This window comes from Jatrophihabitans sp., assembly GCF_036000465.1.
Lineage (GTDB): Bacteria > Actinomycetota > Actinomycetes > Mycobacteriales > Jatrophihabitantaceae > Jatrophihabitans.
In genome coordinates this window covers 1-230,686 of the sequence record NZ_DASYFV010000016.1, presented here as the reverse complement: position 1 = coordinate 230,686, position 230,686 = coordinate 1, and the positions used below count along the sequence as shown (strand labels likewise).

The 230,686-nt window shown below is 72.1% G+C and carries 196 protein-coding genes, 1 tRNA gene, 4 pseudogenes and 1 riboswitch (1 of these 202 cut by a window edge); of the genes and pseudogenes, 115 read left to right on the top strand and 86 right to left on the bottom strand.

The features are described from left to right. The 3 genes in view from VGN18_RS06900 to asnB are tightly spaced (at most 25 nt apart) and all read left to right on the top strand, a layout consistent with a single transcriptional unit that may run on beyond the window. Positions 1-237, top strand: the final stretch of a protein-coding gene (locus VGN18_RS06900; RefSeq protein WP_327538922.1) for a cysteine desulfurase family protein. 891 nt of this gene lie to the left of the window's left edge; 237 of the gene's 1,128 nt are visible here — the last part of the coding sequence; the start codon falls outside the window, past its left edge; its stop codon occupies positions 235-237. Then, a complete protein-coding gene (locus tag VGN18_RS06895; RefSeq protein WP_327538921.1) occupies positions 234-455 on the top strand; it encodes a sulfurtransferase TusA family protein in 222 nt (73 codons plus the stop codon). Before VGN18_RS06900 ends, VGN18_RS06895 begins: the two co-directional genes overlap by 4 nt. A gap of 25 nt (positions 456-480) precedes the next feature. Then, on the top strand, positions 481-2,382 hold the full coding sequence (asnB, locus tag VGN18_RS06890) for an asparagine synthase (glutamine-hydrolyzing) (protein WP_327538920.1): 1,902 nt from the start codon (positions 481-483) through the stop codon (positions 2,380-2,382). A 190-nt stretch (positions 2,383-2,572) separates the two neighbouring features. On the opposite strand, the gene VGN18_RS06885 is transcribed toward asnB, so the two are convergent. Together VGN18_RS06885 and erpA are read right to left on the bottom strand one after the other, a co-directional pair. Continuing rightward, complete coding sequence (locus VGN18_RS06885; protein WP_327538919.1) at positions 2,573-3,547, bottom strand: carbohydrate kinase family protein; 975 nt, start codon at positions 3,545-3,547, stop codon at positions 2,573-2,575. Between the two features lie 110 nt (positions 3,548-3,657). Next, positions 3,658-4,041, bottom strand: coding sequence for an iron-sulfur cluster insertion protein ErpA (erpA, locus tag VGN18_RS06880; RefSeq protein ID WP_349259846.1), 384 nt, complete (start codon positions 4,039-4,041; stop codon positions 3,658-3,660). 155 nt (positions 4,042-4,196) lie between these two features. Between erpA and nadA the strand changes: the two genes are divergently transcribed. The 4 genes from nadA (at position 4,197) to VGN18_RS06860 (ending at position 9,315) form a co-directional block, all read left to right on the top strand. Further along, positions 4,197-5,381 (top strand): quinolinate synthase NadA, encoded by a 1,185-nt coding sequence (gene nadA / locus VGN18_RS06875; protein WP_327538918.1) that lies wholly within the window; start codon positions 4,197-4,199, stop codon positions 5,379-5,381. 24 nt (positions 5,382-5,405) lie between these two features. Continuing rightward, positions 5,406-6,011, top strand: coding sequence for a DUF3043 domain-containing protein (locus VGN18_RS06870; protein WP_327538917.1), 606 nt, complete (start codon positions 5,406-5,408; stop codon positions 6,009-6,011). A 70-nt stretch (positions 6,012-6,081) separates the two neighbouring features. Further along, positions 6,082-7,716: a long-chain fatty acid--CoA ligase gene (locus VGN18_RS06865; RefSeq protein ID WP_349259848.1), complete on the top strand. Its 1,635-nt coding sequence runs from the start codon at positions 6,082-6,084 to the stop codon at positions 7,714-7,716. Between the two features lie 201 nt (positions 7,717-7,917). After that, positions 7,918-9,315, top strand: coding sequence for a class I SAM-dependent methyltransferase (locus VGN18_RS06860; protein ID WP_327538915.1), 1,398 nt, complete (start codon positions 7,918-7,920; stop codon positions 9,313-9,315). 120 nt (positions 9,316-9,435) lie between these two features. Here VGN18_RS06860 and VGN18_RS06855 read toward each other — a convergent pair whose 3' ends face one another. After that, complete coding sequence (locus VGN18_RS06855) at positions 9,436-9,648, bottom strand: hypothetical protein (RefSeq protein ID WP_327538914.1); 213 nt, start codon at positions 9,646-9,648, stop codon at positions 9,436-9,438. A gap of 209 nt (positions 9,649-9,857) precedes the next feature. On the opposite strand from VGN18_RS06855, the gene VGN18_RS06850 reads away from it, so the two are divergent. The 3 genes from VGN18_RS06850 (at position 9,858) to VGN18_RS06840 (ending at position 14,091) form a co-directional block, all read left to right on the top strand. Next, positions 9,858-12,101 carry a virginiamycin B lyase family protein gene (locus tag VGN18_RS06850; RefSeq protein ID WP_327538913.1) on the top strand — a complete coding sequence of 748 codons (2,244 nt, stop codon included), beginning with the start codon at positions 9,858-9,860 and terminating at the stop codon, positions 12,099-12,101. A gap of 331 nt (positions 12,102-12,432) precedes the next feature. After that, positions 12,433-12,966 carry a hypothetical protein gene (locus tag VGN18_RS06845; protein WP_327538912.1) on the top strand — a complete coding sequence of 178 codons (534 nt, stop codon included), beginning with the start codon at positions 12,433-12,435 and terminating at the stop codon, positions 12,964-12,966. A gap of 96 nt (positions 12,967-13,062) precedes the next feature. Beyond that, on the top strand, positions 13,063-14,091 hold the full coding sequence (locus VGN18_RS06840; protein WP_327538911.1) for an alcohol dehydrogenase catalytic domain-containing protein: 1,029 nt from the start codon (positions 13,063-13,065) through the stop codon (positions 14,089-14,091). Between the two features lie 14 nt (positions 14,092-14,105). Here VGN18_RS06840 and VGN18_RS06835 read toward each other — a convergent pair whose 3' ends face one another. The 7 genes from VGN18_RS06835 to VGN18_RS06805 form a co-directional block, all read right to left on the bottom strand. Continuing rightward, positions 14,106-14,306, bottom strand: a complete 201-nt coding sequence (locus tag VGN18_RS06835) for a hypothetical protein (protein WP_327538910.1) — start codon at positions 14,304-14,306, stop codon at positions 14,106-14,108. Between the two features lie 135 nt (positions 14,307-14,441). Next, entirely contained in the window at positions 14,442-15,323 is an 882-nt protein-coding gene (locus VGN18_RS06830; protein WP_327538909.1) for an ABC transporter substrate-binding protein, read from the bottom strand. A 3-nt stretch (positions 15,324-15,326) separates the two neighbouring features. Next, positions 15,327-16,118 (bottom strand): ECF transporter S component, encoded by a 792-nt coding sequence (locus VGN18_RS06825; RefSeq protein ID WP_327538908.1) that lies wholly within the window; start codon positions 16,116-16,118, stop codon positions 15,327-15,329. Next, positions 16,115-17,737: an ABC transporter ATP-binding protein gene (locus VGN18_RS06820; protein ID WP_327538907.1), complete on the bottom strand. Its 1,623-nt coding sequence runs from the start codon at positions 17,735-17,737 to the stop codon at positions 16,115-16,117. Before VGN18_RS06820 ends, VGN18_RS06825 begins: the two co-directional genes overlap by 4 nt. Then, entirely contained in the window at positions 17,734-18,909 is a 1,176-nt protein-coding gene (locus VGN18_RS06815) for a CbiQ family ECF transporter T component (protein WP_327538906.1), read from the bottom strand. Before VGN18_RS06815 ends, VGN18_RS06820 begins: the two co-directional genes overlap by 4 nt. Next, positions 18,909-19,688, bottom strand: a complete 780-nt coding sequence (locus VGN18_RS06810) for a hypothetical protein (protein ID WP_327538905.1) — start codon at positions 19,686-19,688, stop codon at positions 18,909-18,911. The genes VGN18_RS06815 and VGN18_RS06810 overlap by 1 nt, the downstream gene beginning before the upstream one ends. After that, the gene (locus VGN18_RS06805) at positions 19,688-21,226 is read right to left on the bottom strand and encodes a hypothetical protein (RefSeq protein ID WP_327538904.1); all 1,539 of its coding nucleotides are present in this window, start codon (positions 21,224-21,226) and stop codon (positions 19,688-19,690) included. The genes VGN18_RS06810 and VGN18_RS06805 overlap by 1 nt, the downstream gene beginning before the upstream one ends. 139 nt (positions 21,227-21,365) lie before the next feature. Then, positions 21,366-21,445, bottom strand: a riboswitch (cobalamin riboswitch). 167 nt (positions 21,446-21,612) lie between these two features. On the opposite strand from VGN18_RS06805, the gene VGN18_RS06800 reads away from it, so the two are divergent. Further along, positions 21,613-22,503, top strand: coding sequence for a nicotinate-nucleotide--dimethylbenzimidazole phosphoribosyltransferase (locus VGN18_RS06800; RefSeq protein ID WP_327538903.1), 891 nt, complete (start codon positions 21,613-21,615; stop codon positions 22,501-22,503). Then, positions 22,500-23,660, top strand: a complete 1,161-nt coding sequence (locus VGN18_RS06795; RefSeq protein ID WP_327538902.1) for an AI-2E family transporter — start codon at positions 22,500-22,502, stop codon at positions 23,658-23,660. The genes VGN18_RS06800 and VGN18_RS06795 overlap by 4 nt, the downstream gene beginning before the upstream one ends. Here the strand turns inward: VGN18_RS06795 and gcvT are convergent. Continuing rightward, positions 23,657-24,769, bottom strand: a complete 1,113-nt coding sequence (gene gcvT, locus VGN18_RS06790; protein WP_327538901.1) for a glycine cleavage system aminomethyltransferase GcvT — start codon at positions 24,767-24,769, stop codon at positions 23,657-23,659. The two genes, VGN18_RS06795 and gcvT, sit on opposite strands and share 4 nt — an antisense overlap. Positions 24,770-24,829: 60 nt before the next feature. On the opposite strand from gcvT, the gene VGN18_RS06785 reads away from it, so the two are divergent. Next, complete coding sequence (locus VGN18_RS06785) at positions 24,830-26,296, top strand: leucyl aminopeptidase (RefSeq protein ID WP_327538900.1); 1,467 nt, start codon at positions 24,830-24,832, stop codon at positions 26,294-26,296. Positions 26,297-26,397: 101 nt separating this feature from the next. On the opposite strand, the gene VGN18_RS06780 is transcribed toward VGN18_RS06785, so the two are convergent. Further along, positions 26,398-26,715 (bottom strand): hypothetical protein, encoded by a 318-nt coding sequence (locus tag VGN18_RS06780; protein WP_327538899.1) that lies wholly within the window; start codon positions 26,713-26,715, stop codon positions 26,398-26,400. Between the two features lie 89 nt (positions 26,716-26,804). On the opposite strand from VGN18_RS06780, the gene lpdA reads away from it, so the two are divergent. The 3 genes from lpdA to VGN18_RS06765 are packed head-to-tail and all read left to right on the top strand — an operon-like array spanning position 26,805 to position 30,623. Then, complete coding sequence (lpdA, locus tag VGN18_RS06775) at positions 26,805-28,241, top strand: dihydrolipoyl dehydrogenase (protein WP_414655019.1); 1,437 nt, start codon at positions 26,805-26,807, stop codon at positions 28,239-28,241. Positions 28,242-28,293: 52 nt separating this feature from the next. Then, a complete protein-coding gene (gene sucB / locus VGN18_RS06770) occupies positions 28,294-29,736 on the top strand; it encodes a 2-oxoglutarate dehydrogenase, E2 component, dihydrolipoamide succinyltransferase (protein ID WP_327538897.1) in 1,443 nt (480 codons plus the stop codon). Next, positions 29,736-30,623, top strand: coding sequence for a TIGR01777 family oxidoreductase (locus tag VGN18_RS06765; RefSeq protein ID WP_327538896.1), 888 nt, complete (start codon positions 29,736-29,738; stop codon positions 30,621-30,623). The genes sucB and VGN18_RS06765 overlap by 1 nt, the downstream gene beginning before the upstream one ends. Positions 30,624-30,628: 5 nt before the next feature. Here the strand turns inward: VGN18_RS06765 and VGN18_RS06760 are convergent, their stop codons facing one another. After that, the gene (locus VGN18_RS06760; protein WP_327538895.1) at positions 30,629-32,329 is read right to left on the bottom strand and encodes a serine/threonine-protein kinase; all 1,701 of its coding nucleotides are present in this window, start codon (positions 32,327-32,329) and stop codon (positions 30,629-30,631) included. 119 nt (positions 32,330-32,448) lie between these two features. On the opposite strand from VGN18_RS06760, the gene VGN18_RS06755 reads away from it, so the two are divergent. Next, a complete protein-coding gene (locus VGN18_RS06755; protein WP_327538894.1) occupies positions 32,449-33,177 on the top strand; it encodes a peptidase E in 729 nt (242 codons plus the stop codon). Positions 33,178-33,183: 6 nt separating this feature from the next. Here VGN18_RS06755 and VGN18_RS06750 read toward each other — a convergent pair whose 3' ends face one another. Then, complete coding sequence (locus VGN18_RS06750) at positions 33,184-35,415, bottom strand: MMPL family transporter (protein WP_327538893.1); 2,232 nt, start codon at positions 35,413-35,415, stop codon at positions 33,184-33,186. A 126-nt stretch (positions 35,416-35,541) separates the two neighbouring features. On the opposite strand from VGN18_RS06750, the gene lipB reads away from it, so the two are divergent. From lipB to lipA, 3 genes are read left to right on the top strand one after another with little or no spacing between them, the layout of a single operon-like run. Then, positions 35,542-36,186 (top strand): lipoyl(octanoyl) transferase LipB, encoded by a 645-nt coding sequence (gene lipB, locus VGN18_RS06745; protein ID WP_327538892.1) that lies wholly within the window; start codon positions 35,542-35,544, stop codon positions 36,184-36,186. 5 nt (positions 36,187-36,191) lie between these two features. Further along, positions 36,192-36,530 carry a hypothetical protein gene (locus VGN18_RS06740; RefSeq protein WP_327538891.1) on the top strand — a complete coding sequence of 113 codons (339 nt, stop codon included), beginning with the start codon at positions 36,192-36,194 and terminating at the stop codon, positions 36,528-36,530. Between the two features lie 30 nt (positions 36,531-36,560). Then, a complete protein-coding gene (gene lipA / locus VGN18_RS06735) occupies positions 36,561-37,496 on the top strand; it encodes a lipoyl synthase (RefSeq protein ID WP_327538890.1) in 936 nt (311 codons plus the stop codon). Positions 37,497-37,733: 237 nt separating this feature from the next. Here lipA and VGN18_RS06730 read toward each other — a convergent pair whose 3' ends face one another. Next, the gene (locus VGN18_RS06730; RefSeq protein WP_327538889.1) at positions 37,734-38,501 is read right to left on the bottom strand and encodes a C40 family peptidase; all 768 of its coding nucleotides are present in this window, start codon (positions 38,499-38,501) and stop codon (positions 37,734-37,736) included. Positions 38,502-38,656: 155 nt separating this feature from the next. Here VGN18_RS06730 and VGN18_RS06725 point away from each other — a divergent pair, with 155 nt between their 5' ends. From VGN18_RS06725 to VGN18_RS06700, 6 genes are all read left to right on the top strand, one after another. Beyond that, on the top strand, positions 38,657-39,418 hold the full coding sequence (locus VGN18_RS06725) for a DUF4191 domain-containing protein (protein WP_327538888.1): 762 nt from the start codon (positions 38,657-38,659) through the stop codon (positions 39,416-39,418). A gap of 8 nt (positions 39,419-39,426) precedes the next feature. Then, complete coding sequence (locus VGN18_RS06720) at positions 39,427-39,849, top strand: RDD family protein (protein ID WP_327538887.1); 423 nt, start codon at positions 39,427-39,429, stop codon at positions 39,847-39,849. A gap of 109 nt (positions 39,850-39,958) precedes the next feature. After that, positions 39,959-41,383 (top strand): type I glutamate--ammonia ligase, encoded by a 1,425-nt coding sequence (gene glnA, locus VGN18_RS06715; RefSeq protein WP_327538886.1) that lies wholly within the window; start codon positions 39,959-39,961, stop codon positions 41,381-41,383. A 221-nt stretch (positions 41,384-41,604) separates the two neighbouring features. After that, positions 41,605-41,850, top strand: a complete 246-nt coding sequence (locus VGN18_RS06710; RefSeq protein WP_327538885.1) for a hypothetical protein — start codon at positions 41,605-41,607, stop codon at positions 41,848-41,850. Between the two features lie 78 nt (positions 41,851-41,928). Further along, positions 41,929-43,248, top strand: coding sequence for an alpha-amylase family glycosyl hydrolase (locus VGN18_RS06705; RefSeq protein ID WP_327538884.1), 1,320 nt, complete (start codon positions 41,929-41,931; stop codon positions 43,246-43,248). 450 nt (positions 43,249-43,698) lie between these two features. After that, positions 43,699-44,850 (top strand): glycosyltransferase 87 family protein, encoded by a 1,152-nt coding sequence (locus VGN18_RS06700; RefSeq protein ID WP_327538883.1) that lies wholly within the window; start codon positions 43,699-43,701, stop codon positions 44,848-44,850. A gap of 32 nt (positions 44,851-44,882) precedes the next feature. On the opposite strand, the gene VGN18_RS06695 is transcribed toward VGN18_RS06700, so the two are convergent. Then, positions 44,883-45,068, bottom strand: coding sequence for a hypothetical protein (locus VGN18_RS06695; RefSeq protein ID WP_327538882.1), 186 nt, complete (start codon positions 45,066-45,068; stop codon positions 44,883-44,885). Between the two features lie 252 nt (positions 45,069-45,320). On the opposite strand from VGN18_RS06695, the gene VGN18_RS06690 reads away from it, so the two are divergent. The 3 genes from VGN18_RS06690 to VGN18_RS06680 all read left to right on the top strand — a co-directional run bounded on the left by VGN18_RS06690 (position 45,321) and on the right by VGN18_RS06680 (position 49,886). Then, positions 45,321-46,514: a permease gene (locus tag VGN18_RS06690; RefSeq protein ID WP_327538881.1), complete on the top strand. Its 1,194-nt coding sequence runs from the start codon at positions 45,321-45,323 to the stop codon at positions 46,512-46,514. Between the two features lie 385 nt (positions 46,515-46,899). Beyond that, entirely contained in the window at positions 46,900-49,356 is a 2,457-nt protein-coding gene (gene pepN, locus VGN18_RS06685) for an aminopeptidase N (protein ID WP_327538880.1), read from the top strand. Positions 49,357-49,463: 107 nt separating this feature from the next. Beyond that, positions 49,464-49,886 (top strand): hypothetical protein, encoded by a 423-nt coding sequence (locus VGN18_RS06680; RefSeq protein ID WP_327538879.1) that lies wholly within the window; start codon positions 49,464-49,466, stop codon positions 49,884-49,886. Between the two features lie 8 nt (positions 49,887-49,894). Here the strand turns inward: VGN18_RS06680 and VGN18_RS06675 are convergent, their stop codons facing one another. The 3 genes from VGN18_RS06675 to VGN18_RS06665 are packed head-to-tail and all read right to left on the bottom strand — an operon-like array spanning position 49,895 to position 53,386. Next, entirely contained in the window at positions 49,895-51,769 is a 1,875-nt protein-coding gene (locus tag VGN18_RS06675) for a glycosyl hydrolase family 28-related protein (RefSeq protein WP_327538878.1), read from the bottom strand. Between the two features lie 52 nt (positions 51,770-51,821). After that, positions 51,822-52,940, bottom strand: coding sequence for an FAD-dependent oxidoreductase (locus tag VGN18_RS06670; protein ID WP_327538877.1), 1,119 nt, complete (start codon positions 52,938-52,940; stop codon positions 51,822-51,824). After that, on the bottom strand, positions 52,937-53,386 hold the full coding sequence (locus VGN18_RS06665; protein WP_327538876.1) for a DUF309 domain-containing protein: 450 nt from the start codon (positions 53,384-53,386) through the stop codon (positions 52,937-52,939). The genes VGN18_RS06670 and VGN18_RS06665 overlap by 4 nt, the downstream gene beginning before the upstream one ends. An 84-nt stretch (positions 53,387-53,470) precedes the next feature. Here VGN18_RS06665 and VGN18_RS06660 point away from each other — a divergent pair, with 84 nt between their 5' ends. The 5 genes from VGN18_RS06660 (at position 53,471) to VGN18_RS06640 (ending at position 57,988) form a co-directional block, all read left to right on the top strand. After that, positions 53,471-53,890, top strand: coding sequence for a hypothetical protein (locus VGN18_RS06660; protein ID WP_327538875.1), 420 nt, complete (start codon positions 53,471-53,473; stop codon positions 53,888-53,890). Between the two features lie 4 nt (positions 53,891-53,894). Then, entirely contained in the window at positions 53,895-55,799 is a 1,905-nt protein-coding gene (locus VGN18_RS06655; protein ID WP_327538874.1) for a kelch repeat-containing protein, read from the top strand. 78 nt (positions 55,800-55,877) lie between these two features. Next, positions 55,878-56,210, top strand: a complete 333-nt coding sequence (locus tag VGN18_RS06650; protein WP_327538873.1) for a TfoX/Sxy family protein — start codon at positions 55,878-55,880, stop codon at positions 56,208-56,210. An 87-nt stretch (positions 56,211-56,297) separates the two neighbouring features. Further along, positions 56,298-56,603 (top strand): 2TM domain-containing protein, encoded by a 306-nt coding sequence (locus VGN18_RS06645; protein WP_327538872.1) that lies wholly within the window; start codon positions 56,298-56,300, stop codon positions 56,601-56,603. Between the two features lie 233 nt (positions 56,604-56,836). Next, on the top strand, positions 56,837-57,988 hold the full coding sequence (locus VGN18_RS06640) for a GAF domain-containing sensor histidine kinase (protein WP_327538871.1): 1,152 nt from the start codon (positions 56,837-56,839) through the stop codon (positions 57,986-57,988). Here VGN18_RS06640 and VGN18_RS06635 read toward each other — a convergent pair. Next, complete coding sequence (locus VGN18_RS06635) at positions 57,969-58,226, bottom strand: hypothetical protein (protein WP_327538870.1); 258 nt, start codon at positions 58,224-58,226, stop codon at positions 57,969-57,971. The two genes, VGN18_RS06640 and VGN18_RS06635, sit on opposite strands and share 20 nt — an antisense overlap. Before the next feature lie 70 nt (positions 58,227-58,296). After that, positions 58,297-60,909, bottom strand: a complete 2,613-nt coding sequence (locus tag VGN18_RS06630; RefSeq protein ID WP_327538869.1) for a hypothetical protein — start codon at positions 60,907-60,909, stop codon at positions 58,297-58,299. A 185-nt stretch (positions 60,910-61,094) separates the two neighbouring features. Here VGN18_RS06630 and VGN18_RS06625 point away from each other — a divergent pair, with 185 nt between their 5' ends. Further along, positions 61,095-61,610, top strand: coding sequence for a hypothetical protein (locus VGN18_RS06625; RefSeq protein WP_327538868.1), 516 nt, complete (start codon positions 61,095-61,097; stop codon positions 61,608-61,610). Between the two features lie 75 nt (positions 61,611-61,685). On the opposite strand, the gene VGN18_RS06620 is transcribed toward VGN18_RS06625, so the two are convergent. Continuing rightward, positions 61,686-61,913, bottom strand: a complete 228-nt coding sequence (locus VGN18_RS06620) for a DUF5652 family protein (RefSeq protein ID WP_327538867.1) — start codon at positions 61,911-61,913, stop codon at positions 61,686-61,688. Between the two features lie 38 nt (positions 61,914-61,951). After that, positions 61,952-62,344 (bottom strand): GNAT family N-acetyltransferase, encoded by a 393-nt coding sequence (locus VGN18_RS06615; protein WP_327538866.1) that lies wholly within the window; start codon positions 62,342-62,344, stop codon positions 61,952-61,954. 70 nt (positions 62,345-62,414) lie between these two features. On the opposite strand from VGN18_RS06615, the gene VGN18_RS06610 reads away from it, so the two are divergent. The 5 genes from VGN18_RS06610 to VGN18_RS06590 all read left to right on the top strand — a co-directional run bounded on the left by VGN18_RS06610 (position 62,415) and on the right by VGN18_RS06590 (position 68,903). Continuing rightward, positions 62,415-64,091, top strand: a complete 1,677-nt coding sequence (locus VGN18_RS06610) for an FAD-dependent oxidoreductase (RefSeq protein ID WP_327538865.1) — start codon at positions 62,415-62,417, stop codon at positions 64,089-64,091. After that, positions 64,091-65,569, top strand: coding sequence for an ATP-binding protein (locus VGN18_RS06605; protein WP_327538864.1), 1,479 nt, complete (start codon positions 64,091-64,093; stop codon positions 65,567-65,569). Before VGN18_RS06610 ends, VGN18_RS06605 begins: the two co-directional genes overlap by 1 nt. A gap of 73 nt (positions 65,570-65,642) precedes the next feature. After that, positions 65,643-65,987 carry a UBP-type zinc finger domain-containing protein gene (locus VGN18_RS06600; RefSeq protein ID WP_327538863.1) on the top strand — a complete coding sequence of 115 codons (345 nt, stop codon included), beginning with the start codon at positions 65,643-65,645 and terminating at the stop codon, positions 65,985-65,987. Positions 65,988-65,990: 3 nt separating this feature from the next. After that, on the top strand, positions 65,991-68,255 hold the full coding sequence (locus VGN18_RS06595) for an FUSC family protein (RefSeq protein WP_327538862.1): 2,265 nt from the start codon (positions 65,991-65,993) through the stop codon (positions 68,253-68,255). Between the two features lie 27 nt (positions 68,256-68,282). Next, a complete protein-coding gene (locus VGN18_RS06590) occupies positions 68,283-68,903 on the top strand; it encodes an L-threonylcarbamoyladenylate synthase (protein WP_327538861.1) in 621 nt (206 codons plus the stop codon). Between the two features lies 1 nt (position 68,904). Here the strand turns inward: VGN18_RS06590 and VGN18_RS06585 are convergent, their stop codons facing one another. Beyond that, on the bottom strand, positions 68,905-69,762 hold the full coding sequence (locus tag VGN18_RS06585) for a class I SAM-dependent methyltransferase (protein ID WP_327538860.1): 858 nt from the start codon (positions 69,760-69,762) through the stop codon (positions 68,905-68,907). Positions 69,763-69,810: 48 nt separating this feature from the next. Between VGN18_RS06585 and VGN18_RS06580 the strand changes: the two genes are divergently transcribed. After that, positions 69,811-70,401: a helix-turn-helix transcriptional regulator gene (locus VGN18_RS06580; RefSeq protein ID WP_327538859.1), complete on the top strand. Its 591-nt coding sequence runs from the start codon at positions 69,811-69,813 to the stop codon at positions 70,399-70,401. On the opposite strand, the gene VGN18_RS06575 is transcribed toward VGN18_RS06580, so the two are convergent. Beyond that, positions 70,379-72,757, bottom strand: a complete 2,379-nt coding sequence (locus VGN18_RS06575; protein WP_327538858.1) for a putative bifunctional diguanylate cyclase/phosphodiesterase — start codon at positions 72,755-72,757, stop codon at positions 70,379-70,381. The genes VGN18_RS06580 and VGN18_RS06575 overlap by 23 nt on opposite strands. 222 nt (positions 72,758-72,979) lie before the next feature. On the opposite strand from VGN18_RS06575, the gene VGN18_RS06570 reads away from it, so the two are divergent. From VGN18_RS06570 to VGN18_RS06555, 4 genes are all read left to right on the top strand, one after another. Then, positions 72,980-75,694 carry a LuxR C-terminal-related transcriptional regulator gene (locus VGN18_RS06570; RefSeq protein ID WP_327538857.1) on the top strand — a complete coding sequence of 905 codons (2,715 nt, stop codon included), beginning with the start codon at positions 72,980-72,982 and terminating at the stop codon, positions 75,692-75,694. Between the two features lie 59 nt (positions 75,695-75,753). After that, positions 75,754-76,011: a hypothetical protein gene (locus VGN18_RS06565; RefSeq protein WP_327538856.1), complete on the top strand. Its 258-nt coding sequence runs from the start codon at positions 75,754-75,756 to the stop codon at positions 76,009-76,011. After that, positions 76,008-76,769 (top strand): DUF4386 domain-containing protein, encoded by a 762-nt coding sequence (locus VGN18_RS06560; protein WP_327538855.1) that lies wholly within the window; start codon positions 76,008-76,010, stop codon positions 76,767-76,769. The genes VGN18_RS06565 and VGN18_RS06560 overlap by 4 nt, the downstream gene beginning before the upstream one ends. 114 nt (positions 76,770-76,883) lie before the next feature. Then, complete coding sequence (locus VGN18_RS06555; protein WP_327538854.1) at positions 76,884-77,735, top strand: helix-turn-helix transcriptional regulator; 852 nt, start codon at positions 76,884-76,886, stop codon at positions 77,733-77,735. Here VGN18_RS06555 and VGN18_RS06550 read toward each other — a convergent pair. After that, complete coding sequence (locus VGN18_RS06550; RefSeq protein WP_327538853.1) at positions 77,695-78,177, bottom strand: hypothetical protein; 483 nt, start codon at positions 78,175-78,177, stop codon at positions 77,695-77,697. The genes VGN18_RS06555 and VGN18_RS06550 overlap by 41 nt on opposite strands. A gap of 120 nt (positions 78,178-78,297) precedes the next feature. Here VGN18_RS06550 and VGN18_RS06545 point away from each other — a divergent pair, with 120 nt between their 5' ends. Beyond that, complete coding sequence (locus VGN18_RS06545; protein ID WP_327538852.1) at positions 78,298-78,900, top strand: hypothetical protein; 603 nt, start codon at positions 78,298-78,300, stop codon at positions 78,898-78,900. Here the strand turns inward: VGN18_RS06545 and VGN18_RS06540 are convergent. Continuing rightward, complete coding sequence (locus VGN18_RS06540) at positions 78,897-80,231, bottom strand: aspartate aminotransferase family protein (protein ID WP_327538851.1); 1,335 nt, start codon at positions 80,229-80,231, stop codon at positions 78,897-78,899. The genes VGN18_RS06545 and VGN18_RS06540 overlap by 4 nt on opposite strands. An 84-nt stretch (positions 80,232-80,315) precedes the next feature. Here VGN18_RS06540 and VGN18_RS06535 point away from each other — a divergent pair, with 84 nt between their 5' ends. The 5 genes from VGN18_RS06535 to VGN18_RS06515 all read left to right on the top strand — a co-directional run bounded on the left by VGN18_RS06535 (position 80,316) and on the right by VGN18_RS06515 (position 83,944). After that, a complete protein-coding gene (locus VGN18_RS06535; protein WP_327538850.1) occupies positions 80,316-81,206 on the top strand; it encodes a LysR family transcriptional regulator in 891 nt (296 codons plus the stop codon). After that, the gene (locus VGN18_RS06530; RefSeq protein ID WP_327538849.1) at positions 81,203-81,958 is read left to right on the top strand and encodes a GNAT family N-acetyltransferase; all 756 of its coding nucleotides are present in this window, start codon (positions 81,203-81,205) and stop codon (positions 81,956-81,958) included. The genes VGN18_RS06535 and VGN18_RS06530 overlap by 4 nt, the downstream gene beginning before the upstream one ends. Before the next feature lie 62 nt (positions 81,959-82,020). After that, positions 82,021-82,863: an MBL fold metallo-hydrolase gene (locus tag VGN18_RS06525; protein ID WP_327538848.1), complete on the top strand. Its 843-nt coding sequence runs from the start codon at positions 82,021-82,023 to the stop codon at positions 82,861-82,863. A gap of 80 nt (positions 82,864-82,943) precedes the next feature. Beyond that, positions 82,944-83,360 carry an HIT family protein gene (locus tag VGN18_RS06520; RefSeq protein WP_327538847.1) on the top strand — a complete coding sequence of 139 codons (417 nt, stop codon included), beginning with the start codon at positions 82,944-82,946 and terminating at the stop codon, positions 83,358-83,360. A gap of 68 nt (positions 83,361-83,428) precedes the next feature. Next, positions 83,429-83,944 (top strand): DUF3592 domain-containing protein, encoded by a 516-nt coding sequence (locus VGN18_RS06515; protein WP_327538846.1) that lies wholly within the window; start codon positions 83,429-83,431, stop codon positions 83,942-83,944. A 111-nt stretch (positions 83,945-84,055) separates the two neighbouring features. Here the strand turns inward: VGN18_RS06515 and VGN18_RS06510 are convergent, their stop codons facing one another. Genes VGN18_RS06510 through VGN18_RS06500 form a run of 3 tightly spaced genes read right to left on the bottom strand, consistent with a single transcriptional unit; the run spans position 84,056 to position 87,128 of the window. Beyond that, the gene (locus VGN18_RS06510) at positions 84,056-85,216 is read right to left on the bottom strand and encodes an FAD-binding oxidoreductase (protein ID WP_327538845.1); all 1,161 of its coding nucleotides are present in this window, start codon (positions 85,214-85,216) and stop codon (positions 84,056-84,058) included. Further along, the gene (locus VGN18_RS06505; RefSeq protein WP_327538844.1) at positions 85,213-86,499 is read right to left on the bottom strand and encodes a VOC family protein; all 1,287 of its coding nucleotides are present in this window, start codon (positions 86,497-86,499) and stop codon (positions 85,213-85,215) included. The genes VGN18_RS06510 and VGN18_RS06505 overlap by 4 nt, the downstream gene beginning before the upstream one ends. Before the next feature lie 29 nt (positions 86,500-86,528). Continuing rightward, complete coding sequence (locus VGN18_RS06500) at positions 86,529-87,128, bottom strand: short chain dehydrogenase (RefSeq protein ID WP_327538843.1); 600 nt, start codon at positions 87,126-87,128, stop codon at positions 86,529-86,531. Positions 87,129-87,226: 98 nt separating this feature from the next. Between VGN18_RS06500 and VGN18_RS06495 the strand changes: the two genes are divergently transcribed. Both VGN18_RS06495 and VGN18_RS06490 read left to right on the top strand, forming a co-directional pair. Continuing rightward, the gene (locus VGN18_RS06495; protein ID WP_327538842.1) at positions 87,227-88,132 is read left to right on the top strand and encodes a LysR family transcriptional regulator; all 906 of its coding nucleotides are present in this window, start codon (positions 87,227-87,229) and stop codon (positions 88,130-88,132) included. Between the two features lie 184 nt (positions 88,133-88,316). Further along, positions 88,317-89,201 carry an SGNH/GDSL hydrolase family protein gene (locus VGN18_RS06490; protein WP_327538841.1) on the top strand — a complete coding sequence of 295 codons (885 nt, stop codon included), beginning with the start codon at positions 88,317-88,319 and terminating at the stop codon, positions 89,199-89,201. Positions 89,202-89,212: 11 nt separating this feature from the next. Here VGN18_RS06490 and VGN18_RS06485 read toward each other — a convergent pair whose 3' ends face one another. The 6 genes from VGN18_RS06485 to kaiC form a co-directional block, all read right to left on the bottom strand. Then, on the bottom strand, positions 89,213-90,415 hold the full coding sequence (locus tag VGN18_RS06485) for an ABC transporter permease (RefSeq protein ID WP_327538840.1): 1,203 nt from the start codon (positions 90,413-90,415) through the stop codon (positions 89,213-89,215). Beyond that, positions 90,412-91,299, bottom strand: coding sequence for an ATP-binding cassette domain-containing protein (locus VGN18_RS06480; protein ID WP_327538839.1), 888 nt, complete (start codon positions 91,297-91,299; stop codon positions 90,412-90,414). The genes VGN18_RS06485 and VGN18_RS06480 overlap by 4 nt, the downstream gene beginning before the upstream one ends. A 65-nt stretch (positions 91,300-91,364) precedes the next feature. After that, entirely contained in the window at positions 91,365-92,516 is a 1,152-nt protein-coding gene (locus tag VGN18_RS06475; protein ID WP_327538838.1) for a sensor histidine kinase, read from the bottom strand. Continuing rightward, positions 92,509-92,847 carry a circadian clock KaiB family protein gene (locus VGN18_RS06470; RefSeq protein ID WP_327538837.1) on the bottom strand — a complete coding sequence of 113 codons (339 nt, stop codon included), beginning with the start codon at positions 92,845-92,847 and terminating at the stop codon, positions 92,509-92,511. The genes VGN18_RS06475 and VGN18_RS06470 overlap by 8 nt, the downstream gene beginning before the upstream one ends. Further along, positions 92,844-93,152 carry a circadian clock KaiB family protein gene (locus VGN18_RS06465; protein ID WP_327538836.1) on the bottom strand — a complete coding sequence of 103 codons (309 nt, stop codon included), beginning with the start codon at positions 93,150-93,152 and terminating at the stop codon, positions 92,844-92,846. Before VGN18_RS06465 ends, VGN18_RS06470 begins: the two co-directional genes overlap by 4 nt. After that, on the bottom strand, positions 93,149-94,834 hold the full coding sequence (gene kaiC, locus VGN18_RS06460) for a circadian clock protein KaiC (protein ID WP_327538835.1): 1,686 nt from the start codon (positions 94,832-94,834) through the stop codon (positions 93,149-93,151). The genes VGN18_RS06465 and kaiC overlap by 4 nt, the downstream gene beginning before the upstream one ends. Before the next feature lie 216 nt (positions 94,835-95,050). On the opposite strand from kaiC, the gene VGN18_RS06455 reads away from it, so the two are divergent. Then, complete coding sequence (locus VGN18_RS06455) at positions 95,051-97,168, top strand: hypothetical protein (protein WP_327538834.1); 2,118 nt, start codon at positions 95,051-95,053, stop codon at positions 97,166-97,168. A 427-nt stretch (positions 97,169-97,595) separates the two neighbouring features. On the opposite strand, the pseudogene VGN18_RS21080 reads toward VGN18_RS06455, so the two are convergent. Together VGN18_RS21080 and VGN18_RS06445 are read right to left on the bottom strand one after the other, a co-directional pair. Then, positions 97,596-98,033, bottom strand: a pseudogene (locus VGN18_RS21080) (SRPBCC family protein); the annotation flags it as partial. Further along, the gene (locus VGN18_RS06445; protein WP_327538832.1) at positions 98,030-98,344 is read right to left on the bottom strand and encodes a metalloregulator ArsR/SmtB family transcription factor; all 315 of its coding nucleotides are present in this window, start codon (positions 98,342-98,344) and stop codon (positions 98,030-98,032) included. The gene VGN18_RS06445 and the pseudogene VGN18_RS21080, both read right to left, overlap by 4 nt. 151 nt (positions 98,345-98,495) lie before the next feature. Between VGN18_RS06445 and VGN18_RS06440 the strand changes: the two genes are divergently transcribed. Together VGN18_RS06440 and VGN18_RS06435 are read left to right on the top strand one after the other, a co-directional pair. Then, positions 98,496-99,452 carry a hypothetical protein gene (locus tag VGN18_RS06440; RefSeq protein ID WP_327538831.1) on the top strand — a complete coding sequence of 319 codons (957 nt, stop codon included), beginning with the start codon at positions 98,496-98,498 and terminating at the stop codon, positions 99,450-99,452. Further along, complete coding sequence (locus VGN18_RS06435; protein WP_327538830.1) at positions 99,449-101,089, top strand: glycoside hydrolase family 13 protein; 1,641 nt, start codon at positions 99,449-99,451, stop codon at positions 101,087-101,089. The genes VGN18_RS06440 and VGN18_RS06435 overlap by 4 nt, the downstream gene beginning before the upstream one ends. Here VGN18_RS06435 and VGN18_RS06430 read toward each other — a convergent pair. Next, the gene (locus tag VGN18_RS06430; protein WP_327538829.1) at positions 101,081-102,091 is read right to left on the bottom strand and encodes a LacI family DNA-binding transcriptional regulator; all 1,011 of its coding nucleotides are present in this window, start codon (positions 102,089-102,091) and stop codon (positions 101,081-101,083) included. The two genes, VGN18_RS06435 and VGN18_RS06430, sit on opposite strands and share 9 nt — an antisense overlap. A 135-nt stretch (positions 102,092-102,226) precedes the next feature. Between VGN18_RS06430 and VGN18_RS06425 the strand changes: the two genes are divergently transcribed. Continuing rightward, on the top strand, positions 102,227-102,526 hold the full coding sequence (locus VGN18_RS06425; RefSeq protein ID WP_327538828.1) for a putative quinol monooxygenase: 300 nt from the start codon (positions 102,227-102,229) through the stop codon (positions 102,524-102,526). A gap of 10 nt (positions 102,527-102,536) precedes the next feature. Here VGN18_RS06425 and VGN18_RS06420 read toward each other — a convergent pair whose 3' ends face one another. From VGN18_RS06420 to VGN18_RS06405, 4 genes are read right to left on the bottom strand one after another with little or no spacing between them, the layout of a single operon-like run. Further along, on the bottom strand, positions 102,537-103,616 hold the full coding sequence (locus tag VGN18_RS06420) for a nitrilase-related carbon-nitrogen hydrolase (RefSeq protein WP_327538827.1): 1,080 nt from the start codon (positions 103,614-103,616) through the stop codon (positions 102,537-102,539). Next, complete coding sequence (locus VGN18_RS06415; protein ID WP_327538826.1) at positions 103,613-104,440, bottom strand: xanthine dehydrogenase family protein subunit M; 828 nt, start codon at positions 104,438-104,440, stop codon at positions 103,613-103,615. Before VGN18_RS06415 ends, VGN18_RS06420 begins: the two co-directional genes overlap by 4 nt. Continuing rightward, the gene (locus tag VGN18_RS06410; protein ID WP_327538825.1) at positions 104,437-104,901 is read right to left on the bottom strand and encodes a (2Fe-2S)-binding protein; all 465 of its coding nucleotides are present in this window, start codon (positions 104,899-104,901) and stop codon (positions 104,437-104,439) included. Before VGN18_RS06410 ends, VGN18_RS06415 begins: the two co-directional genes overlap by 4 nt. Beyond that, the gene (locus tag VGN18_RS06405; RefSeq protein ID WP_327538824.1) at positions 104,898-107,204 is read right to left on the bottom strand and encodes a xanthine dehydrogenase family protein molybdopterin-binding subunit; all 2,307 of its coding nucleotides are present in this window, start codon (positions 107,202-107,204) and stop codon (positions 104,898-104,900) included. Before VGN18_RS06405 ends, VGN18_RS06410 begins: the two co-directional genes overlap by 4 nt. 177 nt (positions 107,205-107,381) lie before the next feature. Between VGN18_RS06405 and VGN18_RS06400 the strand changes: the two genes are divergently transcribed. After that, positions 107,382-108,887 carry a hypothetical protein gene (locus VGN18_RS06400; RefSeq protein WP_327538823.1) on the top strand — a complete coding sequence of 502 codons (1,506 nt, stop codon included), beginning with the start codon at positions 107,382-107,384 and terminating at the stop codon, positions 108,885-108,887. 43 nt (positions 108,888-108,930) lie between these two features. Continuing rightward, complete coding sequence (locus VGN18_RS06395; RefSeq protein ID WP_327538822.1) at positions 108,931-109,482, top strand: hypothetical protein; 552 nt, start codon at positions 108,931-108,933, stop codon at positions 109,480-109,482. 15 nt (positions 109,483-109,497) lie between these two features. On the opposite strand, the gene VGN18_RS06390 is transcribed toward VGN18_RS06395, so the two are convergent. Both VGN18_RS06390 and VGN18_RS06385 read right to left on the bottom strand, forming a co-directional pair. Next, entirely contained in the window at positions 109,498-110,286 is a 789-nt protein-coding gene (locus tag VGN18_RS06390) for an LLM class flavin-dependent oxidoreductase (protein WP_327538821.1), read from the bottom strand. A 70-nt stretch (positions 110,287-110,356) separates the two neighbouring features. Then, positions 110,357-110,872 (bottom strand): hypothetical protein, encoded by a 516-nt coding sequence (locus tag VGN18_RS06385; RefSeq protein WP_327538820.1) that lies wholly within the window; start codon positions 110,870-110,872, stop codon positions 110,357-110,359. A gap of 481 nt (positions 110,873-111,353) precedes the next feature. On the opposite strand from VGN18_RS06385, the gene VGN18_RS06380 reads away from it, so the two are divergent. The 6 genes from VGN18_RS06380 to VGN18_RS06355 all read left to right on the top strand — a co-directional run bounded on the left by VGN18_RS06380 (position 111,354) and on the right by VGN18_RS06355 (position 125,042). Further along, complete coding sequence (locus tag VGN18_RS06380) at positions 111,354-116,729, top strand: IPT/TIG domain-containing protein (protein ID WP_327538819.1); 5,376 nt, start codon at positions 111,354-111,356, stop codon at positions 116,727-116,729. Between the two features lie 93 nt (positions 116,730-116,822). Beyond that, positions 116,823-118,166: a multicopper oxidase domain-containing protein gene (locus tag VGN18_RS06375; RefSeq protein ID WP_327538818.1), complete on the top strand. Its 1,344-nt coding sequence runs from the start codon at positions 116,823-116,825 to the stop codon at positions 118,164-118,166. Between the two features lie 16 nt (positions 118,167-118,182). Next, complete coding sequence (locus tag VGN18_RS06370; protein ID WP_327538817.1) at positions 118,183-119,496, top strand: multicopper oxidase domain-containing protein; 1,314 nt, start codon at positions 118,183-118,185, stop codon at positions 119,494-119,496. 8 nt (positions 119,497-119,504) lie between these two features. Then, positions 119,505-122,681, top strand: a complete 3,177-nt coding sequence (locus tag VGN18_RS06365) for a multicopper oxidase family protein (protein WP_327538816.1) — start codon at positions 119,505-119,507, stop codon at positions 122,679-122,681. Between the two features lie 73 nt (positions 122,682-122,754). Then, positions 122,755-123,225 carry a hypothetical protein gene (locus VGN18_RS06360; RefSeq protein WP_327538815.1) on the top strand — a complete coding sequence of 157 codons (471 nt, stop codon included), beginning with the start codon at positions 122,755-122,757 and terminating at the stop codon, positions 123,223-123,225. Next, positions 123,225-125,042 (top strand): copper resistance protein CopC, encoded by a 1,818-nt coding sequence (locus tag VGN18_RS06355; RefSeq protein ID WP_327538814.1) that lies wholly within the window; start codon positions 123,225-123,227, stop codon positions 125,040-125,042. Before VGN18_RS06360 ends, VGN18_RS06355 begins: the two co-directional genes overlap by 1 nt. A 28-nt stretch (positions 125,043-125,070) precedes the next feature. Here the strand turns inward: VGN18_RS06355 and VGN18_RS06350 are convergent, their stop codons facing one another. Together VGN18_RS06350 and VGN18_RS06345 are read right to left on the bottom strand one after the other, a co-directional pair. After that, the gene (locus VGN18_RS06350; RefSeq protein ID WP_327538813.1) at positions 125,071-126,180 is read right to left on the bottom strand and encodes a HAMP domain-containing sensor histidine kinase; all 1,110 of its coding nucleotides are present in this window, start codon (positions 126,178-126,180) and stop codon (positions 125,071-125,073) included. Further along, positions 126,152-126,811, bottom strand: coding sequence for a response regulator transcription factor (locus VGN18_RS06345; protein WP_327538812.1), 660 nt, complete (start codon positions 126,809-126,811; stop codon positions 126,152-126,154). The genes VGN18_RS06350 and VGN18_RS06345 overlap by 29 nt, the downstream gene beginning before the upstream one ends. Positions 126,812-127,277: 466 nt before the next feature. Here VGN18_RS06345 and VGN18_RS06340 point away from each other — a divergent pair, with 466 nt between their 5' ends. After that, positions 127,278-128,132 carry a phosphatase PAP2 family protein gene (locus VGN18_RS06340; RefSeq protein ID WP_327538811.1) on the top strand — a complete coding sequence of 285 codons (855 nt, stop codon included), beginning with the start codon at positions 127,278-127,280 and terminating at the stop codon, positions 128,130-128,132. 6 nt (positions 128,133-128,138) lie between these two features. On the opposite strand, the gene VGN18_RS06335 is transcribed toward VGN18_RS06340, so the two are convergent. Further along, on the bottom strand, positions 128,139-131,174 hold the full coding sequence (locus VGN18_RS06335) for a bifunctional [glutamine synthetase] adenylyltransferase/[glutamine synthetase]-adenylyl-L-tyrosine phosphorylase (protein ID WP_327538810.1): 3,036 nt from the start codon (positions 131,172-131,174) through the stop codon (positions 128,139-128,141). Then, on the bottom strand, positions 131,167-132,009 hold the full coding sequence (locus VGN18_RS06330) for a type 1 glutamine amidotransferase (RefSeq protein WP_327538809.1): 843 nt from the start codon (positions 132,007-132,009) through the stop codon (positions 131,167-131,169). Before VGN18_RS06330 ends, VGN18_RS06335 begins: the two co-directional genes overlap by 8 nt. 156 nt (positions 132,010-132,165) lie before the next feature. On the opposite strand from VGN18_RS06330, the gene VGN18_RS06325 reads away from it, so the two are divergent. Next, the gene (locus tag VGN18_RS06325; protein ID WP_327538808.1) at positions 132,166-133,875 is read left to right on the top strand and encodes an alkaline phosphatase family protein; all 1,710 of its coding nucleotides are present in this window, start codon (positions 132,166-132,168) and stop codon (positions 133,873-133,875) included. A 76-nt stretch (positions 133,876-133,951) separates the two neighbouring features. On the opposite strand, the gene glnA (VGN18_RS06320) is transcribed toward VGN18_RS06325, so the two are convergent. The 3 genes from glnA (VGN18_RS06320) to VGN18_RS06310 all read right to left on the bottom strand — a co-directional run bounded on the left by glnA (VGN18_RS06320) (position 133,952) and on the right by VGN18_RS06310 (position 138,781). After that, a complete protein-coding gene (gene glnA / locus VGN18_RS06320; protein WP_327538807.1) occupies positions 133,952-135,310 on the bottom strand; it encodes a type I glutamate--ammonia ligase in 1,359 nt (452 codons plus the stop codon). 62 nt (positions 135,311-135,372) lie between these two features. After that, positions 135,373-136,698, bottom strand: a complete 1,326-nt coding sequence (locus tag VGN18_RS06315; protein ID WP_327538806.1) for a L,D-transpeptidase — start codon at positions 136,696-136,698, stop codon at positions 135,373-135,375. A 280-nt stretch (positions 136,699-136,978) separates the two neighbouring features. Then, positions 136,979-138,781 carry a CocE/NonD family hydrolase gene (locus VGN18_RS06310; RefSeq protein ID WP_327538805.1) on the bottom strand — a complete coding sequence of 601 codons (1,803 nt, stop codon included), beginning with the start codon at positions 138,779-138,781 and terminating at the stop codon, positions 136,979-136,981. A gap of 98 nt (positions 138,782-138,879) precedes the next feature. Between VGN18_RS06310 and VGN18_RS06305 the strand changes: the two genes are divergently transcribed. Beyond that, complete coding sequence (locus tag VGN18_RS06305; protein WP_349259845.1) at positions 138,880-140,598, top strand: NAD+ synthase; 1,719 nt, start codon at positions 138,880-138,882, stop codon at positions 140,596-140,598. 147 nt (positions 140,599-140,745) lie between these two features. After that, positions 140,746-141,585 carry a 3-methyl-2-oxobutanoate hydroxymethyltransferase gene (gene panB, locus VGN18_RS06300; RefSeq protein WP_327538804.1) on the top strand — a complete coding sequence of 280 codons (840 nt, stop codon included), beginning with the start codon at positions 140,746-140,748 and terminating at the stop codon, positions 141,583-141,585. Here the strand turns inward: panB and VGN18_RS06295 are convergent. After that, the gene (locus VGN18_RS06295; protein WP_327538803.1) at positions 141,555-143,057 is read right to left on the bottom strand and encodes an RNB domain-containing ribonuclease; all 1,503 of its coding nucleotides are present in this window, start codon (positions 143,055-143,057) and stop codon (positions 141,555-141,557) included. The genes panB and VGN18_RS06295 overlap by 31 nt on opposite strands. A 33-nt stretch (positions 143,058-143,090) precedes the next feature. Beyond that, positions 143,091-143,576, bottom strand: a complete 486-nt coding sequence (locus VGN18_RS06290; RefSeq protein ID WP_327538802.1) for a histone H1-like repetitive region-containing protein — start codon at positions 143,574-143,576, stop codon at positions 143,091-143,093. Between the two features lie 372 nt (positions 143,577-143,948). Here VGN18_RS06290 and VGN18_RS06285 point away from each other — a divergent pair, with 372 nt between their 5' ends. Beyond that, the gene (locus tag VGN18_RS06285; protein WP_327538801.1) at positions 143,949-144,824 is read left to right on the top strand and encodes an alpha/beta hydrolase; all 876 of its coding nucleotides are present in this window, start codon (positions 143,949-143,951) and stop codon (positions 144,822-144,824) included. Here VGN18_RS06285 and VGN18_RS06280 read toward each other — a convergent pair. After that, positions 144,821-145,819 carry a glycerate kinase gene (locus VGN18_RS06280; RefSeq protein ID WP_327538800.1) on the bottom strand — a complete coding sequence of 333 codons (999 nt, stop codon included), beginning with the start codon at positions 145,817-145,819 and terminating at the stop codon, positions 144,821-144,823. The two genes, VGN18_RS06285 and VGN18_RS06280, sit on opposite strands and share 4 nt — an antisense overlap. Positions 145,820-146,105: 286 nt before the next feature. On the opposite strand from VGN18_RS06280, the gene VGN18_RS06275 reads away from it, so the two are divergent. Both VGN18_RS06275 and VGN18_RS06270 read left to right on the top strand, forming a co-directional pair. Next, a complete protein-coding gene (locus VGN18_RS06275) occupies positions 146,106-147,626 on the top strand; it encodes a hybrid sensor histidine kinase/response regulator (protein WP_327538799.1) in 1,521 nt (506 codons plus the stop codon). After that, a complete protein-coding gene (locus tag VGN18_RS06270; protein WP_327538798.1) occupies positions 147,619-148,290 on the top strand; it encodes a response regulator transcription factor in 672 nt (223 codons plus the stop codon). Before VGN18_RS06275 ends, VGN18_RS06270 begins: the two co-directional genes overlap by 8 nt. A gap of 23 nt (positions 148,291-148,313) precedes the next feature. Here VGN18_RS06270 and VGN18_RS06265 read toward each other — a convergent pair whose 3' ends face one another. Then, on the bottom strand, positions 148,314-148,715 hold the full coding sequence (locus VGN18_RS06265) for a hypothetical protein (protein WP_327538797.1): 402 nt from the start codon (positions 148,713-148,715) through the stop codon (positions 148,314-148,316). Between the two features lie 226 nt (positions 148,716-148,941). On the opposite strand from VGN18_RS06265, the gene VGN18_RS06260 reads away from it, so the two are divergent. From VGN18_RS06260 to VGN18_RS06250, 3 genes are all read left to right on the top strand, one after another. Then, positions 148,942-149,145, top strand: a complete 204-nt coding sequence (locus VGN18_RS06260; RefSeq protein ID WP_327538796.1) for a hypothetical protein — start codon at positions 148,942-148,944, stop codon at positions 149,143-149,145. A gap of 111 nt (positions 149,146-149,256) precedes the next feature. Then, on the top strand, positions 149,257-151,623 hold the full coding sequence (locus VGN18_RS06255; protein ID WP_327538795.1) for a cation-transporting P-type ATPase: 2,367 nt from the start codon (positions 149,257-149,259) through the stop codon (positions 151,621-151,623). Next, positions 151,620-152,021 (top strand): hypothetical protein, encoded by a 402-nt coding sequence (locus tag VGN18_RS06250; protein ID WP_327538794.1) that lies wholly within the window; start codon positions 151,620-151,622, stop codon positions 152,019-152,021. Before VGN18_RS06255 ends, VGN18_RS06250 begins: the two co-directional genes overlap by 4 nt. Before the next feature lie 9 nt (positions 152,022-152,030). On the opposite strand, the gene VGN18_RS06245 is transcribed toward VGN18_RS06250, so the two are convergent. From VGN18_RS06245 to VGN18_RS06220, 6 genes are all read right to left on the bottom strand, one after another. Further along, the gene (locus VGN18_RS06245) at positions 152,031-152,867 is read right to left on the bottom strand and encodes a universal stress protein (RefSeq protein ID WP_327538793.1); all 837 of its coding nucleotides are present in this window, start codon (positions 152,865-152,867) and stop codon (positions 152,031-152,033) included. 73 nt (positions 152,868-152,940) lie between these two features. Next, positions 152,941-153,600, bottom strand: coding sequence for a response regulator transcription factor (locus VGN18_RS06240; protein ID WP_327538792.1), 660 nt, complete (start codon positions 153,598-153,600; stop codon positions 152,941-152,943). Then, complete coding sequence (locus VGN18_RS06235; protein WP_327538791.1) at positions 153,593-155,311, bottom strand: GAF domain-containing sensor histidine kinase; 1,719 nt, start codon at positions 155,309-155,311, stop codon at positions 153,593-153,595. The genes VGN18_RS06240 and VGN18_RS06235 overlap by 8 nt, the downstream gene beginning before the upstream one ends. A gap of 34 nt (positions 155,312-155,345) precedes the next feature. Continuing rightward, the gene (locus tag VGN18_RS06230; protein ID WP_327538790.1) at positions 155,346-156,335 is read right to left on the bottom strand and encodes an Acg family FMN-binding oxidoreductase; all 990 of its coding nucleotides are present in this window, start codon (positions 156,333-156,335) and stop codon (positions 155,346-155,348) included. 107 nt (positions 156,336-156,442) lie between these two features. Beyond that, a complete protein-coding gene (locus tag VGN18_RS06225) occupies positions 156,443-158,038 on the bottom strand; it encodes an ABC transporter permease subunit (protein WP_327538789.1) in 1,596 nt (531 codons plus the stop codon). Next, positions 158,028-158,966, bottom strand: coding sequence for an ABC transporter ATP-binding protein (locus tag VGN18_RS06220; protein WP_327538788.1), 939 nt, complete (start codon positions 158,964-158,966; stop codon positions 158,028-158,030). Before VGN18_RS06220 ends, VGN18_RS06225 begins: the two co-directional genes overlap by 11 nt. A gap of 233 nt (positions 158,967-159,199) precedes the next feature. Here VGN18_RS06220 and VGN18_RS06215 point away from each other — a divergent pair, with 233 nt between their 5' ends. Further along, complete coding sequence (locus VGN18_RS06215; RefSeq protein WP_327538787.1) at positions 159,200-159,556, top strand: hypothetical protein; 357 nt, start codon at positions 159,200-159,202, stop codon at positions 159,554-159,556. On the opposite strand, the gene cydD is transcribed toward VGN18_RS06215, so the two are convergent. The 4 genes from cydD to VGN18_RS06195 form a co-directional block, all read right to left on the bottom strand. Beyond that, the gene (gene cydD, locus VGN18_RS06210) at positions 159,523-163,008 is read right to left on the bottom strand and encodes a thiol reductant ABC exporter subunit CydD (protein ID WP_327538786.1); all 3,486 of its coding nucleotides are present in this window, start codon (positions 163,006-163,008) and stop codon (positions 159,523-159,525) included. The genes VGN18_RS06215 and cydD overlap by 34 nt on opposite strands. Continuing rightward, on the bottom strand, positions 163,001-164,131 hold the full coding sequence (gene cydB, locus VGN18_RS06205; protein ID WP_327538785.1) for a cytochrome d ubiquinol oxidase subunit II: 1,131 nt from the start codon (positions 164,129-164,131) through the stop codon (positions 163,001-163,003). The genes cydD and cydB overlap by 8 nt, the downstream gene beginning before the upstream one ends. A gap of 11 nt (positions 164,132-164,142) precedes the next feature. Then, positions 164,143-165,552 (bottom strand): cytochrome ubiquinol oxidase subunit I, encoded by a 1,410-nt coding sequence (locus VGN18_RS06200; protein WP_327538784.1) that lies wholly within the window; start codon positions 165,550-165,552, stop codon positions 164,143-164,145. A 114-nt stretch (positions 165,553-165,666) separates the two neighbouring features. Further along, entirely contained in the window at positions 165,667-166,560 is an 894-nt protein-coding gene (locus VGN18_RS06195; RefSeq protein ID WP_327538783.1) for a hypothetical protein, read from the bottom strand. Positions 166,561-166,775: 215 nt separating this feature from the next. On the opposite strand from VGN18_RS06195, the gene VGN18_RS06190 reads away from it, so the two are divergent. Next, entirely contained in the window at positions 166,776-167,651 is an 876-nt protein-coding gene (locus tag VGN18_RS06190) for a universal stress protein (protein ID WP_327538782.1), read from the top strand. A gap of 14 nt (positions 167,652-167,665) precedes the next feature. Here VGN18_RS06190 and VGN18_RS06185 read toward each other — a convergent pair whose 3' ends face one another. Beyond that, complete coding sequence (locus tag VGN18_RS06185; RefSeq protein WP_327538781.1) at positions 167,666-168,208, bottom strand: flavodoxin family protein; 543 nt, start codon at positions 168,206-168,208, stop codon at positions 167,666-167,668. Between the two features lie 166 nt (positions 168,209-168,374). On the opposite strand from VGN18_RS06185, the gene VGN18_RS06180 reads away from it, so the two are divergent. Continuing rightward, positions 168,375-169,091: a DUF4389 domain-containing protein gene (locus VGN18_RS06180; protein WP_327539062.1), complete on the top strand. Its 717-nt coding sequence runs from the start codon at positions 168,375-168,377 to the stop codon at positions 169,089-169,091. Here the strand turns inward: VGN18_RS06180 and VGN18_RS06175 are convergent. From VGN18_RS06175 to VGN18_RS06165, 3 genes are all read right to left on the bottom strand, one after another. Continuing rightward, complete coding sequence (locus VGN18_RS06175; protein ID WP_327538780.1) at positions 169,045-170,412, bottom strand: wax ester/triacylglycerol synthase family O-acyltransferase; 1,368 nt, start codon at positions 170,410-170,412, stop codon at positions 169,045-169,047. The two genes, VGN18_RS06180 and VGN18_RS06175, sit on opposite strands and share 47 nt — an antisense overlap. After that, positions 170,409-171,812, bottom strand: a complete 1,404-nt coding sequence (locus tag VGN18_RS06170) for a wax ester/triacylglycerol synthase family O-acyltransferase (RefSeq protein ID WP_327538779.1) — start codon at positions 171,810-171,812, stop codon at positions 170,409-170,411. Before VGN18_RS06170 ends, VGN18_RS06175 begins: the two co-directional genes overlap by 4 nt. A 142-nt stretch (positions 171,813-171,954) precedes the next feature. Further along, entirely contained in the window at positions 171,955-173,430 is a 1,476-nt protein-coding gene (locus VGN18_RS06165) for a GAF domain-containing protein (RefSeq protein ID WP_327538778.1), read from the bottom strand. 223 nt (positions 173,431-173,653) lie between these two features. Between VGN18_RS06165 and VGN18_RS06160 the strand changes: the two genes are divergently transcribed. The 9 genes from VGN18_RS06160 to VGN18_RS06120 all read left to right on the top strand — a co-directional run bounded on the left by VGN18_RS06160 (position 173,654) and on the right by VGN18_RS06120 (position 183,508). After that, a complete protein-coding gene (locus VGN18_RS06160) occupies positions 173,654-173,968 on the top strand; it encodes a hypothetical protein (protein ID WP_327538777.1) in 315 nt (104 codons plus the stop codon). Positions 173,969-173,978: 10 nt separating this feature from the next. Further along, a complete protein-coding gene (locus VGN18_RS06155; protein ID WP_327538776.1) occupies positions 173,979-174,977 on the top strand; it encodes a zinc-dependent alcohol dehydrogenase family protein in 999 nt (332 codons plus the stop codon). Between the two features lie 12 nt (positions 174,978-174,989). Then, positions 174,990-177,650, top strand: coding sequence for a cation-transporting P-type ATPase (locus VGN18_RS06150; RefSeq protein WP_327538775.1), 2,661 nt, complete (start codon positions 174,990-174,992; stop codon positions 177,648-177,650). Beyond that, positions 177,647-178,033, top strand: coding sequence for a DUF1801 domain-containing protein (locus tag VGN18_RS06145; protein ID WP_327538774.1), 387 nt, complete (start codon positions 177,647-177,649; stop codon positions 178,031-178,033). Before VGN18_RS06150 ends, VGN18_RS06145 begins: the two co-directional genes overlap by 4 nt. A 74-nt stretch (positions 178,034-178,107) precedes the next feature. Beyond that, on the top strand, positions 178,108-179,283 hold the full coding sequence (locus VGN18_RS06140) for an HNH endonuclease signature motif containing protein (protein ID WP_327538773.1): 1,176 nt from the start codon (positions 178,108-178,110) through the stop codon (positions 179,281-179,283). Between the two features lie 520 nt (positions 179,284-179,803). After that, positions 179,804-180,970 (top strand): IS110 family transposase, encoded by a 1,167-nt coding sequence (locus tag VGN18_RS06135; protein ID WP_327538772.1) that lies wholly within the window; start codon positions 179,804-179,806, stop codon positions 180,968-180,970. 88 nt (positions 180,971-181,058) lie between these two features. Next, complete coding sequence (locus tag VGN18_RS06130; RefSeq protein ID WP_327538771.1) at positions 181,059-182,096, top strand: IS110 family transposase; 1,038 nt, start codon at positions 181,059-181,061, stop codon at positions 182,094-182,096. Positions 182,097-182,676: 580 nt separating this feature from the next. Beyond that, positions 182,677-183,018 (top strand): hypothetical protein, encoded by a 342-nt coding sequence (locus VGN18_RS06125; protein WP_327538770.1) that lies wholly within the window; start codon positions 182,677-182,679, stop codon positions 183,016-183,018. Between the two features lie 4 nt (positions 183,019-183,022). Next, positions 183,023-183,508 (top strand): NUDIX domain-containing protein, encoded by a 486-nt coding sequence (locus tag VGN18_RS06120; protein ID WP_327538769.1) that lies wholly within the window; start codon positions 183,023-183,025, stop codon positions 183,506-183,508. A 77-nt stretch (positions 183,509-183,585) separates the two neighbouring features. Here the strand turns inward: VGN18_RS06120 and ppsA are convergent, their stop codons facing one another. Beyond that, complete coding sequence (gene ppsA, locus VGN18_RS06115; RefSeq protein WP_327538768.1) at positions 183,586-185,889, bottom strand: phosphoenolpyruvate synthase; 2,304 nt, start codon at positions 185,887-185,889, stop codon at positions 183,586-183,588. Positions 185,890-186,060: 171 nt separating this feature from the next. Here ppsA and VGN18_RS06110 point away from each other — a divergent pair, with 171 nt between their 5' ends. From VGN18_RS06110 to mgtA, 7 genes are read left to right on the top strand one after another with little or no spacing between them, the layout of a single operon-like run. Next, the gene (locus VGN18_RS06110) at positions 186,061-186,549 is read left to right on the top strand and encodes a universal stress protein (RefSeq protein WP_327538767.1); all 489 of its coding nucleotides are present in this window, start codon (positions 186,061-186,063) and stop codon (positions 186,547-186,549) included. Beyond that, entirely contained in the window at positions 186,546-187,565 is a 1,020-nt protein-coding gene (gap, locus tag VGN18_RS06105; protein WP_327538766.1) for a type I glyceraldehyde-3-phosphate dehydrogenase, read from the top strand. Before VGN18_RS06110 ends, gap begins: the two co-directional genes overlap by 4 nt. Continuing rightward, a complete protein-coding gene (locus tag VGN18_RS06100) occupies positions 187,562-188,146 on the top strand; it encodes a 2-oxoacid:acceptor oxidoreductase family protein (protein WP_327538765.1) in 585 nt (194 codons plus the stop codon). The genes gap and VGN18_RS06100 overlap by 4 nt, the downstream gene beginning before the upstream one ends. Next, positions 188,139-189,371, top strand: a complete 1,233-nt coding sequence (porA, locus tag VGN18_RS06095) for a hypothetical protein (RefSeq protein ID WP_327538764.1) — start codon at positions 188,139-188,141, stop codon at positions 189,369-189,371. The genes VGN18_RS06100 and porA overlap by 8 nt, the downstream gene beginning before the upstream one ends. A gap of 5 nt (positions 189,372-189,376) precedes the next feature. Continuing rightward, positions 189,377-190,378, top strand: coding sequence for a thiamine pyrophosphate-dependent enzyme (locus VGN18_RS06090; RefSeq protein ID WP_327538763.1), 1,002 nt, complete (start codon positions 189,377-189,379; stop codon positions 190,376-190,378). Next, the gene (locus VGN18_RS06085; protein WP_327538762.1) at positions 190,378-192,030 is read left to right on the top strand and encodes an NAD(P)-binding protein; all 1,653 of its coding nucleotides are present in this window, start codon (positions 190,378-190,380) and stop codon (positions 192,028-192,030) included. Before VGN18_RS06090 ends, VGN18_RS06085 begins: the two co-directional genes overlap by 1 nt. A gap of 5 nt (positions 192,031-192,035) precedes the next feature. Further along, positions 192,036-194,684, top strand: a complete 2,649-nt coding sequence (mgtA, locus tag VGN18_RS06080) for a magnesium-translocating P-type ATPase (protein ID WP_327538761.1) — start codon at positions 192,036-192,038, stop codon at positions 194,682-194,684. Here mgtA and VGN18_RS06075 read toward each other — a convergent pair. From VGN18_RS06075 to VGN18_RS06060, 4 genes are read right to left on the bottom strand one after another with little or no spacing between them, the layout of a single operon-like run. Then, positions 194,641-195,702 (bottom strand): hypothetical protein, encoded by a 1,062-nt coding sequence (locus VGN18_RS06075; RefSeq protein ID WP_327538760.1) that lies wholly within the window; start codon positions 195,700-195,702, stop codon positions 194,641-194,643. The genes mgtA and VGN18_RS06075 overlap by 44 nt on opposite strands. Positions 195,703-195,732: 30 nt before the next feature. Continuing rightward, a complete protein-coding gene (locus tag VGN18_RS06070; RefSeq protein ID WP_327538759.1) occupies positions 195,733-196,794 on the bottom strand; it encodes a zinc-dependent alcohol dehydrogenase family protein in 1,062 nt (353 codons plus the stop codon). 5 nt (positions 196,795-196,799) lie between these two features. Then, positions 196,800-197,072 (bottom strand): DUF1918 domain-containing protein, encoded by a 273-nt coding sequence (locus tag VGN18_RS06065; RefSeq protein ID WP_327538758.1) that lies wholly within the window; start codon positions 197,070-197,072, stop codon positions 196,800-196,802. Between the two features lie 42 nt (positions 197,073-197,114). Continuing rightward, positions 197,115-197,954, bottom strand: a complete 840-nt coding sequence (locus VGN18_RS06060; RefSeq protein ID WP_327538757.1) for a CBS domain-containing protein — start codon at positions 197,952-197,954, stop codon at positions 197,115-197,117. A 215-nt stretch (positions 197,955-198,169) separates the two neighbouring features. Here VGN18_RS06060 and VGN18_RS06055 point away from each other — a divergent pair, with 215 nt between their 5' ends. The 5 genes from VGN18_RS06055 to VGN18_RS06035 all read left to right on the top strand — a co-directional run bounded on the left by VGN18_RS06055 (position 198,170) and on the right by VGN18_RS06035 (position 204,459). Continuing rightward, a complete protein-coding gene (locus VGN18_RS06055) occupies positions 198,170-198,598 on the top strand; it encodes a hypothetical protein (RefSeq protein WP_327538756.1) in 429 nt (142 codons plus the stop codon). After that, the gene (locus tag VGN18_RS06050) at positions 198,595-200,040 is read left to right on the top strand and encodes an AAA family ATPase (RefSeq protein ID WP_327538755.1); all 1,446 of its coding nucleotides are present in this window, start codon (positions 198,595-198,597) and stop codon (positions 200,038-200,040) included. The genes VGN18_RS06055 and VGN18_RS06050 overlap by 4 nt, the downstream gene beginning before the upstream one ends. Positions 200,041-200,182: 142 nt before the next feature. Further along, positions 200,183-201,175 (top strand): Acg family FMN-binding oxidoreductase, encoded by a 993-nt coding sequence (locus VGN18_RS06045; protein WP_327538754.1) that lies wholly within the window; start codon positions 200,183-200,185, stop codon positions 201,173-201,175. Between the two features lie 106 nt (positions 201,176-201,281). Then, complete coding sequence (locus VGN18_RS06040; RefSeq protein WP_327538753.1) at positions 201,282-203,972, top strand: GNAT family N-acetyltransferase; 2,691 nt, start codon at positions 201,282-201,284, stop codon at positions 203,970-203,972. Positions 203,973-204,081: 109 nt separating this feature from the next. Next, positions 204,082-204,459, top strand: a complete 378-nt coding sequence (locus VGN18_RS06035) for a hypothetical protein (protein ID WP_327538752.1) — start codon at positions 204,082-204,084, stop codon at positions 204,457-204,459. Between the two features lie 100 nt (positions 204,460-204,559). Here VGN18_RS06035 and VGN18_RS06030 read toward each other — a convergent pair whose 3' ends face one another. Then, positions 204,560-205,606 (bottom strand): potassium channel family protein, encoded by a 1,047-nt coding sequence (locus VGN18_RS06030; RefSeq protein ID WP_327538751.1) that lies wholly within the window; start codon positions 205,604-205,606, stop codon positions 204,560-204,562. A gap of 191 nt (positions 205,607-205,797) precedes the next feature. On the opposite strand from VGN18_RS06030, the gene VGN18_RS06025 reads away from it, so the two are divergent. Continuing rightward, positions 205,798-206,466, top strand: a complete 669-nt coding sequence (locus VGN18_RS06025; RefSeq protein WP_327538750.1) for a phosphoribosyltransferase — start codon at positions 205,798-205,800, stop codon at positions 206,464-206,466. A 1-nt stretch (position 206,467) separates the two neighbouring features. On the opposite strand, the gene VGN18_RS06020 is transcribed toward VGN18_RS06025, so the two are convergent. From VGN18_RS06020 to VGN18_RS06010, 5 genes and pseudogenes are all read right to left on the bottom strand, one after another. Then, complete coding sequence (locus tag VGN18_RS06020) at positions 206,468-206,782, bottom strand: STAS domain-containing protein (protein ID WP_327538749.1); 315 nt, start codon at positions 206,780-206,782, stop codon at positions 206,468-206,470. 48 nt (positions 206,783-206,830) lie between these two features. After that, a pseudogene (locus VGN18_RS21185) lies at positions 206,831-207,382 on the bottom strand (PP2C family protein-serine/threonine phosphatase); the annotation flags it as partial. Between the two features lie 183 nt (positions 207,383-207,565). Then, positions 207,566-208,093 (bottom strand): annotated as a pseudogene (locus tag VGN18_RS21180) (GAF domain-containing protein); the annotation flags it as partial. Positions 208,094-208,111: 18 nt separating this feature from the next. Continuing rightward, positions 208,112-208,540, bottom strand: a pseudogene (locus VGN18_RS21175) (GAF domain-containing protein); the annotation flags it as partial. 147 nt (positions 208,541-208,687) lie between these two features. Beyond that, positions 208,688-209,575 (bottom strand): Rieske 2Fe-2S domain-containing protein, encoded by an 888-nt coding sequence (locus VGN18_RS06010; protein ID WP_327538747.1) that lies wholly within the window; start codon positions 209,573-209,575, stop codon positions 208,688-208,690. Positions 209,576-209,702: 127 nt separating this feature from the next. On the opposite strand from VGN18_RS06010, the gene fdh reads away from it, so the two are divergent. From fdh to nrfD, 3 genes are all read left to right on the top strand, one after another. After that, a complete protein-coding gene (gene fdh / locus VGN18_RS06005) occupies positions 209,703-213,008 on the top strand; it encodes a formate dehydrogenase (protein WP_414655018.1) in 3,306 nt (1,101 codons plus the stop codon). 73 nt (positions 213,009-213,081) lie between these two features. Next, positions 213,082-214,086, top strand: coding sequence for a 4Fe-4S dicluster domain-containing protein (locus tag VGN18_RS06000; protein ID WP_327538746.1), 1,005 nt, complete (start codon positions 213,082-213,084; stop codon positions 214,084-214,086). Then, positions 214,083-215,072, top strand: a complete 990-nt coding sequence (gene nrfD, locus VGN18_RS05995; protein ID WP_327538745.1) for an NrfD/PsrC family molybdoenzyme membrane anchor subunit — start codon at positions 214,083-214,085, stop codon at positions 215,070-215,072. The genes VGN18_RS06000 and nrfD overlap by 4 nt, the downstream gene beginning before the upstream one ends. Positions 215,073-215,078: 6 nt before the next feature. Here nrfD and VGN18_RS05990 read toward each other — a convergent pair whose 3' ends face one another. Both VGN18_RS05990 and selD read right to left on the bottom strand, forming a co-directional pair. After that, positions 215,079-217,361, bottom strand: coding sequence for a choice-of-anchor G family protein (locus VGN18_RS05990; protein ID WP_327538744.1), 2,283 nt, complete (start codon positions 217,359-217,361; stop codon positions 215,079-215,081). A 213-nt stretch (positions 217,362-217,574) separates the two neighbouring features. Then, positions 217,575-218,555, bottom strand: a complete 981-nt coding sequence (gene selD / locus VGN18_RS05985; protein WP_327538743.1) for a selenide, water dikinase SelD — start codon at positions 218,553-218,555, stop codon at positions 217,575-217,577. Between the two features lie 38 nt (positions 218,556-218,593). On the opposite strand from selD, the gene VGN18_RS05980 reads away from it, so the two are divergent. The 3 genes from VGN18_RS05980 (at position 218,594) to selB (ending at position 221,764) form a co-directional block, all read left to right on the top strand. Then, a tRNA-Sec gene (locus VGN18_RS05980) sits at positions 218,594-218,689 on the top strand. A gap of 24 nt (positions 218,690-218,713) precedes the next feature. Further along, positions 218,714-220,012, top strand: a complete 1,299-nt coding sequence (selA, locus tag VGN18_RS05975; RefSeq protein WP_327538742.1) for an L-seryl-tRNA(Sec) selenium transferase — start codon at positions 218,714-218,716, stop codon at positions 220,010-220,012. 3 nt (positions 220,013-220,015) lie between these two features. Then, the gene (gene selB / locus VGN18_RS05970) at positions 220,016-221,764 is read left to right on the top strand and encodes a selenocysteine-specific translation elongation factor (protein ID WP_327538741.1); all 1,749 of its coding nucleotides are present in this window, start codon (positions 220,016-220,018) and stop codon (positions 221,762-221,764) included. A gap of 4 nt (positions 221,765-221,768) precedes the next feature. Here selB and VGN18_RS05965 read toward each other — a convergent pair whose 3' ends face one another. Further along, positions 221,769-222,155 (bottom strand): ATP-binding protein, encoded by a 387-nt coding sequence (locus tag VGN18_RS05965; protein WP_327538740.1) that lies wholly within the window; start codon positions 222,153-222,155, stop codon positions 221,769-221,771. A gap of 212 nt (positions 222,156-222,367) precedes the next feature. Here VGN18_RS05965 and VGN18_RS05960 point away from each other — a divergent pair, with 212 nt between their 5' ends. The 7 genes from VGN18_RS05960 (at position 222,368) to VGN18_RS05930 (ending at position 227,979) form a co-directional block, all read left to right on the top strand. Then, positions 222,368-222,688 carry an STAS domain-containing protein gene (locus VGN18_RS05960; RefSeq protein WP_327538739.1) on the top strand — a complete coding sequence of 107 codons (321 nt, stop codon included), beginning with the start codon at positions 222,368-222,370 and terminating at the stop codon, positions 222,686-222,688. A gap of 18 nt (positions 222,689-222,706) precedes the next feature. Then, entirely contained in the window at positions 222,707-223,552 is an 846-nt protein-coding gene (locus tag VGN18_RS05955) for an STAS domain-containing protein (protein WP_327538738.1), read from the top strand. Further along, positions 223,552-223,962, top strand: a complete 411-nt coding sequence (locus VGN18_RS05950) for an STAS domain-containing protein (protein ID WP_327538737.1) — start codon at positions 223,552-223,554, stop codon at positions 223,960-223,962. The genes VGN18_RS05955 and VGN18_RS05950 overlap by 1 nt, the downstream gene beginning before the upstream one ends. Then, positions 223,959-224,381 carry an anti-sigma regulatory factor gene (locus VGN18_RS05945; RefSeq protein WP_327538736.1) on the top strand — a complete coding sequence of 141 codons (423 nt, stop codon included), beginning with the start codon at positions 223,959-223,961 and terminating at the stop codon, positions 224,379-224,381. The genes VGN18_RS05950 and VGN18_RS05945 overlap by 4 nt, the downstream gene beginning before the upstream one ends. Position 224,382: 1 nt before the next feature. After that, a complete protein-coding gene (locus VGN18_RS05940; protein WP_327538735.1) occupies positions 224,383-225,390 on the top strand; it encodes a SpoIIE family protein phosphatase in 1,008 nt (335 codons plus the stop codon). After that, positions 225,387-226,940, top strand: a complete 1,554-nt coding sequence (locus tag VGN18_RS05935) for a SpoIIE family protein phosphatase (RefSeq protein WP_327538734.1) — start codon at positions 225,387-225,389, stop codon at positions 226,938-226,940. Before VGN18_RS05940 ends, VGN18_RS05935 begins: the two co-directional genes overlap by 4 nt. A gap of 139 nt (positions 226,941-227,079) precedes the next feature. After that, positions 227,080-227,979 carry a hypothetical protein gene (locus VGN18_RS05930; protein WP_327538733.1) on the top strand — a complete coding sequence of 300 codons (900 nt, stop codon included), beginning with the start codon at positions 227,080-227,082 and terminating at the stop codon, positions 227,977-227,979. Between the two features lie 50 nt (positions 227,980-228,029). Here VGN18_RS05930 and mgrA read toward each other — a convergent pair whose 3' ends face one another. Further along, complete coding sequence (gene mgrA, locus VGN18_RS05925) at positions 228,030-229,070, bottom strand: L-glyceraldehyde 3-phosphate reductase (RefSeq protein ID WP_327538732.1); 1,041 nt, start codon at positions 229,068-229,070, stop codon at positions 228,030-228,032. 30 nt (positions 229,071-229,100) lie between these two features. After that, entirely contained in the window at positions 229,101-229,772 is a 672-nt protein-coding gene (locus VGN18_RS05920) for a Type 1 glutamine amidotransferase-like domain-containing protein (protein ID WP_327538731.1), read from the bottom strand. Positions 229,773-229,819: 47 nt separating this feature from the next. On the opposite strand from VGN18_RS05920, the gene VGN18_RS05915 reads away from it, so the two are divergent. Beyond that, positions 229,820-230,224 (top strand): hypothetical protein, encoded by a 405-nt coding sequence (locus VGN18_RS05915; protein ID WP_327538730.1) that lies wholly within the window; start codon positions 229,820-229,822, stop codon positions 230,222-230,224. Between the two features lie 10 nt (positions 230,225-230,234). Then, positions 230,235-230,686 (top strand): DUF222 domain-containing protein (locus VGN18_RS05910; protein ID WP_327538729.1); only part of this gene is annotated, 452 nt, incomplete at its 3' end.

Here is a 230,686-nt window from a genome sequence, read left to right as displayed (position 1 = left end):
GAGTCGCTGCTCGGCGCGCTCGACCGGCGCGGCTTCGCCGTGTCGTCCGGGTCGTCGTGCACCTCGTCGACCCTCGAGCCGTCGCACGTGCTCGTCGCGATGGGGGCGCTGACGTCGGGCAACCTCCGCGTCTCGCTGCACCACGCCACCGCCGACGCCGACGTGGACGGCTTCCTCGCCGTCCTGCCCGGCGCCGTCGCCGAGATCCGAGCCGCGCTCGGGGCGGCCGGACTGTGATCCTCGACGCCCGCGGTCGGCGCTGCCCGCTGCCGGTCCTCGACCTCGCCCGGCACATCTATGACATCGAGATCGGCGCGACGATCACCGTCGAGGCCGACGATCCGGCGGCCCGGCCGGACATCGCAGCCTGGTGCCGCCTGCGCCGACACGACTTCGTCGGCGAGATCACGGCCGCCGACGGCACGCCCGGCTTCGTGGTGCGGCGCAGCCACTGAACCACGACCCGGGATACTGGGCAGCGTGTGTGGACTGATCGGATTCCTGTCAGCGACCGGTGACGCGGCCTCGGTCGCCGCCGCGGTCGACGGTGCCCTGCCCGACATGCGGCACCGCGGGCCGGACGAGAGCGGGGTCTGGCACGACGACGACGTCGCCATCGGCTTCCGCCGGCTCTCGATCATCGACGTCGAGCACTCGCACCAGCCGCTGCCGTGGCGCAACGGCCGCTACGAGCTCATCTTCAACGGCGAGATCTACAACTACCTCGAGCTGCGCGAGCGGCTGGCCCGCGAGTTCGGTGCCACCTTCGAGACCGACGGCGACGGCGAGGCCATCGTCGCGGGCTACCACTACCTCGGCCCGAAGGTCGTACGCGAGCTGCGCGGCATGTTCGCGTTCCTGATCTGGGACTCCCAGGAACGGGTGATGTTCGGCGCCCGGGACTGGTTCGGCATCAAGCCGCTCTACACCTACAGCGACGAGCGCGGCACGTTCTTCGCCAGCGAGAAGAAGTCGCTGCTCGACGTCGCCACGCCCGAGGTGAACCGGGAGGTGGATGCCACGTCGCTGCAGCACTACCTGACGCTGCAGTACGTGCCGGAGCCGGCGTCGATGCACACGGCGATCCGCCGCATCGAGTCCGGCACCCACTTCACACTGCGCCCCGGCGAGCAGCTGCGCCCGCGGCGCTGGTTCCACCCCGACTTCGCGATCAAGCCCGTCCCCGACGCCGAGAAGCTCTACCAGCAGATCGCCGAGGCGCTCGAGGACTCGGTCGAGAAGCACATGCGGGCCGACGTGACGGTCGGATCCTTCCTGTCCGGAGGCATCGACTCGACGGCCGTGGCCGCGCTCGCCCGCCGGCACAACCCCAAGCTGCTCACCTTCACGACCGGCTTCGAGCGCGAGGGCTTCAGCGAGATCGACGTCGCCGCCGAGTCGGCCGCGGCGATCGGGGTCGAGCACATCACCAAGGTCGTGACGCCTGAGGAGATGATGGAGTCGCTGCCGCTGATCGTCTGGTACCTCGACGATCCGGTGGCCGACCCGGCGCTCGTGCCGCTCTACTTCATCGCCCGCGAGGCCCGCAAGCACGTCAAGGTGGTGCTCTCGGGCGAGGGGGCCGACGAGCTGTTCGGCGGCTACACGATCTACAAGGAACCGATCTCGCTCAGGGCGTTCGACTACCTGCCCAAGTCGGCCCGGCGCGGCCTCGGCAAGCTGTCGACCCGCATCCCCGAGGGCAAGCGGGGCAAGGACCTGCTGCGCCGGGGCGCGATCGGCATCGAGGAGCGCTACTACGGCAACGCGCGCATCTTCCGTCCGGAGGAGATGCAGGGGCTGTACAAGAAGTTCGACCCGGCCGTCTCCTACATGGACGTCACCCGCAAGCTCTACGAGCAGACGACGCACCTCGACGACTCGACCCGGATGCAGTACGTCGACCTGTTCACCTGGCTGCGCGGCGACATCCTGGTCAAGGCCGACAAGATGACGATGGCCAACTCGCTGGAACTGCGCGTCCCGTTCCTCGACACCGAGGTGTTCGCGATCGGCTCGTCGGTGCCGACGGACCTGAAGCTGACGAAGGAGACGACGAAGTACGCGCTGCGTCAGGCGCTGACCCGCATCGTCCCCGAGCACGTGCTGAACCGGCCGAAGCTCGGTTTCCCGGTGCCGATCCGGCACTGGCTCAAGGACGTCATGTACGAGTGGGCCCGCGCCATCATCACCGAGTCGCAGGCCGACGAGCTGATCGACAAGTCCGAGGCGCTGCGCCTGCTCGACGCGCACCGCGACGGCCCGCACGACTACTCGCGCAAGATCTGGACGCTGCTGGTGTTCCTCATCTGGCACGGCATCTTCGTCGAGCAGCGCATCCACCCCGAGATCCCGGAGCCGGTCTACCCCGTGCGCCTCTGACGGCGGGGTTGCCCCAGGTCACGGCGGCCAGGGTGACGGCACCACCCACCGACCCGAACGGCCCGACCGGGTTGTCACCGAGCAGGAACAGCATCCCGGCCGGGACGAGTTGCGGCGCGGTCCGCAGGCAGCAGTTCCCGGGCGCTGCGGCTGTCACCGCGGTACGTAGCGGGACTGACGCCCTACCGGTTCAGGACAGGTGCGGCAGAACCTCGGCGGCGCAGTCGTCGCCGTAGGACTCGGCCAGCCGGTTGCTGAACTCGTCCTTCGCCACGACGTACTCCTGCGTGCCGACGGTCTCGAGCACCATCGTGGCGAGCAGGCTGCCGACCTCGGCCGCGCGCTCCCAGGAGAGCTGCCAGTCCTCGCGCGCGGTCAGGAACCCGGCGCGGAAGGCGTCACCCACGCCGGTCGGGTCGTGCCGGTTGCGCTCCTTGGCGACCGGCACGTGCACCCGCTCGAGGTCGCGTCCGACGATCTCGACGCCCTTCGACCCCAGCGTGGTGACCCGGACGCCGACGCGGGCCATGACCTCGTCCTCAGACAGCCCGGTCTTCGACTCGAGCAGGCTCTTCTCGTAGTCGTTGGTGAACAGCAGCTCGGCGCCCTCGATCAGGCCGCGCAGGGCGTCGCCGTCCATGCGGGTGATCTGCTGCGACGGGTCGGCAACGAAGCGCAGCCCCTTCTCGCGGCACTCGGCGCTGTGCTTGACCATCGCCGCCGGGTCGTAGGCGCTGATGACGGCGAGATCGGCGCCGGTCGCGTCCCAGATCGGCGCGATCTCGATGTCGTAGGCCTCGCCCATCGCCCCGGCGTAGAACGAGCCGATCTGGCACATGTCCAGGTCGGTCGTGCACACGAAGCGGGCGGTGTGCTGGGTCTTCGACACGTGCACGTGCTTGCAGTCGACGCCGGCGGCTTCGAGGAAGCCGCGGTACTCGTCGAAGTCCTGGCCGACGGCCCCGATCAGCACCGGCGCACCGCCCAGCTGGGCCATGCCGTAACAGATGTTGGGGGCGACGCCACCCCGACGCACGACCAGCTCGTCGACGAGGAACGAGAGCGACACCTTGTGCAACTGGTCGGCCAGCAGCTGGTCGGAGAACTTCCCCGGGAAGTGCATGAGGTGGTCGGTCGCGATGGAACCGGCAACGAGAACGGGCATGGCGCGGACGCTACCTAACGACGAAGTGGCTGGCACGTTCAGGCAGCAGCGCTACCGCAGGGCGACGCTGGACCGCGACGACAACAGAAAGTCGCCGAGAGGCGGGCGGGTCAGCCGCAGAACGAATTCCCACAAGCGCAACCGCCACCCGCGTTCGGGTTGTCGATGGTGAAGCCCTGCTGCTCGATCGTGTCGGTGAAGTCGACGGTGGCGCCACCGAGGTAGGGCGCGCTCATGCGATCGACGACGACCGGGACGCCGTGCGGGGCCAGCTCGGAGTCACCGTCGAGCACGCGCTCGTCGAAGAAGAGCTGGTACTGCAGTCCCGAGCAACCGCCCGGCTGCACGGCGATGCGCAGGCGCAGGTCGTCGCGGCCCTCCTGCTCGAGCAGGGCGCGGACCTTCGTTGCGGCGGCCTCGGTGAGCTGGACCTCCTGAGCCGGCGCCTCGGCCGGGGCGGTGGTCAGCTCGACGGAAGTTTCCGTGGTGGTCATGTCGCTCCCTGGATCAGTTCGGTGGCGAGCGCCGCTCTTCGGCGCCGGCAGCCGGTGTCGTTCGCCCCAACCGGGAGTTCCCGGCGAGGTATTCCCATGGTAACCGTCGGCACGCAGGAACGCGGTCGGGCGGCGCATCGGATTACCCTCACGGCGTGACCTTCACCGAACCGGTCTCCACCCCCCTCGCCCTGCTCCTGCTGGGCCGGGGTACCGATCCCGACTCCGAGCGCGGCGTGGACTGCCCGGGCGAGTTGCCGCCGTCGTCCGACCCGGATCTCGTGGCCCGGGCCGAGGCGGCCCGCGCGGCCCTCGGCGACCGCGCCTTCGTGCTCGGCCACCACTACCAGCGCGACGAGGTCATCCGCTTCGCCGACGTCACCGGGGACTCGTTCACACTCGCCCGCGACGCGGCGGCCCGCCCCGACGCCGAGTACATCGTGTTCTGCGGCGTCCACTTCATGGCGGAATCGGCGGACATCCTGACCGGGCCCGAGCAGCAGGTGATCCTGCCCGACCTCGCCGCCGGCTGCTCGATGGCCGACATGGCCGCCTACCAGCAGGTCGTCGAGGCGTGGGACGTGCTGGCCGACGCCGGTGTCGCCGATGTCACCGTGCCGGTCACCTACATGAACTCCTCGGCTGCCATCAAGGCGTTCACCGGCGAGCACGGCGGCACCGTCTGCACGTCGTCCAACGCCGAACGGGCACTGCGCTGGGCCTTCGACCCGGTCGCCCGCGGCGGGGCCGGCGGCGAGAAGGTGCTGTTCATGCCCGATCAGCACCTCGGTCGCAATACCGCGGTGCGGCAACTGGGGCTCCGCCTCGAGGACTGCGTCGTGTTCGACCCGCACAAGCGCAACGGCGGCCTGACCGTCGAGCAGCTGCGCGACGCGAAGATGATCCTGTGGCGCGGGCACTGCTCGGTGCACGGCCGGTTCACCGCCGACAACGTGGCCGAGGTGCGGCGCCGCATCCCCGACGTCAACGTCCTGGTGCACCCGGAGTGCCGCCACGACGTCGTGCTCGCCGCCGATCACGTGGGCTCGACCGAACACATCATCAAGACGCTGGACGCGGCCGAGGCCGGCACCAGCTGGGCCGTCGGCACCGAGCTCAACCTCGTGCGCCGCCTCGCCGATCGGCATCCCGACAAGAACGTCGTCTTTCTCGAGAAGACGGTCTGCTACTGCTCGACGATGAACCGCATCGACCTGCCGCACCTCGTGCACTCGCTCGAGTCGCTGGTGCGCGGGGAGGTCGTCAATCGGATCACGGTCGAGGCGCGGATGGCCGCGAACGCCCGGCTGGCCCTCGACCGGATGCTGGCATTGCCGTAACGGCGTCCCGGTTACCCTGGGCGGGTGAAGTTATCCCGCCGTGGCGCGTCCGACGAACCCGAGACCGAGGTCGTCGAGCCGACCGAGTCGTCCGTCAACCTGGGGAAGGGACGCCCGACCCCCAAGCGCCGTGACGCCGAGGGCCGCCGCGGTCCGGTGACCGCACCGAAGACCCGCAAGGAGGCCTACGCGCGGCAGAAGCAGCTCGGCCGCGAGCAGAAGGCCACCCGCGTCGCCGCGAAGCCGCAGTCGGCCGCCGAGCAGCGGGCCGCGCTCAAGCGGGGCGACCCGTCGGCGCTGCCGCGCCGCGACCAGGGCCCGACCCGCAAGCTGGCCCGCGACTACGTCGATTCGAAGCGGATGTTCAGCAACTACCTACTGTGGCTGTTCCCGCTGTTCATCGCCAGCTACGCGGTCCCGATCCTCTCGCCGGTGACGATCCTGCTGTTCCTCGGCTTCGTCGTCGAGTGGTTCCTCGTCGGCCGGCGCATCCGGGCAATGGCGGTCGAGCGCTTCGGCAAGGCCGAGGGCAGCCCCCTGGGCATCGGCTTCTACGCCGGCAGCCGGGCCTACCTGCCGCGCCGCTGGCGCCTCCCCGGGCCGCAGGTCGAGCGCGGCGAGGACTTCTGAGGCGCAGCTCACCACGGTCGGGTAGAAAGGGCGGCTGACCCCCTCGATCGAACGATGTGGAGCAGCCGTGATCACCAGCACGATGCAGGACGACTTCCAGCTGACCGTCACCGCGATCCTGCAGCACGGCTCCCACATCTACCCCGACAGCGAGTGCGTCACGTGGACCGGCAACGGCGCCCGACGCGCCACCTACGCCGAGATCGCCCACAACGCCGAACGGCTGGCGGCGGCGCTGACCGGCCTCGGCGTCGAGACCGGTGACCGCATCGGCACGTTCTGCTGGAACAACCAGGAGCACCTCGAGGCGTACTACGCGGTGCCGTGCATGGGCGCGGTGCTGCACACGCTGAACATCCGGTTGCCCGCCGCGCAGCTCGTTCAGATCGTCGAGCACGCCGAGGACCGCATCGTCATCGTCGATTCCACGCTCATCCCGGCGATCGCCCCGGTGGCCGATCAGCTGAAGACGGTCGAGACCTACATAGTCGTCGGTGAGGGCGATGCCTCCGCGTTGGCCGCCACGGCCCAGGTGCTGCGCTACGACGAACTGCTGGCCGCGCACGAGCCGGGCTTCGACTGGCCCGAGATCGACGAGCGGGCGCCCGCGTCGATGTGTTACACGAGCGGCACCACGGGCGACCCGAAGGGTGTCGTCTACTCACACCGCTCGACCTACCTGCACGCGCTCGCCACGCTGAGCGCGTCGGTCACCGGCTTCACCGAGCGCGACAAGATCCTGACCTTCGTGCCGATGTTCCACGTCAACGCGTGGGGCATCCCGTTCGGTGCGTTCCTGTCCGGCGCGACGCTGCACCTGCCCGGCCCGCACATGACGCCCGAGCCGATCTGCACGTTCATCGCCACCGAGCGCTCGACCGCCGCCTCGGCCGTCCCGACCATCTGGGGCGGCATCCTGCAGTACGGCAACGAGCACGACATCGACCTGTCGTCGCTGCGCATCGGGACGTCGGGTGGCGCGGCCATCCCCCGCTCGCTGATGGAGGCGTTCGAGACGAAATACGGCGTGCGCATCATCCAGGGTTGGGGCATGACCGAGACCTCGCCCGTCGGCGGCATGGCGCACCCGCCGGCCGACGTCGAGGTGGGCTCGCCCGACGAGCTGGGGTGGCGGCTCAAGACCGGCCGGGTCGTGGCCGGGGTGCAGATGCGCATCACGTCCGACGAGGGCGACGAGTTGCCCTGGGACGGCGAGACCGTGGGCGAGATGGAGGTCCGCGGCCCGTGGATCACCGGCTCGTACTACCGCGCCGACGTCCCGGAGAAGTTCCATGACGGCTGGCTGCGCACCGGCGACATCGGCAGCATCGACCGCCGCGGCTTCTTCCAGATCACCGACCGCAGCAAGGACGTCATCAAGTCCGGCGGCGAGTGGATCTCCTCGGTCGAGCTCGAGAACCTGCTGGCCGGTTCCCCCGACGTCGTCGAGGCCGCGGTAATCGGCATCCCGGACGACCGCTGGACCGAGCGTCCGCTCGCCTGCGTGGTGCGCCGCGCCGGCAGCGACGTCGGCCCCGAGACGCTCGCGCAGTTCCTCGACGGCAAGGTCGCGGCGTGGCAGGTGCCGGAGAACTGGACCTTCATCGACGAGGTGCCGAAGACGACCGTCGGCAAGTTCGACAAGAAGGTCCTGCGGGCGAACTTCGCCGACGGCGATCTGAAGGTGGAGCGCACCAAGCCGTAGGCGTCAGGCCGGTGCCACGCGCGCTGTCGCCGCCGATCGCGTCCTCGGTGCGTTCGCGTCCGCTACCAGCGCGCCACCGGGAACCCACGAGTTGCTGTCGAGTCGGGTCCGGGCCGAGAAGATCGGCCGGGAGTTGACGCGGGTTCGGTATCACTTAACATCATCTCCGGGTTCGGGTTGGGCCCGCTACCTGGAGGTGTCGTGACGGCCAGCAGCAAGGAGCCCGGCGGCCCCGTGCTCGATGATTCGCCGTGGCAGCTCCTCCGTTGCCCCGTCACCGGGCGCCGGATGACGTTCCAGCGGGCCGCGGACCAACCTCTGCCCGGTGACGGCTTCGGCGTGTTGCGCGGCGGGGCAAGCCCGTACCCGGTGGTCGACGGTGTTCCCATCCTGCTGCGCGGCCGCGTCACGGTGCGAAACCACGTCACCGGCGACGAGGAAGCCGGCGGCCCCGACACCGCCGCCCTGGTCGCGCTCATCGAGACAGGGCACAGCCTCGACGCGCTGCTCGCCCTGCTCACGGTCACGCCGTCCCCGCAGTGGCGTGGCAGTCACATTCCCGGGTCGGGTCGCCTCCTCAGCCAGCCCCGCATCGGCGCCCTCGCTCGCTGGATTCGCCGACAGCGATTGCGGGCCCACCTGGGCCACGGGCGGCGCGCGGGGACCCTGGCCTGGTGGTCGGAGCTGTTCCACACCCGCAGCCAGGGCATCGACGGCGAACTCGTCCACTACTTCCGCCACCGCACGACGCAACCGCGTTACCTCGCCGCCCACGCCGCTGCCCGCCCGGTGCTGGCCAGCACCGGGGTCGTCCTCGACCTCGCCTGCGGCTACGGGCACCTCAGCCGCGACATCGCCGCAGGCCCCCCCACCGCCGTCGTCGGCGTGGACCGCACCTTCTTCCAACTGTGGCTGGCCACCCACTTCGTGGCCCCCGGCGCCCGGTTCGTCTGCGCCGACGCCTCTACCGCCCTCCCGCTGGCCGACGGCTCCATCGCCGCGGTGATCTGCTCCGACGCCTTCCACCTGCTGCCCAACGCCGAGACCATCCTGAGCGAGCTGCTCCGGGTGTGCCCGGACGGGCCCGTCGTCCTGACCCGGGTCGGCAACCTCGACCACGAGCCCCACGAAGGGCTCGAACGCAGCGCCGGCGGCTGGGCCGCCCTCATCAGCGACCACCACCACCTGATCACCGACGAGGACCGCCTCGTCCGCCACTACCTCGATCGCACCACCGTGACCGCCTCCACGGCGCAGGAGTGCGCCGAGGCCAAGTGGCTGACCCTGCTGCTCAGCGGCAACCCCGACACCGACCTCGCGCCCGAGGCCCCCGACGGCTGGCCCCACGACCAGGGGCACCTCCACATCAACCCCCTGTACACCCAACACCCCCGGGCAGACGGCGGCCTCGACCTCGAGCTGACCATGCCCTCGTCCTGGTACGAGTTCGAGAACAACGCCCTGCGCGGCTACCACCCCGCTGCCGCGACCGTCAGCGCCGCTGCGGTCCGAGCCCTGAGCAGCGGCACACGGACACCCGAGATCGACCGACTGATCACCGACTTCGTCGTGATCGGTCGCGCACCCATCCCGTCCTGACGTCGCCGCTGCCCACCGGCAGTGGTGGTTCCGGCTCGATCGAAGACCGTAGGGCTACGGAGCGAGCTCAGGTGTGCGCGCGGAGCCGCGGCGGGACTGCTCGCCGACCACCGATGTCGCTCAACCGCGACGCGCGATCACGTAAACCGGCCCGAAGATCACGAACAGGAGCAGACAGGCCACGGCCCAGGCCTCGGGAGTTGCGATCGTGATGGAGCCGAGGCGGACGACGACGGGAGTGCCTCGTCGTGCCCACCGCCGCGCGTCGGCGAGGACCCAAAGGGCGAAGCACACGACTACGCCCACGACGACCAGTGGCGCGAGTACGGGCACGTCGAACAGGCTAGGTGACGCCCATCGGCGACGGTCACATTCGCGCACAGAGCCGGCCTGCGCTCAGCCACGGCGATCGATGGATCTTGCTGGGCCACCTGGACGGACGACGTTGGGCCCCCTCTCCGGGAGGCTTCGGACTCGGGCTTCTCGCTCGTTGTCGGGAGCACGCTAGCGGTGTGCGTCGGGTACGAGCCCGGGAGGTCATCATGCGAACCCGTGATTTCCGGCAGACCGGCATCAGGCCGTCGGCGGTCCTGGCGGCGGTAGCCGCCCTGATGGTCGGGTTGGCCCTCCCGGTGGCCGCTGCCCCGCCGCCGGCCGCGGGCGGGACCACTGCCTACTTCAACATCGGCGGGCCGGGCGGGATCGTCACCGGGCCGGACGGGAACCTCTGGTTCACGAACGGGAGCAACGACACCATCGGCAAGATCACGCCCGCCGGCGTGGTGAGCCTGTACAGCAGCCCGGGAAACATCAGGCAGCCGAGCGCGATCATCGCCGGGCCGGACGGGAACCTCTGGTTCACCAACAACGGCTGGGGCGGCGGGAACATGATCGGGCGGATCACGCCGAGCGGCGCGATCAACTCGTACAGCAGCGCCGGGATCCGGGCGCTGCGGGACATCACTGTCGGGCCGGACGGCGCGATGTGGTTCACGAGTCACGGCGCTCCTGCAATCGGCCGGATCACGACCGACGGCACCATCACCTACTACACGAATCCGGGTATGCAGGGGCCCGAAGGGATCACCGCCGGCTCGGACGGGGGCCTGTGGTTCACCGACGACAGCGGCAACATCGGTCGGATCGATCCCACCACCCACGAGATCACCTTCCGTTACCTCGCGGGCTCCGGGATCGTCCGGCCGAGCAGCATCGTGAGTGGGCCGGACGGACAGCTCTGGTTCACCGACCAGGGCACCCAGGACAGTTCGGGGAACCAGATCGACGGCTCCATCGGGTACATGTCCACGACGTCGGGCACGTACGGGTACTACACCGACCCGAGCCTGTTCAACCCGGTGGGGATCACCGTGGGCCCGGACGGAAGGCTCTGGTTCACCAACCAGAGCACGTCCACCGATTGCCCACCGTGCGGCACCACCCCGACGATCGGGCAGATCACCACCGCCGGCGTGATCTCGCACTTCACCGACCCCGACAAGCTGGACCAGCCGTACGGAATCACCACCGGTCCGGACGGTGCGCTGTGGTTCACCAACTCCGGAGGCGGCGGTCTCGGCGATTCGATCGGCCGGATCACCACCGGGGGTGCGGTCTCGGTGTACAAGGGCAACGGCATGTACGCACCGCAGGGGATCGTCAGCGGACCGGATGGTGCGCTCTGGTTCGCCAACAGCGGGGGCGGGACGGGCATCCCGAGCTTCAGCTCCATCGGCCGGATCGCGACCAACGGCGCCGTCACCTACTTCAGCGACCCCGCGAACATCGCACAGGCGAACATCGCGCAGCCGTTCGCCATCGTCGCCGGACCGGACGGGAACCTCTGGTTCACCAACAACGGCTGGGGCGGCGGCGACATGATCGGGCGCATCACCCCGAGCGGCGAGATCACCTCGTACCGCACCTCCGGGAACGCCGCCCTGGGCATCACGAACGGTCCGGACGGAGCCATCTGGTTCACCAGCCCCGGCGGCCGCGCGGGGGGCCCGGCCGTCGGCCGGATCACGACCGGCGGGACGATCACCAGCTTCGGCGACGCCCGACTGACCGAGCCGAACGGGATCACGGCCGGGCCGGACCGAGCTCTCTGGTTCGTCGACGGCAACCGGATCGGCCGGGTCACCACCGCCGGTGCGTTCTCCTTCTACTCCGACCCTCGGATCCAGAATCCCCATGGCATTGTGACCGGCCCTGACGGAGCCCTCTGGTTCACCAATGTCGGTTCCTACGACGACCTGGGCAACCCGATCGGAAGCTCGATCGGCCGCATCACCACGAACGGCAAAGTGAAGTTCTACTCCGACCCCTCGGTCGTCTCGCCCTACGGGATCACCGCCGGACCGGACGGCGCGCTCTGGTTCACCAACAACGCAACCGACAACATCGGCCGGATCACCACGGCCGGCAAGGTGAGCAGCTATGCGGCGGTCAACCCGACGCCGCAGTCGGAGATCACGACGGGCCCCGACGGCGCATTGTGGTTCACCGAGATGAACAACGTGATCGGCCGGATGGACACGGCGGTCACACCTGAGGTCACCGGCTTCACACCCGTGACGGGAGCCGTCGGCACCAAGGTGACGATCACCGGCGTCAACCTCGGCCACGCGAGCCGGGTGGCCTTCCGCGGCACGACCGCCGCCATAGTCTCCAACACCTCGACCAAGATCGTGGTCCGGGTCCCCGTCGGAGCCGGCACGGGTCCGATCACCGTCACGACCTCGATCGGGACGGCGACCAGCCCAGCAACCTTCGTCGTAACCTGACCCCGTCATTCGGCCGGCCGAGCCAGATCCTTGGCTCGCCGCCGGTCGCCTCATCAGGCTGACGGCCTTGCGCGTCAGCGCCTGTGTCTCATTCGCGTCACGCCTGCAACTTCGCAGCGTGGTTCCGGCGTCTCACAGGTGTGATGACCCTGAACGCATCCGGGCGCCGAGGGCGATGCCGCGGTCGGCATCCACCTCCGAGAGGGACCGGTGACGGCTCCCGCGACGATGCTGTTGCGGCGGCGAGTCGGTGATGGCCACGTCGTCGGCTTTCACGTCCGCGTCCCACGGCGCCGGCATGGCGCGAGCCCTCCGATCCCGAATCGGGGCGATGCCAGAATTGGCTGCACCGGTCGACGAGGGGCACACCTCCTACGACGAGCGCGGATGGCTGACCGTTCCGCCGAGCCGGGCGCGGCGGGCCGTCCTGGCTGCCGCCATGACGGCGTGGCTGACCTACTGCGCCGTCCTGGTGCGTACCGGCTCACCGGAGACGATCGCGTTCGCCGTGCTGGCCGCCGGTGCCCTGCTCGCAGCCTGCGCAACCGCGACCCGGCGCTCGCTCGCCGGCCGAGCGGGGGTGCACGTCGATCGCGACGGGATATCGTGCGGCCGGCAACGGATCAGGTGGTGCGACGTCGGCGCCGTGACCACTCGCTCGCGCGCTCGCATCCAGGTCGTGTACGTCGGTCGCACGGCTGAGGCGGAACGCGCCTACCTCGCCCGGCTCAGCCCGCTCCGCCGTGTCATCGAACCCGCCGACCGTCAGGTCTTCCAGGCAATGACGATCTACGTGCCGCCCCGCGCGAGGCTCGACGCCGAGACCTTTGCGCAGTGGCTCACGCGGTTGCGTGACCAGCGCTGACCAACGGCTCGCGTCCGGGCCGACTGCGCGGCCATCGGCAAGCGCGTCATGGCCAGGGGATCGTGGCCCGGGGCATCGGTGTCCTAGGCTCCGTCGGTGCGAGCGGTGCGGTACGACCAGTTCGGGGCGACGCCGACAGTCGTCGACATCGAGGATCCGGTGTGCCCGCCCGACGGTGTCGTGATCCGGGTCGAGGCGACAGGTCTGTGCCGCAGCGATTGGCACGGATGGATGGGTCACGACCCGGACGTCGTCGTACCGAATGTCCCTGGCCACGAGTTCGCCGGCGTCATCGCCGAGGTCGGACGCGACGTCTCGACGTGGCAGGTCTCGGACCGGGTCACCTCGCCTTTCGTCTGCGCGTGCGGCAGGTGTCCCACCTGCCTTCGGGGTGACCTTCAGGTGTGCGAGCGCCAGCAGCAGCCCGGCTTCACCTACTGGGGCTCGTTCGCCGAGTTCGTCGCTGTGCCGGTGGCGGACCTGAACCTGGTGGCGCTGCCCGAGGCGATCGGATCGGCGTCGGCCGCTGCTCTCGGGTGCCGATTCGCGACGGCCTACCGGGCGGTCACGGCACATGCGCGGCCGGCACCGGGCGACTGGGTGGCGATCCACGGGTGCGGCGGGGTGGGGTTGGCGGCGGTCATGATCGCGGTGGCCGAGGGTGCCCGGGTGATCGCGGTGGACCCCGTGCCCGAGGCACGGGACCGTGCCCTGCGTCTCGGCGCGGAGCACGCGACCGCGGATCCGAGGGAGATCATCGGGTTGACCGGCGGCGGCGCTCGCATCTCGATCGATGCCATCGGCGGAGCCTCTTCGCTGCTCGCGTCGGTGGAATGCCTGCGACGCCGGGGGCGGCACGTCCAGGTCGGGCTCCTCGGCGGTGACACCGTCGTTGCCGCGCAGGTCGTGACCCTCGCCGTGGCGCGCGAACTGGAGATCCTGGGCAGCCACGGCATGTCGGCCCGGGACTACCCGGCGATGCTCGCCCGGATAGTCAGCGGCGAGTTGGATCCGGGTCGGCTGGTGACCCGCCGCATCGGTCTGCGCCAGGGCGCGGTGGCGTTGAGCGCGTTGGGGGAAGCCACCGTCGACGGGGTGACGGTGATCGAACCGGGCCGGGCCTGAACCGGTTCGTGGGCTCAGCCCTCGGCGAGCGACATGGGGCCGTACACCTTGCGCTCGTCCTCGTAGAGGGTCGCCTGGGCCACACCGGCCTCGGAGAGCTCGTGCCAGACCTCGCCCAGCCAACTCTCGGCGTCGGACTGGTTGGGGTGCGTCGGAGACGGCGGGTCGGGCAACTGGCTACCGTCGGCCTCTTCCAACCGCCACATCCAGCTCATGTACGACTCCACTCGTCCTTCGTGTCGATCCGAGGCCGACTCCCGGTCCCGCAGTGTCAATCGACAGTAGCGGCCGGGGCGTTACGTTCGTGATGGGTGGGATGCGCGCCCTGTCCACCGGTCTGTGACAGGCAGTCACCGGACCCGCCGGACAGCGTTCGGCGCCGGCTCGACGAGATCCGGATGAAGCACCGCCGCGAGCGCTTCGACACCCCCGACGACGCGCGGTCCGGGGCGCACGATCAGCCCGTCGCCGTCGATGGCCCAGACCGGCACGTCCGGAAGGTGCCGGGTCACGACCTCGGCCTGTTCGGCCGCGCCGTCGAGGTGGTAGCCGCACGGCGACACGACGACGACGTCGGGCCGGGCCGAAGCGAGGGCCTCCCAGGTCGTCGGTACCGAGCGCTCCCCCGGGGTCGCCGCGACCGGCTCGCCGCCGGCCGCCCGGACGAGATCGGGGATCCAGTGCCCGGCGGTGAACGGCGGGTCGACCCACTCGACGACGGCCGCCCGCGGGCGGGGTCGACCCGCGACCCGGCGGGCAACGATGTCCAGGCGGGCGCGCAGGCCGGCAACCACGGCGGCACCACGATCCGGCACCCCGGCGGCGGTGGCCACGGTCGCGATCGTGGCGAGCACGTCGTCGAGGGAGTACGGATCCAGGGCGACGACCTCGGCCCGGCAGCCGAGGAAATCGAGCGCCTCGGTCACGGTGGCCGAGGGCAGCGCGCAGACCCAGCACAGATCCTGGGTGAGGACGAGATCGGGGTCGAGACCGGCCAGCGCGTCGCGGTGCAGGTGGTAGAGGTCGGCGCCGGCCGCGGCCTGCGCGCGCACGTAGGCGTCGATCATCCCCGGCGTCATGTCGCTGGTGTCGCGACCGCCGACCACGACCCGGTTGTCGGTGCGGGCCCGGGCCGGCTCGTCGCACTCGAAGGTGACGCCGACGAGGTCGTCGCCGAGGCCGAGGGCGTAGACGATCTCGGTGGCCGAGGGCAGCAGCGAGACGATGCGCATCGGTCAGGCCGCCGGCCGGAACGCGACCGGCGCCTCGAACGACGCGCGCCGCGCCGCCCGGCGGAACGTCATGAGAACGGCCGGGCCGACGAGCAGGATCAGGACGAAGTTGGTGACGGCCCGTCCGGTGTCCCAGCCGAGCGAGGTGGCGACGTCGAAGAGCAGGTAGCGGTGCCACTGCTCCGCGAACGGCGCCCCGGGCAGGTAACCGATCGAGCTGCCCGGGTCGGCGAAGAACGGCCAGAACGACAGGTTGAGCAGGAACCCGAACACGTAGCCCGCGGCCGCGCCGTACACCGCGAGCAGCAGCACCTCGGCCCGCCCCGTCGCCCGCGGCAGCAGCCCGGCGCCGAGTCCGACCGCGGCACACCCGAACATCTGGTACGGCGTCGAGGGCCCCATCGCCCCGGTGATCACCGACGATGCGAACAGCGATGTGCAGCCGAGGGTGAAGCCGAAGCCCGGGCCGAACACCCGACCGGCCAGGACGAGCACGAAGAACACGGTCTCGATGCCGGCCGTGCCGGCGCCGAGCGGGCGCAGGGCCGCGTTGACCGCGGACAGCACCCCGAGCATCGCGACCGCCTTCGAGTCGATCCCGCCGTCGGCGATCTCGGCGAACACGACGGCGAGCACGAGCAGGAGCAGGACGCCGAAGAGCACGGGTGGTGCGAAGGTGCTGCCGAGCCGGCCCGGCACGACGACGAACGGCCACAGGAACGCGACCAGCCCGACGATGCCGGCCAGCGAGATGGCCAGGCCCGTGCGCGGCCGCACCCGGATGGCGACGCTCATCGGGCCTCCCCCAGCGCGGCGGCCACCTGGGCGACGGTCAGGTAGGGCAACGGCGCGAGGATCTTCGCCACCTGCGGGGCGAAGGCGGGGGACGCGACGATGACATCGGCGGTCGGACCGTCGGCGACGACCTCGCCCTCGGCCAGCACGATCACGCGGTCGGCCGCGGCGGCGACGAACTCGACATCATGGGTCGAGACGACCACCGAGCGACCCTCGGCGACCAGCCCGTCGACGATGCGGCGCAGCGCCTCCTTGGCCGGGTAGTCGAGGCCGCGGGTGGGCTCGTCGAGCAGCACGACACCGGGCGCCGCCCGCAGCTGGACGGCCAGCACGAGCGCCAGTCGCTGGCCCTCGGAGAGATCCCGCGGGTGCAGGTCGTCGGGGATGCCGGGCACGAGCCGGTCGAGCAGGTCGCGGGCCGAGCGCGGGCCCGGCCCGGACTCGGCGTCGGCCTGGGCCAGCTCGGCCGCGACGCTCGGCAGGTACAGCAGGTCGGCCGGGGTCTGCGGCACCAGCCCGACCAGCCGGCGTCCCTCGGCCCGGCCCTCGTCGCGCGGGTCGGCGCGATCGGGCCCGACGGCCACCGTGCCGCCGGCGCGCGGCCCGGAACCCTGGAGCGCCCACAGCAGCGACGACTTGCCCGACCCGTTGCGTCCCATCAGGGCGACGACCTCGCAGGCGTGCAGATCGAGCGAGACCTCCCGGACGGCGACGACCGGACCGTAGGCGACCGAGATGCCCTTGGCCCGGAGCAGCGGCGCCGCGGCCCCGGGACCGGACGGTCGCAGGGTCGGCACGGCCCGGGCCGAGATGACCTCGCGCAGCCGGCCGGCGCGGCGGCGGGCGTCGCGCACCGACAGCGGCAGCGGCGCCCAGCCGGCGAGGCGGCCGAGCTCGACGACGGGCGGGGCGACGGAGCTGGTCGCGAACATCGTGTCGGGCGGCCCGTCGGTCACCGTCCCGTCGCCGGGCAGGTGCACGACCCGGTCGGCGTACTGGACGACGCGCTCGAGGCGGTGCTCGGCCAGCACGACGGTGACGCCGAGGTCGTGGACGAGCCGGGTGATCGCGGCCAGCACCTCCTCGGCGGCGGTGGGATCGAGGGCCGAGGTCGGTTCGTCCAGGACCAGGACCCGCGGGTGCGCGGTGAGCACGGCGCCGATGGCCACCCGCTGCTGCTGCCCGCCGGACAGCTCGTGCAGCGCCTTGTGCCGCAGCTCGGCCAGGCCGAGCAGGTCGAGCGTCTCCTCGACGCGCTTGCGCATCACGGTGGGCGGCACGGCGAGCTGCTCCATGCCGTAGGCGAGCTCCTCCTCGACCGTGTCGGTGACGAAGCCGGCGAGCGGATCCTGCCCGACCACCCCGACCAGGTCGGCCAGCTCGCGCGGCGGGTGGGCGGCGGTCGAGCGGCCGTCGATGCGGACAGCGCCGACGAGCGTGCCGCCGGTGAAGTGCGGCACCAGCCCGTTGATCGCGCCGAGCAGGGTCGACTTGCCCGTTCCGGTGCGGCCGACGACGAGGCAGAGCTCGCCCTCGTCGACGCGCAGGTTCACGTCGCGCAGCACGGGGCCGGTGGCGTCGGGGTAGGTGATCGTGACCCGGTCGAACTCGATCACGCCGGCACCTGCTCGCGGACGGGCGCGCGGGCGGGCGTGACTCGCGATGCGGCGGGCGCGACCGGGGGCGGCGCCACCACGCCGGCCAGCGCGGCCAGCAGGATCGCGACGACCGGGACGAGCGGGAGCGTCGGCCAGGCGAGAGGCTGGAAGGTGGGGCTGAGCCCCGGGTCGGACGACGCGAACAGCAGGGCCGCGCCGAGCACGCCGCCACCGGCGACGACCCACTCCGGGGCGCGCCACGGATCGGGCCGGTAGGTGGTGCGGGTGATGCGGCGCCCGCCGAGCGCCAGGCCGGCGGTGCTGAGCAGGCCGCCGACGAGGACGGCGGGCAGGCCGAGGTAGTGCGGGGTGGTCGGGTCGAGCAGGCCGTAGACGCCGGCGCACAGCCCGAGCAGGCCGGTGATCAGCAGCGCGCCGGTGACCCGCCGGCTCGTGCGGGTGGCGGTACCGGTGCGGCCGTAGCCGCGACTGTCCATCGCCGCGGCCAGGCGCAGCGAGCGTTCGAGGGCGTCCTCGAGCACCGGGATCGCGATGCCCCGCAGCGCGCGTAAGCCCTTGCCCTGACCGGCGCGCAGGCGCCGGGCGCGACGCACCCGCTGCACGCTCTCGATCAGCTGCGGCGCGACGGTGACCGCGACGACGACGGCCACGCCGAGCTCGTAGAGCGCGCCCGGCAGCACCCGCAGCGCCCGCTTGGGGTTGGCGAGCGCGTTGGCCGCGCCGATGCAGCACAGCATCGTGCCCAGCCGCAGCCCGTCGGTGGCCGAGGCGAGGAGCGCCTCCAGCGACACCGGCCCGCCGAGGTGCACGCCGGCGTACCAGTGCGGCGTCGGAACGGTGGGCAGCGTGAACAGCACGTGATCGGTGGGGGCCGCGCCACTGGCGAAGACGGTGCGGAAGACGACCCGGATCGCGATCACGATCACCGCCATCCAGAGGTAGTACTTGAACGCGCGGGCCCAGGGTGCCTCGGTGCGCCGGCTGGCGATGACGAAGCCGAGCACCGCCAGCACGAGGACGAGCAACAGCGGGTTGGTGGTGCGGCTGACCGCCGTCGCCAGACCGATCGCCCAGACCCACCAGGCGACCGGGTGCAGCGCACGGGGTAGCCGGCTCGGACCGCGCGGCATCACCCGCCGCCCGACCGGTGCCGCTGCCGCTGTGCGCATCACCCTCGCCGTCGTCTCCAGGCCGCCCATCCTCCGCCTGCGGCGATGATCCCGACGAGCCCGGCCCCGGCGAGGGCCGGGGCGGCCGATCCGCTGGCGTTCGCAGCGACGGCCCGCGTCGAGGTCGACGCCGGTGCCGGGGTCGTCGACCTCGACGCGACCGGCGTCGTGGTGGCGGGCGTCGTGGTGGCCGGTACCGGTGGGCTCGATCGGCGCACCGTCGAACTCGACGGGCGGCCGCTGCTGCGACGGGCCACGGTAGAGGGCGACGACGGGGCGACCAGCCGTGGTGCCGTCGTCCGGACCACAGAAGGGGTCGTGGTCCGTCGCACGGGCGGCGGCGACTGGGGGTCGAGGTGGCCGCAGAGCGCGGCGTAGAGCCCGGCCGGGTTGCGCGGCGGCGGCGCCGAGCCGTTGCCGAACACCCAGCCCTCGACGGATCCGGCGGGTGGGGTCCAGGCGTTCGCCCCGTCGGCCGAGTACGACCAGCGGCCCGAGGTGTCGTGCCAGTAGGACCAGTAGTGCCGCGAGTCGGTGAAGGGCGGGCTCGGGTAGTTGTCGATCTGCCAGATGATGTGGTCCGACGGCCGGTAGCCGACCTCGACCACGGCGTTGAGCACGGAGTCACCCGAGCCGCCCGCGCGCACGCAGTAGGTGCCGTGGCCGGCGATGACGAGCGCGACGTAGTGCGGGGTCGCCGCGAGCGCCGGCGCGCCGGGGAGGAGCGTCGCCGCTCCCACCCCGAACGCGACCGACAGCGTCGCCGCGAGGCGCCGCATCAGTGGCTGCGCCGCCGTCCGAGCACGAGCAGGCCGGCACCGAGCGCGACGGCCAGCGCGCCGAGGACGCCGAGTTCGACGGTCGTGCGGCCGTCGCGGCCCGAGTTGGCCAGGACGCCGGTGCTCGACGTCGTCGTGCCGGCCGGGGTCGACGACGGTGCGACGGGCGAGCCCGTGGCGACCGCGGCAACGACGGTCAGGGGCCGCGAGACCGAGAGCCCGGACGTGAGACCCGTCAGCGTGAGGGTGTGCGCGCCCGCCGGGATCGTGGCCGGCACCGTCCAGGCGATGGTGGCGACGCCGAGGGCGTTGGCCTTGGCTGTGCCGACGGTGACCGGCGTCGAGTGGATGACGGCGCGCACCGCCTCACCGGCGAGGAAGCCGGCCGCGGTCGCGGTCTGCCGCTGGCCCGCCTCGACGGTGCCGGCCGACAGCCGCGCGGTCGGGGCGAACACGGCCACGCCGTCGCCGGCCCCGGTGGCCGTCACGGTGGCGAGGCCGCCGTTGTCGACGAGCCCGGTCACCGCCTGCGCGGTGGCCAGCACCGACGGTGAGGCACCCTTGGCCGCGGTCGTCGCGGTGACCGTGCCGTTGTACTTGATCGCGCCCGCGCCGGCCGACCCGGCGCGAACCTGCTGCGACCGCAGCCAGGCCCGCTCGGTGCTCACGTCGGCGTGGCCGCCCTGCAGGGCGGCAGTGGCGAGGCCGGTCGAGTTGGCGTTGGCGATGCCCTGCGATTCCCAGTAGCCGCCGGCCTTGCGCTGCGCCTGCAGCCACGCGACGGCCTTCTGCACCTCGGTGGTGTGCCCGCCGAGAGCGGTCAGGGCCATCAGCCCGTACGACGTCGAGTCGAGGTCGGCCGCGCCGGAGCCGCAGGCGCTCGCCCCGCCGCTGAAGCCACCGTTCGCGCACTGCAGCGACAGGAAGTACGAGGTGGCGGCGGCCGAGGGGGTGTACGCGCCGCCGGCCCGGGCCTCGGCGAGGATCACGAACGACTCGTTGATGCTGGTGTCGAACAGGTTGGCGCCCTGGCCCGCGACGACGCCGGTGCCGCACGAACTCACGCACTCGTCCGACCTGAGCTTCGCCAGCAGGTTCCGGCCGCCGAACGACGTCGGGTTCGCGCCGGCGACCCTGGCGGCGAGCGCCATCTTGCCGATCGACCCGTCGGCCGGCCCGAACTGCTGGGCGCCGGTGATGTCGGCGTAATCGTTCGCGTGCGCGGCGAGGTAGGAGACCGCCGTGGCGATCCTGGTGCGGCCGGTCTTCGCGGCGGCGAGGGCGAACACGACGTCGGCGTTCTCGCCGTAGTTGGCGTAGTAGCTGCTGCCGTAGGGAGCGAAGTCGAAGTGGTTGCCGTCCGGGGCGGGCAGGTGCGAGCCGTTCACGAACTGGGTGGTGAGCCAGCCCGCGGCGGCCTGGGCCGGGCTCGAGGTGACGGTGTAGGTCGGCGTCGCCGCGATGGCGGCCGGGGCGGTGGCGAGCAGGGTGACGGCGGCGATACCCGCGCCGGCCGTGATGATGCGGTGCGTCTGCATAATGTCCTCGGTGTCGGGCGATCTCGAACCGAGGTGTCACGATGGCCGCGGCCGCACCGGCGATCCCGGCCCGTTCGCAACCGTCGGAACTCCGGAGCCGTAGACCACGACGGCGAATGGTGGAGCCGGTTCCAGGCCAGGTGTTCCGACTCGTCGGCCACCGCGATGTGGTGGACGACCTACGGCTGCGGGTCAGCGCCGGACTTGGACCGGCTTCCCCTGGGGCTGGATCAGGTGCGGGGCAATGTGACCACAGCGCGTGCGGGCCGGTCAACGCAAGGCGGCCCGGCGAGCGGCAGGTCACGTCGCCCGACGACCGGTGCTGGGACACCCGGCGCGCGCCGCGGCGCCGGGTTACGACGGGGCCCGGCGGGCATACTGGCGCGGTGACGGACCTGGCGAGCGAGCAGCCCGGCGACGCGGTCGGGACGACCGGCGTCCTCGGCCTCGGCGCCGACATCGACTGGCCCGACGCCGGAGCCGCCGAGCGGGCCCGGGGCGCCCGTCCCGGCCCGGCCGGCCGTCTGCCCGACCTCGTCGAGTGGCTCGCCACGACCCAGGGACGCTTCCCCCCGACGGCGCCGCACCGCCCGCGACTCGTCGCGTTCGGCCGGCTTCCCGCGGCCGCGGCGGCCCTGGCCCAGGCATCGGGCGTGGGCGTGCGCGAGATCCGCCTCGACTCCGGCACGACGGTGGCCCGGGCCCTCTCGCTCGGGGCCGCGGCCGCCGACGCCGAGGTCGACGCCGGCGCCGATCTGGCCGTCGTCTCGGCCGCCGGCGACACCCGGGCCGCGGCCGTCCTCGTCGGCCTGCTCACCGGGGCCGAGCCGGTCGCCCTGCTCCCCCGCGGCCCGGCCGCCGCCGACACGGCGGCGTGGATCCGCGCGGCCAGCGCCCTGCGCGACCGCCGGCGCGAGGTGGTCTCCCTGCGCTCGCAGCCCGATCAACTGCTGGACGCGCTGGCCGATCCGGAGCTCGGCGCGGTCGTCGGCTTCGTGCTGCGGGCCACGGCGCGCCGCACGCCGCTGATCCTCGACGGTCCGATCGCACTCGCCGCCGCGGTGCTCGCCCACGACGTCCAGTCCCGCGCCACCCGCTGGTGGCGGGTCGCCGACTCCTCGCCGGACCCGGTGCAGTCGCGCGCCGTCCGCGAGCTGCACCACGAGCCGCTGCTCGGGCTCGACACGGCCCCGGGCGACGGCGTCGCCGGCGTCCTGGCCGTGGCCGTCCTGAACGCGGCGGTACGAGTGGCCGAGCAGTGGGGGGACGAAGCATGAGCGAGGCACCGCCGAAGCGCGACGCGGTCGAGGCGGTCACCTGGCCGGTCCGGGTGGCCGCGGCCTGGACGTGGCGCCTGCTGATCATCGGCGTCGGGCTCTACTACCTGGCCCAGGCGTTCCTCACCATCGAGCTCGTCGCGTTCTCCTTCGTCCTCGCCCTGTTCTTCACCGCCGTGCTGCACCCGCTCGAGCGGCGGCTGCGCCGGATCCTGCCCGGGCCGCCGTCGATCCCGGCCGCGCTTGCCCTGCTGATCGGGCTGGCCGTGCTCGCCGGCATCGGCTGGTTCGTCTCGTGGCAGATCACGCAGCACTCGACCCAGCTCGGCGACCAGGTCACCGCCTTCGTCGACAAGGTCAAGGACTGGCTGCAGACGGGGCCGCTGCACCTGAAGTCGGCCGACCTCGACAAGCTCAGCCAGCAGATCACCGACGCCGTCAAGAACAACAAGGGCACTCTGATCAGCGGGGCGATCACGACCATCCGCACGGTGGCCGAGTTCCTCGGGGCGCTGCTGCTGATCCTGCTCTCGACCTTCTTCCTGCTGCGTGACGGTGAGGCGATCTGGCAGTGGACGCTGCGCCTGTTCCCGCGCACCGCCCACGCTCGCATGGACGTCGCCGGCCGGGTCGGGTGGCGCACCCTCGGCGGCTACATGCGCGGCCAGGTGCTGATCGCGCTGTTCCATGGCATCTCGGTGATGATCGTGCTGTTCGTGCTGCGCGTGCCGCTCGCGGCCGCCCTGGGCGTGCTGATCTTCCTGGGCTCGTTCATCCCGCTGATCGGTCTCACCGTCACCGGCTCGCTGAGCGTCGCCGTGGCCCTGCTCGAGCACGGCCTCACCGCCGCGCTCGTCGTGGCCATCGCGATCGTCGTCCTCATCCAGCTCGAGGCGCACCTGCTGCAGCCGTTCATCATGAGCCGCAGCGTCGCGGTGCACCCGCTGGCCATCGCGCTCGCGGTCATCACCGGCACCACCCTCGCGGGCATCGTCGGGGCGCTGCTGGCCGTGCCGCTCGTCGCATTCCTGAACTCGACGGTCCACGCCCTGCGCGAGACCCCGCCGGAACCGGTCGGCGACGCGGACTTCCCGGTCAAGGAGTCGCCGCCACCGGCGGAGCAGCGGGTCGAGGTCGAGGGGTCGGCGGCCGACTAACGCACGTGCGAGTCGACGAACGGCGGCCGCACGACCTTCACCGCACTGCGCCGGCCCCGCACGTCGAGGGCCACCTCGTCGCCGTCCTCGACCCCGGCGTCGGCCGAGATCAGCGCCAGCCCGATGCCGACCCGGCGGGTCGGCGAGAACGTCCCGCTGGTGACCTCGCCGATCACGTCGCCCGCCGCCGACAGCACCGGCATGTGCGCGCGCGGGATGCCGCGGTCGAGGGCCTCGATGCCGCGCAGCACGCGGGCCGGGCCGGACTCCTTCTCGGCGGTCAGGGCGGCGCGGCCCCAGAACGCGTCCTTCTTCCAGCCGACGGCCCAGCCCGAACGGGCCTGCAGAGGCGAGATGTCGAGCGAGAGGTCCTGTCCGTGCAGCGGGTAACCCATCTCGGTGCGCAGCGTGTCGCGCGCCCCGAGACCGGCCGGCATACCGCCGGACGCGCGGACGACCTCGACGAGCGCGTCCCACAGCACCGTGACGTCGCCCCAGGCCGGGATGAGCTCGTAGCCGTGCTCGCCGGTGTACCCCGTGCGGCAGATGCGCACGTCGCGGCCGTCCCACGTCGCGTCGACGTAGGACATGTAGTCGAGCCCGGCCGGCAGGCCGATGCGCTCGAGCACCTCGGCCGAGCGCGGCCCCTGCACGGCGAGCACGCCGAAGTCCTGGTGCTGGCCGACGACCTCGATGCCCTCGGGCGCGGCCGCGGCCAGGCGCCGCACGACCTCGGACGTGTTGGCCGCGTTCGGCACGAGGAACACGTCGTCGTCGGCGACCAGGTAGGCGATGAGGTCGTCGACCACGCCGCCGGACTCGTCGCAGCACAGCGTGTACTGGGCCTGCCCCGGCGCGATCCGGGCGAGGTCGTTGGACAGGCACGCGTTGACGAAGTCACGCGCGCCCGGGCCGCGGACCGTCGCCTTGCCGAGGTGCGACACGTCGAAGATGCCGACGCTCTCGCGCACGGCGGCGTGTTCCTTCAGCACCCCGCCGCCGCTCGCGGTGTACTCGATCGGCATCTCCCAGCCGCCGAAGTCGGCGAGCTTGGCACCGAGGTCGACGTGCCGGTCGTGGAGGGGCGAGTGCAGCAGGGCGTCGGTCATACCGGTGAACCTACCGACGCGCTCCCGCGCCCGCCCGGGTCGGAGCCCTAGGATCGCCGGATGCCCTCAGTGTCGATCATCGCCCCGACCACCGCCCTGCGCGCCGACGCTGTCGTGGTCGGGCTGCGAACCACCAAGAACGGTCCGAAGCTGGTCGACGGGGCGGCCTCGATCGACGCCGCGCTCGGTGGGCGCCTGCACGACGCGCTGCGCGCCCTGGGCGCTTCCGGGCGGCCCGACGAGGTACTGAAAGTGCCGACCCTCGGGCTGGCCGACTTCCCGCTCGTCGTCAGCACCGGCCTCGGTGACGACCCGACCTCCCCCGAGGCGGCCCGGCGCGCAGCCGGGGCGGCGCTGCGGACGCTGTCCGGTCACCGGCGCGTGCACCTCGCGATCGACGCTGACCACGGCGCGCTGGCCGAGGGCGCGCTGCTGGGCGCGTACACGTTCACCGCCTACAAGTCGTCGCCGGCCAAGCCCGCGCTGCGCACGATCAGCATCGCCGGTCCGACCTCGGCCCGGGCCGCGGTTCGCCGGGCCGCCGTGGTCGCCGAGGCGGTCTGCCGGGTGCGCGACCTCGTGAACACGCCACCGAACGACCTCTACCCCGAGACGTTCGCCGCCCGGGCTGCCGAGCTGGCGAAGGAGGCCGGGCTGACCGTCGAGGTGCTCGACGAGAAGGCGTTGAAGAAGGGGAAGTACGGGGGCATCCTCGGCGTCGGCGCGGGCAGCGTGCGCGGCCCGCGGCTGGTGCGCATCACCTACCGTCCGGCCAGGGCGAAGGCGCACCTCGCCCTCGTCGGAAAGGGCATCACGTTCGACTCCGGCGGCCTCAACCTCAAGACGGCCAACCTGCTCTGGATGAAGTCCGACATGGGCGGCGCCGCCGCGGTGATCGCGAGCATCCTGGCGATCGCCGCGCTCAAGCTGCCGGTGTCGGTGACGGCCACGGCGCCCATGGCCGAGAACATGCCCTCGGGTACGTCCTACCGCCCGTCCGACGTGCTGCGCATGTACGACGGCAGCACCGTCGAGGTCGGCGACACCGACGCCGAGGGCCGGCTCGTGCTCGCCGACGCGATCACCCGCGCGCTGGAGGACGAACCCGACCACCTCATCGAGATCTCCACGCTGACCGGCGCCCAGCTGGTGGCGCTCGGCCCGCGGATGATGGGGGCCATGGGTGCGCCCGAGTGGCGCGACACGGTCGTCGCCGCCGCGGGCACGGCCGGCGAGGGCATCTGGCCCATGCCGCTGCCCGACGAGCTGCGGGCCGGGCTCGACTCCCCCGTCGCCGACCTGCAGAACGTGCCGACCGAACGGTGGGGCGGCATGCTCGTCGCCGGTCGCTTCCTCGGCGAGTTCGTGCCCGCGGGCCTGCCCTGGGTACACCTGGACATCGCCGGCCCCGCCTTCAACAACGGGGGCCCGCGCGACTACACGCCCAAGGGCGGCACCGGCGCCGGCGTGCGCACGCTCATTGCCGCCGCCGAGCACCTCGCCGGCCGCGCCGCCCCCAGCCGTTGAGTGGCGAGTTGTGCGTTCAGTGGCGCGTCCTTAGTCGCCATTGAACGCGGAAGTCGCCACTCAACCTGATCGGGGCGGGACGGGACGGACGGGCGGAGACGTCAGTCGCCCGCGGCCTTCTTGCGGGCGTTCCAGTCGCGCATGCGCTGCGGGTAGCCGACCTGCTCGATGGCGTAGATCGGGATCTTGTTCTTCTTCGCGAAGTCGGCCGCGCCGTCGGGGCCGTCGACCCGGCGTCGGGTCCACTCCCCGGTCGACGCGACGAGCAGGATCGTGGTGTCGGTGACGGTGGTGCGGGGCTCGACGAACGCCTCGACCCCGCTGCGGGTGTGCAGGAACTCGTCCAGGTGCGCGAGGTCGCCCCGGGAGGCGGTGCGCAGCGTGCCGGGCTTGTCCTTGCGTCGTCGCAGCAGACCCATCGCGGCATCATCGCACCGCCGGCCCGGAAACGGCCGAAGCACCGGCTGGGCAAAGGCCGTGTACCCACCCGTCGGCGGGCAGTGCCAAGATGGATCTGCGATCCAACGAAGGAGCATCAGTGGCAGAGAAGCAGTCCGACCTCGTCATCCTCGGCGGAGGCAGCGGCGGCTACGCAGCGGCGCTGCGGGCGGCCGAGCTCGGCAAGTCCGTCGTCCTCATCGAGAAGGACAAGGTCGGCGGCACCTGCCTGCACCGCGGCTGCATCCCCACGAAGGCCCTGCTGCACGCCGGTGAGGTGGCCGATTCGGCCCGCGAGAGCGCGCAGTTCGGCGTGAACGCCACGCTCGAGGGCATCGACATGGGCGGCGTCAACAAGTACAAGGACGGCGTCATCACCAAGAACTGGAAGGGTCTCACCGGGCTGATCAAGGCCCGCGGGATCGAGATCGTCGAGGGTGAGGGCAAGCTCGTCGGCCCCAAGACGGTCCAGGTCGGCGACGACACCTTCACCGGCACCAACGTCGTGCTCGCCACCGGTTCGTACTCGCGCACGCTGCCCGGCCTCGAGCTCGACGGCACCCGCGTCATCGCCAGCGAGCAGGCCCTCCAACTGGACCACGTCCCCGAGTCGGCCGTCGTCCTCGGCGGCGGCGTCATCGGCTGCGAGTTCGCGTCGGCGTGGACGTCGTTCGGCACCAAGGTCACCATCGTCGAAGCGCTGCCCCACCTCGTCCCCCTCGAGGACGAGGCGAACTCCAAGCTGCTCGAGCGGGCCTTCCGCCGCCGCAAGATCGACTTCAAGCTCGGGACGAAGTTCGCCAGCGTCGAGGACACCGATCACGGCGTGAAGGTCCACCTCGAGGGCGGCGACACGATCGAGGCCGAGCTGCTGCTCGTCGCCGTCGGTCGCGGCCCGGTGTCGCAGGGCCTCGGTTACGAGGAGCAGGGCGTCACCATCGAGCGCGGCTTCGTCGTCACCGACGAGTACCTGCGTACCTCGGTCGACGGCGTCTACGCCGTGGGCGACCTGATCTCGATCAACGGCGACCCGCACCTGCAGCTCGCCCACGTCGGCTTCGCCGAGGGCATCCAGGTGGCCGAGCACATCGCCGGTCTGCCGGTCGTGCCGATCGACTACGCCGGCGTTCCGCGCATCACCTACTGCCAGCCCGAGGTCGCGTCGGTCGGCCTGTCCGAGGCCGACGCCGCCGAGCGCTTCGGCGCCGACAACATCAAGACCGTCACCTACGACCTGTCCGGCAACGGCAAGTCGGCCATCCTGAACACCAAGGGTGCCGTGAAGCTCGTCGCCATGCAGAAGGATGGTGTTGTGGGAACGGTCGTGGGCGTGCACATCGTCGGCGACCGCGTCGGCGAGCTCATCGCCGAGGCCCAGCTGATCTACAACTGGGAGGCGCTGCCCAGCGAGGTCGCGCAGCTCATCCACCCGCACCCGACGCAGTCCGAGGCGATCGGTGAGGCGCACCTGCTCCTGGCGGGTAAGCCCCTGCACGTGCACGACTGACCCGCTCCCACCCACCCTGCCGTTCGTATTCTCCTGAAGGAGTCCCTGGACCATGCCGACGTCCGTGACCATGCCGCGCCTGGGTGAGAGTGTCACCGAGGGCACCGTGACCCGCTGGCTGAAGAGCGAGGGCGATCACGTCGACGCCGACGAGCCGCTGCTCGAGGTCTCGACCGACAAGGTCGACACCGAGGTGCCCTCCCCCGCCTCCGGCACCGTGCTGTCCATCAAGGTCCAGGAGGACGAGACCGTCGAGATCGGCGTCGAGCTGGCCGTGATCGGCGACGCCGGTGACGACGCCGGCTCGTCGGACGACTCCGGCTCGTCCGTGGCCGAGCCCGAGCCGGAACCCGAGCCGGAGCCGGAGCCAGAGCCGGAACCGGAGCCGGAGCCGGAGCCGGAGCCCGAGCCCGCCGCGCAGTCCGAGGCGGAGCCGGAGCCCGAGCCGGCCGAGAAGCCCAAGCCGCGGCCCGCCCCGGCGGCGGCGGTCGCCCCGGCCCCGGCCGAGACGCCGAAGGCGGCGAGCGAGCCCGGCGACGACTCCGACGACGACGTCGCCGGCACGTACGTCACCCCGCTCGTGCGCAAGCTGGCGAGCGAGCACGGTGTCGACCTCTCGACGATCACCGGCACCGGTGTGGGCGGTCGCATCCGCAAGTCCGACGTCATCGCCGCCGCAGAGAAGGCCGCCGAGCCCGAGCCCGAGCCGGCCGCCCCGAGCGCGCCCGCAGCGTCGAAGCCGGCGGCGCCCGCCGCCGCAGCAGCGTCGCAGCGCGGCAAGGTCGAGCCGATGTCGCGCATGCGCCAGGTGATCGCCACCCGCATGGTCGAGTCGCTGCAGACCTCGGCCCAGCTCACCACGGTCGTCGAGGTCGACGTGACCCGCATCGCCCGGCTGCGTGACCGCGCCAAGAAGGACTTCGAGGCCCGCGAGGGCGTGAAGCTGTCGTTCCTGCCGTTCTTCGCGGTCGCGGCGATCGAGGCCCTCAAGTCGAACCCGAAGGTCAACGCGTCGGTTGACATGGACGCCAGGACGGTCACCTTCCACGACGCCGAGCACCTGGGCATCGCGGTCGACACCGATCGCGGCCTGCTGGTACCGGTCATCCACGACGCCGGTGACCTCAACCTGGCCGGCATCGCCCGCAAGATCGCCGATCTCGCCGAGCGCACCCGCGCGAACAAGGTGAGCCCGGACGAGCTCGGCGGCGGCACGTTCACGCTGACCAACACCGGCAGCCGCGGGGCGCTGTTCGACACCCCGATCATCAATCAGCCGCAGGTCGGCATCCTCGGCACCGGCGCGGTCGTGAAGCGCCCGGTGGTCATCAACACCGAGGACGTCGGCGAGACGATCGCGGTGCGCTCGATGGTTTACCTCGCGCTGTCCTACGACCACCGCATCGTCGACGGCGCCGACGCCGCCCGGTTCCTGGTCACGATGAAGGAGCGGCTCGAGGCGGGCGCCTTCGAGCGGGCCCTCGGCCTCGGCTGATGCAGATCGTCCTCACCGGTGCGTCCGGGCTGATCGGCACCGCGCTCAAGCAGTCGCTGCGGGGGGACGGGCATCACGTCAAGACGCTCGTCCGCCACGACACCTCCGAGCCGGACGAGGACAGCTGGGACCCCGCGCACGATCGGCTCGACCCGGACTTCGTCGCGGGGTCCGACGCCGTCGTCTGCCTGTCCGGCGTCGGCGTCGGCGATCACCGCTGGACCGACGACTACAAGCGCCAGATCGTGCAGAGCCGGGTTGACAGCGTCGGCACCATGGCGCGCTCGCTGGCCGAGTACGGCGGTGCGCCGGTGCTGATCTGTGCCTCGGCCGTCGGCTACTACGGCGACACCGGCGACGCGCTGGTCGACGAGCAGACGCCGGCCGGTTCGTCGTTCCTCGCCGACGTCTGCGTTCAGTGGGAAGCCGCGGCGGAGCCGGCCAACGCCGCGGGGGTGCGCGTGACCCACCTGCGCACCGGCCTGGTGCTGGCCAAGCACGGCGGCCTGCTCAAGCGGCTGACCCCGTTGGTGAGGGCCGGCATCGCCGGCAAGCTCGGCAGCGGGAAGCAGTACATGCCCTGGATCTCGCTCACCGACGAGATCGCGGCGATCCGCTTCCTGATCGAGCACGATGTCGCCGGCCCGGTGAACCTGACCGGCCCGGCCCCGGTGCGCAACGCCGACTTCACCAAGACCCTCGGCCACGTGCTGCGCCGGCCGACCGTGCTGCCGGTGCCGGGCTTCGCCGCCAAGATCGCGCTGGGCGAGTTCGCCGACGACGTGCTGACCGGCCAGAACGCCGTGCCCAAGCGGCTGCACGAGGCCGGCTTCACCTTCGCGCACAACAACCTCGAGTCCGCGCTGCGGGCCGAGCTGGGCGTCTGACCGACTCACTGCCGTCGCAGTTCCACGATGCGCGGGCCGGTCGCCGTACGCCGCAGGACGACCAGCAGGGTGGCCGGCCCGACCCCAGGTGCGCTCCGGGCCGGGCGGCCACGGCAGGTGAGCGTCGAGGGCCGGAGCCGGGCGCTGACGACCAGTTCGGTGCCGTCGGGTCGGGTTCGGCTGCGCCCGCCCGTGTACTCGGTGCGGACGCCGAGCAGGCGGCAGCCGGCCGGCACCAGGCGCACCAGCAGCGCGGTGTCGGCGGCCAGCAGCGCGCCCGGCGCGTAGACCGAACCCAGCAGCCGCGGGTCCCGCTCGGCGAACGCGCGGGCCCGGACGGCGTCGAGGGCGGCCAGGGCCGCGAGCCCGGGGGGCGACGCAACGGGCGTAGGGCTGCGGCGGGCCGGTTGCGTCCGCGCGACAGCGAACGACCGCCCCGCGGACGTGCCCGACCCGGCCGAGGGCGAGCGCGCCGACTGCCCCCACACCGGCCAGGCCACCACTACCGCGACGGCCGCCGCCACGACGAGGGCACCCAGCCCGGCAACGGCCCGCCGATCGATCCGGCGTTGCCGGGGCCGCGGGATCACCGGGCGCGGCCGGGGCCCGACCGCGCGGGTCGGCGGGGGCGCCCCCGGCGCACGGAAACCCGGCCCGGCCGCGCCCGGACCCGCCGGCGCGACGAGCTCGGAGATCGACGCACTCGTGCGCAATCCCCCGCCGTCGCGACGCCAGGACAGCACGGGCTGCGAGGTGCCGCTCATCGTCTGCGCGGCATGCCGGCCACCGACCCGACGCGAGCCGCCCGGCGGAGCACCCGCCAGCACATCGTTCGCCACCCCCGTCGGCACCACCGTCGGCGCGGCAAGGCTCCCCCGGGACCGGCCGGCCGCGAGCTCGACGGCGACCGGACGATCGCTGTGGCGCAGGTCGAGGGCGAAGTCGGCGGCCGTGCCGCGCAGATGCCCCTCGGGCGACAGGCCGCGCAGCACCACGCGAGCCATCTCCGCCGGCACGCCGGCCGCGGCGAGCCGGTCGGAGACATCGAGCGGCGCGCCCGCGCGTGCGGCGGCCAGGGCCTCGTCGGCAGAATTCCCGGGCCAGGTCGGGGCCCCGGTGAGCGCGTGCAGAGTGACCCCGGCCAGCATGAAGACGTCGCTCTGGGTGCCCGGCATACAGCCGACCGCCACGGACGGATCGACGTAGCACGGCGTGCTCTCGGCGTCGGCGTCGTCGCCGGTCAGGCGGGCCACCCCGAGATCGGCCAGCAGCGAGACCCCGCCGGCGGTGAACAGCACGTTGGCGGCGCTCACGTCGCCGTGGACGACCCCCTGGGTGTGGGCGTAGGAAAGGGCCGCCGCGACGGGCGCGACGGCGGTGATGACCTCACCCGGGGTGAGCCGGCCCCGTACCGCGAGCAGGTCGGCGAGCGATCCACCGTCGGCGAGATCGAGCACGAGCACGGCGACCCCGTGGTCGGGCACCAGCGCGTGCAGCCGGACCAGATGCGGGTGGTCGAGCACACTGAGCAGCGCCGCCTCGGCGTGCGCGCGCCGCAGCTGCGCCGGGTCACGCACGGGGAGCCGTTTCAGCGCGACCGCCTCACCCGTCGCCGCCACCCGCCCCTGCCAGACGTCACCCGAGCCGCCGCGACCGAGCAGCCGCTCGACGGCGTACCCCCGCAGCTTCCACGTCGTGCTGGTCATGATCGCAACCGTAGGGCCGGATCGGGGCCGACCCCGGGTTGTCCACAGGGCGGATCCGACCGATCCGGCCACCGGCCCCCACCGGCAAATCGGCACGGAGGCGGCCATAGGGTCGTCGGATGACCGCCGACGCGCCGACCATCCTCGCCACCTCCGGGGGCGCCGTCCCCGCCGATCGCGTGCCGTGGCACCTCGGCCCCCTGACCGAGTACGCGATCGAACTCGCCGGGGTCACCGGCCGCGCGCCGCGGGTCTGCTTCCTGGCCACCGCACTCGGCGACAACCCGGGCATCGTCCTGAACTTCTACAACGCCGCCGCCCACCACCGGCTGTCGGCCTCGCACCTGGCCGTGTTCCCGATGCCCAACGTCGAGGACGTCACCGAGCACCTCCTGGCCCAGGACGTCGTCTGGGTGTGGGGCGGCAGCGTCGCCGGCCTGCTCGCGATGTGGCGCCTGCACGGCGTGGACGAGGCCATGCGGACGGCGTGGCAGGCCGGCGTCGTGCTGACCGGCGTCTCGGCCGGATCGATCTGCTGGCACGTGGGCGGCACCACCGACTCCTTCGGCCCCGACCTGCGCCCCATCACGAACGGTCTCGGCCTGGTGCCGTACTCGAACGGGGTGCACTACGACAACGAGGAGCAGCGGCGCCCGCTGTTCCAGTCACTGATCGCCGACGGCACGCTGCCCGCCGGCTACGCCACCGACGACGGCGTCGGCGTCCTCTATCGCGGCACCGAGTTCGTCGAGGCCGTCACCGAGCTGGACGACGCCGCGGCGTACTGGGTCGAGCGCGACGCCGATGGCGGCGCGGTCGAGACCAGGCTCGACACGCGCCGCCTCTGACCTGCGTCAGTCGCGCGCTCCGGCGCCGGCCAGCTTGGACGGCCACCAGATCTTCTTCCCGATGTCGTGGCTGAGCGCCGGCACCAGGATCGAGCGCACCACGATCGTGTCGAGCAGGACGCCGAAGGCCACGGTGAAGCCCAGCTCGGCCAGGAACACGATCGGCAGCACCCCGAGCACCACGAACGTCGCGGCCAGCACGAGCCCGGCCGAGGTGATGACGCCACCGGTGACGGCGAGGCCGCGGACGATGCCCTCCTTCGTGCCGTGCTCCACCGTCTCCTCCCGGACCCGGGTCATCAGGAAGATGTTGTAGTCGATGCCCAGCGCCACGAGGAACACGAACGCGAACAGCGGGAACGCCGGGTCGGCGTTCTTGAAGTGGAACACGTGGTTGAAGAACAGCGCGCTGACACCGAGCGCGGCGGTGAACGAGAGCACCACCGTGCCGATCAGGATGATCGGCGCGATGAGCGCCCGCAGCACGACCCCGAGCACCAACAGGATGACGAGCAGCACCAGCGGGATGATCACGTTGCGGTCGTGCCGGGAGGCGTCCTGGACGTCGAGGTTCACCGCCGACTGGCCACCGACGAGCGCATCGGCCCCGGACACGTCGTGCAGAGCAACCCGCAACCGACGCACGGTGTCGTAGGCCGCCGACGAGTCGTAGCTCGAGGTCAGCGTGGCGTTGACGATGGTCTTGCCGCCCTGCGGGGTCACCTGCAACGCCGGCGCCGCGCACCCGTTCGCGTCGAACGAGCCGGCCGGAATGGTGCCCCCGCCCGCCTTCGCCGCCGCGGCGAGCTTGCCGAAGTCGGTGGCGACGCAGACCTGCTGGTCGTCAATCCCCTTGACCTTCATGGCCGCGGCCCTGACGTCGTCGACCTTCGCGACGTTGGCCAGGATCTCCGCGGGAGCACCGGCTCCCTTGTTGAAGTTGGCGTCGTAGATGCCCTGGCCCACGATCGCGTCGGGCTTGGTCGTGAACCCGTCGACCGTCGACAGACCCTGGGTCTTGAGGCCGACGATCGCCGCCACGCACGCCAGGAGCAGGACGCCGGACACCGCCCAGTTGCGCCGGCTGTGCGCGGTGAGCCCGCGGGAGAACCGGCCCCACACGCCGTGCGTGGTCATGATGTCGGTCTGGTGGTCGAGGCGCGGGCGCTTGGGCCAGAAGATCCAGCGCCCCGAGATCACGAGCAGGGCCGGCAGCACCGTGAGCATGACGACGACGGTGCAGGCGATACCGATCGCGCACACCGGGCCGAGACCGGCGGTGGAGTTCAGGTCGGCGATGGTCAGGCAGATCAGGCCGAGGATCACGGTCGTCGCCGAGGCCAGGATCGGCGGGGCCGCTCCCTTCATCGCCGCGATCATCGCCGCGACGCGGCTCTGGTACTCGTGCAACTCCTCGCGGTACCGGCTGATCAGCAACAACGCGTAGTCGGTGCCCGCGCCGATCACGAGCACCGAGAGGATGCCCTGGCTCTGCCCGTTCAGCGTGATGACGCCGTGCTTGGCCAGCGGGTAGATGACGAGCGCCGCCGCGCCGAGGGCGAGCCCGGCGCTGAACAGCGGGAAGAACCACAACACCGGGCTGCGGTAGACGAACAGCAGGATGATGATGACGACCAGTCCGGCCGAGATGAGCAACGAGCCGTCGAGACCGCTGAAGGCGTCGATGAACGCGACGAGCACGCCACCGGCACCCGCGCTGTGGATCACGAGGCCGCCGGGGGCGCCGTCCCGGGCAGCCTTCAACACCGCCTTCTCGGCGTCGACGAGCGCCGGACCGTTCACCGGCTTGCCGTTGTCGCGGCCGATCAGGGGTACCCCGACGGTGGCCACCGCGTTGCTCTTCGTCGAGTACTGCGGGCGGCCGATCTCGTCCGCCGCCACGCCCTTGATCTGGCGGAACTTGGCGATGTCGGCCGCGATCTTCTGCTTGTCGGACGCGGTGAGACCGCCGTCGCGCTGGTAGACGACGAAGCCGGGGATCGAGACGATCGAGTTGAACTTCTCGGACTCGTTCGCGACCTTCGTCGAGTCGGCCGAACCGGGCAGGAAGGACGAATTGTCGTTCTTCTGCACGTCCGCCAACTTGCCCTGGTACGAGCCCCCGGCGAGGCCGATCAGGAAGATCACGATGGCCAGCGCGCCGAAGGCGTAGACGACTCGGGGCCGGCGAGGTTTGGGTGATGACTGCCGCTGCGACGACAGATCCGTCATCGTCATGATGGTGCCTCCTCAGGTTCTGCAAGACCGTATCGAGGAGCACCGACAGGTTTCGATGGGGATTCTCCCCCAATGACCCCTGACATTCGTCACCGGCGATCCGCGAAGGCTCGGTAGTTTGGACGCGTGAGCGAACTTCAGGTGAACCGGGCCGGTCTCGTCCCCTACGAGGAGGCCTGGGCCCGCCAGCGCGAGATCCACGCCGCGGTCGTCGACGGCACGAACCCGGGCACCGTTCTGCTCCTCGAGCACCCGCCGGTCTACACCGCGGGCCGGCGCACCGAGGTCTGGGAGCGACCGAGCGACGGCACCCCGGTCATCGACGTCGACCGGGGCGGGAAGATCACGTGGCACGGGCCCGGTCAGCTCGTCGGCTACCCGATCCTGCGCCTGGCCGACCCCATCGACGTCGTGGCCTACGTCCGGCGCATGGAGCACATGCTGATCGAGGTCTGCGCCGAGATCGGCGTGACCGCCGGCCAGGTCGAGGGCCGCAGCGGCGTGTGGCTACCGGCCGACGGCACCGGTCCCGAGCGCAAGATCGCGGCCATCGGCATCCGGGTCGCCCAGGGTGTCGCGCTGCACGGCTTCGCGATCAACTGCGACCCCGACCTCACCTGGTTCGACCGCATCGTGCCGTGCGGCATCGCCGACGCCGGTGTCACCTCGCTGAGCCGTGAGCTCGGCCGCGACGTGCCGGTCGACGAGGTGCTCCCGGTCGTGGAGCGTCACCTGGACGCGCTGCTCGTCGGCGCTCACGTCACCGCCTGACCGAGATGGCCCGGCACTCGCGCGGGGTCGACGGACGGTCGCGGGCGGCGCGGCGCATCGTGCTCACCGTCGTCTGGCTCGGCGGTCTCGCCGCCGGTCTGGTCGCGCTGCTGGCGGCGTCGGCGAAGTACGGGTGCATGCCGGGCAGTTCCGGGCTGGGCTGCCGTACGAGTGGCTCCATGCTCGGATTCGCCCTCGTGCCCGTCGTGATCCTGATCGTCACCGCGGTCACCGTGCTCACCGACCGTGGCGAACCGCGACACGTGATCGTCGTCGGCGGGGTCGGGATCGTCGCCCTGCTGGCCTGCTTCCTGGTGGCGGAGGGCATTCTCGGGACGGCCTGATCGCCCCGGGCGCGGCGTACTGTGGACCGGGTGACTGCAGTGCGCCCCACGCCCCCCGAAGGCCGCCGGCTCCTGCGTATCGAGGAGCGGAACACCCGGACGCCGATCGAGCGCAAGCCCGAGTGGATCAAGACCCGAGCCAGGATGGGTCCGGAGTACACCGAGCTCCAGGCGCTCGTGAAGCGCGAGGGCCTGCACACGGTCTGCCAGGAGGCCGGCTGCCCCAACATCTACGAGTGCTGGGAGGACCGTGAGGCGACGTTCCTCATCGGTGGCGACCAGTGCACCCGTCGCTGCGACTTCTGCCAGATCGACACCGGCCGGCCGCAACCGCTCGACCGTGACGAGCCGCGCCGCGTGGCCGAGAGCGTCCAGGCGATGGGGCTGCGCTACGCGACGATCACCGGCGTCGCCCGCGACGACCTCGACGACGGCGGCGCGTGGCTCTACGCCGAGACCGTGCGCCAGATCCACGAGGTCAATCCCGGGACGGGCGTGGAGCTGCTGGCCCCCGACTTCAACGCCGTGCCCGAACTGCTGGCCGAGGTCTTCTCCTCGCGGCCCGAGGTGTTCGCGCACAACATCGAGACGGTGCCGAGGATCTTCAAGCGCATCCGTCCCGGCTTCCGCTACGAACGCTCCCTCGACGTCATCCGCGCCGCCCGCGCCGACGGTCTCGTCACCAAGTCGAACCTCATCCTCGGCATGGGCGAGGACCGCGCCGAGATCAGCCAGGCCCTGCAGGACCTCCACGACGCCGGCTGCGAGCTCATCACCATCACCCAGTACCTGCGTCCCTCGCCCAAGCACCACCCGGTCGAGCGCTGGGTCAAGCCCGACGAGTTCGTCGAGCTCCGCGAGGAGGCCGAGGACATCGGCTTCGCCGGCGTCATGAGCGGGCCCCTGGTGCGCTCGTCGTACCGCGCGGGCCGTCTTTACCAGCAGGCCATCGAAGCCAGGGCTTGATCCGCCGGGCGGTTTCGCGAGGCCCGTCGCCCGCCCCTCAACGTTGAGTGGCGAGTCCATCTCTGAATGGCGAATAGATACTCGCCACTCAACCCCTCGACTCGCCACTCAACCTTCGGGGGCGACGCCACGCGCGAACGACGTGAGCTTGCGGTCCCAGCGAGGCTGCGAATCGGACCTCAGGACGGCCCCGAGCGGAGCGAGCGGGTCGGACCGGGTCCGACCCGGCGGGTGAGTTCAGTGCCAGTCGGTTCGGTACTGCACAGCGCTGGACCAGACAGCCTGGTAGCGAATGCCGTCCCTCGCGGTGGCGGCGGCGTACTGCATGTGGTGACCGGCGTAGATCGCGACGTGGTAGGCGGTACCGCCGCTGAGGTAGAAGACGAGATCCCCGGGGCGCGCGGCGGCGGCGGAGATCAGGCGCATGCCGCGGCGCTGGGCCTCGGCGTTGTGCGGCAGGGTCTTCACCAGCGCGTGCGAGTAGACCCAGGCGGTGTACCCCGAGCAGTCGAAGCCGGTGCTCGGGGTCGAGCCGCCGTCGACGTAACGCGTGGTGCCGACATAGCGCTTGGCGACGGTGACGATCCGATCGCCCGGCGAGGGCCAGTAGTGGCTGACCGGCTTCGTGGCGAGGGTGGTGCGGGCGCCGTTGGTTACACCGCCCGAGCGGGCCACGATCGTGGGGACGGTTCCACGGCTGACCGCGAACGAGAACGCGTGCCGGCCGGGGATGCGGTACTTGCTGACCAGTACGGGGCTGTCGTGGTCGGCGGTGGTGCGGCCGATGAAGACGCCGTTCGCGTAGAACTCGACGACGATCGAGGTCGCCGGCCGGGCCGGGTCGTAGGCCCAGCCGCGCACCACGAGCGCGTGCGTGAAGGTGTTCTGGACGGCCGAGCTGATGCCGCCCTTGGGCGGCGCGGTCGCCGCCCCGGCCGCGGGTGCCGTCAGCAGGGCGGCGGTGAGCGCGCCCAGCACGAGAGCCGGCAATGTGCGTCGGAACAACGTCTTCTCCCCAGGTCGGGCCCACGCCAAGATCAACGGCGGGACCTAGCGAGTATGCATAACGAAACGGTGACAGCGCAAACGTAGCTTTCACGCAAACCGGGACGAAGAGACTCGGTGCGTCCCCATTCGGGCCCGCCACTATCCTGGGCGGTATGGCCAAATCCGCGGGGTCGCAGAAGCCGGCGAAACCGAATCGCGCCGAGAAGAAGGTGCTGCGCTCGGCGAAGCGCGCCCAACGACGCGAATCGTTCAGCAATGTGCGTCAGGCGTTCACCCTCACGCGGCAGAACGACCCGAAGTTCCTGCCCTACCTGCTGCTGTTCGGCCTGCTGACGGTCGCGATCGTCTACCTGCTGGCGTTCTGGGTCTCCGGTTCCGTCTGGGTGCCGATCCCGCTGGCCCTCATCGCCGGTGCCTTCGTCGCCATGCTGGTGTTCTCGCGCCGCGCGCAGAGTTCGATGTTCGCCCAGGCCGAGGGCCAGGCGGGTGCGGCGGGCTGGATGCTCCAGCAGCAGCTGCGCGGCGACTGGCGGCTCACCCAGGCCGTCGCCGGAACCACGCAGCTCGACGCCGTCCACCGCCTGGTCGGTCGCCCGGGGGTCGTGCTCGTCGGCGAGGGGGCGCCGCACCGCGTCCGCGGCCTGCTGGCCCAGGAGAAGAAGCGCACGGCTCGCGTCGTCGGCGACACCCCGATCTACGACATCACGATCGGCACCGGCGAGAGCGACGTCCGTCTGTCGAAGCTCAACAAGTACCTGCTCAAGCTGCCGGCCAACCTCTCCAAGGAGCAGGTCGGCACGCTCGAGAAGCGGCTCTCGGCCCTCGGTGGCGCGCGCGCCCCGCTCCCCCAGGGCCCGATGCCGCAGGGTGCCAAGATGCGCAACGTGCAGCGCACCGTGCGGCGGCGGTCCTGACCGACCAGATGAGCGCCCCGCAGACGTTCCGCGGCGAGCAACTCGGCCTCCCGCAGACGGGCCGGGGCTCGCTGGCGCCTACCGGCCCGCGTCTGGCCGCCTTCCTCGTCGACGCGCTGGCCTCGACGCTCGTGGCGGCGTTGTTCGTCCGCTCCGGCGGTGGCACCTTCGCCGACAAGCTCCCCGGTTCGTGGAGTCTCATCCCGCTGGCCGTCGACTACCTGGTCGGCACGCTCGTCGCCGGCCGCACGGTCGGGATGTACCTGTTCGGGCTCCGTCTCGTCCGCGTCGACCGCACAGCCGCGGTCGACCCGGTGCGGGCGGTCGTCCGGACCGTTCTGCTGTTCCTCCTCGTGCCCGCCGTGGTCTTCGACCGCGACGGCCGCGGGATGCACGACCGCCTGACCGACACCGCCGTCGTGAAGGCGTAGGGCGACATGACCGCCCGACCCCGCGAAACATCCAGGAAACAATCGGGATACCCCGCGGCAACCGCGGCTCAATACGGTCGCGACACCAACACTGTTCAACGGAGGACGGATGTTCACTAGTCCCGACGAGGTCTTGCGTTTCGTCAAGAACGAGGGTGTCGAGTTCATCGACGTCCGCTTCACAGACCTCCCTGGTCAGCAGCAGCACTTCAACGTGCCGGCCGCGACGCTGCCCGAGGATTTCTTCACCGAGGGCGCCATGTTCGACGGCTCGTCGATCCGCGGGTTCGCCGCGATCCACAAGTCGGACATGAAGCTGATCCCGGATCCCGCGACGGCCTTCGTCGACCCGTTCCGCGCCGCCAAGACGCTGAACCTGAACTTCTCCATCGTCGAGCCGCGAACCGGTGAGCCCTACGAGCGCGACCCGCGCCAGGTCGCCGCGAAGGCCGAGGAGTACCTGCGCTCGACCGGCATCGCCGACACCGCCTACTTCGGCCCCGAGGCCGAGTTCTACGTCTTCGACGACGTCCGCTTCCAGACGAAGCAGAACGAGGGCTACTACCACATCGACTCCATCGAGGGCGCCTGGAACACCGGTCGCGTCGAGGAGGGCGGCAACCGCGGCTACAAGACGCGCTACAAGGGCGGCTACTTCCCGCTGCCCCCGGTCGATCACTTCGCCGACCTGCGCGACCAGATGAGCCTCGCGCTCATCAACGCGGGTCTCGAGCTCGAGCGGGCGCACCACGAGGTCGGCACCGCCGGCCAGGCCGAGATCAACTACAAGTTCAACACGCTGCAGGCCGCGGCCGACGACGTCCAGAAGTTCAAGTACATCATCAAGAACGTCGCCTGGGCCGCCGGCAAGACCGCCACCTTCATGCCGAAGCCGCTCTTCGGGGACAACGGCTCGGGCATGCACTGCCACCAGTCGCTGTGGAAGGACGGCTCGCCGCTGTTCTACGACGAGCTCGGCTACGCCGGTCTCTCCGACATGGCGCGCTACTACATCGGCGGCCTGCTGCACCACGCGCCGTCGCTGCTGGCGTTCACCAACCCGACGGTGAACTCATACCACCGCCTGGTGCCGGGCTACGAGGCGCCGGTCAACCTGGTCTACAGCGCGGGCAACCGCTCGGCCTGCATCCGGGTGCCCATCACCGGCACCTCGCCGAAGGCCAAGCGCATCGAGTTCCGCGTCCCGGACCCGTCGTGCAACCCCTATCTCGCCTTCTCGGCGATGCTGATGGCCGGTCTCGACGGCATCAAGAACAAGATCGAGCCGGCCGCGCCGGTCGACAAGGACCTCTACGAGCTGCCGCCGGACGAGGCCGCCGCGATCCCGCAGGTTCCGGGCTCGCTGCCGGCCGTCCTCGACCGCCTCGAGACCGATCACGAGTACCTCACCGAGGGCGGCGTGTTCACCGAGGACATGATCGAGGCCTGGATCAGCTACAAGCGCGCCAACGAGATCGACCCGATCCGCCTGCGCCCGCACCCGCACGAGTTCGAGCTCTACTACGACTGCTGAGTCGTGACCGCACTGGAGGCCCCGGATTCCGGGGCCTCCAGTCGTTTAATTCGTCGATGATCCTGGTTCAGTCCGCAAATAGTCCGCAAGAATCTCCGGACGTGCCGCGATCGCGGCCGCTAGGGCGGCCCCATGACGCCACCCCGGAGTTACCGATCCGCGTTCAGCGGGAATGCCGTGATCGAACGCGCGGGACCCGCGCACCAACGAAAGGGCGTCTCATGCGCATCGGCGCAGCACTCACCCTCATCGCCATCGGCGCGATCCTGAAGTTCGCCATCACGGTGCACAGCACGCACGGATTCAACGTGAACACCGCCGGCGTCATCCTCATGGTCGTGGGCATCATCGGCTTGCTGGCCGAGGTGGTGTTCATGAGCATGCGGCGACGTACGGACGTCGTGCACGAGACCCCCGCCGGCGCCACCCGAACCACCTACACCGAGCCGCCCGTTGAGCGGTACTGACCTGACCCGAGCCGCCCCTGCTCCGAGTTCACCGACTCGGTGCAGGGGCGGTCATCCGTGCGGGGCGGTCGGTGCGTGATGGACTCGTCCGCGCCTGAGGCGACACCCGGTCCGCGGGCTGCACCCGGCTGGGTCGAGCACGTCATCTGGTGGCACGTCTATCCGTTGGGCTTCGTCGGAGCGGACACGAGTGGCGAGGATCGAACGCCGGGCGGGGGGTTCGATCACCTTTCCGGCTGGCTCGATCACGCCGTCGAACTCGGTGTCAACGGACTCGCGCTGGGGCCGATCTTCCAGTCGGGCAGCCACGGTTACGACACCCTCGATCATTTCGCGGTCGATCCGCGGCTCGGCGATGCCGACGGGTTTCGCCGCCTCGTCGACGCCGCGCATCGGAACGGAGTGCGAATCCTGCTCGACGGGGTGTTCAACCACGTCGGACGCGGGTTCCCAGGGGTCCGGGAGGCTGAGCTGGAACAGGGCGGGAGTCGCGACGGATGGTTCCGGCGGGACCGCGACGGCCGCCTGGCCACGTTCGAGGGACACGCCAAGCTGGTCGCCCTCGACCACGGCGATCCCGCCGTCGCAGATCACGTCCGCTGCGTGATGCGGCACTGGTTGGATCTCGGCGTCGACGGGTGGCGCCTGGACGCCGCCTACGCGGTACCGCCGTCGTTCTGGCACGCGGTGCTGCCGCCGGTGCGGGAGAGCCATCCCGATGCCTACTTCGTAGGCGAGGTCCTGCACGGCGACTACGCCGACTACGTACGGCGCTCCGGCATCGACTCGGTCACCCAGTACGAGCTGTGGAAAGCGATCTGGAGCGCCCTGGACTCCCGCAATTTCTTCGAGCTCGACTGGACGTTGCGTCGGCACAACGACCTGCTCGACACCTTCGTCCCGTACACGTTCGTCGGGAATCACGACGTCACGCGGCTGGCCAGCCAGATTTCGGACCCCCGACACCACCCCCACGCGCTCGCCCTGCTGATGGTGCTGGGCGGAACACCGTCGATCTATTACGGCGACGAGCAGGGGCTGCGCGCGGTCAAGGAGGACCGGATCGGCGGCGACGACGCCGTTCGACCGGCGTTCCCGGCAACACCTCTGCCGCTGGAGAATGCGGCCGCCGAGGTGTTCCGACTGCATCAGCAGCTGATCGGCCTGCGGCGCCGTCACCCGTGGCTTCACCAGGCCCGCAGTGAAACGCTCCTGCTCCGCAACGAGGCCCTCGTCCTCCGCGTCCACGCGGCCGATGACCTGATCCTCGCGCTCAACCTCGACGAGACGGCTCTCCGCGTCGAGGGCACCTCGGCCGGTGAACTGCTGGCCGGCACCGCCCACCGCAGCAATGGCGGCTGGACCGTTCCCGCACACGGATGGGCCGTTCTGGGCTGACCACGGGCCACAGCCGTCGCCGACCGGTCTCACCGCAGCGCACATTCTGTGCGCCGATACGATCGTTGATCGAGCGGGATAACCGAGCACACAGATAGGGCACATTCCAGACATGGGCGCCAGGTCTGAACCGGAATCGGGTGGACTCCACCGAGGGCTGTTCGCCGGCGACCGAGTTGCGGTGGTTCGTGGTCTCGGCATGTGGTCCCGTCGGGTTCGGGCCGGCGAGGTCGGGGTGGTCGTCGCGGTCAACGACCTCGGCGAGGCCGAGGTTCATTTCGGTGACCGGGTCGAACTGGTGGATCCGGCCTGTGTTCGGCTGACATGGCGCAGCGGAGACCTCCGATCGGCATGACCGGAGGGAACAGCTCCCGAGTCGACAACCGGCCCGCCGTCCACTCGACGCGCGTCGGATGGGCCTTGGCGGCCGTGTCGTGCATCGGGTGGCTCGTGGTTCAGTTCGCGTTCCATCCGCATCTGCTCGACCTGGCCGTGTACCGGGCCGAAGGCTTTGCCGTGGTGCACCACATCGGTCTGTACGGCCCGATCGGGGCGCCGTACGACCTCCGCGCCACCTACCCGCCGTTCGCCGCGTTGATGTTCGTTCCGCTGACGCTCTTGCCGCTCGGGCTGTGCCAGGTCCTCGTCTCCACGCTCAACCTCGGCCTCATCGCGGTCGCCGCCCGTCTGACCGCAACGATGCTGACCCGGGACGGACTCAGGGTGCCGCCGCCGATCGTCCCGGTGGTGGTCGCGGCCGGGATCTGGCTCGAGCCGGTGTCGACCTCGCTGCACTACGGCCAGATCAACCTGCTCATCCTTGTCCTCGTTCTCGGCGATTTCGCCCGCGCTGACGGTGCGCGCGGGCGAGGAGTGGCGCTCGGCCTGGCCACTGCGCTCAAGGTCACGCCGGCGTTCTTCGTCGTGTACCTCGTGCTGACCCGGCGATTCCGCTTCGCCACGACGGCCGTCGCGACCTTCGCGCTGAGTGTCGTCGGCTCGGCTGTCCTCCTACCTGGGACGACGCTGCGCTTCTGGACGAGCACGTTGTTCGAGACCAGCCGGGTCGGGGACGCGATGAGTTCGCAGAACCAGTCCCTGCACGGGTTCCTGACGCGCTTGGTCGATCGCCCGGATGTCGGCACCCTCGGGCTCGTCGTGACCGTGGCCGCAACCGTGTTCGGCCTGGCCTGCAGCGTCGTGGGATTCCGACGTCGCGGAGAGATCTGGGGGGTGTGTGCGGCGGCCGTGACGGCGCTGCTCATCAGCCCGATCTCCTGGTCACATCACTGGGTCTGGTGTGTCCCCGTCGCGGTCCTGTTCGCCACGGTCGCCCACGAGGTCGACATGCCCCAACGGGTCTGGCTCGCGCTGCCGTTCGCGGCGTTCTACGCCTACGGCGACGTGTCGTCCCCCCTCAAGCACAGCCAGGACCCCGACCTGACGGCACGACATCAGCTCGCCGCCGGGCTGTACCCGCTCGCGGGCGTCGCGTTCCTGATTCTGGTGGTGAGCCGGTGGAACCGACGCCCCGAGGCCGACGCCACTGCTGGGGGCGACTCGATGTCTGAGGAGTTGCCCCGATCAGGGCGAACGCCCTGAGCGCTCGGCACGCAACGGCAGGCTGCGAACGCTCAGCGCGCGAAGGCCGAGATGACGAAGACGATCGCCGGCAACGTGAAGCACAGCACCACCAGCCAGCGGGCGATCTCGCGACGTCGACCGGTGAGTCGGGTCAGCCGGTCGGCGAGCGCCGCGGTCTGCTCGATCTGCCCGATCGGACTGTTGGGGTTGTGGACCGAGCGGTCATCAGTGGGCATGTCGATCATCCCTTCGCCTGTTCGCAGTGGGGCCGGCCGACGGAGGCGTCGGGAGTGCCGTCTCTGCGGGAAAGGAGCCCAGGCCGGACGTCGTGATACGAGGTTTCGCTCGAGCCGTGCCCGGTGCCGCTCGGCCGGCGTCGCCACCCATCGAACCGGATACCCCCTAGGGGTACTTGCCCCATCTCATCGAGCGGAGTACACAGATACCCCTAAGGGGTATTGGTTCGGTCGATCGAGGAGGCGCACGCCATGAGCACGGTCTGGAACGGCATCGTCCACGCCCTCGGCATCGCGTTCTCGATGACCTGGCAGGTCACGTGGTCGCTGATCCTCGGCTTCACCCTGTCAGCGGTGGTCGAGGCGCTGGTCAGGAAGTCGACGATCGCGGCGCTGCTGCCCGATGACCGGCCGCGCAGCCTGGCGACGGCCACCGGCCTCGGAGCGGCCTCGTCGTCGTGCTCGTACGCGGCGGTCGCGCTGGCCCGCTCGCTGTTCCGCAAGGGCGCCGACCTCACCGCGGCGATGACCTTCCAGTTCGCCTCGACCAATCTCGTCATCGAGCTCGGGCTCGTCCTCGGCCTGCTCCTGGGGTGGCAGTTCACGCTGGCCGAGTTCGTCGGCGGACCCTTCATGATCGTCCTCCTCGCGCTGATCTTCCGGCGGTTCCTGACCCGCCGGCTGCGCGAGGAAGCACGCGAGCAAGCCGACAAGGGGCTGGCCGGGTCGATGGAGGGGCACGCCGCGATGGACATGTCCGTCACCGGCACCGGCTCGTTCTGGCGACGCCTCACCTCCCCCGACGGTCTCACCTCGGTGTCGCACAACTTCGTCATGGAATGGGCCGCGGTGCTGCGCGACATCGTCATCGGCCTGCTCGTCGCAGGAGCCGCCGCCGCCTGGATCCCCGACTCCTTCTGGCAGTCGCTGTTCTTCACCGACCACCCGATCGCAGCCGAGCTCTGGGGCCCGATCATCGGGCCGGTCGTGGCGGTGGCCGCCTTCGTATGCTCCATCGGCAACGTCCCGCTCGCCGCGGTGCTGTGGAACGGCGGCATCAGCTTCGGCGGCGTCGTGTCGTTCATCTTCGCCGACCTGATCATCGTCCCGATCATCGTCATCTACGCGAAGTACTACGGCCGTCGCGTCGCGGCGTTCCTCACCGCGACCTTCTACCTGACCATGGTGGCCGCCGGCTACGCCGTCGAGCTCGTCTTCGGCCCCCTGCACCTCATCCCGCAGGGAGCGCGGAACGCCTCGGTCGGCGACGACGGGATCAGCTGGAACTACACGACCTGGCTCAACGTCACGTTCCTGTTGCTGGCGGCGGCCCTGGTGCTGCGGTTCCTGCGCACCGGCGGCCGCGCGATGCTGTCGATGATGGGGGGCGGACCCGACGACATGGAACACCACGGCGAAGCGCGCACCGGAACTCAGGGAACCTAGCGTCGGCTCGGTCCCGGAGGTCACGTGGATCCGGCGACGAGTGGCCGCTCCGCCGTACGCACGCGGACCGGGAAGTCGACCTTCGTTATTCGCGCAACGACCCTTCGCTGCGTGGCCTTGCCGCCCGGGCCGAGTCGGAGTTTCGTAGAGGTCGAGCCGCCTGGTTCCCCCGGTCCGCTCGGAGCGCCCGCCGTCCTCGACCCCGAGGAAGGTGCGTCCGGCCGATGCACCCCCCGCTCGGCCGGCCACACCCCGGCGACGACGGCGGGTGCTCTGAGCAGTGGTCGCGCGACGACCGGCGCTCGCCCGCACCCGGACGATGGCGCCGCGCCGGCGAGTTCTGTGCCGGTTCTCCCCGGGTTCGTGATCGCCGTAAGTTGGACGGGTGCCAGCACTCACCCGCAAGGAAGCCGAGCAGCGCGCGAGCGAGGTCGAGGTCGACCGCTACGCCGTCGATCTTGACCTCACCGATCCCGGGGAGCGGTTCGTCTCGACGACGACGATCACCTTCACCGCGCACGCGCCGAGCACCTTCGTCGAGCTGATCTGCGACGAGCTCGTCGAGGCGACCCTCGACGGCACACCACTGCCCCCGTCGGTCCACACCGGCGAGCGGCTCGAACTCACCGATCTCGGCGGACGCCACGAACTGGTCGTCCGCGCCCGCATGCACTACTCGCACGACGGTGAGGGGCTGCACAAGTTCGTCGACCCGGCCGACGACGCCACCTACCTGTGCGCGACGTCGTCGGTCGACAACGCCAAGCGCTGGTTCGCCTGCTTCGACCAGCCCGACCTGAAGGCACACTTCGCGTTCACCGTGGCCTGCCCGGCCGAGTGGACGGTGTTCGGCAACGGGCCGGCGGAGGCCACCGGAACGGGCGGCTGGAGCCTGGTCGCCCCGCAGCCGATCTCGACCTACCTGGTCACCCTCGTGGCCGGGCCGTGGCACTCGGTGCGCGGCGAGCACGACGGCATCCCTCTCGGCCTGCACGCACGCGCCGCGCTCGGGGCTCAGCTCGATCGCGACGCCCCGGCGCTGCTGCAGCTGACCGCCGACTCACTCGACGCGTTCCACGAACTGTTCGGTGTGCGCTACCCGTTCGGCGAGTACCACCAGGCGTTCGTCCCGGAGTTCAACTGGGGCGCGATGGAGAACGCCGGCTGCGTCACCTTCCGCGACCAGATGATCTTCCGCTCCAAGCCCACCGAGGCCGAGGTGCTGGGCCGGACGAACACGATCGTGCACGAGATGGCCCACATGTGGTTCGGCGACCTCGTCACCATGCGGTGGTGGGACGACCTGTGGCTCAACGAGTCCTTCGCCGAGTACCTCGCCCACCGCGTGACCGCCCAGATCACCGACATGCCCGCCTGGGAGGACTTCAGCGCCGCCCGCAAGGCGTGGGGGTACGCGGCCGATCGCCGGGCGACGACGCACCCCGTCGCCGGCAACGGCGCCGAGGACGCGCAGGCGGCGCTCGACGACTTCGACGGCATCTCCTACGCCAAGGGCGCCAGCGTGCTGCGCCAGCTCGCGGCGTACCTCGGCGACGAGATGTTCCTCGACGGCCTGCGGCACCACATCACGTCCAACGCCTACGGCAACGCGACATTCGCCGACCTCGTCGCGTCCTGGGCCGCCCACGCCCGGCCGGGCACGCCCACCGGAGACGACCTCGCCCGCTGGGCACACGAGTGGCTGCGCACGGCCGGCGTCGACATCATCACCGTCGACGGCGACACCCTGCGTCGCGAGGCGCCCCTCTACGGCCCGCCCGCGCACCGGCCGCACTCGATGAGCGTGGCGGTGCTGCCGTACGGCGCGCGTCACGACATCGTTCTGGACGCCGACGAGGCTCCGCTCGGCATCGGTCGGGTCGGCGCCGACGAGATCGTGCTGCCCAACGCCGGGGACGAGTCGTGGGCGACGATCCGCCTGGCCGACGACCAGTGGTCCCGGGTGCCCGCCGTGCTGGCAACGACCCGTGACAGCCAGGCCCGTCCGGTGGTCTGGAACGCGTTGCGCACCGCCGTCGACGACGGCATCGTCGCCCCGTCCCTCGCGGTCGAGGCGGTGGTGGCCGGGCTGGCCGACGAGCTGGACGTCGTGGCCGCCCGAGTGCTGCGCTGGATCATCACCGCCGTGCCGCGCTACCTGGCGCCGGGACCGGCACGGGACGACGCGACGACCACGCTCGGCGCGGCCGTGCGGTCCCTGCTGGACTCCGCGCCGCCGGGCAGCAGCGCCCAGCTGACCGCGGCCCGGGGCTGGGTCGCGCTCACCACCGACATCGCGGCAATGCGGGGTTGGAGCACGGGCGACAGCGACGTCGCCGGGCTCGACATCGACGACGAGCTGCGCTGGGCCGTGCTTGAGCGCCGCGCCGAACTGGGCGACCTCACGCCCGACCAGATCGAGACCGCCTATGCCGGCGACCGCTCGGCCTCGGGCCTCGTGCACGCCACCCGGTGCCGCGCCCTGCGCCCGGACGCGGCCGCCAAGGCCGACGCGTGGGCGGCGCTGATCGATCCGGCCGGCCAGCTGTCGCAGTACCAGCTCAACGCGCTGGCCGGGGGCATCTGGGTGCCGGGCCAGGAGGAGCTCGCCGCGCCCTACGCGGCGCGGTGGTTCACCGACATCCCGGCGACGGCGCGGTTCCGCACGGGCTGGTCGCTCACCGGGATCGCCGAGCTGTGCTTCCCGGCGCTGTCGGTCGACGCCGCCACGCTCGCCGCGGCCGAGGCGCTGGCCGCCCGCGGCGACGTGCCCTCCGGGTTGCGGCGGACCGCCTCCGACGGTGCCGACGACCTGCGCCGGGCGCTCGCCGTCCGCGGGTAACCGGCACCGAGGGCCTCCGTGACGACGTCGGCGGATGTCGGCCCATGCCGCCCGCTCGACGATTCCACTATCCTCACGGCAACCGGTGTTGGGGGACGCGCATGTGCATGACGGTCCACCGCGCGTTCGACGCGGGCACCGACACCCCGGCAGCCGCCCGGCGATTCGGCTGCGCGGCGGTGATCGCGGCGCTCCGACCGTCGGGGTGGGACGTCGCCGACGACGCCGAGATCGTGATCAGCGAACTCGTCACCGACGCCGTGCGGGCCGGGGCCCACCACGTCGAGCTCCTCGTCGATCTGCACCACAGCCGGCTCGAGATCTCGGTGACCGACGACCGCGCGCCGGACACCTCGCCCGGCCCGCTCGAGACGAGCACGCCGAGCTCGCAGATCATGGCCGCGCTCACCACCCACCGTGGCGCGCGCACCGGCGACGACGGACGCACCATCAGCTGGGCCGAACTCGAGTGCGACCCGCTCGCCACGACCCTCGTCGACTGCACCGAGACGGCCGGCTCCCGCCGCTGATCCGCGATTTAGGGGTAGTCGACCACGGTCACCGGCGTGTCCGGGTTGGCGATGGTCGACGAGCCGCCGGTGTCGTTGACGACGTGGTTGATGCCGCCCTTCCCGTGCGAGGCGTCGAGGAAGATCGTCAGCAGGTCATGCAGGTGCACGCCTCGTGTCGTCGTAGGCACCTCGAAGGCGTGGTCGGCGAAGATGTCGACGCCCTGGTTGAAGAAGCTGTACGACCCCATGCCGGAACCGCTGAACTGCTTCACCCGCGTCGACACGACCAGCGCGGCGTAGCCCTTCGTCGTCGGTGTCGACATCCAGGCGGCCTGGCTCGGCACGTCGTAGGGCAGCTCGTTCTGGAAGAAGATCACCGAGCCGCGTTCGCCGTTCCAGACGACCTCGGACTTCTGGTAGTGCTCGACGAACAGGCCGGTCGCCGAAACGTCGTCGCCGTTCACGATCAGGCCGGTGCCGGCGGTGTTCTGCGTCCAGCCGACGCCGGTGCCGTGGTCGGCCCGCCAGGCCCAGATGTCGTCGAGCACGACGTGATCGCTGTTGACCTCCAGGCTGGTGGTCGCGCGACCGGCGTGGGGCCCGCCGATGCGGAAGAACACGTCCTGGATCCCGGTGGGATCCGCGGCGCTGCTCGAGCCGTTGCGCGTGTCGGAGGTGTCGTCGCCGTGCCGCCGGCCGATCTGCAGCAGCACGGGTGAGTTCACCGGTCCGGCGTCGATGGTGAGCCCGGCGATGTCGACGCCCGGCACGTCGGCGACGGTCATCGGCACGGCTCCGTCCTGCGCCGTGAGCGTTGCCAGACCGAGGCCGAGCACGACCGTGCCGGCCCGCTTCACCTTGATCGTCCGGCCGACGTCGTAGACGCCGGGTGTCACGAGCAGGTTGCGACCACGGGCGAGCTGGTTGTTGATCGTCGAGACGCTGTCGGACGGGTGCGCGATGTAGAAGTCCGAGAGCGGTATGGAGCGGCCCGACGTCGCGCCGGGGGCCCACGACTCCCCCACCGACCTGGTCGCCGGCGACGGGACGAACACCCGGTAGGCCCCGGCGCCGTCGACGTAGAGGTAAGGCTTCTCGCGGCTCGCCGGCGTCGCGGCGACGGTCGTGTACGGACCACCGCAGGTCCCGGCCGGGAAGCACTCGGCCGGAGCGTTGACCGTGCCGGAGAAGACCTGGTTCCACACTCCGTTCGACCACGTGCCGAGCGTCGAGTTGCGAACGAAGAACTGCTGCTGGGAGCCGTTGACGACCGTGCCGTCGAACCGGGAGTCGGCGATGAACCCGCCGCTGGCGAACGACGGACCGGTGCAGTAGTCCATCAGCGTCGTCAGGCCGTTGACGTGCACCCGACGCATCGGAGCGGCCTGCGACACGGCCCAGAACTCGCCGGCGTAGCAGCCGGCGCCGGGATTGGTGACGTTGATCGTCAGGTTCGACAGCGAGCGCCAGAAGTTGTTCAGCGCGACGCAACCACCCGAGTCGCACTGGTTGCGCACGTAGACCGAGCCGTTGATGACGACGTCTCCCGGGTTGCGGCCGAGCCCGGCGACCTCGGTGTAGTAACCGACCTGGAAGTTGAGCGGAGTCGCCGCCGAGCCGTAGACGCCCGGCTTGAACAGCAGGGCGTAACGCTCGGTGCCGAACTGGTTGGGCACCTGCTGGGCCGCGATCGCGTCGACCGTCGTCTGGATCTGCGATGTCGGCATCGACGGGTCGAAGACGTAGACGTTCGGGCCGAGGTCGGGCTGGCCGGCGGTCACGGCCGGGGTGGGCAGCGACGCGGCCGAGGCCGCGCTGGCGACGGGGACGAACGCGCACAGGGCGGCGATGAGGGTGAGCACGAGCGGTCCGGCACCGCGTCGGCTGCGAAGAGAGAACATGCTCCGAACCTGCACGTTCCGCCGCCGTTGCACAAGACCCGGAGGTCGAACCTCAGCGCAACCCGGGCCGGCCGGGCGCGAGGTCGGCGGCGGCAAGACCGCGCCGAGCGACGTCATCGGGGACCGGTTCGCCCCGCAACAGCGACGCGGCGGTGCGGGCCAGGGCGGGCGCGGTCTGGATGCCGTAACCGCCCTGTGCCGCGCACCAGAAGAAGCCGTCGACGGTGTCGGGGCCGACGACCGGGGTGCGGTCGGCGACGAAGCTGCGCAGCCCGGCCCAGGCCGAGCGGACGTGCCGCACGTCGAGGGTGGTCGCCTCGGCGATCGCGTCGAGGGCCCGGGCGATCTCGAGCTCGTCCGGCCGCGCGTCGGACGGCGGCTGCGGGGTCTCGTCCGACGGCGAACAGAGGTACTGGTGCCCCTCGGGCTTGATGTAGAACGTGTCGTCGATGTCGGCGATCATCGGCCCGTCGTCGCCGCCCGCCACCCCGTCGATCATGAACGCGGTCCGCCGAAGCGGCCGCAACCCGACGGGGCGCGCCCCGAACAGCATCGCGACCTCGTCGGCCCAGGCCCCGGCGGCGTCGACGACGACCGGCGCCTGCCACGTGCCGCCGGCGCGGTCGGTCACGGTCCACACGCCGGCGGTGCGCTGCGCCGAAACCATCCCCGCCGACGCCGCGATCTCGCCGCCGCGCCGGCGCAGCCCGCGGACGTAACCCTGGTGCAGGGCGTGCACGTCGACCTCCATGGCGCCGGGTTCGAGCAGCCCGACCTCGACGTGCCCGGGGCGCAGCAGCGGCTGCAGCGCGCGCACGTCGTCGCCCTCGAACAGCCGGACGTCGGGGACGAGCGGCAGCACGTCGCGGTGCAGTTGACGCAGCTGCTCGCCGCGTCCGGCAGCGGCGATGTGCAGCATGGCCCGCGGCGTCAGCAACGCCGACTCGACGTCGTCGGGCGGGTTCTCGAGGAACGCGCGGCTGGCCGTGGTGAGGGCGCGGATCGGCGCGCCGCCGTAGCTCTCCAGGAACATCGCGGCCGAACGTCCGGTGGTGTGGAACGCGAGCGTCGCCTCCATCTCGAGCAGCCCCACCCGTCGGTCGGCGGCGAGCTCGTAGCCGATCGACACCCCGGCCATGCCGCCGCCGATGACGAGCACGTCGTAGCTCATGCCGGCACCAGTCGAGGCGGCTCGAGCGCCACCGGCACGCCCCGACCGATCACGTCGACCGCAGTGGCGCACCAGGCCAGCAGGTCGTCGACCGGCAGGTCGCGCGGCGCCACCGCCCGGTGGGCCGCCACGTTCGCGGCCCCGCGCCCGATCAGCCGCGCGGCCCCCGCGGCGTTGCCGCGCGCCGCGTGCGTGATGCCGACCGCGAGCTGGGCCAGCCCGCGCCACAGCTCGCGTTCGGCGGCCGGCCCGGACTTCCACGCGTCCTCCAGCACCTCGTGCGCGTGGAAGGGCCGGCCGGCGTCGAGGAGCCGCTGCGCCTCGGCCAGCGACTCGGCGCCCGACCGCACGACCCCCTCGGGCGGGCCCGTCACCCCGGCGCTGCCGTAGGGCAACGGGCGGCCCAGCGCGTCGCGCGGGCGCGTGTTGCGTCGGGGCCGGGTCATCCCCCATCTGTATCACCCCGCGCGCCGACGCTCTCCTCCACGGCACGACGACCGTTCAGGTCATTCGGATTCAGGGGGAACACCATGACCACCACCATGACGCCGGTGCCGGCCGCGTCCGGGGCGAAGATCCTCAGACTGCGCACCACCGACGACCTCGTCGCCGCGCGCGATCGCCACGTCGGCCTGCGCCACCGGCAGGTCGTGCTCGACCTGCCCGGCCTGGCCGCCGACGAGCGCACCGGCACTGCCGAGAAACTCACCGAACTGCTCGACGAGTGCGGCTGCGACACCGGCGCCCGCGCGATGGTCGCCGGTGCCGTGCTCGTGCTCGGCGGCCTCGTCCTCGCCACCGGCGGCCGGGTGCTGCCGACGCTGGCGCTGAGCCCGCTCGCCGTCCTCGGCGCGGTCGTCGGCGCCGGCTCGGGCAAGGCCTACGGGCTCGCCCGCTCGCGGCGGCAGTTCCGCCGCGAGATCGATGCGCTGCTCGCGAAGGGGGTGTGACGCCATGCCCGGAACGTGGTCGTCGATCGCCTCCATCTGCTCGTCCAAGCGCACCGTCGCCTACGCCGTATGCATCAGCTGGGCCGACCGCGGCATGGCCGTCTGCGCGTCGTGGGCCGACCGCGGCTCGAACCAGTGCTCGTCCTGGGCCGACCAGGGCTCCAACCAGTGCTCGTCCTGGGCCGACCAGGGCTCGAACCAGTGCTCGTCCTGGGCTGACCAGGGGCACAACGAGTGCTGCGACTGGTGGCCCTGCTCGTGGGCCTGCGACGCGTTCTACTGGGTCGCGAACTGGGTCTGCCAGGGCTGGTACTGGGTGGCGAACTGGGTGTGCCAGGCCTGGTACTGGGTGGCCAAGTGGGTCTGCCTCGCCTGGTACTGGGTGGCGAAGTGGGTCTGCGTGGCGTCCTACTGGATCGCCAAGTGGGTCTGCCTCGCCTGGCAGTGGATCACGCACATCATCTGCTCGGGCAATGCCGGCCCGGTCTTCCTGATGACCGACGGATCGATCCTGCTCAACGAGAACTCCGGCGGCTACGGCACGCACAACTGGTGGAAGCTCGCGCCCGACGCGAACGGCAACTACACCGGTGCCTGGACGCAGGTGGCGAGCGGCAACGTCGCCCGCAAGTACTACGCGTCGGCGGTGCTGGCCGACGGTCGGCTGTTCGTGTGCGGCGGCGAGTACAGCGACAGCAGCGGCAGCCAGAGCCAGGACGAGGCGGTCTCGGCCGAGATCTACGACCCGGTCGCCGACACCTGGACCGTGCTGCCTTCGCCCCCCGGCGCCACGCAGATCGGTGACGCGCCGCTCGCAGTGCTGCCCGACGGACGCGTGTTGCTCGGCGAGATCGACAACACGACCGTCTTCGTGTTCACGCCCGGGCCCGACACCTGGACGACCGCGGCGAACAAGGGCACCGCACCGTCGGAGGAGTCGTGGGTGCTCATGCCCGACTCGACGGTCGTCACCGTGCGCACCGACGGCTCGGGCCAGGCCGAGAAGTACGACATCGCCACCGACACCTGGGTGTCGGCCGGGACGTTGCCGTCGAACATCGTCGAGAACGCGTCGGCCGAGATCGGTCCCGGCATCCTGCTGCCCGACGGGCGGGCCTTCTACGTCGGCACCAACGCCAACCTGACCGCGCTCTACACACCGGGCGCGACCTCGAAGGCGGCCGGCAGCTGGTCGGCGGGCCCGACCATCCCGACGCAGAATGGCGACCCGCTGCCTTACGGCAGCAAGGACGGCCCGGGCGCGCTGCTGCCCGGCGGCAAGATCCTCTTCCCGGTCGCGCCGGTGGACGGGTCGCGCAACAACTACCTGTCCGGCATGCGGTTCTTCGAGACCGACGGCACGGCGATCACGCGGGTGACCGACCCGCCGAACCCCGACGGAGAGACGTACAAGGGCCGGTTGCTGCCGCTGCCGAACGGCGACGCTCTGTGGGCCCGCGAGGACCGCGACGAGATCTACGCCTACACCAACCCGGAGGCCCCGCAGGACGCGTGGCGGCCGATCATCGACAAGTGCCCGCGCGCGATCGTGCCGGGCAGCACCTTCACGCTGACCGGTCGGCAGCTCAACGGACTCTCGCAGGCACAGGGCTACGGCGATGACTACGCGGCCTCGACGAACTACCCGCTGGTGCGGATCCGCAACGCGGCCAGCGGCGTCGTGGAGTACTGCCGCACCTCGGACCACACCTCGATGGGCGTGGCCACCGGTTCGACCGCCGTGAGCACGACGGTGCACGTGCCGGCGGGTCTCACCCTCGGACGCGCAGTGCTCGAGGTCGTCGCGAACGGCATCGTGTCCGAGCCCAGACGGGTCAATGTGGTCGACCGGGATCACCCCGACGACCAGGCGCGGCAGGGTCTCGAAGAGGCGCAGTCGCGCGGCTGAGCGCCCAGGCGACGGACGGCCCCGCCCCTCACCGGGGCGGGGCCGTGCGTTGTCGGTGGTCCGGACCACACTCGCCGCATGGCCTACGACCGGGAACTTGCGAACCGCCTGCGCGAAGTGCTGGCCGCCGAGCCGGACCTGACGGAGAAGGCGATGTTCGGCGGCCTCGCCTTCCTGATCAACGGCAACATGGCGGTCAGCGCCAGCGGCCGCGGGGGCCTGCTGCTGCGGGTCGACCCGGCCGACACCGAGGCCCTGGGCGCCGATCCGCACGCCGCTCCCTTCGTCATGCGGGGCCGGGCGATGGACGGCTGGCTCAGGATCGACGTCGCCGGCATCGACGCCGACGCCGACCTGCAGCGCTGGGCCGCCGTGGGTGTCACCTACGCCCGATCGCTGCCCCCGAAGTGACCGGCCCGGCTGCGTCCAACGACTCTGGCGGGGCTCGTCGTCGGGCGGGACGGTGGGGTGAGGGACGACCGAAGGGGTGAGACGGTGATGACGGACATCGACCTGACGAAACCCGAGCCCGCGAGACCCGAATCCGATCTGCGCGAACGCGCGGTGAAGCGGCTCAAGAAGCGGCGCGACTTCGGTCAGCACCTGCTGGTCTTCGTCCTGGTGAACACGTTCCTCGTGGTCATCTGGGCGGTCACGTCCGGCGGTGGGTTCTTCTGGCCGGTCTTCCCGATGGCCGGCTGGGGCATCGGGGTGGTGCTCAACGCCTGGGACGTCTGGCGCCCCGAGGACTTCGACGAGGACGCGATCGCGCACGAGATGCAGCGATTGCAGCGCGACCGGTAGCCGCGACCACCCGGCGTCACCGTCTTCACCGCCGCCGACGACGGGCGGATCGCCTCCCTCGTCGGGTTCTGGCCCGAACCGTACGACCCGCGGGCCGACCGAAGCCACCTGCTCGAGCGGTACTGCTCTGCCGCCGGCCTCCGCCCTGTCCGCACACCGTCGCGGTCGCTACCGTGGTGCTGGTCCGATTGGTCGGACTCTTCCCCGCCACCTCCCGCCGCCTTGGAGTGCAGGTGTCAGACGGCAAGCAGGCGCCCTCCGATCGGGTCGTCGCGCATGCCGCCGCGCTGGACCCTGCCGCCTCGACCCGGCACAGCCTGGACGTCATCATGCGGGCCGCGGTGCGCGGCGTGCGCGGCGACTTCGCGCTGGTCGCGATCCGCACCGACGAGGACCGCATCCTGATCCAGGCGGCCCTCGGCCCCGTGGCCGAGGACATGGTCGGCAACCTGATGCTCATCGACGCGAGCGTCGCCGCGCCGGTGTTCCGAAGGGGCGCTCCGCTGCTCGTGCCCGACTACCCGGACCGCGGCGGAGCCGCGCCCGAGGTGCGGGTCCGGATCGGCTCGGTCATCGTCGTGCCGCTCGAGGCCGACGGCTACGTCGAGGCCGCCCTGGCCGTGGGCCGGTTGAGCGGGCAGCCGACGTTCACGAGGGCGGCGCTCGACGAGCTGGACGCGTTCGTACGCCGCGCCGGCACCGCTCGCGAGGTCGAGCACGCCCGCGACGAGCGGCAGCTGGCCCGCCTCGTCGAGGACCGCGCCCGCATCAGCGCCGACCTGCACGACCACGTCATCCAGGAGCTGTTCGCCGCCGCGATGACCCTGCACGGGCTCGCCGGCGCCCTCGCGGACCCCGAGCACGCCCGGATCGTCAGCGCCCAGGTCGATGCGCTCGACGCGACGAGCAACCGCATCCGGTCGTTGATCAGCGAGATCCCCCGCAGCCTGCGCTCCGTCCGGCGCACGTCGCTGCCGAAGCGGCTGATCGCCATCGTCGACAGCATCACCCCGGCCCTGGACTGCCTGCCGACGGTGAGCTTCGTCGGCCCGGTCGATTCCTCGGTCGACGACGTGCTGGGCGAGGACCTCGAAGCGGTGCTGCGCGAGGCGCTGACCAACGTCGCCCGCCACGCCGGGGCCTCGACCGTCAAGGTCCGCGTCGCCTTCATCGACTCGACACTCACCCTCGACGTGATCGACGACGGTCGGGGGCTCGGTGACTCCGAGCGGCGCAGCGGGTTGCGCAACATGTCGGTCCGGGCCGAGCGCCACAACGGGGCGCTGGCCTATTCCGAACCGGACGGCGGCGGGACGCGGCTCACCTGGCACGCGCCGATCGGCACCGGGGTGGCCGATCCTCGCGTCAGCGGGTCACGTGGATGATCGTGACCGCGGCGACGTAGAGCGCGGCCAGTGCGCCGATGCCGGCGACCGGGCCGGTGCGCGACGGGCTCGGCCCCACCGCCGGGCGGGTCCGGCGCGCGCGGAGCACGACGCCGGTCACGGCCGCGACCACGAGCGCGACGATCACCACATAGGCGCCGACCAGGCTCGTCCGGGCGATCGACGCGGGGACGACGAGGGCCAGCACGGCCGACACCACGATCATCAGGCAACCCATGGGCCCGATTCTGGTCGGCCGCGGCCCGACCCACCTCCTCGGGCGACGGGTCGAGCCGATCGAGCGGAGGTCAGGCCGTGATGCGCAGCGTGTGCGTGCCCGATGTCGTCGACAGCGTCACCTCGTTGCCGCGGTTCGTCTGCCGCACGATGTAGTCCCTCACCGCGTGGCCGTCCAGCACGACCGACGCCGGCATCGTGCCGCGGGGCAGGGTGTGCCCGATCGTCACCCGCTTCGCGCCGACCCCGGCGGTCACCGTGATCGTCGTGCGGTACACCGAGCCGCGGTGCGTGGCCCGCACATCGGCCGTGCCGGAACCGAGCCGGATGTCGGTCGCGGCCACCGTCGTCTGGCCCTGCGGCACCTGCGGCACGAACGCGATCGCGCCGCGGCCGAGGTCGGGCTGCACGCCGAGCCACTGGTGCACCACCGGCCACGCCGTCCCGTAGTTGCCCCACGCCTGCATGAACATCGAGCGGCAGGTCCAGCAGCGGTCGATGTTGGCGCCCTGGTCGGGCGAGGGGAAGATCTCCGGCATAGCGCCGGGCTGCTCGTCGGGCGTGCCGCCGGTGGCCGGCTCGGCGAACATCGGGTCGGCCAGCGCGTGGATGTAGCGCTGCTGCTGGCCGGCACCGAGGCGTCCGTAGTTGCCCTCGCCGACCGACTGGATCGACGTCGTCAGGCCGTAGATGACCTTCTCGCCCTGACCGCTCGGCGGACCGCTGCAACCGGTGTGGAACAGGCCGGTGCTGAACGGTGCCGTGCCGCTGAAGCAGGAGTTCTCGCGTCCGGCCAGGGCGGCGACGCCGTGGTCGTAGGACGCGACGCCGGGCACGGTGCTCCCGCCGACGTGCAGCTCGGCCTCCATCGGCGTCTGCCCGATCCAGTACTGCTGGAACGACTGGACGTTGCCCGGGTCGATGAGCGAGTCGGCGTACTGCGAGGCGCTCGGGTACCACCAGGCCTTCTCGAACTTCGCCCGCAGCTTGTTGGCCTGCGACATCGTCCAGGCCACGGTCGGGCCGTCGTGCTTGGCCCGCGCCATGTCGGCCAGGTCGTACAGGCCGCGCATCAGGTACACCGCGTTGTCGACCTTCTCCTGACCCATGCCGGTGCGCTCGACGTTGCCCGAGCCCTCGGGCCAGCCGTCCCGGTCGACGTCGAGCTTGTTCACGACGTACTTCAGGTTGCGGATGCTGAAGTCGTAGAGCGAGTCGCGGAAGGCGTTGTCACCCGTCCAGCGCCAGATGAGGTCGACGGTGCTGGGGAACTTCACCGTCTCGTCGGTGTTGAAGTCGTTGGTCTTGGTGCCGTCGGCGTTGGTCGTCTGCGAGTCGTGCCCGTACCAGGTCGAGCCGTCGGCCACCGTCTCGTGCGAGACGACGCCCGAGCGGTGGTTCAGCAGGTCGGAGACCGTGGCCAGCGTCTGCATGTGACTCTTGATCGCTTCGAACTGGCCGACCGAAACCGCGGCGAACGCGGAGTACTCGGCGTCGGTCGCGAAGATCCACGGGTAGTCGGGGTAGCCGGCACCGATCCAGGTGGCCTCGGGGATCGTGCCCAGCGGCGCCGGGAACTGCTTGCCCTGGTTCGTCCAGCGGATCTGCAGGTTCTGCGCCGAGAGCGTCAGGTCGGCCAGGTTCTGCTTGCCCCAGTTGACCGCGTCGGCGGTCAGCGGGTCACCCGGCAGCGAGAGCGTGGTGTGCTTCGCAAGGGCGGCCCGGGTCGCGACCTTGTGGGCGAGCTGCGCGGTCGGGTCGTGCAGGGCCGAGGCGAGCTGTCGGCGGGCGGACGCGAGGCCGGCGTCGGAACCGGCTGCGGCCAACCAGATCGTGCGCGACCGATGGGCCGGCAGGTCGACCGAGTAGGTCAGCTCGCCGCCGGTGCCGTTGCCGAACGGACCGTCGTCACACGCGGACGGCTTCGGGTCGGCGGGCGCGCCCGGCTCGGTGCCGGTGCAGCGGTGGCCGGGCTGCGGTCCGTAGTACTGGTGGCCGATCGCGCCGGTGTCGGGCTTGAGCGACGTGCCGACCACGGCGGCGTAGTGATGCTCCGCGCCGCCGGGAATCGTCCCGTCATCGGTGAAGGTGAGGTCCCGGCCGTCGTAGGTGCCGGTGTCGGGCAGGTTGTCCTTCGCGTTGGGCGTGGTGCTGAAGCCCCACGGGTACTGCCCCATCAGCTCGGAGTGCGCGTCGACGCTGAGCTTCGCGGTGCGGGCGCCGCCGGGGTTGGTGATGGTCAGGCCGAACAGCGCGGCCCGGGTGCCGTCGGGCGCGAAGTCGGTGCGCTGCACCTGCAGGCCGGCCGTCCCGGGCAGGTCGAAGCGGGTGTAGCCCTGGCCGCTGGAGAACTTCGTGGCCGGGCCGATCCACTGGTTGTCCAGGCCGAACCAGACGCCGTCGAGCATCTTCATCGGTGGGGTCCAGATGCCGCCCATTTCGCCGGTGATGTGCCAGCCGTTGGCGTAGAAGCGGCCGTCCTCGAAGCCGATGGAGTAGGCCCGGGTGCCGGCCGCGACCTCGCGCCGGTCGGCCAGTCGCGTGGACACCGAGACCTCCGGCCCCGAGGCGAGACCCGGCGTGACCGCGGCTCGCGGCAGCGAGGCCTGGGCGGCGGTGGCGAGCACGGTCGTCCCGACGAGAGCGACGAATCCGGACAGCACGGCGAGTGTGCGACGAGGCATGAGGCGGACCTTTCCGACGTTAGGTGGTCGCGGTGCCGGGCGAGCGTCGGAACAAATCTCGCTGACCCGTATGAATCGGACTATTCGCTGTTGTTCGGTTGCGTGTCAACCGCTCGCCGGACGTTCAAGATCGAGTGCTGGGCGCGTCTCCGCTGTGGTGTACTGCCGCTGTGAACGGTCGACCGATGTCGCTGCTCTTGCTCGCAGGCGTGCTCACCGCGTGCTCGAGCAGCACCACGACCGGGCAGGCGGTGCTGACCCGGACGGCGACGGTGCACGCGACCGTCACGGCCACGGCGGTTCGCACGGTCACCGTGACCGCCCCGGCGCCGAAGCCGGCATCCAGCGCGTCAGCCCCCGACTTCAGCGCCTTCCTCGGACCCTGGTCGGGTCATACCCGCCAACTGGCAGTGAGCCCGGCCGGGGTCGTCACCGAGGCCGTGAGCGACGGCTGCTGCTCGTTCCAGTACGACCTCGTGCTGCAGCTGAGCAACCCGAGCGGCCCGAAGGCCGACGCCCGCGCCGACGCCGTCGTCCTGTCGGTCAACGTCTTCCCGGACTATCCGAAGTCCGCGCCCAAGCCGCCGAACCTCGGCGACAAGGGCAGCGTCTCGGTGAAGAACGGGGTCTTCACCGACTCGTTCTTCAACACCACGTTCTGCGACGATCACCAGTCGTCGATCGGGACGTGCGGAGCCTGAGGGTCCGGCTGCCCCGAGGTCGCGAGACCGTGGAGAGTCGGCCGCTCTGTCGGTGCCGGTCGCTCCGGAATCTGGTCAGCGACGCCGACCGCGCACGAAGTAGACGACGGGCACCACGCCGACCGAGTTGATGACCGTGATCGCCGTGGCCCAGGCGACCTTGGAACCGCGGATCTCGCTCGCCGGCCGACGGGCGAGATCGACCAGAGCGGCGACCTTCAACGTCCCGTCCACGGCACCGCCGACCAGGATCAGCCGCTTGACGCCGGGGCTGAGGTCGCTCCACTTCTTCTTCTTGGGCACGCACTCAGCCTGCCCCGGCTGATCACCGGCGACCAGGGTCACACGTCCCACTCCATACGCGTGAGGCCGTCCCGTTCCTCCCACGACGCGGACCGCCGGAAGCCGAGTCGCTCGTACAGCGCGATGGCGTCGGCCCTCCACTGCCAGACCGTCAGGTGCACGGTGGCGACACCGGCCGCAGCCGCACGCCGGCGGGCCACCTCGATCAGGCGCGATGCGACACCCCGGCCTCGGAACCGCGGATCGGTCCACAACCGCTTGATCTCGCAGCTGCCGTCCTTCGGCCCGGTCACCACCACGCACCCCGCGACCGGCACGCCCTTCTCGGCCTCGGTCTGCCGGTGATATGCGAGCAGCAGGCGCGCGAGTTCGCGATCGTCACCGCTCGACACGGTGATCGTGCCAGGTCGTCCACGGGCGCAGAGTCTCATGGTTCGGAATCCGGTGAATCCGCCCCCACGGTCCGCAGCCGGACCGTAGGCTGGAACGCGTGACTTCGGCATGACCGCGGCACCGACCGCCGCCCGCACGTCCATCATGACCATCGACGACGACCCCGGGGTCTCGCGCGCCGTCGCGCGCGACCTGCGCCGCCGCTACGGCGACCGGCATCGCATCGTGCGGGCCGAGTCGGGCCCGCAGGCCCTCGAGGCGCTGCGCGAGATGAAACTGCGCGGCGACGCCGTCGCGGTGCTGCTCGCCGACTACCGCATGCCCGGCATGAGCGGTCTCGAGTTCCTCGAGGCCGCCATGGACATCTACCCCGGCGCCCGGCGCATCCTGCTCACGGCCTACGCCGACACCTCGGCCGCGATCGACGCGATCAACGTCGTCGACCTCGACTACTACCTGCTCAAGCCGTGGGACCCACCCGAGGAGAAGCTCTACCCCGTCATCGACGCCCAACTCGAGGCGTGGGCCGCGAGCGACTACCGGCCGGTGCCCGAGACCAAGGTCGTCGGGCACCGTTGGTCGGCCCGCTCGTCGGAGGTGCGCGAGTTCCTCGCCCGCAACCAGGTGCCCTACCGCTGGTACCTCGTCGACTCCCCCGAGGGGCGCCGGCTGATCGACCCCGCCGGCGCCGACGGCCAGACGCTGCCGCTCGTCGTCTCCCCCGACGGCGCCGCCCTGGTCGCACCGACCGACGGCGAGCTCGCCGAGCACGTCGGGCTGAGCACGACGCCGGAGAAGGACTTCTACGACATCGTCGTCATCGGCGGTGGGCCGGCCGGTCTCGGCGCGGCCGTGTACGGCGCGTCCGAGGGGCTCCGCACCGTCCTGATCGAACGCACCGCGACGGGCGGGCAGGCCGGGCAGAGCTCGCGCATCGAGAACTACCTCGGCTTCCCCGACGGCGTCTCCGGCGCGCAGCTGACCGACCGGGCTCGACGGCAGGCGGTGAAGTTCGGCGCCGAACTCATCACGACCCGCGACGTCGTCGGGCTCGAGGTCAACGGCCCGGGCCGCACCGTCCGCTTCGCCGACGGCGGCTCGATCGACGCGCACACCGTCATCCTCGCGACGGGTGTCTCCTACCGTCAGCTCGCCGCCCCGGGCTGCGCCGAACTCACCGGACGCGGCGTCTTCTACGGCTCGGCCCTCACCGAGGCGGCCAACTGCAAGGACAACGACGTCTACATCGTCGGGGGCGCCAACTCCGCCGGCCAGGCCGCGATCCACCTCGCCCGCGGCGCCCGCTCGGTCACCCTGCTCGTGCGCGGCACGTCGCTCGAGGCGTCGATGTCGTACTACCTCATCCAGCAGATCGAGGCGGTCGAGAACATCCACGTGCGCACCTGCACCGAGGTGGTCGAGACGCACGGTGACGGCCATCTGGAGCAGCTCACCCTGCGCGACAACGCGGCCGGGACGCAGGAGACGGTCGACGCGAGCTGGTTGTTCGTGTTCATCGGCGCCGCCCCGCGCACCGACTGGCTCGACGGCATCGTCGTCCGCGACGACCGGGGATTCGTCGTCGCCGGCCCCGACCTCGGCGGACCGGAGACGCTGCCGCCGGGATGGATTCTCGACCGCGCGCCGTTCCACCTCGAGACGAGCGTGCCCGGGGTCTTCGCCGCGGGCGACGTGCGCGCGGAGTCCGCGAAGCGCGTCGCCTCCGCCGTCGGCGAGGGCGCCATGGCCGTGATGCTCGTCCACCGCTATATCGAGGGGTTGTGATGGTGCAGACGAAGCCGTGCGACGCCGCCGAGCTGCGCACGCTGTTCCTGTTCGAGAAGCTCACCGACGCGCAGCTGGGCTGGCTCTGCGAGCGCGGCCGCATCGAGATGTACGAGACGGGCCAGCTGATCGCCGAGGGCGATCCGGCTACCTGCTTCTTCGTGCTCATCGACGGCTCGCTGTCCATGACGCGACGTGTCGGCAACGAGGACGTCGAGATCAACCGCACCGACCAGCGCGGCGTGTACGTCGGCGCGTGGGCGTCCTACCTCGGCGAGCGCTCGTCGCAGCGCTACAACGCCACCGTGCTCGTGCACCGCCCCTCACGCTTCTTCGTACTGTCGGCCGACGACTTCGCCGCCGCCGTCCGCGACTGGTTCCCGATGGCCGTCCACCTGCTCGAGGGGCTCTTCCTCGGCGCCCAGCAGCGCGAGAGCACCGTCGGCCAGCGCGAGCGACTGCTCGCCCTCGGCTCGCTGTCGGCCGGCCTGACGCACGAGCTGAACAACCCAGCCGCGGCGGCGGTGCGCGCCACGTCGTCGCTGCGTGATCGCGTCATGCACATGCGGAACAAGCTCGCGACCATCGCCGGCGGCGCGTGGGACCGGCACCAGCTCGAGACCCTGATCCAGCTCCAGCAGCGCGCGGCCGAGCAGGTGGCCAAGGCCCCCGACCTCTCGCCGCTCGAGGCGTCCGACCGCGAGGACGCGCTGTCCGCCTGGTTCGACGACCGCGGCATCCGCGACGGCTTTCAGCTCGCCCCCACCTTCGTGCAGTCCGGCATCGACGTCGGCTGGCTCGAACAGGTCGCCGCCACTGTCGACGAGGCGATGCTCGAGGGCGCGGTGCGGTGGCTGAACTACACGCTCGAGACCGAGCTCCTGATGAACGAGATCGAGGACTCGACGACCCGCATCTCGACGCTCGTCGCCGCGGCCAAGCAGTACTCGCAGATGGACCGCGCGCCCTACCAGGTGCTCGACGTGCACGAGCTGCTCGACAGCACGCTCGTGATGCTCAGCCGCAAGATCACGCCCGACGTGCAGGTGGTCAAGGACTACGACCGATCGCTGCCGCAGATCCCCGTCTACGGCGCCGAGCTCAACCAGGTCTGGACGAACCTGATCGACAACGCGCTGCAGGCGATGGACGGCGCGGGCACGCTCACCGTGCGCACCACGCGGGTGCCCGACCAGCCGATGATCGATGTCGAGATCGGCGACACCGGCCCGGGCATCCCGGCCGAGATCGTGACTCGCATCTACGAGCCGTTCTTCACGACGAAACCGGTCGGCGAGGGCACCGGCCTCGGCCTCGACATCTCGTGGCGCATCGTCGTGAAGAAGCACCACGGCGACCTGTCGGTGCAGTCTCGGCCGGGCGAGACGACATTCCGGGTACGGCTGCCGATCGAGGGACCGGCCACCGTCACCGCGCTGGTCACGCCGGGCGACGCCATCGGAGGGGATGCAGCATGAGTGACGCGTGCGGAGCGGGTCGTGAGCACAGACGGCCTTCGGTGGTCGGAGCGAGCGTAGCGAGGGTCGGTCGATGAGTGAGGACCCGATCAACCTGGCCGCGGTGCCGAGCGGCGCGGGCTGCGTCGAGTGCGACGCCGCGAGCGGCTGGTGGGTGCACCTGCGCCGCTGCGCGCAGTGCGGACACATCGGCTGCTGCGACTCCTCCCCCTCGCAGCATGCGAGCGCGCACGCGGCGAGTGCCGGGCACCCGATCGTCACCAGCTTCGAGCCGGGCGAGACCTGGTTCTGGGATTACGAGAGCAGCGACTACTACGACGGCCCGGCGCTGCCCGACCCGCAGCACCACCCGGTCGACCAGCCGGTGCCGGGCCCGGCCGGGCGCGTCCCGGCCGACTGGCGCGCGCAGATCCACTGAGCCGTGCCTGCGGCTCCGACCGGCGGTCGCGGGGCGGCGCTGCGCGCGCGGTTCGCGCAACCGGCGGCGATCCACGCCGCGGTGCGGGCCGCCGTCGTCGTCCCGATCAACTTCGCCGTCGGCTCGCAGCTGATCGGCAATGCGCAGGTGGCGACCTTCGCCGCTTTCGGCTCGTTCGCGCTGCTGCTGTTCGCGAACTTCCCCGGCGATCGCGCCGGCCGCCTCGGCGCCTACGTCGTGCTCGCCGTCGCCGGTGCCGGGCTCATCTCGCTGGGCACGCTGCTCGCCTCCCCCGACTGGCTCGCCGTGCTCGCCATGGCCGTGATCGCGTTCGCGGTGCTGTTCGCCGGGGTGGTGAGCTCGGTGGTCAACGGGGGGACGTCGGCCGCGCTGCTGGCGTTCATCCTCGCCGTGCTGCTGCCCAGCCTGCGGGCCGACCTGCCCGCGCGCCTCGCCGGGTGGGGCATCGCCTGCGCGGTCGCGATCCCGGTCGCGCTGTTCGTCTGGCCACCGCAGGACCAGAACATCCTGCGGGCCCGCACCGCGGCGCTGTGCCGGGCCCTGGCCACGATGCTGCGCCTCGACCCGCCGGCCCCGGGCGAGCCGGATCGCCTCGTCGCGATGCGGCGCGCCGCCCGCGACCTGCGCGGCGCCTTCCGCACCTCGACGGCGCGCACCACCGCCCTCAGCACCGGCGCCCGCCTGCTCGTCCGCCTCGTCGACGAGGTGGAGTGGCTCGCCACCGCGGTCACCAATGCCTGCGCCGATGCGCCGGACGGCTGGCCCGACCCGGGCCGGCGGCTGCGCACCCTCTCGGCCCAGGTGCTCGCCGCCTGCGGCGACGCGGTGGACCACGAGGGCGCCGGGCCGGGGATGCCGGTCTGCACCGACCTCGACGCCGGCCTGGCCGCGCTGGCCGCGGCTCGCACCGACGTCGCACGCTCCACCCTCGACTCCCTGCGCGCCCGTTCCCTGGAGGTCGGCGACCCCTCCGCCGCCGGCGAGTTCGAGCGGCCGCTCTACGCCGCCCACGAGCTCGGCTACGCGGTCGATCTGGTCGGCCGGACGGTCGCGACGATGGGGCGGGCCGACTCCCGCTCGTGGTGGGCCCGCCTGCTCGGACGCGGTGTCGACCTCGACCGCTTCGGCGTCGCCGGCGCCGCGCAACGAGCCGCCGCCCGCCACCTCGACCGGCACTCGGTGTGGCTGCAGAACAGCGTCCGCGGTGCGATCGGCCTGGCCGTCGCCGTGCTGCTCGCCCGCGTCGTCGGCAGCCAGAACGCGTTCTGGATCGGGCTCGGCGCGCTGTCGGTGCTGCGCTCGAACGCGCTGGCCACCGGCGCCACCGTGCTCCGGGCGATCGCCGGCACGCTCGTCGGATTCGTGATCGGCGGCGTCGCCATCGCGCTGATCGGCACCGACCCCGCCGTGCTGTGGCCGCTGCTGCCGGTGGTCGTCTTCATCGCCGCGTTCGCCCCGGCGGTGATCTCGTTCGTGGCCGGCCAGGCCGCCTTCACGGTCTTCTCGATCATCCTGTTCAACATCATCGCGCCGATCGGGTGGCGGGTCGGCGTGCTGCGGGTCGAGGACGTCGCGCTCGGCTGCGCCGCCGGGCTCGTCGCCGGCGTGCTGCTCTGGCCGCGCGGTGCGGCCGCCGCGCTCGGGGTCGCCTACGCCGAGGCCTACCGGTCGGCCGCCCGCTACCTGCAGGACTCCGTCGACAGTCTCACCGGCCACGCCGCCGAGCCGGGGATCAGCGGTCCCGAGGCCACCGCCGCCGGGGTGCGACTCGACGACGCGCTGCGCCAGTACCTCGCCGAGCAGGGCGGCAAGAGCGTGCCGCTCGAGAGTGTGGCCGCCCTCGCCAACGGGGCGGCGCGGCTGCGCCTGGCCGGGGTGGCGATCGCCGACCTGCGAGCCGGCGCCCCCGAGGGCACGGTCGCCCAGGACGGCCTGGCCGGACCGGCCGGAGTGCTCGACCGCCGGGCTGCCCACGTCACCGGTTGGTACGGCGAACTGGCCGACGCCTTCACCGTCGGCCGCGGCGCCGCGCCCCCGCCCGTCCCCGACGGCAGCGACGACGCGTCGTTCCTCGAAGTCGTGCTCCCCGCCGTCGAGCGGTGCGGCGACGAGTCGCGCGCCGAGCGGGCCGAGCGGCTGCTGTGGTCGGGCCAGTACCTCGGCGACGTCGACCGCCTCCGCCTCGATCTGACCGGACCGGCCGCCGAGGTCGTGGCCGCCCAGGCCCGCCCGCTCTGGCGGCGCTGAGCCGGCGTCACCGCCTACTGTGGCGGCATGGCGCGGTATCTCGATGTGCACCCGGTGGATCCGCAGCCACGGGTCATCGCCCAGGCCGTCGCGATGCTGCACGACGACGCGTTGATCGCCTACCCCACCGACTCCTGCTACGCGCTCGGCTTCGAGCTCGACAGCCGCACCGGGGCCGACCGCATCCGTCGTCTGCGGAACCTCGACGAGCGGCACCACTTCACCCTCGTGTGCTCGGACTTCGCGCAGCTCGGCGAGTTCGTGGTGCTCAACAACGCGGCCTTCCGCAGCATCAAGGCGGTGACCCCGGGGCCGTACACGTTCATCCTGGCGGCCACGCGCGAGGTGCCCAAACGTCTCGCGCACGCGCGCAAGCGCACCGTCGGCGTGCGCATCCCCGACCACCCGGTCGTGAAGGCGCTGCTGCGCGAGCTGGGCAAGCCGCTCGTGTCGAGCACGCTGCTCGTGCCCGGCGAGGACGAGCCGATGACCAACGGGTGGGAGATCAAGGACCGTTTCGACCACGAGCTCGACGCCGTGATCGACTCGGGCGAGTGCGGCACCGAGCCCACCACGGTGGTCGACTTCTCGGCCGGCTATCCCGAGGTCGTCCGCGTCGGCGCGGGCGACCCGTCCATGTTCGAGTAGGTCAGGCCGGTCGCCGGGCCAGCGTGACGGTGCGCAGGCCGCGAACGTGGATGTCGTCGCGACGTCCGATCGACGCCGGGCCGTCCCCGACGAGCGCCGCCAGGGTCGCCCGGTCGCCCTCGTCGAGGGCCTCCCCCACCCCCACCGCCAGCCGCTGCATCCAGCGCAGCGCATAACGGTTGGTCACCGCGTCCGACGGCGGGGTCAGCTCGATCGCGAACGGGCGCGCCTCGATCGCCTCGAACCCGGCCCGGGCCAGGCGGGCCGGCCAGTCGGCGCCGAGCTCGGGGACGTCGCGGGCGTGCACCTCGGCCATCACGTCGAGGCAGCGCCGCTCGAGGCCCGGCTCGCCCAGACCGAGGTCGTCGGGCAGGAAGCGCAACGGCTCGTCGAACTCCGCGACGGCGACGAGCCCGCCGGGACGCAGTGAAGCGCGGACGTCGCCGAGCACGCGTTCGGGGTCGGCGAGGTGGTGCAGCGACATCGAGGCCCAGACGAGATCGAGCGGGCCGGCCTCCGGCCACGCGCCGTCGAGGTCGGCCTGCTCGACCCGGACCCGGGTCAGCCCGTGCGCCGTCGCCTTGCCCCTGATGTGCTCGACCATCTCGTCCGACACGTCGATCGCGAGGACGTCGGCGTCGGGGAACCGCTCGGCCAGCAAGACCGTCGCGAGGCCCGAGCCGGCGCCGAGATCGACGATGCGCCGCGGCGTGACTCCGGCGTCGCGCACGGCCCGCTCGACCCAGCCGAGCGCCGCGGTCCAGTACTCGTGCAGGGCCTGCCCGTCGAGGTCGAGGAGCGCGGTCAGGCCGGTGCCGGTCGCGGCGTGGTCGTGGGGGTGGGAAGGGGGATGCGGCATGCCCACCACCGTAGGTCGCGGCTGCTGTATGGGCATAGCATCTTGCCAATGACGCAAGACCTCGCCATCGACAATGTCATCCGCTCCCGCATCCGCGGCCTCCGGCAGGCCCGGGGCTGGTCATTGGATGTGCTCGCCGCTCGCTGTCATGTGAGCGCGTCGACGTTGAGCCGCATCGAGACCGGACACCGTCGCATCACGATCGACCAGCTGGTGCCGATCGCCCGGGCGCTGGACACCACCATCGACCAGCTGGTGGAGTCGCGCGACGACGAGGACGTGCTCATCCGCCCACGCCGCGACCGGGCGCACGGCGCCCTCACCTGGGTGCTGTCGAGCGGGTCGGGGCCGGCCGGGCTGACCGTCGCGAAACAGCGCATCACCCGGCGCCGGCCGCCGGCCGAGCTGGGCGTGCATCCCGGCCACGACTGGTTCACCGTGCTCTCCGGCACGGCCCGGCTGCACCTGGGGCAGCGCGTCATACTGGTCGGCACCGGGCAGGCCGCCCAGTTCTCGACCATGGAGCCGCACGCCATCACCGCGCACGACGGGCCGGTGGAGATCCTGATCATCCTCGATCGCTTCGGACACCGGGCTCACCTCGAGGCGGTCGACCTCACGCCGGCGCGGACCGGCTGACCGCCGGCGTCGGCCGCTCGGTGGGGTGCGCTGTCACCGGCGAGCGGGGGCCGCGGCGGGACCGGCCCTCCCGCTCGACCGCCCGTTCGGCGAACGCGAGCGCGGCCTCGGCACCCAGCGGCCGCGACAGCAGGAAACCCTGCGCGCTGTCGCAGCCGAGGTCGATGAGCGCCTGGTGCTGCGCCGCGTTCTCGATGCCCTCGGCCACCGTGGTCAGCGCGAGGTCGTGCGCGAGCCGGATGATGCTGGCGACGAAGGCCGCACCCTCGTTGGACGGGTCCGACAGCGGGCTCACGAAGGAGCGGTCGATCTTGAGCAGGTCGATCGGGAACTCGCGCAGGTGGCTGAGCGACGAGTAGCCCGTACCGAAGTCGTCTATCGCGACCCGCACGCCGAGGGCACGCAGTTCGGAGAGCACCGCCGCGGCCTGCGCCGGATTCTGCATGAGCATGGTCTCGGTGACCTCGACCACGAGCTGGTCGGCGGCGAAGCCGGTCGCGGCGAGGGCGTCCCTCACATCCTCGACGAGTTGCGCGTCGCGCAGCTGCCGGGTCGACACGTTCACCGACACCGAGAGGCGCCGCCCGACGGTGCGGGTCCAGGTCGCCGCCGCCGCGCACGCGGTGGCGAGCACCCAGCGTCCGAGCGGGACGATGAAGCCGGTCTCCTCGGCGAGCGGGATGAAGTCGGCCGGCGAGATCAGCCCGAGGCTCGGGTGCTGCCAACGCACGAGCGCCTCGAAACCCTCGATGTGCCCGTCGGCCAGCCCGAGGTGCGGCTGGTACTCGACGTAGAACTCGCCGGCGTCGAGCCCGCGGGTGAACGAGTTCCGCAGCTCCATCTGGTGCAGGACGCGGGTGCGCATCTCCTGCTCGAAGCAGGCGACCTGGTCCTTGCCCGCCGCCTTCGAGGCGTACATGGCAGCGTCGGCCTCACTGAAGATCGCCTCGGCGTCCTGACCCGAGTCGGCGAAGGCGACCCCGACACTGACCGACACGACGATCGGGCGACCGTCCAGGTCGATCGGGCGCCGCAGCACCTCGACCACCCGCTCGGCCACCGCCATCGTCACGTCCGGATCGTCGACCGATTCCATCAGGATGGCGAACTCGTCACCGCCGAGTCGCGCGACGGTGTCGCCTTCCCGCACGACGGAACACAGCCGCTTGCCGACGGCGACGAGCAGATCGTCGCCGGCCTGGTGCCCGAGGCTGTCGTTGATCGTCTTGAACCCGTCGAGGTCGCAGAACAGCAGGGCCATCGTGCCGCTCGACCGCCGCGCCATCTGCAGCCCGTGCTCGACCCGCTCCTGCAGCAGCGCCCGGTTGGCCAGCCCGGTCAGCGCATCGTGGAAGGCCGCATACCGCAGGTCCTGCTGCAGCGACTGCTGCGCGGCCAGCGCCGCGCTCAGCTCGACCGTCTGGTCGTTGAGCCGGTTGAGCACCCAGACGACGCGAAGGATCACGAGCCCGAACAGCACCGCCGAGCAGGCGGCGAGCGCGACGAGGTCGATCTGCGAGCGGGTGACCCCGCTGACGAGCAGGATGGCCGGGATGACGAAGCCGGCGATCGCGACCCGCGGCAGACGCCGTCGGGTCGAGGGGCGGACGGGATCGGCGTCGAGGGCGGTCGCCATGGACGGGTGCAGCGCGGCGGCGCCGAGCAGCGTGTAGCTGAGCAGCCAGCCGGAGTCGATGATGTTGCCCGACTCGTACAGGCCGTGCAGCGTCAACAGGTCGTAGGCAATATCGGCGAACATCATCGACCCGATGGCCGCGACCACCAACGTGTCGACCGGGCGCCGGGCCCCGGCGAAGAGCACCCGGCTGAGGACGATGAACAGCACGCCCAGATCGAGGATCGGGTACGACATCGTCACCAATCGGCCGAAGGCCGACATGGACGAGTCGTGGGCGTAGGACGACATGAGCAGGTGCCAGCACAGCGCCGTGGCCGCAACCGCGACGATCGCCGCGTCGGCCCGGTCCTCGCGGGCACCCGAACGTCCGGGGCGCCGGGTCAGCCGGCTCACGGCGAAGAAGAGGAACGGGTATCCCGGCAGGTACAGCGCATCGGCGAGGGACGGAAAGGGGGCGCTGTGATGCCGGACTACGTCGTAGTAGGAGAGCACGGCGTCGCCGAGCACGAAGCAGAGGTTCGAACCGGCCATCGCCCACCAGGCGGCGACGTTCGACGGCCGGTGCAGGCGGATGCCGGCGACCATGCAACCGACCGAAGCCAGGCCGAAGAAGCTGTAGAGACCGTCCTGAGCGACCCCGGCCGGGCAGGCGAAGTAGACGACCATGAGGGCGGTTCCGCCCGCTATGACGTACCGCCACGCCGCCATTCGCAGCATATGCCCTCCTTGTTAGCCCCTGCTCCTATCGGCAGACGGGGTTGCAACGTGAGCCACCGGGCAGGCCGGCGGGTGCGACGGCGGCGATCACGCTGTCGTCGTTCGGCTGCGACGGTGACGGCCTCGAACCCGGTGACGTCGACGTTCGACGCGATCGAGGCGAAGAAACCGGCACGGCCGGCGCCCCCACCGCGACGTCTCGGCTGGTGTACTGGGCCCGCGATGGTCGCGATTCTGCTCGAGAGCAAGTACCGCGCGCCCGCTCGACGGGGCGACGCGGTGGCCCGGCCGCGGCTCTACGAGCGGCTCGGCCACGCTGCGGCCCCGCTCACGGTCGTCTCCGCGCCCGCCGGCTTCGGCAAGACGACGCTTGTCGCCGAGTGGCTGGCGCGCGGATCGTCACCACTGGCCTGGGTCTCGCTCGACGAGCGGGACAACGACCCGGCTCTGTTCTGGACGTACCTCACGGCGGCGATCCAGAGCGCTGCGAACGGCGTAGGTGCCACCGCTCGCCAGCTGCTGTCCTCCGACGCGCCCGTTGACGTCGCGCTGCCCGCGCTGCTCAACGACCTGACCGAACTGCCGGCCGGGATCACCCTCGTGCTGGACGACTACCACCTCATCGAATCGTCCGACATCCATGAGGCCATGGCGTTCCTGCTCGAGCACCTGCCGCCGAACCTGCACGTCGTGCTGGCCACCCGGGCCGACCCGCCCTTGCCACTGGCCCGGATGCGCGCTCAGGGCCGACTGGCCGAGGTGCGCGCGGCCGACCTGCGATTCACCGCTGCGGAGACCGCGACCTATCTCAACGAACCGATGGCCCTGGGGCTGGACGAAGCGCAGCTCACGACCCTGACCGGCCGTACCGAGGGCTGGATCGCCGCACTACAGCTGGCGGCCCTGTCGCTTCGCGGTCTCGACGACGCCGACACCTTCATCGCGGAATTCGCCGGCGACGACCGCTATGTCTTCGACTATCTGGCCGAGGAGGTGCTGACCCGCCAACCGGCCGCGGTGCGTGACTTCCTGCTCCGGACGTCCGTGCTGGAGCGCCTGACCGGACCGCTGTGCGACGCCGTCACCGGGCGAGCGGACGGCCGGGCGACACTCGTCGAGCTCGAGCGGGCGAACCTGTTCCTCGTCCCGCTCGACGCCCGGCGGGAGTGGTACCGCTACCACCACCTCTTCGCCGACGTGCTGCGCGCGCACCTGCGCGAGGACCGGCCGGCCGAGCTGACCGGGCTGCATACCCGCGCGAGTGCCTGGTTCGAGGCCGCCGGTGATCCCGCGGAGGCCGCGAGACACGCGCTCGCGGCCGGTGACCTCGACCGGACCGCCGAGCTGGTCGAGCTGATGATGCCCATGCTGCAACGCGAGCGCCGTGAGACCGAGCTGCACCGTTGGCTGCGCGCGCTGCCCGACGACGTGGTGCAAGCGCGACCGGTGCTGGGTGTCGCGTTCGTCGGCGCGCTCGCGCAGGTGTCGGATTTCGAGACGGTCGAGGCCCGTCTCGGCCGGATCGAGTCGATGCTGCGTTCGGCCGACGGCACGTGGTGCGTCCAACCGCCGGCGGGCGTCGTCGTCGCCGACGCGAACGCGTACCGATCGGTGCCGGCCGCGGTCGAGCTCTACCGGGCCGCACTCGCCTTGACGCAGGGCGACCCGGAAGGCACCGTGGCGCACGCCCGCGCCTCGACGGCCCTCGCCCCCGCCGACGACGATCTCGTCCGCAGCGCGGCCGGTGCGCTCGCCGGCCTCGCTCTGTGGGCGGGGGGCGACCTCAGCGGCGCGCACGCCGCGTACAGCGCGACCGTGGCCGGGCTGACCCGGGTCGGCTGGCTCGCCGACGCGATCGGTTGCCGAATCACGCTCGGCGATCTGTGCCGCACGCAGGGCCGGCTCGGCGACGCCCTGCGAACCTACGAAGCAGGCCTCGCCGTGAACGCCACCACGACGGCCGCGGAGCCGTTGCGCGGGACGGCCGACATGCACGTGGCCGCCGCCGAGGTGCTCATCGACCGCGACGACCTCGTGGCCGCGGCCGGGCAGCTCGCCGCCGCCGACCGTCTGGGCGCTCACAACGGGTTGCCGCAGAACCCGTACCGCCGGCGGGTCGCGGCCGCGCGGATGCAGCTGATCGAGGGTGACCTCGACGCCGCGCTGACGCTGCTCGACGAGGCGGTCCACGTCTACGCCGGTGACTACGCCCCCGACGTGCGCCCCGTCCCGGCCCTGCGGGCCCGGCTCCGAATTCGCCGGGGCGAACTGTCCGAAGCTGCTTCGTGGGCCGCCGGGCGCGGGCTGTCCCCCGGCGACGACCTGTCCTACCTGCGCGAGTACGAGCACGTCACCCTCGCCCGGCTGCTGCTGGCCCGGCACCAGGCCGAGCCGGAAGGAACCGCACTGGAGGACGCCGTCGCCCTGCTCGAGCGCCTGCTCGATGCGGCCGACGCCGGTGGGCGGCACGGGACGGTCACCGAGATCCTGGTGCTGCTCGCCCTGGCGCACCAGGCGCGCGCCGAGCTACCGGAAGCCCTCGACCGGCTGGAGCGTGCCGTCGTGCTCGCGCAGTCCGAGGGCAACGTGCGGGTCTTCGCCGACGAGGGTCAGCCGATGGCGACGCTGCTGCGGACCCTCGCCCGGCGGACGGTTGCCCCCGCCTTCGTCCGCCGTCTGCTGCACGCGACCACCTCGGCCCCGACACCGACAGACCAGGCGCTGATCGAACCGTTGAGCAACCGCGAGCTCGAGGTGCTGCGAATGCTCGCCACCGACCTGGACGGACCGGACATCGCCCGCCGGTTGTCCGTCTCGCTCAACACCATGCGCACGCACACGACGCACATCTACACGAAGCTCGGCGTGACCAACCGGCGCGCGGCCGTGCGCCGGGCCGAGGAGATCGAGCTGCTGCCTCAGCGGCACATCGGCTGACACGAAATCACCACATGTGGTGACGACGGGTCACCATGTCCGGCGGCATCGTCTCGCCCATGCCACCCGATGACCGCAACTGCGAGATCCGAGTCGAAGGGCACCTCGCGCCCCGTTGGGCCGCCTCCTTCGACGGCATGACGCTCACCCATTGCGACGACGGCACCACCGTCATCGCCGGCACCGTCGCCGACCAGTCGGCCGTGGACGGCCTGCTCCGCACCTCGAGCGGCCTCGGCCTGGTGCTCGTCTCCGTCGTGCTCACCGGTACGACGACACATCCCACCACTGCACCGATCCGAAGGAGCACGCCATGATCTCCACCCGGCCCACCACCCGTCCGCGGATGGACCCGACGCGCAGGATCTCCCTGACCGCCGGTCTGCTGTACCTGCTCACCTTCGCCGCGTCGATCCCGCAACTCGCGCTGTTCTCCGACGCCATCGACCACCGCGACTTCATCCGCACCGCCGGCGGCAACGGCGCACTGCAGCTGGGCTCATTGCTGGAGATCGTCACGGCCTTCGCCGGCGTCGGCACCGCTCTCGCGCTCTACCCGGTCACGCGACGGGTCAGCCGGACGGCCGCGCTCGGCTTCGTCACGTCGCGGGTCATCGAAGGCACGATGATCATGGTCGGGGTCATGAGCATGCTGGCCCTGGCCACGCTGCGGGTCGACTACGCGGGCGCCACCGGTGCGCAGGGGGACGCCGTCGGTGTCGTCGGGCATGCACTGGTGACCCTGCGGCAGTGGACCTTCCTGCTCGGCCCCGGGATCATGCCCGGCGTCAACGCGCTGTTCCTCGGCACGATCCTCTACCGCTCGCGGCTCGTGCCGCGCCTCATCCCGGCGGTCGGCCTGATCGGGGCCCCCCTGATCCTGATGTCGGCCTCGGCGACGATCTTCGGGGGCTGGGGCCAGGTCTCCACCACCGGTGCCCTGTGCGCCCTGCCGATCGCGACGTGGGAGTTCGCCCTCGGCGTGTGGTTGACGGTGAAGGGCTTCCGTCCGGGCCCGCTCGCGGCCCTGCCTGCCGTCAGCACCGTCACCCGCGAACCGGTGCCGGTCGGCTGACCCGGACGCGACGAACGCCCTCCTCGACCCGAGGGGGGCGTTCGGCCGTCCGGGGCCGGACCCGGGGAGCGCGGATCCCTGGCTAATCGCGGCGCGGCGCGGCACCGTGGAGACATGGACCGCTCCGCTCTCGCCGACCTGTTGCGCCGCCGACGCGAGCGGCTCGACCCCGCGGATGTCGGGCTGCCACCCGGTCGCCGGCGGCGCACCCCGGGGTTGCGGCGCGACGAGGTCGCCGCACTCGCGGCCATCTCGACCGACTACTACACGCGGCTCGAGCAGCAGCGCGGGCCGCACCCGTCAGCAGCGGTGCTGGGCGCCCTGGCCCGGGCGCTGCGCCTCACCGAGGACGAGCGCGATCACCTCTTCCACCTGGCCGGCCAGCCGGCGCCGGCCCGGCACAGCACCGGCGACCACGTGAGTCCGGGCGTGCTGTACCTGCTCGACCGCCTCGTCGACACCCCGGCGTTCGTCATCGACGACCTGGGTTACACCCTCGTCCAGAACCGGATGTCCAAGCTGGTCTCGGGCGATCAGACCGGGCACACCGGCCGCGCCCGCAACCACAACTGGCGCTGGTTCACCGACCCCGGCAGCCGGGACCGGTTCCCGGAGGAGGACTGGGCGACGCACTCGCGCACCCACGTCGCCGACCTCCGCGCGACCTACGGCCGCCGCGCCGGTGACGCCGATGTCGAATCGCTCGTGCGCGACCTGACCGACGCGAGCCCCGAGTTCGCCCGGCTCTGGGCCGAGCACGAGGTCGCCGTGCGCCGGGCCGACGCGAAGCGCATCGTGCACCCCGAGGTCGGACTGCTCGACCTGCTCTGCGAGCACCTCACCAGCGATGTCGACGGCGCCACCCTGGTCGTGCTGCACCCGCGTCCCGGCACGGACTGCCGCGAGAAGCTCGACCTGATCGCGGTCATCGGCACCCAGGACCTGCACCCGGTCGAGCGCGACTGACCGCCCGCGTCACCAGTTCGGCCACCCGGTTCGCCGCGGCCGGGCTCCAGTTCAGCAGCGCGAACGAGGCCGGCCACATGTCGCCGTCGTCGAGATTCGCAGCGTCCTGGAAGCCGAGCGTGGAGTAGCGGTACTTGAACTTGCCCGAGTCCTGGAAGAAGACGACGACCTTGCCGTCGTCGTTCGCGTACGCGGGCATGCCGTACCAGGTCTTCGGAGTCAGGCCGGGGGCCGCGGCCGTGATCGTCACGTGCACCCGCTCGGCCAGCGCGCGGTCGTCGGGATCCATCTGCGCGACGCGGTCGAGCAGGTCCTGCAGGCCGTCGGCCTTCCTCGCGCCCTTCTTGCCCTCGGCGCGCAACTCCTCGGCGCGCTGCTTCATCGCGGCCCGCTCCTCGGCGGTGAATCCCTCGGTCCGGCTCGTTGCGGTCTTCGTCGGCATCGCTGTCTCCCGGGTGCGGGATCGGCCTCGGTCGGCCGATCGTCTGCGCGCAACGCTAGGTCGGGACCCACCGGCGCGGCTTCTCGATTCCTGACCGGTATGCGCCGTTAGGGTTCGACCATGGTCATGAATCCCCGCGAGTTCTACGAGCACGCCCTCTCCGTCACCGACGACGAGCAGCGCCTGCCGCTCTCGCGGATGACCGAGTGGGACATCAGCCCGTTCGAGCAGGAGGGGTTGCGCGTCTCGCGGCTGCGCCCGCCGGTGCTGCCCGAGCCGCACCGCCAGGGCGAGGATCCGTCCGAATGCCACTCCTGCGCGCACCGCGACGACGGCATCTGGCTCGACGACCACTGGCGACTCACCCGCATCGGTAGCGTCGGGGTGCCGCTCGTGCTCATGCTGCACCCGCGCGAGCACCACGGCCTGGCCGACCTGCCGGACGAGCGGGCCGCTGAGCTCGGCGTGCTGACCGCGCACCTGGGCCGGCACATCGAGGCCCTGCCGCACATCGCGCGAGCGCACGTGTACCGCATCGGCGACGGCGGCGCCCACCTGCACGTGTGGTTCTTCGCCCGGCCCGAAGGGCAGTCCCAGATGCTCGGGTCCTGGCTCGTCGTCTGGGACGACCTGCTGCCCGAGTACCCCGCCGACGTCGCCGACGCCGATGCCGCGACGGTGGCGGCCGCGCTGGTCGGGTCCTACGGAGGTCGGGCCGGCTAACGCGCCGTCACGTCGCCGATCGCCTCGTCCAGGATCGACAGGCCGAGCGCGATCTCGTCCTCGCTCGCCGTCAACGCCGGCGCCATGCGGAAGACGCCGCCCATGCCGGGTAGCTGGACGATGTTCATGTGCAGCCCGAGCTCGAGGCAGCGCGCGGTGACCGCGGCGCCGAGCGCATCCGAACTCTGCTTGGTCTCGCGGTCGACGACGAGTTCGAGGCCGACGAGCAGGCCCCGGCCCCGGACGTCGCCGATCACCTCGTGCCGCGTCGCGAGCTCGCGCAGGCCGTCGGTGAGCCGCTTCCCGAGCTGCTGAGCGCGTCGGTCGAGGCCGTCGCGCTGCAGCACGTCGAGCACGGTGTTGCCCACCGAGGCGACGAGGGGGTCGGACACGTGCGTGGTGAAGAACAGGAAACCGCGGTCGTGCGCCTCCTGCTCGATGGCGCTCGACGTGACGACGGCGGCGAGAGGCAGCCCGGCGCCGAGGGTCTTGGAGAGCGTCAGGATGTCGGGCACGACGCCGTCGCGCTCGAAGGCGTACCACGTGCCGGTGCGGCACAGCCCGGTCTGGGCCTCGTCCAGGATCAGCAGCATGCCGCGCTCGCGGCACTTGCGCTGCAGGGCGACGAGGTAGCCCGGCGGCGGTTCGAGCACACCGCCCGAGCTCAGGATCGGCTCGACGATGCAGGCGGCCAGGCTGCCGACGGACTGCGCGTCGATGAGGTCGAAGCCGAAGTCGAGCTGACGCTGCCAGTCGAGTTCGCCGTCGGCGGTGACGAAGTCCGGGCGGTACGGGTTCGGCGTGGGGATCGCGAGGTTGCCCGGCGCCGCCGGCCCGTAGCCCTTGCGACCGGAGCTGTACGTGGCGCTCGCCGCCGCTTGCGTCATGCCGTGCCACGAGCGGGCGAACGAGACGATCTCGTGCTTGCCCGTGACCAGCTTGGCCATCCGGATCGCCGCCTCGTTCGACTCCGCGCCCGTCGTCAGCAGCAGCACCTTCTCGAGCGGGTCGGGCAGCGAATCGGCGAGCCGCTCGGCCAGTTCGACGACCGGGCGGCTGAGCATGCCGCTGAACAGGTGGTCGAGGGTGCCGATCCGCTCGCGCACCGTGGCGACGATCTCGGGGTGGGAGTGGCCGAGGATCGCGCTCATCTGACCCGAGGTGAAGTCGAGGATGCGACGCCCGTCGGCGGTGGTGAGGAAGCTCCCGGCCGCGGACTCGATGATCTCGTGCGTGAAGCCGCCCGCGCCGGAGTAGCGGACGAGGTGGCGGTCGGCGCTGCGCCAGAAGGCGTCCGACACAGCGGGACCGAGGGGCGCGGCGATCGTCATGGCCCCACGCTAGGACCGCGCGAAGCATCACGTCCATCGTGCATTTCTTGACGTCCTGTACGGCTCTGCCGTACAGCTGGTGCGGTGACGCTCAATCCCTGGCGGCTCCGCCTGCTCTGCCAGCTCGAGGCGCTCGGCACCGTGCGCGCCGTCGCGGCGGCGGCCCACCAGAGCGCGTCGAGCGTGTCGCAGCAGCTCGCCGTGCTCGAGAGCGAGACCGGGGCCCGCCTGCTGGAGCGCACCGGCCGCCGGGTGCAGCTGACGTCGACCGGGCACCTGCTCGCGAGCCGCGCCCGCGACATCCTCGACCGGATGGCCGACGCCGAGGCCGAGCTGCGGGCGCTCGGCCAGGACCCGTCCGGGGTGGTGCGGGTCGCGGCGTTCCAGAGCGCGATCCACTCGCTGGTCGTCCCGGCCACGGTCGCGCTGCGGCTCGCCCATCCCGGCGTCGAGGTGCACATCGACGAGCTCGAGCCGCACGAGAGCACGTCGGCCCTGCTGCGCGGCGACGTCGACATCGCCGTCACCACGACCGACTTCCTCGACGCGCCGCGGCACCCCGACGTGCACCTCGTGCCGCTGCGAACCGACGCGATCGTTGTCGTCGTGCCCCCCGGCCACCGCGTCGCCCGGCAGGAGCGGGTCGACCTGGCCGCGCTGGCCGACGAGGACTGGGCCTTCGATCTGCCGGGCACCTACATGGACGACCTGGCCACACGGCTGTGCCGGCAGGCCGGCTTCGAGCCGCGCGTCGTCGGCCGCTTCAACAACTACCTGATCGCGCTGCAGCACGTGGAATCGGCCGGCTCGGTGACCCTGCTGCCCGAGCTCGCGGTGGACCCTCGGTACGCCGTCGTGGCCCGTGACCTCGTCCCGCCGACGTACCGGCGCATCACCGCGGCGATCCGGTCGAGCTCGGCCGCGCGGGCATCGGTGACCGTCGTGCTCGATGCCCTGTCCGGGGCCCCCGCATGACGGCGTCCGCGACCGAGGTCTACCTCGCCGCCATGGTGGCCCGCTGTGACCGGATGCAGCAGGCGGACAGCCGCCGGGTGGACGAGCCCGGACTGCACGGCCTGCTCTCCGCGACGGGGCCGCTCACCCGGCTCCTCGTGACCGACGACCGCGCCCTCGCCCCGCTCGTCGAACTCCTCCCGCACGTGCCGGCGGGTTCGATCAACGTGCTTGCCACCGCACCGCGGTGCACCGGACTGCTCGGCACGACGTCCGGCTGGCGGCCGAACCCGACCACCGCGATGGTCCGGCGTGATCTCGACACCGTGCCCGCCCTCGGGCTCCCGAGCGAGTTGACGCTGCGGCGGGTACGGCGCACCGCGGACGACCCGGTCGACGGCGTACCTCTCGCCGATGCCGTCGCGGTCGCGGCGCGCGCGGATTCCTCGATCCCCGATCCGGGCGAGCTCGCCACCTACCTGTCCTCGCTGCCGGCGATCGGTCTCTTCGCGGCGGTCGACGGGGCGGGCACCGCCCGCGCGACCTCGGGGTACGGAGTGTTCGGCACCTACGCGAGCGTCATCTTCGTCGACACCGACCCGGGCTGGCAGCGGCGCGGCATCGGCTCGGCGATGACGGCGGCTGCCCTGCGCGCGGCCGCGGGCGCCGGGGCGTGTCGGGCCAGCCTGGACGCCAGCGACGTCGCGCTCCCGATCTATCGACGGCTCGGCTTCGAGGAGGTCGGCCCGCTGACCCAGTTCGTGCGGGCTTGACCTGAAGCGCGGTTGAACTGTTCGACTGGAGCAGTTACCCGATCGTCGACGAAGCGAGAGTCATGCCTGCGTGGATCTGCCAGACCTGTGCCGTGCAACAGCCCGACACCGAGGCGCCTCCCGAGCACTGCCCGATCTGCGAGGACGAGCGACAGTACGTCGGCTGGGACGGTCAGCAGTGGACGACCCGGGCCGAGCTCGCCAGAACCCACGAGACCGAACTGCGCGAGGAGGAGCCCGACCTCATCGGCATCGGCATGACGCCGGGGTTCGGCATCGGACAGCGCGCGCTGCTCGTGCGGACCGAGCACGGCAATGTGCTGTGGGACAGCACGGCGCTCGTCGACGACGCCGCGAAGGAGCGCATCCGCGAGCTCGGCGGCCTCGCCGCGATCGCGATGTCGCACCCGCATTTCTACGGCGCGCACGTCGACATCGCCGACGACTTCGATGCCCGGGTGCTCATCCCCCGCGCCGACGAGCAGTGGATCCAGCGCCCGTCCCCGCGGATCGAGTTCTTCGACGACGACGTCGAACCGGTGCCCGGCCTCACCGTCGCCCGCATCGGCGGCCACTTCGACGGCGCCGCCGTGCTGCACTGGCCGGCCGGCTCGGACGGCCGCGGCGTGCTGCTCACCGGCGACACCATCACCGTCGTCCAGGACCGGTCGTGGGTCAGTTTCATGTGGAGCTACCCCAACCTCATCCCGCTCGACGAGAAGACGGTGCTCGACATCGCCGGCCGGGTCGAGCGCTTCCGCTTCGACCGCGTCTACGGGGGCTGGTGGGGCCGCATCGTCGTCGCCGACGGCGGCGGCGCGGTCCGCCGCTCGGCCGACCGCTACGTGGCCCGGATGCGGGGCGAACGCAGCTCCGGAGCGCCGGACAAGACACCAATCCGTTGATCCAAGCCGGACTCCAGGTCGCGGTCCGGGCGGCTCGGCGGCGCGGGCGGGCCATCATGGTCGTCTGGCACGCTCGAGGCATGACAGGACGAGACCTCGAATGCGTCTTCTGCGAGGTTGTCGCCGGCACGCGGCCCAGCCGGGTGGTGTTTCAGGACGACGACACGGTCGCGTTCCTCGACCTCGCCCCGGCGAATCCCGGGCACACACTCGTGGTTCCGCGTGAGCATGCAACCGATCTGCTCGATGCCTCGCCGGAGCAGGCGACCGCCGTGGCCCGTACGGCTCAACTCGTCGCTCGACTTCAGCGAGACCGTCTCGGGGCAGACGGCGTGACGCTCTTCCAGGCGAACCGGGCCGCGGGCTGGCAGGACGTCTTCCATCTGCACGTCCATGTCGTGCCTCGCTACGACGGGGACAGCCTGCGGCTGCCCTGGCGGGCCGACCCGGCGGACGTCGCAGACCTGGATGCTGCCCTCTCGGAGCTCACGCGCTGAGTGATCCGGACGTCCCGGCCGATGCGCCCCGCGGCGGGACGGTCGGGTCGCGTCAGTACCGTCGACCCGTGAGCCAGACCACCGGACGGGAACGCGCAGCCACGCCGGCGAACCGCCAACTACGCCGGTTCGCGGCGTTCACTCTGATACCGCTGTTCTCGACCCTCGCCGCCCTCGCGATCTACGGCTTCATCGCCTCCGCGCTCACCACGCGCACCCTCAGCCAACCCGTCCCGAACGGCATCACCACCACCGGCACCATCGTCGACTACCGCACCTCCACGGGCCCCAAGTCCGGCACCAAGTACCACCCGGAGGACACGTTCCACGCCGCGAACGGACGCACCTACACGATCTTCGGACCCTGGGGCGGCCATCGGCCCGTCATCGGCGCGACCGTCACCATCTCCTACAACCCCCGCAACCCCGCCCAAGCCCACGACCTCACCAACGACAACGAATGGGCCGCAAACCTCGTCAGCTTCGGAACAGTGGCGTTCCTTGTCGCAGCAGCCATCGCCGTCGGAACCCGAATAGGCCGCCGCCGCCGGAAAAGACTCCAGGAATCACACCGTCAGCCGTGAGTCAGCGACGTGACCCAAGCATCCTGGCGCGCGACCGGTCATCAACAGTGGCCGATCCAGCAACCACATACAGTTCATGATCAACTGCGGTCAGGAGTCTCGTCGTCGAACTCAGACGATGTTGAGCTCGGGGCGGTGGACGGCGCCGCGGAAGCGGTCGGCGTCGAGCGCGCCGATGTCGATGAACGGGGTCCGGTCGAGGTAGAGATCGCGCACGATCTCCCCGACGGCGGGGCCCATCAGGAAACCGTGGCCGGAGAAACCGGTCGCGTAGATGAAGTCGGAGACGGTCGAGGCGCGGCCGAGCAGCGCGTTGTTGTCCGGCGTCGTCTCGTAGAGACCGGCCCAACCGCTCCGGATGCCGACGTCGGCCAACGCCGGCGTGCGGTGCTCCATCACCTCGCCGATGCGTGGCAGCCAGTCGTCGGACCGGTTGAGCTTGAAGCCGGGGGTCTCCTCGGGGTCGGACATGCCGAGCAGCAGCCCCTGACCCTCGCGGTGGAAGTAGTAGGTCGTGGCGAAGTCGATGGTGAACGGTGTGTCCGGGTCGAGGCCGGTCACCGGTTCGGTGATGAGGATCTGACGCCGCAGCGGGGTGACCGGGAGGTCGACCCCCACCCACGAGCCGACCTCCGCCGACCAGGCTCCCGCGGCGCAGATCACGGCCGAGGTGGCGATCGTGCCGCCGTTGGTCTGCACGGCGCGGATCCGGCCGTCCCGGACGTCGACGCCGGTGACGGCACAGTGCGGCACGAGCGTGGCGCCGGCGCGGCGGGCGGCGGTCGCGTACCCGAGCACGACCGACTCCGGCGTGCAGTGGCCGTCGGTCGGGCTGTACGCCGCGGCGAGCAGGCCGTCGGTCGAGATGAGTGGGGAGAGCCGCTTGGCCTCGGCCACGTCGATCATGCGGGTCGGCACGCCGAGCTCGTTCTGCAGCGCGACGTTGTGCTCGAAGGTGGCGACGTCGTCCCGGTCGGAGAGCAGGAAGAGGTAGCCGACGCGGTGGAAGTCGATCTCCTGATCGAACCGGTCGGCGAAGGTCGCGAACGTGTCGAGGCTGCGGCGGCCCAGGGTGATGTTGAGCGGGTCGGAGAACTGCGCGCGCACGCCGCCGGCCGCCTTGCACGTCGACCCGGAGCCGAGCGAGCCCTTGTCGAGCAGCACGACGTCGCGCACGCCCGCGGCGGCCAGGTGATAAGCGATGCTGACGCCCATGATCCCGCCGCCGACGATCACGACCGGCGCGCGGTCCGGAAGGGTGCGACCGGTCATGGGGCCACAGCCTGCTTGGCGTACAGCTCGTGGGGATCGTGGACGCGGCGCCCGATCGCCTCGCTGAGCCAGTCGGCGTCGCGCGGGGCCTGGCCCTGGGCGGCGGCCAGTTCGGTCTCGCCGCTCAGGTTCGACGCGAAGATGCCGGCGGCCGAGCGGGGCAGGAAGTCCTCGTAGACGATCGGTCGGCGCGCGCCGGTCGGTGTGGTCGTGAAGTAGCCGAGGCCCTGCTCGTCGAGGTCGGCCTCGGTGTTCGGGAAGCCGGCCGCCCAGATGTCGGCCGCGATCCCGGGTCGCTCGCGCGGGTCCGTCCCGGCCGCCGCGCGGTCGACCTCGGCCTGGAGCTCGTCGTAGCGGCGGCGACCGTCCGGCGTCAGCGCGATGCCGCGCTGCTCGACCTCGCCGAAGCGGACGCGCAGCTCGCCCGGCGTCACCGTGCCGTCCGCCTCGCGGAAGAGCCGCGGCTCGGCCAGCGCCCGGAACGACGTCTGCCGCAGAAGAACATCCGGACCGGCCCAGCGCGGCGGCCCCTGGATCCGGTCGATCATCTCGATGCCGCGCGCCTGCATGGTGCGGTAGAGGTCGTCGATGTCGAGCACCCGCGGCGTGAGGTGGTTGATGTGCACGGTGGCGACGCCACCGATGTCGGCGGCGACGCTCGAGATGCGTTCGAGCTCGGCGTACCAGGCGCGGTCGACCGGCTCGGTCGACAGCGCGAAGCTCGCCGCGGCGAGCTCGAGGAACCGATCGGCCCGGTCTTCGGACAGGCCGTTCTCGGCCTCGGCCCGCGCCGCGAGCTCGAGCAGCTCGTCGGGGAAGAGCTGCCGGGCGGCGAGGAAACCCTCGAGGCGCTGCTCGAGGTCGGCGGTGAAGAAGCGCCGGTCGGCGGTCACGAGCATCGAGGTGAACACGCGGAACGGGTTGCGGGCCAGCTCCCCCGCATCGACCGGACGGAAGGCCGTCGAGACGACCGGAACGGGTTGCGGCTGCGCGTCCCGCAGGTCGTAGAACCCCACCGGGTGCATGCCGAGGGCGGCGAAGATCTGCCCGACCTGGGCGAGCTCGCGCGCGGTGCCGACCCGGATCGCGCCGTGCCTCTCCTCGGTGACCCGGCCGATCGACCCGAGCCGCTGGGCGTCCGCGACGTCGTGGGCGAGCACCTGCTCGTTGACCTCGCGGGACACCTCGACCAACGTGTTGTACGCCGGCACCTCGGCGCCGTAGAGGACGGACAGGCGGTGCGCGAAGCGCGCGCGCAGCTCCGTGGTGTCGACGAAACCCATCTGCTTGCTCCTGTCAGGCGTCGGCCACGTCAGTAGCCGGCGCGATAGATCTGGCCGGTCTGCCGGCCCCGGACCGATTTCACGAAGGCGCGGGCGGCCTCGGCGGCGTCGACCGGCTTGTGACCCGGGAAGTACTCGCCGTAGGCATCCCAGGCCTGTTCGAAGACGGTCGCGCTGACCGCATTGATCCGCTGTCCGCGGGGCAACTCGATCGCCGCCGCGCGGACGAAGGAGTCGAGCCCGCCGTTCACCGTAGCCGCCACCGCGCCGGTCACGATCGGGTCGTAGGCCAGCACGCCGCTCACGAGGGTGAAGCTGCCTCCGTCGCTGACGTGAGCGATGCCCTGCCGGACGAGTTCGATCTGACCGAGGAGCTTGTCGGTCAGCCCGGCCAGGTAGTCGGCGCGGGTCAACTCCTCGAGCGGCTTGAACGGGGTGACTCCGGCCGTGCACACGACGGCATCCACCGGGCCGACCGATTCGTACAGGGCGGCGATCGACGCCGGGTCGGTCAGGTCGACCGGGTGCTCCGCGCTGCGGGAGGCGATGACGAGTTCGGCGTCCCGGCCCAGGGCCACCGCGACCGCGCGGCCCAGGACTCCCGACGCGCCGATCTGCAGGATCTTCATGCTTCTCCGATCGTGTCGTTCGGGCCCGTCCACTATCGCCGCCGGGCACCGGCCACGTCCAGCAAACGTATCTGGATGAAACCGTCTATGTTTCGTTGATGGACACGCAGCGGCTGGTCGCCTTCGTCGAGACGGCGCGGCACGGCTCCATGCGCGTGGCCGCCGAGCTGCTCGGCTTCAGCACAGCCGCGGTGTCGGCGCAGGTCGCCACCCTCGAGCGCGAGCTCGGCGGCGTCGACCTGTTCGACCGGGTCGGCCGCGGCCTGCAACTGACCGATGCGGGGGCGCGCTACGTCGAGTACGCCACCCGGATGCTCGCCCTCGAACACGAGGCCCGGCAGGCGGTCGAACGGGACTGGCAGGTCGGCGATCCGACGATCACGGTGCGGCTCGGCCTGTTCGGATCGCTCGCCACCGCGCTGATGCCGGCGATGACCGCATCCCTGGCCCGCAGCGCGCCGGGGGTCGCGCTGAGCGCGGTAGAGGTCGACCCCGACGGCGCCGCCGGCGCGGTGCGGCGCGGGAGCGTCGACCTCGCGTGCGGTGTGGAGTACCCCGACCTGCCCTCGCCGGCCACCGAGGGGATCCGGCGCCGGACCCTGATCACCGAGCGCTTCGGCGTGGCGGTGGGCATCGACCTGAAATTGCCCCGGCGCCGCCTGCAGATCGCCGACCTCGCCGACCGTGCCTGGATCATGCCCTCGCCGCTGAACAACTTCGGCCGCACCGCCGTGACCATGTGCCGCCGCGCCGGCGTGCAGCCCCGGGTCGAGCACGAGGTCACCGACACCGGCGCCTGCCTCGCCCTCGCCGCCGCCGGCCTCGGGGTCACCCCGGCGACCCCGATGATGATGTCTCTCCGCCCCGCGGGAGTGCAGTTCTGGCCGCTCGCCGACGGCGCCGTGCGCGAGGTCGTGCTCTTCACCCGGGCCACCGCGCCGGGCGCCTCGCACCGCGCGATCGTCGACGCGCTCGACGCCGCGGTTGCGCGGTTACCGGGCTGACCGCACGTGTCGTCGGCGAGATCCTGCGCCGGGCCGGCCCCGCGTTCCGGACGCCCACCGCCGGAGGGTGCACGCTGCGCGGCCGGTGAGCTTCCCGGAGCCGGACGTTGACCTACGCCCGCAACTGGCGCATGTTGGCCAATGGTCGGCATCGAGGCCGGCCCGCGTACGACAGGGGAACACGATGACTTTGGCTCACACGACCCGGCGACGGGTGGGGACCTGCGCGGCGCTCGTCGTCGCTGCCTGCGGCGTGCTGGTGGCCGCACTGCCGGCCGATGCCTCCAGCCGCTACCACCGCCCGGTCACGGCCGGCTCGCACTACCTCGCCCTCGGCGACTCGGTGACGTTCGGCTACCGCGAACCGGCGAACCTGCCCACCCCCAACTACCCGGATCCGACGAGCTTCGTCGGCTACCCCGAGAACATCGGTGCCGAGCTCGCGGTGAAGGTGGTCAACCCGTCGTGCCCGGGTGAGACGTCGGGCAGCCTGATCGACACCGCGCAGCCGAGCTACGCCTGCGAGACCCCGACCGGGTACCGCACCAACTTCCCGTTGCACGTCCGCTACTCGGGCTCGCAGCTGGACTTCGCCGTCCGGTTCCTGCGGGAGAACAAGGACACCCGGCTGGTGTCGCTCATGATCGGCGCCAACGACGGGTTCCTCTGCCAGGCCACGACCGCCGATCACTGCGCGAGCGAGCTGCCCGCCGTGCTCGCGAAGGTGAGCGCGAACGTCACCACCATCCTCCACCGCATCCGGGACGACGCCCGCTACCACGACCAGATCGTCATCCTGAACTACTACTCGACCAACTACACCGACCCGCTCCAGAACGCGCAGAGCCAGGCCCTGAACAACGCGATGGACTCGGCGGCCGCGCCGTTCCACGTCACGATCGCCGACGGCTTCAGCACGTTCCAGAAGGCAGCGGTCCAGGCCGGCGGTGACACGTGCGCGGCCGGGCTGCTCACGAAGCTGACCACCGGCGGCTGCGGCGTGCACCCGAGCATCGCCGGGCAGGAACTGCTGGCCGGCGCGATCGAGCGGGTGATCAACCAGCGCTGACCCCACTGGTCTCAGGACCTCGCCTGATCGAGCCCGACGGGGGAGCCGCGCCACGCCGCGCGCAGCTTCACCGTCGGGCCGGCGTGCAGTACCGCGCCGCTGTAGACGCGCCCGCCGAGACGGACGAGAGCGGCGATGCTCGCCAGCGTCAGGGCCACGGCCAGCAGCGGCTCCCACCAGGCGGGCGCGCTCATCGCGATGCGGTTCGGCATGGTCAGCGGTGCGGTGGCCGGGAAGTAGGAGAACAGCCGCGCCCACCAGCTCGTGGGGCTGCCGATGGACGCGAACGAGGCGAAGTAGCTCGCCATCAGGACGATCGTCACCGGCCCGGCGACGCTCTGGGCGTCCTCCGTCCGCGACGCGAGGGAGCCGATCGCGCCGAACACCGTGGCGTACAGCGAATAGCCGAGAACGAACCACACGACCGCCCAGGCGAGGACGGCACCGCGAGCCGCCGGCAGATCGACCGAGTTCACCGTGGCGGTCGCGACCAGCGCGAGCAACGCGGTGAGGGCCAGCTGGGCGAAGCCGAGCAGCCCGATGCCGAGGATCTTCCCGGCAAGCAGCGTGCGGGCCGGTATGCGGGCCAGCAGCACCTCGACGACCCGGGTGGCCTTCTCCTCGACGACGCCGGTCAGCACCAGGCCGCCGTAGGTGGAGATGGCCATCAACAGCACGATGGTCATGACCAGGGCGACCGTCTGGTCGTCGCGGCTGCGGCCGAGCACCTGCCCCAGCTGGACGTTCGCGACCGGAACCGGCGCGAGGATCGCGGCGAGCGTGCCGGCGCCGACCCCCGCCGCGGCGGCCCGTTCGCGCACGGCGACGAGTTGGACGGCGCCGGTGATCACCGCCCGCAACTGCTCGTCGGGTTCACCCCGCCATTCGAGCCGCCGCGCATCGACGATCACGACGTCGACGTCACCGGAGCGCACGGCCCGCTCGGCCGCGGACCGGCTGTCGTAACGGTGGATGCGCGGGTTGATCCCGACCACCTCACCCTGGGCCCGCACGGCGGCGGGCAGGGCCGCCGGGGTCGCGCCGGTGATGCCGACGTCGCGGGTCTTGCTGCCGCCGGCGATCAGCGCGGGCACGATGATCACCGCGAGCACGACCACGATCATGACGATCACCGAGATGCGGAAGGCGCGCGACCGGCTGCGCTCGCGCATCTCGCGCCGGGCGACCAGCCCCACCAGGCGCGGCCCGGTCATGACGCCACGGCCCGGCGGAACAGCTCCGACAGGGTGGGCGGCTGGTAGGTGAACGACGTCAGCTCCGCGCTGCCCTGGGCGAGCGCGACGACCTGGGCGACGTCGCCGGTCGGCTCCACCTGCAACCGCGCGAAGCCGTCGTCGACCGCGACGAGCTGCACCCCCGGCAGATCCGACCAGGCCGGCGCCCGGCCCCGGAAGCGGATCTCGGCGAAGCGCTGCGGCAGGGCCGCCCGCAGTCGGGCCAGCTCGCCGGCCAGCACGACCCGGCCGTGGTCGATGATGACGACGTCCTCGCACAGGTGCTCGACCAGATCGAGCTGGTGGCTGGAGAACAGCACCGTCGCACCACCCGCCGCCATCTCGGCCAGCAGGTCGGCCATCGCGGCGAGGGCGATCGGGTCGAGCCCCGAGAACGGCTCGTCGAGGACGAGGAGCGACGGCTCGTTCACCACCGCGGCCACCAGTTGCACCCGTTGCTGGTTGCCGTGCGACAGCGTGTCGACCCGGTCCTCGGCCCGGTCGGCCAGGCCGAGGCGCTCCAGCCACCGGTCGACCGCGCCGCCGACCTCGGTCGCCGACCGTCCGCAGAGCCGGCCGAAGTAGACGAGCTGGTCGCGCACCCGCATCCGCGGGTACAGCCCGCGCTCCTCGGGCATGTAGCCGAAGGCCGCCCGGTCGCCCGGCGAGATGGGCTGCCCGCACCAGCGCGTCGTCCCCGCGTCGAGGTGCACGAGCCCGAACACGGCGCGCATCGCCGTCGTCTTGCCCGCACCGTTGGCGCCGAGGAAGCCGGTCAGGCGACCCGGCCGAGCCGTGAAGGAGCAGCCGTCGAGAGCCGTGAGCGGGCCGAAGCGCTTGACCGCCCCGTCGAACTCGAGCATGTCGACACCCCCGAGCCGAGGTTCACCCGTCCCCCTGACGACAGGTAGGGCACAAGGGCCCCGGGCTAACCGGGTAGCCCGTGCCTCGCGCCCCCCGCCGCCCGCGCGTCGGCGAGCGGGAAGCGCCACACGAGGCAGGTGCCGCGCCCCTCCGCGTTCGTCTCGGCCGACGACGTGCCGCCGAGATCCTCGGCCCGCGCCCGCAGGTTCGCGAGGCCGCTCTCGAGTCGCTGCGGGGGCAGTCCCCTGCCGTTGTCGATCACGCGCAGCACGAACTCGGCCGGGGTGACCCTGACCTCGATGGTCAGCCGCGTGGCGTTGGCGTGGCGGGCGGCGTTCGCGAGCGACTCGCGCACGGTCGCGATGATGTCGTGATGCGCCGTGACCGGCACGAGCGTGTCGACGGCGCCGTCGATCTTGAGGTCGGCCGCGAAGCCGAGGAGCACCGGGGCCTCCTCCACCAGCCGCATGATCGCAGCGCGCAGGCTGATCTGGGGCGACGGGCTGCGGAGGCCGAAGATCGTCGTCCGGATCGCCGTCACCGTTTCGTCGACATCGTCGGCGATCAGCTGGAGCCGCGCCGCCTGCTCCGGGCCGAGCTCGGTGCCCAGGCTGTGCAGGTGCAGCCCGACGGCGAACAGGCTCTGGATGACGACATCGTGCAGGTCGCGGGCGACGCGTTCCCGCTCGGACGCGATCTGGGCCCGCCGCTCGGCGGCCTCGGCCTGCCGGTGCCGGGTGCGGTCGCTGATGATCAGGCACCGGGTGTGGGTGCCGTCGGCGATCGCGATCTCGCGGGCCGAGAGCGTCACGTCGACCGCGGTGCTGCCGCGCCGGCCGAGGCGCAACTCGACGGCGGCGACCTGATCGCTCGACCGCAGGATGGCGGCGAGCGTCTTGCGCTCGGCCCGGGGCACCTGCTCGAGGATGTTCGAGCCGATCACCTGGTGCAGGGGCTGCGCGAGCAGGCCGGCCAGCGCCTTGTTCGCGTACAGCACGGTGCCGTCGTGCTGGACCGCCGCGGCGCCCTCCCCCATCTGCTCGACGAGCGCGCGGTAGAACTCGTCGGCTCCTTGCAGTGTGTACACCTTCGGGCCGTCGGGCGTCGTCACGACGAGCGCATCGACCGCGCCCTCCTGAATGGCGCGCAGCGTCTGCTCGGCGACGGCGAGCCGCCCGGCGAGCTCGTCGTAGGTCGGCACCGGCCCGTCAGTCATCGGGCGCTCGCAGATCGAGTCCGGCGAGCACCCGACGCTCGTCGGACAGGTCGCCGACGATGCGCACGACCGGCTCCGGACGGATCCGGATCAGGGTGGGCACGCCGAGGATGTCCTCCTCGGCCGCCAGCTCGGGCCGCTGGTAGATGTCGATGACCTCGAGGGTGTGCCGCCCGGCGAGGTACTTGGTGCAGATGGCGGTGATGTTCGCGATCGCCCGCCGTGACGCCGGCGTCGCGCCCACCACGAACAGGCGGAGCTCGAAGGTCTCGTCGACGCTCCGGCGCAGCGCTTCCTCGAAGCGCGCGGTCGCCGAAACGTCGTCGGTCATCGCGGCACGAGCTGCAGGCCGATGAGCACCTTCTCGGTGTCGGACAGATCACCGATGATCTTCGTGATCGGCTCCGGCAGCCGCCGCACCAGCGTCGGGATGGCCAGGATGTCGTCGCTGCGCGCCCGCTCGGGATGCTCGCGCAGGTCGACGACCTCGATCTCGTAGCGGCTCGCCAGGTGCTTCTCGCAGATCGACTTGAGGTTGGCGAACGCCGCGAGCGACTTCGGGGTCTGCCCGGCGACGTAGAGCCGCAGCAGCCACCGGTCGTCCACCCCGGGGGCATCGGGCTGATCGGCGGTCATGGGGCACCCGTTCCGTCGGCGTGCCGGGCCTGCCGCAGCCGGCCGGCGTCCGACGCGCGCTGCGCGGCGGATCGGGCATCGGCCCCGAGCTCCCGCTCGAGGGCGGCGACCTCGGCGGCGAGGTCGGCCTGCAGCGCCGCCACTTCGGCCTCCACCCTCCGACGGCGCCGCTCGATGTCACGGCGGCGCATCTCGGTCCGCTCCCTCCGGTCGGTCACCTCCGCCGCATCGGCCGCCTCGCGGATCTGACGGGCCGTGCCCATCACGACCGCTCCGCTGCCGGTGTAGACGTCGACCAGTTCGAGGCCCGCGTCGGTGATCAGCAGCTCCCGGACCTGGTTCGAGTGCCCCGTCCCGCGGGCCTTCACCACCCGCAGGCTGCGGTTGCGCTCCCCGTTGCTCTCGACCGTCTCCAGGCTCAGCCAGGCGTCGATCACGCTGGACACGCCCAGGTGCGCGTCGTCGTCCTCGCTCGAGCTCAGGCTCGTGAAGACCGCTGTCACCGTCCGCTGCTTGAGCCAGTCGATGAGCCGGATCAGCATCGCCGTCCGGCCCTCGTGCGCGGCGTCGAAGGCCGAGACCGGGTCGACGACCACGAGCTGCGGAACGTGCTCCTCGGCGGCGTGCATCAACGTCGCGAGGTGCGCCTCGAGCCCGTGGGCGGTGGGCCGGGTCGCGACGACGCGCAGTAGACCGGCCCGAAGGTGCGGCTCGAGCTCGATCGAGACGGAGCCCAGATTGCGGATCAGCTGCTGCGGCGACTCCTCGAAGGAGAACAGGATCGCCCGCTCCCCCCGCTCGCAACCGGCCGCCAGGAACGCCGCGGCCAGCGTGGTCTTCCCGGTGCCCGGCGTCCCCGTGATGAGGACGCTGCCGCCGCGGAAGTACCCCGCACCGCCCAGCATCGTGTCCAGGCGCGGCACGCCGCTCGACACCCGCTCCTTGGGCGCATCGTGTTCCAGGCGCATCGAACCGGCCGGCAGGACGCGGAAGCCGTTCGTGTCGATCATGAACGGCGTCTCGTCCGTGTCGTGGCTGGAGCCGCGGTACTTCACGACGCGCAGCCGGCGCGTCGACACCTGGCTCGTGACCCGGTGGTCGAGGAAGATCACGCAGTCCGACACGTACTCCTCGAGACCGTGCCGCGTCAGCGTCCCGTCACCGCTCTCGGCCGTGACGACCGCCGTCAGGCCGCGATCCTTGAGCCAGCGGAAAAGCCGGCGCAGCTCGGAGCGCAACGTGGCCTGGTCGGTCAGCGCGGCGAAGAGCACCTCCAGCGTGTCGATGACGACGCGCTGCGCACCGATCGCGTCGACGGCGGCGCCCAGGCGCAGGAACAGGCCCTCGAGGTCGTACTCGCCGGCCTCCTGGATGCGGGCCGGCTCGACCCGCACGTACTCGACGACGAGCTGACCGCGCTGCTGCATGTCGACGAGGTCCCACCCGACGCTCGCGACATTGGCCGCCAGGTCGGCGGGCGACTCCTCGAAGGACACGAAGACCCCGGGCTCGTCGTGATCGAGTGCGCCGCGGACCAGGAACTGCAGGCCGAGCATCGTCTTGCCGCAGCCGGCCGTGCCGCAGACCAGGGTGGGACGCCCGCCCGGCAGGCCGCCCCCGGTCATCTCGTCCAGACCGGTGATCCCACTCGGGATCTTCTTCAGAACCGCGTCGACGAGCACGGGCATCCCCTGTTCTGCGGCGCCCGGAACGATTCCGACGGGTGCCGGTCGAGGCGAAGTATGCCCGAGATGTATGAGCGCGGATAGGAGCAAGCGACCTGGTGCACGGCTCGGAATGAGGACCGGGAACGCGCAGCGACGTATCACGCCGCCGCCGTACGGCTCTGCTCCGTAGCCGGCCCTTCCGGTGGGCCGGCCGCGAAGGTGGAGGCTCTCATGCCCGACGCAGAGGAAGCTGCCCGGCGCCGCATCGGCACGACCGTGACGCTGGTGCTCACGCTCCTGTTCGCCGTCCCGGTGGCCGCGCACGCGAGCGGAACCGTCTACACGTGGGTCGGCAACACGCAGACCGCGGGCGCCGACAACCATTCCTGGACCGACGCGCGCAACTGGAACCCGTCCGGCGTGCCCGGGACCGGTGACTCGGTGACCATCGAGCAGCCGTCGAACACCGACTGCTTCGCGCACGTCGACGCCGTGCCGACCGTCACGCTCGCCAGGTTCACGCTCGTGCAGAACCCGGCGCTGTGCACCACGAGCGTCTCCGGCGGGGCGATCTCGGTCAGCGGCACGTTCACCTGGAACGGTGGCGCGCTCGACACCCCGACGGTGCTCGGGGCGAGCTCCACCGCGACGATCGCCGGCTCGAACCAACGGCTCGACGCGCTGACCCAGAACCTGGAGGTCGACGGGCAGCTCACCCTGCTCGGGGACGTCGGCTCCGGCGCCCTGCAGATCCTGCACGGCCGGTCACTGCACGTCGCCCACGGCGCGACGCTCGTGTCGAACGGCAGCAACGAGATCGACGGCAGCGCCTGCTGCACCAGCCCGGCCAAGGTCGTCAACGACGGGACGTTGTTGCCGGCCGGCGGCACCCTGACCATCTCCGATGCAGAGCTCGATCAGCGGGCCACGGTCGCCAGCTCGGCCGGCGGCACCCTGGTGACCTCCGGAGCGCCGATCACCACCGGCGCGACCGGGAGCTACACCGGAGCCGGCCGCTGGACGATCGAGGACCGCGCGGCCGCGGTCCTCAGCGGCACCCAGACCCTCGGCGCCGGTTTCCACCTCGAGTTCGGCGGGCTGGCGTCGGTCTTCACCTCCTTCCTCGGCGGCACCGTGACCCTGGCCGGCACCGGCACCTTCGACTGGACCGGCGGCGTCCTGCAGGCCGGGATGACGATCGCTCACGGCGTCGCGGTGCACGTGGCCGGAGTCCACACCGGCGGCGCGGCCCGCGTGCTGCGCGGGCGCGACTACTCGCTCGGCGGCGCGGGGGTCCCGGTCACGCAGACCAATCACGGCACCATCACCGTCACCGCCGGAGCGACGATCAGCACCTCGGCCCAGACCCGGCTCGTCAACGCGGTTGACGGAGTGCTCGCCCTCGCACCCGGCACCTCGATCGGCGGTCAGTCGTGCTGCGCCTCCCCCGACCGCATCGTGAACGCCGGAACGGTGCTGGTGCCGGCGGCGCCCGGGACGGCCGCGGTACCGCTGACGTTCCTCTCCTACCAGTCCAGCGGGACGACGTCGATCGCCGCCGGCCACGCGCTGCTGCTGTCCGGCGGGGCGACCGGCACGCTCGCCGGCGGGACGATCACCGGCGGCGGCCAGTTGACCGTCGCCACGCCCGTCTCGCTCTCCGGCACGGTGAACGTCGCCGCGCACACCGCGCTGCGGCTCGACCCCCACGGCACGATCCAGGGCACGGCCACGCTCGGTGGCGCCGGGGCGATGCGCTGGACGGGCGGCAACCTCGTCGGCAACCTCACGCTCGGCCCGGTCGGCGGCATCGCCGTGGTCGGCGCCGCGGCGAAGGCGGTCGCGAACTCGAACAGCGGCGCGGCGAGCGTGGTCCGGTTCGCCGCCGTCACCACGATCGGTTCCGGCACCGCGGCGGCCCACGACGCGATCGGTATCGGCTCGGCGTCCGCCCTCGTCCTGCAGGGCACGACCTACGCCGGGAACTTCGTCGACTTCGCCGGCGGACATCTCGTCAACAAAGGCCGCTTCTCGATCGGCGCCGGGCGGGTGTCGGCCTCGGCCTACCAGCAGGTCGCTCTCGGCCTGCTGGCCGTCACCCTGGGGTCGACCCAGAAGGGACTGCTGCAGGTCGCCGGCCCGGCGACGCTGGCCGGGACCCTCGCGCTGCGCAACACCTACCAGCCGGTCGTCGGCGCGGCGGTGTACGTCGTGAAGGCGGTCACCCTGATCGACGCGCTGACCTGCCGCAGCACGAGCGGCACCGGCGCGACCGCCGGTCACTGGGCCGACACCCACACGACCACCCTGCTGAGGCTGTCCTGGCGACGGGGTCGCACCCTCTGTTGAGCGGATGATGTCAAGCGGCTTGACCGCTTTCGAAGGTCTGACGCTACGACAGGACGGAGCCGGGGAAGCCGCGGACCGGGTGCAGGTCGTAAGTGAAGATGCCGGCCCGGACACCGGGATCGTCGTCCATGATCGTGCGGGTCTCGTCCGGTGTGGCCGCGAAGATGCCGATGCCGGCGATGTCGGTGTCGTCGTCGACCGGCAGCACGATCGGGAGCAGGCCGACCTCGAGCAGCTGCATGTTGCGCCGGCCGTGCTCCCAGACGGTGGCGTCGACCGCGGGACGTGTGTACGCCGGCGTGACCCGGAGGATCGCCGCGGTGTAGCTGCGCGCGCCGGACAGCCGGCTGCGCATGACCTCGTCGGTGATCAGCGGCAGGACCCGACCGAGCACGCTCGGCAGCCCCGCCGTGGCGGCGAAGGCGGTGAGATCCCATCCCGACGCCACGGCGTCGCGCATCGCCTGCCAGCCCTCACCGTGCCGGTCGAGGTGGCGGTGCGTCAGCCTGACGTGGGTCCGGCCAGGAGACAGCTCGGTGAAGACGATCTCGACCTCGCTCGCACGGGCCGGGTCGGTCTCGAGCTGCCACTGCAGGTTGATGTCCCAGCTGAAGCACACCCGGGTCGGCGGCTCGTAGGCCAGCACCCGGGCCCAGCGGCACTCGCTGCCGTCGACCCCGCGGTCGACGACGTTGCCGCCGACGTAGGGCTCGAAGACCATCTCGGCCAGCGGGGCTTCGAGGATGTGGTGGTTCGTGTCCCACCACGACCCGATCCCGGTGGTGAACACGTCGAAGGCGTGCGCGACAGGTGCCTCGACGACGGCGTCGGTGGTGACCTCGGTCTTCTCGGTCTGGGTGGTCATGTGTCCTCCGGGTGCTGCTCGGCCGCGGCGCGGAACGAGGCGAGGGATCGGGTCCAGAACGCGTCGAAGTACGACCGGATGACGGCCAGCGCGTCCGGGTCGACGGCGTACACCCGGCGGGTGCCGACCGCGCGGTCCGTGACCAGGCCGACGGACTTGAGCACCTGCAGGTGCTGCGAGACCGCCGACCGGCTGATCGGCATGTCACTGGCCAGCTCGGTCACCGCGGCCGGGCCGTCGACGAGGCGTTCCACGATCGCGCGCCGGGTGGGCTCGGCGATCGCGTCGATCAAGGCTGATGCGTTAGTCATGACTAACGCAAGCTACGACTAACGCTTGCCGGTGTCAACCCCCCGGCAGCGCGCTGGTGCCGTTGCCCGAAAACGTTCTCGGTCCCATGGTGCAACGCCCGCATCTTCGTTACGTTGAACCCGCCGTCGACCCCCGATGATGGAGCTCCCCGTGTTGCGTCTGGACGATGAGTGGATCTGGGACAGCTGGATCGCCGACGACGGCGAGCTGTACCACCTGTACTTCCTCCAGGCGCCGCGCGCGCTGGAGGATCCCGACAAGCGCCATGCCGCGGCCCGCATCGGGCACGCCACCTCCACCGATCTGGTCGATTGGCACTACCGGGGCGAGACCCTGGGTCCGGACCCGGACGGCTGGGACGACCTCGCCCTGTGGACCGGGTCGGTCGTCCGCGGCGACGACGGCCCGTGGCGCATGTTCTACACCGCGATCAACACCCACCACGGCCACGTGCTGAAGGACCAGCGGATCGGCATGGTGGAGTCCGAGGACCTGCACACCTGGCGCCGGGTGACGAGGCGGCCGGTCGTCGAGGTCGACACCCGCTGGTACAAGGCGCTGGCCGAGGACCCGACCGCCAGCGAGACCTGGCGCGACCCTTTCGTCTTCGCCGACCCCGACGGCGACGGCTGGCGGATGCTCATCACCGCCCGGGCGAAGGACGCCGCGCCCAACGACGACGGCGTGCTGGCCGAGGCCCGCAGCGCCGACCTGCTGAAGTGGGAGGTCGGCCCGCCGGTGTGCGAACCGGGCCACGGCTTCGGCCAGCTCGAGGTGGCCCAGGTGCGGGTCGTCGACGGCACTCCGACACTCGTGTTCACCTGCCACCCGCAGGAGCAGACCATCGGGCGCATCGAACGCTCGGGCCGCTTCTGCACCTGGTCGGTCACCTCGGACTCGGTCACGGGCCCGTGGCCGATCGAGCGGGCCCAACCCTTCGTCGCCGAGCCGGCCCTGTTCGCCGCGCCGCTCGTCCAGGCGCGTGACGGCAGCTGGCAGCTCATCGGCTTCCGCAACCTCGAGCCGGAGGGCGTGTTCGCCTTCGACATCATCGACCCGGTTCCGGTCGAGCGGCACGACGGTGCGCTGCGGCGGGTCGCGCGATGACCGGCGCCGCCGCACCGTCCGAGCGCCCGTGGTGGCGCGATGCGGTGATGTACCAGGTCTACCTGCGCAGTTTCGCCGACGGCAACGGCGACGGCGTCGGCGACCTGCCCGGCCTGCGCGCGCGCCTGCCCTACCTGCGCGACCTCGGCGTGGACGGAATCTGGATCACGCCCTGGTACCCGTCGCCGATGAAGGACGGCGGCTACGACGTGGCCGACTACTGCGACATCGCGCCGCTGTTCGGCACGCTGGCCGATGCGAAGGCCGTGCTCGGCGAGGCCCGCGAGCTCGGGTTGCGGGTGATCGTCGACTTCGTCGCCAACCACACGTCCGACGAGCATCCGTGGTTCCGGGCGGCGCTGGCGGCCGCGCCCGGGTCGCCCGAGCGCGACCGGTACCACTTCCGCGACGGCACCGGCCCGGACGGCAGCGAGCCGCCGAACGACTGGATCAGCGCCTTCGGCGGGCGGGCGTGGAGCCGCATCACCGAGCCCGGCGGCGAGCCGGGCCAGTGGTACCTGCACCTGTTCGCCCCGGCGCAGCCCGACCTCAACTGGGACAGCGCCGCGGTCCGGGCGGACTTCGCGACGATCCTGCGGTTCTGGTTCGACCTCGGCCTGGACGGGCTGCGGCTCGACGCCGCGTCGGGCCTGGCCAAGGAGGGCGGCCTGCCCGATCACGGCTTCCTCGCCGAGGACCTGTTCCAGCCGGTGAACTGGGTCGGCAGCCCGTTGTGGGACGTCGAGGGCGTGCACGACATCCTGCGGGAGTGGCGCGCCATCGCCGACGGGTACCCCGGCGACCGCATGTTCGTCGGGGAGGTCGTCGTCAACGGGCCGGAGCGGCTGGCCCGCTACATGAGACCGGACGAGCTGCACACGACGTTCAACCTCGACTTCCTCAAGAGCCCCCTGGACGCGGACGACCTGCGGCGCACGATCAGCGCGACCCTCAGCGCGTTCGACCAGGTCGGCGCCCCGGCCACCTGGACGCTATCGAACCACGACGAGACGCGGCACGTCACGCGCTACGGCCGGGAGTACACCGGCGTGCCGCTGCCCCCGCCGTGGCCGTCCCCGCCGTCCGACCGCGAGCTCGGTGCCCGGCGGGCCCGCGCGATGCTGCTGGTGATGCTGGCGCTGCCCGGCTCGGTCTATCTCTACCAGGGCGAGGAGCTCGGCCTGTGGGAGGTCGAGGACCTGCCCGACAGCGTCATCCAGGACCCCGTGTGGGAGAGCTCGGGGCACACCATCCGCGGCCGCGACGGCTGCCGGGTGCCACTGCCCTGGGCCGCGACCGGACCCTCGTTGGGGTTCAGCCCCGGCGCGGTCGAGCCGTGGTTGCCGCAGCCGGCCGAATGGTCCGCGCACAGCGTGGAGTCCGAGGACGCCCGCCCCGGGTCGATGCTCGAGTTCTACCGCTCGGCGCTGCGCGTGCGGCGCGCGAGTCTCGCGCCGGGCGACCCGCTCGACTGGGTGGACCTCGGCGGCGGTGTGCTCGCGTTCGACCGGGGGCCGGTGCGGTGCGTGTTCAACCGCTCGACCGATGTGGTGCAAGCGGACGGGACGGTCCTGCTGGCCAGCGACGCGTCGGAGGAGCTGCTGGCGCCGGACACCGCGGCCTGGCTCCTACGCTGACGGAGCCGAGACCGAGGCGCCGATCCGGACCGGCATCGGGAGCTGCTCCTGCGTCGCGGCCAGCTCGCGGTCGAGCAGCAGCTCGGCGCCGCGCGCGCCGAGCTGCAGGTGCGGGATGGCGACGCTCGCCAGTTCCGGGCGGAGCCAGCCGGCCAGGTCGGAGCCGTCGAACGACACGACCGAGATGTCGTGCGGCACCGCGAGACCCGCGTCGGCGACGGCCTGATAGGCGCCCAGCGCGATGCGGTCGTTCAGGCAGATCAGCGCGCTCGGCCGCGCGCGCCGGCGCAGCAACCGACGCACGGTCACGTAGCCGCTGTCCGGCCACAAGAGCGCGTCGACCTGCTCGGCGAGCCGCGCGCCGGCCGCGTCGAGCGCCGCGGTGACCCCGGCCAGCCGCTGGCGCCCGGCGATCACGTCGGGCGGTGTCTCACCGACCAGCACGATGCGGTCGCGGTGCCCGGCGTCGAGGAGCAGCTGCGCGGCCGAGCGTCCGCCACCGATCTCGTCCGGGACCACCGAGCTCGGTCCCCGCCGGCGGCCGACGCAGTTGACGAGCACGACCCGGTGGCCGCGCAGGACGGCCGGCAGCTGCACCTGCTTGGTGTACATCGAGGCGTAGAGGAAGCCGTCGACGCCGCGGTCGAGCATGGACTGCACCAGCCGGCGTTCGACCTCCGGGTCACCGCCGCTCTCCCCCACCAGCATGAGGGTCTGCCCTTCCAGGGCGGCCGCGGTCGCGCCGCGGACGAGCGCGCCCGCATAGGGCTCGGTGGCGATCACGTCCGAGACAAACCCGATGGTGTGGGTCAGCTGCGTGCGCAGGCCGCGCGCGAGCAGGCTGGGCCGGTACCCGAGCTCGCGCGCCGCCGAGTGCACGCGCTGCGCCGCTTCGGCCGAGATCCGCATGTCGGTGCGCCCGGTCGTCACGTAGGACGCGGTCGTCCGGGACACCCCGGCACGATCCGCGACGTCGGCCAGGCGGACGCGGTCAGCGCACACCCGAACCCCCTCCCCGGAAACCGTTGACAACGGAGCCAGCGTAGCCGCATTCTCATTGCTGACTCGATTCAGCACTTCGATTATCGCGGAGGTCGCCGTGACATCGGTCCGACATTCAAGCACCGTGCGGTCGTCATGACTGCCGTCACCACGGTCACCATCATCACGGCGAAGCTCGGGCTCGGCCGCGAGGTCGAGCGGCAGCTGGCTGCCCTCGCCTCCCGCACCGACGGCGCCACCGGGCGCACGCGGTACCGCTCGGAGCGGGCACTGGAGAACCCCGACGTCTTCGTCCTCACCGAGCACTGGGACTCCACCGAGAGCGTCGACTCCCACGTCTCGGACCCCGAGCTCGGGTGGCTGCTGCAGACCGAACACCTGCACGCCGCACCCCCGCAGGTGCTCTACCTCGAGTCGCTGCCCCAGCACGCCTGACCGGGAGGCGTCACCCGTCCGCGCGGTCGGGTCCGACCCAGACCCCGCGACGCTGGAGGAGCTCGACCTGCTTGCGGGTCACCCGCTCCCGGTACTCGGCGTGCCCGTACGGCGCGCGGTCCAGGTAGAGGTTCTTCGGGTAGACGGGCTGCTCGTAGATGAGCTGGTACTGCTCGGTGGTCAGGTCCTTCATCCAGTTGTCCCACTGGGCGGTCGCGCGGAAATGCCGCAGACCCTCGACGTCGATCACGCCGGCGATCCAGGTCGAGGCGCCGCCGTGGGGCACCTCGGTCACCACCTGGCCGCGGTAGTCGACGATCTGCGACTGGCCGGAGAAGGTGTCGATGGGCACGGTCTCGTCGGCATCGAGGTAGTACGTGCCGAGATTCATGCCGATGACGTACATGTTGTTGGCCAGGGCGCGCGCCCGGTTCTGGACCGAGAACATGCCGCTCATGACCCCCGGGGCCGGGTACGGGCCGCGGTAGGCGATCTCGCACCCGTTCATCGCCAGCCCGCGTGCGTTCTCGGGGTAGGACGCCTCGTTCGCCATCATGATGCCGAGCCGCCCGATCGCGGTGTCGGCGACCGGGTAGAACGCGTCGAGTTCGCGGCCGTACAGCTCGATCCACCGGTCCCACACGTTGTGCGGGGTGACGGAGTGCTCGACCGGCAGCAGGGGCACCACCTTGTGGTGCTTGAGGATGACGGTGCCGTCCTCGGGTTCGATGACGAAACCGACGTTGAAGAAGCGGCCGGGGAACTCCGGATGGCGGGCCTTGGCCTGGGCGATGACGAACGCGTCGTACTCGCGCGCGAGCCGGCCGAGCTGGTCCGTCTCCGGCCCCGGGATGTCGATGGCGCACTCGCGCGCGTACTCCTCGTGATCTGCGTCCATGACCTCGTCGGTGAAGCCCTGCAGGCCGCCTTCGGGAACGCAGATCAACCGCACCGGCAGGTCCATGCCCGACAACCAGGATGCCGCCCGCATCAGATGGGTGATGTGGTCGAGGTTCCACTGGATGTCGGCGCGGCGACGTATGCCGCGCATCGTCTGGATGAGGCCGACGGCTTGATACGGCTCGATCATCGAGCCTGGATCTCGCGCAGGGCCCGGCGCACGAGCACACTGGCGAGGTGCCGGCGGTAGGCCGCTGACGCGTTGCGGTCGGCGGGCGGTTCGAGACCGATCGAGGCCGAAGCCGCCGCGTCGTCGACCGAGGCGCCGGCGGCCACGGCCTGCTCGGCCGCCACGGCCCGGACCGGGGTGGCGGCCATGTTGACGAGAGCGATGCCGCCGCCGGCCTGCGGACCGACCGCGGCCACCCCGACGATCGCCCAGTCCTGGGCGCGCAGGTTGAACTTCTGGAACGACCAGCCCGCGCCTTCCATCTTGGGCACCCGGATCTCGGTGAGCATCTCGTCGGGCTCGACCGCCGTCTCCAGGAAGCCGCGGAAGAAGTCGGCAGCGGCCACCTCGCGCGGGCCCGCCGGGCCGGTGACGACCAGGGTCGCGCCGAGGGCCAGGACGGCGGCGGGGAGGTCGGAGGCCGGGTCGCCGTGCACGAGGGAGCCGCCGATGGTTCCGCGATGGCGCACCTGCGGGTCCCCGACGGCGCCGGCCACGTGCGCGAGCAGCGGGACCTCGGCCCGGAGGAGGGCGGAGCGCTGCAGGTCGCAGTGCCGGGTCAGCGCGCCGACGGCGACCTGGTCACCCGCGTCCCGGATGTAGGACAGCTCCTCGATCCGGGCGACGTCGACGAGGACCGACGGCGAGGCGAGGCGCAGCTTCATGAGGGGCAGCAACGAGTGGCCACCGGCGATGATCTTCGCGTCCGGGCCGTGCTCGGCGAGCAGGGCGAGCGCTTCGGCGGTCGACGCCGCCCGCAGGTAGTCGAACGAGGCGGGGATCATCGCGCCACCGATGCCGCGGCCAGGACGGCCTGGACGATGTTGTGGTACCCGGTGCAGCGGCACAGATTGCCCTCGAGCCCCAGGCGCACACCGGCCTCGTCGAGTTCGGGGTTCTCGGCGATCAGCGAGACGGCAGCCATGACCATTCCCGGGGTGCAGAAGCCGCACTGCAGGCCGTGGTGCTCGCGGAACGCCTGCTGCACCGGGTGCAACGATCCGTCGCGGCCGGCGAGGCCTTCGATCGTCGTGATCGCGGCACCGTCGGCCTGGGCGGCGAGGATCGTGCAGGACTTCACGCTCTCGCCGTCCAGCAGCACGGTGCACGCGCCGCACGACGACGTGTCGCAGCCGACGTTGGTTCCGGTCAGACCCACGGTCTCGCGCAGGAAGTGGACGAGGAGCTGACGGGCCTCGACGTCGTGCTCCTCGACCCGGTCGTTCACGGTGATGCGGACTCTCATGCCGTGGCTCCCTCGATAGCGCTCCATACACGCTCGGGCGTGCACGGCATGTCGACATGGGTGACGCCGAGGTGGGAGAGCGCGTCGATCACGGCGTTCTGGATCGCCGGAGTGGACCCGATCGTGCCCGACTCGCCGATGCCCTTCGCCCCGAGCGGGTTGAGCGGGCTGTCGGTCTCGGTGTTCGACGCCTCGAAGCTCGGCAGCTCGCTCGCGGCCGGGACCGGGTAGTCGAGCAGCGTGGTGGTGAGCGGGTTGCCGTCGTCGTCGTACTGGACCCACTCGAACAGGGCCTGCGCCGCGCCCTGCGCGATCCCGCCGTGCTGCTGACCCCGGACGAGCAACGGGCTCAGGATCCGCCCGCAGTCGTCGACCGCGATGTGCCGTCGCATCGTCACCTTGCCGGTCTCGGTGTCGACCTCTACCACCGAGACGTGCGCGCCGAAGGGGAAGGTCGAGCCCGTCCCGTCGAAGTCGCCCTCGTGGCGCAGCGGTTCGGGTTCCAGGCCTTCGGGCAGCAGGCTGGCGTCGCGGGAGGCCACCGCGAGCTCCTGCCACGACACCGACTGCCCGGGCACCCCGGCGACGTGCAGGCCGCCCGCTCCGGTGACGATGTCCTGCGGGCTGGCCTCGAACTGGTGGGCGGCGATGCTGCGGGCTCGCTCGAGGACCACGGTCGACGCGGCGAAGACGGCGTTGCCGGCCGTCTGCAACGACCGGGAACCCATGGTTCCCGTACCCCGGGGTACGGCGGCGGTGTCGGAGTTGATCAGCCGGATGCGTTCCATCGGGATGCCGAGGACATCGCTGGCCACCATGGCGAACGCGGTGTGGTGACCCTGGCCGTGGGAGCTCGTGCCGACGGCCATCGACGCCGAGCCGTCGTCGTGGATCTCGACCGCGCCGTACTCGGTGTGCAGGCCGAGCGGGGCGGTGACCTCGACGTAGGTGGACACCCCGATGCCCAAGGCCACGGGTTCGCCGGCGGCCCGGCGGCGGGCCTGCTCGGCCCGGAGCTCCTCGTAGCCGGCGGCGGCCAGCGCGGCGTCGAGCGCCTTGGCGTAGTCGCCGGAGTCGTAGGCGCCGCCCGTCACCGTGGTCATCGGGAACGCGGCGGGATCGATGAAGTTCCGGCGCCGGATCTCGGCCGGGTCGAGGCCGAGCTGATCCGCGGCCACGTCCAGAACCCGCTCGATCAGTTGGGTGGCCTCGGGGCGGCCCGCGCCCCGGTACGCGCCGACGGGGGTCGTGTTGGTCACCACCGTCGTTCCCGAGAAGCGCACCTTCGCGATGTCGTAGACGCCGACCACCATCATCTGCGTGAGCATCGGCAGCACCGCGCCGAGCAGGGGGTACGCCCCGCACGACGCGACGACGGAGGCATCGAGGCCGACGATGCGGCCGTCGCGGGTCAGGCCCAGCTTGGCGGTCATCGTGTAGTCGCGGCCCTGCACGAGCGCGACCATGTCCTCCGAGCGGGTCGAGGCCCAGCGGACCGACCGGTCCAACTGCCGGGCCGCCGCCGCCGCGATCAGGTACTCGACGTACATGGCGGCCTTCGGGCCGAAGCCGCCGCCCACCCACGGGCAGACGACGCGGACGGCCGCGGGCTCGAGTCCCAGGACGGCGGCCAGGGCCGGCTGCACCGAGTGGGGCGCCTGGTGCGAGATCCAGCAGGTGATGCCGCCCGACGGCTCGCCCGGCACCATGAGGCAGCCGTTCGTCTCCATCGGCACGCCGGCGAGGCGCTGGCTCACCATGTCCACCTCGGCGACCACCTCGGCACCCTCGAGCGGATCCTCCTCGCTCCCGAAGGACGTCGCGAAGCAGACGTTGCTGCCGTTCTCGGGGAAGAGCAGCGGTGCCGCGGGATCCAACGCGGCCGCCTGCGTGACGACCGCCGGAAGCGGCTCGATGTCGACCACGACCGTCTCCGCGGCATCGACCGCCTGGGCACCGCTCTCGGCGACCACGGCCGCCACGATGTCGCCGACGAAGCGGACCCGGTCGCGCGCGAACACGGGCCGGTTCACCGCTTCCGAGAGCATCGGGAACGACTGGAACGGGGCCAGCCCCAGGTCGTCGCCGCCGGCGCAGTAGACCGCGACCACGCCGGGCATCGATCGCGCCGCTTCGACATCGACCGAGCGCAGCTCACCGTGCGCCACCGACGAGCGGACGAAGACGATCCGGGTGGCGCCGGGACAGTCGAGGTCGTCGACGTACTTCCCGCTGCCCGTGAGCAACGTCGGGTCCTCGAGGCGGAAGACCGAATTCCCCAGGATCGAACCGCTATCGCCCATGATGCCCTCCGAAGATGCGCCAACCCAGGGTGTGGCCCGTGGTGGGACGAAGCCAGAGACGAAGGACCTTGCGATGCCGCGCGGGGCGGAGCGAGCCGTGCTCCCGGCCGGTCTCACGCGGCTGTTCCCTTACTCCTCAACCAGGGTGGACGATCGCCCGGGACGGTGGGGGTGTCGATGGGGCACATTTGGGTCGCGGTCGTGGTCGCGGCCGGCACGGCGTTCGGCGCCGCCGCGTGCTCGCACTCGGCCAGCCGGACGGCGCCGTTGCCGGCGCCGACGGTGCGGGTCAGCGGCTCCCGCGTGTTGACCGGTGCCGAGCTCGCCTACGGGGCCGGTGTCGGGCCGATCCCCGGCGCGGTGTTCCGGCCCGGCGTGGTGGTCATCGGCGGTGGCGCGAACTCGGTGCGCGGCGCCGACAGCAGCGGCCTGGTGTGGACGATCGCCGGCAGCGCCCCCGGCGCGTCCCGGCTCGCGGTCGGCTCGATCATGGCGGCGACGTCGTTCGCCACCGGCCGGGTCGTCGCGCTGACGCGTGTCGGCGGTGACGACCGTGTCGTGCTGGCACCGGTCGCGCTGACCGACGTCTTCTCCGAACTCGACCTCGGCTCCGGCGCGCCGATCGCGTTGGACCACCCGCTCGCGTACGCCTACGCCGGTGCCCCGGCCGTGTCGGCGGCCCGGACGGATGACACCCGCGCCGGGCCGCCGCCCACCGCGGCCGGCGTCGCACCCACCGCGCCGCCGCTGCCCCGATTCGTCGATCTGCCGACACCGACCGGCCTCCCGCCGAGCGGCGCCGCGTCCGTCCCGCTCGCCGCCCCTACGCTCACGCCGACCCCGATCAAGGAGGGCGACTTCACCCTCACGCCCTACTGCTGCTCGCCGTCGGCCGGCGTGCGGATCGCCTACAGCAGCGCGGCCGGCCGCATGGTCGGCACGCTGGGCCTGTCGCTGTCGCGGCCGACGGTGGAGTTCCACCTCGCGATCCACGCGGGCGCGCTGGTCGATGCGACGTTCAAGCTGCACGGCGCCGGCGCGGTCTCGTTCTCCTTCGATGCCGCGACCACCGACGTCAGCGGCAACTTCAAGAGCCCCGTGCTGCGCGTGCCGGTGGCGCTGACCATCCCGCTCGCGGGCGTGCCGTTCACCGTCAAGCTCGAGCAGTCGCTCTACGCGAGCGTGCAGCTGGCCGGGCAGGCCGCGTTCTCCGCGTCCGGCAGCTACGGCATCACCGGCGACCTCGGCTTCGGGTTGCGCGGGGGCTCGTTCGGCGCCGACACCCCGACGTTCAGAACCACGACGAGCGCACTCAAGGACGCCCGCTCGCTGGCGGTCGGCATCAACGCGGCGACCCTCGGCTACGGGGCGCGACTCTCCGCGGGCATCGGCGTCCTCGGCTTCACCGGTGGGCCGTACGTCGACCTCGGTGCCTCGCTGGCGATCGCCAAGGACGGCAGCCCCACACCGACCTCGCTGACCGCGGGCTGCGTCACCGCCGCGGTCTACGTGCAGGGCAGCTACGGCGTCGGCTACACCGTCCCCGAGGTCGTCGCGTCGCTGGTCAACGCCTTCCTGAGCCTGTTCAACGCGCGGCCGATCGCGGCCAGCGGCGGGAAGAACTGGGGCCCGTACACGCTGTGGAACCCGCCGCGGGCGCAACTGTGCCTGCAGCGCAAGTGAGGACCGAGGCCCATGAGGAGCAGACGCCCATGAGGAGCAACGAATGACCCGAGTCCTGAGCGCCGTCATCGCCGCCGCCCTGCTGCTGCCCGCGTGCTCGTCGAGCCCGCCGTCGAGTCCGCGCACCGTCACCGTCACGGCGACGCAGACGGTGACGGTCGCCCCCTCGAGTGCGCCCGATTCGGCCTCCTCGTCGGCACCCGCGTCGGCCACGCCCGACGCGTGTTCCCTGCTGACGCGGACCGAGGCGGAGAAGCTGGCCGGTACCCGGCTGGACGCGCCCGTCGGGGCCGGCCCCCACGGCACGCAGACACTGTGCCAGTTCACCGGACCGACGACGGGGCCGACCGCGCAGGTCGAGGTGCTCGTCGGCGACGGGGTGCAGTCGGCCCTGGCCATCGACAAGGACAACCTCAAGCACCGTTTCGTCACCGTGGCCGGCATCGGTGACCAGTGCCTGGCGGAGGACGACAACATCTTCTTCGAGAAGGGCGGGGTCTGGGTCCAGATCAATCTCGTGCTGCTCAACGACCCGGCGCAGAACACGCAGCCGCTGCGCACGGCCGCGCGCGCGATCGTCGCCCGCCTGCCCTGAGGCGCCGGCGGCGGCTCACCCCAACCTCGGGCGGACCTCGCGGCCGACGAAGTCGGCGAACTCGGCGAGCGGCGGGGCGTCGTCGCCGACGGAGAGCAGGGCGACGGTCGTCGCACCGGCGGCGACGTACCCGTCGAGCCGGGCGACGACCTCGACGGCCGAGGGACGGCCGGCGACCGGGACGAAGACGACGACCTCGCGGGCGGCTCCGGCCGCGCCCCGATGGACGTGTCCGAGAGCATCGCGCACCTCCTCGACGGTGGTGTCGCCGGTGAGGATCACGCCGTCGCCATGGGCGCCGGCGAGGGTGAGGGTCTTGGGCCGGACGCCGCCGACGAGCAGCGGCGGGACGACCGAGGGCGGCCAGGCGAGCGCGACGTCGTCGAGGTGCACGTAGCGGCCGGCGGTCGTCACGGTCTCGCCGCGCAGGAGCGCCCGCAGGGCGATCGTGTACTCCTCGAGCAGCGTCATCGGCGACTCGGCCCGCGCGCCGACCTGGGCCATCCAGTCGAGCACGCCGTGGCCGACGCCCGGCACGAGGCGGCCCGGGAACAGCCGGGCGATCGTGGCCAGCTCCATGGCGGTGAGCGCGACGTTGCGCAGCGGTACCGGCAGCAGGCCGACACCGACGCGGAGCCGCGTCGTCCAGGCGAGGACGACGGAGGCCGGCGCCAGGCCGCTCTCGGCGAAGCAGTCCTCCCACAGCCACAACTCGTCGACCCCGGAGGCGTCGGCGGCCAGCGCGACGTGACGCAACTCCTCGGGTGCGCGGTCGGGCGGAAAGATCAGTCCGAGAGTCGTCATGCGCGCAGTATTGCGCGCGGTCCGGACAGGGGCCCAGGCGTGCCGGGCCCCTGTCCGTCGGTCCGGGGTCCTACTTGCCCATGCCGCTCTCGACGGCGGTCTGCTTGAGGTTCGCGTCGAACTTGACGGTCACGTCGGTGCCGTCGGACCGGGTCATGTGCACCTCGTACTTGGCGTCGCCCGAGTCGGTCTCGACGCGGTAGACGGTGCCGCCGGGGACGGCCTTGAGCGCCGCGGCCCTCAGGGTGGCCGCCGTGGTGCCGCTGACCTCCTTCTCGTCGCTGCGCACCGGCGCCGCGCCGTGGGCGTCGCCCGGGCGGCCACCCTGCGGTGCACCGGCCGGACCGCCCCTGGGGGCACCGGCCGGCGCGCCGGAGGGTGCGCCGGGCGCCGCGGTGCCGGTCGAACTCGTGGCGGCCGGGCCCGCGGTGCTGCCGCTGCCGGCCGTCGTGGCGCCGGCACCGATCGCCGTGGCGCCGATGGCGCCGGCGGCGATGCCCGCACCCACGAGGGCGATCTTGAGGCCGGTCCGCGTACGCCGCGGCCGCGTCGGCGTGGACTGGTCCGTTTCGGTGATGTCGTTCATCGTCGGTGTGCTCCTCTGTTCGTCCCGCACTGGTCGGGAGGCGAGTTCGCACCGCTGCTCTGCGGTACCCGGCCACCATGCGTTTCGCGGATTCATCGCGGCGTCATCGCTCGGTCAAGAAAGCGCTAACGTCGTCCAGGAGCCCGCCCGGCAGAACGTATGAGAGCGGGGACGGCTCCCCCACGCCCGGCATCACCAGGCCGACTCGACGGTCGTCGTGCGCGATTCGCTGCCGGGTGCCTCGCGCACAGTCTTCCGCTCGCCGTGTTCCCTCGCCGCAGTGGATCGACCCGCACGACCTGGTCGTCGCGGCGTCGGACGGGCAGCGGGCTCGCGGTCTCCTGCAGATGAACGACCTCTCATGACGGCCGCATGACAAGGCCGTCATAAACGTTACGAGCGCCTCCGGCCTGGTTCACGATTCCCGCCAGCCCGCCCTCGGCGGGCTCGCGTGTTGGCGTTGGAACTAGGGGGAACCGCCATGCGTCTTGCTCTGGCGTGCCGTAACCGCACCGTCCGCTCACTGGTCGTCGCTGCTCTCGTCGCAGCCACCGTGAGCGCGGTCGTCGTCGATCCCGCGCCCTCGGGCGCCGATACCGCCGGCTCGGGCAGCATCACGCTCGACGTGCGGAGCGCGCGCTCGGTGAATCCCGCGAGCGGGTACGTCCACAAGGGCGACATCGTGAACGCCGACGCCGCGGCCGGGTCGAAGTACAAGTGGATGATCAACGTCGACGACACCGGAAACCCCGGTACCGCCGCGAGTCCGGGTACCGACACCTGCCTACCGGGCGGGGCGAACTACGACCCGACCGCGTGCCAGTGGCCGTCGACCCGGGTGACCTCGGGCTACGCGCCGATCATCGCGCAGGGCGACGACACCGACCTCAACCCGAGCAAGGCACTGGGCAACCTGCCCTCGGGCAAGTACCTGATCAGCGTCACCGCCGCCGGCTTCAAGATCGACGGCGCGCACTTCACCGTCACGAACGGCTCGAACCAGATGGTCAGCGTCGCCATGCAGCCGCTGCCGCTGCCGCTCACGACGCTGCGGATCGAGGTGTTCAACGACAACCTGCCGGTCGACGCGACCTGGGAGATGGACGCCGAGCAGGGACTGCGGAACTTCAGCGCGACGATCACCGACGTCTTCGGTCTGGTGAGCACGGACTACTACGGCAACGCGCTCTGCACGCGGTACCTGCGGGTGACGCCACGGCGCGGCGGTGGCACGGCCAACCTGCCGGCCCCCGTCGACAGCCCGCTGGCGATCGCCTTCGACGCGAACAACCGACCTCTCGTCGACAAGGCCAACTCCGTCGGGAAGTGCCTCAGCGACACGAGCGGCCAGATCATCATCCCCAACCTCGGACCCGACCGGTACGCCGCCACGGTGGCCCCGCCGGCGCCGGTCGCGGGCCAGACCTATCGGTGGGTGCAGACCACCACGCTCGAGGGCGGTCACGACCACGACATCTGGCCCCAGGAGGGCGAGACCGGTTACGACACCGAGCAGACCAAGGGCGCCGAACTCGTGCCGCCGGTGCAGTTCGGCTTCGTGCGGACGATGCCGATCAGGATTCCGACCCGCGGCCCGGTCCCGACCGGAGAGGTCAAGGGTGTCGTCGTCGCCGGCCTGCCCTACATCGGTGGCCAGAACGGCCAGGTCGTGCCCGAGACCGGTCTCGCCGGCGCGAAGTTCGGCGGCCCGATCGCGAACCCGTGGGTGGCGCTGTCCGACCTCGGGGCGGGTGACCAGGAGATCTACGCCGGTCGCGGCGGAGCCGACGGCAGCTTCGACATCAAGAACGTGCCGGACGGCACCTACCAGCTCTCCGTCTGGGACGACGACCAGGACTACATCCTGTGGAGCTTCAACGTCGAGGTCGACAACGGCGGCCTGACCGACGTCGGCAACGAGATGATCGTCGGCTGGTTCACCCACGTCTACGGCCACGTGTTCGTCGACAGCAACGGCAACGGCAAGCAGGACCCGGGTGAGCGCGGCGTCCCGCAGTTCGCCCTGACCGTCCGCGAGCGCGACAACACGACGATGGACCAGGCCACGAACACGGTCAGCACCGATACCACCGGGGCGTACAACGTCCGCGAGACGTACCCGCTGGGCAAGTTCCTCGTCCTCGAGGGCTTCAACACCCGCTACCGGACCACCGGCATCACGTACAAGGGCGAGAACGAGACCAAGCCGACCACCCAGCTCGGCAGCCTGGTCGACATCAACTTCCTGCCGATCATCGGTCTGGGCGGCGAGATCGACTGGGGCGTGCAGCCCTACAACGCCGGCACCAACGGCGGCATCGTCGGCACGGTCAGCTACGACACCACCCGCAACGAGCTCGACCCGGCCGACGCGGTGTCCGAGACCTACCAGCCCGGCATCCCGGACGTGAAGGTGCACCTCAACCTGCCGGTCGCCTGCAGCGAGACCGACCCGGCAGTGATCAGGACACGGTGCCGGCAGGGCTACGAGCTCGACCCGGCCACCGGCGCGATGCTGAAGGGTCCCGAGGTGCAGGACGCCTACACCTCCGAGAAATGGGACCCCCCGCGTGGCTGCCGCGCGCTGCAGTACGACGGCACGCCCGTCGCGGCGGCGACCACCGCGCTGCCGCCGGCCGGCGACAAGAACTACCCCTGCGTCGAGGCGCCGATGGACGGCGTCGCGATCGGGGCGAGCGACAGTGCCGGCGGATCGCAGACGGTCAACGGCAACTACGGCTTCGCCACCTCGAAGATCAACCTCTACGCGCCGGGCGATCCGAAGAACCCGGCTCCGAATCACGACCTGGCCCTCTACGCGAACCTCGGCGACAACGGTTACCCGGAGCAGGACCTGCCGGCCGAGGACTACCTCGTGTCGGTCGACATCCCGAACAACCCGGTCGGCGGCAAACCGATGTACAAGGTGACCAGCGAGGAGGACGTCAACATCTTCGACGGCGACAGCTACCTGCCGCAGGAGAACTTCCCGCCGACGACGACGGCCGCCGCGAACGACCCGGCCGGCCCGGGCGGTCCGGACGCGCCGTCCCCGACCCCGCCGTCGCAGCCCCCGTCGCAGCAGGCAGGCATCATCTCGCCCTGCGCCGGCGCGCTGCACACCGTGAAGGTCACCGACCAGGCGTTCCTCGACGGCGGCGGCAGCCCGTTCGAGGGCATGCCCCGTCCGTCCTGCCAGGACAAGCTGGTGACGGTGCGGGCCGGGCAGGCGACCGCGCCGAACTTCAACCTGTTCACCGACGTGCCGCTCCCCTCGCACTTCTGGGGTCTCACGCTGAACGACCTGGGCCTGACCCTCGACCCGCGGTCGGTCAACTTCGGCGAGGCGCTCGGCATCCCGAACGTCCCGGTCGGCCTGTACGACTACTCCGGCCGGCTGGTCGACACGACGCACACCGACTTCAACGGCCTGTACGAGGCGCTGGAGCCGTCGACCGACACCTACAACTGCCCGGTGCCGGCGGGACCGTGCCCGAACATGTACCACTTCGTCGGCAACGACCCCGGCCAACCCGGGGCGCTCAACGCCGACTACAACCCGCGGTACCGGACGATTGCGACGAACTTCCAGGGCTGGCCCGGCCAGTACACGGTGACGGACGAGGCGCCCACCCAGGTCGCCGCGACCGCACTCGCCCCGGACTCGACCGTCGCGAACACGGCGGTCTGCGATCTCGGCCCGAAGGCGCCGCAGCTGCTCGCCGTCGACAAGCCCTACGTCTACAACAGCGCGGGCAGCACCGTGACGATCACCGGGTTCGGCTTCGGGGCGACGCAGGGCACGGGGACGGTCAAGGTCAACGGCGCGTCGCTCGGCACGGCGGTGCAGAGCTGGTCCGACACCAAGATCGTCGTCTCCCTCCCGAGCGGCACGCCGGCCGGCCCGAGGACGATGTCGATCACCGCCGACAACGGGCTCACGAGCTACAACGGGCTGACCTTCCAGGTGTTCTCCACGACCGGCACCCGCGGCGCCAGTGCGGCCAACCCGCTGCTCTACGAGGTCGGACCCGGCAAGGCCTACACGACGGTGCAGGCCGCGATCGAGGCCGCGACGCCGACGAGCGCGCTGAGGTACCGCATGGTCGTCGTCTGGCCGAACGCGCAGACGCAGTCCGACCCGCGCGGTGAGTACACGGAGAACGTGATCCTGCACCACCAGATCAAGATCCAGGGCGTGGGCCCTGGTGGCTTCCAGCCCGACGGCACGTTCGTGCCCGGCTCGATCCTCGACGGGAGCGGGTTCAACCCCGACACCGCCGCCGGCACCGCCTGGGTCAACCTGCTCGGACGCCTGCGCTACAGCGGCGACCCGGCCGTTCCGGATGCGGCGGTCATCACCGTGCTCGACGACCCGGGCGCGCCCACCGTGCCCGCCGCGTGGCCGACGTCCATCGACGGTCTGCAGGTCACCGGCGGGTCGCAGTCGGACTTCGTGGGCAACGTCAACGAGATCAGCGGCGTGAACACGACGGCCTACGGCGCCTCGGGTGCGCTCATCACGCAGGGCGGCGGCATCTACGTGCACAACAACGTCCGCAACCTGCAGGTCACCGACAACGTCATCCAGGGCAACAGCGGTTCCTACGGCGGCGCGGTCCGCGTCGGCACGCCGTACGACACGCCGAACGGAGGCGACGACCGCAACTACGGCCTGTACCTGGCCAACAACCAGATCCGTGACAACGGCGGCACCAACCTCGCCGGCGGCATCGGGCTGTTCAGCGGCAGCGACGGTTACCGGGTCACCAACAACGCGATCTGCGGCAACTTCTCCGCCGAGTACGGCGGCGGCGTGTCGGCCTTCGGCTACAACGCCAACGTCGCGGCCGGCAGCACCAACTCGATCGACCACAACCGGATCTGGTTCAACCAGTCCTACGACGAGGGTGGCGGCGTGTTCGTCGCCGGCGAGCTCCCGGCCGACCCGAACGGGCTGTCCGAGGGTTCGGGCCCGGTGACGATCGACGCCAACGTCATCCAGACCAACCTGGCCAACGACGACGGCGGTGGGATCCGGCTGCTGCAGACGAGCGGTTCACACGTCACCGCGACGCGGCCCGAGACGATCGCGATCACCAACAACACTGTCGCGAACAACGTCTCGGCGCACGAGGGAGGCGGCATAGCCCTCGACGACGCGGCCTTCGTCAACATCGTCAACGACACGGTGACGCGCAACCTCACCACCGCCACCGCGGTGACGAGCGACGGCACCCCGGCCCCGGCCGGCCTGTCGACCGCAGCCAACAGCGACCCGCTGCAGGCCCGGTTGTGCAGCAACTCGCGAGTGAGGAACGCCGACGCGCGGACCGTGGCGGCGTGTACCGCGCCGTTCAGCAACCCGACGCTCACCTACGACGTGTTCTGGGAGAACCGGGCCGGCACGTTCGACGGCGGCACGGTCAGCGGCATCACCGCGGGCGACGCCAACTTCTGGGACATGGGCGTGGCCGACACACCGGGCGCGGTCCTGGCCCCGACCAACAGCCTGCTGCAGACACCGACGTCGCAGCCGGCCCCGGGCGGGAGCGGCAACACGACCGACCTGGCTCCGCGGTTCGTCGACTCCTACGACGTGACCGTGAACATCCTCGCCTCGCGCTCGTACCCGGCGTTCCGCCAGTCGGCCATCGTCGCGCAGATCCTGCCGCCGTCGCTGATGGGCAACTACCACCTCGGCACCGGATCCCCGGCCCGCGGTACCCCGTCGGCCACGCGCCTCGCGAACATCCCGGCGGCCGACATCGACGGCAACCCGCGGCCGAGCGTCACCGGGACGACCCGGAACCCGCTGTACCGCTACGACGCGGGCTCCGACCAGATGACCCCCTAGACCGGCCGGTTCTGCCGGTGGTTCCCCCCACCGCCGGCAGAACCCGCCCCACCGCGCACTCATCAGCCGATCCACTCTCATTCGGAGCATCCAGTGACTGAACACGTTCCGACGTCGGGCCCGTCCCGACGCCAGATCCTCGCCGGTGGCGCCGGCATCCTCGGGGGCGCCCTGCTCGGCAGCCGCCTGCTCACCGGCTCGGCGGCCCACGCCGCGCCGGGACAGGCGACGATCGTCCGGCCCAAGAAGCAGCTGCACCTCGCCGGCACGGACGGGTGGGTGTCGATGCCGAGCAGCGCCCCGGCCGACCCGCCGTTCTTCCCCGACTCCCTCGCGCCGAGCGGCTTCAACACCTACGCCTTCGGCTTCCGCGACGTCACCGGGATGAGCAGCGCGGGCATCGCGGCCCAGCGCGGCAAGGCGCAGATCAGCGCGCCGGTCCTCGTCTTCGACGAGGAGGACGACGTCTACATCACGCTGACGAACCTCGGTCTGATGCAGCGCCCCGACCTCTACGACGGACACACCCTGCACTGGCACGGCTTCGTGAACGCGATCCCGCTGTTCGACGGCGTTCCCGAGCTCTCGCTCGCCGTGCCGATCGGGCGCGACTTCACCTACTTCTACCGCCCGCACGACGCCGGCACGTACATGTACCACTGCCACTTCGAGGACGTCGAGCACGTGCAGATGGGCATGACCGGCAGCGTGTTCATCCGGCCGCGGCAGAACAAGGGCTACCCGGCGGGCACGCCCATCCCGTGGGGCAACAACCTCACGACCTCGGCCGCGATCGCGCCCGGCAAGTACGCCTACAACGACTACGACGGCTCGACCCGCTACGACCGCGAGTTCGCGTTCATGGTCACCGAGCTGTGGTCGGCCGCCCACTACCGCGACGCGCACATCCAGGTGAACGACTGGACCGACTACGACCCGAGCTTCTGGTTGCTCAACGGTCGCGCCTACCCCGACACCGTGAAGCCGAACGGCGCCCCCAACGCCAAGGTCGCGAGCCTCGGCTACACCGACCCGAGCTACGGACCGAGCACGGCCCTCGGCGGCCTGCAGTACCAGCCCAACTCGTCGCTCGTCACCTGCAACCCCGGCGACAAGGTGCTGCTGCGACTGGCGAACCTCGGCTACCAGAACCACGCATTCACCGTCGACAACATCGACCTGACCGTCGTCGCCAAGGACGCGAGCCTGCTCGTGGGCCGGGACGGGACGAAGAACTACATCACCACCAATACCGTCGACGTCGGGCCCGGCGAGAGCCGCGACGTGATGTTCACGGCGCCGAGCCGGACCGGGACCTACCTGCTGTACGACCGCAAGTACTCCTACCTCAACAACGGCGGCGGCACCGGCTACGGCGGCATGATGACCGAGATCCGCGTCGGCAGCTTCGCGGCCCAGACCATGGTCAACGGCTGAGGACGAGGAGATCATCATGCGCTACCCCAGAACCCTCCGCAGCCGCGTCGTCGCGGCGGTCGGAGTCATGGCCGCCGCCTCCGGCGCGGCCGCCGCGATCGCCGTTCCCTCGGCCTCGGCGAGCACACCGACCGACGGCATCGTCTGCACGACCGACAGCCACAACCACTTCTCGCTGACCGCCGAGGACGGCTACATCTCCACGCCGGACAGCAACTCGATCTACATGTGGAGCTACGGCGACAGCTCGAACGGCTTCCAGCTCCCCGGCCCGACGCTCTGCGTCACGTCGGGCGAGCCGGTCACCGTCATCCTGCACAACACGCTGCCCGAGGCCACGTCCATCGTCTTCCCCGGCCAGTCCGGCGTGAAGGCGAACGGCAACCCGGCTCAGCCGCAGTTCGACTCCGGGAACTCGCTGACCTCGATGGTGCAGCCGGCCGCGGCGCGGAACGGCTCGGTGACCTACACCTTCACCGCCGGCTCGCCCGGCAGCTACCTGTACGAGAGCGGCACCGACGTCGACAAGCAGGTGCAGATGGGCCTGTTCGGCTCGCTCGTCGTGCGCCCGGCCGGCCACCCGGACCAGGTGAACAACCGCACCGACTCCGCCTTCGGCTCGGCCGACGGGCTGCCACCGGAGTTCCTGTTCCTGCTGTCCGAGGTCGACCCCGACGTCCACCTCTCGGTGGAGCGCGGCCAGCCGGTCGACTGGAAGTCCTACACGCCGCGGTACTTCATGATCAACGGCCGCAGCATGCCCGACACGATCGCGCCCAACCACGCGTCGTGGCTGCCGAACCAGCCCTACGGCGCGATGGTGCACATCAAGCCCTACGACGCCGCGACGAACCCGCACCCGGTCGTGATCCGCTACCTCAACGCCGGCACGGTCAACTACCCGTTCCACCCGCACGGCAGCGACGAGCGGGTCATCAACCGCGACGGCCACGCGCTGGAGAGCTCGGGCGGCAAGGACCTGTCCTACAACAAGTTCGACATCGACGTGGGTCCGGGCCAGACCGTCGACGTGCTGATGGACTGGCGCGACGTCGAGCACTGGAACGCGCAGGGCAACCCGATCCCGACGCAGCTCCCGAACATCACCGACCAGTTGCTCGTCGGCACGGACACCTGGTTCAGCGAGAGCGGCTACCTCGGCACGCTCAACGCGCTGCCGACCATGATCACGTCCAACAACCAGTGCGGCGAGTACTACCACATCGCGCACAGCCACGCCCTGGAACAAGCCACCAACTACGGCGCGACCTTCGGAGGGATGATGACGCTCTTCCGCATCGACCCTCCGACCGGTTGCACGGTCAAGTGAGGCCCGCGATGACCAACACCGACTCCAGCCGCGCCCGCCGGCGCTCCCGCACGATCACCGGCGCCGGCCTGACCGCGACCGCTCTGGTCGCCGCTCTCACGGTTGCCGGTCCGGCATCGGCGCGGGTGGGGGCCCGCGCCGTGCCGGCGGCCCGCCCCGCTCCGGCCGCCGCCGCCCCGCGGACGGCGACGACGCTCGCCACACCCGCGGGCAAGCTGACGACCCGCAACTGCGTCGAGGGCACCGGCACCGCCGCGTGCGACCTCTACGCGATGACCGGCACGACGACGCTCGGCCTGCTCACCACCGCGCTGCCGATCTGGGGCTTCTCGACGACCGGCGCGGCCGGCTCGGCGACGGCCCCCGGTCCGCAGCTCGTGGTGCAGCAGGGCGACACCGTCTCGATCACGCTGCACAACCAGCTGGCCGAGAACGTCTCCCTCGCGCTGCCCGGGCAGGGCGCGGTCTCGGGCGGCTCCAGTGGCAGTGGTGACGACACCGCCGGGGTCGCCACCGGCGGCACGCGCACCTACACGTTCACCGCGTCGCGCGCCGGCACGTTCGTCTACGAGGCCGGCCACACCGCTGACGGCAACCGCCAGGTGGCGATGGGTCTCGCCGGCGCATTGATCGTGCTGCCGACCAGCGGCACGGCCAACGGCCAGAGCTACGACGACGAGGGCGTCCTCGTGCTGAGCGAGGTCGACCCCGCGCTCAACGCCGATCCCGCCCACTTCGACCTGCGCTCGTTCCACCCGGCCTACCGGCTGATCAACGGCAAGCCCTTCCCGGCGAGCGACCCGATCAGCACCGACCAGGGGCACAAGGTGCTGCTGCGCTACGTCAACGTCGGGTCGCAGACCCACGCGATGGGGTTGCTCGGCGGCAGCCAGCTCGAGGTGGCGCAGGACGGGCACGACAGCCAGTACCCGACGACGGTGACGGCCGAGAGCATCGAGCCCGGCGCCACCCTGGACACGCTGGTCACCATGCCGACCGGGCCCGAGTCGAAGCTGACGGTCTACGAGGTCGCCCAGCACCTCGACAACAACGACCAGACCACCGGCGACCCGAACCAACTCGCCTTCGGCGGCATGATGACCTTCCTCGACACCAACGCTCCCGCGCCGTCGAGCGACAGCGTCGGCCCGGTGTCGACGCACCTGCACGTCTCGCCCAACCCGTCCGACGCGAAGAGCGACGTCACCGTCACCGCTGATGTCAGTGACGCGACGACCGGCGGCGCGCGGGTGACCCAGGCCGAGTTCGTCGTGGACGACGCGGTGACCACCGCGGCGGGCTACGGGACGTCGATGACCGGCGACTTCACCGCCGGCCCGGGCGCCTCGGTGGCCGTCGCCGGCACGATCCCGGCCGTGCCGGCGACCGGTCAGAGCTGCACCGACACCCCGGTGCCCGTGGCCCTCGCCTGCCTCGACGCCGGCAAGCACCGGATCTACGTCCGAGGTCTGGACAGCAACGGCAACTGGGGCGTGGTCGGGTCGGTGATCCTCAACCTGCCGAAGACCGGTCCGCAGACCACCAACGGCTCGGCCGACAGCCCGACCGACGGTGCGAGCGACGTCGCCATCTCGACGACGGGTGACGACACCGCGGCCGGTGGCGCCATCACCGCGGCCGAGTACTTCATCGACAACCCGCCGGCCGACGACACGGTCCGCGGCGAGCCGTTGCAGATCAACCAGTCGAGCGCGGTCGTGTCCGAGGACGCCACCATCCCGGCCGCCACGGTCCACGCGCTCGGCGAGGGTGCTCACCACGTCTTCGTGCGCAGCAAGGACTCGCTCGGCCTGTGGGGTCCGACGCTCGACGTGCCGCTGAACGTCGACCTCACCGGACCGACGGTGGACGCCCTGAGCATCGGGCCGAACCCGTCCAACGGCGCCGTCTCCGACGCCACGCACCCCGGGTACGTCTACATCTCCGGGGAGGTGCAGGACCTGGACGCGAGCAAGGGTGCGCAGAACCTGGTGACGAACGCCGAGGCCTGGTTCGACACCGCACCGGGGAGCAAGACGCCCGGCTCGGGCCTGCAGCTCATCGCCGTCGACGGCAGGATGGATTCGCAACTCGAACAGGTCTACGGCCTGATGACGCTCGCGCAGGTCAAGGGCCTCAGCGACGGTCAGCACACCCTGTACCTGCGGGGCCGGGACAACGCCGGCAACTGGGGCACGGCCTTCCCGACGTTCTTCAAGGTGGACAAGACGGCACCGGTGAGCAGCGGGGTCGTGGTCAGCCCGAACCCGACGAACGGGGCGGCGACGGTCTCGGCCACGGTTACCCTGACCGGTACCCAGACGACCGCGATCACCGCGGCCGAGTACTTCATCGGCACCACCGATCCGGGCACCGGAAAGGCCACCGGAACGGTGGTCAGCACACCGAACGACAACACCGTCGTCCTCGCGTCCATCCCCGTGTCGTCGACGCCCGGCACCTACACCCTGAACGTCCGGGTGCGGGACCTGGCCGGCAACTGGAGCAAGGCCACGAGCACGACGTTCCAGGTCACCCGGCCGAATCGGATCTTCGCCACCAACTTCGAGCCGGGCGACCCCGCCTTCAGCTCGACGACGGGCACCACCGACGGAGTCACCGACACGGCGGCGGCGGCGCTCTCGACGGCGTGGGAGGCGGCGTCGACGCGGGGCATGCAGGTGGTCCTGCCGACCGGCACCAGCAACGCCGGCAAGGCCGAATACCGCACGGACACCACGCCGGCGGCGGAGGCGACCTACCACACGCGATTCGTGTTCCGGCCGAACACGCTGGTCAGTGGCGGCACCTCGACGCTGACCGTGTTCCAGGGTCTGACCGGCAGCGGTGGACAGGCGTTCGCGCTGCAGTACACGCGAGCAGCCGGATCGCCTACGGCGACGCTGAGCGGTGTGCTCAACCTGAACACCGCGACGCGCTCGACCGCCGGGATCAGCATTCCGGTCGGCTCGCCCACCCAGATCACCATCGACTGGACGAGCGGTACGACCGGATCGCTGACGGTGACCGCCGGCTCCACCTCGCAGTCGGCCACCGGCACGCGGAACAACAGCAACCTGCGGATCGAGACCGCTCGCCTCGGCGCGATCCTCGGGTTCGGCAACGCCTCGACCGGCACGGCGTACTTCGACAGCTTCTCGTCGGGTCGTTCGTCGGCGGCGTAACTGAACTGCTTCCCGGGTCGCTGTCTGGCCGGACAGCGACCCGGGAAGCGCCTGTCACTCGGGGGGAAACGCAATGAACTCAGCCAAGCGGATGCTGCAGGCCCGTCCGGTCCTCGTCATCCTCATCGGGACGGCCGTGCTGCTGGCCGGCATCAGCACGGCGGCGTACGCGCTCATCCGACCGACGCCGGCGGTCGACACGCACGTGCCCCAGAGTGCCGCGCTGGAGAGCAAGCTCGGGGTGCGGTTCTCCCGCATCGCCGTGGTCGGGGACGGCGGCCTGGTGCAGCTCAACTTCGTCGTGCTCGACCCCGACAAGGCGACGGCCTTCGAGGCCTCGCTCGCCCGGCCGCCACAGATCCTCAGCGAGAGCCGCCCGGGCGGAACTCACCGGGTGTCGGTGATGAAGCAGGGCCACAACCTGCTCGCGGGCCAGACCTACTACCTCGTGTACGAGAACACCAAGGGCGCCATCGTGCCCGGGGGTCACGCGACGATCCTCGAGAACGGCATCAGCCTCGAGCACGTCCCGGTGCTGGGCTGATGTCCCGCTCGCTCGGACGCCGGCTCGCCGGCGCAGCACTTCTGGCCGGGCTGGCCGTGCTCCTGTCGCCCGCGTCCCCGGCGAGCGCGCACGCCTACCTGGTCAGCAGCAGCCCGGCGGACGGCTCGACCGTCACCACGCCGCCGCGCACGCTGACGTTGCACTTCAGCGAGTCGGTCGAGCTCGCGGCGACCCGGATCGAGCTCGCGGACAGCGCCGGCCGTCACGTGGGGCTGGGCGCGCTGCGCATCTCCAAGGGAGAGTCGACCGAGGATCCGTCCGCGGTGGTGGCCGAGCTGCCCGCCCTCGCGCGGGGCGCCTACCGGGTCAGCTGGGCCACGCTGTCCAGCGACGACCTGCACCAGACGCGCGGCGTGTTCCTGTTCGGCGTCAATCACGCCGTCCACGCCACGCCGTTCAACGAGCCGGTGCCGCGGCCGGAGGAGGCCGCCCTGCGGTGGGCGCTGTTCCTCGCGTCGGCCGGCGCGCTCGGCGGCCTCGTGGCCGCCGCGATCCGGCGACGCCGCGGATCCGCCGGGTGGCGGCGCCCACTGGTGCCGGCCGCCGCCGCGGCCGGCGCCGGCCTGCTCGTCGCGGCCGGGCTGCTGCTCGACCAGGCCGGCTCCGGCGGGGAATCGCTGGGCCGGCTGGTGTCGAGCGGCTACGGCGCGCGCTGGGCGCTGCGCGAGCTGGGACTGGCGCTGATCGCCCTGGCGGCGCTGGTCGCCCGTCGGGAGGCCCGCGCCCGGATCGCCGCGATGCTCGGCATCGTCGGGGCGGGCGCGACGGGCGTCGGGGCTGCGCTGCTCGGCCACGCCGACGCCGCGGGCACCTTCTCCCCCACCCGCGTCGCCGCCGACGCCGCGCACCTCCTGGCCGCCGCCGCCTGGTGCGGAATGCTGCTGTTCGCCGTGGCCGGTGTGCTGGCCGCGCGGCGCCGGCCCGGCGGCGAGCGCGTGGCCCGCAACGCGCTGCTCGGCTACGCCGGGCCGGCCGCGGCGTGCGTGAGCGTGATGCTCGCGACCGGCATCTACCTCGCCTCGGGGGTCGTCGGCTCGGTCGACGCCGCCGTCCTGACCCTGTACGGACGGGCCCTGCTGCTCAAGATCCTGATCTTCGCCGCGGCGGCCGTGGCCGGCCTGGTCAACCACCGGCGCCTCCGCCGCGCCGGTGCCGCGCTCCCGGTGCGCACCCTCGTCGCCGAAGCGGTGCTGCTCACGCTCGCCCTCGCCGCCGCCGCCGTGCTCACCAGCGGCCAACCGGCCCGCGAACCCGAGTTCGTCGCCGCGCCTCGCCTCGCGATCCCCTCCTTCGTCGACGGCCGGGCCGGCGACCTGCAGGAGACGCTGCGCCTCGGCCCGAACCGGGTCGGCCCCAACGTCGCCGCCGTGGACATCTACGACACGCGCCGGCCCGCGCCCGCGCCGATCCACTCGGTGTCGGTGCGGGTCACCGGCGTCGACCAGGCACCGGGCCCGGCCCTGACCGCCACCAACATCGCCGGCACCCGCACGTGGACCGCCACCGTTCCGGTCGTCGCGGCCGGGCGCTCGGTTGTCGAGATCGCGGTGACCCGGGCCGGGCTGCCCGCCGTGACGACGCGGTTCGCCTGGACCGTCGCCGCCGCGATGCCCCGGGTGCGCCCGGCCACGGTGTCGACGACACCGATCGCCGGCTCGCTCCGCACGCTGGCGGCCGCCGTCGCGGTCGTGCTCGCGATCGGCTGGGGCGCCTTCGGCCGGCGCCGCCGCCGCGCCCCGGGGCACCCCGAGGTGGAGTCACCCGAGAGGGCGCGAGAGCCGGCCGGGATCTCCTGACCCGTCCACCTCCGAGCGAGCGCCCGGATCAGGGCGAGTAGGTCGACTCGCGCAGCGGCAGGTTGTCATCGGTGACCACCGGGTCGACCGGGCTGCGCCGCGCCGGCGTCGACAGGCCGATCGCCACCGTCGCCCGCGTTCCCACGCCGAGCCGGCTGACGACCGTCAGCGAGCCGCCGTGCGACTCGGCGATGGTGCGGACGATGGCGAGGCCGAGCCCGCTGCCGGCCCGTTCGCCCGCGGTGCCCGAGGTCTCGAACGGCTGCACGATGCGGTGCACGTCGTCGGCCGGGATGCCGGCGCCGGAGTCCTCGACGGTGAACAGGACCTGGTCCCCGACCCGGTCGGTCGCGGCGGTGACCACGATCGAGTCGCCCGCGTCGGTGAACTTGACCGCGTTCTCGATGAGGCAGTCGAGCGCGGCCTCGAGCCGCTCCTGGTCCCCGATGACCGTCACCGTGTCGGAGGCGAAGCGCCACTCCCGATCGGCGCGCAGCGACCACCGGCGGTCGAGCTCACCGACGAGCTCGTCCACCTGGATGGTCTTGATGTCGGCCGGCCCGTCGATGCGCACCAGCGTCAGCAGGTTGGTCGAGGTCGTCAGCGCCTTGTCGATCTCCGACATCGCGAGCCCGGCATCGCGCCGCGTCGAATCGCTGTCGGCCGACATGCCGATCAGCTCGGTGATGCCCCGCGCGATGGTCAGGCGGGTACGCAACTCGTGCGAGCCGAAACGGGTGGCGAGCTCGCGGCCGTGGGCGCGGATGCGCTCGGACTCGCGGAGGTCGGCGAGCCGCCCCTGCGCGATCCGGCCGCGCCGCACGTGCCACATCAGCAGCGCCGCGATGACCCCCATGAGCACGATCTCGGAACACTCGTCGACGTCGATGTAGCCGGCCTGCGCGTGCAGGATCATCGGCACGCCGGTTGCGGCCGTGATGATCGCGAAGACGACGGCGGCCACCGCGTCGGACCAGACGGTCAGCCCGTACACCAGGGCGAAGCTGGCCCAGATCAGGTGGTAGGGGATCGTCTCGTGCCCGGGGAGCAGGAACATGAGGGCGAGATTGACCAGGGCGAAGGCGAGCCAGATGGCTCCGACCCGCCCTCTAGCTGGCGACGAGTCGATATCCGACATTGCGTACCGTCTCGATGGCGTCGGTCATGAACTTGGCGCGGAGGCGGCGCACGCACACGTCGACGACGTTGGTGCCCGGATCGAACTCCATCCCCCAGACGTCGGCCAGCAACTCCTGCCGGCTGCACGTGTTCCCCCGCCGCTCGATCAGGTGGGTGAGCAACGTGAACTCACGCTGGGACAGCGACACCCGGCTCGTGCCGACGACGAGTTCGCGGCGGTGGGTGTCGAGCACGACGTTCTCGACCACCGGCAACCGGTCGGCAGCGGCACCCGACTCGGCACGGTAGCCCGGCAGCCGCAGCTTGATCCGCAGCAACAGCTCGGCCGTGATGAACGGTTTGAGCAGGAAGTCGACCGCGCCGGCCTCGAGCACGCTGATCCGCCGACCGACCGCGGTCGTCGCCGACAGCACGACGACCCGCGTTTCGGGCTTCGCGCTCGTGATGGCGCGCAATACGTCCTCACCCGCGATATCCGGCAGGTTCAGGTCGAGCAGCACCAGATCGACATCATCGCTCAGCGCCAGCGTTATTCCTTCCCCTGCCGTCGCCGCCCCCACGGCCGCATAGCCCGCTTCCCGAAGGAGCCGAACCAGCAATTCACAGAGCTTTGCTTCGTCCTCAATCACAAGAATTCTGTACATCCCTACCCCCGGAGTGATCTTAACGGCGGTAACGACGTGATGGGCAAAAATGTCACGCGCGCACCAGTTCGAGCGGACCAGTCGGGGCGGGCCGAAAGTCCCGAACTGCGGGGTAGCCGTCCGGGCGGAAGGTCGGGTTCGTCCGGATTGATCGAGGTATGCGCGAAGTGAATGAATACGCTGCGTAAAAGCGACGAGCGGAGATGAATACCGTCGGCACACAAAGACACTCGACCGCCATTGGCATGGGTTATCGGAATTCACCGTCCGACGAGTCGCGCGCATTCGCGGCCGTTATCGCCGATCCCCGCAGCAACCCCTAATTCCGAGGGGGACGCCGGCGTTCGTGCCCCGATGCGGCGCGGTCACCCTCCGTGGCACCGTCGCGCCGCGCCTGAGCCGACACCGTGCCGTGGCGGGGTATTGACGACCTGGATGGGATGATGACTCAATGGCCGCGGTGGACACGATGCACGAGTCGTCCGTCGACGACCCCGAGCGCCGGTTCACCGGAATTCTCCCCCACCGAATGCTGCGCTGGCGACGACCGCTGTGGTGGCAGGAGGTCGCGATCATCGCCTTCGGCTACTGGCTCTACTCCCTCGGCCGCAACGCCATCCCGGAGCAGGCCTCGATCGCCCTGCGCCACGGCCGCAGCATCCAGCACGTGCAGGACATCCTGCACCTGAACTTCGAGCTGTCGTTCAACCACTTCGTGGCCGAGAACGCCTGGCTCGCCCAGGTCCTCGACTACTACTACGCCACGCTGCACTTCCTGGTCACGCCGGTCGTGCTGGTGTGGCTGTTCGTGCGGCGTCCGCATCTCTACCGCGGTGCGCGCACCGTCCTCGTGGCCACCACGCTGCTCGGGCTGCTCGGCTTCGTCCTCTACCCCACAGCGCCGCCCCGGCTGCTGCCGCAGTTCGACTACGTCGACACGGTGCTGAAGTTCCACACCTGGGGCTCACTGGCGGACCCGAAGATCGCCGAGCACTCGAACCAATTCGCCGCGATGCCGAGCCTGCACATCGGCTGGGCGCTGTGGTGCGGCATCGCCGTCTTCGTCTGCGCCCGCCGCATGTGGGTGCGCGTGCTCGGCCTCGCCTATCCGGTCGGCACCCTCGTCGTGATCCTGGGTACGGCCAACCACTTCATCCTCGACGCCGTCGGCGGCGTGCTCGTGCTCGGCCTCGGCTTCGGGGTGCAGTACCTGCTGTCCGGGCGCGGCGCCTTCGTCGCCCCGGTCGGTGCCCCCGACTTCGGCCTGCCCGAACACGCGGTGCCCGGGCTCAGAGCCGGCACCTGAGCCGGATCAGCTGTAGAACACCGACTCCACGACACGTCGCGCCCGCCGTGCCGCCCGGCGGTAGTCGTCGACGAGTTGCCCCGGGTCCGAGCCCAGCGGGTAGCCCAGCACCCGCCCCACCGCGACGAGATCGTTGCCGAGCGCCGGTAGCTGATCGCTCGGCTTGTCGCGGACGAGGGTGATCGCGTTGCGCACCCGGGTCGCCAGGCGCCAGGCGGTCTCCAGGGTCTCGGCGTCCTCGGCCGGCAACAACCCGGCGTGCGCGGCGGCGCCGAGGGCGTCGAGGGTGCGGGTCGTGCGCAGCCCCGCGACGGCGTGGCCGTGGTCGAGTTGCAGCAGCTGCACCGTCCACTCGATGTCGCCGAGCCCGCCCCGGCCGAGCTTGGTGTGCGTGGTCGGGTCGGCGCCGCGCGGCAGCCGCTCGCTGTCGATGCGGCCCTTGAGCCGGCGGATCTCGACGAGGTCGGCCGCGGCCACGCCGCCGTCGGGGTAGCGCACCGGGTCGATCAGCTCGACGAAGCGGCGGCCGAGGTCGCGGTCGCCGGCGACCGGCCGCGCCCGCAGGAGGGCCTGGGCCTCCCACGGCGACGACCAGCGGGCGTAGTAACGCTCGTAGGAGGCGAGCGAGCGGACGAGCGGGCCGTTGCGACCCTCGGGTCGCAGATCGGCGTCGACGACCAGCGGCGGGTCGGTCGACGAGGGGGCGCCGAGCAACGAGCGCAGCTTGCCGGCGACATCGCGGGCGACGTTGCTGGCGAGCTCCTCGTCGTCGCCGAGGTTCTCGTGGACGAACATGACGTCGGCGTCGGAGCCGTAGCCGATCTCGGCACCGCCCAGGCGCCCCATCGCGATGATCGCGAAGCGGACCGGCAGCGCGTCGAGCTTGCGGGTCTCGGCCACGACCCGCAGCGCGACGGTGAGCACGGCGTCCAGGGTCGACTCCATGTTCGTGCTCAGCGCCGCGCAGACCTGGGTGACGTCGGTGATCTCGAGCAGGTCGGCGAACGCGGTCCGCAGCAGCTCCTGGCGGCGGACCGCGCGGACGGCCGTGACGGCGGCCGGCGCCTCGGGCTGGCGGGCCGCGGTCTCGGCCATCGCGGCGGCCAACTCGACGGGATCGCGCGGAGCGAGCTGCTCGGTGGCGCCGAGCAGGCGCAGCGCCTCGGGCGCGCGGCCGAGCATCGGCGCGACGTAGCGGCTCGTCCCGAGCATGTAGGCCAGCCGCGAGACGACGGTGTCGCCGTCGCGCAACAGCCGCAGGTACCACGGCGTCGAGCCGAGCTGCTCGGACAGCCGGCGGTACGCGAGCAGGCCGACATCGGGCTCCGGGGCGTCGGCGAAGTCCGAGAGCAGCACCGGCAGCAGGGTGCGCTGCAGCGACGCGCGCCGGCTCAACCCGGCGGTCAGCGACTCGATGTGGCGCAGCGCGGCGTCGGGATCGTTGAAGCCGAGCGCCGACAGCCGCCGACCGGCCTCGGCGGCCGTCAGCCGCAGCCCCTCGGACGGCACCCGGGCCACCGCCTCGAGCAGGGGGCGGTAGAACAGCTTCTCGTGCAGGCGCCGCACCTCGCGCGCGTGCAGGCGCCACTCGTACTCGAACACCGCCCGCGCGTCGCCGCGACGGTCGGGCCGGTAGCCCATCGCCCGGCCGACCCACGCCAGCGAGTCCGGGTCCTCGGGCAGCAGGTGGGTGCGGCGCAAGCGGCGCAGCTGCAACCGGTGTTCGAGCGTGCGCAGGAACTTGTAGGCGTCGATCAGGCTGACGGCGTCGTCGCGGCCGACGTAGCCGCCGTTGCGCAGGGCGTCGAGGGCGGGCAGTGTCTCGGGCACCCGCAGCGTCTCGTCCCCGCGACCGTGCACGAGCTGCAGCAGCTGCACCGCGAACTCGACGTCGCGCAGGCCGCCGCGGCCGAGCTTGATGTCGCGCTCGCCGATCGGCGCCGGGATGTGCTCGATCACGCGGCGGCGCATCGCCCGCACGTCGGACACGAAGTCGGGCCGCTCGGCGGCCGTCCACACCATCGGCGCGATGACGGCGCGGTAGGCCGCGCCGAGTTCGAGGTCACCGGCGATCGGACGCGCCTTGAGCAGCGCCTGGAACTCCCAGGTGCTGGCCCACCGCTGGTAGTACGCCTCGTGGCTGGCCAGGGTGCGCACGAGCGCCCCGGACTTGCCCTCCGGCCGCAGGTTGGCGTCGACCTCCCACGCCACCTGGTGGCACAGGCGCATCATCTCGCCGGCCAGCTTGGACGCGGTGCCGAGCGCCGCCTCGATGTCGCGGTCGCTCGAACTGTCACCGACCGGCTCGCCGACGAACACCACATCGACGTCCGAGACGTAGTTGAGCTCGCGCGAACCGGTCTTGCCCATGGCGATGACGGCCAGGCGGGCCGGGGCGGCGTCGGGCGGCAGCCCGGCGGCGGCGACGGCCAGCCCGGCCTGCAGGGTGTGGCCGGCGAGGTCGGCGAGCAGCTCGGTGACCGGGCGGACGTCGAGGTCGCCGGCTATGTCGCGTCCGGCGATCGCGACGAGCTCGCGCCGGTAGGCACTGCGCAGCGCGATGCAGGCGTCGGCCCCGGTCAGGCTCGCTCGGGTGCCGCCCGTGCCGGTGACCGGATCGTCGACGTCGGCTCCGACGGCCGCGTGCAGGCGGGCCGCCGCGCCCTCGAACTCGAACTCGTCGAGCAGCACCTCCCAGTCGCGCGGGTGCGCCAGCAGGTGGGTCGTCAGCTCGGTCGACACGCCGAGCAGGCCGAGCAGGCGGGCCCGCAGGTCGGGCAGCAGCTCGAGCGCCTCGCGCAGCCCGTAGGCCTCGGGGGCGGCGAGCAGCTCGGCGAGCGCGTCGACGGCGGCGTCCGGGTCGGCGCAGCGGGACAGCGCGGCCACCACCACGGCCGCGGCGTCACTCGACGGCTTGTTGGTCTCCCAGTTCCACCAGCGCAGCGGTTCCTCGGAGAGGACGCGGGCCGCGCGGCCGCCGTCGGCGAACGACAGTCGGGTGAGGCGGGCACCGATCCGGGCGTCGGCGAGCGGGTCACTCATTCCAGGGCGGGCGCATGGTCGGCATGGGCAGCGGCGCGCGGGCGGCCCGGGCCTCGGCGGCGAGCCGGGCCCGGATCGTGGCCGGGTCGTTGGGATCGACCGCCGCGGCGGCCGCCGGCACCGACGACGGGTCGAGGGCGACGGCCGCGAAGCGGTGCACGAACGGCGCCCACACCTCCGCGATGTCGTCGTGCACGGCCACCGCGCGGCGGACGATCGTGTCGAGGTCGAACTCGGCGAGCAGCGGAGCGTCCTCGGCGGCCCAGGCCCGGACCACCTCGGGCGTCGTCTCGATGTGGAACTGGATGCCCCACGCCATCCGGCCGAGCCGGAACGCCTGGTTCTCGCACATCGGCGAGCCGGCCAGGTGCACCGCGCCCGGCGGCAGCGCGGTGACCGTGTCGAAGTGCCACTGCAGAACGTCGGGCGTGATCGGCAGGGGCGCGAACAGCGGGTCGTCGGCCGCGGCCGAGCGCTTGGCGATCAGCTGGGCCCCGATCTCGGGGCCGTCCGGGTCGACGCGAACGCGGCCGCCGTTGGCCGCCGCGAGCAACTGCGCCCCGAGACAGATCGCGAGCGTGGGCACCTCGTCGCGCACGGCCCGGCGCAGCAGCTCGCGCACCGCCGGGAGGAACGGCACGGTGGCGTCGTCGTTCGCGCCCATGCCGCCGCCCAGCGCCACGACCGCCGAGTACGCGGCGAGGTCGGGCGGCAGCTCGGCCCCGGCGTCGAGCGCGCAGAGCTCGATCTCGACCCCTCCGGCGCGCAGCCAGTCGGCCAGTGGGCCGGGCGGATCGGCGCGGTCGAACCGGAGCATGAGGACGGGCGGAGCCACGCGTCCAACCCTAGCGAGCGGGCGGTTGCTGAACCGCGCCTGTGCGGCCGCGTCAGCTGTTCACCCGCCGTTCCCCGGTTCGTCCGGAAGTTCAGCAGTTGTCCGTCTAGAACGAAGGACGACAAGTGGCCACCGTGGCCACGTCGAGGAGGAAACATGCCACGTCGGTCCCTGGCCGTCGCCGCAGGATTGACCGCCGGACTCGTCGGTCTCACCGTCGCGCACGGCGCGAGCGCGGAGCCGTCGCACCGTGCCCCCGCCGCGCACGTGCTGCTGCTGTCGATCGACGGCCTGCACCAGAGCGATCTCGCCTACTACGTGCAGACCCATCCGCACTCCGCGCTGGCCGCGCTCGTCGGCCGCGGCCGCGAGTTCACGCGGGCCAACACGACGTTCCCGTCCGACTCGTTCCCCGGCATGGTCGCCCAGCTGACCGGCGGCGGCGCCGGCACGACCGGCGTCTACTACGACGACACCTACAACCGGGCGTTGCTGCCGGCCGGCACGAGGGACTGCACGACCGCCGCGCGCGGCACCGAGGTCAGCTGGACCGAGGCGGCCGACCGGTCGCAGAACCCGATCACGCTCGACGCCGGGCAGGGGCTCACCGCGCCCGCGCTGGCCGCGCTGCCGACGAACACCACGGCCCAGACGCTGGCCGACGCGCCCGCCGTCACGAAGGCGATCCTGGCGATGACGCCCACGCCGCAGTCGCTGCTCGACCCGGCCGCGCTGCCGGTCGACCCGGCGACGTGCACGCCGCTGTACCCGCACCAGTACCTGCGGGTGAACACCGTCTTCGACGTCGCCCGGGAGCACGGCCTGCGCACGGCCTGGTCGGACAAGCACGCGGCCTATGAGATCCTCAACGGGCCGTCGGGGGCGGGCGTGCAGGACCTCTTCACGCCGGAGATCAACAGCGTCGCCGATGCGAGCGGCGACGACTGGACGAACGACAACGCGCTCACCCAGGAGTACGACGGGTTCAAGGTCGCGGCCGTGCTCAACGAGATCGACGGGCGGGACCACTCGGGCACGCGGCACGTCGGCACCCCGGCCGTCTTCGGCATGAACTTCCAGAGCGTCTCGACCGCGCAGAAGCTGCCCAAGTCGGACGGTCTCGCGGGCGGCTACACCGCCGCCGGCACGCCCGGTCCGCTGCTGTCGCGCGCCCTCGACTTCGTCGACACGCAGGTCGGCCGGCTCGAGGCGCGTATCGCCGCCGACGGCCTGGCCGGACGCACCACCGTGATCCTGTCGGCCAAGCACGGTCAGGCCCCGAAGGACCCGGCCTCCCTGCGGCGCGTCGACGACGGTGCGATCGTCGACGGCCTGAACGCGGCGTGGAAGGCAGCGCATCCCGGTGCGGGCGACCTCGTCAGCTTCTCGGTCGACGACGACGCGATGCTGCTCTGGTTCTCCGACCGCAGCGCCGCGGCCGAGTCGTTCGCGAAGCAGTACCTGCTCACCCACTCGGCGCCGGCCAACACGATCACCGACCCGAAGGGCACCTACTCGACGACGGTCCCGTCGTCCGGCCTCTCGTCGGTCTCGACCGGTCTCGCCGCCGACGCGCTGCTCAAGGCGCCGGCGAACGATCCGCACGCGCCCGACCTCGTCGGCATCGCCCGGCCCGGAGTCGTCTACACCGGTGGGGTCAAGAAGATCGCCGAGCACGGTGGCGACTCGGCCGACGACCGCAACGTGCCCCTCGTGGTGTCCGGTGCCGGCGTCCGCTCGGGCCGCAGCGACCGGACGGTGCTCACCACCCAGATCGCTCCGACGATCCTGACGCTGCTCGGTCTCGACCCGCGCGCGCTGCAGGCGGTGCACATCGAGCACACCCGCTCGCTGCCCCTGCACTGACCCGGGCCCGAACGGCCCCCATGATGACGACGGGCCGGCGAGATCACTCTCGCCGGCCCGTCGTGCGTTCGTGCCGTCAGAGCATCGGCAGGTAGCGGCGCAGTTCGAACGGGCTGACCTCGGCCCGGTAGTCGATCCACTCCTCGCGCTTGTTGCGCAGGAAGAAGTCGAAGACGTGCTCGCCCAGCGTCTCGGCGACGAGCTCGGAGCCCTCCATCGCGCGCAGCGAGTCCGCCAGGTTGTGCGGCAGCTCGTCGTAGCCCAGGGCGCGACGCTCGACGTCGGACAGCGACCACACGTCGTCCTCGGCGCCCGGGGGCAATTCGTAGCCCTCCTCGATGCCCTTCATCCCGGCGGCCAGGATGATCGCGAAGGCGAGGTAGGGGTTGCAGGCGGAGTCGGGCGAGCGCAGCTCGACGCGGGTCGAGTTCGCCTTGCCCGGCTTGTAGCGCGGCACCCGCACGAGGGCCGAGCGGTTGGCGTGGCCCCAGCAGATGAAGGTCGGCGCCTCGACGATCGCGCCGGGCGAGCCGAAGCCCCACAGCCGCTTGTACGAGTTGACCCACTGGTTGGTGACCGCGGTGATCTCGCGCGCGTGCACCAGGAGACCGGCGATGAACGCCCGCGCCGTCTTCGACAGGTTCAGCGGGTCGGACGGGTCGTGGAAGGCGTTCTGGTCGCCCTCGAACAGCGACAGGTGCGTGTGCATGCCGCTGCCCGGCTGGTGCTTGAACGGCTTGGGCATGAAGGTGGCGTGCGCGCCGTGCGCGATCGCGACCTCCTTGATCACGTGCCGGAAGGTCATCAGGTTGTCGGCCATCGACAGCGCGTCGGCGTAGCGCAGGTCGATCTCCTGCTGCCCGGGCGCGACCTCGTGGTGGCTGAACTCGACCGAGATGCCGAGCGACTCGAGCGCCCCGACCGCCGCGCGGCGGAAGTCGTGCGCGACATCGTGACTGGTCATGTCGAAGTAGCCGCCGTTGTCGATCGGCAGCGGCTCCGAGCCGTCGAGCGGACGGTTCTTCAGCAGGAAGAACTCGATCTCGGGGTGCGTGTAGAACGTGAACCCGCGCTCGGCCGCCTTCGACAGGGCGCGGCGCAACACGTAGCGCGGATCGGCCCACGACGGCGAGCCGTCGGGCATCTGGATGTCGCAGAACATGCGGGCTGAGTCGGGCGTCGAGCCGTCGCTCTCGGGCAGGATCTGGAAGGTGCCCGGGTCGGGGCGGGCCAGCATGTCGCTCTCGCTGGAGCGGCTGAACCCCTCGATGGCCGAGCCGTCGAAGCCGATGCCCTCCTCGAACGCGCCGTCGAGCTCGGCCGGGGCGACGGCCACCGACTTCAGCGTGCCGAGGACATCGGTGAACCACAGCCGGACGAAGCGGATGTTGCGCTCCTCGAGGGTGCGCAGGACGAACTCCTGTTGACGGTCCACAACGCTCCAGTCTTGTCGCCCGGCATTAACGCGAGGTTACGCCGGGCGCGGGCGGGTGCCCGTCAGGCGGCGGCGCCGCCCGCGGACCACTCCGACCACGGCACGCTCCAGTCGCCGCCCTGCCAGACCTTGATCGCCGGGCCGCCGGAGTTGATGACGCGCACGACGTCACCGACGATGGAGTGCTGGTAGAACCACTTCGCGTTGGTGTAGTTCAGGTTCAGGCAGCCGTGGGAAAGGTTGCGGCTGCCCTGGGCCCAGACCGTGGTGTCGAGCTCGTGCAGGTAGATGCCGTCGGTGCTGATCTTCGTCGCCCACGGCACGTTCTCGGCCTTGTAGCCGTAGGGCGAGCTGGCCGGCAGGCCGTAGCTGTCCGACGACATCACGGCCGGGTTCTCGTGATTGATGACGGTGTAGACGCCGGGCATCGTCCAGAGCGAGATCTGGCCGTTCTTGCCCTGCACCCAGCCGCCCTGACCCATCGAGGTCGGCATCGAGCGGACGAGCTTGTCGCCGAAGTAGACGCTGACGTAGTGCGACTTCGCATTGGCGATCGAGATGTGCTTGGCGCCGACGGTGAACGACGTGCTCGCGTCGGCCTGGCCGAAGAGGCCGTGGCCGAGGTCGGTGCCGTAGACCTTCGCGTCGATGCGCACCTTGGTGCCCGGCGTGTAGTAGTTCTGCGGGCGCCAATGCGCGGTGTGGTTGTCGGTCCAGTACCAGGCGCCGTCGACATGCGGGGTGGTCGTGACGGTCAGGGCCTTCTCGGCCGCCTTCTTGTCCGGGATGTCCTCGTCGAACGAGACGACGGCGACCATGCCCACGCCGTAGGTGGCGCCGTTCTGCATCGAGTTGCCGTAGACGGTGTTGAAGTAGGGCATCGTCTGGTTGTTCGGCGTGAGGGTCGTGAACTTCGCGTGCTTGACGACGGAGGCGCCCTCACCGTCCTGCGCCACCGCGGTGAGCTTGTAGGTGCGCGAGTAGCCGAGGTCCTCCGACGAGGTCCAGGTCTTGCCGTCCGGGCCCAGGCTGCCCGCGACGGTGCGCCCGGCCGGGTTGACCAGTTTGACCGAGGACAGCGTGCCGTTCGCGACGCTGACGGTGATCGGTCGGGCCGGGTTGGCCGAGGTGGCGCCGCCGACGGCCGTCGCGGTGATGACCGCGGCGCTGGCGGATGCGCTGGACGAGGCCGGGGCCGACGAGGGTGCGCCCGAGGTGGTCGGCGAGCCCGAGGGCGCGGACGAGGTCTGCCCGGCGGAGGACCGCTTCGGGGTCGAGCTGTTGGCCGAGGTGCAGGCCGCGAGGCCCAGCAAGGTGGCGGCGGCGGCCGCGATCGCGATGGCCTTCCGCGACGCCGCGGAACTCACCGTGTTGCCCAGCCGATGCATCGAGCCCTCCGTAACCACGTCTCTACCCCCACGGGGCGCCCGGCGCATCACACGATGCGGGGCACCCGTCCTGTTCAGTCTCTCTCAGTGACCAGCGTGACCCGCGCAGCGCAACATCACGATCGGCTCACACTTGTCTGACGCGGGACAGGCCGCCTCGGTTGCGTGCGATGTCCGATTGGTCGCGCCTGATCTTGGTGACCGGCCCTATTCTGCCTCAGCCGAGAGCGTTTACAGCGTCAACCGCAGTCGATTCACATGAGAATTACCGCTCAGTCGGCTACGGCACGACCGGCAGGCTCAGCACCTGGGCGGTGCTACCGGTGGTCACCACGACCGGGGTCGCCACCGCACCGCCGCGGTAGTTGGGGTCGCCGCCGGCCAGGGTGAACGCGATCCTGTGCCCGGCGGGGAAGCGGTGGGCGAACGCGGGCAGCGTGATGTGCACCGGCCGGGTCGGGTCGGCGATGCGGATCGGCGCCACCAGGTTGTTGATCGGCGAGGCCGTGCCCGAGGGGTCGATGTCGTAGATCTTGGCGAAGAGCACGACCTGGCCCGCCGGGCCGAGCAGCGAGGTCGCCGCCGCGGTGGGCGCCGAGATCGTGACGTCGACCTGGGGGGCGCCCACGACGTCGACGTCCGCCGACAGGGCCGGGGTCTGCCACGTGACGTAGGTGCCGGGCAGGTCGGTGTCGGGCACGTCGATCGCGGTGCCCGCGGGCAGCCGCCCGCCGATGGCGTCCGGGTCACTGATCGTCGTGGGCAGGCCGGCGGCGGTGGTCGTCATGGCCTGCGAGCCGGTGAAGACGTCGGACGGCGAGCGAACCAGCTGCTGGTTCGCGGACAGGTAATAGGTACGCGCGGTGCCGACCGGGTAGGTCGCCGACTCGGCGAAGGTGCCGGTCCAGTCGCGGTAGTAGGCGAAGGTCGAGCCGGTGCTCGCCGTCGAGCCCTTGAGGTAGTGGTCGAACCAGGCCTTGATGCGCGAGTCCTCGTAGGCGCGGCCGGCGGCCGACGGGTTGCCGCCCGAGTGACCCTGGTCGCGCCAGAGCATCGCCACCGGAGTCCCCTGCGCCTTGAGCGCCGTGTACGTGGCGACCGCCTCGTTGAGGTCGAACAGCGTGTCGACCTCCCCCTGGTCGAGCAGCACCGGGATGCGGATCTTCGGCAGGTATTTCGTCACCGACGCGTGTCGCAGGGAGGCGATGTCGCCGGCCTGGAAGTACCCGGTGGTGCCGGCCGTGGCGAGCGCCGGGCACACGAAGTCGGCGAAGTTCGCGCAGCCGACGAGGCGGTACGGGTCGGCGCTCGAGTACTGGACGCCGTCGACGATGCCGACGGAGGAGAACAGCAGCCCCCAGGCGATCTTGACCGCGCCCGGGTTCGCCGTGGTCACCGTTCCCGGCGTGGTGACGTTGTTCGGCCCGAGCGAGTAGGACAGGTCGTTCCAGGTTATCTGCGGGTTGATGGCGTCGATGCGCGCGTCGACGCCGGCGGCGGCGAACTGCACCTGGCCGCCGTAGCTGCCGCCCCACATGCCGACCCTCGGGTCGTAGGTGCGGGCGATCCCGTTGTGGTCCCTCTTGTCGTGGACGACGACCTCGACGGTGGGCGCCGCGATGGTGTGGGCCGCGTCGGTGAAGCCGATGCCGGGCGCGCCGCCGAGGAAGCTGACCAGCTGGCTCGCGGCGGCGCCGTCGTAGGCGGGGTCGTCGAGGGTGATCTTGCAGCCCGAGCCGCCGAAGCCGAGCCCGGAGTAGGACAGCACCGCGTAGCCGTCGCTCGCGTACTGCTCGGCGAACGGGGTCTGGTCGGCGGCCGACCCGCCGAAGCCGTTGGTGGTGAGGACGGCCGGGACCCGGTTGGCCGGCGTCGCCGTCGTCGGCAGGTACAGGTCGCCCACGATGTCGCAGGTCTGGGTGCCGCCCGGGCCGACGTGCACGGCGAAGTGCAGCGAGCTGACGGTGTACGCCGTCGCCGCGCCGGCGGCGGGCGGGGCCACGAGCGCGGCGGCCAGGCCGGCCGCGGACAGCGCGGCGGTGGACAGGGCGACACCCAGGCGGGTGCGGTGGTGCAGCGTCATCGCGGCCTCCGTCGTCGGGGTGTCCAACGACGCGGGCCGCTCCGGGTTATGCCGCCCGGGTCGTCCGGGCTGCGGGGGCGGTGCGCCACACTGGAGCGGTGATGGCGCTCCGCGTGGCTCTCGCGCAGGTCAACTGCACCGTCGGCGATCTCGCCGGCAACTCCGACATCGTGCTCGCGCGCACGGCCGAGGCGGCCGCGGCGGGCGCGCACCTCGTCACCTTCCCCGAGATGATGCTGACCGGCTACCCGGTCGAGGACCTCGTGCTGCGCCCGACCTTCCGGGCCGCCTCCCGGGACGCGCTCGAGAAGCTGGCCGGGGCGCTCGCCGAGGCCGGGCTGGGCGAGATCGCGGTCGTCGTCGGCTACATCGACGACGACGGCCTCCCCCGCGACGCCTCGGCCTTCCTGCTCGGCGGCCGGGTCGTGGCCCGGGCGTTCAAGCACCACCTGCCCAACTACGGCGTGTTCGACGAGCGGCGCTACTTCGCGCCGGGCACCTCGCTCGCGGTCGTGCGGCACCTGGGCGTCGACATCGCGCTGACCGTCTGCGAGGACGTCTGGCAGGAGGGCGGCCCGTTCACAGTGGCCGGCGTCGCCGGGGTGGGTCTCGTCGTCAACATCAACGCCTCCCCCTACGAGCGCAACAAGGACGACGTCCGGCTGCGGCTGCTGCAGCGCCGGGCGGCCGAGGCCGGGGCGCCGATCGCGTACGTCAACACCGTGGGTGGGCAGGACGAGCTCGTCTTCGACGGCGACTCGATGGTGATCGCGCCCGACGGCACGCAGGTGATGCGCGCGCCGCAGTTCGTCGAGGGCGTCTTCACCGTCGACGTGCCGGTGCAGCCCGCCGCAGCCGCACCGGTCGAGGTGACGGGCGAGGAGCTGACGGTGGCCCGGGTGGCGACCGCCGCGGCGCCGCTGCCCCTGACCGCGGCCGGACCCGGCGCGGTGGCGCCCCGACTGCGCGACGAGGCCGAGGTCTGGTCGGCGTTGGTCACCGGGCTGCGCGACTACGTGCGGAAGAACGGCTTCCGCACGGTCGTCCTCGGCATGTCCGGCGGCATCGACTCGGCCGTCGTCGCGGCGATCGCGGCCGAGGCCATCGGCGGCGCGAACGTGTACGGCGTCTCGATGCCCAGCGCGTACTCGAGCGACCACTCCCGCTCCGACGCGTCCGACCTGGCCCGCCGGCTCGGCGCGACCCTCCACGAGGTGCCGATCGGTCGCATCGTCGACGAGTTCGTCACCGACCTGTCCCTGACCGGCGTGGCCGAGGAGAACGTGCAGGCGCGCGTGCGCGGCACGCTGCTGATGGCACTGTCGAACAGCGACGGCCACCTCGTCCTCGCCACCGGCAACAAGAGCGAGCTCGCCGTCGGCTACACGACGATCTACGACGCCGGGTCGATCGGTGGTTTCTCGCCGCTGAAGGACGTGCCGAAGACGCTGGTCTGGGCCCTCGCGCGCTGGCGCAACGAGGCGGCCGCGGCGGCGGGTGAGACGCTGCCCATACCGCCGAACTCCATCACCAAGCCGCCGTCGGCCGAGCTGCGTCCGGGCCAGCTCGACAGCGACTCGCTGCCCGACTACGAGCTGCTCGACGCCGTGCTCGCCCGCTACGTCGACGGCGACCGCGGCGTAGCTCAGATCATCGCCGACGGCTTCGACCCGGAGCTCGTACAGCGCGTGGCCCGCCTCGTCGACGCCGCGGAGTGGAAGCGGCGCCAGTACCCGCCGGGGACGAAGATCAGCTTCAAGGCGTTCGGGCGCGACCGGCGCCTGCCGATCACCAACCGCTGGCGCGAAACGGGATAATCGCACCGGCGTAACGATTGCGCCAGGTGACACCTGTCTCAGCGCCATTACGAGACATACGCGGCAGTAGCTTGCACCATTGTGTCGTCCGCATGACAAGCCCGGGGACCGGCGCGGCCGGCCTCGAGGAAGAAGTGAGGCACTGCGATGACCGAGGCAACCCCATCCCTGTACGGGGGCGTCACCTCCCGCCGGATCACCATCCGCGACCTCCAGCTGGCCAAGGACCGCGGCGAGCGCTGGCCGATGCTGACCGCCTACGACTACTCCACCGCCCGCGTCTTCGACGAGGCCGGCATCCCGGTGCTGCTCGTCGGTGACTCCGCGGCCAATGTCGTCTACGGCTACGACACCACCGTGCCGGTGACCATCGACGAACTGCTGCCGCTCGTGCGCGGCGTCGTCCGCGGCACGTCGCGCTCGCTCGTCGTCGCCGACCTGCCGTTCGGCAGCTACCAGGCCTCGCCGCAGCAGGCGCTGGAGAGCGCGGCCCGGTTCATGAAGGAAGGCGGCGCGCAGGCCGTCAAGCTCGAGGGCGGCACCCGCATCGCCCCGCAGGTCGAGGCCCTCGTCTCGGCCGGCATCCCGGTGATGGCGCACGTCGGCCTCACCCCGCAGTCGGTGAACGCGTTCGGCGGCTACCGGGTGCAGGGTCGCGGCGACGAGGGCGCGCACCGGCTGCTCCAGGACGCCAAGGCCATGCAGGCCGCCGGCGCGTTCGCGGTCGTGCTCGAGGTCGTGCCGTCCGAGGTCGCCGCGCAGGTGACCCGCGCGCTGCACATCCCCACCGTCGGCATCGGCGCCGGCCCCTCGTGCGACGCCCAGGTGCTCGTCTGGCAGGACATGGCCGGGTTGCGCACCGGCAAGCCGGCCAAGTTCGTCAAGGAGTTCGCCGATGTCGGCGCCGTGCTCCGTGACGCCGCCGGCCGCTTCGCCGACGAGGTCCGCGGCGGCCACTACCCGGCCGCGGAGCACGAGTACCACTGACCCGTCTTGTCCGCTCGTGTGGCTGTGATCCGAGCCGGATTCACAACCACACGGGCGGACACGCGTGTTGGCCAGGCGCGCTCGAAGTGGACGTCGCGCTGCTCGACGTCCGCGGTGACGAGGCGGACCCGGATGCGTTCGCCGACGGGCAGGTCGGGGCCGGTGCAGCGGGCGCGCACCGCGGGCTCGTCGAGCACGACGGTGCCGGCCCGCTCGTCGGCGTCGATGACGACGGCGTCGAACCGCTCGCCGACGCGATCACGCAGTAGCCACGCCTCGGTGGCGTCGACGACGGCACGGTCGGCGAGGTGCGCGCGGTGGTCGGCCTGCTGCATCTGCGCGGGTAGCGCGGGCACGGCGCGACGGACCCAGTCGGGGATCGCGGTGCCGGCGTGCAGCGCGAGGCAGATCTCGCTGCCATAGCGGTCGACGAGGCGTCGCAGCGGAGCGGTCACGTGCGCGTAGGGCGCGCCGATGCCGCTGTGCCGGGCCTGGGCCGGGGGTGCGCCGTCGAAGGGGGTGTAGCCCGAACCGCGCAGCAGCGCGACGGCGTGCTCGATGAAGGCGACGTGGCGCGGGTCGGCGCGATCGACCGAGTCGAGCACGTCACCGGGCGCGGCCCCCTCGGGCCAGTCGATGCCGAGCGCGCCTGCCGCGCGGTGCAACGCCTGCACGGCGCCGGGGTCGGGAGGAGGCACGGTGCGCAGCAGGCCGAAGCCGCCCCTGAGCATGATCGAGGCGGCGCACATGCCGGTCAGCAGCGAGATCTCGGCGTTGTACCGCTCCACCGGCAACGGCGAGCGCAGCGTGAGCGTCCAGCCGCCGGGGCCGTCCGGCTCGACCGACTGCTCGGGGAGATCGAGGTCGATGGCGTGCCGGGCGCGGGCGAGCGCCAGCCGGCGGGTGCCGACGTCGACCAGCGCCTCGACCGACGCGGGTGGGGTGCCGGCGTCGAACGACCGCTGCACGCCGGCGTAGTCGAGTTGCGCGGTGCTCCGCACGCGGGCGCGACCGACGTCGACGGCGGCGACCTCACCTGTCGCGTCCAGCGTGATGCGCCACAGCACGGCCGGGCGGATCTGTCCCGGCAGCAGGCTCGCCGCCGCCTCGCTGAGCCCCGGCGGGTGCAGCGGCACGCGGACGTCGGGGAAGTACAGGGTCTCGCCCCGGCGGTGCGTCTCGGCGTCGAGCGCGGAACCGGGGACGACGAACGAGGCGACGTCGGCGATGGCGTAGCTGACGACGAAGCCGTCGCCGTCGCGCGCGATGTGCAGCGCCTGGTCGAGGTCACGCGAGCCGGCCGGGTCGATCGTCACGAAGGGGATGTCGGTGGCGTCCGGATCGGGCAGCCGGACGCTCGCCGCGGCGTGCTCGGCATCGGCCAGCACCGCCGAATCGAAATCGCCGGGCACCTCCAGCTCCGACCGCAGGGCGGCGAAGTCCAGAGGTGCACCGGCGATCCGATGCGTCATGTTCGACGTACGAGGTCGATCACGGTGAAGCGATCAGCCGGTGCTCTTCTTGGCCGGCGCCTTGCGCGCGGTCGCCTTCTTGGCCGGGGCCTTCTTGGCCGGGGCCTTCTTCGCCACGGTCTTCCTGGCCGCGGCCTTCTTGACCGGAGCCTTGCGCGCGACCGTCTTCTTCGCGGCCGTCGTCTTCTTCGCTGCGGCCTTCTTGGCCGGAGCCTTGCGCGCGACCGTCTTCTTCGCGGCCGTCGTCTTCTTGGCGGCGGCCTTCTTGGCCGGAGCCTTCTTCGCGACGGTCTTCTTCGCTGCGGTGGCCTTCTTGGCCACGGTCTTCTTCGCCGCGGTCACCTTCTTGGCCACGGTCTTCTTCGCCGCCGTCGTCTTCTTCGCAACGGTCTTCTTCGCCGCGGTGGTCTTCCTGGCGGCGGCCTTCTTGGCGGGGGCCCTCTTGGCTGCAGCCTTCTTGGCCGGAGCCTTCTTCGCTGCGGCCTTCTTGGCCGGAGCCTTCTTCGCAGGTGCGGTCATGCGGTCTGCCTCCTAGGCAAAAGTCGATGGAATGCTCCAACGCTTCGTCAAAGTTGACGGTGACCATGCCTCTGCGTCAACACACCACGCCGTTTGTTTTCGGCGCGCTATCAGGCCTCGACGGGTGTCGTCGTCGATGACATCGACGAAGATCACCCGCATTCCCTTACGCGGCAGGCGATTCAGCGCCACATCGAGCAGCCGGCGTCAGAGTCCGACATGATGAGTGTGACGAATCTTTTTTGCGCATCGTGACCTACATGCAATCCATACCTTTGGGTATGTAGTGCTCGACGTTGACGCGCGACGTGGTTCGCAACAGTATCGGCGCAGCAGCAAGTGCCGTGACGACACTTTCGAGGAGCTCATCCGATGACACCCACCACCATGACGTTCACGTCGGAGGACGACCTCGACATCACGGCGTACGAGTGGACGCCGAACGGCGCCGTGCGCGGCATCGTGCAACTGACCCACGGCATGGGCGAGCACGCGTTGCGCTACGAACCGCTCGCGACCGAACTCACCGCCCGTGGCTTCGCCGTCGTCGCGCAGGACCATCGCGGTCATGGTGCGACCGCGGGTTCGGTCGAGCAGCACGGTCACCTCGGCCGGGCCGGATGGCCCGGCCTCGTACGCGACATCGGCCGGCTCGGCGAGCGCGCCCGAGCGGACTTCCCCGACGTGCCCCTCGTGCTGCTCGGGCACAGCATGGGTTCCTTCGCCGCGCAGCAGTACGCCCTCGACCACAGCACCGACATCGACGCCCTCGCGCTGACCGGCACGGCCGTCCTCGACCTGCTCGAGCCGCAACTGAAGCTCGATCAGCCGCTCGACCTGGCGATGTTCAACTCGCCGTTCACGCCGGCCCGAACCGACTACGACTGGCTCTCGCGCGACGAGGCCCAGGTCGACCTCTACGTCGCCGACCCCGCGTGCGGTTTCGGGCTCGATCAGGAGGGGACGGTGCAGATGTTCGAGTGCGCCCGACCGCTGGCCGACCCGGCGCGCGTCGCGGCGATGCGCGGCGACCTGCCGGTGTGGATCGCGGCGGGCGAGCACGACCCGGTGCACGGTCAGCTCACGCTGCTCAGCCCGCTCATCCAGCGGTACACCGCGCAGCTGTCCGACGTCACGGTGCACATCTATCCGGGCGCCCGCCACGAGGTCTTCAACGAGACCAATCGCGACGAGGTCGTCACCGATCTGATCACCTGGCTCGACCGCGTCGTCCCGCCGACGAGCTAGCGCGCGGTCAGCAGCTCGCGCGCGACGATCTCGACGCACGCCACCGCGTCGCGCGTCGCGCGGTCGACTCCGAATCGGTCGACGAGGGACACGACCGGGAAGTCGACCGCGATGCCGGGCGCGAGGTCACCGACGATCGCGACGACGTCGGTGCCCGCGGCCCGGGCCAAGGCCACCACTCCCCCGACGACCTTGCCCGCGAACGACTCGGCGTCGAGTCGCCCCTCGCCGGTGACCACCAGGTCGGCGGAGGCGACGGCCGCCGGCAGACCCGACTCGGCGGCAGCCAGTTCGAAGCCCGGCCGCAGCTGCGCCCCGACCGCGGCCAGCCCACCGGCCAGACCGCCGGCGGCACCGCCGCCGGGTACGGCACCGACATCGACGCCGAAGCGAGCCAGCAACGCCGCCCGCGCGTCGCGCAGCCGCCGGGCCAGCGCGGCGACCTGGTCGGGGTCGGCGCCCTTCTGCGGTCCGAAGACGCGGGCGGCGTCCTCGTAACGGGTGTCGACGTCGCAGCAGACCGTGATGGTGACGCGACGATCGCGCAGCGCATCGAGCACGGAGTCCGACAGCGCTGCGACCGCCCCGAGGCCGCCGTCGGTGCAGGCACTGCCGCCGACCCCGAGGACGATGCGGGTCGCGCCGGCGCGAATCGCCGCCTCGACGAGCTCACCCGTCCCGCGCGAGGTGGCCGCCACGGGATCGTTGCCGGCTGCCCCGCCGGCGAGCACCAGGCCCGAGGCCAGCGCGCTCTCGATCACCGCCCGCTCGCCGTCGAGACGCCACGGGGCCGCGACCGTCTCACCGAGCGGGCCGGTCACACCGGTCTGCTGGTTCGGGCCGCCGAAGACCTCGAGCAGGCCGTCCCCGCCGTCGGACACCACGATCGCGTCCGCGTCCAGTCCCGCGGCGCGGGCCGCACGCGCGACCGCCGCCCCGAGCTCGGTCGAGGTGGCGGTGCCCTTGAACTTGTCCAGCGCGGCGAGGACCGACATCGGTGCCAGTCTGCCGGACGCGAGTGGGCCCGGCCGCGCGGTGTGACCCCCTCGGTCACACCGCGTCGGCCGGGCCCGAACCCGCAACACCCTGCTGCCCGGAACCCCCGAACCGGTCCAGCTCAGTCCATTGTCGGTCTTCCGCGGACGGATGCGAGGGCCCAAAGCCCCCGCGCCGCCGGGAGTTCGTCCCGCGCCACCGACCGGGCAGCACCCGGGGCCGTTGTGCCCTACTGGCGGGTCCACCCGTTGTCGACACTGTCGGTAGGGCGGAGGTAACACCGACATGACACAGATCGAGGTGAGCGCGCTGGATCCGGTCGACCGTTCCGGCCGCGCCGAACCCGGCGAGCTCTTCGAGGGCGCGCCCGACGCCCTCGTCGGCGTCGGCGACGACGGCCGGATCCATCTGCTCAACGCGCAGGCGTCGCGCCTGTTCGGTTGGCAACCGCAGGAGCTCATCGGTCGGCCGATCGAGTGGCTCGTCCCCTCCGACGTCGTCAAGGACCACGCCACGTTGCGAGCCGCGTACACCGCCGACCCGGCGATCCGGCCCATGGGCGCCGGCAAGTTCCTGCTCGGCCGGCGCAAGGACGGCTCGACGTTCACCGCCGAGATCAGCCTGAGCCCGGTGCGCGACGCCGCGGGTGAGCCGCTCGTGCTGGCCGCGGTGCGCGACGTGACCGAGCGGGTCGAGCAGGAGCACGAGCAGGAGCGGCGGGCCCTCGAGACCCAGCGGCTCGAGAGCCTCGGCCACCTCGCCGGCGGTGTCGCCCACGACTTCAACAACCTGCTCGGCGTGATCCTCAACTACGCGACGCTCATCGCGCGCCGGGTCGAGGACCCGGTCGTCGTCGCCGACCTCGGCGAGATCCGGGCCGCGGCCGAGCGCGGGGCCGCCCTGACCAAGCAGCTGCTCGCGTTCGCGCGGCGCGATGTCGCCCACCCCGAGCCGCTGGACGTCAACGCCATCGCTCGCGGCGTAGCCTCGATGCTGCTGCGCACGCTGGGCGAGCACATCAGCTTCCATCTCGAGGTCGGCGACCAGCCGGTGATCGGCGTCTGCGACCGCACGAAGCTCGAGCAGATCCTGATGAACCTCGCCATCAACGCGCGCGATGCGATGGAAGGCGGGGGCGTGCTGACGGTCGCGGTGAAGTCCGGCGCGATGCCGGGTGCAGCCGGCCAGCGCGCGGCCCAGATCAGCGTCCGCGACACCGGCGAGGGCATGGCCCCCGAGGTCGTGGCCCACGCGTTCGAGCCCTTCTTCACCACCAAGGAACGCGGTCGCGGCACCGGGCTCGGCCTCGCCATGGTCTACGGCATCGTCAACCAGCACCACGGCCAGGTCACCATCGACTCCGCCCCCGGCCGCGGTACCCAGGTCGACGTGTGGCTGCCGGCGGCCGGCAGCGCCGTCCCTGCCCCCGAGCCGGAACCGGACCGGCCGCCCGGCGGCACCGAGCGCGTCCTGGTCGTCGAGGACAAGGACGCGTTGCGCCGCGGCACCGCCCGCCTGCTGACCGAGTGCGGCTACGACGTCCTGATGGCCTGCGACGGTGTCGAGGCGCTGGAGGTCATCGAGCGCGAGGGCGACACGATCGACGTCGTGCTCACCGATGTCGTGATGCCCCGCATGCGCGGCGACGAGCTGGCCGACCGGCTGCGGGCCCGACCCCAGCGCATCCCCGTCATCTTCATGACCGGCTACGACTCGAAGTCCGGGCCGCTCGACGGCCGGGTCCTCGCCAAACCGGTGGCCGAGGACGAGATGCTGCACGCGATTCGGGAGGCACTCGATGTCTGACACCGACCAAGGCCCGGAGACGATCAGCGTGCTGCTGGTGGACGACCACCAGATGTTCGCCCAGAGCCTGGCCCGCCTGCTGGGCGACGAGCCCGACATCGAGGTGCTCGGCATCGTGTCCGAGGCCGCCGACGCCGTCGCCAACGTCGCCAAGCACGCGCCCCGCGTGGTGCTCGTGGACTACCAGATGCCCGGCCGCGACGGTGTGGCCATCGCCGGTGACATCAAGGCCGCTCACCCCGACACGATGGTCGTGATGCTGACCGGCTCGGCCGACGACCGCATCCTGCTGGCCGCCATCGAGGTCGGCTGCTCGGGCTTCCTGACCAAGGACCGCGCGGCCGATGAGGTGGCGTCGGCGGTGCGGGCCGCGGCCGCCGGCGAGGCGCTGGTGTCGCCCGCGCTGCTCGCCCGGCTGCTGCCCCGGCTCAACCGCAACTACCACGAGATCGGCTCGGACCTCACCGACCGCGAGCGCGAGATCCTCGGCCTGCTCGCGCGGGGCTGGGCCAACCCGGTCATCGCCAAGCACCTGCACCTCAGCGTGAACACGATCCGTAACTACGTGCAGTCGATCCTGACCAAGCTGGGCGCGCACTCGAAGCTGGAGGCGGTCGCCACCGGCGTGCGCGAGCGCATCATCGACTACCCGGTCGACGACTGATTCCCGACAGCACCCGAGCCGGGTCAGCGCACCACCAGGTCGCTCTCGGCCAGCGCGACGGTGAGCAGCACGACCAGTCGGGTGAGCAGCGCGTCGTTGACCGGCTGCACGCCACCCTCGGCCTCCCCCTCGATCACGAGGGCGACCCGATCGGGATACGGGCGCACGAGCAGCCGACCGGTGAAGTCGGTGAAGACGTCGGCGCCGGCCTGCGGCTGCCAGTCCAGCGCGGCGGCCCAGCCGCCGTCCTCGGCGTCGACGACCTCGCCGAGCGAGTACGCGACGTCCCCGGCGGCGCCGTCGCCGATCGAGCGGCGGGCCAGCAGGAGGAAGGGTCGCAGCCAGCCGGGCCGCCGATGGCCGAGCAGGCCCGTCACCTCGGCGGCGGCGGCGTCGACGCGAACCTCGATCTCGTGGATGGTCACCCGGTCACTCTGTCGATCGCCGCGGCGGCGGAGAAGATCACCCGGAATCCCGCTGCCGCGGTGCAAATGCGCCATCACCGGGCCAGGGTGGTGCAGATGCACCGGGCCCGGCGGCACACCCGTCCGGTGGATCATCGACGGCGGATGCACCTGGTACCGGCTCCCAGCGCGGACGAGGGTTGACGACGTGGTTCCCGCGACCACGACCGCAATCGAGGAGCCTGCGATGAGCACCCTGACCGACCCCGCGAACGTCGCGACCGCCGCGCGCCGCCTGTACGACGCCGAGACCGCGCTGCACGCCGCCCGCCAGTCCGGGGTGGACGCCTGGATCGGCGCCGCCTACGACCAGCTGCACACCGCGCTGCTCGCCTACGACACCGCGACGCGCACCACCGGCCGCGGCCCGCGCATCCCGCACGCCGCCTGAACCGGGCAGGCCGTCCGACCCGCCCCGATCCGCCCGCACGACCGGGCCGGCCGGGCCTGACCAGCCCCATTGCCCCTTGGTCGACACCGCGCGAGCGGCCACACTGACCCGGTGCCCGCGCGTCCCGAACCTCCCGGTGTCGCGCCCGTCGCGCCGGCCGCCGGGCTCACCGAGCACCAGGCCGCCGAACGCCTCGCCGAACACGGCCGCAACGATCTCGACGGCGGCCGCCACCACCCGCTGCGCGACGCGGTGGTCCACCAGCTCACCGACACCGTCGTCGTCGTCCTCCTGCTCGCGGCCGTCCTCACCGCGGCGGTCGGCGATGCCACCGACACCGCGGTCATTCTCGCCGTCATCGTCCTGAACACCGCGCTCGGCGTGGGCCAGGAGCTGCGCTCGGGCCGCGCCCTTGCCGCCCTCGCCGCCATGACCGCCCCGCACGCGACCGTGGTGCGCGCCGGTGTGGCGCGCGACGTCGACGCGGCCGAGGTCGTGCCCGACGACCTGCTGCGAGTGGCCGCCGGGGACATCGTGGCCGCCGACGCGGTCGTCGGGTCGGCCGAGGCGCTGCAGGCCGACGAATCGATGCTCACCGGCGAGTCCGTGCCGGTGTCGAAGCGATCGGGCGACCCGGTGTTCGCCGGCACCGTCGTCGTGCGCGGCCACGCCGATGCGACCGTGACCGCGACCGGCCGCCGCACCCGCATGGGCGGCATCGCCCACACGCTCGGCGAGGCCGGTGTCGTGGCCACCCCGATCCAGCGCCAGCTCGCCGTGCTGGGCCGCCGGCTCGCCGTCGCCGTCGCGGTCGCGGCCGTCGTCGTCGGCGGCCTCGATCTGCTCAACGGCCGCAGCCTGGAGGCGAGCGTCGTGCTCGCCATCAGCCTGGCCGTGGCCGCGATCCCCGAGTCACTGCCCGCGGTGGTGTCGCTGGCCCTGGCGATGGCCGCGCACCGGATGAGCGGGCGGGGCGTGCTGGTCCGGCGGATGGCCGCGGTCGAGGCGATCGGCTCGATCACCGTGCTCGCCTCGGACAAGACCGGCACGCTGACCGAGGGCCGCATGTCCGTCGCCGAGGTGTGGACGCCGGACGGCACCGCCGACGCCCGCCGCCGGCTGCTGCACGCGGGCGTGCTGTGCAACGACGCGTGCCTCGGTGCCGACACCGCGCCCGCCCCGAGGGACGACCCGATCGAGGTGGCGCTCGTCGAGGCCGCGACCCGCGACGGCATCGACGTGCCGGCCCTGCGGGCGGCGTGGATCCGCGTCGCCGAGGAGCCGTTCGACGCCGCGCTCGCCCGCATGACGACGTCGCACCGTGCCCCGGACCGGTCGCTCGTCGAGATCCGCAAGGGCTCGCCCGAGGCGCTGCTGCCCGACCTGCCCGGGGCGGCGGCAGCCGCCGATGCGGCCCAGGCCTTCGCCCGGGACGGCTACCGCGTGCTCGCCGTGACGACGTCGGCGGGCGACGGCCGGCACATCGCCGGGCTGGTCGCGTTCCGTGATCCGGCCCGTTCCGACGCCGGCGCGTTCGTCAATGCGTTCCGCACCGCCGGGGTGCGTCCGATCATGATCACCGGCGACCACCAGGACACCGCTCGCGCCATCGCCGGGGCCGTGCACATCGAACCCGATGACGTGTTCGCCCGGGTACATCCGGAGGAGAAGCTCGCCATCGTGACCGGCCTGCAGGGGCAGGGCGAGATCGTGGCCATGACCGGCGACGGCGTCAACGACGCCCCCGCACTGCACGGCTCCGACGTCGGGGTGTCGATGGGCGCGCGGGCGACCGAGGTGGCCCGGCAGGCGGCCGACATCGTGCTCACGACCGACGACCTGTCCGCGCTGATCCCGGCCATCGGCGAGGGGCGGCGCGCGTTCGACAACCTGCGCCGTTACCTGCACTACGCGCTCGGCGGCGGCCTCGCCGAGGTGCTGATCATGGTGATCGGCCCGCTGCTCGGCTTCGCGGTGCCGCTGCAGGCGGGCCAGATCCTCTGGGTCAACCTGCTCACGCACGGGCTGCCCGGCGTGGCCATCGGCAACGAGCCCGCGGCCGACGACGTGCTGCGCCGCCCGCCGCGCCCCCCGCGCGAGCCGCTGCTCGACCGCAGCACGGCCCGCCGCGTCGCGGTCCTCGGCGCCGTCATCGCGGCCTCCTGCCTCGCCGTCGGCGAGTGGGGCCGCTACACCGACCGGCCGGCCCAGAGCCTGGTGTTCGTGACCCTCACGTTCGCGCAGCTCGCGGCGGCATTGCTGCTGCGCCCGCGCGGCACGGCGGTGCGGGCGAACCCGATGCTGCCGGCCGCAGTAGCGTTGAACGTGATGCTCGTGATCCTGGCCGTCGCCTGGTCGCCGCTGCGCGAACTGCTGCACACGGCGCCGCTGACCCTCACCGAATTCGCGGTGGCGCTGCTCGCGGCCGGGCCGGCGGCGGCGGCGGCATTCGCCCAGGCCCGGAGCCCGCGGGCATGATCGGTGTCGACTGGGACACCGTCCGCCTGTTCCTGCACGTGCTCGCCGCGACGATCTGGGTCGGTGGACAGCTCGTCCTCGCCGCGCTCGTGCCGACGCTCCGCCCGCTCGGGCCCGATGCCCCGAAGGCGGCGGCCCGGCGCTTCAACCGGGTGGCCTGGCCCGCCTTCGGCGTGCTGATCGTGACCGGCGTCTGGAACATCGCGGCCGAGCACGCCAAGGTGCACGGCCGCTACGAGATCACCCTGATGGTCAAGCTGCTTGTCGTTGCTGTCTCGGGCGTGACGGCGGCATTGCACATCCGGGCCCACAGCCCGCGGGCCCTCGCCGTGTTCGGGGCGCTCACCGGCCTCAGCGCGCTGACCGCGCTGTTCCTGGGGGTCGTGCTCGCCGGCTGAGCCCCGGTGTCAGTGCTGCTGTCCGACCAACACGACCGGACGGCTGACCCGCGCCAGGACGCCGACCGGCACCGCCCCGAGCCGCGAGTTCCACCGGTCCTCGGAGTGGTGGCAGCCGAGCACCACGAGATCGGCGCGGGCGGCCTGCGCGAGCACCGCCGCCACCGGATCGGTCGCCGCCGCGACGGTCTCGACGGCCACCTCGGGATGGGTGCGGTCGACCTCGGCCCGGGCGGCGTCCAGCAATGGGCCGGCGTCGGAGCCTTCGGCCTGGCTCGACGTCAGCGTCGAGCGCACCAGCACCAGCGTCGCGCCCTCGCGGGCGGCCCGGTCGGCGGCGAAGGCGAGGGCCTTGCGCCCGGCCACGGTGTCGGCCACGCCGACCACGATGCGGCGCGACGGCACGGTCGAGGTCGCGATGCTGGCGTGCGGCACGACGACGACCGGGCAGTGGACGTGGACCGCCACCCGGTGCGCCACCGACCCGAGGGCCGACTCCCCGAAACCGACCGGGCCGCGCGAACCGAGCACGACCAGGCTCGCGGTGCGGCTCGCCTCGATGAGCGCCTGGGCGGCCGAGAGGTCCGACACGACCGAGGAGATCGGCACGTCGCCGGCCACCTGCTCGGCGACCGAGCGGTGCACGTCGAGCACGGCCTGGGCCACGTCGTGCAGCGGATCGTCCGACGTCGTTGCCTCCGGCGTGAGCGCGAGATCGGCGCGGTCGGGAGCGTGCATCAGGACGAGATCGGCCGAGCGCGCCCGGCACTCGCCGATCGCCCAGGCGACGGCGTCCAGCGAGCCGGGAGTGGTGTCGACGCCGACCGTGACGGTTGCGGAGGTCATACCCGGAGACGATGCCGCCGCGCGGCCCGCGGCCGTAGGGCAGAAGTGCCCGGGTCGCGCGGGTCGTGGGGCGTCAGTCGCGGCGGACCTCGGCCCCGAACACAGCGGCCTGCGTGCGGCGTTCCATGCCGAGCTTGCCCAGCAGGCTCGACACGTAGTTCTTGACCGTCTTCTCGGCCAGGAACATCTTCTCGCCGATCTGGCGGTTCGTCAGGCCGTCGGCGATGAGGTCGAGCACCTCGCGCTCGCGGTGGGTCAGGGCGGCGAGCCGGGTATCGGACGGCGTGCCCTCGCGCACCCGCTCCATCACCTGCGCGATGACCGACGGGTCGATCAGTGAGCGGCCGAGCGCCACCTGGCGGATCGCGTCGACGAGGCCGGAGGTGCGCACCTCCTTGAGCACGTAGCCGGAGGCACCGGCGAGCACGGACGACAGCACGGCGTCCTGGTCGTCGTAGGAGGTGAGGATCAGGCAGTACGTCGCCGGCAGCGCCGAGCGGATCTCGCGGCAGACATCGATGCCGCTGCCGTCGGGCAGCCGCGCGTCGAGCACGGCGACGTCGGGCTTGGAGGCCATCACCCGGCTGAGGGCCTGCTCGGCCGTGCCGGCCTCACCGACGATCTCGAAGTCGGGGACGGTGCCGAGCAGCTCGGCGATCCCCCGTCGCACGACCTCGTGGTCGTCGAGCAGGAAGATGCGGATCGTGCGATCGGACTCGGGTGCATCAGTCATGACTGATCGGTACCTTCCATTTCACGATGGTGCCGCGGGTCGCCCCGGGCCCAATCTCGAACGACCCCTGTCGCTGCTCCGCCCTGGCGCGGAGGTTGCCGGTGCCGCTACAGCGGGTGACGTCGCCCAGACCGACGCCGTCGTCGGTGACCGTCACGGTCAGTTGGGTCGCGGTCGCCGACACGTCGATGGTCGCGCTGCTCGCGTGGGCGTGCTTGGCGATGTTGGTGACGGCCTCGCGGACGGTGGCGACGACATCGTCGACGAGGTCGGCGGACACCCCGATGTCGAGCAGCCCCGAGAACGAGACGTGCGGCGGGTAGCCGAGCGCGGGGGTGAGATCGGTGGCGACCTCCAGGATGCGTTGGCGCAGGCCGCCGGCGACGAGATCGAGCGGGCCGCGCAGCGCGAAGATGCTGGTGCGGATGCGACGGATCGTGCGGTCGATGTCCTCGACGCGCTGCTGGATGCGCTGGGCCGCCGCCGCGGCGTCGGAGCCGAGCAGGGCGGCCGCGCTCTCCAGGCTGAGCCCGATCGCGAAAAGCTCCTGGATCACGTGGTCGTGCAGGTCGCGCGCGATGCGCTCGCGGTCCTCGAGCAGGACGACCTTCTGCTCGGCGGCGCGGGAGTCGGCGAGCTCGAGGGCGACGCTGGCGTGGCTGGCGAAGCCGGCCGCCATCGCGAGGTCGCTGGCGCTGAACGGGGGGCGTCCCCGCTCGCGCACCAGGCTGAGCACGCCGCGCACGGTGTCCTCGCTCTGCAGCGGCAGCACCATCAGCGGGCCGGCGTCGAGGACGCTCGAGGCGTGGGAGTGGCGGTCGACGTCGTCGCCGGCCCGCAGCACCAGGCCGCGCCGCTCCTCGACCGCGCGGCCCGCGAGGGTCTCGGTGAGCCGGAAGCGCTGGCCGACGAGATCCTGCGCGTTGACGCCGTAGGCCACCTCGATGAGCAGCGACTCGCCGTCCGGGGTCAGCAACCCCACGCTGACGACGTCGGCGTCGGCGATGTCGATGGCGCGCCGCGCGATCATGCGCAGCGGATCCTCGCCGGCCGCGGCGAGCAGCTGGCTGCCGATCTCGACCGAGGCGGTCAGCCAGCGCTGCTGCAGGCGTGACTCCTGGTAGAGGCGGGCGTTGCTGATCGCCGTGCCGGCGGCGAGCGCCAGGGCGATGACCAGCTCCTCGTCCTCGGCGGTGAACTCGCCCTTCTCGCTGTCGGTCAGGTACAGGTTGCCGAACACCTCGTCGCGGACGTGGATCGGGACGCCGAGGAAGGAGTCCATCGGCGGGTGGTGCGGCGGGAACCCGGTCGAGCGCTCGTCGTCGACCATGTGCTTGAGCCGGATCGGGCGCGGATCGCTGATGAGCGCTCCGAGCAGCCCCTTGCCCTGCGGCAGGCCGCCGATCTCCGCGACCGCTCCGTCGTCCATGCCGACGTGGATGAACTGATCCAGCCCGCCGTCATGGGCGATGACCCCGAGCGCGCCGTAGCGGGCCCCGGACAGCTCGCAGGCCGACTCGACGACGTTGCGCAGCACGACCTCGAGGGACAGATCGCCGGTGACCGTCTCGATGGCGCGCAGCAGCGCGCGCAGGCGCCCCTGGGCCCGCTGCACGCCCCGGGCCCGATCGACGAGTTGGTCGATCAGATCGTCGAGTTCGAGCTTCGGGACGTCGGGGAATCGTAGAGATGATCCGGCCTCGCCCTCCATGGCCGAAACTGTAGGCGTTTCGAGCCAGAAGCGGTCAGACCTCTTCGACGAGAACATCGACGAGTCGCCGGCGGCGTGACCCCGGCGTCATCGGTGCCCGCCCGACTCGCAGCAGGATGTGCGGGTATCCGCCCATTCCGAGCTCCTGGCGTAGCCGGGCGCGGGCGGAGGGCACCTCGGTGACCTGGGTGAGCGGGCTGGCGGCGTAACCGTGCCGGGTGATCTCGAGCAGGATCCGCTCGAGGGCCTCGCCCGCGCGCAGCCAGTCGGCCGGGCTGTCGCCGTCGGTGCACAGGATCAGCAGGGTCTGCTGGCGCGAGGAGTGGGTGCGCACCGGCAGACCACCGGTGCCACGGGTGTCGAAGTCGCGGATCGGCACCTCGTCCTCGGAGCCGCCGTCGACGTGCGGGACCGCTAGCCCCGGCACGCCGTCGAGCCGGCCCGGGTCGTCGGTGGTCCAGGCCCGGAGCTCGGCGCGGTAGGCCGGGTTGAGGTTCTCGATCGAATCGGCGTGCTGGCTGAGCTGGGCCACCGTGAGCCGCTGCTGCTCGTCGCGGACCACGAACAGCGAGCTCGCCTCCTGCTGGGCGGCGTCCTCGAGGACCTCCAGCAGCGACGCCGGTACGGCGTCGTCGGCGAACTGGCGGCGGTTCGTCTGCCGCAGCTCCAGGACCGAGTCCAGCGCCGCGAGCGCCGGGTCGGGCTGCCGGTCGGCGACGGGGCGCAGGCGGGCGAGCAGCTCGGGGCGCGCGCTGTCCGGGTAGCGGACGACGTCGGACGCCAGGCCGTCGCCGGCCAGCGACACCCGCGCGTTGAACAGGGCGCAGCCGCAGCTGATCACCAGCTGCCGCGACGTGGGGTCCAGGACCTTCAGCTGCCGTGTCGGGTCGGCGAAGATGCTCAGTTCGCCGCTCTTCAGGTGCAGCCGCCAGGGCTGGGTGTTGTGGACGGACGGGGCCGCTGTCGCCCGCACTGCTGCGCGCCGGAGCAGGATCGTCTGCCGACCGGACAGTAGTGAAGTCATGGTGTCTTCCGTTCTAGAGGCCCCCGCAGACCCCAGAGTGCGGCTTCTGCGGGACACCCCGTAGGGCCTTACGGCCCAGCAGTGGAGGGTCGCCGGTCACACGGGCTTTACGCGGTGACGAGGTCGCGCCGGGTGAACGCCAGGCCCCCGGCGAGAGCGGCGGCGAGGCCGATGGCGACCAGCACGGCGTTGGTCGACCAGTCGGGCGCGACGTCGGGCGCCAGGGCCAGGTGGTGCAGCAGCGACAGGTCGAGCACCCAGGACGGCGCGTCGACCATCGCACCGATCATCTCGTCGAGGAAGGAGAAGGCCACGAGGCCGTAGGCCACCGCAGCGGTCGCGCGGGGCAGCACGCCGAGGGTCAGCACCCCGCCCCCGATGACGACGAGCGCGATCGGCACCGCGTTGAGCCCGGCGGCGACCAGGTCGGCGACCGCCACGCGCGCGTCGCTCGTGACCGAGGCGATGAGCGCGACCCCGGTGGCCAGGCCGAGGGCGACGAGCCCGGCGGCGGCGACCGCGACCCGGCCGGCGAGCCAGCGTCGGCGCGACACCGGCTGGACGAGCACGACGTCGACGAGGCCCGCGCTCTCGGCCTCGCGGATCCCGCTCACCCAGGCCGCGGCGGCCAGCGCGATCGCCGAGCTCATGGTGAGCATGCCGAGGCCGAGGAAGGCCCGCGTCCCGGCGCCCGGCGCGCCGAGCCGGTCGAGCAGGCCGTTCATCGCGTGCGAGCGCAGGGTGGCGTCGGCGACCGAGCCGGACACCAGGCCGAACACCGCGGTGAACGCTGCGATGCCCACCACCCAGCCGAGGATCTGCGGCAGGGCCTGGCGCGCGGCGAAGCGGCCCGGGCCACCGAGCAGGCGGGTCGCGCCGGTCGCGCGGTCCGACCGCGCCCACGCGGCCGCGCCGAGGTCACGGCGCCCGGCCACCCCGGCGGCGGCCACGCCTGCGGCGATCGCCAGGGCGTAGGCGGCCAGCAGCGGCGCGAGGTGGCTGCCGGTCATCGGCCGGGCGGCGTCGACCCAACCCAGCGGCGTGAAGCGGGCGAGCCAATCGCGTCCGGTGGCGAGCGCGACGAGCCGCACGACGTATGCGACCCCGAACGCGAGGGCGCCGTACTGCGCGGCCACGCGGCGTGTGGGGACGAACTGGGCGAGCAGCAGCGTGATGGCGAGGAAGACCGCGGCCGGGGCCACGAGGGTGGCCGCCAGGAAGACGCACGAGCCGACCCGCAGCCCGGTGGCCGGTACGCCCAGCAGGGCACCGGCCAGCGTGGCGAGCCCGAGCGCGACGAGCGCGAGCCCGCCGGCGGCGACCCCGGCCGCGGCGGCCCGTCGTCGCGTGGTGGCCGAGGCGAGCAGCACCTCCCACCGCCCGGCCTCCTCCTCGCCGCGCATCAACCGGGCGCCGGCGAGCACGCCCCAGATGCCGCCGACGATGGTGAGCAGGCCGAGGGCGCGCCACGCGGTGAAGCCACCGACGTCGGCCAGCGAGCGCACCGGACCGAAGATCGCGGCGAGCCCGACGTTGCCGCCGAGCGACAGCTGCAGCGCCTGACGGTCGGCGACGTGCGGGTACGCCGACAGGTAGGACACGCCGCTGCTCAGCACCACCAGCCCGAACGCGACGCCCCAGGGCACGGCGCTGCGGACGGCCCGTCGGCCGAGATGGCGCAGCAGGACCGTCTCAGCCGGCATCGCGGCCCGCCGGCATCGACGCCGCGCGGTCGTCGGCCGCCCCGTAGTGCGCGAGGAACAGCTCTTCCAGCGACGGCTCGCGGCTGATGAGGCGGGTGACGTGGTGCGCCGCCAGCACCTCCAGCAGCGGCTCCACCGGGCCGCGCACCTGGCAGCTGACGTTCGCTCCGTCGACCCGTAGGTGCTCGACGAACGGCACGGCGCCGAGGTCGGGCGGCATCCCCACGAAGGACACCTCGACCTGCAGGGCGTCGAGGTGGCGCAACTCGCCGAGCGAGCCGAGATCGACCAGGCGCCCGGCCCGCAGGATCGCGACGCGGTCGCACAGCGCCTCGACCTCGCCCAGGATGTGCGACGACAGCAGCACCGTCTGGCCCCGCTCGCGCGCGGTGCGGATGCAGGTGCGGAAGGTCTGCTCCATCAGCGGGTCGAGCCCGCTCGTCGGCTCGTCGAGCACCAGCAGGTCGGCCCGGGTCATGAGCGCGGACACCAGCGCGAGCTTCTGCCGGTTGCCCTTCGAGTAGGCGCGCACCCGCTTCCCGGGGTCGAGGTCGAACATCTCGATCAGCTCGTCGCGGTACCGCTCGTCGACCGTGCCGTGCAGCCGGCCGAGCAGGTGCAGGGTCTGCCGTCCGGACAGCGCCGGCCAGAAGCTCGTCTCCCCCGGCACGTAACTGACCCGCCGGTGGATGCGGGCGGCGTCGCGTTGCGCGTCGAGGCCGAACACCTCGACGTGGCCGGCCGTCGGCCGCAGCAGGCCGAGCAGCAGGCGCAGGAACGTCGTCTTGCCCGCGCCGTTCGGGCCCAGGCACCCGAGCACCTCGCCCTCGACCACGTCGAGATCGAGATCGACGAGCGCGTCGACCGTCCCGAAGCGCTTGGCCAGGCCGACGGCCCGGGCGACGGGTGGGGTCGGGTCCAAGGACACCGGGACCACCTCCGGATCGTCGGCCGGCACGGGCGGTTCCGGCGTCCGGGCCAGCAGACCGCGGTGTGCGGCCGATGATCAGGGTCGTTCGGTCCGGGCCTTCCTGTCCAGCGGGGCCCGGGACCCTGTCGGCGACGGTCCACAAGTCCCGGACAGTCGGGGCGTTCGAACCGTGTGCGGGGCAAAGCCGCCAATGAGACTGGACGGGCGAGCAGAAGTGAGGGAGACGTCCGGTGGCCGAGGAGACGACAAGCCAGGACCAGCGCGTCCCCGAACCTCCGCGGCGCCGCTTCGGCAGCCGGCGCGCCCGGCCCGCCGCGTCGTCGCGCGAGGGCTGGCTGCTGCTCGAGTCGAGCGGCTGGTACATCCGCCTGGTCGACATCCTGGACCACCCCACCACCGCCGTCCTCGCGAGCGAGGACGCCGCGTGGGAGTTCTGCCGTCTCGACTGGCAGTCCCGCCGCCCGCACCGCTGGCAGCGCTCCGCCCGGCAGGCGTGGCGGACCGAGGGCCAGGCCCTCGAGTCGAAGCGGCTGCGCCTCGTCGAGCTCACCCGTCAGGTGCGAACCCTCCGTCCGACGCGCAAGTAGGCGTCCCTCCCGGGCCGCAACGCCCCGTCAGCCAGCTGCACCGTCGCGTCGACGCGGTCGTCGTCGAGGCGGCGGTGCGTCGTCATCAGCACCGTGCGCCCCGACGTGGCGTCGAGGACGTCGTCGAGCACCCGCCGCTCGGTCTCGGGGTCGAGGTGCGCGGTCGGCTCGTCGAGCACCAGCACCTCGGGATCGGCGAGCAGCGCGCGGGCGAGCAGCAGCCGCTGGCGCTGACCGCCGGACAGGGTGGCGCCGTCCGGGCCGGCCGGGGTCGACCAGCCGTCGGGCAGCGAGACGATCAGCTCCCCCAGCCCGACCCGCTCGGCCAGCGCGTCGAGATCCTCGTCGGACGCCTCGGGCTTGACCACCCGCAGGTTGTCGCGCAGGGTCGCGTCGAAGACGTGATCACCCTGCAGCGAGCCGGCGACGACCGGCGGCACGGCGGCCGCGGGCAGGTCGCCGAGCTCGGCCGCGACGCCCGCGCCGGTGAGCGCGAGCGAGCCGTCCGAGACCGGCAGCAGACGCAGCGCCGCGGCCAGCAGCGTGCTCTTGCCGCAGCCGCTCGGACCCATCACCGCGAGCCGGGTGCCCGGCCGCAGGTCGAGCGCGGCGTGCCGGAGCACCGGCGGGGCACCGGGGGCGGGGGCGAGTTCGAGGTCGGCAGCCGTCAGCCCGAGCGGGCCCGGCGGCACGGTGGCAGGGGTGGCCGGTTCGGGCACGCCCGCACCCTCGGCGGTCACCTCGGCCACGCGGCGCAGCCCGGCCCGGCACCGGCTCCAGGCCACGAGGGCCGACGGCAGCGTCGCGACGGCCTCGAAGGCGGTGAGCACGCAGACCGCGAGGACCCCGACCTCGACGCCGGACAGCCGGCCCTCGACCACGGCCCGGGCAGCGGCCGCGAGCACGAGCGACAGCGTGACGGCCGCGGTGGCGCCACTGCCGAGCACTCCCCCCGCGGCGACGAGGGCGGGCCGCCGCGCGTGCCGCGCGACCTCGCCGTCGGCCGCGGCGATCTCGGCGATGCCGCGGCCGGCCGCGCCGTAGGCGTGCACCTCGTCGAGCGCATCGACGAGCGCGCTGCTGTGCCGGTCGCGCCGCCCGGCGGCGGCCACGAGCGCGGTCGCCGAGCCGGCCCCGCGGAACGCGGCCAGGGGCACGACAGCACCACCGACGACGAGTCCGGCGGCGAGCACGACGCCCGCCGCGGGCTCGAGGGCGGCGGCCAGCGTCACTGCGCCGAGCGAGCAGGCGAGCGCACCGAACATCGGCACCACCGCGCGCACGAGGCCTTCCTGGGCCCCGTCGACGTCACCGACGAAGCGGCGCAGCAGGTCGCCGCGGCCGTAGCCACCGAGGACGGTGGGTGACAGCGGGCGCAGGGCGGCGAACACCCGCACCCGCAGGTTGGTCAGCAGTTGCAGGGCACCATCGTGGGTGACGAGCCGCTCGACGTAGCGCAGGGCGGCCCGGCCGATCGCGAAGGTGCGCACCCCGACGACGGCCACGGCGAGTGCCTGCACGTTCGGGTGCTGCGCCGCCCGGCTGATGAGCCACATGGACGACGCGGTGAGCCCGAGCCCGGTGAGCGCGGCGAGGGCGGACAGCGCGGCGGCGCGGATCAGGCGGCGGGCCGCACCGGACTCGCGGGCGAGGTCGCGCAGCCGGTACGGCGTGACGGATCGGACCGGTACCGAGACGATCGTCGCCTCGGCGGGCGCGACCGCCTCGGGCGCGGTGGATTCGGGGACGGGGACGGGCTCCTGGGCCTCGATCGCGACGACCCGGCCGCCGGCCATGCGCACGCGCTGGTCGGCCACGGCGGCGAGCCGCTCGCTGTGGGTGGCGACGACGACGGTCGCCCAGCCGGCGAAGGACGAGATGACCGAGGCGACGACCTGCTCGGTGGCCCGGTCGAGGTCCTCGCTCGGCTCGTCGAGCAGCACCACCGGTAGCCCGCCGCGGGCCCGCACGGCCCACGCCCGCACCAGGGCCCGGGCGAGCGCGATGCGGCGGCGCTGGCCGGCCGACACCGACGTGCCGTCCTCGCCGAGCCGGGTGCCCGGTGCGGGGGCCTGACAGGCGGCGCACGCCGCGGCGACGACTGCGGCGTCGGCCGTCGGGTCGCCGAGGCGGATCTCGTCGGCGACCGTCGGCCGGCTGGGGCGCGGGCGCTGCGGCAGCCAGGCCACGCCGGCCCGCCAGGCGTCCGGGTCGAGGTCGCGCAGCGCGAGGTCGCCCGCAGCCGTGCCGACCAGCACCGCCCCGCCGGTCGGCGCGACCGTGCCCAGCAGGGTCGCGAGGACAGTGCTCTTGCCGGCGCCGCTCGGTCCGGTGAGGGCCACGACCCGGCCCGGCTCGACGGCCAGGTCGACGCCGGCGAGCGCCGGCTCGGTCCGCCCCTCGTACACGACGCTGACGAACTGCAGCTCGAAGCGACCGGACGGCCGGACCGGCTCGGTGGCGGCACGGGAGCGGGCCGCTGACGCCTCGTCGCCGGCCTCGTCGACGATGTCCAGCGCGGCCGCGATCGCGGCGCCGCCCTCCTGGCTCGCGTGGTGCTGGGCGCCGACCGCGCGCAGCGGGGCGAACAGTTCCGGCGCCAGCAGCAGCACGAGCAGCGCGGTGGCGAAGGCGGCGCTGCCGCTGTCGAGGCGCAGGCCGATGTCGACGGCGACGACCGCCACCGACAGCGCGGCGATGAGGTCGAGGGCCAGGCCGGAGAGGAACGCGATGCGCAGCGACGCCATCGTCTGCGTGCGGTACGCCTCGGTGACCGAGCGCAGCGTGCGCTCCTGCGCCTCGGCCTGGCCGTACACGCGCAGCGTCGTCAGCCCGCGGACGAGGTCGAGGAACTGGCCCGACAGTCGGCTCAGCACCCGGTACTGCCGCTCGACGAGCCGCTTCGTGGTCACCCCGATGAGCGCCATGAACAGCGGCACGAGCGGGATCAGCGCCAGCAGGGCGAGCCCGCTCGTCCAGTCCGTCCAGGTGATGGTGGCGAGCACGATCGGCGGCACGACGCACGCCCCGACGAGAGCGGGCAGCGCGCGGGTCACGTAGCCGTCGAGGGCATCGAGTCCGGGGCCGGTCGCGTTGACCAGCCGCCCGGCCGGTTGGCGGGCGGCCCAGCGCGGGCCGAGGTGCACGACCGCCTCGAGGGTGGTGCGACGCAGGTCGGCCCGCACCCGCACCGAGGCGCGGGCGGCGAGGAACTCCTGCAGCGCCGCGGTCGCGGCGCGCCCCACGCCGACCCCGACGAGCGCGACCAGCCGGCCGAGCACCCCGCCGGCGCCGGTGTGCCCGCCGAAGACGGTGACGACGACGTCGGCGAGCAGCGCCGCCTGCGCGACCGTCAGGGCGGCGGCGACGACCTGCACCGTGCCGAGCGTGACGACCAGGCGGCGCACCGCCGGCACGTGCTTCAGCAGACGTGGATCGAGCGGCCTACTCACCGCTCTGCGGACCCACGCTCTGCGACGGCGCCTCGACCGGCTGGGACGGCGCGGCGTGCTTCGGCGCGGCCGGCGGCGGCACGAGCTGTTCGGCGGCGCGGCGCACCTTGTCGGCCACGTGCGCCGAACCCGGCTGCGGGTGCACCGGCACGCCGATGCGGGCGCGGAACACCCAGTACGTCCAGGCCTGGTAGGCGAGCACGATCGGGGTGAACAGCAACGCCACCACCGTCATCACCTCGAGGGTGTACGTGCTCGAACTCGCCTGGTGCACGGTCAGCGAGAACGCCGAGTTGTTGCGGGCCGGCATGACATCGGGCCACAGGCAGGCGAACGCCCACACCGGCACGAGCGCTGTCGTCACCGCGCTGGCCGCGAAGGCCAGACCGGGACGACCGGCCAGCATCATCCGGACGGCCGCGAGCAGGGCGACCACGATCACGCCGGCGACGACGAAGCTGACCCAGCCGCCGCGCACCTGCGTCGTCCAGATCAGGAAGGCGGCGCCGCACACGACGGCGGCGACCGCGATCGGCCGGGCGAGCCGGTTCGCCGTCGCGCCGACCGGGCCCTCGACCCGCAGCGCGACGAACAACGCCCCGTGCAGCAGGAACAGCGACAGCGTCGTCAGCCCGCCGAGCAGGGCGTAGGGCGACAGCAGGTCGAAGAAGCTGCCGGTGACCACGTGCGCCTTGTTCATCTCGACGCCGCGGATCAGGTTCGCGAACGCGACGCCGAACAGCAGCGCCGGCACGAACGAGCCGCCGACCACGGCGGCGTCGCACCAGCGGCGCCCCTGCGCCGTCGCGGCCTTGCCGCGGTACTCGATGCCGATGCCGCGCAGGATCAGGCCGGTGAGCACCAGCGCGAGCGCGAGGTAGAGGCCGCTGAACATGCTCGCGTACCACTCGGGGAACGCGGCGAACGTAGCGCCGCCGGCGGTGAGCAGCCACACCTCGTTGCCGTCCCACACCGGGCCGATCGAGCGCAGCGCCTGCTCGCGGTCCTGCTCCCGCTTGCCGAGGAACGGCAGCAGGATGCCGACACCGAAGTCGAAGCCCTCGAGGACGAAGAAGCCGGCCCACAGGACGGCGATCACGCCGAACCAGAATCCAGTCAACATGTCTCTACCCCTCAGACCAGGTTCAGGACGGGCTCGTCGGTGCGCTCGGTCGGCGGCGCCGCCGGCGAGTCCGGCCCGGCCGTCGCGAAGCGGTGCACCAGGCGGAAGCAGATGACGCCGAGCACCCCGTACAGCACGGTGAAGAGCACCAGCGTGGTCAGCGTGAATCCGGTGCCGACGTTGGTGCTGACGCCGTCCTTCGTTCGCAGCAGGCCGTAGACGAGCCAGGGTTGCCGCGCGGTCTCGGTGAAGATCCAGCCGAAGGCGTTGGCCGCGAGCGGGAGGGCGACCGTCCAGGTGGCGACCCGCAGCAGCTTCTGGCTCTGCAGCAGCCGGTCGCGGCGCCACTGGATCGCCAGGAAGATCGCGATCAACGCGGCGAGCACGCCGAAGCCGATCATCAGCCGGAACATCCAGTAGGCCATCCAGACCACCGGCACGTAGCTGCCCTTGCCGTACTTCGCGGTCTCGGCCTTCTGGATGTCGTTGATGCCCTCGACCTTGCCGTCGAGGCTGTTGGTGGCGAGCAGTGACAGCCCGCCCGGGATCGAGATGTCGATCTTGTTTCGGCCTTGCTCGACGTTGGCGTAGGCGAGCAGCGAGAACGACGCGTTCGTCTTCGTGTCCCACAGCGCCTCGGCCGCGGCCATCTTCATCGGCTGCTGCTTCGTCATGATCTGGCCCTGCACGTGGCCGACGAGCGAGACGCCGACGGCGGCGACGATCAGCACGCCGATGCCGAGCTTGGCGACGCCGCGGTGCACCGGGTCGGCCGCCTCGCGGTCCTTGCGCAGGTGGTGAGCGCTCACCGTGACGAGCAGTGCCGACGCGGTCATGAAGGCGGCCAGGATCGTGTGCGGGAACGTCACCAGTTGGGTCGAGTTGGTGAGCACCTTCCAGATCGAGGTGAGCTCGACCCGGTTCTTCGCCGCGTTGTAGGTCAGCCCGACCGGGTGCTGCATGAAGCTGTTGGCGGCCAGGATGAAGTACGCGCTGATCGTGGTGCCCGCCGCGGCGAGCCAGATGGTCGCGAGGTGGACCTTCGGGCTGAGGATGCCGCGGCCGAAGATCCACAGGCCGAGGAAGGTCGACTCGAGGAAGAACGCGATCAGCGCCTCCATCGCCAGCGGCGCCCCGAAGATGTCGCCGACGAAGCGCGAGTACGCCGACCAGTTCATGCCGAACTGGAACTCCTGCACGATGCCGGTCACGACGCCGAGCGCGAACAGGACGAGCATGATGCGGCCCCAGAAGCGGGCCGAGCGGTCCCAGACCTCCTCGCCGGCGGTGCCGCGGCGTCGGTAGGCCTTGGTCTGCATGACGGCGACGAGCGCGGTGAGGCCGATGGAGATCGGCACGATCAGGAAGTGGTAGACGGTGGTGGTGGCGAACTGCCACCGGGCCAGGGTCGTGGGGTCCACGGGTCACCTCTCGGCACAGGGGGTCACAGGGACGTCGTCTCGTCCCTGATCACCCTGTCGTGCCACGCGGACCGCTTTCAGGGCCGTCGCACCCGTCCGGCACGGGACCTTCGGTCAACTGTGCCGGGCCGGGCCCGGGACTTCCGGCACCATCGCGATCGGGCAGTCCCCGGGTCGGACCGCGCCGCGCGAGCGGAGCGAGGTCACGGCCTCGGCGCCGGCCACGAGCAGGCTGCTGCCGGCCCGCAACCGGGCCGGCCACTCGGCGTCGAGTTCGAGCCGGGCGGACATCGCGACGTCGGGCAGCGCCGCGCGCCAGTCGGCGAGCTGGGTGTCGAGCTCCTCCTGCTGGTGGGCGAGCCAGGTCGGGCCCGGGTCGCTCCCGTCGTGCAGCGACTCCCACGTGCGCGAGACCTGCAGGCCGACGTGGTGGCGGCGGGCCGCGGCGACGGCGAAGAGCAGTACGGGGGCGGACAGCCCGGAGCCGTCGACGAGCACCGAGACCGGCCGCTCGTCCGGGCCGGCGCGGTAGGTCGACGGCACGCACACGACCGGGCAGCGGGACTGGTCCTGCACCGGCCAGGTGAGGTGCTGCTCGCCGCTCGGGGCACCGGCGTCGTCGCCGATGACGAGCAGGTCGACGACGTCGGCGAGCTCGATCAGCACGTCCGGCGCCAGGCCGGCGATCGCCGAGCCGGCGACCCGCATCCGGTCGTCGGTGACGTGCGCGCGCTGGACGGCCTGCCCGACGATGCGCTTGGCCGCCAGGTACCGCGCGTCCCGGGCCCGCGACACCGGCTCCCAGGCGCAGCCCTCGAGGCGCAGGGGCACGTAGGCGTGGACGATGTGCAGGGCGTCGACGGTCGGCGCGGCGTCGCCCAGGGCCCAGGCGATCGTCGCGTCGTCGTGCTCGTGGTCGCGAACACCGATGCCGATCAGGCGGGGCGCCGGCGGGCGCTCGTCGACGGCCGGGGCGGCGGCCGGACGGAGGACATGCAGCGTGGTCATGGTGTTCCTCCGTCTCGACGGAGCGGCCTCGGAACGGGCAGGTGCCGACAACTCGACCCTGTCCCGCCCCCCTGGCCCACCCCAGGGGCGAAGGTCACTCCAGGGTCGGGACGACGGGCACCGGTCCCCCGGCCGGGCGCGGGACGCTCGACCCTGGGCCGGGACCGCGGTGAGGACGACCCTAAAGGGGCAAACGACACCGCGAGGAGACGATCATGGAACTGCAGGGTGAGGTCCTCTTCGGACTCAGTGACGCGACCGAGAGCTGGACCGCGCTGGACTGGGCCGCCGACGAGGCGCGGGCCCGGAACCGGCCGCTGCACATCGTGCGGGCCTACCACTGGAGCGCCGGGGCGGTGCCCTGGGAGCTGGCCGACGACCGCGCGATCGCGCTCGACCTGCGCGGCGTGGCCGAGACCCGCCTGCGGCACGCGATCGCGCACGTCGAGGAGACGTTTCCCGAGGTCACGGTGCGGGCGACCGTCGTCGAGGGCATCCCGTGGGACGTCCTCGTCGAGAAGTCGGTGCACGCCGACGTCACCGTCGTCGGCTCGCGCCGGCTGTCGGCGATCGGCGCGGCCGTGATGGGCTCGGTCAGCACCGTGGTCGCCGCCCGCGCGGCCGGCCCGGTGGTCGTCGTCGAGGGTCCGCCCGGGGACAAGGCCGAGCTGGCCCGCGTCGTCGTCGGGGTCGACGGATCGAGCGCCTCCGACGACGTCCTCGCCTTCGCCTTCGACCACGCGAGCCGGCACGGCGTGCCGCTCAAGGCGGTCTTCTGCTGGCGTCCCGATCTCGCCGCCGTGATGTCGTGGCGGCCCGAGCAGCCCGCCCCCGAGCGGGCCGAGCGCTGGCTGGCCGAGGCGGTCGCCGGGTGGCAGAACAAGTACCCCGACGTCGCGGTGCAGCGCGCGGTCGTCCGCGAGCACGCGATCGCCGGCCTGGTGCTCGAGTCGGCCGCGCAGGATCTGCTGGTCGTCGGCGGCAACGCCCGGCACGCGCGTGTCGCGTCGCTGCTCGGCTCGGTGAGCCAGGGCGTGCTGCACCACGCCACCTGCCCGGTGGCCGTCGTGCATCCGCGTGCCGAGGTGTGAGCGGCGCGGTCTGATCAGGTCAGCTGCGCGACCTGCGCGGCCAGCGATCGGCCCCACTCGGTCGCGTGCCCGACCTCGCCGTCGACCAGCGTGTTCTGCTTGGTGACGAGGAACTGCACGGGCGGCGCGGCGAGCTCGAACCCGAGACGCCGCACCCGGCGCGCGATGCGCCGCGCGGCCGACCCGCTCAGCCCGGCCGGCGCGGCGAAGTGCGTGTCGAACACCGCCACGCGGGTCGCGACGCAGCGCATGCGGTCGAGCCATTCGCGCACCCCGGGGCCGTCGGCGCCCGGCTCGGCGACGAGCGCGCTGCCCGGCTTGGCCGCGGCCTCGACCGCGCCGCGCCGGGTCGAGGGCCGGCTCATCCCCCACGCGTGCGTAGGGCCGCCGATCACGAGCAGGTCGAGCGCCCGCAATTCCTCGACCGCGGCCCCGCTCAGCGCGTCCCTGACCGGGACGACGCTCACCGGCATCGACGGCGCCAACCCGGCCGCCACCGCCTCGGCGATCGCCCTGGTGTTGCCGTACATGGATTCGTAGACGACGGCTGCTCGCATGCCCGCCAGCCGATCACGGCGCCGGGGACGACAGAAGGGTCCAACGGGGCGGGTCGGGCAGGTCGTTCGACCGGCGCTGTCCGCCCGTCGCCTCTGGCCGCGGTCGACCGGCCGCGCCACGGTGGAAGTGAGGTGGGAACACCGGCGAGGAGATGTGGTGAGTGCGATGACGACGAACCGTCCCTACCCGGCCCGGCTGTCGGGCCGACTGGATCCGTCCCTGAGCAGGGGTCTGTGGCTCGTGAAATGGCTCCTGGCGATCCCGCACTTCGTGATCCTGCTGTTCCTCTGGATCGCCGTCTTCGTGCTGACGATCGTCGCCGGCTTCGCGATCCTGTTCACCGGCCGCTACCCGCGCGGCATCTTCGACTTCAACGTCGGGGTGATGCGCTGGTCGTGGCGGGTGTCGTTCTACGCGATCGACGCCTTCGGCACCGACCGCTACCCGCCGTTCAGCCTCAAGCCCGACCCGACCTACCCGGCCGACTTCACCGTCGATTACCCCGAGCACCTCTCGCGCGGGCTCGTGCTGGTGAAGTGGTGGCTGCTGGCGCTGCCGCACTACCTGATCGTCGCGGTGTTCACCGGCGGCATGGGCGTCGGCTGGGCCAACGACTCGTGGGAGGCGGGCGGCTTCGGCCTGATCGCGCTGCTCGTGCTCGTCGCCGCGGTCACGCTGCTGTTCACCGGCTCCTACCCGCGCCCGCTGTTCGACTTCGCGATGGGGTTGAACCGGTGGACCTACCGGGTGATGGCGTACACCGCGTTGATGACCGACGAGTACCCGCCGTTCCGGCTCGACAACGGCGGCACCGACCCCGGCGACCCGGCGCGGCTCAGCCCGCCGATGCCCCGGCCGATGCCACGGCCCGTAACCCGGTGAGCAGCCGATCGAGCTCGGCCGTCGCGTCGGCGAGCAGCCGGCGCGGATCGCGGACCAGACGGTCGTCGGTCATCAGCCCGAGGCGCACCTCGCCGTCGTAGCTGATGATCGACACCCCGAGCCCGATGCGGCCCGACTCGGGAGGCCATCCCATCGTGCCGCGCACGCGGCGTCCGGCCAGGAAGACCGGACGCTGCGGGCCCGGCACGTTCGTCATGACCGCGCTCGCCTTGGCCGCGAACAGTTCGACGAAGACCTGCTGCGCCTGGTACGGCGTGTGCCCGGTGATGTCGAGGATGGCGAACGACACCACCGGCTCGGTCGAGGTCTTGAGCTGCTCGGTGCGCTTGTGCATCTCGGCCAGCCGCGCGAGCGAGCCGTCGACCGAGACCGGCAGCTGCAGGAACAGCAACCCGAAGTCGTTGCCCAGCTCGACCGGCAACGGCTCGTCGAGGGGGCGCAGGTTGATCGGGATGACGGCCCGGACGTCCGGGGCCTGCCCGTCGTGGCGGGCGAGGTGCGTGCGCAGGGCGCCGCTGACCGCGGTGAGCAACAGGTCGTTGACGGTCGCCTCGCCGGCGTGCGCCGCGGCCGAGATGTCGCGCAGGGCGTAGGGCTCGCTCCACACCACGCTCTTGCGCTCGCCCAGCTCGCCGCGCAGGCAGCTACGGGTGTCGGGCGGCATCATCACCAGCCGCCCGACCTCGCGGGTGATCGCGACGACGTCACGCACGTGGCCCGGCAGCCGGGTCGGGTGGCGCAGCTGGTCGATCATGCCGCCGGCCAGGTGCTCCAGACCGTCGACGACGCGGGTACCGGCGGCCTCGTGCGGCGCCGCGACGGCGACCGACGCCGACTCCTGCGGATCGTCGGTGAGCGACAGCATGACCTGGGCGAGGGCGACGCCGTCGGCCACGCAGTGGTGGATGCGCGACAGCACCGCGCTGCCGTTGCCGCGGTAACCGTCGATCAGGTGGATCTCCCACAGCGGCAGGTCGCGCGCCAGCGGCTCGCCCGCCCGGTCGCTGACGTAACGCTCGAGCTCGGCCTGGCCGCCCGGCTCGGGCAGCCGGGCGTAGCGCAGGTGCCGCTCGAGATCGCACGGCTCGTCGTCCTCCCACCACACCCCGCCGGCGCTGTCGACGACGCGCTGCGAGAACCGCGGGAACCGGTCGATCAGCCGCGCCTGGAGCAGGGCGCGCACCGCGACCCAGTCCAGCGGCTCGTCGAACCACATCACCGAGTTGACGATCATGCGGTTCGTGCGCCGGTCCATGTGCAGCCAGGCCGCATCGCCTGCCGCCATCCGGTGTCGGGTCATGACGGGCTTCCTTCGGTCGTGTCGGCGGCCTTGACCAGCGCGGCCAGGCCGGCCTCGATGCCGGCACTCAGCACATCCCCGTCGGGCACGGACTCGCGGTCGCAGGTGATGCCGAAGAAGAGCCGGTCGTCGTAGGAGGTGAGGGCCACGCCGACGCGGATCCGGTCCGCGATCGGCACGTAGGGGTAGAGCGCGAGCATCCGGCGCCCGAGCAGGTGCACCGGGCGCGGCGGCCCGGGCACGTTGGTGACGACGGTCGTGAGCACGCGCTGCGGCACCGCGAACGCCGCCCGCAGCGCCGGGGCGACGGCCCCGGCCGGCAGCAGGCCGGCCAGCTCGGTCGCGAGCACGCCGGCGTCGGCCTCGTGGTGCTGCTTGAGCTCGCGCATCCGGGCGACCACCGCCCCGTGCGCGGCGACCGGGTCACCGAAGTCGACCGGCAGGTCGAGCAGGATGGCCGAGACCTTGTTGGCCAGGTCGTGCTCCTCGTGCGGCGCCCGCACCGAGACCGGCACCAGGGTGCGGACGGTGTGCGCGCCCGGCTCCTCGCCGCGGCTGAGCAGCAACTCGCGGAAGCCATGGGTGACGATCGCCAGCGCGACGTCGTTGAGCGAGCCCCCGAACGCCCGACGCACGATCGCGATGTCGTCCCGGTCGACCACGGCGGTGCGGTAACGCCGCGACCCGCCGATCGGTCCGGCGAGCGAGGACGACGAGAACGGCCGCAGCGCCCGCGCGTACCCGAGCGAGCCGCGCACCCCGGCCCCGGCCGCGCGCACCGCCGTCGCGGGGTGCCGTCCGGCGGCCACGACGTCCCGCGCGGCCTGACGGCCGGAGGCGAGCCCGGCCGCGACCGCGCCGGCGAGCAGCCGCGGGCGACCGGGTGGGCGCTGCGGCGGCGCCGGCCGGCCCAGCGGGTGCTGCGGGCCGGCGCCCGGCATCGGGTCGAGCACGTGCGTGAACAGGTCCATGCCGGCGAGACCGTCGGCCAGGCTGTGGTGCACCTTCGTGACCAGCGCCCACCGCTCGTCGCTGAGCCCGTCGACGAGCCAGGCCTCCCACAGCGGGCGGTTGCGGTCGAGCGGGGTCGACATCAACCGCCCGATCAGGGTCTCGAGTTCAACCGCGCCACCGGGGCGGGGCAGGCCGGTGCTGCGCAGGTGGTACTCGAGGTCGAAGTCGGGGGCGTCGACCCACACCGGCCAGCCGAGGCCGAACGGCACGGTGCGCATGCGCTGCCGGTAGCGCGGCATCGTCGCTATCCGGTTGGTGTAGCGGCCGGCGACCTCGGCGTAGGACGGCATCGGGCCCTCGAAGACCGACACCGCCGCGATGTGCAGCGACGCGTGCTCGTTCTCGAGCGTCCAGAACGCCGCATCGAGCGGGGTCATCCGATCCATCGGTCTCTCCTGCGGGTGCGCGCGCCGGCGGGGTCCGGCCTGCTTCCGAGTCCACGCCGCCGGGCCGTTCGCGCACAGGGTCCAAGTTCCTCGCCCGGGCCCCTGTGCACCGGGACCTTCGCCCTACCCGCCGCGGCGCACTTCAGCCGGCGGCATCGCCGTCGTCGAGCCGGTAGACGGTGTCGCGGATCTCGCGCACCATCAGGTCGAGGTCGTCGACGCACTCGCGGACGCGCTCGCGGGCGGTCGGATCGGCGATGAGCTCGACCACGCCCTGCAGCCGCATGCCCACCGAGAACGCGCGCCGCACGACCTGGTCCCGCAGCTCGGCGGCGATCCGGTCGCGGATCTGCACCGAGCGCAGGGTCTCGTGATCGCGACGGGCCCGGGCGAGGTCGAGGGCCAGGCCGACGAACCGGGCGTAACCGGCGAGGTGGTCGACATCCTCCTCGGTGAACGGCTCACCCGACCGCGACCGGGCCACGGTGAGCACCCCGAGGCCCTGGTTGTCGGCGACGAGCGGGAGGTGGACGTGGGGGCCGAGGTCCAGCCCCGCGACCTGGTGCGGGCCGCCGTCGTCGGTGAGCACCGGCCGGCCGCTGCGCAGCACGACGTCGGCCGGGTCGCCGGCGCGTGGGAAGCGGCGGCCGGTCAAGTCACTCGCGGACCCGCCGACGGCGGTGTCGACGACGAGCGTCGCGTCATCGACCACGAGGTCGAGCGACGCGAGATCGAGGTCGAGATCGCGCCGGGTCCGCTCCAGCACGGCCCGCACCGGATCGAGGGTCTCGGCCTGGAGCAGCGCCTGCATCAGCTCGGCGGCGTCGACCGACCACCGCCGCTGGCGTTCGGTCCGCTGGTAGAGCCGGGTGTTGGTGACGGCCGTGCCCGCGACGGCGGCCAGGCGGGCGAAGTGGCGGCGCTCGGCGGCGCCGAAGGTCCGGCCCGGCGCGGCGCCGGCGTGCAGGCGGCCGAAAGGGACGCCGCGGGAGCGGATGAGCGCGTCGAGCACGACCGTCGACTCGTCGCCGGGATCCCAGGGGCGCTCGTCGCACTCGACGCAGCCGGGGGCGTCGGCGTGGGCGTTGCGCACGTGGACGGTGACGTGCCCGGCCCCGGTGAGCACCCGCGCCGCCTCGGTCACCCGGCCGAGCAGCTGGTTGAGCGTCAGCTCGTCGGCGACGACACCGGCCACGCCGCTCAGGGCCCGCACCGAGGCCGCCTCGTCCGGCTCGACCGCGGTGATGATCTCGGCGCTCTCGCACAGCGTGACCGTGGCGCCGAGGCACCGCCCGGCGTCGTCCAGGCGGGATGCCACGAACACGTCGAAGCGGCGGACGCGGCTGAGACTGTCGCAGCGGATCTGCACCTGCTCGGGCGCGAGCAGCCGGCCGGCCAGCGCCGCCCGCAGGAGCTCGGCGACGGCATCGGCGTCGCGGTCGCCCGCTGCCGCGGTGCAGACGTCGAGATAGGACGTGCCGACGCCGCAGCGGGCCGGCACCCCGCCGTTGGCCAGGCAGAACGAGGTCCAGTGCTCGTTGACCGCGACGATGGTCCCGCTGCGGTCGAGCAGGGCTACCTCGACCTGGTTCGGGTGTCGGGTCCGGCGTTCTGTCATATCGGATCCGACCTCGGTCCGGGTCATGATCCTCACCCCCAACAGTCGTGCTGGCGGCCCGTCCCCGACGGTAGTCCTCCGACCTATCGCGCGGATCGGTCAAATAGTCCCGATCTCGGACCGCCCCGCCCGGGACGGGCCCGGGATCGGCCGGACGTCGGTCCCGGGTGGCCGTGACCTTCGAGGGGTTTGCGCCCGGGCCCCCGCGCGCGATGATGACAACGTGCGCAACCAGATCGCGGGCGTGATCGTGCTCGCCGACGAGTTCGACGTCCGGGCCGAGATCCGGCAGGACGGCCGGGCCACGTGGGTCGACTTCCACGTGCCGAGCGGGCACGTGCCGCCGTCGGCCCGCGCCGGGGTCGTCGCCGCCGTCTTCGACCTTCCGCAGGTGCACCTCGGCCACGTGAAGATGTCGCTGCCGCTCGGCGACGCCGAGCTGCTCGATCAGTTGCGCCGCCGCTGCCGCCGGTTCGCGAGCCGGGCCGCCGGATCGACCTGCCTCGTCGACGCCGAGTTCGACGTCACGATCGGCTGATCGCGTCCGCATGCCGGCCTGGGTGGTCCATCGGCCCGGTCCGATCGACTCCGGCCCGCTGACCCGGGTCGAGCGGGCCGTTCCCGACCCCGGGCCGCACCAGGTCCGGCTCCGGGTCTCGTGCTGCGGCGTGTGCCGTACCGACCTCCATCTCGCCGAGGGCGACCTCGCGCCCCGCCGCCCCGACACCGTCCCGGGACACGAGGTCGTCGGCACCGTCGAGGCGGCCGGGTCGGCTGCCGGCCGGTTCGCGGTGGGCGCGCGCATCGGCGTGCCGTGGCTGGCCGGTACCGACGGCCGCTGCCGCCACTGCCGCTCCGGGCGCGAGAACCTGTGCGAGCACCCGACCTTCACCGGCTGGGACGTCGACGGCGGCTACGCGGACGCGTGCGTCGTCGACGAGGCCTACGCCTACCCGCTGCCCGCCGAGTTGGCCGACGAGCAGGCCGCGCCGCTGCTGTGCGCCGGCATCATCGGCTACCGCGCGCTGCGGCGGGCCGAGCTGCCGCCCGGCGGCGTCCTCGGCATCTACGGCTTCGGCGGCAGCGCCCACCTGACCGCGCAGCTGGCCCTGCACCTCGGTCATCGGGTGCACGTGCTCAGCCGGGGCGAGGCGAACCGGCGACTGGCCGTGGAGCTCGGCGTCGACTCGGTCGGCGCCTCCGACGCGGCGCCGCCCGAGCCCCTCGACGGCGCGATTCTCTTCGCCCCGGCCGGCGAGCTCGTCCCGCCCGCGCTGCGCGCCCTCGCCCCGGGCGGCACCCTCGCCGTCGCGGGCATCTGGCTGTCCGACATCCCGCCGCTGAACTATGCCGACGAGGTCTTCGGCGAGCGGCAGCTGCGCAGCGTCACGGCGAACACGCGCGCCGACGGTGCCGAGTTCCTGCGTCTCGCCGCCCGGTTCGGCCTGCGCGCCACGACGACCGCCTACCCGATGGCCGACGCCCCGCGCGCGCTCGCCGACCTCGCGCACGGTCGGTTCAACGGCGCGGCCGTCCTCCACAACTGACGTGGCCCGCCGATGACCGCGCCGCTCACCGATCCGGCGGCAATCGCGCGGGGGCTCAGCGAGCGGGAGGCCGCGCGCCGGCTCGTCGTCTACGGCCCGAACCAGCTGGTGCGCCGCGGCGGGCGGCACTGGCCGCGCCGCCTGCTGGCCCAGCTCACGCACCCGCTGGCCGTCCTGCTCGCCCTCGCCGCGGTGCTGGCGGCCACGACCGGCAACGGCGCCCTCGGCATCGCCATCGTCGTCGTGATCGTGCTCAACGCCGCGTTCGCGTTCGTCGAGGAGCTGCAGGCCGAACGCTCGATCGAGACGCTCGCCTCCTACCTCCCCGACCGGGCCGTCGTCGTCCGCGACGGTCACCGCGTCCACATCGACGCGACGTCGCTGGTGCCGGGCGACGTGCTGGTGCTCGAGGAGGGTGACCGTGTCTGCGCTGACGGGCAGGTCGTCGTCGGCGGCGTCGAGGTCGACATGTCGACGCTCACCGGTGAGGCGGCGCCGGTGTCGCGGACCGCCGGCGGCGACTCCTCGGGGCTGCCGCTGCTCGAACGCCACGACCGGGTGTTCAGCGGGACGGCGTGCACCGGCGGCGACGCGCACGTCCTGGTGGTCCATACCGGCATGCACACCGAGCTCGGCCGCATCGCCGCGCTGTCCGAGCAGGTCACCCGTGAGGTCAGCCCGCTCGAGCGGCAGGTCAAGCGGGTCGCGTGGCTGATCGCGATCTGCGCGACCGGCGTCGGTCTGGTGTTCCTCCCGGCCGGGGTGCTGGCCGGCCTGGGGTGGGCGTCGGCGGGCAGCTTCGCGATCGGGCTGATCGTCGCGAACGTGCCCGAGGGGCTGCTGCCGACCATCACCCTCGCCCTGGCCCTCGGCGTGCGCGACCTCGCGCACCGCCAGGCCATCGTCAAGCGACTGTCGGCGGTCGAGACGCTCGGGTCGACGACGGTCATCTGCACCGACAAGACCGGCACGCTCACCCGCAACGACATGACCGCGGTACGGCTGTGGGTGGCCGGGGTCGACGTCGACCTGGAGGCGGACGGGCGCCGCGCGCCGTCGGATCAGGTTCTCGCACTCGTCCGGGCCGCCGCCCTGTGCACGACGGCCGAGGTGGTGCCTGGCAACGGCGTGGTCACCGGCGACCCGACCGAGGTGGCGCTGGTGCTGCTCGCCCGCAGCCTCGGCGGCGAGACCGACCCTCTGCGGCGGGATGCGCAACGGGTCGCGGTGTTCCACTTCAGCTCCCAGCTGCAGCGGATGGCCACCGTCGATCGCGACGCGTCGTCACTGCTCGTGCACGTGAAGGGCGCGCCCGAGGCGGTCGCGCCGTGCTGCTCGACCGTCCTGACCGCCGCCGGCGAGGTCACCTTCGACGCCGCGGCCCGGGCCGGGCTCGACGCCGTCGTGGATCGCTACGCCACGCGCGGGTTGCGCGTGCTCGCCGTCGCGCAGCGCCGGGTCGCTGCCGTGCCGGCCGACCGCGACGCGGCCGAGAGCGGGCTGTGCCTCCTCGGCCTGGTGGCCCTGTTCGACCCGCCGCGCCCCGAGGTCGCCGACGCCATCGCCCGCGCCCACGCCGCCGGTATCCGGGTGCACGTCGTCACCGGCGATCACGGGCGCACGGCCGCCGAGATCGCGGCCCGCGTCGGTATCGGTGCCGAGGATCCGCTCATCGTGAGCGGCCACGAACTCGACCGGATGAGCGAGCCCGATCTCGACCGACTGCTGGCCGCGGACCAGGAGGTGATCTTCGCGCGGAGTTCGCCCGAGGCGAAGCTGCGCATCGCCGACGCGCTGCGCGACCGGGGCGAGATCGTCGCCATGACCGGCGACGGCGTCAACGACGCCCCGGCCCTGCACCGCGCCGACATCGGCATCGCGATGGGCCGATCCGGCACGGACGTCGCCCGCGAGGCCGCCACCATGGTGCTGGCCGACGACAACTTCACGACCATCGTGGCCGCCGTCGAGGCGGGCCGCCGGGTCTACGACAACGTCCGCAAGTTCATCGTCTACATCTTCGCCCACGCGGTGCCCGAGGTCGCGCCGTTCCTGCTGTTCGCGCTGTCGGGCGGGGCGATCCCGCTGCCGATCACGGTGCTGCAGATCCTGGCCATCGACCTCGGCACCGAGATCCTGCCGGCGCTCGCCCTCAGCCGCGAGCCCGCCGAGCCCGGCGCGATGACCCGGCCACCGCGGCCACGCAAGGAGGGCGTGATCCGGCCCGCCATGCTGCTGCGGGCCTGGGGGGTGATGGGGCTCGTCTCGGCCGGGCTGGTGCTCGCCGGGTTCTTCGCCGTCCTGATCGGCGGCGGGTGGCATCCGAGCGATCCGACCGGCGCCGGGTCGGCGCTGCACCACACCTACCTGCAGGCGACGACCGAGCTGTGGCTCGGCATCGTCTCCTGCCAGATCGGCACGGCGATGGCCAGCCGCACCGAGCGCGTGTCGCTGCTCTCGATCGGCGTGTTCACCAATCCCTGGTTGATGTGGGGCATCGGCACCGAGATCCTGTTCGCGGCGGCGGTCGTCTACCTGCCCCCGATGCAGTCGGTGTTCGGCACGGCCGGGCTCGCCCCCTGGCACCTGCTGCTCGTCGTCCCGTTCCCGTTCCTCGTCTGGGGCGCCGACGAGCTCTACCGCCTGGGCAAGCGGCGCCGCGAGACGGCATGACCGGCGAGCGCGATCCGCGGGTCGACGGCTACATCGACGCTCTGCCGGAGTGGCAGCGGGCGATCTGCGCCGAGGTGCGCGCCATCGTGCACGAGGCCGACCCCGAGGTGACCGAGACGATCAAGCGCTCGGTGCAGCCGTACTTCGTTCTCGACGGCAACATCTGCGCGCTGCTCGCGACGAAGGACCACGTGAACGTCTTCGTCTACGACCCGACCGTCCCCGACCCGGCGGGCCTGATCAACCAGGGCCACGGCAACGCGACCGCGAAGGCGGTGCAGATCTATGCCGGCGACGTGATCGACCGCGACGCGCTGCGCGCGCTGTTCGGCGCGGTCATCGCGAACAACCGCCTCGGTGGGTGGCGGCGGCTTGCCCGTTGACCGGCCCGGAATCGTCTACGCAGTAGGGGTTTCAGGGCCCAATTCTGTCAGACCCCCTCTCTAGAATTCGATCTATGGACGCCGACGACGACCCGCGTGAGCAGCTTCTCGCGCGACTCGTCGAGCTCCAGATGCTGCACGCCGCCCAGCACGCCGAGGAACAGCGCCTCCTGGCTCGTCTGGCGGCGTTGCCCCTGCCGCTGTGTCTCGAATCGAACGACAAGCAGTACGCCGTCGACGAGATCGCGGCGGTCCTCCGGCTGCCCAACCGCACGGCCGGCGACCGCGTCACCACGGCGCAGGACCTCGTCAACCGGTACCCGGCGACGCTGGCCGCGCTCGACCGAGGAGAGCTCACCCTCGACCACGCCCGGGCGTTGTCGGACGAGACCCTCGGCATCGACGACGCGACGGCGGCCAAGGTCGAGGAATACGTACTCGAGCGGGCCGCGGGGAAGACGGCGGCGCAGTTGCGCCGCTGCGCCCAACGCGCGGTCGCGTCCCTCGACACGCGTCCGTCCGAGGTCAAGCCCGACCCGCGCGACGATCGCCGCGTGTGTCCGCGCTACCGACCCGACGGTATGGGCGAGATCTGGGCGCTGCTGCCGGCGGAGGACGCTGCGGCGTTGATGAACACCCTCGATCAGATGGCTCGCGCCACCCGGGGCATGGACGATCGCACCGTCGACCAGCGCCGCGCCGACGCCCTCGCCGATCTCGGCCGTGGCGAACTCCGCCCGCGGGGTGGCCCGGCTGTCGAGGTGATCGTCGCGCTGTCCACGCTGCTCGGCCTGGACGAGCAGGCCGCCGAGCTCAAGGGCGTCGGCCCGGTGCCGGCCGAGGTCGCCCGCCGCCTCGCCGACGACCCGACCGGCACCTGGCGCCGGCTGCTCACCGATCCGGCCGGGCAGGTCGTGGAGACCAGCCCGAACTACACACCGCCCACCGCGCTGGCCCGTTTCATCAAGGACCGTGACACCACCTGCCGGTTCCCCGGCTGCCGCGCCACCCGCGACGAGATCGATCACATCATCCGGTGGCCGTACGGCCCGACTGCGGCCTGGAACCTCCACCTGCTCTGCCCGCGTCATCACCACTTGAAACACGAGGCCGGCTGGGCGGTCTATCGAACGGACGACGGCATCACCCATTGGGTCACGCCCACCGGCCGCCGGCTCGAGAAGCCGCCGGACGAACTCCCGATCGACCAGACCCTCGCCCGCGAGGACGAAGCAGCTGCCCCGTTCTGATCACGTGCACGACACCGTCGTGCGCGACCGCGGTGAGAGCGTCGTCGACGTGCACGCGTACGACACCAGCGGCATGAGCGTTCGGCCGCGACAGCGGCATGAGCGATCGCCGAGGGCCATGGCCCGCTGACGCTGAACCCGCTGCCGCAGGTCCGTCGGTGTGTCGTGCCGCAGACGCTTCAGGGTCGACATCGACCGGGCGGGCGGACAGCCGTTAAGGGCAACTTGTGGTCGCGGCAGCAGCCCTTCACGCTCTTGATCATGTTCGGCCCTGCCACTTCTCATCGGCTACTCGTTTCATTGACCTAGAACCGGTGCCTGGCGAGGCTCGGTTCAGGCGCCCGGTTCGTCGCTCTCACATCGGCTGCCCACGCTGGGTCGTGTGGCTCTCTCATGGCTTGCGCGGGCCGGGTGCCGCTTCATGAGCGGGGAGAGGCTCAAGAGGGGTTTGTTCTGCTCGAAGTAGCGGTGCCCTCCCAGCTCGAACAACCAGGTGGGTTCGAGTGGATGGAGATCGGCAGTGGGTGCTGTGGTGATCGGGATGGATCCGCACAAGCGGTCGGCGACGATCGAGGTGATGGCCGGCGACGAGACGGTGCTGGATGGTGGTCGGTTCGCTACCGATGTGGCTGGCTACCGGTCGATGCTCGCGACGGCGCGACGGTTCCCGGAACGGACGTGGGCCATCGAGGGGTGTCAGGGCATAGGCCGGCACCTCGCGAATCGGCTGCTGGCCGACGGCGAGCAGGTGGTCGACGTGCCGCCGAAGCTGTCCGCGCGGGCGCGGGTGTTCGCGACCGGGCAGGGTCGCAAGACTGACGCCACCGACGCCCACTCCGTCGCATTGGTCGGCACCCGGATGAGCGGGTTGCGGCCGGTGGTCAACGACGAGCAGCTCGCGGTGCTGCGGCTGTTGGTGGATCGTCGCCGCTCCCTTGGCGATGACCACACCCGCATGACCTCGCAGCTCCATCGCCTGCTGCTGGAGCTGATCCCGGGCGGCGCGAAGAAGGATCTACGCCCGGCCCAGGCCAAGGCGCTGCTGGCGACCGTGCGTCCGCGCGATGCCGCGGGCAAGACACGGCGCCGGGTCGCCGCGGAGTTGATCGCCGACCTCGAGCGGACCCTGACGCGCAAGAAGGCCGCGGACAGAGAGCTCAAGGAACTGCTCGCCGAGACCGGCACAAGCCTTACCGACCTGCACGGCATCGGCCCGTCCGGTGCTGCCCGGATACTTGTCGACGTCGCTGACATCACCCGCTTCCCTGACCGGGCGCACTTCGCGTCGTGGACCGGGACCGCCCCGGTCGACGCCTCCTCAGGCGACCACGTCCGGCACCGGCTCTCCCGCGGCGGCAACCGACAGATCAACCGCGTCCTGCACATCATGGCCGTCGTCCAACTCCGCAACCCGACCGAGGGCCGCGCCTACTTCGACCGCATGAAAGCCGACGGCAAGAGCTCGATGGAAGCGATGCGCTGCCTCAAACGCCGGCTCTCCGACCTCGTCTATCGCCAGATGGTCAACGACCTTGTCAGCACGCGAGGGACGGGCCCGGGAGGGCAAACGGGGAACGACTCTGACTCCAGCGCGACCGGCTCACACCCCGACGCCGGCTCTTCGGATAAGCCACTTCCCGGACCCGTCACCACCAAGCCTAGAACCGCCCTCGTCGCCGCGTCTTGATGTGATGAAGGAGCGGGGCCTCTCGCTCCTGTGGTCACCCCGGCGCACTCTCGGAGTGTCCACAGAGATTTCGCCGAGGAGGCCTGACATGGGTGACCCTGCAGTTGTTGATCGTCAGATCGTGGGGATGGATCTGCATCGCCGTCGATCGGTGCTGGTCCGGATGAACAGCGAAGGCGAGCGGCTGGAGACGATCCGCATCGCCAACGACGTCGACCGGCTGGCCGACGTGATCGCCCGCGCGGGCGAGGCGCCTGAGGTCGTGTTGGAGGCAACCTACGGTTGGTACTGGGCCGCGGACGCACTGGCCGCGATGGGCGCGAGCGTGCACCTGGCCCACCCGCTGGGGGTGAAGGGGTTCTCCTACCGGCGGGTGAAGAACGATGAACGCGATGCCGCCGATCTGGCCGACCTGCTGCGGATGCACCGCCTGCCCGAGGGATGGATCGCGCCACCGCCCACGCGGGATCTGCGTGAGCTGGTGCGGCACCGGGCGAAGCTCGTCCACCTACGCACCAGCCTGCGACAACAGATCCATGCGCTGCTGGCCGCTAATGGCATCGCTATCCCGGTCAGCGACCTGTTCGGCGTCGCCGGCAACCAGTTGTTGGACCGCGTGCCGATCTCACCAGCGGCACGCGCGCGGGTGATCTCCCTGCGCACCCTGCTCGATGCCCTCGACATCGAGATCGACTCCTTCGCCAAACTCACAAAGAAGCGTCTGCACGGCGACGCCCGCTACCAGGCAGTGCAGACCATCCCCGGCGTCGGCCCGATCCTGGGCGCGGTGTTCCTTGCCGAGATCGGTGATGTCACCCGCTTCCCCGGACCGAACCAGTTGGCCAGCTGGGCCGGCTTGACGCCAAAGCACCACGAGTCCGACACCACCGTGCGGCGCGGACGGATCACCAAACAGGGCAGCGCGCTAGTCCGGTGGGCAGCGGTCGAGGCCGCGCAGTGCGCCGGCAAGAACACCCGCACCGGACAACGTCGCGACCTGATCGGGCAACGCCGCGGCCGCAACATCGGCGTCACCGCAGCCGCCCGTGACCTGATCCGACTCGTCTACTTCGCGCTGCGCGACGGGCACGTCAACTGCCTGCAGACCACTGCCACCCCGGCATGATCAACACCCTCGACTTGGCTGGGCGCGGACCGTTCTGTGTCTGACCCCCACCTTCGGCGCGGTCGCCTGCTTGATTGATCCCGCCCAGCCAGGAGCCACCCGTCGCACCACTCCATGCCGCCCTCGTCGCGGCGAAGGAATGACCGACAGCCCACCACGGGCCTGTCCATCACGGCGCAGAACCGCGCCGGAGCAAAGACAACACCCCAGATCACGACAACAGACAGAGCAACGGCAACGACCTCTTCTTCGAACTGAACATCGTCCGCCACCTCGGCGCGAGCATCCAGGACCTCCGGCCGCTACGCGGTCGGCCTCCGGCCGATCCTGGACCCCCCACGCCTCACTGGCGTTCACCCAGAAACCGTCGAAGAAGAAATGACGGAACGACAACACCAGACCCAGCCCACTTGACCGGCCCCGCTCCTTCAGGAATGACACAGAGGGGAGCCAAGAGCGGTCACGCTATGCCGTGCTGACATCGGCATGACCGCTTCGTTCGCGCATTGAGCTTCCCGGGCGGCGCGTCCGCATCGTCCTGCGAGGACGCCTACGATCTTGGCGAGCCGAGGGAGCGGGAATGGGTGTCAAGCGCCACCGGATCTGCTGGACCTGGAACAAGAGGCAACTGATGGTGCTGGCGTACCCGTCTGGTTGCCGCCCTTGTGACTCGGCATCCTGGCTGCTTCCAGGCGGTCTGGGACTGATCTGGGTGTCGGCTCAGTACCTGCGCTACCGCACTGCCAGACGAGGAAGCTGGGTGGTGGAGATCAGAGACCCAAACTCCGAGCATGCGTTCGCAACGCGCACCCTGTCCGACGAAGCGTCTGCGATCGCGCTACTAGACCCCGTCAGTGACCAACTCACGAACCTGCCCGCCATCGACGACGAACAGGCCAGCCACGTGCTTCACGCATCGTGACCGCATGCCAGCGCACATCGGCAAGAGCGCATCGTTTGTGCGGACCCGCACAACCATCGTCGGATGTCCGTGCTCCAATCCGTCAATGCACCAGGTCGTTGTCGGCGCGCTTGTCCGCGAAGGTCGGGTCCTGCTCGTGCACCGGCGTCCGAACCGCATCGCCTACCCGGACGTGTGGGATCTGCCCGGCGGACACGTCGAGAGCGGCGAGTCGGAACTGGACGCGCTCGAGCGGGAGCTGCGCGAGGAACTCGGCGTGCAGTTGGCGGCAGGCTCGGTGTCTCATCTGTGTCGGCTCAACGCTGGACGCGGAGGCGAAGCAGTACGACTCAGCGCCTGGCTCGTCTGCGACTGGCAGGGAACGCCGGCGAACGCCGCTCCGGACGAACATGACGAGATCGGGTGGTTCCGGCCGGGCGAGCTGCTTTCTCTCGCTCACGGACGCCTCGGCACGGTGCTGGCAGGGACGATCCGGAACCGCCGAGACTGATCGAAGGTGTATACGCCGGAATACGTTCCGGGACGGGCAGGTGTCATCCCGCTCCGGCGCCCCGACCAGCCGCTGGCTCAGATCGTCGTGAGCGACTTGCGGGGGCGCAGCTTCGTGCCGGCCCGGCGCTCGGGGGCGACGCCCTCGAGCAGGAGGCGCCGCTCGGCGGCTCCGACCGAGTGCCGCACGGCCTCGACGGCGTCCGGGTTGACCGAGACGGACGTGATGCCCAGACGCACCAGGTGTTCGGCGAACTCGGGGCGGTTCGACGGCGCCTGGCCGCACAGCGACGACGTGATACCGGCCTCCTGGCAGGCGTGCACGATGCGGCCGATCGTGTCGAGCACGGCCGGATCGGCCTCGTCGAACAGTTCGGCGCACACCTCGGAGTCGCGGTCGACGCCGAGCACGAGCTGGGTCAGGTCGTTGCTGCCGATCGACACGCCCTCGATGCCCATGCGGGCGTAGGTCGGGATCCAGTACGCGACCGACGGCACCTCGGCCATCACCCAGATCGGGATCGAGTGGGCGCTCGGGTGGGCCCGGACGATCTCGAGGCAGCGCTCGAGCTCCCAGGCCGTGCGCACGAACGGGATCATCAGCCGCAGGTTCGGCGTCTGGGTCGCGACGGCCCCGAGGACGTCGAGTTCGAGGCGGAACAGGTCGGGCTGGTCGACGTAGCGGAAGCAGCCGCGGTACCCGATCATCGGGTTCTCCTCGTGCGGCTCGAACCGCTCACCGCCCTCGAGCCCGCGGAACTCGTTCGAGCGGAAGTCGATGCTGCGGTAGACGACCGGCCGCGGCGAGAACGCGCGGGTGATCTGCAGCAACGAGTGGGACATCGCGTCGACGAACGTCTGCTGCTCGCCCCGCTCGAGCAGCGCGCGCGGGTGCACGCCCTGCAGCGCGTCGGCGACCATGAACTCGGCCCGCAGCAGCCCGACCCCGTCGACGTCGAGAGCGGCCACCTGCTCGGCCCGCTCGGCGACGGCGAGGTTGACGTAGAGACGGGTCGCGATCGGCGCCGACACCACCGTCGAGGTGACGGGCGCGGCCGCGGTGGCGTGTTCCTCGGCGCGGGTCCCGGCGTAGACCTCGCCGCGGGCTCCGTCCACGGTGACGATCTGGCCGTCGTGCAGCACCGTCGTCCCGTTGTGGGTGCCCACGACGCACGGCAGCCCGAGTTCGCGGCTGACGATGGCGGCGTGGCAGGTCATGCCCCCGCCGTCGGTGATCAGGGCGGCGGCCCGGCGCATCGCCGGCACCCAGTCCGGGCTGGTCATCGGCGCGACGAGCACCTCGCCCTGCTGCAGCAGGTGGCCCTCGTCGGGCGTGTGCAGAACCCGCACCGCCCCCGACGCGGCGCCGACCGACGCCGCCAGCCCCTGCAGCAGGACCGGCGCATCGGCGGGCGCGACGGCGGCCCGGGAACGGTGGCCGAGCGTGGTGATCGGCCGCGACTGCACGAGCCAGACGCGGTCGTCGGCCATCGCCCACTCGGTGTCCTGCGGCGAGCCGTAGTGCTGCTCGACCGCGACGCCGATGCGCGCCACCTCGAGGATCTCGGCGTCGGTCAGCACCCGGCGCGAGCCGACGGCGTCGGAGAGCTCCACCTCGAGGTCGTGGCCGGCGGCGTCGCGCACGATCTGCATGCTCTGCTTCCCGATTCGCACGCTCGAGACCGACAGCGGCTCCTTGGCGACGAGGTACGTGTCGGGCTCGACCGCGCCGCTGACGATGGCCTCGCCCTGGCCCAGGATCGCCTCGACGACGAGATGCGTCATGTCGCCGGTGGCCGGGTTGGCGGTGAACATGATCCCGGACCGTTCGGACAGGATCATCGTCTGCACGACGACCGCGATCGTCGGCTCCTCCTCGGTGTGCGACATCGCCCGGTAGGCCATGGAACGCGCCCCGTAGAGCGATGCCCAGCAGTCGACGACGCGGTGCAGCACGTCGTCCGGGCCGGAGACGTTGGTGAAGGTGGCGTTCATGCCGGCGAACGAGGCGTCGCCGGAGTCCTCGGCCGTCCCGGACGACCGCACGGCGACGCGGATGTCGCCGCCCAACCGGGTGTACGCCTCGCGCACCTGGGCCGCGATGTCGTCCGGCACCGGCGTCGCCTCGATGAGCGAGCGGGCGAGCTCGCTCGCCGCGGTCAGGGCGTGATCGTCGGCCGGGTCGAGCCCGGAGCGGATCGCCACCAGCTTCTCCCGCGCGCCGGACGCGTCGATCGCGGCGAGGTAGGCCGCCCCGCTGATGACGAATCCGGGCGGCACGGGCAGCCCGGCCGCCGTCAGCTCGCCGAGATTCGCCCCCTTGCCACCGGCGGTGGCGACGTCGGCGACGGACAGGTCTTCGAACCAGGTGACGGCACGCATCAGTTCCTCCGGGGTCGGTCGTGGCGCTTCTGGTCCCACTCTCGGCCCGGTCCGCCCGTAGCGAGCAGGGGCGAAAGTCCGTCTCCGGCAGTGCCTGCTCGGGGCATTGGGCCCTACGACACCCCCTCCCGCACGGTCAGGCTGGGAGGAGACACCACAGAGGAGATCGACATGACCGAGACCCAGCCGGACGTCCCCCGCATCGTCGTCGGCGTCGACGGCTCCGAACCCTCCAAGCGGGCGCTGCGCTGGGCCGCCCGCATCGCGGCGAGCGAGGGCGCCCGCATCGACGCGGTCGCGGCCTGGGACTTCACCCCGGCTTTCGGCTGGAACGCCCTGCCGATGGGCTATTCACCCCAGCTCGACATCGAGAAGTCGCTGACCGACACCGTCGACGAGGTCTTCGGCACCGACCGGCCGAAGGACCTGCGCCTGATCACCCTCGAGGGCCGGGCGCCCCAGGTCCTCATCACCGCGTCGAAGGGCGCGCTGATGCTCGTCGTCGGCAGCCGGGGCCACGGCGGGTTCATGGGCCTGTTGCTCGGCTCGGTCAGCAGCGCCGTCGCCGAGCACGCCACCTGCCCGGTGCTCGTCGTGCACGAGCCCGGGACCACCACCGAGCACTCCAGTACCGAGACCCCGAAAGAGGCCCGCTCATGACCACCCGGATCGCCATCAACGGCTTCGGACGAATCGGCCGCGACTACCTGCGCTGCGTTGCCGGTGACGACACGCTCGAGGTCGTCGCGATCAACGACGTCGCCGACACCGCGACCCTCGCCCGGCTGCTGCGCTACGACACGACCTTCGGCCCGCTCGGCCAGCACGTCGAGGACCTCGGCGACGCCATCGCCGTGAACGGGCACAAGATCGGCGTCACCGCCGAGCGCGATCCCGCCCGGCTCCCCTGGCAGGACCTCGGCGTCGACGTCGTCATCGAGTCGAGCGGCAAGTTCCGCACCCGTGAGGGGGCCGCGGGTCACCTGACCGCGGGCGCGCGCCGGGTCATCATCTCCGCCCCCGGCAAGGGCGTCGACGCCACGATCGTGCTCGGCGTCAACGACCAGACCTACGACCCGGCCCACCACCGCATCGTGTCGAACGCCTCGTGCACGACCAACTGCGTCGCGCCGATGGTCAAGGTGCTTGACGACGCCTTCGGCATCGAACAGGGGTTCATGACCACCGTGCACGCCTACACGAACGACCAGAACGTGTTGGACGGACCGCACAAGGACCCGCGCCGGGCCCGCGCCGCCGGGGTGAACATCATCCCGACCTCCACCGGGGCCGCCCGCGCCGTCGCCGAGGTGATCCCGTCGATGCACGGCCGGCTCGACGGCGTGGCGCTGCGCGTCCCGGTCGTCGACGGCTCGGTCGTCGACCTCACCTGCGTACTCGGGAAGGACGTCGTCGCCGACGAGGTCAACGCCGCCTTCGAGTGGGCGGCGACCACCGGCCGGCTGGCCGGCCGGCTCGTCTACACCACCGACCCGATCGTCTCGAGCGACGTCATCGGCAACCCGGCCTCCTGCCTGTTCGACTCCGGTCTGACCCAGGCGTCGGGGCGCATCGCCAAGGTCTTCGGCTGGTACGACAACGAGTGGGGTTACACGGCTCGCCTGGTCGAGCTCACCTCGCTCGTCGCCACCGGAAACGTCGACGACGCGTCGTGAGCAGCCGCGCCACGTTCGAGGTGCGCCTGCACGGGCGCGGCGGTCAGGGCGTCGTGACCGCGGCCGAACTGCTGTCGGTGGCGGCGTTCCTCGACGGGCGCGAGTCGCAGGCCTTCCCGAGCTTCGGTTCCGAGCGCATGGGTGCCCCGGTCATGTCGTTCTGCCGGGTGTCCGATCGGCCGATCCGGGTGCGCGAGCCGGTGCTGAAGCCCAGCGCGGTCGTCGTCGCCGACGCCACCCTCCTGCACCACGTCGACGTGTTCTCCGGTCTGGCCGCCGACGGCTTCGTGCTGATCAACTCAGCCTTCTCCCCCACCGATCTCGGCCTGGAAGAGCTCGTCGCGACGCACCCGGCCGGGCATGTGATCACCGTGCCCGCCACCGATCTCGCCCGCGAGCACGTCGGCCGGCCGCTGCCCAACGTGTGCCTCCTCGGCGCGCTCGCCGCCCTCACCGGCATCGTGTCGCTCGGCGCGCTGGAGCAGGCGGTGCGGGAACGCTTCCCGGCGGCCGTGGCCGACGGCAACGTCCGCGCCGCCGCGGCGGCCGCGACCCTCGTCCCGGAGGTGGCCCGTGCGTGAGCAGCTCGAGGGATCGCGCGCCGTCGCCGAGACCGTGGCCCGCTGCCGGCCGCAGGTCGTGCCGGCCTACCCCATCACCCCGCAGACGCACATCGTCGAGGCCGTCGGCGCGATGGTGAAGTCCGAGGCGCTCGAGAACTGCCGCTTCGTCACCGTCGAATCCGAGTTCGCCGCCATGTCGGCCGCGATCGGCGCCTCGGCGATGGGCGCGCGGACCTACACCGCCACGGCCAGCCAGGGCCTGCTCTACATGGCCGAGGCGCTCTACAACGCGGCCGGGCTCGGCCTGCCGATCGTCATGACGGTGGCGAACCGGGCCATCGGCGCGCCGATCAACATCTGGAACGACCAGAGCGACTCGATGAGCCAGCGCGACTGCGGCTGGATCCAGCTCTACGCCGCCGACAACCAGGCCGCGACCGACCTGCACGTGCTCGCGTTCCGCCTCGCCGAGCAGCTCTCCGTCCCGGCGATGGTGTGCATGGACGGCTTCGTCCTCACCCACGCCTTCGAACCCATCGACCTGCCCGAGCCCGAGATCGTCGACCGGTACCTGCCGACCTACCGCCCGCGCCAGGTGCTGGACCCGGACGACCCGGTGACGATCGGTGCGATGGTGGGGCCCGAGGCCTTCACCGAGGTGCGCTACCTGGCCCACCACCAGCTGCAGCAGGCCGACCACTGGTTCACCGAGCTCGCCGACGACTGGTCGCTGCTCACCGGCCGGCACCTCGCGACGGTGAACCCCTACCGGTTGGACGGCGCCCGCACCGCGGTCGTGTCACTCGGGTCGGTCGGGGGCACCGTGGCCGAGGCGATCGACGGTCTCGTCGAGCCCGTCGGGGCCCTCGGGCTCACGCTGTACCGGCCGTTCCCGGCCGGGGCGGTGCGCGACGCGCTGGACGGAGTCGAGCACGTGATCGTGCTCGAGCGGGCGTTCTCGCCGGGCGCGGGAGGCGTGGTGAGCGCCGACGTGCGCGCGGCGCTGGCCGGGCGGCCGACCCGCGTCTCGACGGTCGTCGCCGGGCTCGGCGGGCGCTCCGTCACCACCGCGTCGGTGCAGCGCATGATCGGCGCGGCGACCACCGGCCGCCTGCCGGCGCTGAGCTTCCTCGACCTGCGCGACGACATCGTCGATCGCGAACTGGCCCACCGTGACGCCGTCCACCGCTCCGGGCCGCCGGCCCACAACCTGCTGCGGCACGCCGCGAGCCGACCGAGGTGAGCCCGATGACCGCACCGGACGTGAAGTTCTACCAGGTGGGCAGCCGCGCCGTCGGCAACCGGCTGCTGCCCCTCGACCAGCGCAGCGAGCAGGCCGACCCGCAACGGCACAACGCACTGACGTCGGGCCACCGCGCCTGCCAGGGGTGCGGCGAGGCGCTGGCCGCGCGCTACGTGCTCGACACCGCCTACACCGAGGCGAAGGGGCGGCTGGTGAGCGTCAACGCCACCGGTTGCCTCGAGGTCTTCTCCACGCCCTACCCGGAGAGCTCGTGGCAGGTGCCGTGGCTGCACTCGCTCTTCGCGAACGCCGCATCGGTCGCCACCGGAGTCGCCGCCGCGCTCGAGGCCCGCGGGGACACCGGGACCCGGGTGCTGGCCCAGGGCGGTGACGGCGGGACGGTCGACATCGGTCTCGCCTGCCTGTCGGGCATGTTCGAGCGCAACGACGACGTCCTCTACGTCTGCTACGACAACGAGGCCTACATGAACACCGGCGTGCAGCGCTCGGGCGCGACCCCGCCGGCCGCCCGCACCGCGACGACCGAGGCCGTCGGCGTCCAGCCCGGCAACCCGTTCGGCACCGGTAAGGACCTGCCGCGCATCGCGATGGCCCACGAGATCCCCTACGTCGCCACCGCCACCGTGGCCGACCTGCGCGACCTCGAGGCGAAGGTGCGCACCGCGATGTCACTGCGGGGGGCGCGCTACCTGCACGTGCTCGTGCCCTGCCCGCTCGGCTGGGGCTCGGCGCCGTCTGACACCATCGCGCTCGCCCGGCTGGCCCAACGCAGCGGGCTGTTCCCGGTCTACGAGGCGCGTCACGGCGAGCTCGGCGCGGTGCTGCCGCTCCGCGGTCGGGTGCCGGTCGAGGAGTACCTGCGCCCGCAGCGGCGCTACGCCCACCTCTTCCGCGACGGCTCGCACGCCGCCACCCTGGAGGCGCTGCAGCATCTGGCCGACCGCAACATCGCCCGCTACGGGCTGGGCGCGGAGGAGACGTTCTGATGGACAAGCCGTTCGCGATCACGCTCGACCCGCACTCCAGCCTGGCCAACCACACCGGCACGTGGCGCAGCGAGCGCCCGGTCTACGTCGACGGCCTCGCCCCCTGCACGCACGCCTGCCCGGCCGGAGAGCAGGTGCAGTCGTGGCTCTACACCGCCGAGGACGGCAGTTACGAGGCCGCCTGGCGCAACCTCGTCGCGGTCAACCCGTTCCCGGCGATCATGGGTCGGGTCTGCTACCACCCGTGCGAGACGGCCTGCAACCGCGCGCAGCTCGACACCGCCGTCGGCATCAACTCGGTCGAACGCTTCCTCGGCGACGAGGCCATCGACAGGGGGTGGGCGCTCCCTGCCCCCGCCGTCGACACCGGACGCTCCGTGCTCGTCATCGGCGCCGGTCCGTGCGGCCTCGCCGCCGCCTACCACCTGCGCCGCCTCGGGCACGCCGTCGAGATCCGCGACGCCGGGGCGCAGGCCGGTGGCATGATGCGCCACGGCATCCCGACCTTCCGCCTGCCCCGCGACGTCCTCGACATCGAGATCGCCCGCCTGCTCGAGCTCGGCATCACGCTCACCCTCGACACCCGGGTCGACAGCGTCGCCGCGGCGATGCGCGACGGCGGGTTCGACGCGGTGCTGCTCGCCACCGGCGCCCCGCTGAGCAAGCGGGCCTACCTACCCGCGGGTCAGTCGGCCCGGGTGCTGGACGCGCTGTCGGTGCTCGGCGACGCCGCCGCCGGCGAGCGCCCGCAGCTCGGCCGCACCGTCGTCGTCTACGGCGGCGGGAACACCGCGATGGACGCTGCCCGCACCGCGAAGCGGCTCGGCGCCGACGAGGCCGTCGTCGTCTACCGCCGCACCCGCGAACGGATGCCGGCCGATGCCGGCGAGGTCGAGGACGCGCTCGCCGAGGGCGTGCAGATGCGCTGGCTCTCGACGATCACGCAGGTCGAGGGCACCACGCTCACTCTGGAGAAGATGCGCCTCGACGACGACGGACGCCCGCAGCCGACCGGCGAGTACGAGGAGCTGTCGGGGGACGCCGTCGTGCTCGCGCTCGGCCAGGACATCGACCAGTCGCTGCTCACATCCCTGCCCGGCGTCACCGTCCGCGACGGCGTGGTCGAGGTCGGACCGGGCCAGATGACCGGCGCACCCGGCGTCTTCGCCGGCGGCGACGTGGCACCGGCCCAGCGCTCGGTCACCGCGGCGATCGGGCAGGGCCGCACGGCCGCCCAGGGAATCGACGCCTGGTTCCGCTCAGCCCCACCGGCGACGGAGCGCGACGCCGCCGAACCGGTGCCCTTCGACAAGCTCAACACCTGGTACTACAGCGACGCGCCGCACGCCGTGCGCCCGCGGCTCGACGCCGCCCGGCGCACCACCGACTTCTCCGAGATCGTCGGCGGTCTCGACGCCGACACTGCGCTCTACGAGGCCCGGCGCTGCCTGTCGTGCGGAAACTGCTTCGGCTGCGACAACTGTTACGGCGTCTGCCCCGACAACGCGGTCCTCAAGATCGTCGGTGCGCACGGCGCGGTCGATCCTTCCGCGTACGGCTATGCCATCGACCTCGACTACTGCAAGGGCTGCGGCCTGTGCGTGAGCGAGTGCCCGGCCGGCGCGATCGTCATGATCCCCGAGCAGACCTGAGCCCGATGACCCTCACCGCGCCGGCCCCCGCCCCACCGATGGGCGGCATCGTCGCAGCCGGCGCGACCAGCACCGCCGGGGTCCTGGCCGCGCTGGACGTGTCGGCCGGCGGGCTGAGCAGCGCCGAGGCGCGACGCCGCGCCGTGTGGTGGGGGCCGAACGCGGTCGCCTCGCACCGCGCCCGCCTCCTCCCCGTCCTCTGGCACCAGCTGCGCTCGCCGCTGCTGGCGCTGCTGCTGACCGCCGCCCTCGCCTCCTACTTCGTCGGTGAGCGCAGCGACGCGGTCATCATCGGCGTCATCGTCGCGCTGTCGGTCGGCCTCGGCTTCGCCAACGAGTACCGGGCCGAGAAGGCCGCCGAGGCACTGCACGACCAGATCCGGCACGAGACCGTGGTGCAGCGCGACGGGCGGCCCACCCGCATCGACGTCACCGACCTCGTGCCGGGCGACATCGTCGACCTGCACCTGGGCGACATCGTCCCGGCCGACATCCGGCTGTTCTCGGTGACCGGGCTGCAGTGCGACGAGTCGGTGCTCACCGGCGAGTCGCTGCCGGTCGACAAGGGCACCGCGGCGACCCCGCCCGCGACGCCGCTGGGCGATCTCACCGGCTGCGCCCTGATGGGCACGATCGTGCGGGCCGGCAGCGGCACCGGCGCCGTCGTGTCCACCGGGCCGCGCACCGAGTTCGGCACCATCGCGGCCGGCCTGAGCACCCACCAGCTCGACACCGAGTTCCAGGTGGGGCTGCGCAAGTTCTCCATGCTGCTCGTCTGGGTCGCCGGCGCGCTGACGACGTCGATCTTCGTGACGAACGTCCTGCTGCACAAGCCGATCATGGACGCCCTGCTGTTCTCGCTGGCCATCGCCGTCGGCATCACCCCGCAGCTGCTGCCCGCCGTCGTGTCGACCAGCCTGGCCGCCGGATCGCGCCGGATGAGCCGGCGCCAGGTGCTCGTCAAGCGGCTCGTGTGCATCGAGGACCTCGGCAACGTCGATGTGCTGTTCACCGACAAGACCGGGACGCTCACGGTCGGGCGCATCGACTACATGCGGGCCGTGCCCGCCGGCCCCGACGTCGACCCGGCCACCGTGCGACGGCTCGGCCTGCTGGCCACCGAGAACGCCGCCGCCGACGGGCAGGCGGTCGGCGGCAACCCGCTCGACCAGGCCCTCTGGGACTCCCCGGCCACGCTCGACCAGCGGGCCGACCTGGCCGGCTCCACCCGGCTCGGGGTCGTCCCGTTCGACCACGACCGGATGATGGTGTCGGTGCTCGTGCGCGCCGCCGACGGCCGCCGCAGCATCGTCACCAAGGGTGCGCCCGAAGCCGTGCTGGACCGTTGCGTCGACGTGCCCGACGCCGCCCGCACCGCGCTCGCGGCCGAGTTCGCGGCCGGCAACCGGGTGGTCGCCGTCGCCACCCGCCCGGTCGACCGTGACCACGTGAGCGCGGCCGACGAGCACGACCTGCGCTTGGCCGGCTTCCTGGTGTTCCTCGACCCGCCGAAGCACGACGCCGCCGAGTCGCTGCGCCGCCTGGACGGCCTCGGCGTCGCGGTGAAGGTCGTCACCGGCGACAACGCGGCCGTCGCGGCGAAGGTGTGTCACGACCTCGGGCTGCCCGGCGACGGCGTACTGACCGGTGCCGAGGTGGACGCGCTCGACGACGCGGCCCTCGCCGCGGCGATCGACACCACCACCGTCTTCGCCCGGGTCAGCCCCGAGGGCAAGGCCCGCATAGTCCGCATCAAGCGGCGCGGCGGAGGTGGGGTCGCGTTCCTCGGCGACGGCGTCAACGACGCGCTGGCGCTGCACACGGCCGACGTCGGCATCTCGGTCGACTCCGGCACCGATGTCGCGAAGGACGCGGCCGACGTGATCCTGCTGAAGAAGAGCCTCGACGTGCTCGCCGACGGCGTCGCCGAGGGCCGGCGCATCTTCGCCAACACGATCAAGTACGTGCTGATGGGGACGTCCAGCAACTTCGGCAACATGTTCTCCGCCGCCGGGGCGTCGCTGTTCCTGTCGTTCCTGCCGATGCTGCCCAGCCAGATCCTGCTCAACAACATGCTCTACGGCTCGAGCCAGCTCGCGATCCCGACCGACAACGTCGACGAGGAGCAGCTGCACCGACCGTCGCACTGGGACATCGGCTTCATCCGTCGCTTCATGTTGCTGTTCGGGCCGCTCAGCTCGGTGTTCGACTTCCTGACCTTCGGCCTGATGATCACCGTGCTGCACGCGCATGCCACCGAGTTCCGCTCGGGCTGGTTCGTCGAGTCGCTGGCCACCCAGGTGCTGGTGATCTTCGCGATCCGCACCCACCGGGTGCCGTTCTTCCGCAGCCATCCGAGCCTGCCCATGACGCTGGCCGCCCTCGGCGTCGTCACCGTCGGCGCGGTGCTGCCGGCCACCCCCCTGGCCCACACGCTCGGCTTCACCGCGCTGCCCGGGACGTTCTTCGCCGCGCTCGCCGGGATGGTCGTCGCCTACCTCTGCCTCATCGAGGTCGCCAAGCGGTGGTTCTACCGCACGGCCACGGTCACCCGTGTCGGGCCGCGCCGGTACAGCCGCACCCGCCACCTCGTCCGACGGGCCGCCCGGTTCAGTACGGCCGAGCGCGCCGCCGCCCCGACGCGACGAGCGTGACGGCCACGCCGGCGAGCGCGTAGACGGCCAGCACGACCAGGTGGCCGCCGACGCCGCCGGCGCCGAAGTAGGCGATGCGGCGCACCGTGTCGGTGGCGGCACCGTTCGGCAGCGCGCCGCTGAGCGCCCGCCAGAACGGTGGCAGCAGCGCGGGCTGGTAGGCCCCGCCCGCCGACGGGTTGCCGAGCACCACGAACACGACGACCGTCAGCCCGATGCCGAGCACCCCGAAGATCACCTGGAACGCCATCGTCACCGCGGCCGCCCCGAAGACCACCAGCGTGCCGAGCGCCCAGAGCGCGACGAAGTGCCCGCACAGCGCACTGAGCCCGGGACCGACGACGAGCGCACCACCGAGGCCGGACAGCAGCGCGTAGGGCACGAGGGCGAGCAGCCGGATCACCGCTCGGCGCCGGTTCGCCGGGCGGGCGCCCTTCGCCGCGCCGAGCAGCGCCGCGACGAGGTAGCCGCCCACGATCCAGCCGATGACCAGGTAGAAACCGGTCAGCCCGCGGCCGTCGCCCGACTGCAGCGGCACGATGTCCTGGAGCTCGACGGTGCGGTGCTGCGCCGCCTCGACCGCCGTCAGCACCTGCTGCACCGCGGTGACGACCGACGTCCCGCCGCCGGAGGCGACGAGCACGGTGTCCTTCGTGCCTCCGGGATCGATGACGAGCGCCGCGCTCGTGTCGCCGGCGACCACCTGACGTCTCGCGGTGGCCGCGTCGCCGACCGCGACCGCCCGCAGCGGGGCGCCGGCGATGCCGTTGATCCGCCCGACCAGCGCACCCGACTGCTGGGCCGGCGCGACGACGGCCACCGGGATGCGATGAGGCTTCGGCGAGTGGAACGCGCCGACGTAGCTCAGCACGAAGCCGAGCTGGATCAGCAGCACACCGAGGATGAGCACGGTCGTGCGCGCCGACACGGCGTCGCGCACCTCGTCGCGGAACGACCGTGGTGGCTCCTCGACCTCCGGCGCCTCGTGCCTTCCGTGCTCAGGGGCAGCGTCGCTCATGCCGTAATAGTGGCGCAGCCCCGGCCGGTCTCAGGTGGTGGAGTGGATCCGGGTGTTGTGCATGACCACCTTGAGCGCGCCGGTGTCGGCGGGGGCCCCGAAGACGCGATACGCGTCCAGTACGTCGTCGAGGGCGAAGCGGTGCGTGACGAACGGCCGGGGGTCGACCTGGCCGGACTTCATCAGATCGAGCAGCGTCGGCGTCGACCAGGTGTCGACGAGACCGGTCGTGATCGTGACGTCCTTGATCCAGAGGTCTTCGAGGTGCAGCGTCGCCGGCGCGCCGTGCACCCCGACGTTGGCAACGTGACCGCCGGGGCGGACGAGCGTCGTGCACAGCTCGAACGTCGCAGGAGTGCCGACGGCCTCGATCGTGACGTCGGCGCCGAGGCCGTCGGTGACGGCCCGGACGGCCTCGACCGGATCCTGGAAGTCGGGATTGACGACGAGGTCGGCGCCGAACTGCTTCGCGGCGTCGAGGCGGCCGTCGGCGATGTCGATCACGACGATGCGTCCGGGGCTGTACAGCTTCGCGCTGAGCACGGCGGCGAGGCCGATCGGGCCGGCCCCGACGATGACCACCGTGTCGCCCGGGCGGATGCGGCCGTTGACCGCGCCGACCTCGTAGGCCGTCGGCATGATGTCGGCCAACATGAGCACGGCCTCGTCGTCGAGGTGGTCCGGGACGGCGTAGGTCGAGGTGTCGGCGAAGGGCACCCGCACGTACTCGGCCTGGGTGCCGTCGATCGTGTGGCCGAGGATCCAGCCGCCGCCACCGAGGCACTGGCCGTAGCGGTGCTCGCGACAGAAGCGGCAGCGCCCGCACGCGGTGATGCACGAGACGAGCACGCGGTCACCCGGCTTCACCGTGCTGACCGCCGACCCCACCGCCTCGACCGTGCCGACCGCCTCGTGGCCGAGGATGCGCCCTGCGCTCACCTCCGGGACGTCGCCCTTCCGGATGTGCAGGTCGGTGCCGCAGATGGTCACGCTGTCGACCCCTACGATCGCGTCGGTGGGGTCGATGATCCGCGGGTCCGGGACCTCTTCCCAGTCGAGGCGGTCCGGGCCGTGGTACACGAGCGCCTTCATGGCGCTCAGGCCTTCTGGTCGTGGTGGTGCGCGAGCATCTCGGCCTGGAAGCGGGCGGTGCGCTCGTCGCGGACCCGGTCGTGCTCCTTCAGCTCGGCGGCGCTGACAACGACGGCGTCCGGCCCGGGGAAGACGAGCGCCTCGTGGTCGTTGTCGGTCCAGCGCACCACATAGGGCGGCCGGCCGTCGTCCTGCACAGTACGGATCAGTCCGCGGCGCTCGGGTCGCGAGTCACTGGCGCTCTTCACGATCAACCAGTCGCCTTCGGTTGCGTGCACGGCGGTGCTCCTTCGGATCGGATCAGTGGATGGGTCGGATCGCTAGGCGGGGGGCAGGATCGAGGTGCGCACGTCGAACTCCATGGCGTCGACCACATCGACGACGCCGGGGATCCGGCCGGCCTCGTAGACGAGCCGGCGCGCGGTCAGCTCCTGCGTGACGTGCCCGTGCAGGGTCACGACGCCCTCGTCGACGGTAACGTGCACGTCGGAGCGACGGTGGTCCTCCGAGCGCAGCACATCCCGCTCGACGTCGCGGCGGATGTCGGCGTCGGGCCGCAGGAACAGGCGCACCAGGTCGGCCCGGGTCACCACTCCCTGCAGCACGTTCTCCCGGTCGACGACCGGCAGCGTGCGCACCCGGACGCGGGCCATGAGGCGGGCGGCCTTCGCGATCGTCGTCGTCGGCGTCACGGTGATGGCGGGCGCGGTCATCAGTTCCTTGGCCGTGCCGGCGTGCCGCTTGCGCTGGGCGTCGAGGTGCGACGCGAGCCGGTGCCCGGCCGGCACGGCCCGGCGGTCGGAGACGACGCGGGCCAGCAGGTCCGACGCCGTCACCATGCCGATCACGCGACGCTCGGCGTCGATGACCGGCACCCCGTTGATGCGGTTGCGCTCGAGCGCGCGGGCGACCTCCTTGAACGCGGCGTCCTCGTGGGCGCACACGACGCCGGCGGTCATCACGTCACCGACGGTCTGGGGCGGGAAGGCGTTGGCCGGCTTCGGGTGCTCGGGCTCGTCGGCCGAGACGGCGTTGAGGTAGCGCTCGAGCGCCGACTGGTAGAGCTCGGCGGTGGGTCCGGTGTGCTCGACCATCGACCGCGTCGCTTCGGCGCGGAGCTGGCCCTCGGACGGCGTGGCGGACGGTCTGGAGGTGGTCATGGCCGGCTCCTTCCGGGCAGGGGGTTCACCTCTGAGGGTCGTCCGTCCCCGACCCGCCCGGATCCGGCAAAGAGCCCGCACCGACCGGGTCGAACGTCTCGGTCCCTCCGGCGGCCGCCCGTGCCGATCGGCCGGACCCCCCGGGTCGTTCTCCCCTGCGGGTCGGCGTCGCCGCGGGCCGAGACTGGCCCTAGTCGCGCGGAAGGGGCAGTGTCATGACGACCGTCAGCCCGCACCGACCGGCTCGTCGCGCGCGCCACCGGCCGGCCCAGGTGCTCCTCGAGACCGTCCTGACCCTCACCGGGGCCGGCGCCGTGGTGGGTGGTCTGCTCCTCGCGGTGCGCCCCGACGGTTCGCTGCTCGCCGCCGACCCTCAGGTGCTTCGCGGCACGCCGTTCGACTCGTGGCGCGCGCCCGGGTTGCTGCTGACCACGCTCGTCGGGGCCGGCTTCCTCGGGACCGCCGCCGCGCTGCACCTCGGCCACCGTCACGCCCGCCGGCTGGCGATCGCCGCCGGCCTCGGACTCGTCGCCTTCGAGGCGGCCGAGTTCGGCTGGCTCGGCTTCCAGCCGCTGGAGCTGGTGTTCGCCGCGGTCGGCGGGCTCGTGGCCGTCCTCGCCACCGGATCGGAGGGCTCGTCATGACCGGACTGCACGAGACCCACAGCAGCGTCGTCGTCCTGCTCGGCGACCGGGCCTACAAGGTGAAGAAGCCGGTCGATCTCGGCTTCCTCGACTTCCGCACCCTGGCCGCCCGGCAGCGCGACTGCGCCCGCGAGCTCGAGCTCAACCGCCGGATCGCGCCCGACGTCTACCTCGACGTCGCCACGCTGGCCGCGTCGGACGGCACGACGCTCGAGCCGGTGCTCGTCATGCGTCGGATGCCCGAGGAACGCCGGCTCTCGACGCTCGTGGAGCAGGGCGCCGACGTCGACGACGCGGTGCGCGACGTGGCCCGGCTCGTGGCCGCCTTCCACACGCGCGCCGACCGCGGCCCGGAGATCGCCGAGGCCGGCGGCCGCGCCGCGCTGTGGCGGCGCTGGAACGCCAACCTCGACGAGACGCAGCGCTTCCGCGACGCCGTCCTGCCGGCCGCGACGCACGAGCGCATCCGGCGCCTCGCGCTGCGTTACGTCGACGGGCGCGGGCCGCTGCTCGCCGCCCGGGCCACCGCCGGGCTCACCGTCGACGGCCACGGCGACCTCACCGCGCAGGACATCTTCTGCCTGCCCGACGGCCCGCGGGTGCTCGACTGCCTCGAGTTCGACGACCGGCTGCGCCACGTCGACGTCATCGACGACGTCGCCTTCCTGGCGATGGAGTTCGAGCACCTCGGCCGCACCGATCTCGCGCAGCGCTTCCTCCGCTGGTACACCGAGTTCGACGCCGTCACCGCGGTCGGCTCGCTGCAGCACCACTACATCGCCTACCGGGCCTTCGTGCGGGCCAAGGTCGAGTGCCTGCGCGCCGAGCAGGGCGTGCGCGAAGCCGGTGCCGAGGCGGTGCGCTACGCCGCGCTCGCCCTGCGTCACCTCGAGGCCGGCGAGGTGCGTCTGGCCCTCGTGGGGGGCGCGCCGGGCAGCGGCAAGTCGACGCTCGCCGCCGCGCTGGCCGATCGCCTCGACGCGATGGTCATCAGCACCGACGACGTGCGGACGGAGTCGAGCGTCGAGGGCGGCGACCGGTACCGCACCGAGGCCAAGGACGCGACCTACCGCGAGGTGCTCGCCCGGACCCGGCGCGCGCTCGAGAACGGCGAATCGGTGATCGCCGACGCGACGTGGGGCGACACCGCCTGGCGCCGGGCCGCCGCCGAGGTCGCGAGCTCGACGTCGAGCGCGCTGATCGCACTGCACTGCACCGCGCCGGTCGACCTGGCGGCCCAGCGGGCGGACGAGCGGCAGCGCAGCGGAGCCGGCACGTCGGAGGCCGGCGCCGCGGTTGCGGTCGCCCTCGCCGTGCACCGGGACCCGTGGCCCGAGGCGGCCGTGATCGACACCTCCGGCCCGCCCGAGGCGTCATTGTCGGCGGCGCTCGACGCGGTCGGCGCGGCCGGCTGGTTCGCGGCGCAGGAGCGCGCCGGATGATCACGGGCATCCCGGGCGCCGCGGGCCGTTGGGCCCTGGGAGGCGATGTCCGGCACGGCGCACGCTTCGTCCGGGTCGCGCGACACGATGCCCGACATGATGCCCGCCCGTACTTCCTTCCCCCGAACCGACGGAGCCCACGATGACGACCACTGCGGCGACCTCGGCGATCGCCACCATCCTGCGTCGGGCGGCGCTGCGGGCGATGCGCGCGCCGTCGGTGCACAACACCCAGCCGTGGACGTTCACGCTCGGCAAGAACTCCCTCGAGATCCGGGCCGACCTCGGCCGACAGCTCTCGGTGCTCGACCCGAGGGGCCGGCAGCTGATCATGAGCTGCGGCTGCGCGCTGTTCAATGCGCGGGTGGCCATCGCCGCCGCCGGCTACGAGCCGGTCGTCGAGCGCTACCCCGACCCGGCGCATCCGGAGCTCGTGGCCCGGCTGACCGTCGGCGACGCCCGCGGCTGGCAGGCCATCGCCGCCCTCGACCTCGCGATCGACCAGCGCCGCACGAACCGTCGCGCGTTCGCGCCCGAACCCGTCCCGCCGTCGGTCGTCGGTGACCTCGTGCAGGCCGCCCGCGCCGAGGGCGCGATCCTCGTCCCGATCACGTCGGTCGAGCACCGGCTGGCGACGGCCCGGCTGAGCAAGCTCGCCGACCAGATCGAGCACGCCGACCCCGCCTACCGCGACGAACTGCGGGCCTGGACGACGGACGACCCGCGCCGGCGCGACGGCGTCCAGGCCGCGAGCGTCCCGTACGCGGGTACCGGCGCAGCGAGCGACGACCCCCTGCCGATCCGCGAGTTCGACGTCCGCGGCATGGGCTGGCTGCCGTCGTCGAGCCACTCCGACGTCGACCAGTGCCTGCTGCTGCTGTGCTCGATCCAGGACTCCGCGCCGTCGTGGCTGCGCGCCGGCGAGGCGCTCGAGCACCTGTGGCTCGAGCTCACCCGGCAGGGCTACTGGGCCACCCCGCTGGCCCAGGTGGTCGAGGTGGGCGCGACCCACGAGGAACTGCGGGCCGAACTGGACCTCGACGTGCACCCCGAGATCCTGTTGCGCGTCGGTCGGGCACCCGACACGGTGCGCACGCAACGCCGACACCCCATGGACATCATCTTCGAGCCGTAGCGACCAGTTCGACCATAGGGTAGGCCGATGGTCCCTGTGCCTTCCGATCACGCTCCGCGATCGTTGACGCCATGACCCGCCGCCCGCCGACCCCCGAGCAGACGACATGAGCACCTTCGAACTCGATCACGACGACGTCGACGCGCTGCGCTCGGACGGCGGGATCGTGCATCTGCGCGATCTCGGCCCGGCCGACCTCGAGCTCCTGCACGACCTGCACTCGCGCGCGTCGGACCGCTCGATCTACTTCCGCTACTTCAGCGAGAACCGGGCCGGCGCGGAGAACTACCTGCCCCGACTGGCCGCGGCCCCCGGGCGTGACCACCACGCCATCGGCGCGCTCTCCCGCGGGCGGCTGCTCGGCGTCGGCGTCTTCGAGCGGGTCGATCCGCACGCCGCCGAGTTCGCGCTGCTCGTCGCCGACGACGCACAGCACGCCGGCATCGGCACGCTGCTGCTCGAACACCTCGTCGCGGCCGCCCGCGCCGTCGGCATCCAGCGCTTCGTCGGCGAGGTGCTGACGGAGAACAACCTGATGCTCGAGGTCGTGCGCGACCTCGGCCTGGTGATCAGCCGGACCAGCGAGCAGGGCTCGACCCACATCGAGTTCTCCCTCGAACCGGCCGATCGCGTCGTCGCGGCGATCGAGGAGCGCGAACGCACCGCGGACGTCGCGAGCCTCGACCCGATCCTGCGGCCCCGGACGGTCGCCGTCGTCGGCGCGGGCCGCCGCAGCGGCTCGGTCGGTCACGAGGTGCTGCGCAACATCCTCGAGGCCGGCTTCACCGGCACCGTGTACGCGGTGAACCCGAAGCACAGCTCGGTGCTCGGCGTGCCGTGCGTCCACTCGGTCGAGGAGTTGCCCGAGCCGGTCGATCTCGTCGTCCTCGCCATCCCGGGCGAGCACGTGCCGGCGGTGCTGCGCGCCGCGGGCGAACGCGGGTGCCGCGGGGCGGTCATCCTGGGAGCCGGCTTCGGCGAGGCCGGGGCGGCCGGCATCGAGCGGCAGAACGAGGCCCTCGCCGTGGCCCGCGGCTACGGCCTGCGCCTCGTCGGTCCGAACTGCATCGGCCTGCTCAACACCGATCCCGACATCCGGCTCGACGCCACGTTCGCCGTGCTGTCGCGCCGCCCCGGCCGCCTCGCCCTGCTCGCGCAGTCGGGCGCCTTCGGCGTCGCGCTGCTCACCGCGGCCGACCAGCTCGGCCTCGGGGTCTCGCAGTTCGTGTCGATCGGCAACAAGGCCGACGTCGGCGGCAACGACCTGCTGCTGTCCTGGTACGACGACCCGCGCACCCGCGTCATCGGCATGTACCTCGAATCCATCGGCGACCCGCGGCGCTTCGCCCGCATCGCGCGCCGGGTCTCGCGGCGCAAGCCGATCCTGGCCGTGAAGTCGGGCCGCACCGACGCCGGCCGGCGCGCCGGGGCCTCGCACACCGCCGCCGCCGCCTCGCCCGAGGTCGCGATCGACGCCCTGTTCCGCGGCAGCGGCGTGCTGCGGCTGCGCACGATGGGTCAGCTGCTCGACGCCGCGCGGGTGCTCACCGACCAGCCGCTGCCGGTCGGGCCACGGCTCGCGATCGTCGGCAACTCCGGCGGCCCCGAGATCCTCGCCGCCGACGCGGCCGCCGACGCCGGGCTCCTCGTCGAACCGTTCGACGAGGAGACGACGACGGCGCTGCGCGCGGCCGGACTGCCGACCCAGAACCCGATCGACCTCGGCGCGGCGGCCCAGCCGGAGACCGTCGACCAGGTGCTGCGCATCCTGCTCGCGTCGCGGTCGGTCGACATGGTGCTGAGCGTGTTCACCGGCATCGCCGTCACCGATGCGGCCGACATCCGGGACGCCGTGGTGGCGGCCGCGGCGACGGCCGACAAGACGACCGTGGCGGTCGAGGTGGGCGCCCCCGAGGTCACCGTCCCGGTGCCGGGTCGCCCGTGGTCGCTGCCGTTCTTCACCTTCCCCGAACCGGCCGCGAGCGCGCTCGGCGTCGCCGTCGAGTACGCCCGGCTGCGGGCCCGGCCGGAATGGACCCCGGCCCGCCCGGCCGATGTCGATCGCGCCGCCGCGCGCGAGCTCGTCCGGGTCGCCGTCGCCAGTGGCGCGGGCTGGCTCACCCCCGAGCAGGTCGACCGGCTGCTGCACCACTACGGCATCACCACCTGCCCGCAGCGTCTCGTCGCCGACGCCGATTCCGCCGTCGCGGCGGCGTCCGAGTTCGGCTATCCGGTCGCCCTCAAGCTGGGCGAGGCCGGGCTGCACAAGAGCGACATCGGTGGCGTGCGACTCGGCCTGGCCGACGAGGCCGCCGTCCGCGCGGCCGTCGCCGAGCTCAACGTGATCCGCGGCGGCTCGACGGAAACCCTGCTGCTGCAGGCGATGCAGGCCCCCGGCACCGAACTGATCGTCGGCGCCGTCCACGACGCGCAGTTCGGCCCGCTCGTCATGCTCGGCGCCGGCGGCGTGCTCACCGAGGTGCTCGGGGACCGGCGCTTCGCCCTGGCTCCGGTCTCGGAGGCCGACGCCGACGACCTCATCTCGAGCCTGCGGTCGTCGCGGCTGCTCGACGGCTACCGCGGCGCTCCCGCCGCCTCGCGAACCGCCGTGCGCGACGTCGTGATCCGGGTCGCCGCGCTGGTCGAGGACCTCCCCCAGATCGCCGAACTCGACCTCAACCCCGTTGTCTGCCGCGGCGACGAGGTCGTCGCCGTCGATGCCCGCATCCGGGTCGCGCTGCCGCCCTACCACCCCGATCCGCTCGTGCGGCAGCTGCGCGCCCCGCGCGCCCGGTGAGTCGGCCCGGCGGCTGACCGGGGTCCGCGTTCCAGGACCCGGCGAGCCGTTCGACCCTGATCCGCCCACTCGCACCTGCCGCACCATGGGGGTGGAATCGAGGTGCGCCATGACCACCGGACATCGGCTGCCGCCCACCACGTCCGCGCCCCGCAGTGCCACCCCGTGGCTCGGACGGGCCTGGACCGCGGTCGCCCTCGTGCCCGTCTTCTTCCTCATCGCCTTCGCGGTCGGCGAGATCATGTACGCCGTGCTGGGCTACCAGCCCGAGAACGCCGACGCGCCCACGTGGGCCGTCGTCGTCGCGCTCGGGCCCACACTCGTGGTCGCCCTGACCCCGTGCCTCGCCGCCATGCTCTTCGGCCACCGCGCCACCCGCGCCGGCGACCGCCGGGGTCTCGTGCCGCTCGCCCTGGGCGCCATCGCCGGCACCGCGATCCTCGTCCTCACCGTCGTCTCCGAGGTCGGCGACGCGATCCGCCGATGACGCCCGGCGCGACACCGGACGCGCAGCGGCAGTTCCGCGGCGCGTCGTGCCGCAGGCGGTTCGGCCGTCATCCGCGGCGACGGCAGGTTCGGCACGCCGGTCACCCCTGCGCGAGCGCGCGCAGGGACTCGAGCTGGGCCGGGGTGCCGACGGCGATAAGGATCGTGCGCTCGTCGAGCCGGACGTCCGGACGCGGGTCGGGCAGGAAGTCGGCCCGGCTGCCGGCGCGCAGCGCGAGGATCGCCGCGCCGGTGCGAGCGGCGATCGCGGCCTCGCCGACGGTGCGTCCGCACAGCGTCGACGCCGCCGCGATCTCGACCTGCTCGATGTCGTAGTCGACCGTCTCGTCGTGCATGACGACGTCGAGGAACTCGGCGACGTGCGGCTGCATCGCGAACGCGGCCATGCGGCGCCCCCCGATGAGCTGCGGGTTGACGACACGATCGGCGCCGGCGCGCAGCAGCTTCGCGGTCGACTCCTCCGAGCGGGCCCGCGCGATGATCACCAGGTCGGGCCGCAGGGCCCGGGCCGAGAGCACGACGTAGACGTTGTCGGCATCGGTGTCGAGCGCGGCCACCAGCGCCCGCGCGTTCATGACGCCGGCCTTGCGGAGCACCTCGTCGTCGCTGATGTCGCCGAGCACGGAGGGGAGGCCGATGTCGGCCAGCCGCACCGGGTCGCGGTCGACGACGACCACGCCCTGCCCGGCGCCGGCGAGATGCCCGGCACACGCGCGACCGACCCGGCCCCAGCCGCAGATGATCACGTGCGCGCGCATGCGCGATATCGCCCGGTCCATGCGTCGTGCCTCCAGGTGATGCATGAGATGGCCCTCGACGATCGCCTCGAGGGCCACGCCGAACGTGTAGAGCGCCGTACCGACCCCAGCGAGGACGAGCACGATCGTGAAGACCTTGCCGACCGATGACAGCGGCTGGACCTCGCGGAAGCCGACCGTCGTCACCGTGGTGACGGTCTGGTAGACCGCGTCCAGCACGCCGAAGCCGAGGATCACGTAGCCGACGGACCCGCCGACGATGACGGCGAACAGCAGCGCCACCGCCACCTGCAGCCGTCGCACGATCTCCGAGCCGTCGCGGCGCCGTCGCGACGACCCGCCGCCCCCAGGACGGGCCCAGAACGTCATGACCCGACCCGCCCGGCGGCGCGGACGCCCGGCCCGTCGGTCCCGTGCCTTCCCGGGTCGCCGCCGGGCGCGCCGCGACGATCGTCCCTGTGCCGGCGGCGGTCCACGGGCGGACCCTAGTGGTTGCCCGGCCGTGCCGTCTCGGGGTGCGGTCGGCCGATCGTGATGCAGCCGCCACCGAGGAGGTACCCGTGTTCGCAGATCGGCTCGACGCCGGACACCGGCTCGCGCGCGAGCTCGATGCCCTGCGCGGTCGCGATGTCGTCGTGCTCGGGCTGCCCTGCGGCGGGGTGCCGGTGGCCGCCGCCGTGGCGGAGGCCCTCGACGCGCCGCTCGACGTCGTCGTCGTACGCAAGCTGGGGTTGCCGACGCAGCCCGAGCTGGCGATGGGGGCGATCGCCGAGGGCGGATTGCGACTGGTCGACACCGAGCTCACCGAACGCATGGGCATCGACGACGCCGAGCTGGGACGGATCGAGCGGCGCGAGCGCGCGGTGCTCGACGCCCGCGCCGCCCGGTTGCGGCACGGCCGCCGGTCCGTCCCCCTCGCCGGCCGGGTGGCGGTGATCGTCGACGACGGCATGGCGACGGGCTCGAGCGTGCGCGTGGCGTGTGCCGCCGTCCGGCTCCTGCGCGCGGCCCGCGTCGATGTCGCGGTGCCGGTGGCGCCGGCCCTCACCGTCCGCGAGCTCACCGAGGCCGACGCCGTCGTGTGCGTGTCGATCCCGCAGCGCTTCGTCGCGGTCGGGCGCCACTACCTCGATTTCGCGCCGGTCGGCGAGGACGAGGTGATCGAACTGCTCGACGCCGCGGCCCGGCGGATCGGGAACGGACACTCGCTGAGCGGCCGCGCCCGCTGAATCACACGAGGTGGAACAGGCTCGCCAGACCACCGAGTTCGAGCACGCGCTGCGTCGCAGCGGGCACGGCGCGCAGCTGCAGGCTCTTGCCGCAGCGGGCCGCGCGGTCGTGCAGCTCGACCCACAGGCCTAGCCCGCTCGAGTCGAGGAAGCGGAGCGCGCGCAGGTCGAGCACGATGACACTCACGGTGCGGTCGTCCAGTGCGACGTCGGCGGCGGCACGCAGCTGCGCGAGCGTGGCGAAGTCGAGTTCACCCTCGAGCGCGAGAACCGCGGTGTCCGCGTCCCGCTCGCTCGTCACGCAGAAGTCGGCCACGCCGTAACTCTGGCACACCTGGCTGAACGCCGCCGAGCCGCCGTGGCCTCAGCCCGGCGCACGCCGCAGCGTCAATGCGGTGACGTCGTCCTCGCCGCCGTCGAGCCCCACCTGCGTGACCAGGCGGTCGAGCGCGCCCGGACCCGGCGACCGGGCCAGACCCGACGCCGCCTCGGCGAGGCGGGCCAGCCCGGTGTCGATCGACTCGTCGCGCCGCTCGACCAGGCCGTCGGTGAACAGCAGCACGACGTCGTCGGCCGCCACCCGGCACTCGGTGACGACACGATCGTCGCCGCCGACCCCGAGCGGGCGCTGCGGCACGCTCGTGATCCACCGGGTACTGCCGTCGATGCCCACGACGAGCGGACGGTGGTGCCCGGCATTCACGAGCCGCACCCGCCCGTCCGGACCGATGACGCCGTACAGCAGCGAGACGAGCCGGGCGATGCCGAGGTTGGCGAACATCGCATCCATCCTCGTCATCACCTGCGACGGCTCCGGATCGATGCTGAGGTAGGCCCGCAGCGCCGCCCGCATCTGGGCCATCGCGGCGGCCGCGACGAGGCCGTGGCCCATCACGTCGCCCACGAAGAAGGCCAGCCCGCCCTCGGGCGTGGGCACCGCGTCGTAGAAGTCGCCACCGACCTCGGCCTGCCCGCCCGGGCGGTAGTGGACCGCGATCTGCCAGCCCGGCACGTCGTCGAGGCTCTCGGGCAGCACCGCCCGGCCGAGCTGGACGGCGACGTCCTGCGCCGCGTTGTGCAGCTGGGCGTTGTCCATCGACACCGCGGCCCGCCGGGCCAGATCCTCGGCCAGCGCGAGATCGGCCGGCCCGAACCGCTCTCCGGCCTCGCCGCGGATCAGGGTGATCACGCCCAGGATCCGGCCGCGGGCCGCCAGCGGCACGATCACCGCGCTGCGCAGGTGCAGCTCGCGCGAGAGCCGCAGGTGTTCCTCGTCGCGCGCACCGGCCACGAGCATCTCGTCGGGAATGTCTGCGTACAGCTCGCTGCGACCGGTGCGGAACACATTGTGCGCGCCCGCCGGGGCGTCGGGATCGCCCGGGTAGCGCCGCTCGAGCTCCCAGGCCCACTCGACCTTGGCCGGGTCGGCGTGCGCGACCGCGACGGTGGTGAGCGCGCCGTCGCGCACGACCTGCACCGCGCACCACTCGGCCAGGTCGGGCACGGCGAGGCGGGCGATGCGGCCGAGGGTCTCGGTGGGGTCGAGGCTGCTCGCCAGCTCGGCCGACGCGTCGGCCAGGAAGGCCAGCTGCCGGGCTTGCTGGGTCGCCTCGGCGGTGGCCCGGATGCGCCGGATCGCCTGACCGCAGGCCTCGGCGAAGGTGGTGAGGAATGCCAGCTCGCGGCGCCCGGGGAGCCAGCCGTCCTCGAAGGTCAGGCCGATGGCACCGACGTTGTGCGGCCCGGCGCCCAGCGGCAGGTTGACCAGCGAGCGCCCCTGCGGCATCTGACCCCGCAGCGACGGGTACCGGCGCTCGATCTCGGCGACGTCGTCGAGCAGGATCACCCGGCCCTCGCGCGCGGCCTCGCTGGCCGGGTTCGCGTGCTCGATGCCGAACGAGCCCCACATCTCGGTGATGCCGCGCTGCAGGCCGTGGCCGGCGATCATCTCCAGCCGGTCGCCGCTGCGCACCATCAAGGTGGCCACCGCGGCCCGGATCGCCTCGGCGAAGTGACCGACCGCGGCCTCGGCGACCTCGGCCAGGGTCTCGGCCCAGCCGAGCTCGGTCGTCACCTCGGCGAGCTGGTGCAGCCGGTGCGCGACGTCGTCGTCGGGCGCGGAGAAGCCCGAACGGGGCGACTCGGGTTCCCAGGCGCTGCGCGACACGGCGACATGATGTCATCGCCGGCGTAGTCGCGTCGTGTGGCCCGGGCGCGCGCGTCAGCGGCCGGTCGGATTGGTGCGCAGCGTGCGCACCTCCGAACGGCGGACCCGCACGCGTCCCGCCTCGAGCGCGACCTCGAGCGCGGGCTGCGGTCGCGTGGCCGGGCCGGACACGACGGCGCCGTCGCGCAGGGCGAACACGCTGTCGTGCCACGGACAGGTGACGCAGCCGTTCTCCACCACGCCCTCGTGCAGCGGCGCACCGCGGTGTGTGCAGCGGTCGGCGAGGGCGACGACCTCGCCCTCGACCCGGGCGAGCAGCACCGGCACCCCGTCGGCGTCCACCTCCAGCGCGGTGTCGGCCGGGACGTCGGCCTCGGCCGCGACGTCGAGCCATTCGCCGGGCAGCTGCTGGAAGGCGGTGGTGTCGACGCCGACGCCCATCGCGTAGGCCAGGTGGCCGCCGAGCCATCCCCCCACCGCGGTGAGCGCCATCGCCGTGGCCGAGAGCGCGACGCCCCGGCCGCGCTTCCCGCGGCGGCGGGCGAACCAACTGGCCGTCTGCAACCCGAGGGCGAGGTCGACGCTGAGCGCGTGGACGAGCCCCACGCGACGCTCGGCGCCGGTCGTCGTGGTCCAGTCACTGACCCCGGTGAGGGCGGTCGGCAGCGCGGTGAGGATGCCGAGACCGACCGCAGCGGAAGCGGCGCGGTCGTCGGCGCCGGTCGCGTCCAGCATCAGACCGGTCGTCCAGGCGCCGATGGGCAGGGTGACGAGCACCGGATGCGCCGGATGCCCCAGCGGGGTGCCGCTGAGGGCGTCCTCGACGACGCCGGGCTTGATCACCTTGCCGGCCAGACCGACGGCAGCGTCGGCGGGCCGGTCGAGGGCGGTCGCGGATTCGACGCGCTGGACGAGGCGTTCGAGGATGCGGGAGGAGACCATGCGGCGCTCCTACCCGACCGCCTCCGGGCACAAACGATCGTCCGCGGTTAGCGCCGCCGCATGCCGGGCAGGATCCCGTCGACGCCGCAGGCCGGATTGTGGTTATTGTCGAGTCCAGGAGGTGGCCGTGGATCTGGGCAAGAAGTTCCTGGGCTGGCCGGTGGTGCGGCAGCTGACCGGCGGCGATCCCATGGGACGCGGCCCCGCGGTGCAGTCCGCGCACACGGCTTCGCTCACCCCCCGGACCAGGACGGCCGACCGCGTCGTCCAGAGCGTCTGCCCCTACTGCGCCGTCGGCTGCGGCCAGCGCGTGTTCGTCAAGGACGAGAAGGTCGTCCAGATCGAGGGCGACCCCGACTCCCCCGTCTCGCGCGGTCGGCTGTGCCCCAAGGGATCGGCGAGCGAGCAGCTGGTCAACAGCCCCGGCCGCCAGACCGCGATGCTCTACCGGCGCCCCTACGCCACCGAGTGGGAGAGCCTCGACCTCGAGACCGCGACGGACATGATCGTCGAGCGCATCCTCGACACCCGGGCCCGCACCTGGCAGGACCGCGACGACCAGGGCCGGATCGTGCGCCGCACCCTCGGCATCGCCGGGCTGGGCGGCGCCACGCTCGACAACGAAGAGAACTACCTGATCAAGAAGCTGTTCACGGCGATGGGCGCGATCCAGATCGAGAACCAGGCGCGTATTTGACACAGCGCCACCGTCCCCGGTCTGGGGACCTCGTTCGGTCGTGGCGGCGCCACGACGTTCCTGCAGGACCTCGCCAATTCCGACTGTATCGTCATCCAGGGCTCGAACATGGCCGAGTGCCACCCTGTCGGGTTCCAGTGGGTTATGGAGGCGAAGCGGCGCGGCGCGAAGGTCATCCACATCGACCCGCGCTTCACCCGCACCTCGGCGGTCGCTGACCAGCACGTGCCACTGCGGGCCGGCAGCGACATCGCTTTCCTCGGCGGGATCGTGAACTACATCCTCGGCAACGAGAAGTACTTCCACGACTACGTCGTCGCCTACACGAACGCCGCGACGATCCTGCGGGACGACTTCGTCGACGTCGACGACCTCGACGGCGTCTTCTCCGGCTACGACCCCGAGACCGGCACCTACGACACGTCGTCCTGGCAGTACGAGGGCGTCACCGAGCCCTCGGCCGCGGGCCAACGCGAGAAGCCCGGCTCCGAGTCGCAGGGCGAGGGCGAGAAGTCCCGCACCGAGCGCGGGGCCGCCTACGAGGTCGGTGGGCACGGCGCCTCGTTGCACCACGCCGAGGTCGAGCGGGACGAGACGCTGCAGGACCCGCGCTGCGTGTTCCAGGTGCTGAAGAAGCACTACGCCCGCTACACGCCGGAGATGGTGGCCGAGGTCTGCGGTGTGCCGGTCGAGCAGTTCCAGGCGGTGTGCGAAGCGGTCACCGCCAACAGCGGCCGCGAGCGCACGACCGCGTGGGTCTACTCGGTGGGCTGGACGCACCACACCGTCGGCGCGCAGTACATCCGCGGCTCGGCGATCATCCAGCTGCTGCTCGGCAACATGGGTCGCCCCGGCGGCGGCATCATGGCCCTGCGCGGGCACGCCAGCATCCAGGGCTCGACCGACATCCCCACGCTGTTCAACCTGCTGCCCGGCTACCTGCCGATGCCCAAGGTCGGCGAGCACGACACCCTCGACGACTACGTCGACACGATCACCAGCAAGGCCCAGAAGGGGTTCTGGGCCGAGGCCCGCAAGTTCACCGTCAGCCTGCTGAAGTCCTACTGGGGCGACGCCGCGACGGCCGAGAACGACTACTGCTTCGACTACCTTCCGAGGCTGACCGGCGATCACGGCACGTACCAGACCGTCATGAAGATGCTGGACGACGAGGTCGAGGGCTACTTCCTGCTCGGCCAGAACCCGGCCGTGGGCTCGGCGCACGGCAAGATGCAGCGTCTCGGCATGTCGCACCTCAAGTGGCTGGTGGTGCGTGACCTCAACCTGATCGAGTCGGCGACGTTCTGGAAGGACGGCCCGGAGATCGCCACCGGCGAGCTCACGACCACCGACATCGCCACCGAGGTGTTCTTCTTCCCGGCCGCTTCCCACGTCGAGAAGGAAGGCTCCTTCACCCAGACCCAGCGCATGCTGCAGTGGCATCGCAAGGCGATCGAGCCGCCGGGCGACTGCCGCAGCGAGCTGCAGTTCTTCGTCCAGCTCGGCCTCAAGCTGCGCGAGCGGCTGGCCGGGTCGACCGAGGAGCGCGACCGTCCGCTGCTCGACCTCACCTGGGACTACGAGGTCGACGCGCAGGGCGAGCCGTCGGCCGAGGCGGTGCTGCGCGAGATCAACGGGCGACACCTGCGCGGCGACAAGGCCGGCCAACTGCTCGGCACCTACCTCGAGATGGCCGACGACGGCTCGACCGACGGCGGCTGTTGGATCTATACGGGCGTCTTCGCCGACAACGTCAACCAGGCCGACCGCCGCGAGCCCGGTCAGGACCAGTCCTGGGTCGCACCCGACTGGGGCTGGGCCTGGCCGGCCAACCGACGCATCCTCTACAACCGCGCCTCGGCCGACCCCGACGGCAAGCCGTGGAGCGAGCGCAAGGCCTACGTCTGGTGGGACGACGAGGCGAAGAAGTGGACGGGCCACGACGTCCCCGACTTCGAGGGCACCAAGCCGCCCGGCTACCGCCCGGAGCGCGGCACCGGCGGCGTCGCCGGGATCTCGGGCGACGACCCGTTCGTGATGCAGGCCGACGGCAAGGGCTGGCTCTACGTACCGACCGGGTTGCTCGACGGCCCCATGCCGGCGCACTACGAGCCGAGCGAGTCGCCGGTGCGCAACGCCTTCTACCGGCAGCAGGCCAACCCGGCGCGCCAGGTCTACCCGCGTCAGGACAACCTGCAGAACCCCTCGCCGCCGGAGGCGCACTCGTCCGTCTTCCCGTACGTGTTCACGACCTACCGGTTGACCGAGCACCACACCGCGGGCGGCATGAGCCGCTGGCTGCCCTATCTGTCGGAGTTGCAGCCCGAGTTCTTCTGCGAGATCTCCCCGGAGCTCGCCCGCGAGCGCGGCCTGGAGCACCTGGGCTGGGCCACGATCGTCACCGCGCGCACGGCGATCGAGGCCCGGGTGCTGGTCACCGACCGCATGGTGCCGCTGCGGGTCGGCGGCCGAGTGATCCACCAGGTCGGCCTGCCCTACCACTGGGGCGTCGGCAGCAACGCGCTGGTCACGGGCGACTCGGCCAACGACCTGTTCGGTGTCACCCTCGACCCCAACGTGCACATCCAGGAGTCGAAGGTCGCGTCGTGCGACATCCGGCCCGGCCGCCGCCCGACCGGCCCGGCCCTGCTGCGCTACGTCGAGGAGTACCGGCGCCGCGCGGGCAGCACGATCGAGACCGGCAACACGCAACGCACCCCCTTGGAGAACTCGTGAGCGACGCTTGCGGAGCGAACAACGGGCACAGAAGTCCTTCGGTGGCCGCACCGAGCGAAGCGAGGGCAGTCCGATGACCGACCCGGCCGGCGACGCGGGCTGGGAGTCGCCCCCGCCGCGCAAGGGCTTCTTCACCGACACCTCGGTCTGTATCGGCTGCAAGGCCTGCGAGGTGGCGTGCAAGGAGTGGAACGGCGTCCCCGATGACGGCTTCAACCTGCTCGGCTCGTCCTACGACAACACCGGCGCACTCGGCGCGTCGACGTGGCGGCACGTCGCTTTCATCGAGCAGCCGCGCAACTTCGGGAAGCAGGACGCCGGCCGGGCCGGGCTGCCGGTCGGGCCACCGGCGAGCGACGCCCTGAACGCCGCCGCCGACGACGCGCTGTCGGGTGACCGCAGCGCGCTCGGCACCGACACCACCAAGGTCTCGCTCGGGATGCCCTCGACCGAACTGCCCGGGGCCGGCCTCGACCCCTCGACCCGCACCGACTTCCGCTGGCTGATGTCCTCCGACGTCTGCAAGCACTGCACCCACGCCGCCTGCCTCGACGTCTGCCCCACCGGCTCGCTGTTCCGCACCGAGTTCGGCACCGTCGTGGTGCAGGACGACATATGCAACGGCTGCGGCTACTGCGTGCCGGCCTGCCCGTTCGGCGTCATCGACCGGCGCATCGGCGACAAGCACGCGGTGAAGAACGCGGGCATCGCGCAGAAGTGCACGCTCTGCTACGACCGCATCGGCGACGGCCTCACCCCCGCCTGCGCCCAGGCGTGCCCGACCGAGTCGATCCAGTTCGGCGACGTCGACGAGCTGCGCGAGCGCGCCGCCGCGCGGATGGCGACGCTGCACGAGCAGGGGGTCACCGACGCCCGGCTCTACGGCGAGAACCCCGACGACGGCGTGGGTGGCGCCGGGGCGATGTTCCTCCTGCTCGACGAGCCCGAGGTGTACGGCCTGCCGCCCGACCCTGTCGTGACCACCCGCGACCTGCCGGCGATGTGGAAGCACGCCGGCCTGGCCGCGGTCACGTTGCTCGCCGGCGCCGTCGGCTCGTTCCTCGGACGGAAGCGGTGACCGCGCCGGACCTCCGTCGTGGGAAGCGGCGGCGCAAGGGCGGGCGCGACGGCGACCCGGTCGTCCCCGACGTCGAGTTCACCTCCTACTACGGACGCCCGGTGGTCAAGGCGTCGCCGTGGGAGGCCGACATCCCGGCGTACCTCTTCCTCGGCGGTCTCGCAGCCGGGTCGTCGCTGCTCGCCGCCGGGGCCGACGCCACCGACCGGCCGGCGCTGCGCCGCACCGGGCGGCTCGGCGCGCTGGTCGGCATCACCGTCAGCTTCGCCGCGCTGGTGCACGACCTCGGCCGGCCCGAACGCTTCGTCAACATGCTGCGCGTGGCCAAGCCGACCTCACCGATGTCGGTCGGCACCTGGATCCTCACCGCCTACGGCCCGGCGGCCGGGCTGGCCGGTGCGGCCGAGTTGACCGGCCTCGTGCCGGCCCGGCTCGGTTTCGTCAAACGCCTGCTCGGGCTCGCCGGGCGACCGGCCGGGGTCGCCGCCGCCGCGTTCGCCCCGGCCGTCGCCTCGTACACCGCCGTCCTGCTCGCCGACACCGCGACGCCCGCCTGGCACGAGGCGCACCGCGAGCTGCCGTTCCTCTTCGTGGGCTCGGCCGCGGGTGCCGCCGGCGGGTTCGGGATGCTGGGCGCACCGGTCGATCAGGCCGGGCCGGCCCGCCGGCTCGCCGTGGCCGGGGCCGCGCTCGAACTCGCGGCCGAGCACCGCATGCGCGAGTCGATGGGCCTCGCCGCCGAGACGTTGGACGCGGGGAAGGCCGGCCGGCTGATGCGGGCCAGCCACGCGCTCACCGCGGGCGGGGCCGTCGTCGGCGCGCTGCTCGGCCGCCGCAGCCGGATCGCCGCCGGGGCGGCCGGGGCCGCGCTCGTCGCCGGGTCGGCCTGCACCCGCTTCGCAATCTTCGAAGCGGGTCAGGCATCGGCCCACGACCCGAAGTACACGGTCGTGCCCCAACGCGAGCGCGCCGACCGTCGGTCGTGATCGAGGTCAGTGTCGGCGGCGCCGGTGCTGCAGGGTGCTCGCGTACATCGCGGTGACGCCCAGCTGCAGCAGCACGGCGGCGAGCAGCAGCGGGTCGCGGGCGTCGAGCCCGGTGGTCGGCAGCGATGACGGCCCGCCCGGGGCCGAGGTCTTCGGCACGTCCGACGGTACGAGCGAGCTCGGCGCCGGCGTCGTGGCCGGCGGCGTGGAGCCCGTCACCAGGACGGTGACGAGCAGCGCGTGCTGGGCGTGGTCGCCGGCGGCGTCGGTGCCGAGCACCGAGTGGGCGCCCGCGCTCGCCCCGCTCGGGACCAGGATCGTCGTGTTCGCGGGGAACGCGCCGCCGTAGGTCGTGCGGACGGTCATCGGCGCGCCGATCGCGGCCCCGGCCGCCGTGCGCAGCCGGACGGTCACGTTCGTGTCGGCGGGCCAGCCGTCGCTGCTGACCGGCGCGCGGTCGCCTGGGTGCACCGGCCCGGTCGCCGTCAGCGTGGGCGGGTCGTAGGTGTAGCTCGAGGCGTTGCTCGTGCCGTCGGAGTTGGACACCGCGACGCTCACCGGACCTGACACCGTACCCGGAGGTACGGAGAACGTCAGCGCGGTTCCCGATGGGTCGATCCACGCCGGCGTTCGGCTCGTGTTGTGGAACAGCACGACGGTGCCGGCGATGAAGTCGGTGCCGTGCACGGTGACGGTGTTGCCGCCGACGAGCGGGCCGTGGCCGGCGGTGATCGCGGTGAGGGTCGGGATCGCACCGAGCGTGTTCGCCCCGGCCTGGACGCGGGCGAGGTCGAGCGTGGCCACCGACCCGGAGCCGACGCCCACCCGCATCGCCACCTCGCGGTAGGAGCCGGGTGAGCTGCCCGTCTCCTGCACGTTGACGGTGAAGGCCAGCACGCCCGGGATCGCGGTGAGCACGGGCGACAGCGCGGCGAGCAAGGTCGTCACGCCGGTCGAGGCCGCGCCGGCCACGCCGGTCACCGCGGTGGTGAGGGCCGGTGACGCGACGGCGGCGAGTGCGCCCTGCACCGCGTGGACGACGGTGGTCAGGGCCGGGCCGACGAGCAGCGGGGCGAGCAGACCGGCGCCGGTCACGGTGAGCGCGGCCGAGCCGCTCGCGAGGGCGGCCAGGGTGCCGTTGTAGGCCACGTCGAGCCCGGCGGTGCAGACCGCCGCAACCTGCAGCAGACAGATGCCACCCGACAGCGTGGCGGTGACGGCACCGAGCGCCGATGTCACCGCGGTCGAGATCTGCGACTGCAGTCCGGTCAGCAACGCGGTGATGCGGCTGACGAGGGCGGTGATCATCGACGCGCCGAGCACCGGCGTGTTCGGCGGCAGGCCGTTGAGGCTGCCGCTCAGGGCGGCGAGGTCGGCCGTCACCTGCCCGGTGCCGAGGTCGATCGAGACGATCCCGTCGGTGAGGGTCTGGCTCAGCACGCTCGCCAGCGCTGCCTGCAGGTCGGCCGTCACCGAGGCCGAGAGCGTGTTCGAGACGACGCCGACCCCCGGGACGAGCCCGGTGAGCGTGCTCATGACGCTGTTCACGCCGGAGATCACGCTCGTGACCAGCGACGCGGTGAGGCCGTTGATCGTGGTCGAGGCGGCGCCCAGCGCGGTGTTCAGATCGCCGATCAGGGTGGCCACGAGCGGCGAGTTGAGGTCGAGGCGCGCGCCGGCGATGGTGTAGTCGCGGCAGTGCACCGGGGCCGAGATGTTCGTGCAGGTGGTGGCCGGCGCGCCGGCGAGGGCGGCGTCGGCCGCGACCACGGCGGTGATCGCGTCGAGCCGGAGGCGGGCCGTGCTCAGCACGCCGGACGCCACCGGACCGAGCAGGCCGGCCACGTCGAGGCTCGCGTCGGCCGGGAAGCCGCCGCTGCCGTTCAGGTCGACGACGCCCGCGTTGCTGATCGCCCCCGCACCGGCCCGCGAGACGCCGAGGTCGGCCGCCGCGGCGTACTGGTTGACGGCGCCGAGCTGCGCGAACTGTCCGAAGGTGAGCCCGCTGCCGCCGGGGATGGTCGCGGTCGAACCGGTCAGCGACGACACATCGGGGCTCGACGTCGAGGTCTGGGTCGCGCCGCCGCTGTTGCTCGCGGAGACGCCCCCGAGCACCGGGACGGAGTCGAGCGCGGTGCTGTTGAGCAGCAGCGAGCCGCCGAGGAAGCGGGCCGACGCGGTCGAGGTGCTGAGGGCATCGGCACCGGCGCCCGCCCCGCCGACCGTCGCGGCGATGATCGCTCCGGCGATGGCCAGACCGATCGTGCGGCGCGTGGCGCAGCGGACCATGACCCCTCCAACGTCGACCGGGCGGAACGGGATTGTCGGCCCGCGGTGCCCATCGACCGGGCCAAGTCGGCCTTGAGCCGCATGAGGCGCAAACCCCTGCCCCGTAAGGCATTCCGTGACTGATTGCCCCTCGGACGACGGAAAGAAATGGTCTACGTGTTGTGTCGGGGTTTGCCGGGGGCGGGCCGGGCGAAAGGGGCGTAACGCGACCGGTCAGCGCACCGAGATGAGGTGCTCCCCGCGCGGCACGATCTCGCCGATCACCGGGGCGCCGGGGATCTCGCCGACGACGAGCAGTCCCCCGCTGGTCTGGGCGTCGGCGAGCAGGAGCAACTCGTCCTCGTCGACGGAGGCCCGCAGCCCGGACCGGACCCAGTCGAGGTTCGACTTGGTGCCACCGCTGACGTACCCGTCGCGCAGCGCCTCGCGCGCGCCGTCGAGGTAGGGCACGGCCGCGGCGTCGATCACGGCACTCACGCCCGAGGCGCGCACCATCTTGTAGAGGTGCCCGAGCAGGCCGAAGCCGGTGACGTCGGTAGCGGCGGTGATGCCGGCGTCGAGCGCGTCGCGGCCGGCCTGCCGGTTCAGCGCGACCATCGAGGCGATCGCTTGCGGGAAGACCTCACCGGTCGCCTTGTGCCGGTTGTTCAGCATCCCCACGCCGAGCGGTTTGCTGAGCGAGATCGGGCGGCCGGCCCGCGCCGAATCGTTGCGCAGGAGGCGATGCGGGTTCGCCACCCCGGTCACCGCCATGCCGTACTTCGGCTCCGGGTCGTCGATCGAGTGGCCGCCGCCGACGTGGCACTGCGCCGTGCGCGCGACGTCGAGGCCGCCGCGCAGCACCTCGCGCAGGACCTCGGTCGGCAGCACGTCGCGGGGCCAGCCGACGAGGTTCACCGCGACCAGCGGGCGGCCGCCCATCGCGTAGATGTCCGACAGCGCGTTGGCGGCCGCGACCCGTCCGAAGTCGTAGGGGTCGTCGACGACCGGGGTGAAGAAGTCGGCCGTGCACACCACCGCCGTCGTGTCGTCGATGGCCACGACGGACGCGTCGTCGCCGTCGTCGAGGCCCACCACGAGCTCCGGGGACGTGTAGCCCGTCAACCCGCGGACGATGTCCTCGAGCTCGCCCGGCGGGATCTTGCACGAGCAGCCGCCGCCGTGGGCGTACTGAGTCAGTCGGAACCCGGTCATGCTCCGACGGTAACCGGCCGGGTACTAGCGTGCAGGGTGGAGGCGTACAGGTGCCTGGTGGCCCTCCCGGTCTTCAAAACCGGTGAAGCCGAGGATCTCGGCTTGGCGGGTTCGATTCCCGTCCGTCTCCGCCACGAGCGAACCGAACGAGGGGTGGCATGGCGACACCGGACCGGCGGCGCGATGTGCCGCGCGTCGACAGCGTGCTCGCCGATGCACGGTTGCAGCCCCTCCTCGACCGGCTCGGGCGAGCCCGGGTGAAGCGTTCGGTGAGCGGTGCCCTCGACCGCGTCCGCCGCGGTGAGCTCGACCCGGGCGCGGCCGTCGATGCCGTGCTCGCCGACCTGCCGCCCCGGGCCACCGCGCTGCGCCCGACCCTCAACGCCACCGGCGTCGTGCTGCACACCAACCTCGGCCGGGCACCCCTCTCCCCCGCCGCCGTCGAGGCGATCATCGCCGCCGCCGGATACGTCGACGTCGAGTTCGATCTGGGCTCGGGCAGCCGGGCGCGGCGGGGGCGCAGCACCCTCGAGGCCCTCCGTCGCGCCGCCCCCGGCGCCGGCGACGCCATCGTCGTGAACAACGGCGCCGCCGCCCTCGTCCTCGCCACGACCGCGCTCGCCGCCGGCCGCGAGGTCGTGATCAGCCGCGGCGAGATGGTCGAGATCGGTGACGGGTTCCGGCTCCCCGACCTCATCGAGTCGACCGGTGCGCGCCTGCGCGAGGTCGGGACGACGAACCGGGCGACCCGGGCCGACTACGTCGACGCGATCGGCCCGCAGACCGGCTGCGTGCTGAAGGTGCATCCGAGCAACTTCCGGGTCGAGGGCTTCACCCGGGCCGTGCCGATCACCGAGCTGGGCGGCCTCGGCGTGCCGCTCGTCGCCGACATCGGCAGCGGCCTGCTCTCCCCCGACCCGCTGCTGCCCGACGAGCCCGACGCCGCCACCACGTTGCGCTCCGGCGCCACGCTGGTCACCTGCAGCGCCGACAAGCTGCTCGGCGGCCCGCAGGGCGGACTCGTGCTCGGCGACGCCGCCACGGTCGAGCGGCTGCGCCGCCACCCGCTCGCCCGCGCGCTGCGCATCGACAAGCTCACGATCGCCGCGCTCGAGGCCACCCTCGACGGCCCGCCGACCCCGACGAGCGACTACCTGCACGCCGATCCCGAGCTCCTGCGCCGGCGGTGCGAGACGCTCGCCGAGAAGCTCGGCCCGCACCTCGAGGTCGACGTCGTCGCTTCCGACGGCACGGTCGGCGGCGGCGGCGCGCCCGGTCTGACCCTGCCGGGCTGGGCCCTCGCCATCCCGACCGGGTTCGCCGAACGGCTGCGCGCCGGCGACCCGCCGGTGGTGGGCCGGGTCGAGCACGGGGCGTGCCTGCTCGATCTGCGCTGCGTCCCCGCGGCGAGCGACGAAACGCTGCTCGCCGCCGTGCTCACCGCCGCCGGGGCCTGATCGGTGTTCGTCGTCGCCACCGCCGGCCACGTCGACCACGGCAAGTCGACGCTGGTGCGCGCCCTCACCGGCATGGAGCCCGATCGCTTCGCCGAGGAGCGCCGGCGCGGCATGACCATCGACCTCGGCTTCGCCTGGACGACCCTGCCGGGCGGGGCCGACCTCGCCTTCGTCGACGTCCCGGGCCACCAGCGCTTCATCGCGAACCTGCTCTCGGGCCTGGGGCCCGTGCCGGCCGTGCTGTTCGTCGTCGCGGCCGACGAGGGCTGGTCGCGGCAGTCGGGCGAGCACCTCGCCGCCCTCCGCGCGCTCGACGTGCGCCACGCCGTCCTCGCCGTCACCCGCAGCGATCTCGCCGACCCGGCCCCGGCGCGCGCCGAGGCGCTGGAACGGCTGGACGCGGCCGGGCTCGCCGACGTCGATGCCGTCGAGGTGTCGGGCCGCACCGGTGCCGGGCTCGACGATCTGCGGGCCGCCCTCGACCGGCTCCTCCGCCGGCTGCCCGCCGCCGATCCGGCCGCGCGGGTGCGCCTCTGGGTCGACCGCGCCTTCACGATCAGGGGCAGCGGCACGGTGGTCACCGGCACGCTGAGCGCGGGCCGCATCCGCGCGGGCGACAGCCTGGAGCTGCGCGGCGGGCGGGTCACCGTCCGCTCGGTGCAGAGCCTCGGACGCGGCGTCGACGAGGTCGCCGCCGTCGCTCGCGTCGCGTTGAACCTGAGGGGCGTCGCCCGCGACGACGTCGCCCGCGGCGACGTGCTGACCACGCCCGACGCCTGGCACCGCACCGCCGTGATCGACGCGCGGGTCACGGCCGGTGACCTGCCCGCGGAACTCGTCCTGCACGTGGGGACGGCCGGCGTCGCGGCCCGGCTGCGCCCGCTCGGCGACGACCGCGTCCGCGTCACCCTCGACCAGGCCCTGCCGCTGCAGGCCGGTGACCGGGCGGTGTTGCGCGACCCCGGTCGCCAGTCGGTCGCGGCCGGCGTGCTCGTGCTCGACGCCGACCCGCCGGCCCTGCGCCGGCGGGGCGCGGCCGCGCGCCGCGCCGAGGAGCTGGCCGGCGCCACCGGCCGTCCCGACCCCGCCGTCGAGATCGCCCGCCGCGGGGCCGTCCGCCGGCGTCACCTCGTCGCGCTCGGGGTGCCGCTCGATCCCGCTGCGGACGCCCGCGCGTTCGGCGACTGGCTGGTCGACCCGGATCGCTGGCAGGCCTGGCTCGACGCCGCCCCGACCGCGCTGGCCGGCTGGGCCGTCGCCAACCCGCTCGAACCGGCGATGCCGGTGGCCGCGCTCGCCCGCGAGCTGCGGTTGCCCGATCCCACCCTGGCCGGCCCGATCGCCACCGCGATCGGAGCCGTCCGGCGCGAGGGGCGGGTGAGCGCGGCCGACCAGCGCCGCGGTCTCGGGGCGGCCGAGGCGTCCGTGCAGCGGCTGGAAGCCCGGCTGGCCGGGGCTCCGTTCGCCGCCCCCGACGCCCCGGAACTCGCCGAGCTGCGCCTCGGCACCCGCGAGCTCGCCGCGGCCGAACGGGCCGGCCGGTTGCTGCGCATCACTCCGGAGCTGGTGCTGCTGCCGTCGGCCCCGGCCCGCGCCGTGGCGGCGCTGCGCGCGCTGCCGCAACCGTTCACGGTCAGCGAGGCCCGTCAGGCCTGGGCGACGAGCCGGCGGGTGGCGCTACCCCTGCTCGCGCACCTGGACGCGCTGGGCCTCACCGAACGCGTCGACGACCGCACCCGCCGCGTCGTCTGACGCCTCACGGGAGCGCGAGCGTCGCCCACACTTCCTTGCCGCGGGCCCCGCGGCGCACGCCCCAGTCCGCGGCCAGCGCGGCCACGATGGCGAGCCCCCGGCCGTGCGCATCACTGGGCTCGGCCTGCTTCGGGGTCGGCTCACCCGGGGCGTCGTCGGTCAGACCCACCCGCACGTGGGTGTCGTCGACCGCGATCGTCACGTCGAGGCTGCTGGAGCCCGCGTCCAGGGAGTTGGTGACCAGCTCGCTGACCACCAGCTGCACGTCGTCGGCGACGACCGAGCTGCGGCCCACCCCCAGGGCGTCGGCGAGGACCCCGCGCACCCAGGCGCGCATCTTGGCGACGTTCGCCGGGTCAGCGGGGTAGCTGGCCAGGTATTCTTGGGTCAAAACGGGCTCGAATTCGGTCGTTTCATGGACGGCTGGCTCCTACCCAATACCCGGGCCACACTCACGGACGGTGTGGGGCGTAACGCCCGAAAGCCCCGGGGCGATACATATAAAGAGCCGGTTCGTCCGGCGGCCTCCGCCACCGATCGGAGCGCCGATAGCATCCATTCGGGCACAACAGACCGCCCGGTCGAGTGAGAAGAAGGTTTCCGTTGGCAGCCGCCGCCGATGTCCAGATCGTCAACGAAGGGACCCTGGCCAGTCTCGTCCTGACCGGCGAGATCGACGTCAGCGTCGCCCCCCAGCTGCTCACCTACGCCGACCGCCTGCTCGCCTCGGCGCCGAGCGAGATCGTCATCGACCTCGCCGACACCACCTTCCTCGACTCCGCCGGGGTCGGCGCGCTGGTCGCGCTGCGCAACGCCGCCACCGAGGCCGGGGTCGGTACGGTGCGACTGCGGCCGGGCCCGAGCAACGTCATGCGCGTGCTCGGCATCGTCGGGCTCACCGACACTTTCGACGAGATCGTCTGACCCGGGAGGGCCACACACATGACCGAAGCGGACGTCCGCGTGATCGCTGCTGCCCTGCGCGAGCACCGCGACGCCATTCTCACCCGGTGGGTCGGTGCCGTCGGCGCCACCTCGCGCGGTCGCATCACCACGGCCGAGCTCGAGTCGGAGCTGGGTTCGCTCATCGACGGCGTCCTGAACGGGCTCGACTCGGGCTCGCTGACGACGCAGTCCGAGAGCTTCGGCGAGGCGCGGGCCCTGCTGGCCGAACTGTCCCGCAGCCGAGCCCGGCTCGGGTTCTCCCCGTCCGAGACCGCGACGTCGGTGTTCGCCCTGAAACAGGCCGTGCTCGACAAGACCGAACTGGGCGGCGAGGGCGGCGCGATCGCGTTCGTCCGGTTCTCCCAGCTGCTGGACGAGCTCGCGTTGTTCACCTTCGAGACCTACGCCGAGGCCCGCGACCGCATCATCAACCAGCAGGCCGAGGAGATGCTCGAGCTCTCCACGCCGGTCGTGAAGCTCTGGGACGGCATCGTCGCCGTCCCCCTCGTCGGCACCCTCGACTCCGCCCGCACCCAGGTCGTCACCGAGAAGCTGCTGCAGACCCTGGTCGACACCGGCTCCGAGCACGCGATCATCGATATCACCGGCGTCCCGGCCGTCGACACGCAGGTCGCGCAACACCTGCTCAAGACCGTCGTCGCGGCCCGGCTCATGGGCGCCGAGTGCACGATCTCGGGTATCCGGCCGCAGATCGCGCAGACGATCGTGGCGCTGGGCATCGAGTTCGGCGACGTCGCGACGAAGGCCACCCTGGCCGACGCGCTCGTCATGGCGCTGCGCAAGATCGGCGTCGTCCTCGGCGCCGCGGGAACGACCAGCTAGTGGACCGCGTCCCGATCCTCAAGCTCGGCAGCCTGCTGCTCGTCTCGATCCAGATCGACCTGCAGGACCAGACCGCGCTCGCGCTGCAGGACGATCTCTCCGAGCGCATCGTCGCGACCGGTGCCAAGGGCGTGCTCATCGACATCTCGGCCGTCGAGATCGTCGACAGCTTCATCGGGCGCATGCTCTCGACCATCGCCTCGATCTCGCGCGTGCTGGACGCCGAGACCGTCGTGGTCGGCATGCGGCCCGCAGTGGCGATCACCCTCGTCGAGCTCGGTCTCTCGCTCGGCGGGGTGCGCACCGCTCTGGACGTCGAGAAGGGCATGCGCCTGCTCGCCGGCCAAGGCTCACTGAACCGGCTGGTCGGCGCCGTCATCGACGACGGCGAGAGCCCCGGCGTCACGTGAGCCCGAGTCCGGTCGAGATCGTCTCCAGCCAGGTCGTGCCCATCGCCGTGGATCAGGACGTCGTCCGCGTCCGCCAGGCGATGCGCGGCGTGGCCGTGAACGCCGGGTTGTCGCTCGTCGACCAGACGAAGGTGGTCACCGCGGCGAGCGAGCTGGCCCGCAACACCCTCATCTACGGCGGCGGGGGCCAGGCCGTCATCGAGCTCGTCCGGGGCGGCGGCCGCACCGGTGTGCGCGTCGGTTTCCACGACGAGGGTCCCGGCATCGCCGACATCAACCTCGCCCTCACCGACGGCTACACCACCGGCGCGGGCCTCGGCCTCGGGCTGTCCGGCGCGCGCCGGCTGGTCGACGAGTTCGGGCTCGACAGCGCGCCCGGTGCCGGTACCAGGATCACGATCACCAAGTGGGGTCGCTGACGTGGAGACGCTGCGCTCCGGCACGCAGTGGTTCCGCATAGACAGCGCGACCGCGTCCGGTTCGGTGCGGCGCGCCTCGACCCGGCTCGCCGCGAAGCTCGGCTTCGACGAGATCCGCGTCGCCGAGGCGGGCATCGTCGCCAGCGAGGCGGCCTCGAACGTCTGGCAGCACGGCCGCGAGGGCGTGGTCGCCGTGCAGGTCGCGCTGCGCCCGTCCGGGCCCGGCCTCCAGGTCGTCGCCATCGACAACGGCCCCGGGATGGCCGACATCCCGTTCTCCACGTCGGACGGCCAGTCCACGGCCGGAACACTCGGCGTCGGGCTGGGTGCGATCGCCCGGCTGTCCTCGAGTCTCGACGTCAGCTCGAACCCTGGTCTCGGGACGGTCCTGGTGGCCGACATCTGGCCCCGCCCCGACGAGCCGGCCGCCGTCGACATCGGCGCCCTGACCCGGCCGATCGAGGGCGAGGACCAGTGCGGCGACGTGGTCGGCGCCCGCGAGTCGGAGGGGCACCAGGTCGTGATGCTGGCCGACGGTCTCGGCCACGGCCCGCTCGCGGCCGATTCGGCCCTCGAGGCGCTGACCGTGTTCCACGAGACCACCTCGACCGATCCGGTCGCGGTGCTCACCGCGATGCACGGCCGGCTGTCACACACCCGTGGGGCCGCGATCGCCGTGGCCAGCATCGACCCGTACTTCGAGCGGATGGCCTTCGCCGGCATCGGCAACGTCAGCACGTTCGTGCACGACGGCGACAAGCGGCACGTCGCGCTGTCGTACCCGGGCATCGTCGGGCACGACACCGCCCGGCTGCGCCGGGCCGATCTCGCCTTCGGTCGCGGCTCGCTGCTGATCATGCACAGCGACGGCGTGCGCGAGACCTGGAACCTGCAGAGCACGCCGGGACTGCTGCGCCGCTCGTCGACCGTGATCGCCGCCAGCATCCTGCGCGACGCCGGCAACCGGCCGGACGACGCGTCGATCCTCGTGCTGCGAGGGCGCCGGTGACCCCGCCCGCGCCGAACATCCTCGTCGTCAGCGCTGTCCCCGATCTCCGCGAGCGGCATCGAGACTGGCTGACCGGGGCGGGTCATCAGGTGACCGAGGCACCGAGCGCGGCCGGCGCGTTCGCGCTGCTCGGCCGGTCGAAGGTCGACCTCGTGCTGCTCGACGTCGACCTGCCCGATCGCCCGGGGTTGGACGTGTGCGACCAGATCAAGCACAACCGGGCGACGTCCTCGATCCCGGTGCTGCTGATGTCGGCCGTCGCCGAGGGACCCGACGATCGGTCGAACGCGCTCAACCGCGGCGCCGACTCCTACCTGATCGAACCCGTCGAGCGCGACGAACTGCTCGCCACGGCGACGTCGCTGCTGCGCTATCACGAGGCCCGCCGCACGGCCGAGAGGTTGGCGATCCGGCTCGAGCGGCTGCATCAGGCCACGCTGCTGATGAGCGCGGCTCCGAGCGTCGCCGACCTGCTCCAGTTCGCGTGCACCGGGCTGGCCTCGGTGTTCGGCACGTCGGCCGCGGTCCTCGTCACGCGCGACGACATCGGCCGCGTCGCGATCGCGCGGCCGAACGAGATCGACCCGACGATGCACATCCGTCCGGTGCCCGAGGTGCTGGCCGCCGCCGAGGCCGCCGCGTTCGGCTCGATCCCCGACCTCAGCGCGGTGACGCCCGTACCCGAGCTCGCCGGTGCGGCCATCGGCTCGCAGATCGCGACGCCCCGGGGCGAGTTGGTCGGCGCGGTGCTGCTGCTGACCCCCCACAGCCCGCCCGAGGACGAGCTCATGCTCGACCACTTCGCCCAGGCCCTCGCCGTGGCGCTGGAGAACCAGCGGCTCTACGCCGTCGAGCACCAGATCGCCCTGACCCTGCAGCGCGCGATGCTCCCTGCCTCCATCCCGCAGTCCGACCACGTCGAACTCGCCGTGCGCTACCTCGCGGCGAGTGACACCGCCGAGATCGGCGGCGACTTCTACGAAGCGCTCCGGCTCTCCGACGACGTCACGCTCGTGGCCGTCGGCGACGTCGTCGGCCACTCGCTGCAGGCCGCCACGGTCATGGCCGAGCTGCGCCACACGCTGCGCGCGTTCGCATCCGTCGGCATGCCGATCGCGCAGATCATCGAACGGCTCGGGCGGATGCTGGCCGAGACGCATCCCGGCGTCACCGCGACGGTCTGCATCGCCGAGATCGACCGGGCGGGTGAGCTGCGCATAGCCAACGCCGGTCACGTCCCGCCGGTGGTGCACGACGGGCGCGAGGTCACTGTCGTCGAGGGGCACGGCCCGCTGCTCGGCCTGCGCTCGACCCGCGCGATCCCGACGGTCACCGTGCCGTTCGGGCCCGGCTCGACGCTCGTCCTCGTCACCGACGGTCTGGTCGAGCGACGGCTCGAGGATCTCGACGTCGGGCTCGATCGCCTGCAGCAGGCGGTGGCGACGCACTCCGGCGATGCCGAGACGCTGTGCGAGGCCATCCTCACCGATGTCGGCGCCGGCAGCGACACCTTCGACGACATCGCCATCGTCGTCGCGCGCGCCCGCTGACCGCTCTCCGTCGCCGGGCGGCACGTATCAGCCGGCCCGCGGTGCACTCCTGACCCTGCGAGACGGGCACCAGCCGATGACGCGGACCGTCCCGCCACCAATCACCGGCACCGCCCGTGCCTCATCCGAAGGAACCGCCATGAACACCACGAAGAGCCTCAAGCGCGTCCTCGGCCTCGCGGCAATGACCGCGATCGCCGTCGGCTTCGCCGGCCCGGCCAACGCCAGCCCGGCCCCGCCGAAGGCGGACACGTCGCTGCTCGGCACCTGGGTCAACTCCAACGGCCTCACCCGCAGCGTCAAGCAGATCGTCATCGTGCCCAACCGGTCGAGCAGCGTGAACGTCGACGCGTTCGGCTCGTGCACCCCGACATTGTGCGAGTGGGGCAGCGTGCCCGCGATCACCTACGGCACCTCGGTGTCGTCGACGACCGGCACCGCCTTCCAGAGCAACCAGCGCTTCCTGTCCCGTGGCGCCGAGTGGTCGCGCACCAGCCTGCAGGGCAACGTCGTCAAGACCGCTGTCGGCCTGCGCCTCGTCGTCCGCGAGATGACCGTCTTCGAGGACGGCTCGGGCCGCAGGAACTACGCCGTCACCGATGTCTTCCAGCGCGGTGAGGGCAAGTCGATCACGCGGCTCGGCCTGCCGGTCTCGACCTACCCGCTGGGCAAGGCGCCGGCGCTGACCTGGGCCGCGTTCGGCAGCTGGACCGCGGTCTCGCCCAGCGGTGGCCTGGTCAGCGTCAAGATCTCGGGCTCGCCCGTCGCGCCGGTCGTCTCCACCGCCGGTCAGTGCTCGCCGACGCCGTGCAGCTGGGGCTCGTCGAGAGGCATCACCTACGGCACGTCGATCTCTTCCACCGTCGGGGGCACCGTGCTCGCACCCTTCACCTTCGGCTTCAAGAAGGCCCAGCTCGTCGTCCAGTACACGACGCTCTCCACCGGCCAGCCGGCCCTGCGCGTCTACGTCTACAACGAATTCACCGACGGCAGCGGCCGCTCGAACTACCTGCTGAACCAGACGTTCGTCCGCGTCTGATCCCGAAGAGGTCGAGCGGGCCGGTGGCATCAGCCACCGGCCCGCTCTCGTCATGCCCGGCTCGGCCCCTCCCAGAGGTTGACCGTGCCGCTGACCGAGTGCTCGTCGATCTCGGCGAGTTCCTCGGCGCTGAACTCGGTGTTGTCGACCGCGGCCAGACTGGTCTCGAGCTGCGCCACGCTCGACGCACCGATGAGTGACGACGTGACCCGGGCATCGCGCAGCGACCAGGCGATCGCCATCTGGGCGAGGGTCTGACCGCGTCGCTGCGCCAGGTCGTTCAGTGCCCGCAGGTGGGCGACGTTCGCCTCGGTGAGGATGTCGCCGTCGAGTGACTTGCCCGCGGCCATGCGCGAGTCCGCCGGCACGCCGTCGAGGTAGCGGTCGGTCAGCAGCCCCTGCGCCAGCGGCGAGAACGCGATGCAGCCGACGCCGAGTTCGTCGAGCGCGTCGACCAGGCCGTCCTCCTCGATCCAGCGGTTCAGGATCGAGTACGACGGTTGGTGGATCAGTAGCGGCGTGCCCAGCTCGCGCAGGATCGCCACCGCCTCGCGGGTGCGCTGCGGCGAGTACGACGAGATGCCGACGTAGCGCGCCTTGCCCTGCCGCACCGCGGTGTCGAGCGCGCCCATCGTCTCCTCGAGCGGCGTGTCGGGGTCGAAGCGGTGGTGGTAGAAGATGTCGACGTGGTCGAGCCCCATGCGGGTCAGCGACCGGTCGAGCGAGCCGAGCAGGTACTTGCGCGAGCCGAGGTCGCCGTAGGGGCCGGGCCACATGTCCCAGCCGGCCTTGGTCGAGATGACCAGCTCGTCGCGGAACGGCGCGAGGTCCTCGGCGAAGATCCGGCCGAAGTTCTTCTCGGCGCTGCCGTAGGGCGGTCCGTAGTTGTTGGCGAGGTCGAAGTGGGTGACGCCGAGGTCGAACGCGCGCCGCAGGGTGTCACGCATCGTCTGCAGCGGCTTGTCGTCACCGAAGTTGTGCCACAGGCCGAGCGACACCGCCGGCAGCTTCAGGCCGCTGCGCCCCACCCGCCGGTAGACGCCACGCTCGTAGCGGTCGGCGGCGGGAACGTACTGATCGAGAATGTCCATGCCCACCATTCTGCTCGGACGGGGGACCTCCTACGCCGGGAAGTGCTGCCACGTTCCTTCGGAGATGACCTCGACCGCGCCGTCGACCACCATGATCGCGCTCTGGTCGTCGATCGCGTACGCCGGGCCGCCGATACCGGCCGCCCATCGCTTCGCGTCGGCCATGGTGTTCTCGGGCATCTGCACGTGATCGACGTGCGGGAAGATCGAGAAGTCGACGACACCGAGTGTCCGGTCACCTGCTCCTGTAGGGGACGTCCAGTTGAGGAAGTCGTCGCCGATCCGCGGCGTCATCACCATGCTGCCCGCGCTCACGCCGACCCACACCGTGTCGGCCAGCGACGGCAGCAGCTCGGCCAGGCCCGACTCCCGCATCCAGTGGCACAAGTAAGCCGCGTCGCCGCCGTCGACTAGCAGGACGTCGGCCGCGCGGACCCACGGCACCCACCGCTCGGCGTCCGCGCCCGGCAGCGCGGTCAGCTCGAGCAGGCCCACCGACCGCCAGCCCAGCCCGACCATCGAGCCCGGGGCGTGGCCGGCGACGAAGCGCCAGGCCGACGCCGGGGTGCACATCGGATGCCCCCACTCGGCCGTCGGGATGCACAGCGCGTCGCACTCGCCGATCGGCTTGCCCAGCAGATCGGTCAGCGCCGCGCGGATGCTCGCGTTGGTGACGCCTCCGGACGTGAGGAGAAGCTTCACGATGACCTCCGACTCGGTATGCGCACGGATCATGGCTACCGGACGAGGTGATCGATCCGCAAGGACGCGAGGCGAGCAGACTGGCGACCATGCAGGTTTTTGGATGGTTCGGCGTGCGATGCATCTTCCGCTCGCCGGCCGAGGGTGACGACTGGCTGTACGAGGAACGCGTGACCCTCTGGCCGGCCGTCGATGCCGAGAGCGCCATCGCGCTGGCCGAGACCGAGGCCGAGGAGTATGCCGGTGCCATCGACGCCGAGTACCTCGGGTTAGCCCAGGCGTACACGATGGCGGACGAGTTGGGCCCCGGAGCCGAGGTGTACTCGTTGATCCGTCCTAGCCGTCTCGCCACGAGCGTCTATCTCACGACCTACTTCGACACCGGCACCGAGCGGCAGACCCACACTCGTCAGGAGCAGTCTTCTCTTGATCGTCGTGATCTTCAGGAGTAATATAGAACACATGTTCACCCCTCCCGAGGCGGCTCACGGCCTGGCCGTGCTGGATCGCCTCGACGCGGTGTTGGACGAGCTGATTGACCTGGACCTGACCTCCGGTACCGACGACGAAGTGCTCGACATCCTGCGCGGTCTGGAAGAACGCAGCCGGCGCTTCGAGGCGGTCGATCACCGGATCATCGGCGAGGTCGAGGGGCGCGGGCTGGCTCAGGGCCGGGCGTGCCGCTCCACGGCCGAGCTGCTGACGCAGCTGCTCCGGGTCACTCCGCGCGAGGCCTCGGCCCGGATGCGCGCGGCACGGCAACTCGCGCCCCGTCACACGCTGTCCGGCGCGCCGGCACCGGCGGCGTTCCCGGCCACCGCCGCCGCGGGAGCGGCCGGGCTCATCTCGGCCGAGCACGCCGCGCACATCACCTCGTGTCTCACGAAGCTGCCCGAGCCGGTGCTCGACGAACG

Excerpts from the sequence above, each read along its gene's own strand:
- VGN18_RS06885 (WP_327538919.1), bottom strand. The coding sequence starts at position 3,547 with ATGCCCGTTCTCGTTGCCGGTTCCATCGCGACCGACCACCTCATGCAC.
- erpA (WP_349259846.1), bottom strand. The coding sequence starts at position 4,041 with ATGACCACCACGGAAACTTCCGTCGAGCTGACCACCGCCCCGGCCGAG.
- VGN18_RS06850 (WP_327538913.1), top strand. The coding sequence starts at position 9,858 with ATGCGAACCCGTGATTTCCGGCAGACCGGCATCAGGCCGTCGGCGGTC.
- VGN18_RS06845 (WP_327538912.1), top strand. The coding sequence starts at position 12,433 with ATGCCAGAATTGGCTGCACCGGTCGACGAGGGGCACACCTCCTACGAC.
- VGN18_RS06835 (WP_327538910.1), bottom strand. The coding sequence starts at position 14,306 with ATGAGCTGGATGTGGCGGTTGGAAGAGGCCGACGGTAGCCAGTTGCCC.
- VGN18_RS06830 (WP_327538909.1), bottom strand. The coding sequence starts at position 15,323 with ATGCGCATCGTCTCGCTGCTGCCCTCGGCCACCGAGATCGTCTACGCC.
- VGN18_RS06825 (WP_327538908.1), bottom strand. The coding sequence starts at position 16,118 with ATGAGCGTCGCCATCCGGGTGCGGCCGCGCACGGGCCTGGCCATCTCG.
- VGN18_RS06815 (WP_327538906.1), bottom strand. The coding sequence starts at position 18,909 with ATGCGCACAGCGGCAGCGGCACCGGTCGGGCGGCGGGTGATGCCGCGC.
- VGN18_RS06810 (WP_327538905.1), bottom strand. The coding sequence starts at position 19,688 with ATGCGGCGCCTCGCGGCGACGCTGTCGGTCGCGTTCGGGGTGGGAGCG.
- VGN18_RS06805 (WP_327538904.1), bottom strand. The coding sequence starts at position 21,226 with ATGCAGACGCACCGCATCATCACGGCCGGCGCGGGTATCGCCGCCGTC.
- VGN18_RS06795 (WP_327538902.1), top strand. The coding sequence starts at position 22,500 with ATGAGCGAGGCACCGCCGAAGCGCGACGCGGTCGAGGCGGTCACCTGG.
- gcvT (WP_327538901.1), bottom strand. The coding sequence starts at position 24,769 with ATGACCGACGCCCTGCTGCACTCGCCCCTCCACGACCGGCACGTCGAC.
- VGN18_RS06785 (WP_327538900.1), top strand. The coding sequence starts at position 24,830 with ATGCCCTCAGTGTCGATCATCGCCCCGACCACCGCCCTGCGCGCCGAC.
- VGN18_RS06780 (WP_327538899.1), bottom strand. The coding sequence starts at position 26,715 with ATGGGTCTGCTGCGACGACGCAAGGACAAGCCCGGCACGCTGCGCACC.
- lpdA (WP_414655019.1), top strand. The coding sequence starts at position 26,805 with ATGGATCTGCGATCCAACGAAGGAGCATCAGTGGCAGAGAAGCAGTCC.
- sucB (WP_327538897.1), top strand. The coding sequence starts at position 28,294 with ATGCCGACGTCCGTGACCATGCCGCGCCTGGGTGAGAGTGTCACCGAG.
- VGN18_RS06765 (WP_327538896.1), top strand. The coding sequence starts at position 29,736 with ATGCAGATCGTCCTCACCGGTGCGTCCGGGCTGATCGGCACCGCGCTC.
- VGN18_RS06760 (WP_327538895.1), bottom strand. The coding sequence starts at position 32,329 with ATGACCAGCACGACGTGGAAGCTGCGGGGGTACGCCGTCGAGCGGCTG.
- VGN18_RS06755 (WP_327538894.1), top strand. The coding sequence starts at position 32,449 with ATGACCGCCGACGCGCCGACCATCCTCGCCACCTCCGGGGGCGCCGTC.
- VGN18_RS06750 (WP_327538893.1), bottom strand. The coding sequence starts at position 35,415 with ATGACGATGACGGATCTGTCGTCGCAGCGGCAGTCATCACCCAAACCT.
- VGN18_RS06740 (WP_327538891.1), top strand. The coding sequence starts at position 36,192 with ATGGCCCGGCACTCGCGCGGGGTCGACGGACGGTCGCGGGCGGCGCGG.
- VGN18_RS06725 (WP_327538888.1), top strand. The coding sequence starts at position 38,657 with ATGGCCAAATCCGCGGGGTCGCAGAAGCCGGCGAAACCGAATCGCGCC.
- VGN18_RS06720 (WP_327538887.1), top strand. The coding sequence starts at position 39,427 with ATGAGCGCCCCGCAGACGTTCCGCGGCGAGCAACTCGGCCTCCCGCAG.
- glnA (WP_327538886.1), top strand. The coding sequence starts at position 39,959 with ATGTTCACTAGTCCCGACGAGGTCTTGCGTTTCGTCAAGAACGAGGGT.
- VGN18_RS06710 (WP_327538885.1), top strand. The coding sequence starts at position 41,605 with ATGCGCATCGGCGCAGCACTCACCCTCATCGCCATCGGCGCGATCCTG.
- VGN18_RS06705 (WP_327538884.1), top strand. The coding sequence starts at position 41,929 with ATGGACTCGTCCGCGCCTGAGGCGACACCCGGTCCGCGGGCTGCACCC.
- VGN18_RS06695 (WP_327538882.1), bottom strand. The coding sequence starts at position 45,068 with ATGCCCACTGATGACCGCTCGGTCCACAACCCCAACAGTCCGATCGGG.
- VGN18_RS06690 (WP_327538881.1), top strand. The coding sequence starts at position 45,321 with ATGAGCACGGTCTGGAACGGCATCGTCCACGCCCTCGGCATCGCGTTC.
- VGN18_RS06680 (WP_327538879.1), top strand. The coding sequence starts at position 49,464 with ATGACGGTCCACCGCGCGTTCGACGCGGGCACCGACACCCCGGCAGCC.
- VGN18_RS06675 (WP_327538878.1), bottom strand. The coding sequence starts at position 51,769 with ATGTTCTCTCTTCGCAGCCGACGCGGTGCCGGACCGCTCGTGCTCACC.
- VGN18_RS06670 (WP_327538877.1), bottom strand. The coding sequence starts at position 52,940 with ATGAGCTACGACGTGCTCGTCATCGGCGGCGGCATGGCCGGGGTGTCG.
- VGN18_RS06665 (WP_327538876.1), bottom strand. The coding sequence starts at position 53,386 with ATGACCCGGCCCCGACGCAACACGCGCCCGCGCGACGCGCTGGGCCGC.
- VGN18_RS06660 (WP_327538875.1), top strand. The coding sequence starts at position 53,471 with ATGACCACCACCATGACGCCGGTGCCGGCCGCGTCCGGGGCGAAGATC.
- VGN18_RS06655 (WP_327538874.1), top strand. The coding sequence starts at position 53,895 with ATGCCCGGAACGTGGTCGTCGATCGCCTCCATCTGCTCGTCCAAGCGC.
- VGN18_RS06650 (WP_327538873.1), top strand. The coding sequence starts at position 55,878 with ATGGCCTACGACCGGGAACTTGCGAACCGCCTGCGCGAAGTGCTGGCC.
- VGN18_RS06645 (WP_327538872.1), top strand. The coding sequence starts at position 56,298 with ATGACGGACATCGACCTGACGAAACCCGAGCCCGCGAGACCCGAATCC.
- VGN18_RS06635 (WP_327538870.1), bottom strand. The coding sequence starts at position 58,226 with ATGGGTTGCCTGATGATCGTGGTGTCGGCCGTGCTGGCCCTCGTCGTC.
- VGN18_RS06630 (WP_327538869.1), bottom strand. The coding sequence starts at position 60,909 with ATGCCTCGTCGCACACTCGCCGTGCTGTCCGGATTCGTCGCTCTCGTC.
- VGN18_RS06625 (WP_327538868.1), top strand. The coding sequence starts at position 61,095 with ATGTCGCTGCTCTTGCTCGCAGGCGTGCTCACCGCGTGCTCGAGCAGC.
- VGN18_RS06615 (WP_327538866.1), bottom strand. The coding sequence starts at position 62,344 with ATGAGACTCTGCGCCCGTGGACGACCTGGCACGATCACCGTGTCGAGC.
- VGN18_RS06610 (WP_327538865.1), top strand. The coding sequence starts at position 62,415 with ATGACCGCGGCACCGACCGCCGCCCGCACGTCCATCATGACCATCGAC.
- VGN18_RS06605 (WP_327538864.1), top strand. The coding sequence starts at position 64,091 with ATGGTGCAGACGAAGCCGTGCGACGCCGCCGAGCTGCGCACGCTGTTC.
- VGN18_RS06600 (WP_327538863.1), top strand. The coding sequence starts at position 65,643 with ATGAGTGAGGACCCGATCAACCTGGCCGCGGTGCCGAGCGGCGCGGGC.
- VGN18_RS06590 (WP_327538861.1), top strand. The coding sequence starts at position 68,283 with ATGGCGCGGTATCTCGATGTGCACCCGGTGGATCCGCAGCCACGGGTC.
- VGN18_RS06585 (WP_327538860.1), bottom strand. The coding sequence starts at position 69,762 with ATGCCGCATCCCCCTTCCCACCCCCACGACCACGCCGCGACCGGCACC.
- VGN18_RS06580 (WP_327538859.1), top strand. The coding sequence starts at position 69,811 with ATGACGCAAGACCTCGCCATCGACAATGTCATCCGCTCCCGCATCCGC.
- VGN18_RS06575 (WP_327538858.1), bottom strand. The coding sequence starts at position 72,757 with ATGCTGCGAATGGCGGCGTGGCGGTACGTCATAGCGGGCGGAACCGCC.
- VGN18_RS06570 (WP_327538857.1), top strand. The coding sequence starts at position 72,980 with ATGGTCGCGATTCTGCTCGAGAGCAAGTACCGCGCGCCCGCTCGACGG.
- VGN18_RS06565 (WP_327538856.1), top strand. The coding sequence starts at position 75,754 with ATGCCACCCGATGACCGCAACTGCGAGATCCGAGTCGAAGGGCACCTC.
- VGN18_RS06560 (WP_327538855.1), top strand. The coding sequence starts at position 76,008 with ATGATCTCCACCCGGCCCACCACCCGTCCGCGGATGGACCCGACGCGC.
- VGN18_RS06555 (WP_327538854.1), top strand. The coding sequence starts at position 76,884 with ATGGACCGCTCCGCTCTCGCCGACCTGTTGCGCCGCCGACGCGAGCGG.
- VGN18_RS06550 (WP_327538853.1), bottom strand. The coding sequence starts at position 78,177 with ATGCCGACGAAGACCGCAACGAGCCGGACCGAGGGATTCACCGCCGAG.
- VGN18_RS06545 (WP_327538852.1), top strand. The coding sequence starts at position 78,298 with ATGGTCATGAATCCCCGCGAGTTCTACGAGCACGCCCTCTCCGTCACC.
- VGN18_RS06540 (WP_327538851.1), bottom strand. The coding sequence starts at position 80,231 with ATGACGATCGCCGCGCCCCTCGGTCCCGCTGTGTCGGACGCCTTCTGG.
- VGN18_RS06530 (WP_327538849.1), top strand. The coding sequence starts at position 81,203 with ATGACGGCGTCCGCGACCGAGGTCTACCTCGCCGCCATGGTGGCCCGC.
- VGN18_RS06525 (WP_327538848.1), top strand. The coding sequence starts at position 82,021 with ATGCCTGCGTGGATCTGCCAGACCTGTGCCGTGCAACAGCCCGACACC.
- VGN18_RS06520 (WP_327538847.1), top strand. The coding sequence starts at position 82,944 with ATGACAGGACGAGACCTCGAATGCGTCTTCTGCGAGGTTGTCGCCGGC.
- VGN18_RS06510 (WP_327538845.1), bottom strand. The coding sequence starts at position 85,216 with ATGACCGGTCGCACCCTTCCGGACCGCGCGCCGGTCGTGATCGTCGGC.
- VGN18_RS06505 (WP_327538844.1), bottom strand. The coding sequence starts at position 86,499 with ATGGGTTTCGTCGACACCACGGAGCTGCGCGCGCGCTTCGCGCACCGC.
- VGN18_RS06500 (WP_327538843.1), bottom strand. The coding sequence starts at position 87,128 with ATGAAGATCCTGCAGATCGGCGCGTCGGGAGTCCTGGGCCGCGCGGTC.
- VGN18_RS06495 (WP_327538842.1), top strand. The coding sequence starts at position 87,227 with ATGGACACGCAGCGGCTGGTCGCCTTCGTCGAGACGGCGCGGCACGGC.
- VGN18_RS06490 (WP_327538841.1), top strand. The coding sequence starts at position 88,317 with ATGACTTTGGCTCACACGACCCGGCGACGGGTGGGGACCTGCGCGGCG.
- VGN18_RS06485 (WP_327538840.1), bottom strand. The coding sequence starts at position 90,415 with ATGACCGGGCCGCGCCTGGTGGGGCTGGTCGCCCGGCGCGAGATGCGC.
- VGN18_RS06480 (WP_327538839.1), bottom strand. The coding sequence starts at position 91,299 with ATGCTCGAGTTCGACGGGGCGGTCAAGCGCTTCGGCCCGCTCACGGCT.
- VGN18_RS06475 (WP_327538838.1), bottom strand. The coding sequence starts at position 92,516 with ATGACTGACGGGCCGGTGCCGACCTACGACGAGCTCGCCGGGCGGCTC.
- VGN18_RS06470 (WP_327538837.1), bottom strand. The coding sequence starts at position 92,847 with ATGACCGACGACGTTTCGGCGACCGCGCGCTTCGAGGAAGCGCTGCGC.
- VGN18_RS06465 (WP_327538836.1), bottom strand. The coding sequence starts at position 93,152 with ATGACCGCCGATCAGCCCGATGCCCCCGGGGTGGACGACCGGTGGCTG.
- VGN18_RS06455 (WP_327538834.1), top strand. The coding sequence starts at position 95,051 with ATGCCCGACGCAGAGGAAGCTGCCCGGCGCCGCATCGGCACGACCGTG.
- VGN18_RS06445 (WP_327538832.1), bottom strand. The coding sequence starts at position 98,344 with ATGACTAACGCATCAGCCTTGATCGACGCGATCGCCGAGCCCACCCGG.
- VGN18_RS06435 (WP_327538830.1), top strand. The coding sequence starts at position 99,449 with ATGACCGGCGCCGCCGCACCGTCCGAGCGCCCGTGGTGGCGCGATGCG.
- VGN18_RS06425 (WP_327538828.1), top strand. The coding sequence starts at position 102,227 with ATGACTGCCGTCACCACGGTCACCATCATCACGGCGAAGCTCGGGCTC.
- VGN18_RS06420 (WP_327538827.1), bottom strand. The coding sequence starts at position 103,616 with ATGATCGAGCCGTATCAAGCCGTCGGCCTCATCCAGACGATGCGCGGC.
- VGN18_RS06415 (WP_327538826.1), bottom strand. The coding sequence starts at position 104,440 with ATGATCCCCGCCTCGTTCGACTACCTGCGGGCGGCGTCGACCGCCGAA.
- VGN18_RS06410 (WP_327538825.1), bottom strand. The coding sequence starts at position 104,901 with ATGAGAGTCCGCATCACCGTGAACGACCGGGTCGAGGAGCACGACGTC.
- VGN18_RS06405 (WP_327538824.1), bottom strand. The coding sequence starts at position 107,204 with ATGGGCGATAGCGGTTCGATCCTGGGGAATTCGGTCTTCCGCCTCGAG.
- VGN18_RS06400 (WP_327538823.1), top strand. The coding sequence starts at position 107,382 with ATGGGGCACATTTGGGTCGCGGTCGTGGTCGCGGCCGGCACGGCGTTC.
- VGN18_RS06395 (WP_327538822.1), top strand. The coding sequence starts at position 108,931 with ATGACCCGAGTCCTGAGCGCCGTCATCGCCGCCGCCCTGCTGCTGCCC.
- VGN18_RS06390 (WP_327538821.1), bottom strand. The coding sequence starts at position 110,286 with ATGACGACTCTCGGACTGATCTTTCCGCCCGACCGCGCACCCGAGGAG.
- VGN18_RS06385 (WP_327538820.1), bottom strand. The coding sequence starts at position 110,872 with ATGAACGACATCACCGAAACGGACCAGTCCACGCCGACGCGGCCGCGG.
- VGN18_RS06380 (WP_327538819.1), top strand. The coding sequence starts at position 111,354 with ATGCGTCTTGCTCTGGCGTGCCGTAACCGCACCGTCCGCTCACTGGTC.
- VGN18_RS06370 (WP_327538817.1), top strand. The coding sequence starts at position 118,183 with ATGCGCTACCCCAGAACCCTCCGCAGCCGCGTCGTCGCGGCGGTCGGA.
- VGN18_RS06365 (WP_327538816.1), top strand. The coding sequence starts at position 119,505 with ATGACCAACACCGACTCCAGCCGCGCCCGCCGGCGCTCCCGCACGATC.
- VGN18_RS06360 (WP_327538815.1), top strand. The coding sequence starts at position 122,755 with ATGAACTCAGCCAAGCGGATGCTGCAGGCCCGTCCGGTCCTCGTCATC.
- VGN18_RS06355 (WP_327538814.1), top strand. The coding sequence starts at position 123,225 with ATGTCCCGCTCGCTCGGACGCCGGCTCGCCGGCGCAGCACTTCTGGCC.
- VGN18_RS06350 (WP_327538813.1), bottom strand. The coding sequence starts at position 126,180 with ATGTCGGATATCGACTCGTCGCCAGCTAGAGGGCGGGTCGGAGCCATC.
- VGN18_RS06340 (WP_327538811.1), top strand. The coding sequence starts at position 127,278 with ATGGCCGCGGTGGACACGATGCACGAGTCGTCCGTCGACGACCCCGAG.
- VGN18_RS06335 (WP_327538810.1), bottom strand. The coding sequence starts at position 131,174 with ATGAGTGACCCGCTCGCCGACGCCCGGATCGGTGCCCGCCTCACCCGA.
- VGN18_RS06325 (WP_327538808.1), top strand. The coding sequence starts at position 132,166 with ATGCCACGTCGGTCCCTGGCCGTCGCCGCAGGATTGACCGCCGGACTC.
- VGN18_RS06315 (WP_327538806.1), bottom strand. The coding sequence starts at position 136,698 with ATGCATCGGCTGGGCAACACGGTGAGTTCCGCGGCGTCGCGGAAGGCC.
- VGN18_RS06310 (WP_327538805.1), bottom strand. The coding sequence starts at position 138,781 with ATGACGCTGCACCACCGCACCCGCCTGGGTGTCGCCCTGTCCACCGCC.
- panB (WP_327538804.1), top strand. The coding sequence starts at position 140,746 with ATGACCGAGGCAACCCCATCCCTGTACGGGGGCGTCACCTCCCGCCGG.
- VGN18_RS06295 (WP_327538803.1), bottom strand. The coding sequence starts at position 143,057 with ATGACGCATCGGATCGCCGGTGCACCTCTGGACTTCGCCGCCCTGCGG.
- VGN18_RS06290 (WP_327538802.1), bottom strand. The coding sequence starts at position 143,576 with ATGACCGCACCTGCGAAGAAGGCTCCGGCCAAGAAGGCCGCAGCGAAG.
- VGN18_RS06285 (WP_327538801.1), top strand. The coding sequence starts at position 143,949 with ATGACACCCACCACCATGACGTTCACGTCGGAGGACGACCTCGACATC.
- VGN18_RS06280 (WP_327538800.1), bottom strand. The coding sequence starts at position 145,819 with ATGTCGGTCCTCGCCGCGCTGGACAAGTTCAAGGGCACCGCCACCTCG.
- VGN18_RS06275 (WP_327538799.1), top strand. The coding sequence starts at position 146,106 with ATGACACAGATCGAGGTGAGCGCGCTGGATCCGGTCGACCGTTCCGGC.
- VGN18_RS06270 (WP_327538798.1), top strand. The coding sequence starts at position 147,619 with ATGTCTGACACCGACCAAGGCCCGGAGACGATCAGCGTGCTGCTGGTG.
- VGN18_RS06260 (WP_327538796.1), top strand. The coding sequence starts at position 148,942 with ATGAGCACCCTGACCGACCCCGCGAACGTCGCGACCGCCGCGCGCCGC.
- VGN18_RS06250 (WP_327538794.1), top strand. The coding sequence starts at position 151,620 with ATGATCGGTGTCGACTGGGACACCGTCCGCCTGTTCCTGCACGTGCTC.
- VGN18_RS06245 (WP_327538793.1), bottom strand. The coding sequence starts at position 152,867 with ATGACCTCCGCAACCGTCACGGTCGGCGTCGACACCACTCCCGGCTCG.
- VGN18_RS06240 (WP_327538792.1), bottom strand. The coding sequence starts at position 153,600 with ATGACTGATGCACCCGAGTCCGATCGCACGATCCGCATCTTCCTGCTC.
- VGN18_RS06235 (WP_327538791.1), bottom strand. The coding sequence starts at position 155,311 with ATGGAGGGCGAGGCCGGATCATCTCTACGATTCCCCGACGTCCCGAAG.
- VGN18_RS06230 (WP_327538790.1), bottom strand. The coding sequence starts at position 156,335 with ATGACTTCACTACTGTCCGGTCGGCAGACGATCCTGCTCCGGCGCGCA.
- VGN18_RS06225 (WP_327538789.1), bottom strand. The coding sequence starts at position 158,038 with ATGCCGGCTGAGACGGTCCTGCTGCGCCATCTCGGCCGACGGGCCGTC.
- cydB (WP_327538785.1), bottom strand. The coding sequence starts at position 164,131 with ATGTTGACTGGATTCTGGTTCGGCGTGATCGCCGTCCTGTGGGCCGGC.
- VGN18_RS06195 (WP_327538783.1), bottom strand. The coding sequence starts at position 166,560 with ATGACCACGCTGCATGTCCTCCGTCCGGCCGCCGCCCCGGCCGTCGAC.
- VGN18_RS06190 (WP_327538782.1), top strand. The coding sequence starts at position 166,776 with ATGGAACTGCAGGGTGAGGTCCTCTTCGGACTCAGTGACGCGACCGAG.
- VGN18_RS06185 (WP_327538781.1), bottom strand. The coding sequence starts at position 168,208 with ATGCGAGCAGCCGTCGTCTACGAATCCATGTACGGCAACACCAGGGCG.
- VGN18_RS06180 (WP_327539062.1), top strand. The coding sequence starts at position 168,375 with ATGACGACGAACCGTCCCTACCCGGCCCGGCTGTCGGGCCGACTGGAT.
- VGN18_RS06175 (WP_327538780.1), bottom strand. The coding sequence starts at position 170,412 with ATGACCCGACACCGGATGGCGGCAGGCGATGCGGCCTGGCTGCACATG.
- VGN18_RS06170 (WP_327538779.1), bottom strand. The coding sequence starts at position 171,812 with ATGGATCGGATGACCCCGCTCGATGCGGCGTTCTGGACGCTCGAGAAC.
- VGN18_RS06165 (WP_327538778.1), bottom strand. The coding sequence starts at position 173,430 with ATGACAGAACGCCGGACCCGACACCCGAACCAGGTCGAGGTAGCCCTG.
- VGN18_RS06155 (WP_327538776.1), top strand. The coding sequence starts at position 173,979 with ATGCCGGCCTGGGTGGTCCATCGGCCCGGTCCGATCGACTCCGGCCCG.
- VGN18_RS06150 (WP_327538775.1), top strand. The coding sequence starts at position 174,990 with ATGACCGCGCCGCTCACCGATCCGGCGGCAATCGCGCGGGGGCTCAGC.
- VGN18_RS06145 (WP_327538774.1), top strand. The coding sequence starts at position 177,647 with ATGACCGGCGAGCGCGATCCGCGGGTCGACGGCTACATCGACGCTCTG.
- VGN18_RS06140 (WP_327538773.1), top strand. The coding sequence starts at position 178,108 with ATGGACGCCGACGACGACCCGCGTGAGCAGCTTCTCGCGCGACTCGTC.
- VGN18_RS06130 (WP_327538771.1), top strand. The coding sequence starts at position 181,059 with ATGGGTGACCCTGCAGTTGTTGATCGTCAGATCGTGGGGATGGATCTG.
- VGN18_RS06125 (WP_327538770.1), top strand. The coding sequence starts at position 182,677 with ATGGGTGTCAAGCGCCACCGGATCTGCTGGACCTGGAACAAGAGGCAA.
- VGN18_RS06120 (WP_327538769.1), top strand. The coding sequence starts at position 183,023 with ATGCCAGCGCACATCGGCAAGAGCGCATCGTTTGTGCGGACCCGCACA.
- ppsA (WP_327538768.1), bottom strand. The coding sequence starts at position 185,889 with ATGCGTGCCGTCACCTGGTTCGAAGACCTGTCCGTCGCCGACGTCGCC.
- VGN18_RS06110 (WP_327538767.1), top strand. The coding sequence starts at position 186,061 with ATGACCGAGACCCAGCCGGACGTCCCCCGCATCGTCGTCGGCGTCGAC.
- gap (WP_327538766.1), top strand. The coding sequence starts at position 186,546 with ATGACCACCCGGATCGCCATCAACGGCTTCGGACGAATCGGCCGCGAC.
- VGN18_RS06090 (WP_327538763.1), top strand. The coding sequence starts at position 189,377 with ATGACCGCACCGGACGTGAAGTTCTACCAGGTGGGCAGCCGCGCCGTC.
- VGN18_RS06085 (WP_327538762.1), top strand. The coding sequence starts at position 190,378 with ATGGACAAGCCGTTCGCGATCACGCTCGACCCGCACTCCAGCCTGGCC.
- mgtA (WP_327538761.1), top strand. The coding sequence starts at position 192,036 with ATGACCCTCACCGCGCCGGCCCCCGCCCCACCGATGGGCGGCATCGTC.
- VGN18_RS06075 (WP_327538760.1), bottom strand. The coding sequence starts at position 195,702 with ATGAGCGACGCTGCCCCTGAGCACGGAAGGCACGAGGCGCCGGAGGTC.
- VGN18_RS06070 (WP_327538759.1), bottom strand. The coding sequence starts at position 196,794 with ATGAAGGCGCTCGTGTACCACGGCCCGGACCGCCTCGACTGGGAAGAG.
- VGN18_RS06060 (WP_327538757.1), bottom strand. The coding sequence starts at position 197,954 with ATGACCACCTCCAGACCGTCCGCCACGCCGTCCGAGGGCCAGCTCCGC.
- VGN18_RS06055 (WP_327538756.1), top strand. The coding sequence starts at position 198,170 with ATGACGACCGTCAGCCCGCACCGACCGGCTCGTCGCGCGCGCCACCGG.
- VGN18_RS06050 (WP_327538755.1), top strand. The coding sequence starts at position 198,595 with ATGACCGGACTGCACGAGACCCACAGCAGCGTCGTCGTCCTGCTCGGC.
- VGN18_RS06045 (WP_327538754.1), top strand. The coding sequence starts at position 200,183 with ATGACGACCACTGCGGCGACCTCGGCGATCGCCACCATCCTGCGTCGG.
- VGN18_RS06040 (WP_327538753.1), top strand. The coding sequence starts at position 201,282 with ATGAGCACCTTCGAACTCGATCACGACGACGTCGACGCGCTGCGCTCG.
- VGN18_RS06035 (WP_327538752.1), top strand. The coding sequence starts at position 204,082 with ATGACCACCGGACATCGGCTGCCGCCCACCACGTCCGCGCCCCGCAGT.
- VGN18_RS06030 (WP_327538751.1), bottom strand. The coding sequence starts at position 205,606 with ATGACGTTCTGGGCCCGTCCTGGGGGCGGCGGGTCGTCGCGACGGCGC.
- VGN18_RS06010 (WP_327538747.1), bottom strand. The coding sequence starts at position 209,575 with ATGGTCTCCTCCCGCATCCTCGAACGCCTCGTCCAGCGCGTCGAATCC.
- VGN18_RS06000 (WP_327538746.1), top strand. The coding sequence starts at position 213,082 with ATGACCGACCCGGCCGGCGACGCGGGCTGGGAGTCGCCCCCGCCGCGC.
- VGN18_RS05990 (WP_327538744.1), bottom strand. The coding sequence starts at position 217,361 with ATGGTCCGCTGCGCCACGCGCCGCACGATCGGTCTGGCCATCGCCGGA.
- selD (WP_327538743.1), bottom strand. The coding sequence starts at position 218,555 with ATGACCGGGTTCCGACTGACTCAGTACGCCCACGGCGGCGGCTGCTCG.
- selA (WP_327538742.1), top strand. The coding sequence starts at position 218,714 with ATGGCGACACCGGACCGGCGGCGCGATGTGCCGCGCGTCGACAGCGTG.
- VGN18_RS05955 (WP_327538738.1), top strand. The coding sequence starts at position 222,707 with ATGACCGAAGCGGACGTCCGCGTGATCGCTGCTGCCCTGCGCGAGCAC.
- VGN18_RS05930 (WP_327538733.1), top strand. The coding sequence starts at position 227,080 with ATGAACACCACGAAGAGCCTCAAGCGCGTCCTCGGCCTCGCGGCAATG.
- mgrA (WP_327538732.1), bottom strand. The coding sequence starts at position 229,070 with ATGGACATTCTCGATCAGTACGTTCCCGCCGCCGACCGCTACGAGCGT.